Origin of the sequence: Coprococcus sp. HCN-4056 (genome assembly GCF_037892645.1) — a bacterium.
GTDB classification, from domain to species: domain Bacteria; phylum Bacillota; class Clostridia; order Lachnospirales; family Lachnospiraceae; genus Coprococcus; species Coprococcus ammoniilyticus.
The window spans coordinates 173,014-403,699 of the sequence record NZ_JBBKBL010000002.1; the positions used below are offsets into that span (position 1 = coordinate 173,014).

Annotated in this window: 208 protein-coding genes and 3 tRNA genes (2 of these 211 running past the window's edge); 34 read left to right on the forward strand and 177 right to left on the reverse strand. The window is 40.2% G+C overall.

Annotated features, from left to right (window positions below; all coding sequences use genetic code 11):
* The 17 genes from ilvA to WKT03_RS03325 form a co-directional block, all read left to right on the forward strand.
* Positions 1-837, forward strand: the 3' portion of a protein-coding gene (gene ilvA / locus WKT03_RS03245) for a threonine ammonia-lyase (RefSeq protein WP_021943901.1). The gene continues 393 nt to the left of window position 1, outside the view; only the last 837 of its 1,230 coding nucleotides appear in the window; its start codon lies off the left edge, out of view; it ends in the stop codon at positions 835-837.
* Positions 837-2,237: an ASKHA domain-containing protein gene (locus WKT03_RS03250; protein ID WP_340390907.1), complete on the forward strand. Its 1,401-nt coding sequence runs from the start codon at positions 837-839 to the stop codon at positions 2,235-2,237. The genes ilvA and WKT03_RS03250 overlap by 1 nt, the downstream gene beginning before the upstream one ends.
* 86 nt (positions 2,238-2,323) lie before the next feature.
* The gene (locus tag WKT03_RS03255) at positions 2,324-3,127 is read left to right on the forward strand and encodes an MBL fold metallo-hydrolase (RefSeq protein ID WP_021943899.1); all 804 of its coding nucleotides are present in this window, start codon (positions 2,324-2,326) and stop codon (positions 3,125-3,127) included.
* Positions 3,128-3,243: 116 nt separating this feature from the next.
* Positions 3,244-3,516: an ACT domain-containing protein gene (locus tag WKT03_RS03260; protein WP_008400881.1), complete on the forward strand. Its 273-nt coding sequence runs from the start codon at positions 3,244-3,246 to the stop codon at positions 3,514-3,516.
* Between the two features lie 36 nt (positions 3,517-3,552).
* Positions 3,553-4,917 (forward strand): PFL family protein, encoded by a 1,365-nt coding sequence (locus WKT03_RS03265; protein ID WP_021943898.1) that lies wholly within the window; start codon positions 3,553-3,555, stop codon positions 4,915-4,917.
* A 21-nt stretch (positions 4,918-4,938) separates the two neighbouring features.
* Complete coding sequence (locus WKT03_RS03270) at positions 4,939-6,807, forward strand: TIGR03960 family B12-binding radical SAM protein (protein ID WP_340390908.1); 1,869 nt, start codon at positions 4,939-4,941, stop codon at positions 6,805-6,807.
* Entirely contained in the window at positions 6,782-7,480 is a 699-nt protein-coding gene (locus WKT03_RS03275) for a TIGR03936 family radical SAM-associated protein (RefSeq protein WP_118484000.1), read from the forward strand. Before WKT03_RS03270 ends, WKT03_RS03275 begins: the two co-directional genes overlap by 26 nt.
* On the forward strand, positions 7,480-8,646 hold the full coding sequence (locus tag WKT03_RS03280; RefSeq protein ID WP_340390909.1) for a ribonuclease E/G: 1,167 nt from the start codon (positions 7,480-7,482) through the stop codon (positions 8,644-8,646). Before WKT03_RS03275 ends, WKT03_RS03280 begins: the two co-directional genes overlap by 1 nt.
* 104 nt (positions 8,647-8,750) lie before the next feature.
* Positions 8,751-9,059, forward strand: a complete 309-nt coding sequence (gene rplU / locus WKT03_RS03285; RefSeq protein ID WP_008400876.1) for a 50S ribosomal protein L21 — start codon at positions 8,751-8,753, stop codon at positions 9,057-9,059.
* A gap of 6 nt (positions 9,060-9,065) precedes the next feature.
* Positions 9,066-9,392, forward strand: coding sequence for a ribosomal-processing cysteine protease Prp (locus WKT03_RS03290; protein WP_021943894.1), 327 nt, complete (start codon positions 9,066-9,068; stop codon positions 9,390-9,392).
* A gap of 5 nt (positions 9,393-9,397) precedes the next feature.
* Positions 9,398-9,685 carry a 50S ribosomal protein L27 gene (rpmA, locus tag WKT03_RS03295; protein ID WP_004850948.1) on the forward strand — a complete coding sequence of 96 codons (288 nt, stop codon included), beginning with the start codon at positions 9,398-9,400 and terminating at the stop codon, positions 9,683-9,685.
* Positions 9,686-9,779: 94 nt separating this feature from the next.
* Positions 9,780-11,069, forward strand: a complete 1,290-nt coding sequence (gene obgE / locus WKT03_RS03300) for a GTPase ObgE (RefSeq protein ID WP_117784837.1) — start codon at positions 9,780-9,782, stop codon at positions 11,067-11,069.
* A 66-nt stretch (positions 11,070-11,135) separates the two neighbouring features.
* A complete protein-coding gene (yhbY, locus tag WKT03_RS03305; protein WP_021943892.1) occupies positions 11,136-11,426 on the forward strand; it encodes a ribosome assembly RNA-binding protein YhbY in 291 nt (96 codons plus the stop codon).
* 16 nt (positions 11,427-11,442) lie between these two features.
* A complete protein-coding gene (gene nadD / locus WKT03_RS03310) occupies positions 11,443-12,090 on the forward strand; it encodes a nicotinate-nucleotide adenylyltransferase (protein WP_182428068.1) in 648 nt (215 codons plus the stop codon).
* Between the two features lie 62 nt (positions 12,091-12,152).
* A complete protein-coding gene (yqeK, locus tag WKT03_RS03315; RefSeq protein WP_117784839.1) occupies positions 12,153-12,752 on the forward strand; it encodes a bis(5'-nucleosyl)-tetraphosphatase (symmetrical) YqeK in 600 nt (199 codons plus the stop codon).
* A 71-nt stretch (positions 12,753-12,823) separates the two neighbouring features.
* Entirely contained in the window at positions 12,824-13,177 is a 354-nt protein-coding gene (gene rsfS / locus WKT03_RS03320) for a ribosome silencing factor (protein ID WP_021943889.1), read from the forward strand.
* Between the two features lie 19 nt (positions 13,178-13,196).
* Complete coding sequence (locus tag WKT03_RS03325) at positions 13,197-14,384, forward strand: HD-GYP domain-containing protein (protein WP_021943888.1); 1,188 nt, start codon at positions 13,197-13,199, stop codon at positions 14,382-14,384.
* 145 nt (positions 14,385-14,529) lie between these two features.
* Here the strand turns inward: WKT03_RS03325 and lexA are convergent, their stop codons facing one another.
* A complete protein-coding gene (gene lexA, locus WKT03_RS03330; RefSeq protein ID WP_008400862.1) occupies positions 14,530-15,153 on the reverse strand; it encodes a transcriptional repressor LexA in 624 nt (207 codons plus the stop codon).
* A 281-nt stretch (positions 15,154-15,434) separates the two neighbouring features.
* On the opposite strand from lexA, the gene yneA reads away from it, so the two are divergent.
* Positions 15,435-15,761: a cell division suppressor protein YneA gene (gene yneA / locus WKT03_RS03335; RefSeq protein WP_021943887.1), complete on the forward strand. Its 327-nt coding sequence runs from the start codon at positions 15,435-15,437 to the stop codon at positions 15,759-15,761.
* Between the two features lie 161 nt (positions 15,762-15,922).
* On the opposite strand, the gene WKT03_RS03340 is transcribed toward yneA, so the two are convergent.
* Positions 15,923-16,678 (reverse strand): tRNA lysidine(34) synthetase, encoded by a 756-nt coding sequence (locus WKT03_RS03340; RefSeq protein ID WP_117784840.1) that lies wholly within the window; start codon positions 16,676-16,678, stop codon positions 15,923-15,925.
* A 278-nt stretch (positions 16,679-16,956) separates the two neighbouring features.
* Between WKT03_RS03340 and WKT03_RS03345 the strand changes: the two genes are divergently transcribed.
* Positions 16,957-18,012 (forward strand): tyrosine-type recombinase/integrase, encoded by a 1,056-nt coding sequence (locus WKT03_RS03345; RefSeq protein ID WP_340390910.1) that lies wholly within the window; start codon positions 16,957-16,959, stop codon positions 18,010-18,012.
* A 127-nt stretch (positions 18,013-18,139) separates the two neighbouring features.
* On the opposite strand, the gene WKT03_RS03350 is transcribed toward WKT03_RS03345, so the two are convergent.
* From WKT03_RS03350 to WKT03_RS03615, 55 genes are all read right to left on the reverse strand, one after another.
* Positions 18,140-18,754: a cytidylate kinase-like family protein gene (locus WKT03_RS03350; protein ID WP_021943875.1), complete on the reverse strand. Its 615-nt coding sequence runs from the start codon at positions 18,752-18,754 to the stop codon at positions 18,140-18,142.
* Positions 18,755-18,926: 172 nt separating this feature from the next.
* A complete protein-coding gene (locus WKT03_RS03355; RefSeq protein ID WP_340390911.1) occupies positions 18,927-19,844 on the reverse strand; it encodes an RluA family pseudouridine synthase in 918 nt (305 codons plus the stop codon).
* A 3-nt stretch (positions 19,845-19,847) separates the two neighbouring features.
* Complete coding sequence (gene lspA, locus WKT03_RS03360) at positions 19,848-20,363, reverse strand: signal peptidase II (protein WP_117784843.1); 516 nt, start codon at positions 20,361-20,363, stop codon at positions 19,848-19,850.
* Positions 20,364-20,452: 89 nt separating this feature from the next.
* Positions 20,453-21,199: a DivIVA domain-containing protein gene (locus WKT03_RS03365; protein WP_340390912.1), complete on the reverse strand. Its 747-nt coding sequence runs from the start codon at positions 21,197-21,199 to the stop codon at positions 20,453-20,455.
* Between the two features lie 60 nt (positions 21,200-21,259).
* On the reverse strand, positions 21,260-21,853 hold the full coding sequence (locus tag WKT03_RS03370) for a cell division protein SepF (RefSeq protein WP_021943871.1): 594 nt from the start codon (positions 21,851-21,853) through the stop codon (positions 21,260-21,262).
* A 12-nt stretch (positions 21,854-21,865) separates the two neighbouring features.
* A complete protein-coding gene (locus WKT03_RS03375; RefSeq protein ID WP_340391063.1) occupies positions 21,866-22,561 on the reverse strand; it encodes a YggS family pyridoxal phosphate-dependent enzyme in 696 nt (231 codons plus the stop codon).
* A 12-nt stretch (positions 22,562-22,573) separates the two neighbouring features.
* Positions 22,574-23,965 (reverse strand): HlyD family efflux transporter periplasmic adaptor subunit, encoded by a 1,392-nt coding sequence (locus tag WKT03_RS03380; RefSeq protein WP_021943869.1) that lies wholly within the window; start codon positions 23,963-23,965, stop codon positions 22,574-22,576.
* Between the two features lie 54 nt (positions 23,966-24,019).
* Positions 24,020-24,439 (reverse strand): hypothetical protein, encoded by a 420-nt coding sequence (locus WKT03_RS03385; protein WP_021943868.1) that lies wholly within the window; start codon positions 24,437-24,439, stop codon positions 24,020-24,022.
* A 54-nt stretch (positions 24,440-24,493) separates the two neighbouring features.
* The gene (locus tag WKT03_RS03390) at positions 24,494-25,465 is read right to left on the reverse strand and encodes a D-alanyl-D-alanine carboxypeptidase family protein (protein WP_021943867.1); all 972 of its coding nucleotides are present in this window, start codon (positions 25,463-25,465) and stop codon (positions 24,494-24,496) included.
* 17 nt (positions 25,466-25,482) lie between these two features.
* Positions 25,483-25,878, reverse strand: coding sequence for a methylglyoxal synthase (locus WKT03_RS03395; RefSeq protein ID WP_021943866.1), 396 nt, complete (start codon positions 25,876-25,878; stop codon positions 25,483-25,485).
* A 10-nt stretch (positions 25,879-25,888) separates the two neighbouring features.
* Positions 25,889-27,034 (reverse strand): FtsW/RodA/SpoVE family cell cycle protein, encoded by a 1,146-nt coding sequence (locus tag WKT03_RS03400; protein WP_340390913.1) that lies wholly within the window; start codon positions 27,032-27,034, stop codon positions 25,889-25,891.
* Positions 26,973-27,296 carry a cell division topological specificity factor MinE gene (locus WKT03_RS03405; protein WP_021943864.1) on the reverse strand — a complete coding sequence of 108 codons (324 nt, stop codon included), beginning with the start codon at positions 27,294-27,296 and terminating at the stop codon, positions 26,973-26,975. Before WKT03_RS03405 ends, WKT03_RS03400 begins: the two co-directional genes overlap by 62 nt.
* 18 nt (positions 27,297-27,314) lie before the next feature.
* Positions 27,315-28,109, reverse strand: a complete 795-nt coding sequence (gene minD / locus WKT03_RS03410; RefSeq protein ID WP_021943863.1) for a septum site-determining protein MinD — start codon at positions 28,107-28,109, stop codon at positions 27,315-27,317.
* A gap of 50 nt (positions 28,110-28,159) precedes the next feature.
* Positions 28,160-28,957, reverse strand: coding sequence for a septum site-determining protein MinC (locus tag WKT03_RS03415; RefSeq protein WP_021943862.1), 798 nt, complete (start codon positions 28,955-28,957; stop codon positions 28,160-28,162).
* 65 nt (positions 28,958-29,022) lie between these two features.
* Positions 29,023-31,860, reverse strand: coding sequence for a penicillin-binding transpeptidase domain-containing protein (locus WKT03_RS03420; protein ID WP_021943861.1), 2,838 nt, complete (start codon positions 31,858-31,860; stop codon positions 29,023-29,025).
* Positions 31,861-31,879: 19 nt separating this feature from the next.
* The gene (gene mreD, locus WKT03_RS03425; RefSeq protein ID WP_021943860.1) at positions 31,880-32,386 is read right to left on the reverse strand and encodes a rod shape-determining protein MreD; all 507 of its coding nucleotides are present in this window, start codon (positions 32,384-32,386) and stop codon (positions 31,880-31,882) included.
* A 44-nt stretch (positions 32,387-32,430) separates the two neighbouring features.
* Positions 32,431-33,288 (reverse strand): rod shape-determining protein MreC, encoded by an 858-nt coding sequence (mreC, locus tag WKT03_RS03430; RefSeq protein ID WP_021943859.1) that lies wholly within the window; start codon positions 33,286-33,288, stop codon positions 32,431-32,433.
* Positions 33,275-33,982 (reverse strand): RadC family protein, encoded by a 708-nt coding sequence (gene radC, locus WKT03_RS03435; protein ID WP_021943858.1) that lies wholly within the window; start codon positions 33,980-33,982, stop codon positions 33,275-33,277. The genes mreC and radC overlap by 14 nt, the downstream gene beginning before the upstream one ends.
* 61 nt (positions 33,983-34,043) lie before the next feature.
* A complete protein-coding gene (locus WKT03_RS03440) occupies positions 34,044-35,330 on the reverse strand; it encodes a methionine gamma-lyase family protein (RefSeq protein WP_021943857.1) in 1,287 nt (428 codons plus the stop codon).
* A 20-nt stretch (positions 35,331-35,350) separates the two neighbouring features.
* Complete coding sequence (gene miaA, locus WKT03_RS03445) at positions 35,351-36,292, reverse strand: tRNA (adenosine(37)-N6)-dimethylallyltransferase MiaA (RefSeq protein WP_340390914.1); 942 nt, start codon at positions 36,290-36,292, stop codon at positions 35,351-35,353.
* A 31-nt stretch (positions 36,293-36,323) separates the two neighbouring features.
* Positions 36,324-38,369, reverse strand: coding sequence for a DNA mismatch repair endonuclease MutL (mutL, locus tag WKT03_RS03450; RefSeq protein WP_186847537.1), 2,046 nt, complete (start codon positions 38,367-38,369; stop codon positions 36,324-36,326).
* 9 nt (positions 38,370-38,378) lie between these two features.
* A complete protein-coding gene (gene mutS, locus WKT03_RS03455) occupies positions 38,379-40,994 on the reverse strand; it encodes a DNA mismatch repair protein MutS (RefSeq protein ID WP_445293040.1) in 2,616 nt (871 codons plus the stop codon).
* Between the two features lie 30 nt (positions 40,995-41,024).
* On the reverse strand, positions 41,025-42,476 hold the full coding sequence (gene miaB / locus WKT03_RS03460; protein ID WP_340390915.1) for a tRNA (N6-isopentenyl adenosine(37)-C2)-methylthiotransferase MiaB: 1,452 nt from the start codon (positions 42,474-42,476) through the stop codon (positions 41,025-41,027).
* Positions 42,469-43,047 carry a 5-formyltetrahydrofolate cyclo-ligase gene (locus tag WKT03_RS03465; RefSeq protein ID WP_021943852.1) on the reverse strand — a complete coding sequence of 193 codons (579 nt, stop codon included), beginning with the start codon at positions 43,045-43,047 and terminating at the stop codon, positions 42,469-42,471. The genes miaB and WKT03_RS03465 overlap by 8 nt, the downstream gene beginning before the upstream one ends.
* Positions 43,044-43,265 (reverse strand): DUF896 domain-containing protein, encoded by a 222-nt coding sequence (locus WKT03_RS03470; protein WP_021943851.1) that lies wholly within the window; start codon positions 43,263-43,265, stop codon positions 43,044-43,046. Before WKT03_RS03470 ends, WKT03_RS03465 begins: the two co-directional genes overlap by 4 nt.
* A 108-nt stretch (positions 43,266-43,373) precedes the next feature.
* On the reverse strand, positions 43,374-44,231 hold the full coding sequence (gene proB, locus WKT03_RS03475) for a glutamate 5-kinase (RefSeq protein WP_008400827.1): 858 nt from the start codon (positions 44,229-44,231) through the stop codon (positions 43,374-43,376).
* Positions 44,232-44,246: 15 nt separating this feature from the next.
* A complete protein-coding gene (locus tag WKT03_RS03480; RefSeq protein WP_021943850.1) occupies positions 44,247-45,884 on the reverse strand; it encodes an NAD(P)/FAD-dependent oxidoreductase in 1,638 nt (545 codons plus the stop codon).
* Entirely contained in the window at positions 45,871-47,139 is a 1,269-nt protein-coding gene (locus WKT03_RS03485) for an aminoacetone oxidase family FAD-binding enzyme (protein ID WP_340390916.1), read from the reverse strand. Before WKT03_RS03485 ends, WKT03_RS03480 begins: the two co-directional genes overlap by 14 nt.
* 37 nt (positions 47,140-47,176) lie before the next feature.
* On the reverse strand, positions 47,177-47,641 hold the full coding sequence (locus WKT03_RS03490; protein WP_340390917.1) for a hypothetical protein: 465 nt from the start codon (positions 47,639-47,641) through the stop codon (positions 47,177-47,179).
* A 116-nt stretch (positions 47,642-47,757) separates the two neighbouring features.
* Positions 47,758-48,843, reverse strand: a complete 1,086-nt coding sequence (locus WKT03_RS03495; protein WP_117784858.1) for a DUF3048 domain-containing protein — start codon at positions 48,841-48,843, stop codon at positions 47,758-47,760.
* On the reverse strand, positions 48,830-49,342 hold the full coding sequence (ybeY, locus tag WKT03_RS03500; protein WP_021943846.1) for an rRNA maturation RNase YbeY: 513 nt from the start codon (positions 49,340-49,342) through the stop codon (positions 48,830-48,832). The genes WKT03_RS03495 and ybeY overlap by 14 nt, the downstream gene beginning before the upstream one ends.
* An 8-nt stretch (positions 49,343-49,350) precedes the next feature.
* Positions 49,351-50,412: a PhoH family protein gene (locus WKT03_RS03505; protein WP_021943845.1), complete on the reverse strand. Its 1,062-nt coding sequence runs from the start codon at positions 50,410-50,412 to the stop codon at positions 49,351-49,353.
* Positions 50,405-51,622, reverse strand: a complete 1,218-nt coding sequence (gene yqfD / locus WKT03_RS03510; protein ID WP_340390918.1) for a sporulation protein YqfD — start codon at positions 51,620-51,622, stop codon at positions 50,405-50,407. The genes WKT03_RS03505 and yqfD overlap by 8 nt, the downstream gene beginning before the upstream one ends.
* Positions 51,623-51,650: 28 nt before the next feature.
* On the reverse strand, positions 51,651-51,920 hold the full coding sequence (locus WKT03_RS12630) for a YabP/YqfC family sporulation protein (RefSeq protein ID WP_117784860.1): 270 nt from the start codon (positions 51,918-51,920) through the stop codon (positions 51,651-51,653).
* Positions 51,921-51,979: 59 nt separating this feature from the next.
* Entirely contained in the window at positions 51,980-52,162 is a 183-nt protein-coding gene (locus tag WKT03_RS03515; RefSeq protein ID WP_340390919.1) for a hypothetical protein, read from the reverse strand.
* A 497-nt stretch (positions 52,163-52,659) separates the two neighbouring features.
* The gene (gene rpsU, locus WKT03_RS03520) at positions 52,660-52,836 is read right to left on the reverse strand and encodes a 30S ribosomal protein S21 (protein ID WP_008400815.1); all 177 of its coding nucleotides are present in this window, start codon (positions 52,834-52,836) and stop codon (positions 52,660-52,662) included.
* 133 nt (positions 52,837-52,969) lie between these two features.
* Entirely contained in the window at positions 52,970-55,636 is a 2,667-nt protein-coding gene (gene alaS, locus WKT03_RS03525) for an alanine--tRNA ligase (protein ID WP_340390920.1), read from the reverse strand.
* Between the two features lie 12 nt (positions 55,637-55,648).
* Positions 55,649-56,911, reverse strand: a complete 1,263-nt coding sequence (gene hisIE / locus WKT03_RS03530) for a bifunctional phosphoribosyl-AMP cyclohydrolase/phosphoribosyl-ATP diphosphatase HisIE (protein ID WP_008400812.1) — start codon at positions 56,909-56,911, stop codon at positions 55,649-55,651.
* A 9-nt stretch (positions 56,912-56,920) separates the two neighbouring features.
* Entirely contained in the window at positions 56,921-57,514 is a 594-nt protein-coding gene (gene hisB, locus WKT03_RS03535) for an imidazoleglycerol-phosphate dehydratase HisB (RefSeq protein ID WP_021943841.1), read from the reverse strand.
* 110 nt (positions 57,515-57,624) lie between these two features.
* The gene (hisD, locus tag WKT03_RS03540; protein ID WP_021943840.1) at positions 57,625-58,914 is read right to left on the reverse strand and encodes a histidinol dehydrogenase; all 1,290 of its coding nucleotides are present in this window, start codon (positions 58,912-58,914) and stop codon (positions 57,625-57,627) included.
* A 2-nt stretch (positions 58,915-58,916) separates the two neighbouring features.
* Entirely contained in the window at positions 58,917-59,564 is a 648-nt protein-coding gene (gene hisG / locus WKT03_RS03545) for an ATP phosphoribosyltransferase (protein WP_021943839.1), read from the reverse strand.
* Between the two features lie 67 nt (positions 59,565-59,631).
* Positions 59,632-60,888 carry an ATP phosphoribosyltransferase regulatory subunit gene (hisZ, locus tag WKT03_RS03550; RefSeq protein WP_173788646.1) on the reverse strand — a complete coding sequence of 419 codons (1,257 nt, stop codon included), beginning with the start codon at positions 60,886-60,888 and terminating at the stop codon, positions 59,632-59,634.
* Between the two features lie 129 nt (positions 60,889-61,017).
* Entirely contained in the window at positions 61,018-61,551 is a 534-nt protein-coding gene (locus WKT03_RS03555; RefSeq protein WP_008400805.1) for a Holliday junction resolvase RecU, read from the reverse strand.
* Positions 61,552-61,609: 58 nt separating this feature from the next.
* Positions 61,610-62,596, reverse strand: a complete 987-nt coding sequence (locus WKT03_RS03560) for an RluA family pseudouridine synthase (RefSeq protein ID WP_021943837.1) — start codon at positions 62,594-62,596, stop codon at positions 61,610-61,612.
* 9 nt (positions 62,597-62,605) lie between these two features.
* Positions 62,606-63,181, reverse strand: a complete 576-nt coding sequence (locus WKT03_RS03565; protein ID WP_021943836.1) for a hypothetical protein — start codon at positions 63,179-63,181, stop codon at positions 62,606-62,608.
* 77 nt (positions 63,182-63,258) lie between these two features.
* Positions 63,259-64,017 carry an SDR family NAD(P)-dependent oxidoreductase gene (locus WKT03_RS03570; RefSeq protein WP_021943835.1) on the reverse strand — a complete coding sequence of 253 codons (759 nt, stop codon included), beginning with the start codon at positions 64,015-64,017 and terminating at the stop codon, positions 63,259-63,261.
* A complete protein-coding gene (locus tag WKT03_RS03575; protein WP_021943834.1) occupies positions 64,014-65,396 on the reverse strand; it encodes an RsmF rRNA methyltransferase first C-terminal domain-containing protein in 1,383 nt (460 codons plus the stop codon). Before WKT03_RS03575 ends, WKT03_RS03570 begins: the two co-directional genes overlap by 4 nt.
* 3 nt (positions 65,397-65,399) lie before the next feature.
* Entirely contained in the window at positions 65,400-66,200 is an 801-nt protein-coding gene (locus tag WKT03_RS03580; RefSeq protein WP_173788643.1) for a GTP pyrophosphokinase, read from the reverse strand.
* A 27-nt stretch (positions 66,201-66,227) separates the two neighbouring features.
* Positions 66,228-67,058, reverse strand: a complete 831-nt coding sequence (locus tag WKT03_RS03585; RefSeq protein WP_021943832.1) for a tetratricopeptide repeat protein — start codon at positions 67,056-67,058, stop codon at positions 66,228-66,230.
* Positions 67,059-67,074: 16 nt separating this feature from the next.
* A complete protein-coding gene (locus tag WKT03_RS03590; protein WP_021943831.1) occupies positions 67,075-68,253 on the reverse strand; it encodes a phosphoribosylaminoimidazolecarboxamide formyltransferase in 1,179 nt (392 codons plus the stop codon).
* A 27-nt stretch (positions 68,254-68,280) separates the two neighbouring features.
* The gene (locus tag WKT03_RS03595) at positions 68,281-68,994 is read right to left on the reverse strand and encodes an IMP cyclohydrolase (protein WP_008400795.1); all 714 of its coding nucleotides are present in this window, start codon (positions 68,992-68,994) and stop codon (positions 68,281-68,283) included.
* Between the two features lie 114 nt (positions 68,995-69,108).
* Positions 69,109-69,426: a thioredoxin gene (gene trxA, locus WKT03_RS03600; RefSeq protein ID WP_021943830.1), complete on the reverse strand. Its 318-nt coding sequence runs from the start codon at positions 69,424-69,426 to the stop codon at positions 69,109-69,111.
* Positions 69,427-69,759: 333 nt separating this feature from the next.
* The gene (gene feoB / locus WKT03_RS03605; protein WP_117784872.1) at positions 69,760-72,249 is read right to left on the reverse strand and encodes a ferrous iron transporter B; all 2,490 of its coding nucleotides are present in this window, start codon (positions 72,247-72,249) and stop codon (positions 69,760-69,762) included.
* A gap of 97 nt (positions 72,250-72,346) precedes the next feature.
* Positions 72,347-72,568 carry a FeoA family protein gene (locus tag WKT03_RS03610; RefSeq protein WP_008400791.1) on the reverse strand — a complete coding sequence of 74 codons (222 nt, stop codon included), beginning with the start codon at positions 72,566-72,568 and terminating at the stop codon, positions 72,347-72,349.
* A gap of 160 nt (positions 72,569-72,728) precedes the next feature.
* Positions 72,729-72,941 carry a FeoA family protein gene (locus WKT03_RS03615; protein ID WP_044945044.1) on the reverse strand — a complete coding sequence of 71 codons (213 nt, stop codon included), beginning with the start codon at positions 72,939-72,941 and terminating at the stop codon, positions 72,729-72,731.
* A 260-nt stretch (positions 72,942-73,201) separates the two neighbouring features.
* Between WKT03_RS03615 and WKT03_RS03620 the strand changes: the two genes are divergently transcribed.
* Together WKT03_RS03620 and WKT03_RS03625 are read left to right on the forward strand one after the other, a co-directional pair.
* Entirely contained in the window at positions 73,202-73,348 is a 147-nt protein-coding gene (locus WKT03_RS03620) for a FeoB-associated Cys-rich membrane protein (protein ID WP_117784873.1), read from the forward strand.
* A gap of 79 nt (positions 73,349-73,427) precedes the next feature.
* On the forward strand, positions 73,428-73,805 hold the full coding sequence (locus WKT03_RS03625; RefSeq protein WP_021943827.1) for a metal-dependent transcriptional regulator: 378 nt from the start codon (positions 73,428-73,430) through the stop codon (positions 73,803-73,805).
* Between the two features lie 25 nt (positions 73,806-73,830).
* Here the strand turns inward: WKT03_RS03625 and WKT03_RS03630 are convergent, their stop codons facing one another.
* Positions 73,831-75,528 carry a S8 family peptidase gene (locus WKT03_RS03630; RefSeq protein WP_117784874.1) on the reverse strand — a complete coding sequence of 566 codons (1,698 nt, stop codon included), beginning with the start codon at positions 75,526-75,528 and terminating at the stop codon, positions 73,831-73,833.
* A gap of 318 nt (positions 75,529-75,846) precedes the next feature.
* On the opposite strand from WKT03_RS03630, the gene WKT03_RS03635 reads away from it, so the two are divergent.
* Positions 75,847-76,323, forward strand: coding sequence for a sigma-E processing peptidase SpoIIGA (locus WKT03_RS03635; RefSeq protein WP_262529325.1), 477 nt, complete (start codon positions 75,847-75,849; stop codon positions 76,321-76,323).
* 7 nt (positions 76,324-76,330) lie between these two features.
* Positions 76,331-77,029, forward strand: a complete 699-nt coding sequence (sigE, locus tag WKT03_RS03640) for an RNA polymerase sporulation sigma factor SigE (RefSeq protein WP_226801017.1) — start codon at positions 76,331-76,333, stop codon at positions 77,027-77,029.
* A gap of 7 nt (positions 77,030-77,036) precedes the next feature.
* On the opposite strand, the gene WKT03_RS03645 is transcribed toward sigE, so the two are convergent.
* Positions 77,037-77,258 carry a hypothetical protein gene (locus WKT03_RS03645; protein WP_021943823.1) on the reverse strand — a complete coding sequence of 74 codons (222 nt, stop codon included), beginning with the start codon at positions 77,256-77,258 and terminating at the stop codon, positions 77,037-77,039.
* Between the two features lie 76 nt (positions 77,259-77,334).
* Here WKT03_RS03645 and WKT03_RS03650 point away from each other — a divergent pair.
* Positions 77,335-77,418 (forward strand) — tRNA-Leu (locus WKT03_RS03650).
* A 134-nt stretch (positions 77,419-77,552) separates the two neighbouring features.
* On the opposite strand, the gene WKT03_RS03655 is transcribed toward WKT03_RS03650, so the two are convergent.
* The 8 genes from WKT03_RS03655 to ruvA form a co-directional block, all read right to left on the reverse strand.
* Positions 77,553-78,446, reverse strand: a complete 894-nt coding sequence (locus tag WKT03_RS03655) for a class B sortase (protein ID WP_021943822.1) — start codon at positions 78,444-78,446, stop codon at positions 77,553-77,555.
* Positions 78,447-78,566: 120 nt separating this feature from the next.
* On the reverse strand, positions 78,567-79,019 hold the full coding sequence (locus WKT03_RS03660; protein WP_008400781.1) for an NUDIX hydrolase: 453 nt from the start codon (positions 79,017-79,019) through the stop codon (positions 78,567-78,569).
* Between the two features lie 143 nt (positions 79,020-79,162).
* On the reverse strand, positions 79,163-80,644 hold the full coding sequence (locus WKT03_RS03665; protein ID WP_340390921.1) for a peptidoglycan D,D-transpeptidase FtsI family protein: 1,482 nt from the start codon (positions 80,642-80,644) through the stop codon (positions 79,163-79,165).
* Complete coding sequence (locus tag WKT03_RS03670; RefSeq protein ID WP_340390922.1) at positions 80,586-81,971, reverse strand: FtsW/RodA/SpoVE family cell cycle protein; 1,386 nt, start codon at positions 81,969-81,971, stop codon at positions 80,586-80,588. Before WKT03_RS03670 ends, WKT03_RS03665 begins: the two co-directional genes overlap by 59 nt.
* The gene (locus WKT03_RS03675) at positions 81,971-84,346 is read right to left on the reverse strand and encodes a U32 family peptidase (RefSeq protein WP_021943819.1); all 2,376 of its coding nucleotides are present in this window, start codon (positions 84,344-84,346) and stop codon (positions 81,971-81,973) included. The genes WKT03_RS03670 and WKT03_RS03675 overlap by 1 nt, the downstream gene beginning before the upstream one ends.
* Positions 84,336-84,737, reverse strand: coding sequence for a cell division protein ZapA (locus WKT03_RS03680; protein ID WP_008400777.1), 402 nt, complete (start codon positions 84,735-84,737; stop codon positions 84,336-84,338). The genes WKT03_RS03675 and WKT03_RS03680 overlap by 11 nt, the downstream gene beginning before the upstream one ends.
* A 107-nt stretch (positions 84,738-84,844) precedes the next feature.
* On the reverse strand, positions 84,845-85,843 hold the full coding sequence (ruvB, locus tag WKT03_RS03685) for a Holliday junction branch migration DNA helicase RuvB (RefSeq protein WP_021943818.1): 999 nt from the start codon (positions 85,841-85,843) through the stop codon (positions 84,845-84,847).
* 21 nt (positions 85,844-85,864) lie between these two features.
* Positions 85,865-86,467, reverse strand: a complete 603-nt coding sequence (gene ruvA, locus WKT03_RS03690; RefSeq protein ID WP_117784877.1) for a Holliday junction branch migration protein RuvA — start codon at positions 86,465-86,467, stop codon at positions 85,865-85,867.
* A gap of 133 nt (positions 86,468-86,600) precedes the next feature.
* Here ruvA and WKT03_RS03695 point away from each other — a divergent pair, with 133 nt between their 5' ends.
* Entirely contained in the window at positions 86,601-87,665 is a 1,065-nt protein-coding gene (locus WKT03_RS03695) for a ribonuclease H-like domain-containing protein (RefSeq protein WP_117784878.1), read from the forward strand.
* Between the two features lie 149 nt (positions 87,666-87,814).
* On the opposite strand, the gene WKT03_RS03700 is transcribed toward WKT03_RS03695, so the two are convergent.
* The 20 genes from WKT03_RS03700 to rpsO all read right to left on the reverse strand — a co-directional run bounded on the left by WKT03_RS03700 (position 87,815) and on the right by rpsO (position 113,717).
* On the reverse strand, positions 87,815-89,767 hold the full coding sequence (locus tag WKT03_RS03700) for a bifunctional 4-hydroxy-3-methylbut-2-enyl diphosphate reductase/30S ribosomal protein S1 (protein ID WP_117784879.1): 1,953 nt from the start codon (positions 89,765-89,767) through the stop codon (positions 87,815-87,817).
* A 20-nt stretch (positions 89,768-89,787) separates the two neighbouring features.
* Positions 89,788-90,441, reverse strand: a complete 654-nt coding sequence (cmk, locus tag WKT03_RS03705; RefSeq protein WP_021943814.1) for a (d)CMP kinase — start codon at positions 90,439-90,441, stop codon at positions 89,788-89,790.
* Positions 90,442-90,470: 29 nt separating this feature from the next.
* Positions 90,471-91,718 (reverse strand): BaiN/RdsA family NAD(P)/FAD-dependent oxidoreductase, encoded by a 1,248-nt coding sequence (locus WKT03_RS03710; protein WP_021943813.1) that lies wholly within the window; start codon positions 91,716-91,718, stop codon positions 90,471-90,473.
* The gene (locus tag WKT03_RS03715) at positions 91,715-92,362 is read right to left on the reverse strand and encodes a potassium channel family protein (RefSeq protein ID WP_021943812.1); all 648 of its coding nucleotides are present in this window, start codon (positions 92,360-92,362) and stop codon (positions 91,715-91,717) included. The genes WKT03_RS03710 and WKT03_RS03715 overlap by 4 nt, the downstream gene beginning before the upstream one ends.
* A gap of 10 nt (positions 92,363-92,372) precedes the next feature.
* On the reverse strand, positions 92,373-93,755 hold the full coding sequence (locus WKT03_RS03720) for a TrkH family potassium uptake protein (RefSeq protein ID WP_021943811.1): 1,383 nt from the start codon (positions 93,753-93,755) through the stop codon (positions 92,373-92,375).
* A gap of 170 nt (positions 93,756-93,925) precedes the next feature.
* On the reverse strand, positions 93,926-95,332 hold the full coding sequence (locus WKT03_RS03725; RefSeq protein WP_008400767.1) for an oxaloacetate decarboxylase subunit alpha: 1,407 nt from the start codon (positions 95,330-95,332) through the stop codon (positions 93,926-93,928).
* Between the two features lie 39 nt (positions 95,333-95,371).
* Complete coding sequence (locus WKT03_RS03730) at positions 95,372-96,502, reverse strand: sodium ion-translocating decarboxylase subunit beta (RefSeq protein WP_008400766.1); 1,131 nt, start codon at positions 96,500-96,502, stop codon at positions 95,372-95,374.
* A gap of 38 nt (positions 96,503-96,540) precedes the next feature.
* Entirely contained in the window at positions 96,541-96,924 is a 384-nt protein-coding gene (locus WKT03_RS03735; RefSeq protein WP_021943810.1) for a biotin/lipoyl-containing protein, read from the reverse strand.
* An 18-nt stretch (positions 96,925-96,942) separates the two neighbouring features.
* A complete protein-coding gene (locus tag WKT03_RS03740) occupies positions 96,943-97,875 on the reverse strand; it encodes an OadG family protein (protein ID WP_008400764.1) in 933 nt (310 codons plus the stop codon).
* A gap of 16 nt (positions 97,876-97,891) precedes the next feature.
* Positions 97,892-99,304: an acyl-CoA carboxylase subunit beta gene (locus WKT03_RS03745; protein ID WP_021943809.1), complete on the reverse strand. Its 1,413-nt coding sequence runs from the start codon at positions 99,302-99,304 to the stop codon at positions 97,892-97,894.
* A 275-nt stretch (positions 99,305-99,579) separates the two neighbouring features.
* Entirely contained in the window at positions 99,580-100,110 is a 531-nt protein-coding gene (gene pgsA, locus WKT03_RS03750) for a CDP-diacylglycerol--glycerol-3-phosphate 3-phosphatidyltransferase (protein WP_117784883.1), read from the reverse strand.
* Positions 100,107-101,423: a 30S ribosomal protein S12 methylthiotransferase RimO gene (gene rimO / locus WKT03_RS03755; RefSeq protein ID WP_008400761.1), complete on the reverse strand. Its 1,317-nt coding sequence runs from the start codon at positions 101,421-101,423 to the stop codon at positions 100,107-100,109. Before rimO ends, pgsA begins: the two co-directional genes overlap by 4 nt.
* An 18-nt stretch (positions 101,424-101,441) precedes the next feature.
* Entirely contained in the window at positions 101,442-102,284 is an 843-nt protein-coding gene (gene folD, locus WKT03_RS03760; protein ID WP_021943806.1) for a bifunctional methylenetetrahydrofolate dehydrogenase/methenyltetrahydrofolate cyclohydrolase FolD, read from the reverse strand.
* 17 nt (positions 102,285-102,301) lie between these two features.
* Positions 102,302-103,972 carry a formate--tetrahydrofolate ligase gene (locus WKT03_RS03765; RefSeq protein WP_340390923.1) on the reverse strand — a complete coding sequence of 557 codons (1,671 nt, stop codon included), beginning with the start codon at positions 103,970-103,972 and terminating at the stop codon, positions 102,302-102,304.
* Positions 103,973-104,083: 111 nt separating this feature from the next.
* On the reverse strand, positions 104,084-106,849 hold the full coding sequence (locus WKT03_RS03770; RefSeq protein WP_340390924.1) for an FtsK/SpoIIIE family DNA translocase: 2,766 nt from the start codon (positions 106,847-106,849) through the stop codon (positions 104,084-104,086).
* A gap of 26 nt (positions 106,850-106,875) precedes the next feature.
* A complete protein-coding gene (locus WKT03_RS03775; RefSeq protein WP_021943803.1) occupies positions 106,876-107,751 on the reverse strand; it encodes an undecaprenyl-diphosphate phosphatase in 876 nt (291 codons plus the stop codon).
* 124 nt (positions 107,752-107,875) lie between these two features.
* Positions 107,876-108,535, reverse strand: coding sequence for a ClpP family protease (locus tag WKT03_RS03780; protein WP_021943802.1), 660 nt, complete (start codon positions 108,533-108,535; stop codon positions 107,876-107,878).
* A gap of 168 nt (positions 108,536-108,703) precedes the next feature.
* Positions 108,704-111,100 carry a GH36-type glycosyl hydrolase domain-containing protein gene (locus tag WKT03_RS03785; RefSeq protein WP_021943801.1) on the reverse strand — a complete coding sequence of 799 codons (2,397 nt, stop codon included), beginning with the start codon at positions 111,098-111,100 and terminating at the stop codon, positions 108,704-108,706.
* Between the two features lie 30 nt (positions 111,101-111,130).
* On the reverse strand, positions 111,131-113,233 hold the full coding sequence (locus WKT03_RS03790; RefSeq protein WP_021943800.1) for a polyribonucleotide nucleotidyltransferase: 2,103 nt from the start codon (positions 113,231-113,233) through the stop codon (positions 111,131-111,133).
* Positions 113,234-113,450: 217 nt separating this feature from the next.
* On the reverse strand, positions 113,451-113,717 hold the full coding sequence (gene rpsO, locus WKT03_RS03795) for a 30S ribosomal protein S15 (protein WP_008400751.1): 267 nt from the start codon (positions 113,715-113,717) through the stop codon (positions 113,451-113,453).
* A gap of 345 nt (positions 113,718-114,062) precedes the next feature.
* Between rpsO and aroC the strand changes: the two genes are divergently transcribed.
* Positions 114,063-115,160 (forward strand): chorismate synthase, encoded by a 1,098-nt coding sequence (gene aroC, locus WKT03_RS03800; RefSeq protein WP_340390925.1) that lies wholly within the window; start codon positions 114,063-114,065, stop codon positions 115,158-115,160.
* Between the two features lie 229 nt (positions 115,161-115,389).
* Here aroC and WKT03_RS03805 read toward each other — a convergent pair whose 3' ends face one another.
* The 12 genes from WKT03_RS03805 to recA form a co-directional block, all read right to left on the reverse strand.
* Complete coding sequence (locus WKT03_RS03805; RefSeq protein ID WP_340390926.1) at positions 115,390-116,787, reverse strand: hypothetical protein; 1,398 nt, start codon at positions 116,785-116,787, stop codon at positions 115,390-115,392.
* On the reverse strand, positions 116,765-117,442 hold the full coding sequence (locus WKT03_RS03810) for an ABC transporter ATP-binding protein (RefSeq protein ID WP_118483632.1): 678 nt from the start codon (positions 117,440-117,442) through the stop codon (positions 116,765-116,767). Before WKT03_RS03810 ends, WKT03_RS03805 begins: the two co-directional genes overlap by 23 nt.
* A complete protein-coding gene (locus WKT03_RS03815) occupies positions 117,443-118,726 on the reverse strand; it encodes an FtsX-like permease family protein (protein WP_044944941.1) in 1,284 nt (427 codons plus the stop codon).
* Between the two features lie 30 nt (positions 118,727-118,756).
* Entirely contained in the window at positions 118,757-119,959 is a 1,203-nt protein-coding gene (locus WKT03_RS03820) for an FtsX-like permease family protein (protein WP_021943797.1), read from the reverse strand.
* Between the two features lie 56 nt (positions 119,960-120,015).
* Positions 120,016-120,411, reverse strand: coding sequence for a hypothetical protein (locus tag WKT03_RS03825; protein WP_021943796.1), 396 nt, complete (start codon positions 120,409-120,411; stop codon positions 120,016-120,018).
* Between the two features lie 198 nt (positions 120,412-120,609).
* On the reverse strand, positions 120,610-121,458 hold the full coding sequence (locus tag WKT03_RS03830) for a formate/nitrite transporter family protein (RefSeq protein WP_117784890.1): 849 nt from the start codon (positions 121,456-121,458) through the stop codon (positions 120,610-120,612).
* 248 nt (positions 121,459-121,706) lie between these two features.
* Positions 121,707-122,585: a site-specific tyrosine recombinase XerD gene (gene xerD / locus WKT03_RS03835; RefSeq protein ID WP_117784891.1), complete on the reverse strand. Its 879-nt coding sequence runs from the start codon at positions 122,583-122,585 to the stop codon at positions 121,707-121,709.
* Positions 122,586-122,752: 167 nt separating this feature from the next.
* On the reverse strand, positions 122,753-123,247 hold the full coding sequence (locus WKT03_RS03840; RefSeq protein WP_340390927.1) for a hypothetical protein: 495 nt from the start codon (positions 123,245-123,247) through the stop codon (positions 122,753-122,755).
* A 112-nt stretch (positions 123,248-123,359) separates the two neighbouring features.
* Positions 123,360-123,896: an NUDIX hydrolase gene (locus WKT03_RS03845; RefSeq protein ID WP_340390928.1), complete on the reverse strand. Its 537-nt coding sequence runs from the start codon at positions 123,894-123,896 to the stop codon at positions 123,360-123,362.
* 88 nt (positions 123,897-123,984) lie between these two features.
* A complete protein-coding gene (rny, locus tag WKT03_RS03850) occupies positions 123,985-125,520 on the reverse strand; it encodes a ribonuclease Y (RefSeq protein ID WP_334296760.1) in 1,536 nt (511 codons plus the stop codon).
* Between the two features lie 164 nt (positions 125,521-125,684).
* Positions 125,685-126,290, reverse strand: a complete 606-nt coding sequence (locus WKT03_RS03855; RefSeq protein ID WP_340390929.1) for a regulatory protein RecX — start codon at positions 126,288-126,290, stop codon at positions 125,685-125,687.
* Positions 126,291-126,309: 19 nt separating this feature from the next.
* Positions 126,310-127,341, reverse strand: coding sequence for a recombinase RecA (gene recA, locus WKT03_RS03860; RefSeq protein WP_021943789.1), 1,032 nt, complete (start codon positions 127,339-127,341; stop codon positions 126,310-126,312).
* Positions 127,342-127,653: 312 nt separating this feature from the next.
* Between recA and WKT03_RS03865 the strand changes: the two genes are divergently transcribed.
* Positions 127,654-128,901, forward strand: a complete 1,248-nt coding sequence (locus tag WKT03_RS03865; RefSeq protein ID WP_117784895.1) for a tRNA(Met) cytidine acetate ligase — start codon at positions 127,654-127,656, stop codon at positions 128,899-128,901.
* Between the two features lie 7 nt (positions 128,902-128,908).
* Here WKT03_RS03865 and eno read toward each other — a convergent pair whose 3' ends face one another.
* The 8 genes from eno to gap all read right to left on the reverse strand — a co-directional run bounded on the left by eno (position 128,909) and on the right by gap (position 137,516).
* A complete protein-coding gene (eno, locus tag WKT03_RS03870) occupies positions 128,909-130,198 on the reverse strand; it encodes a phosphopyruvate hydratase (RefSeq protein ID WP_243000352.1) in 1,290 nt (429 codons plus the stop codon).
* A gap of 208 nt (positions 130,199-130,406) precedes the next feature.
* Entirely contained in the window at positions 130,407-130,832 is a 426-nt protein-coding gene (mscL, locus tag WKT03_RS03875) for a large conductance mechanosensitive channel protein MscL (RefSeq protein ID WP_021943786.1), read from the reverse strand.
* An 18-nt stretch (positions 130,833-130,850) separates the two neighbouring features.
* Positions 130,851-132,395 (reverse strand): 2,3-bisphosphoglycerate-independent phosphoglycerate mutase, encoded by a 1,545-nt coding sequence (gene gpmI / locus WKT03_RS03880; protein ID WP_118675170.1) that lies wholly within the window; start codon positions 132,393-132,395, stop codon positions 130,851-130,853.
* Positions 132,396-132,412: 17 nt separating this feature from the next.
* The gene (locus tag WKT03_RS03885; protein WP_117784899.1) at positions 132,413-133,246 is read right to left on the reverse strand and encodes an ABC transporter ATP-binding protein; all 834 of its coding nucleotides are present in this window, start codon (positions 133,244-133,246) and stop codon (positions 132,413-132,415) included.
* 10 nt (positions 133,247-133,256) lie between these two features.
* Complete coding sequence (locus WKT03_RS03890; RefSeq protein WP_117784900.1) at positions 133,257-134,030, reverse strand: ABC transporter permease; 774 nt, start codon at positions 134,028-134,030, stop codon at positions 133,257-133,259.
* A 259-nt stretch (positions 134,031-134,289) separates the two neighbouring features.
* Positions 134,290-135,042, reverse strand: a complete 753-nt coding sequence (tpiA, locus tag WKT03_RS03895; protein WP_021943782.1) for a triose-phosphate isomerase — start codon at positions 135,040-135,042, stop codon at positions 134,290-134,292.
* Positions 135,043-135,120: 78 nt separating this feature from the next.
* Positions 135,121-136,332, reverse strand: a complete 1,212-nt coding sequence (locus tag WKT03_RS03900) for a phosphoglycerate kinase (RefSeq protein WP_021943781.1) — start codon at positions 136,330-136,332, stop codon at positions 135,121-135,123.
* Positions 136,333-136,478: 146 nt separating this feature from the next.
* Positions 136,479-137,516: a type I glyceraldehyde-3-phosphate dehydrogenase gene (gene gap, locus WKT03_RS03905; protein ID WP_021943780.1), complete on the reverse strand. Its 1,038-nt coding sequence runs from the start codon at positions 137,514-137,516 to the stop codon at positions 136,479-136,481.
* Positions 137,517-137,932: 416 nt separating this feature from the next.
* Here gap and WKT03_RS03910 point away from each other — a divergent pair, with 416 nt between their 5' ends.
* On the forward strand, positions 137,933-138,748 hold the full coding sequence (locus WKT03_RS03910) for a histidinol-phosphatase HisJ family protein (RefSeq protein ID WP_117784902.1): 816 nt from the start codon (positions 137,933-137,935) through the stop codon (positions 138,746-138,748).
* Positions 138,749-138,850: 102 nt separating this feature from the next.
* Here WKT03_RS03910 and mnmA read toward each other — a convergent pair whose 3' ends face one another.
* The 17 genes from mnmA to thyA all read right to left on the reverse strand — a co-directional run bounded on the left by mnmA (position 138,851) and on the right by thyA (position 162,466).
* Entirely contained in the window at positions 138,851-139,939 is a 1,089-nt protein-coding gene (mnmA, locus tag WKT03_RS03915; RefSeq protein ID WP_021943778.1) for a tRNA 2-thiouridine(34) synthase MnmA, read from the reverse strand.
* A 75-nt stretch (positions 139,940-140,014) separates the two neighbouring features.
* Positions 140,015-140,455, reverse strand: a complete 441-nt coding sequence (nifU, locus tag WKT03_RS03920; RefSeq protein ID WP_021943777.1) for a Fe-S cluster assembly scaffold protein NifU — start codon at positions 140,453-140,455, stop codon at positions 140,015-140,017.
* A 99-nt stretch (positions 140,456-140,554) separates the two neighbouring features.
* The gene (gene nifS, locus WKT03_RS03925) at positions 140,555-141,742 is read right to left on the reverse strand and encodes a cysteine desulfurase NifS (protein WP_173788636.1); all 1,188 of its coding nucleotides are present in this window, start codon (positions 141,740-141,742) and stop codon (positions 140,555-140,557) included.
* 130 nt (positions 141,743-141,872) lie between these two features.
* Positions 141,873-143,279 carry an MATE family efflux transporter gene (locus WKT03_RS03930; RefSeq protein WP_445293043.1) on the reverse strand — a complete coding sequence of 469 codons (1,407 nt, stop codon included), beginning with the start codon at positions 143,277-143,279 and terminating at the stop codon, positions 141,873-141,875.
* Positions 143,280-143,641: 362 nt separating this feature from the next.
* A complete protein-coding gene (locus WKT03_RS03935) occupies positions 143,642-144,703 on the reverse strand; it encodes an electron transfer flavoprotein subunit alpha/FixB family protein (RefSeq protein WP_008400714.1) in 1,062 nt (353 codons plus the stop codon).
* A gap of 27 nt (positions 144,704-144,730) precedes the next feature.
* Positions 144,731-145,516 (reverse strand): electron transfer flavoprotein subunit beta/FixA family protein, encoded by a 786-nt coding sequence (locus WKT03_RS03940; protein ID WP_008400713.1) that lies wholly within the window; start codon positions 145,514-145,516, stop codon positions 144,731-144,733.
* 16 nt (positions 145,517-145,532) lie between these two features.
* Entirely contained in the window at positions 145,533-146,699 is a 1,167-nt protein-coding gene (locus tag WKT03_RS03945; RefSeq protein ID WP_008400712.1) for an acyl-CoA dehydrogenase, read from the reverse strand.
* Positions 146,700-146,735: 36 nt separating this feature from the next.
* Positions 146,736-147,608: a 3-hydroxyacyl-CoA dehydrogenase family protein gene (locus WKT03_RS03950; RefSeq protein WP_021943773.1), complete on the reverse strand. Its 873-nt coding sequence runs from the start codon at positions 147,606-147,608 to the stop codon at positions 146,736-146,738.
* Between the two features lie 151 nt (positions 147,609-147,759).
* Entirely contained in the window at positions 147,760-148,551 is a 792-nt protein-coding gene (locus tag WKT03_RS03955; RefSeq protein WP_340390931.1) for an enoyl-CoA hydratase-related protein, read from the reverse strand.
* A gap of 49 nt (positions 148,552-148,600) precedes the next feature.
* Complete coding sequence (locus tag WKT03_RS03960) at positions 148,601-149,785, reverse strand: acetyl-CoA C-acetyltransferase (protein ID WP_008400709.1); 1,185 nt, start codon at positions 149,783-149,785, stop codon at positions 148,601-148,603.
* A 217-nt stretch (positions 149,786-150,002) separates the two neighbouring features.
* Positions 150,003-152,036 (reverse strand): YgiQ family radical SAM protein, encoded by a 2,034-nt coding sequence (locus tag WKT03_RS03965; RefSeq protein WP_021943772.1) that lies wholly within the window; start codon positions 152,034-152,036, stop codon positions 150,003-150,005.
* Between the two features lie 17 nt (positions 152,037-152,053).
* Positions 152,054-153,040, reverse strand: coding sequence for a rod shape-determining protein (locus WKT03_RS03970; protein WP_021943771.1), 987 nt, complete (start codon positions 153,038-153,040; stop codon positions 152,054-152,056).
* Between the two features lie 186 nt (positions 153,041-153,226).
* The gene (locus tag WKT03_RS03975) at positions 153,227-156,763 is read right to left on the reverse strand and encodes a hypothetical protein (RefSeq protein WP_021943770.1); all 3,537 of its coding nucleotides are present in this window, start codon (positions 156,761-156,763) and stop codon (positions 153,227-153,229) included.
* A gap of 57 nt (positions 156,764-156,820) precedes the next feature.
* Positions 156,821-159,328 (reverse strand): hypothetical protein, encoded by a 2,508-nt coding sequence (locus tag WKT03_RS03980; RefSeq protein WP_340390932.1) that lies wholly within the window; start codon positions 159,326-159,328, stop codon positions 156,821-156,823.
* A 41-nt stretch (positions 159,329-159,369) separates the two neighbouring features.
* Positions 159,370-160,392, reverse strand: coding sequence for a rhomboid family intramembrane serine protease (locus WKT03_RS03985; RefSeq protein WP_340390933.1), 1,023 nt, complete (start codon positions 160,390-160,392; stop codon positions 159,370-159,372).
* A 2-nt stretch (positions 160,393-160,394) separates the two neighbouring features.
* Positions 160,395-161,504 carry a YbjQ family protein gene (locus WKT03_RS03990; RefSeq protein ID WP_021943767.1) on the reverse strand — a complete coding sequence of 370 codons (1,110 nt, stop codon included), beginning with the start codon at positions 161,502-161,504 and terminating at the stop codon, positions 160,395-160,397.
* 131 nt (positions 161,505-161,635) lie between these two features.
* Positions 161,636-162,466 (reverse strand): thymidylate synthase, encoded by an 831-nt coding sequence (thyA, locus tag WKT03_RS03995; protein WP_340390934.1) that lies wholly within the window; start codon positions 162,464-162,466, stop codon positions 161,636-161,638.
* Between the two features lie 180 nt (positions 162,467-162,646).
* On the opposite strand from thyA, the gene WKT03_RS04000 reads away from it, so the two are divergent.
* Positions 162,647-163,063 (forward strand): helix-turn-helix transcriptional regulator, encoded by a 417-nt coding sequence (locus WKT03_RS04000; protein ID WP_117822695.1) that lies wholly within the window; start codon positions 162,647-162,649, stop codon positions 163,061-163,063.
* A 1-nt stretch (position 163,064) separates the two neighbouring features.
* Complete coding sequence (locus WKT03_RS04005; protein WP_021943764.1) at positions 163,065-163,457, forward strand: helix-turn-helix domain-containing protein; 393 nt, start codon at positions 163,065-163,067, stop codon at positions 163,455-163,457.
* Positions 163,458-163,490: 33 nt separating this feature from the next.
* On the opposite strand, the gene WKT03_RS04010 is transcribed toward WKT03_RS04005, so the two are convergent.
* The 6 genes from WKT03_RS04010 to WKT03_RS04035 form a co-directional block, all read right to left on the reverse strand.
* Complete coding sequence (locus WKT03_RS04010; protein ID WP_021943763.1) at positions 163,491-164,369, reverse strand: TIGR01212 family radical SAM protein; 879 nt, start codon at positions 164,367-164,369, stop codon at positions 163,491-163,493.
* 118 nt (positions 164,370-164,487) lie between these two features.
* Positions 164,488-165,135, reverse strand: a complete 648-nt coding sequence (locus WKT03_RS04015; RefSeq protein WP_021943762.1) for an HAD family hydrolase — start codon at positions 165,133-165,135, stop codon at positions 164,488-164,490.
* 26 nt (positions 165,136-165,161) lie between these two features.
* Positions 165,162-166,820 (reverse strand): putative manganese-dependent inorganic diphosphatase, encoded by a 1,659-nt coding sequence (locus WKT03_RS04020; protein WP_117807641.1) that lies wholly within the window; start codon positions 166,818-166,820, stop codon positions 165,162-165,164.
* 80 nt (positions 166,821-166,900) lie between these two features.
* Positions 166,901-170,104, reverse strand: a complete 3,204-nt coding sequence (gene carB / locus WKT03_RS04025; protein WP_021943760.1) for a carbamoyl-phosphate synthase large subunit — start codon at positions 170,102-170,104, stop codon at positions 166,901-166,903.
* Positions 170,104-171,177, reverse strand: coding sequence for a carbamoyl phosphate synthase small subunit (locus tag WKT03_RS04030; RefSeq protein ID WP_021943759.1), 1,074 nt, complete (start codon positions 171,175-171,177; stop codon positions 170,104-170,106). The genes carB and WKT03_RS04030 overlap by 1 nt, the downstream gene beginning before the upstream one ends.
* 165 nt (positions 171,178-171,342) lie before the next feature.
* Positions 171,343-171,999, reverse strand: a complete 657-nt coding sequence (locus WKT03_RS04035; protein ID WP_416810448.1) for an epoxyqueuosine reductase QueH — start codon at positions 171,997-171,999, stop codon at positions 171,343-171,345.
* Between the two features lie 145 nt (positions 172,000-172,144).
* Here WKT03_RS04035 and WKT03_RS04040 point away from each other — a divergent pair, with 145 nt between their 5' ends.
* On the forward strand, positions 172,145-172,378 hold the full coding sequence (locus WKT03_RS04040) for a hypothetical protein (RefSeq protein ID WP_021943757.1): 234 nt from the start codon (positions 172,145-172,147) through the stop codon (positions 172,376-172,378).
* Between the two features lie 138 nt (positions 172,379-172,516).
* On the opposite strand, the gene WKT03_RS04045 is transcribed toward WKT03_RS04040, so the two are convergent.
* The 8 genes from WKT03_RS04045 to WKT03_RS04080 form a co-directional block, all read right to left on the reverse strand.
* Complete coding sequence (locus WKT03_RS04045) at positions 172,517-172,933, reverse strand: putative ABC transporter permease (protein ID WP_021943756.1); 417 nt, start codon at positions 172,931-172,933, stop codon at positions 172,517-172,519.
* 66 nt (positions 172,934-172,999) lie between these two features.
* Positions 173,000-173,521 (reverse strand): DUF6106 family protein, encoded by a 522-nt coding sequence (locus WKT03_RS04050; RefSeq protein WP_340390935.1) that lies wholly within the window; start codon positions 173,519-173,521, stop codon positions 173,000-173,002.
* A 59-nt stretch (positions 173,522-173,580) separates the two neighbouring features.
* Positions 173,581-174,507, reverse strand: coding sequence for a GNAT family N-acetyltransferase (locus WKT03_RS04055; protein WP_147353884.1), 927 nt, complete (start codon positions 174,505-174,507; stop codon positions 173,581-173,583).
* Between the two features lie 14 nt (positions 174,508-174,521).
* A complete protein-coding gene (gene ispF, locus WKT03_RS04060; RefSeq protein WP_021943753.1) occupies positions 174,522-175,067 on the reverse strand; it encodes a 2-C-methyl-D-erythritol 2,4-cyclodiphosphate synthase in 546 nt (181 codons plus the stop codon).
* 165 nt (positions 175,068-175,232) lie between these two features.
* Positions 175,233-175,306: transfer RNA gene (locus WKT03_RS04065), tRNA-Met, on the reverse strand.
* A gap of 15 nt (positions 175,307-175,321) precedes the next feature.
* Positions 175,322-175,394 (reverse strand) — tRNA-Val (locus WKT03_RS04070).
* A gap of 119 nt (positions 175,395-175,513) precedes the next feature.
* On the reverse strand, positions 175,514-176,038 hold the full coding sequence (locus tag WKT03_RS04075) for a DUF1700 domain-containing protein (protein WP_173788632.1): 525 nt from the start codon (positions 176,036-176,038) through the stop codon (positions 175,514-175,516).
* A 91-nt stretch (positions 176,039-176,129) separates the two neighbouring features.
* Positions 176,130-177,197 carry a transglutaminase domain-containing protein gene (locus WKT03_RS04080; protein WP_340390936.1) on the reverse strand — a complete coding sequence of 356 codons (1,068 nt, stop codon included), beginning with the start codon at positions 177,195-177,197 and terminating at the stop codon, positions 176,130-176,132.
* A 199-nt stretch (positions 177,198-177,396) separates the two neighbouring features.
* On the opposite strand from WKT03_RS04080, the gene argH reads away from it, so the two are divergent.
* Complete coding sequence (gene argH, locus WKT03_RS04085; RefSeq protein WP_173788631.1) at positions 177,397-178,782, forward strand: argininosuccinate lyase; 1,386 nt, start codon at positions 177,397-177,399, stop codon at positions 178,780-178,782.
* A gap of 15 nt (positions 178,783-178,797) precedes the next feature.
* A complete protein-coding gene (locus tag WKT03_RS04090) occupies positions 178,798-179,028 on the forward strand; it encodes a hypothetical protein (RefSeq protein WP_021943749.1) in 231 nt (76 codons plus the stop codon).
* A gap of 282 nt (positions 179,029-179,310) precedes the next feature.
* On the opposite strand, the gene sigG is transcribed toward WKT03_RS04090, so the two are convergent.
* From sigG to WKT03_RS04125, 7 genes are all read right to left on the reverse strand, one after another.
* A complete protein-coding gene (gene sigG, locus WKT03_RS04095; RefSeq protein ID WP_173788630.1) occupies positions 179,311-180,087 on the reverse strand; it encodes an RNA polymerase sporulation sigma factor SigG in 777 nt (258 codons plus the stop codon).
* A 101-nt stretch (positions 180,088-180,188) separates the two neighbouring features.
* The gene (locus WKT03_RS04100) at positions 180,189-181,787 is read right to left on the reverse strand and encodes a peptide chain release factor 3 (protein WP_008400679.1); all 1,599 of its coding nucleotides are present in this window, start codon (positions 181,785-181,787) and stop codon (positions 180,189-180,191) included.
* 2 nt (positions 181,788-181,789) lie between these two features.
* The gene (locus WKT03_RS04105; RefSeq protein WP_021943746.1) at positions 181,790-182,293 is read right to left on the reverse strand and encodes a helix-turn-helix domain-containing protein; all 504 of its coding nucleotides are present in this window, start codon (positions 182,291-182,293) and stop codon (positions 181,790-181,792) included.
* A gap of 51 nt (positions 182,294-182,344) precedes the next feature.
* Positions 182,345-183,049, reverse strand: a complete 705-nt coding sequence (locus WKT03_RS04110; RefSeq protein WP_340390937.1) for a 4'-phosphopantetheinyl transferase family protein — start codon at positions 183,047-183,049, stop codon at positions 182,345-182,347.
* 153 nt (positions 183,050-183,202) lie between these two features.
* On the reverse strand, positions 183,203-185,776 hold the full coding sequence (locus WKT03_RS04115) for a tubulin-like doman-containing protein (protein ID WP_340390938.1): 2,574 nt from the start codon (positions 185,774-185,776) through the stop codon (positions 183,203-183,205).
* Positions 185,777-186,153: 377 nt separating this feature from the next.
* Positions 186,154-187,806, reverse strand: a complete 1,653-nt coding sequence (locus tag WKT03_RS04120; protein WP_340390939.1) for an alpha-amylase family glycosyl hydrolase — start codon at positions 187,804-187,806, stop codon at positions 186,154-186,156.
* Positions 187,807-187,926: 120 nt separating this feature from the next.
* Entirely contained in the window at positions 187,927-188,835 is a 909-nt protein-coding gene (locus WKT03_RS04125; protein ID WP_117784914.1) for a LysR family transcriptional regulator, read from the reverse strand.
* A gap of 284 nt (positions 188,836-189,119) precedes the next feature.
* On the opposite strand from WKT03_RS04125, the gene WKT03_RS04130 reads away from it, so the two are divergent.
* Positions 189,120-189,821 (forward strand): DUF6198 family protein, encoded by a 702-nt coding sequence (locus WKT03_RS04130; protein WP_173788625.1) that lies wholly within the window; start codon positions 189,120-189,122, stop codon positions 189,819-189,821.
* A gap of 113 nt (positions 189,822-189,934) precedes the next feature.
* Here the strand turns inward: WKT03_RS04130 and WKT03_RS04135 are convergent, their stop codons facing one another.
* The 32 genes from WKT03_RS04135 to WKT03_RS04290 form a co-directional block, all read right to left on the reverse strand.
* A complete protein-coding gene (locus tag WKT03_RS04135) occupies positions 189,935-197,572 on the reverse strand; it encodes an InlB B-repeat-containing protein (protein ID WP_340390940.1) in 7,638 nt (2,545 codons plus the stop codon).
* Positions 197,573-198,083: 511 nt separating this feature from the next.
* A complete protein-coding gene (locus WKT03_RS04140) occupies positions 198,084-198,986 on the reverse strand; it encodes an SGNH/GDSL hydrolase family protein (RefSeq protein ID WP_340390941.1) in 903 nt (300 codons plus the stop codon).
* 48 nt (positions 198,987-199,034) lie between these two features.
* On the reverse strand, positions 199,035-199,979 hold the full coding sequence (locus WKT03_RS04145; protein ID WP_117822722.1) for a cation diffusion facilitator family transporter: 945 nt from the start codon (positions 199,977-199,979) through the stop codon (positions 199,035-199,037).
* Between the two features lie 232 nt (positions 199,980-200,211).
* Positions 200,212-202,848: a pyruvate, phosphate dikinase gene (gene ppdK / locus WKT03_RS04150; RefSeq protein WP_021943737.1), complete on the reverse strand. Its 2,637-nt coding sequence runs from the start codon at positions 202,846-202,848 to the stop codon at positions 200,212-200,214.
* A 280-nt stretch (positions 202,849-203,128) separates the two neighbouring features.
* Positions 203,129-204,526: a glycine--tRNA ligase gene (locus WKT03_RS04155; protein ID WP_021943736.1), complete on the reverse strand. Its 1,398-nt coding sequence runs from the start codon at positions 204,524-204,526 to the stop codon at positions 203,129-203,131.
* Between the two features lie 64 nt (positions 204,527-204,590).
* Complete coding sequence (recO, locus tag WKT03_RS04160; protein ID WP_340390942.1) at positions 204,591-205,334, reverse strand: DNA repair protein RecO; 744 nt, start codon at positions 205,332-205,334, stop codon at positions 204,591-204,593.
* The gene (gene era / locus WKT03_RS04165; protein ID WP_008402838.1) at positions 205,331-206,236 is read right to left on the reverse strand and encodes a GTPase Era; all 906 of its coding nucleotides are present in this window, start codon (positions 206,234-206,236) and stop codon (positions 205,331-205,333) included. The genes recO and era overlap by 4 nt, the downstream gene beginning before the upstream one ends.
* A 121-nt stretch (positions 206,237-206,357) precedes the next feature.
* The gene (locus WKT03_RS04170; RefSeq protein ID WP_340390943.1) at positions 206,358-209,288 is read right to left on the reverse strand and encodes an insulinase family protein; all 2,931 of its coding nucleotides are present in this window, start codon (positions 209,286-209,288) and stop codon (positions 206,358-206,360) included.
* 13 nt (positions 209,289-209,301) lie between these two features.
* Entirely contained in the window at positions 209,302-209,718 is a 417-nt protein-coding gene (locus WKT03_RS04175) for a cytidine deaminase (RefSeq protein ID WP_340390944.1), read from the reverse strand.
* Positions 209,719-210,058: 340 nt separating this feature from the next.
* Complete coding sequence (locus WKT03_RS04180) at positions 210,059-211,618, reverse strand: sensor histidine kinase (protein ID WP_340390945.1); 1,560 nt, start codon at positions 211,616-211,618, stop codon at positions 210,059-210,061.
* Positions 211,596-212,300 carry a response regulator transcription factor gene (locus tag WKT03_RS04185; protein ID WP_021943731.1) on the reverse strand — a complete coding sequence of 235 codons (705 nt, stop codon included), beginning with the start codon at positions 212,298-212,300 and terminating at the stop codon, positions 211,596-211,598. The genes WKT03_RS04180 and WKT03_RS04185 overlap by 23 nt, the downstream gene beginning before the upstream one ends.
* 107 nt (positions 212,301-212,407) lie before the next feature.
* Entirely contained in the window at positions 212,408-213,673 is a 1,266-nt protein-coding gene (locus WKT03_RS04190; protein ID WP_340390946.1) for a glycerate kinase family protein, read from the reverse strand.
* Positions 213,674-213,706: 33 nt separating this feature from the next.
* Positions 213,707-214,270, reverse strand: a complete 564-nt coding sequence (locus WKT03_RS04195) for a rhomboid family intramembrane serine protease (RefSeq protein WP_117807660.1) — start codon at positions 214,268-214,270, stop codon at positions 213,707-213,709.
* Between the two features lie 294 nt (positions 214,271-214,564).
* The gene (locus tag WKT03_RS04200; RefSeq protein ID WP_008402829.1) at positions 214,565-215,917 is read right to left on the reverse strand and encodes a putrescine aminotransferase; all 1,353 of its coding nucleotides are present in this window, start codon (positions 215,915-215,917) and stop codon (positions 214,565-214,567) included.
* 334 nt (positions 215,918-216,251) lie between these two features.
* Complete coding sequence (locus WKT03_RS04205; RefSeq protein ID WP_340390947.1) at positions 216,252-217,730, reverse strand: aldehyde dehydrogenase family protein; 1,479 nt, start codon at positions 217,728-217,730, stop codon at positions 216,252-216,254.
* 52 nt (positions 217,731-217,782) lie between these two features.
* Positions 217,783-218,847, reverse strand: coding sequence for an ABC transporter substrate-binding protein (locus WKT03_RS04210; RefSeq protein WP_340390948.1), 1,065 nt, complete (start codon positions 218,845-218,847; stop codon positions 217,783-217,785).
* A 74-nt stretch (positions 218,848-218,921) separates the two neighbouring features.
* Positions 218,922-219,722 (reverse strand): ABC transporter permease, encoded by an 801-nt coding sequence (locus tag WKT03_RS04215; protein WP_340390949.1) that lies wholly within the window; start codon positions 219,720-219,722, stop codon positions 218,922-218,924.
* Positions 219,723-219,725: 3 nt separating this feature from the next.
* Positions 219,726-220,592, reverse strand: coding sequence for an ABC transporter permease (locus WKT03_RS04220; protein WP_340390950.1), 867 nt, complete (start codon positions 220,590-220,592; stop codon positions 219,726-219,728).
* A 13-nt stretch (positions 220,593-220,605) separates the two neighbouring features.
* Positions 220,606-221,742 carry an ABC transporter ATP-binding protein gene (locus WKT03_RS04225; protein WP_340390951.1) on the reverse strand — a complete coding sequence of 379 codons (1,137 nt, stop codon included), beginning with the start codon at positions 221,740-221,742 and terminating at the stop codon, positions 220,606-220,608.
* A gap of 27 nt (positions 221,743-221,769) precedes the next feature.
* Positions 221,770-222,117 (reverse strand): P-II family nitrogen regulator, encoded by a 348-nt coding sequence (locus tag WKT03_RS04230; protein WP_008402823.1) that lies wholly within the window; start codon positions 222,115-222,117, stop codon positions 221,770-221,772.
* Between the two features lie 157 nt (positions 222,118-222,274).
* Positions 222,275-223,024 (reverse strand): response regulator transcription factor, encoded by a 750-nt coding sequence (locus WKT03_RS04235; RefSeq protein WP_021943723.1) that lies wholly within the window; start codon positions 223,022-223,024, stop codon positions 222,275-222,277.
* A 181-nt stretch (positions 223,025-223,205) separates the two neighbouring features.
* The gene (locus WKT03_RS04240; RefSeq protein WP_021943722.1) at positions 223,206-223,937 is read right to left on the reverse strand and encodes an AlkZ-related protein; all 732 of its coding nucleotides are present in this window, start codon (positions 223,935-223,937) and stop codon (positions 223,206-223,208) included.
* 84 nt (positions 223,938-224,021) lie between these two features.
* Positions 224,022-225,068 carry a hypothetical protein gene (locus tag WKT03_RS04245; protein WP_340390952.1) on the reverse strand — a complete coding sequence of 349 codons (1,047 nt, stop codon included), beginning with the start codon at positions 225,066-225,068 and terminating at the stop codon, positions 224,022-224,024.
* Between the two features lie 125 nt (positions 225,069-225,193).
* A complete protein-coding gene (locus tag WKT03_RS04250; protein WP_340390953.1) occupies positions 225,194-225,604 on the reverse strand; it encodes a peptide deformylase in 411 nt (136 codons plus the stop codon).
* A gap of 20 nt (positions 225,605-225,624) precedes the next feature.
* Complete coding sequence (locus WKT03_RS04255; protein ID WP_340390954.1) at positions 225,625-226,326, reverse strand: L-2-amino-thiazoline-4-carboxylic acid hydrolase; 702 nt, start codon at positions 226,324-226,326, stop codon at positions 225,625-225,627.
* Between the two features lie 138 nt (positions 226,327-226,464).
* Positions 226,465-226,767 carry a type II toxin-antitoxin system RelE/ParE family toxin gene (locus WKT03_RS04260; RefSeq protein WP_340390955.1) on the reverse strand — a complete coding sequence of 101 codons (303 nt, stop codon included), beginning with the start codon at positions 226,765-226,767 and terminating at the stop codon, positions 226,465-226,467.
* Positions 226,760-227,023 (reverse strand): type II toxin-antitoxin system prevent-host-death family antitoxin, encoded by a 264-nt coding sequence (locus WKT03_RS04265; protein ID WP_340390956.1) that lies wholly within the window; start codon positions 227,021-227,023, stop codon positions 226,760-226,762. Before WKT03_RS04265 ends, WKT03_RS04260 begins: the two co-directional genes overlap by 8 nt.
* Positions 227,024-227,225: 202 nt before the next feature.
* Positions 227,226-228,176 (reverse strand): alpha/beta hydrolase, encoded by a 951-nt coding sequence (locus WKT03_RS04270; protein ID WP_340390957.1) that lies wholly within the window; start codon positions 228,174-228,176, stop codon positions 227,226-227,228.
* Positions 228,177-228,216: 40 nt separating this feature from the next.
* Positions 228,217-228,864: a hypothetical protein gene (locus WKT03_RS04275; RefSeq protein WP_340390958.1), complete on the reverse strand. Its 648-nt coding sequence runs from the start codon at positions 228,862-228,864 to the stop codon at positions 228,217-228,219.
* A 73-nt stretch (positions 228,865-228,937) separates the two neighbouring features.
* Positions 228,938-229,570: a ThuA domain-containing protein gene (locus WKT03_RS04280; protein ID WP_340390959.1), complete on the reverse strand. Its 633-nt coding sequence runs from the start codon at positions 229,568-229,570 to the stop codon at positions 228,938-228,940.
* A gap of 312 nt (positions 229,571-229,882) precedes the next feature.
* Positions 229,883-230,509, reverse strand: a complete 627-nt coding sequence (locus WKT03_RS04285; protein ID WP_021943281.1) for an alpha/beta hydrolase — start codon at positions 230,507-230,509, stop codon at positions 229,883-229,885.
* A gap of 71 nt (positions 230,510-230,580) precedes the next feature.
* Positions 230,581-230,686: the 3' portion of an EFR1 family ferrodoxin gene (locus tag WKT03_RS04290; protein WP_021943280.1), read on the reverse strand. The gene runs 653 nt beyond the window's last position; the window shows 106 of its 759 coding nt (coding positions 654-759); its start codon lies beyond the right edge, outside the window; it ends in the stop codon at positions 230,581-230,583.

The window sequence follows — 230,686 nt, forward strand, 5'->3', positions numbered from 1 at the left end:
GCATATGCATTAGAGCTTGCAGAAGATAAGGGTTATACCTTTATTCATCCATTCGATGATCTGGATGTTGCAACCGGACAGGGCTCTGTCGCAATGGAAATCATCAAGGAGCTTCCGTTTGTAGATTATATTCTTGTTCCGATCGGTGGTGGCGGACTGGCTACCGGTGTATCTACACTGGCCAAGATGATGAATCCGAATATCAAAGTGATCGGTGTAGAACCCGCAGGCGCAAATTGTATGCAGGTTTCTTTGAAGAATAAGAAAGTAACGACACTTCCAATGGTAGACACGATCGCAGATGGTACAGCAGTTAAGACTCCGGGATCAAAGATCTTCCCATACATTCAGAAGAATCTGGACGGTATCATCACAGTAGAAGACAATGAACTGATCGTCTGCTTCCTTGATATGCTGGAAAATCATAAGATGCTGGTTGAAAATTCCGGTCTGCTTACTGTTGCAGCCTTAAAGCATCTGAATGTGAAGGGACAGAAGGTTGTCAGCATCTTAAGTGGCGGTAATATGGATATGATCACATTTGCATCCTTAGTACAGCACGGACTGATTGCCAGAAGCCGTATCTTCACAGTTTCAACCTTGCTTCCGGATAAGCCGGGCGCATTGATGAATATTTCCAAGATTATTGCAGATTTACAGGGAAATATCATCAAACTGGAGCATAACCAGTTTGTATCGATCAACCGTAATTCGGCAGTTGAACTTGTGATCACACTGGAAGCATTTGGTCCGGAACATAAGCAGCTGATCATTAATACGCTCGCAGAACATGGTTACAGACCAAAGGAAAAAATGACAACAGGAATTTATAATTAATGATAAATGTAACTGTAAACGGAACAGAACAGATCAAATGTAATAAAGGAGATAATCTGTATCAGGTACTGAATGCGGCAGGATATGTCTTTGCAGGAAACTGCGGCATGAAAGGACGCTGTAACCGGTGTCTGGTATGGAATCAGGATACTGGCAGTTTTGTAAAAAGCTGCCAGTACATTGTAGATAGGGATATCTCGATACGGCTGGAGGAAGAACAGCTTACCGGTATTACAGGGCATAAGATGAATCTGCCAACCGAACAGAGAAAGAAGCCTGTTACTTCCGCATATGGCATTGCCATTGACATCGGTACGACTACGATCGGTATGGAGCTTGTGGATCTGAATGAGAAAGCAGTTAAATGCTCATTCAGTACGCTTAACTCACAGATCGCGACAGGTGCTGATGTTGTAGCGAGGATTCAAGCGGCAGATACAAAGGAAGGTCTGGAGCATCTGCGGTTACTTTTGTTTTCGGATATTCAAAAGGGTGTTGACCATATGCTTATAAATACGCCGGAAGCTGTAGATCATATCCGCAGATATGTTCTGGCAGGAAATGCAACGATGCTTTCGATCGCAGAAGGGCTTACGACAGAGAATCTGTTTGGATATCCGTTTACACTTAAGAATTCGGATATCCGGGTGATAGAACAGAATGACTTTATCGCTTCTCCATCTTTTGAGAATGCGGCTTCGGATGTTATCTGTCTGCCGAATATTGCGGCATTTTCCGGCGCAGATATTGCAGCAGGCGCAGTTGCCGCAGAGATTGATCGGGATTTCTCATATCGTATGCTGATCGATCTTGGAACAAACGGGGAGATCATTCTCTGTAATAAGGAATACGGAGTGGCGACCTCTGCTGCCTGTGGTTCAGCGTTTGAAGGATGTTTTCGTACAGCAAATGTATTCGGTTCGAATATATTTGACATGCTGGCATTATTGTTAAAACGGGGACAGATGGATTCGGAAGGAGTGCTTGCGGAACCGTATTTTGAATCCGGTATCTCGATGGGAAGCAACATGAAGATTGACATGGAGACGATTCGGGCATTTCAGCTTGGAAAATCAGCAATTCTTTCAGGAATCATGATGCTTGTAAGAGAGATCGGTATTGAGCTTTCCGATATTGCTGAAGTCTGTATTGCAGGAGGCTTTGGATTCCATCTAAATCTGACAAATGCAGTAACACTGGGACTATTCCCGCAGAGCTTTCAGGGGAAAATGAAGGTTCTTGGCAATACTTCACTTGAGGGCGCATATTTGTCCTTGATTGAACCGGGTTTTATTGATACAATAAACAGGTTTAAAGAGAAAATCCGGTATGTGGATCTGAGTAATCGTTCGGATTTTAATACAATATATATCGAGCATCTGCCGTTTCGGATATATTAGACCGGAATAAGTATGAAAGATAGAGTAAGCTGATATTCTGGAAGCTTTTTCATACATTTTGGAGATGCAGAGTTGAGGCGTAGAATATGGAATTACTGAGTATTGCCAGTGGTAGCAGTGGAAATTGCTATTATGTAGGCAATGAAGAGACACATCTGCTTGTAGATGCAGGCGTAAGTGGTAAGAAAATTGAAACAGCGTTAAATGAGATCGACCGAAAACCTTCTGATTTGAATGGAATTCTTGTAACACATGAGCATATTGATCATGTGAAAGGGCTTGGTGTTATGGCGAGAAAGCATGGCATACCGATCTATACAACAGGGGGAACAATCTCTGAGATTAAGAAAATGTCATCCGTTGGAACGATTGATGACAGCTTGTTCCATGAGATCGAACCGGATGAACCATTCTTTATCAACGATCTGTCGATCGATGCATCAGCGATTTGGCACGATGCCGCTGATCCGGTATGTTACAGTATCAGTGACGGAAAAAGTAAGTTTTCCATTGCAACGGATATGGGGAATTTTGATGACTATGTTGTAAATAAATTAAAGAATTCCGATATCATGGTGATCGAAGCAAATCATGATATACGGATGCTTCAGGCGGGACCATATCCATATTATCTGAAGCAACGTATTCTGGGAAACCGTGGACATTTGTCCAACGAGCGTTCCGGGCAGTTAATAAAAGCATTGTTAAACAGTCATATCAAAGCAATCCTGCTTGGACACCTGAGTAAGGAAAATAATTTTGAAGAGCTTGCATATGAAACGGTAAAGCTTGAGCTTTCAGATAATGAATATGCATCGGATGTCCGGGAATTTGGACTTGAGGTAGCGAGACGCGACCAGCCGGGAGCTTTGCTCACAGTCGGGAATTAATGATGATGAACCGTTCATCAGTTATAAAAATACTATTTGAAGAAGATTCTTTTGCATATCAAAAGAATTTATTATAAAACCAAAAAAATGGTGATATATAGGAGGATACATACATCATGAAAAAAAGAATTATTACAGTAGTTGGTAAAGACAGCATCGGAATCACAGCAAAGGTCTGTGTATACCTTGCAGAGAACAGTGTCAATATCCTTGATATTGCACAGACAATTGTAGGCGGGTACTTCAATATGATGATGGTCGTTGATATACAGGAATCTTCAAAGTCAACAGAAATTATCGCAAATGAACTGAAAGAGATCGGCGATGAGATTGGTGTACAGATTAAGGTACAGCATGAGAAAATCTTTGAAACCATGCACAGAATCTAAGATTTAGAATAGAAATAGGCGAAAAGAGGTCACACTATGATTAGTATAAATGAAGTAATTGAAACCAATGCTATGATCAGCAAGATGAATCTGGATGTCAGAACGATCACAATGGGTATCAGCCTGTTAGACTGCGTTGGTGCGGATGTAGGAGAAACCTGTGAGAAGATCTACACCAAGATCACAACAAAGGCAAAGGATCTTGTATTTATCGGAAATGATATCGGAAGAAAATATGGTATTCCGATCGTAAATAAAAGAATCTCAATCACACCGATCGCATTGATCGGAAGTTCTGTTTGTAAGTCAACAGATGATTATGTAACGATCGCAAAGACATTGGATAAGGCTGCAGATGCCGTAGGCGTAAACTTTATCGGTGGTTATTCCGCTCTTGTATGTAAGGGCATGACTCCATCCGATGAACTTCTGATCCGTTCCATTCCGGAAGCACTTGCATGTACCGGTAAGGTCTGCAGCTCTGTAAATGTCGGTTCTACAAAGACAGGTATCGATATGGATGCTGTAAAACTGATCGGTGAAATGGTAAAAGAGACAGCAGAGCTTACAAAAGAGGAAGATTCCCTTGGATGCTGCAAGTTCGTAGTATTCTGTAATGCACCGGATGATAACCCGTTTATGGCTGGTGCATTCCATGGCGTTACAGAGGGCGATTGCGTTATCAATGTCGGCGTCAGCGGTCCCGGTGTTGTTAAGAGTGCATTGGAAGAAGTTCGTGGTGAGAATTTTGAGGTTCTCTGTGAAACGATCAAGAAGACAGCATTTAAGGTTACAAGAGTTGGACAGCTTGTTGCAAAGGAAGCATCCGAACGTCTCGGTGTTCCGTTTGGTATCGTAGATCTGTCACTTGCACCTACACCCGCAATCGGAGACAGTGTTGGTGAGATTCTTGAGGAGATTGGTCTGGAATATGCCGGTGCTCCGGGAACTACAGCAGCACTTGCTTTATTAAATGATCAGGTAAAGAAGGGCGGTGTTATGGCTTCTTCTTATGTTGGTGGTTTAAGTGGTGCATTTATCCCTGTCAGTGAAGATCAGCGTATGATCGATGCGGTATCAGCAGGTGCACTTTCTCTTGAAAAATTAGAGGCAATGACCTGTGTATGTTCAGTTGGACTTGATATGATCGCAATACCCGGTGATACATCAGCAGCTACCATTTCCGGTATCATTGCAGATGAGATGGCACTCGGTATGATCAACCAGAAGACAACGGCTGTACGTCTGATCCCTGTTATCGGCAAGGGCGTTGGCGATCAGGCTGAATTTGGCGGACTGCTTGGCTATGCGCCAATTATGCCTGTCAACCAGTTTTCATGTGAAAAATTTATTAACCGTGGAGGCAGAATCCCTGCACCTATCCACAGTTTCAAGAACTAATTATATATAACGGAGAACAAAATGAGAAAGCTTGCATTATCAGATGAGATTTTAATGAGTATCGAAAAACCTGCCAGATATATCGGAGGGGAATATAACAGTGTCATGAAGGACAAGGAGCAGGTCGATGTCAGATTTTGCATGTGTTTCCCGGATGTGTATGAGATCGGAATGTCCCATCTCGGCATCCAGATTTTATATGACATGTTCAACCGGAGAGAAGATACCTGGTGTGAACGTGTCTATTCTCCGTGGCCGGATCTGCATAAAGTTATGAAAGAACAGCACATTCCGTTATTTGCACTGGAGTCTCAGGATCCTTTAAAAGAGTTTGATTTTCTTGGAATCACTCTTCAGTATGAGATGTGTTATACGAATATCTTACAGGTGCTTGATTTGGCTGAGATTCCGATCTGGTCGAAGGATCGGGAAAAGGGTGATCCGATCGTGATCGGAGGAGGTCCCTGTTCTTATAATCCGGAACCAATCGCTGATTTCTTTGATATTTTCTATATCGGAGAGGGCGAGACGGTATACGGAGATCTGATCGAATTATATAAGATCTATAAACATTCCGATATGACAAGAGAAGAATTTCTGATCAAGGTGTCGCAGATTCCGGGGCTTTATGTGCCGGCTCTTTATGATGTCACTTATCATGAGGATGGAACGATCGCATCATTTGGACCAAAATACGAAGAGGTTCCAAAGACGATCCTTAAGCAGGTAGTTACGGATATGTCATCCGCTGTCTATCCTGAGAAGCCGGTTGTCTCTTATATGAAGGTCACACAGGACCGTGTTGTATTAGAGATCATGCGGGGATGTATCCGTGGTTGCCGTTTCTGTCAGGCAGGGATGATCTATCGTCCGACCAGACCAAAGGATGTAAACGTACTGAAACATTATGCAGAGGCTATGTTAGATAATACCGGTCAGGAGGAGATTACCTTCAGTTCGTTAAGCTCCAGTGATTATCAGTCACTTCCGGAGCTTACGGACTGCTTGATCGAGAAGATGGACAACAATCATGTCAATATCTCCCTTCCATCCCTCAGAATCGATTCATTTTCCCTTGATGTTATGCAGAAGATTCAGGATATCAAGAAGAATTCCCTGACATTTGCACCGGAAGCCGGAACACAGCGATTAAGAAATGTTATAAATAAAGGTCTGACAAAAGAGAATATATTAAACGGTTCGTTGCAGGCGTTCCTTGGCGGCTGGAATAAGGTCAAGTTGTACTTTATGATGGGACTTCCGACAGAGACTTATGATGATATTACAGGTATTGCAGACCTCTCAGAGGAGATCAGTGAACTGTATTTTGCAAATATACCAAAAGAGAAACGGGATGGTCGTGTCATGGTATCGGCTTCCGCATCTTATTTCGTACCAAAGCCATTTACACCATTCCAGTGGGCGCCGATGATAACACCGGAGGAATTCCAGAAGCGTGCGTATTTTGTTAAAGATAAATTCCGTGAAGCAAAGAACCACAAGAGTCTGAAATTCGCATACCATGAAGCGGATATCACCATCTTAGAAGGTTTGCTTGCCAGAGGTGACCGTAAGCTCTGTCAGGTAATCTATGATGTCTATCAGTCCGGACAGATTTTTGATGCGTGGACGGAATATTTTGATAAATCAAACTGGGACAATGCGCTTGAAAAGAATCATATTGATATCGGCTTCTATACCTATCGTGACAGATGTGTAGATGAGATCCTCCCGTGGGATTTCATAGATATCGGAGTGACAAGAAAGTTTATGGAAAAGGAATGGGAGCGCGCACAGGCAGAGGTCGTTACACCAAACTGCCGGATGAAGTGTTCCGGCTGCGGCGCAGCGAAGTTTGGAGGAGGTGTTTGTTTTGAAAATAAGAATTAAATACTCCAAGCTTGGAAATCTGAAATTTATCGGTCATCTGGATGTCATGCGTTATTTCCAGAAGGAGATCCGCCGGGCAAAGCTGGATATCAGTTATTCCAAAGGCTATTCCCCACACCAGATCATTTCATTTGCAGCACCGCTTGCACTTGGGATTACATCGGATGGTGAATATTTTGATGCAGAATTTAATTCTGTGACAACTTCGGCTGAGATGATCGAAGCTTTAAATGCAGTATCCGTTGATGAGATACATGTTACGAAATGTGTGCAGATCCCGGAGAATGCAAAGAATGCTATGTCGATCGTTGCTGCATCGGATTATGAGATCACATTCCGGGAGCAGAATGATCTCAGTGAAAAACTGCTTGCTTCCGTTGAAGAGTTGAATAAACAGGACGAGATCATTGTATTAAAGAAAACAAAAAAGAGTGAAAAAGAAGAAAATATCCGTCCAGGTATTTTAAAGCTGGAACGGAGAGGTGACAGTATCTACATGCTGTTACAGACCGGAAGTGTCTATAATCTGAAACCGGAATTAGTGGTAAAGGCATTATATGACCTTTGCGGTGAGACCTATGATTTCTTCCGGATCTATATTCACCGACTGGAAACGTATTATGACAAAGACGGCTCGTTACAGCCGCTTTATATGGCAGGTGAAGAATTCTGATGAATAAGCTTGTAATAACAAATTATGAAGATCATATACTGGAAGCTCTTTATTCGGATGGAAAGCTGTCAGATCTGATGTTATTTGATCGACAGTCCATCTTATCAAATATCTATGTCGGCAAGGTGGAAAATATCGTGTCCAATATAGACGCAGCCTTTGTCGATATCGGTACAGGGCTTCCATGCTATTACAGTATCACTGATAATAAACATATATTTTTAAATGCAAAAAAAGATTCTGTGTTAAAAGCCGGAGACGAGATTCTCGTACAGGTAAGCAAGGATGCGATCAAGACAAAGAATCCGGTCGCTACGTCGGAAATTGAATTGAAGACAGAAAATCTGCTTGTGAATACATCAGGCAGGATTGGTATATCCGGGAAGATCCGAAAGAAAGAGACAAGAGATCATCTGCACCAACTGGCGAAGAGAGTATTGCCGGATGGATTTGGCTGTATCTTACGAACTGTCTGTCAGGAGCTGCCGGATGAAGTTGTATTGTCGGATTTAAACGAACTATCTGAAAAATTAGAACAAATCATACAGACAGCAAAGACCAGAACCTGTTATTCCTGTCTGTATAAGAATGATGCGGAATATCTCGATTATTTTATATTAAAGCATAATGCAGGGCTTCAAGAGATCGTAACGGATCAGAAGGCGGTATTTGATGAATTCGAGACCTATCTGTCAGAGAAACAGATCACGGATGTGAAGCTTACCATGTATAATGATAAAAACTGTAATCTGATGACTTTATATAATCTGCCAAAAAATCTGGAAAACCTGAAAAAAGAACGGGTCTGGATGAAGTCGGGTGCCTACCTGGTGATCGAACAGACGGAGGCAATGGTCGTGATCGATGTAAATACCGGTAAATCGGTCGATAAACATTCCTTTGAGGAACATCTGCTCCGTATCAATTCTGAAGCGGCAGTCGAGGTATGCAGACAGTTGAGACTGCGGAATCTGTCAGGGATCATCGTAGTTGATTTTATAAATATGAAACAGCCGGGCTCGATGGATGTTATAAAAGATATCCTTGAACAGGAGCTTGCAAAGGATTCTGTTCCTGCAGCATTTGTGGATGTTACTAAGCTTTCTCTGGTGGAACTAACCCGAAAAAAAATTCGCAAATCGTTGAAAGAACAGTTGACAAAATAAAACCAAAATGGTAGAGTGTACTAGTGTGCCGCACAGTGAGGTATAAGTTCGCATATTTTTATGCGACACCACAACTGGCGAGTTTGATTAAGGAGGTAAACTCTATGTACGCAATTATAGCAACAGGCGGTAAGCAGTACAAGGTAGCTGAAGGAGACGTAATCAGAGTTGAGAAGCTTGGAGCAGAAGCTGGCAGCGAAGTAACATTTGACGACGTTATTTTAGTAAGTACTGATTCAGACGTTAAATGTGGTGATGCAGTTGCAAACGCAACCGTTACAGCATCTGTAATTGGTGATGGCAAGGCTAAGAAGGTAGTTGTTTACAAGTACAAGAGAAAGACTGGCTATCATAAGAAGAATGGTCACAGACAGGCTTATACACAGGTTGAGATCAAGTCAATCAACGCATAATCTGTTATGATAAAGGTAACCATTTATAAAAAAGCTAATTCAGATACAATGGGATTTTATGTATCCGGTCATGCAGGATATGCAGATTCAGGATCTGATATCGTATGTAGTGCTGTATCGGCACTTGCGATCACGGTTGTGAATTCTGTTGAACGCTTTTGTGAGGAAGCATTTCATGTAGACAGCGATCAGAAAAACGGAGATATGAAGTTTCTGTTTGATGAACAGCCGGGACATGATGCCTTACTGATCATGGGAGTGTTTGAGACAGGTATTACGGATATCAGTGAATCCTATAGTGATTTTGTTTGTATAACCTTTAAGGAGGTGTAATTGAAATGATGAAGATGGAACTTCAGTTTTTTGCTCATAAAAAAGGTGTGGGTTCTACTAAGAACGGCAGAGATTCCGAGTCTAAGAGATTAGGAGCTAAGCGCGCTGACGGTCAGTTCGTTAAGGCTGGAAACATCCTTTACAGACAGCGTGGAACAAAGATTCATCCAGGTCTTAACGTTGGTATCGGCGGAGATGATACATTATTCGCTACTGCTGATGGTATCGTTAGATTTGAGAGAAAGGGTAGAGATAAGAAGCAGGTTTCTATTTACCCTGTAGTAAATGAGTAATATTACTTAGTTTATGCATGTTATTAGCCGGAGTAAATATAGTTTATTCCGGCTTTTTCTTTACATACGGATGTATGTATAAAGGAGGAAAGCAATGTTTGCAGACAGAGCCAGAATATTTATCAGAGCAGGAAAAGGCGGAGACGGACATGTATCCTTCCGTCGTGAGAAATACGTGCCGGACGGAGGTCCGGATGGCGGAGATGGCGGCAAAGGTGGAGACGTGATCTTTGTAGTAGATGAAGGTTTGAACACCCTGACTGATTTCAGACATATAACAAAGTACAGAGCACAGGATGGCGAACCGGGCGGTAAGAGAAACTGTCATGGCGCAAATGGTGCAGATGTTGTATTAAAAGTTCCGCCAGGAACTGTCATTAAGGATTCTGAGACAGGAAAAGTGATCCTTGATATGGCAGATAAGAAAGAACCGGTCGTACTGTTAAAGGGTGGACGAGGTGGACGAGGTAACCGTAATTATGTTACGTCAACCATGCAGGCTCCAAAGTACGCACAGCCGGGACAGCCGGCAAAAGAATTGATCGTCGATCTGGAACTTAAGTGTATCGCAGATGTCGGTCTTGTTGGTTTCCCAAGCGTTGGTAAATCAACCTTCCTTGCAAGAGTTACAAATGCAAGACCAAAGATTGCAGAATATCATTTTACGACACTGACACCAAATCTTGGTGTTGTAGATCTCGGAGAGCATAATGGATTTGTTATCGCGGATATCCCGGGAATCATCGAAGGCGCAGCAGAGGGGGTCGGACTTGGTCTGGAATTCCTGCGTCATATCGAACGTACAAAGGTGATCATCCACATTGTTGACGCAGCTTCGATCGATGGTAGAGATCCGGTCAATGATGTAAAGATCATTAATGAAGAATTGAAAAAATACAACAAGGATATCGAAAGCCGTCCAACGGTTATAGCGGCAAATAAGATCGATGCCTTAGATGAGATCGGTTACGAGACTGTGATCGAGATGTTAAAGGAAGAATTCGAAAAAGACGGTGTGAAGATATTCCCGATCTCAGCAGTATCCGGTAAGGGTATTTCCGAGCTTTTATGGTATGTCAACGACCTTGTAAAGAATGCACCGGATGATGTAGTCGAATTCGAACCGGAGGTTGATCTCGATTTCCATGATAATCCGGATCTTCCTTTTGAGGTCAGCTACAATGAAGAAGATGACGTATATGTGATCGAGGGACCTCGTATTGAACGTATGCTTGGATATACGAATCTGGAATCAGAAAAAGGATTTGAGTTCTTCCAGAAATTCTTAAAGACAAACGGTATCTTAGACCAGCTGGAAGCGCTTGGAATCGGCGAAGGCGATACCGTTCGTATGTATGGACTGGAATTTGACTATTATAAATAAAGATAAATGTGATAACAAACCGGCAGGTGATTCTGCCGGTTACAGGATATAAGTTAGGAGTATACTATGACAAGTAAGCAGAGAGCATATTTAAAAGGACTGGCAATGAATATCGATCCGATCTTAAACATCGGCAAGAGTTCCCTGACACCGGAATTTACACAGTCTGTAAATGAAGCGTTAGAGGCAAGAGAGCTGGTTAAGATCTCAGTATTAAAGAATTGTCTGGATGATCCGAGAGAAATGGCTTCCATGATCGCAGAACGTACCAAATCAGAAGTCGTTCAGGTCATCGGCCGTAAGATCGTATTCTATCGTCCATCCAAAGAGCATAAGAAGATCGAGCTTCCAAAATAATATGAAAGATCAGAACATGAAGATTGGTATTTTAGGCGGCAGCTTTAATCCGGTTCATAACGGCCATCTGGAGCTTGCAAAACAGGCTCTGGCGCAGTTTGCACTGGATCAAATCTGGCTGATGCCGAATCATATCCCAGCATACAAGAAGTGGGACAGATCGGTTACAAATGAAGACAGACTCCATATGGTAGAGCTTGCAGTAAAGGATCATGACGGACTTCGTTGTTCGGATCTGGAATTACAACGTGGCGGAGTTACCTATACCATTGATACACTGGCACAGCTGCATGAACAGTATCCGGATACGGAATGGTATTTCATTATGGGTGGGGATTCGATCCTTGTATTTGACACCTGGAGAGAGCCGGACAGGATTCTTTCTCTTTCCAAACTGATCGTTACAACGAGAGATCAGATCCAGGCAGAAGATGTCGATGCTAAGATCCGGCATTTAAAGAAACTATATGCAGATGCGGATATCAGACAGATGCAGATCCATCCGGTTGATGTGTCATCGTCCGGCATCCGGGAAGCCATTAAAAATGGACAGGATATATCAGGAACCGTACCAATGGCAGTATACCGCTATATTAAGGAATATGGGCTATATCAGACGGATGAAAACCTTGATCAAAACCTTGATCAACAGACAAATAATTGACGCAGATTGGTAAAACAGTATAATATAGTTCAGGAACAATTTACAGGAGAAGGGGCAGAACAATGAACAGACAGGAAATGAGAGAGAAACTTCAGAAGAAACTGACAGATCGAAGATTTGAGCATTCGTTAGGGGTAGAATATGTATCAGGCTGTCTGGCTATGGTACATGGTGTAAATGTAGAAAAAGCACTGACTGCAGGACTGTTACATGATTGTGCAAAGTGCCTTTCACCGGAAGAAAAGATCGAGCGTTGTACGAAGAATAATCTTCCGATCAGCGAATGTGAATATAATAATCCGGAACTCTTACATGCCAAGCTTGGGGCATTCTACGCAAGAGAAAAGTACGATGTAAAGGAGCCGGATATCCTGTCTGCGATCGCATGTCATACCACTGGAAAACCGGCAATGAATATGCTTGAGAAGATCCTGTTTGTTGCAGACTATATCGAGCCGAACCGGAAACCATTAAAGGAGATCGAGGAGATCCGGAAGGAAGCATTTACCGATATTGACAAATGCATCGTTCATATACTGAAAAATACTTTATCGTATCTTGAGACCACAACGGATGATACTGATCCGATGTCAATCGATACCTATAATTATTATGTTGCTCATCAATCGGTAGCGGATAAGCTGAAAGAAGATGATATTTAAACAGGCAACAATAAATAAACGGATGGGGTACAATATTAAAATCAATATACAGAGCAGGAGGAGCGTCATATATGAATACAGCACAGGAAATGGCAGCAATTGTTTATAAAGCCCTGGATGATAAAAAAGCCTTTGATATTAAGATACTTGATATTAAAAAGATCTCTGCTGTAGCTGATTATTTTGTTATTGCAGACGGAACAAACAAGAATCAGGTACAGGCGATGTGCGACAGTGTGGAAGAAGAAATGCACAAAGCCGGATATTCTTTAAAAAGTGTGGAAGGATATTCACAGGGAGGATGGATTTTGTTAGATTATTATGATATAATTGTTCATATCTTTTCGGATGAGGCACGCAGATTCTATGATATCGAACGCATCTGGAATGATGCAGCCGATGTAACAAAGGATTTACTTTCATAGATATGTTTTTGGGGTAGGTATGAACGATAACAGATTATTAAAAGACAATTATATAAAGATCAATCATATAGCAGCGAAGTGTATGCGTTTTTTTGTTGCACTGATAGTTGCGTTATGGGCATTTGCATTTTTCAGCAGAGAATGTAACCTTGTAGTGGTTACGATATGTATGGTTCTCTGCTGTATTTTTTCGCTTATTCCGACACTTGTTATTGACTTTTTCAAGCATGACAGGAATGAGGCAATCAAATATGTAGTCATATGTATCGCAGTTTTTAACTGTATGATATTGAGCTCTGTATTTTCCCATATGGCACTGGTTGTCTGGATCTTCCCGATCCTGCTGACATCGTTATATTATAATAAGACGCTGGTCGTATTTACTGCGCTGATGTCTACTGTCGGTGTTATCCTTGCAGATTTTATCAATCTTACATACTGTGATTTCATGGTTGCGCCGATTTATCTGGACTATACAGACAGCATGGTCTTATCGGTATTTCCATGTGTGATCACGATTCTGATCCTGTCACTCGTTGCATATTTCATTGTATCCAGAAACTCTACGATGCTGAATTCCGTAATTGATAACGCAGAAGAAGTAAAGAGCAATCAGAAAGAGCTGATATTTGCATTTGCTGAATTATCCGAGAGTAAATCCAAATATACAGGAGAACACATCAAACGTGTAGCAGATTACATGCGGGTGCTCGGAAAGGCATCCGGTTTTGATGATGATTACGTTGATAAGCTGTCAACGGCTGCCATGATGCATGACATCGGAAAACTTATGATCAGTGAGGAGATCCTGGATAAGCCCGGTAAACTGACAGATGAAGAATTTGCGATCATGAAAAGTCATGTTCTCTATGGTGATGCACTTCTGGAGCATTGTCCGGGTGAGATCATGCAGATTGCAAGAACGATTGCAAAGGAGCATCATGAACGCTGGGACGGAACAGGATATTTAGGTATGAAAGGTGAGGAGATTGCCTATATCAGCCGTTTAATGGCGGTATGTGACGTTTTCGATGCACTTACCTCTGAACGGTACTACAAGCGCGGATGGTCCGTAGAAGAGACGTATAATGAGATCGTAAGCCTGTCCGGAAAGCATTTTGATCCACAGGTTGTAGAGCTGTTCAAGCAGAACTTTGATGCATTCAAGGAGATCGCAGAGAGACAGCCGGATAAACAGGTATATTAATTAAAGATGATATAATAAAATGCACCTCTTAATTGATATTCCTCTTGTCGAGTAGACAGGTGGAATATCAGTTTGTCAGGTATTTGTTATGCCTGATATCGTTTGAGGTGCATTTTTATAAAAAATTTGAACAAATTAAGTATGATCAGATAAAATTACGGAACAGACCTATCACACGGCCTAGGATCTCGCAATGTTCGACAAGGATCGGATCCATATAATCATTTTCCGGCTGTAACCGGATATAACCATTTTCTTTATAAAATGTCTTAACTGTTGCAGAATCCTCGATCAATGCAACGACGATTTCGCCATTTCTGGCAGAAGAGCACTGCTCAACAATTACAAGATCCTTTTCATAAATACCTACATTGATCATACTGTCACCCTTTACACGAAGCATAAAGGTCTGGTTATTCGTATTATGAATATATTCCGGTGGAACAGGGAAATAGTCTTCGATGTTCTGTTCAGCAAGGATAGGCTGACCACAAGAAACCGTTCCAACGATAGGGATGTTTACCAGTTCCCGTTTGGTAAGTGAAAAATCATCGTCTATGATCTCAATTGAGCGGGACTTTGTCAGATCCCTTCTGATATAGCCCTTTGCCTCTAATGATGATAACTGAGCATGTACAGAAGAAGTAGACTTCAGATCAACAGCCTGACAGATTTCTCTGATTGATGGCGGATACCCCTTTGCAAGAATCTCATGACGTATATATTCAAGGATCTGCGTCTGCTTATCCGTGAGCTTTTCTTTACCCATATGTAAATCCTCCTAAATGTATTTAAAAACTTATATAAATAATAGTAGCATACAATTGTTTGTTTTGCAAACAAATGTTCTTTTTCTTGTGTACTTTTTTTTCCCCATCCATATTGGTATTATAAAGGAGTCATTGGGATATGACGAATATATTTTCGAATAATCCATACAAATGTTCGAAAATATATTGACAAATGAACAACTGTTCGATATAATTTATTCAAATATTTGTTCAGAGAATTATATTATATATAGAATTAAGTTTTAAGGAGGAAGAGAACATGAAGAACGTAGTAAGATTTATCAGTACAAAGAAGATTTTCATTATAGCAGGTATTATTCTGGTTACAGTATTGTATATCCTTATATCACATAAGGATTCACCGGCAACCAGCGCATCGAACGCAAGTAAGAAATATTATAAATGTATCACCATAGAAGAAGGAGACACCCTTTGGGACATCGCAAATGAATACAAGACGGAAGAGTATGCTTCTACACAGGATTATATCGATGAAGTGCTTGTGATGAATAATCTGAATACAGATGTCATCGTAGATGGAACTAATTTACTGATTCCATATTATAAAGTAAATGATTACGAATAAATAATAAAAAGTATCTGTTATGCAATGTTATATTGACTGTCTGTTTGAATCAAGATTTACCATATAACATAAAAACAGATACTTTTTATTTTTAAAAACAGGAGTATATATAATCATAAAACAAGTATAGAATACAGAATAAATTCTATACTTAAATGCGATTATCTGGCATCTTTATTGTAAAGTCTTGGATTGTCAATCTTTACAGGCCAGCCATCCAGAGTTCCTCGTTCAATAGCGGAAAAAATCCGTTGTTTGCAACCGGGAGTTTCCTTTTCCAGCTCCGCCAGTGCCTGTTTTGCATATTCACGTTTCGTATATCCATCGGCAGGACATGGACTTTTAATCACAGGAAGCTGCATATCATTTTTAAAAGAGATAATTTCACCTTCGTTTATATACATAAGAGGGCGAATAACCATCAATTTGCTTTTATCCAGATATGTTTTTGGTGAGAAAGTATGGATTCTGCCTTCGAATAATAAGGACATTAAAAAGGTTTCAATAAAATCATCCTTATGATGCGCATAAGCGATCTTATTACATCTGAGATCATTTAGTTTCTGATTTAATGCACCTTTTCGCATTTTCGCGCATAGAGAACATGGATTTTTCTCTTTACGGATATTAAATACAATATCATATATTTCTGTATCCACAATATAATAAGGAACATAAAGTTCTTTGCATAATTGTTCGATCTTTGTAGTATCAAAATTATCAAAACCGAGATTAACTGTAATAGCGATCAGATCAAATTTTTTTGGATAGAATCGTCGTAATTCAGCCAGAGCATAGAGTAAAGTCAGGCTGTCCTTACCACCAGAAATTCCAACTGCAATTTTATCACCATTATCGATCATTTCATATGAATCGATGGCACGTCTAGTATAACTTAATAACTTTTGTAATTTCATATAATTACCTCAAAATGATAAGATTTGTTTCATAACCGTGTATATTATACTTATAAATGAAATTTGTTTCAAGGAGATATCAATACAATTCTTCGAAAGACAATCTTAACAACATATGAAGGAAATTCTACAAGAATAAAACGGATTTTTGTTTGATATGAAATAAAGAATTGCATTTGGAGTCAGAGTGTGATATAACTAATTTAACAGATGCAACTATTCGCTAAACTCAGGTTTTACGAAAAGTTGCATCGGAATAATAGGAAGGTAAATCTATTATGGCAAATGAATATACAAATGACATCAATATAAAAAATACAATTTCACTAAGAGATATTCTTGCAGAGCTTCCTTCATATGTCAAGGTTGTCTTTCGAGGAATTGAAAATAAGGCTTCATCCAGAACGCGACTTGGTTATGCCATCGACATAAAGACATTTTATAACTTTTTATGCAGCGAATGTCCACAGTTTCGTGGACGTAAGCCGATCGATATCACCTTGGATGATATTTCAAGGCTTGAGGCTGAAGACATCGAGGAATATCTGGAATATTTGAAATATTATGAAAAAAACGGAAAGATCTATACGAACGGTGAACAGGCAATTAAACGTAAATTATCGGCTTTACGTGTATTCTATGCATATCTCTATAAAAATAACCGTATAAGTTCAAATCCGGCTGAAAAAGTAGATATGCCAAAGATTCATGGAAAAACAATAACCAGATTAGACATAAATGAGATTGCGGATTTTTTAGATGCTGTTGAATATGGTGATCATTTAACCGAGCACCAACAGGCATATCATGCAAAAACAAAGGTTCGTGATCTTGCAATTCTAACCCTTATGCTGGGAACCGGCATAAGGGTATCGGAATGTGTCGGCATCGATCTGAATGATGTGGATTTTAATAATGGTCGAGTGAAGGTAACCAGAAAAGGCGGTTATGAATCTTATGTCTACTTCGGTGATGAAGTTACAGCTGCTTTAACGGATTATTTTGAGGAACGCAAACATATAGAGCCGGTGTCCGGACATGAAAATGCTCTCTTCTTATCCAGTCAGAGAAAACGAATGTCTGTTCGTTCTGTTGAAATGTTGGTGAAGAAATATTCTGAAGGTGTTATCCCTATGAAGCATATCACTCCACATAAATTAAGAAGTACCTATGGTACAGAATTATACAGGGAAACCGGTGATATCTATCTGGTTGCTGATGTCCTTGGACACAGTGATGTAAATACGACAAGAAAACATTATGCAGATATGGATGAGGACAGACGACGAAGTGTAAGAAATCGTGTTCAGTTGCGGGAAAAACGCGACAATTAAAAAATGCGCTGAGTTTTTCTCAGCGCATTTTTCATTATGTAATATCATTTGTCATTTATCCGAGCCATAAAGTATTATCAAGAATACCTGTATGAATGGTTATTAATTATATGTATTATATATTGCATTAATATTTGGTAACGGCATCGTATAACATATCTACACAATTATCAATTCCAAACTGGCTGGAATTCAGGCAGATATCGTAGCCTTTCATCTCGCCCCAACGCTTGGATGTGTAATAGTTGTAGTAAGATGCACGTGACTTATCTTCTTTACGGATCAGATCCTTAGCTTTCGCATCAGTCAGTTCATATTTCTGCGCAATACGTTTTATACGATCATCGATATCTGCATATATAAATGCATTTACAATATTGGAATAATCTCTTAAAGCATAATCGGCACAACGACCTACAAATACGCAGGAACCATCTTTTTCCGCAATAGATTTGATCGTGTCAAATGCAGCCAGGAATACCTTATGATTCAGTGGTAACTCGCCGGATGTTCCGAATCCCAATGAATACGGATCCATTACCAATGTATAGAGAAAACTGTTTGTTGGTTTCTCGTCAAAATTCTCAAATAATTCTTCGCAGATGCCACTATCTCTTGCCGCAATCTTTAAAAGTTCCTTATCATAAAATGGAATACCAAGCTTTTCAGCAAGTTTCTGTCCGACTTCTCTTCCGCCACTTCCGAACTGTCGTCCTATTGTAATGATTTTATTGCAAGCCATAATAAAAGCCCCCTTTGCAAGTATGATTTTAATTTGCTAAAAAGAATAAACAACTGTTTTCTATATAAAAACTATAAATTTGTTTACTTTTTATAATAAAAATTATAACATTTCCACAAAAAAATGTAAATCAAAAAATTCGTTTTATATTAAAATTAATATAAAACGAATTTTAAAGCTCCAGTTGTTTTAACAGTTTCTGGAAATACTCAGGGAGTTCACTTGAAAATTCCATATATTCTTTTGTAGACGGATGAATAAAACCAAGTACACCGGCATGAAGTGTCTGCCCCTGCAGGTGATATGGCTGATTTTTAGGTCCATATACGGCATCTCCTAAAAGCGGATGCTTGATATATGCCATATGGACACGGATCTGATGTGTCCGTCCGGTTTCCAACTGACATTCGATCAGACAGAAATTGTTTTTCAGTTTTTTCAGAACTTTATAACGGGTGACTGCATGTCTGCCATTCTTATAATTAACCGCCATTTTTTTACGGTCGGTTGGATGTCTTCCAATCGGAAGATCTACCATACCTTCATCTTCTGTAAAATAATTATAGCAGATCGCATAGTATTTTCTTGTAATCGAATGAACGGCAAGCTGCTCCGACAGAAAATTATGTGCAGCATCATTTTTGCAGACAACAAGAAGCCCGGTTGTGTCCATATCAATTCGATGTACGATACCGGGACGAAGTTCTCCGTTAATGCCAGATAAAGAATCCTTGAAATGATACATCAGACCATTTACCAGTGTTCCGGAATAATGTCCGGGAGCCGGGTGAACGACCATGCCCTTTGGTTTGTTTACAATGATGATATCATCATCTTCATATACGATATCAAGCGGAATATCTTCCGGTTCAATTTCTACAGGTGAAATATCCGGAATCGTAATATCTATTTTGTCACCAGATGCGATTTTCAAGCTTGGTTTTGCCTTTTTATCATTCACCAGTACATTTCCATCATCTAACAGTTTTTTCAGAAATGAGCGCGAATAATCGTCAAAGTAATCGGCTAAACTTTTATCAACCCGTTTGTCTTTCCAGTTTTCATCTGCTTCAATATTATAAGTTTCCATATATTATTCCTGCTTTGAATCTTTCTTTGACTTTCCAAATAGATCGTCCAGTTCATTATCCTTGTATTTGAACAGGATAAAAACCAACAGGATGATCATACTACAGGTTACATAGATATCTGCAACATTAAAGACCGGAAAATTGATCAGACGGAAATCAAACATATCTATTACATAACCAAGACGGATACGATCGATCATATTTCCGGCAGCTCCGGAAAAAACAAAAATAAATAAAATCCGAAGATCTTTGTACTTATTCAGCTTTAACATCCGAACATAAAAATATACAAGAAATGCCAGAACAAGAATGGTTATTGCCAGCAGAAAATAACGCTTTCCCTGCAAGCTGCCCCATGCAGCTCCTTTATTTTGAATATATGTAATATGAAAAACCTGTTTGATAACAGGTTTTGTGTCATATAAAGCCATATGACTTGTGATCAGAAATTTCACAAACTGATCCAGTCCGATCAAAAGAAGTATACTTATACATGCAAGAATACTGTTTTTTTTCATTATCGTTACCTTTCTGGAGTATATCTTTTATTAGCAATTCCCTGTCCGACATTCATTCAGACAGGGAATTAAAGAAAAATTCTATTATATTATTCGTTTCTGAATTTGAATGGATCAACAAATGATCCACCACCTAAATTTTTTGTGTAAACAGAAGAATCACTGGCAACATTGCCGCTGTCTGCACTTCCACCAAGTGTGGAATCGCCCATTCCTGAGCCTCCGCCACCGCCGAGTGTAGATTCTTCTCTGCCCTGAGGATCTCCTCCAAAGGATGCAAAGGAACCTGATCCGGCGTTTTCACTGCCAGATGAACCTGGTGTATAGACGGCAGCATTTCCGTTGAAATACTTGGCATCCTTCATGATCTCATCAAAGTCTACTCCCAATTCTTCATTAATTGGATTGGTAGCAAGAAACTGAAGATGAGAATCCATCAGATTTTTAAATGCCATTGTATAATCACGATACTGCTGTTTGATTCCTTCAATGCTGTCTTCAATCCGATCCAGCTCTTCCCGTGCCTGATGAACTATGTTATTTGCCTTGATTTTGGCATCATTTTCAATGATCTTAGCCTTGTCATTTGCATTCTTCGTAGCTTCTTCTGCATTCTTCTCTGCAAGCATAAGTGATTTCTGAAGCTTCGATTCTGTTGTTCTGTAATGAACCAGACTATCGGTAAGTGTTTTTACCTGATTTGTTAATTCAGCATTAGACTTATATAATTCCGTATAACTCATGACAACAATGTCAAAAAATGAGTCAACATCTTTTTTTGTATACCCCATGCCATGCTGAAATTTCTTTTGTTGTAAATCAACAGGTGTAAGCATTTGTAATCCTCCCTATCATACCTTCAGAATATGTTGATACAGACTGATATCAAAATTGACTTAATATTTTCCTAATTCAGGAGAAAGAAAAGCATCATTTAATAACTCTTCTCTGAGATCGCCTGATACATAGATGTCAGCAGGTGCTGCAATAAATATATTACCGGATATCGCCTGTAATGAACCATCTAAGGAATAACATGCGCCGGCAATGAAATCAATGATACGCTGGGCTGTTGATAACTCCATACCTTCCATATTGATCACAATCGCCTGACCACCCTTTAAATGGTCAATGATCATCTGGGCATCATCAAATTCATCTGGTTTAATAACAAATACCTGCTGGGAACCTCCCTGGCTTCTGTTGTTAAAAGATACAAGTTTTGAATTGCCTGATGATGCTGGAGCTGATGTTCTGGCAGCTTTTGTAAATTTCTGTTTTTTTGCAGGCTGGGCTGCTGTCTGTGATGCAGCGGTAAAGGAAGATGCACGTCCGTTTACAGCTTTGGTCTTTGGAACATAATCCTCTTCGAAATCCTCTTCGTCATCGTCATCATATTCATCATCTTCAAATAAATCATCTTCATATTCATCACTGGACTCATCTACTTTGAAAAAATCCAGAAAGCTTTTTTTTCCATTCTTTGCCATAATGGTTCTCCTTTAAATATTATAATTTCTTTCACCGAAGATACCGGTTCCAACTCGGACCATGGTAGCACCCTCCTCGACAGCTACTTCATAGTCGTTTGTCATACCCATTGATAAGACATTCATATGAACATTATCAATGTTTTTAGAATTGATGTCAAGTAATAATTCCTTAAGGCGACGGAAGTGCACGCGATTCTCTTCCGGATTGGCTACAAATGGTGCAATCGTCATCAGTCCATCAATGTGTATATGAGGAAAGTCTTTGATCTGCTGGATCAAGTCTTCCGTTTCCTCAACGGATACACCAAACTTGCTTTCTTCCCCTGCAACATTTACTTCTATTAAAATAGGAACAACAACATTATGCTTTGCTGCTTCTTTTTCAATCGTTTTTGCAAGATTCACGGAATCAACAGAATGTATCAGGCAGACCTTATCAACGATATATTTGACTTTGTTCGTCTGCAGATGCCCGATCATATGCCATTTGACCGGTCTGGATATATGTTCATATTTATCGACCAGTTCCTGAACCTTGTTCTCTCCAAAATTTTCAGCATCTGTATTCTGTAATAATTCTTCAATATCACTTAACGGTTTGGTCTTGCTGACAGCGATCAGAGTAACCGCATCCCTGTTCCGACCAGCCCGTCTGCATGCTTCTGTGATCTTTTTATCTACGCTTTCATAATTTTCCTGTAACATCATTCATCACTCCTAATATATGATCTGTTTTTCCTTTACGGAGGTGGCATCCAATGCGATCCTGTCGTAAGCGGAGATACCATATGCGGTATTTGGATCAATGATCGAATAATCATCACCATCTACAATAACATCGATCTGCTTAAATACTGCAGAACCTTGTGTAACGCAGAAAACACCTTTTAATTTGTATGTGCCGGCGGTAGATGTGTTAAATGTAATATCTGATTCGTTTGCTGCAAGAACGGTATTATCATCTATATCTGCCGGGTCCACATAACAGAAATGATCATCTGTAAAATATATAGTAGGGGATATCTGTTCAACCGAAGTTGTCCCATCCGCTGTTAATACGATCTTATTAAAATATTTTTTCTCGGTTGTTCCGCTTCCTCCAGTCAGATAGCTGACTGGGATCATCAGAACATCCTTTTCGGTAATCGCTGAATTCGGAATCTTTAGTCCTTTTGTTTCTGAGAATACAAATGTGATATTCAGATAACGATCAGCGACATATTCTGCCAGATAACGGTGCATATTTATAATAATGAAATAATTTCCATCCTGTTCAACTGTTTCATACTTTGCAGATAACCGTCTGGATGAATCATTGATTGTAAACCGGATTGTTTCGTTCTTTTTGATTTTTGCATATTCTTCTTTCGTAAGCATGACTGCAATCTTCCAGTTTTCATCATCTATGATCTTATATATAGGTTTCCCGGACTCAACCACATCGCTTTTTTTCAACATTTCTTTGGTATATTTTGTTTTATCAAAATCATCTGCTGAAAGATTGTTGATATCATAACCTTCAAAGCCATCCATGTAATAGGTTACAATACCGCTGACATTTGATTTCGAAGCTGAAAAAGTTGAATCAAATGACTGGTTTGAAGATAACTGCTCAAGCGCCATATCTTCATACATTTCCAGAACCTTATTGTCCATGGAATTTTTAAATTCATATACTTCTGAAAAATCTGACGGTGAAAATCCTGCTTTAAAAATCTGAATCTGTTTGCTCAGATCTTTATAATCATTATCGGATAACACACTGCTTCCGCTATTTTGAACATCAAACAATGCATCCTGCATGGAACCGGTTTCATCAACAGAATATACACTGGCACCCTTTGCAACTTTTTCGCCATCCCGGATATAATAGCAGACATATCCGGAGGTAGAGCTGTAATTCAAAGTTTCTTTTCTCACAGCAAGTCCGGTGGCAGTAAAATTCGTATCATAATTGCTCTCTTCCACCTGAAATACACTCAGATCATGGTCACCAAGCGACATAATGATACGAATCAACATGTATACAAACATAATTGCAAATATGACAAATCCAAAACTGATCTTCACCGGCTGCCATTTTCTCTTCTTTCTTCTTATGGAAGCCATATATATCTCCTTTTACTCCATATAATATATGCGTATAAGACAGTTGATATGGAACTATAAAGCAGCAATGATATTATCTTTATATTCGTCCGGAACATCGGAACTGTCCGTTGCAAAGCATATTATAATACTGATATTAAATTTCTCACTGATATTATTAATGATATCCAGTGCTACTTTTACCTGCTCTTTATTGACATAAGCAACAGATGTAAAATTATCAATGTAAATCTTCTCTATATCTTTTGTCTGGGAAATTATTCCGAGAACAAACCCTGCAAACATCTCCAGATTATTAACTTCATAATTAGTGCAGTTGATCATATGGACACGATTACTCAGCTCATATAAGTGCTTGTTATTATTGTCGATAAATACAACAGAACCTGCTACAACCTTTACTTCATTATTGACCTTGTCAATTAAAACCTTTGTCTTTCCTTTTCCTTTATCACCTGTAATAATCTGAATCATAATAAACCTCCTGAATGATTTAAAATATATTAAAACAGTTATTTGATTAACTGTTTATTTTGCAGTATTGATCAACATTGTCATATCATTATATAACGTACTACGGTCTTCTGCACCTGCGATAACAGCGATATATTTGTCGCCGGTATCATCCTTTACAAATTCAAGGATCAGACAATTACCCGCAGCCGTCGTCGTTCCCGATTTCCAGGATCCCAAAGAATATCCTTCCGGGAACTGAAATTCACCTGAAATATATCCATTCGTTGCTTCTAATGTAACGCTTCTTGTTTCACCATTTGCATCTGTATATGTAAAATCATAAGATGTCAGGGAATCAATCAGATATGCCAGATCATGTTTGATAAATTCTGAAAAGATCAGATAAAGATCATATGCAGTTGTATAATGGTCATCCGAATGCAGACCGTGGCAGTTCACAAAATGCGTATTCGTAGCTCCAAGCTCATATGCCCGTTCATTCATTTTTTCAACAAAGGCATCTTCGCTGCCGGCAATCCGTTCTGCTAAAAGAACACCACAATCATTATAGGAACGGATCAGCAATCCGTATAACAGGTTCTTAACTGTAACTTTACATCCTTTTGTCAGGTCACTAGCTCCGACGTTATTTTCCTGAAAGGTAACGGTATGACTTAAAGTAATGGTTTCATCAAGCGATAAGGAACCATCTTCAATCGCTTCGATCACAAGAAGTCCTGTCATTAATTTTGTCATACTGGCAGGATATATTTTATCATGTGCATTATGGACGACCAACGCTTCCTGTGTTGTATCGTTCAACAGTACCGCAGCTTTTGTATCTTTATAATTATCATCCGCCAGGCTTTCACCATCCGGAATGACCGTATGGTTTTCTCCGAAACTGTCTGTACTGTACAGCGGCAGATTTTCTGATATTCCAAGCACAAGCTGATCACTGGTATCATAGCTTCGTCTGGCACATCCGGTAAACAGGATGCCGATTGTCAGGATGGAAATCAGCAGTTTTATCTGATATTTCATATCAAACTCTCCATTGTTTATTTGTAAAATTCTCTCCAGTCCAAATCGCCCCGATCAAGCGCCTTGATCAGAAGCTCTGCAGTCGCAAGATTGGTTGCTAATGGAATATTGTGCATATCACAAAGTAAAAATATATTATTGATATCCGGCTCATGAGCCTTTGGATGTAATGGATCTCTCAGGAAAATAACCATATCAATATCATTATTTTCAATCTGGGAACCTAACTGCTGTTCCCCTCCGAGATGTCCAGCGATATATTTATGAACATTAAGGTTTGTGACCTCTTCGATCAAACGTCCTGTCGTTCCTGTTGCATATAATTCATTTTTGCTTAAGATTCCTCTGTATGCAATGCAAAAATTCTGCATCAGTTTTTTCTTTGCGTCATGTGCTATTAACCCTATATTCATAGCTCTCCTCCTAATACTTTTTCTTTTGCAGGTTTATGTTCAAAACGAGTCCGATTCCGGCACTCATACTGACAAGCGAACTTAGTCCGTAACTGATGAACGGGAGCGGCAGTCCTGTATTCGGCAAAAGTGCTGTTGCAACTCCGATGTTGATAAATGTCTGGAATGCAACAAGCGCCCCAATACCTGTCGCAATATACATTCCTTTTTTATCTTTTGCATGCCTGGCAACCCGAATACATTGTAACACTATCAGGCATAAAATTGCAATAATAATAACACTTCCAATGAATCCTAATTCTTCTCCGACCGCCGAAAAAATGAAATCTGTCTGCTGCTCAGAAATCAGATTGGTATCTTTTACGGTAGCTACCGTTGAATTGTTGATTCCTTTTCCGGATAGCTGACCGGAACCGATTGCCATAACTGAATTATCCTGCTGGTCAGACGAAGCACCATATTCACTTCCGTATATATGTCCCAGAATACGATTAATCTGATAAGTTTTCAAAAACTGAGGCAGATTATCCTGCTGAATATACCAGATAAATCCTCCAAATGCGGGAACCAGGACCAGAATCATGATACCGATCAGCTTCAGACTCAGCCCTCCGACAAATATGATGATAAAAAGCGTTGCCATAACACAGATTGAGGTTGAAAGGTCTGGTTCGGCCACAATCAGTCCAACAGGAACAGCCAAAAATACTGCAAGCTTTGCAAGTACTTTTGGCATGTTAAGATTTTCATAATTTTTTTCCAGAAATACAGCCGTACACAGGATCAGAATGATTTTTGCAAATTCTGATGGCTGAATGGTGAACGAATCTGATATATAAAACCATCGATGAACTCCTGTATCTCCGCCACCGGAACCTGCGACAAGAACCAGCAACAACAGGCCGATATTGATGACATAGAGTACCATATAATATTTGCAAATAAAATCATAATCGATCAGTGATACAACGATCATACCGATGATACATGCACTGACACCGATCAATTGTTTCGTCAGGAAGTCCGGACGAACGCTGCAGATCGTAATGCTTCCCATGATCATGGCTGCGATCACGAACAGGATCAGCTTAAAATTATAATTGATCAGTCTGTACTTTTTCTCCGTTGATATGTCCATCTGTTTGAAGTGTTTCATCTTTTTCTTTTTCCTTTTTCATATGTATTCCTTTAACCGGGATCTTGGCGATCAGGAAGGATTCTGAAAGCTGTACGGTTGTATTTGGCGAATCAATATTAACATAATTAGAAACGCATTTACACAGATCATCCCGGATCCTTGTGATGACATCTGGCGTACATCCAATCCGGTCGGCCATCAGGATATATTTTAAACGTTCTCTGGCATAATGACCAGAATTATAACTTACAACATTGTTGATTACCTTGATATCTTTCATTCCTACCACTCACCCCTTTTATGCATGTTTTTTTCGAAATAACCGTTTGAAAGGGTTTCGCCGGATCGATGTATTGTAATCAGTCAAGGGAATACTGTCACCAAGAATCCGTTTACAGATATCGATATAGGCATTGCCGGATGTTGTATTGCTTCCAGCAAGTGGTTCTCCTTTATTTGTTGATATAACGATCTGTTCATCATCCGGTATTACACCCAGAAGGTTGACGGCTAGAATATCAACAACATCATCGACAGACATCATGTCACCTTTTTTTACCATATCATATCGTACCCGGTTGATGATAAGGTCAATCGACGTAATCTCATTTGCTTCTAACAGCCCGATAACACGGTCTGCATCCCGGATCGCAGATACCTCTGGTGTTGTAACAACAATTGCCCTGTCTGCGGCTGCAATAGCATTTTTAAATCCCTGTTCGATTCCGGCAGGACAATCAATGATTATATAATCAAAATCCGAACGCATTTCATCGATCAATTTTATGATCTGTTCCGGAGAAACAGCGGTTTTGTCCCTGGTCTGTGCACATGGCAATAGAAAAAGCTCCGGATTGTTCCTGTCTTTTATCAATGCCTGCTTATAGCGGCAGTTTCCTTCTACTACATCAACCAGATTATAAACAATACGGTTTTCCAGTCCGAGGACGATATCCAGATTTCGCAGTCCGATATCCGTATCGATCATGACCACTCTTTTTTTCAGACCTGCAAGACCTGTGCCGATATTGGCTGAAGTTGTGGTTTTACCAACGCCTCCCTTTCCTGATGTAACAACAATTACTTCACTCATAAAACACCTCCGTAAATTATCTTTTCATACTGATTTTTAGAATTTTTATCTTATAGTGAAGCTTGCGACAGCGGCTGAAAGATCAGTTGGTCATTTTCACAGTATGCTATCACTGCATCCTTTGTATTTAATTTATCATGGAACTGTCGTTTTGCTGCATAGCTGACAGTTCCGATCTTTATATGAACCGGTTCCATGGTAAGAGCCAGTACAAAGCGTTTTTTCTGCAAATCTTTTCCGGCGACTGCACTTCCATGCAAGCTGCCGAGGATAATGATATTTCCACCGGAAATAACTTTTGCTCTTTTTTCAACATTACCAATTATTATAATACTTTTTTTTACTTCAAGTGTTTGACCACTCCGAATGTTTCCGTAAAAAAACAGGTTGTTATCTCCTGAAGATGAAACATTCTGACCTGCGGTATCATCTGGTGATACTTTTTTATTTGAAGCGGCCGTATCTGTAGCAGGAGCTTCATGTCTAATAACATGATCCACATGTGCTGTATGTCCGACAGCGGCGGGCTGCCGGTGTTTTGACCTGTGCGGAGGAATATCAATCTGATTGCAGAGATCCTCTGTTCTCCCTTTATCAGGAATATCGCAAATAAATTCCACCTCAGTCTCCGGCAGATGATTTAATGCAAACAGAATCTGCGCAATCTCCTCTCGGCTCAACTCCCGTCCTTCAAAAGAAACAGAAATTTTTCCTTCTTTTTTTAAAAATGCATTTTGGTGCTGTAATTTTTCTTTTATATCCACCAGGAGCTGCTCCAATGGATCATCATTATGAAATATAATTCTGATCCCGTGGCTGTTCGCCTTAATAATAACGTCGGTATCCATGTTTCTTACCTCGTTTTCATAAATATAACTGTTCAAAAATGAATTTATCCGACGTATCTTATCTTTTAATCTGAAAGTGCGTTGTTACCGGTGATCGTTGTATTTTCAAGTACATCCGGATCGTATAAATAGGCATATACAAGTCCGGTCAATTCGACTGCATTACCGGAAGAATATCCGAACGGGATTACACTTGTAACCGTAACTTCAGGATTTTCATATGGTGCAAATGATACAAATAACGCATGGTTCGGTCTGGCATCACTCTGCTGGGCCGTACCTGTTTTGCCGGCTACTGCAACATTGATCTGATTAATCAAAGCACTGCTGCTCGTATGGACGGAAACAACCTGACGCATGCCCTGTCTGACAACATTCCATTGCTCGGCAGGAAAATCGAGCTGGTTGTGAACCTTGTGCTCATTTTTATATACAACATTACCGTTAATATCCTTGATCTCTGAAACAAGACTCAGGTCATAGCATGTACCGCTGTTTGCTAGTGTTGTAACATATCGGGCAAGCTGTGTTGCTGTAAAGTTATTTGTACCTTGTCCAATCGCAGTACGGATTGCATCCGCATCTGATATCTGCGGTTTACTTTCCGGCAGTTCAATGCCGGAGGTGCTGTCAAATCCAAACATACCTGCATATTTCTGAAGCCGTTCTACACCAGTGATATCGCTATAGGTTCCGGTATCTTGTGTTGCCATACGGTAACCCAGTTCATAGAAGAAATAGTTACAGGATTCTTCGATTGCCTTAGATATACCGATCGTTCCATGTGCTGATGGATAAATCCAGCATTTCGCAGGTGTTTCTGTTTTATCAAAATATCCTTTGGTCTGGATCACGTCATTGATACCGATTGCGCCTTCATTCATTGCTGCAAATGCAGTTATCATCTTGAAGGTGGATCCGGGAGCTGTCTGCTGCATCGTTGCTCTGCTGTACATTGGTGTTGTCTTGTCCGACGTAATCTTTGCATAATAATCTGCATCAATGGAATTTGTGAGCTGATTATTATCATAACTTGGATAACTTGTCATTGCTTTTACAGCTCCGGAATTTGGATCAGTCACAACGATCGAGCCGGAACATGGATCCAGTGCCAGCATGGCAGGAGTTATCTCATATTGTTCTATTTTTTTACACATAAAGTCAAAGCTGTTGATGGATCCTGCCTTATAATCGGAATAGTCCTCATCTGTTGCCATATTTAAGATACCCTGGTCATATAACAGATTAATAACCTGACTTCCTGTAAGTTCTCCTGATATTATCATATATTTGAAAACAAGTTTGTCGAAACTGGTATTATTTTCAAATTCTTTTAAAATATATTCCGTCAGCACATTGTAGATTTCATCTGTATCATAATAGTCACTTTTCGTTGAAATACAGGAAATGTCGATTGCGCCTTGGCTGATCGCATATTTCAGATACTCACACAGCGAAATATTATTATTGATATAAGATACATAGGTATCATCTGTTTTTGATATCTTGCTTGGACTGTAAATGCCTGCATCACTTAATTGTTCGCAGATAAATTCCATATAATCCTGATACTGGTCTGTCAGATTATATAATGGTATATGACTTGAATTCAGGATATCATCCAGTCTTCCAAGTGTATAGCTTTTGGAACTCTGAAATATATCATTTACTGAACGCTCAAGATCTGTGGCATCCTTTGCTGCCAGATCGTCAATGCTGATAATGTTATTATCAAATAATGCAAAATAAACGTCAGTGATCGGGATATCATCTTTGTCATTTGATGTTGTTACATTTTTAATATGTGCAAGCAGGATGGAAGTAATTTCCTTTTCCAGAGCATTATAACAGTATTTTTGAAGATCCGAGTCGATCGTCAGATAAATGTCATTTCCTGCTACAGAATCCTGCGAATCAATAACCTCGATCACCTTCCCCAGATTATCTACATACATTTTCTGATATCCGTCTTTACCACGCAGATAAGATTCAAATTCACTTTCCAACCCGGCCTTTCCGATCATGTCATCAGCCGTATATTTTTCGGAATCATCCAGATTCTCGTTATATTTGTCCATCTCTTCATTTGAGATATTTCCGATATATCCGATAATATGTGCGTAATAAATAGCATCATTATAGACACGGTGGGATTCTACGTTTACTTCCATGCCTGGCAGTTCATTTGAATTTTCTTTGATCGTTGCATAGCTTTCCTCGCTGATACCATCCGCAAGCTGGACAGACATGTATTGCTGGTAACGGTTCAGCCAGATCTCATACCGGACGGCAAGAATCTTTAATGCTGCTTCATCCGAATAAGTATCTGAAATATTGAAGAGATCCTTTCCTCTCATATAACGGAATACATCTTCTGCTGTTGAGGATGCCTGCTGATCTGTCAATTTATCGACAGAGCTGGCACTGTATACATTCATAAGAAAAGTATTCAATGATGTTCCTGATACTGTAAACTCAAATCCTTTTCCTGTCAGCTTGATCGGCAGACTGACTGATATTTTATCTCCATTCTGCTCCAGAATCAGGATCGTTTTATATACTATATCATTTCGCAGTTCGTTGGATGTTGTTCCCTGTGCAGCAGCAATCTCTGACAGATCGGTAGCACTGTTATATGACAATGTATAGGAAGCTTCATTATAAGCAATCAGTTTTCCGTTACAATCGTATATATTTCCACGGGTTGCTTTCACCGAGACTGTTTTCACTGATTTATAGGTAAAGCTTTCCTGATACTTTTTTCCGTTTACGATCTGTAGATCAAACAGACGGTAAACCAGTACACCAAAGAGAACCAGAACGATCAATGTCACAACAAACAACCGGTGTTTTACATGTTCTACAATATTTTCTTTTATCAGATTCAAAAATTCTTTTATCATTGTATTTTCCTTCCAGTTCTTATTCGTTTGCTTTTTCCAGACGCTTTAGTGTCTTGTTCACAAATACAAAAAACTTGAATGTAAAGAGTGTGATCAATGCTGTATAGATCATTTCTGGAAGAATGATATCCTTCAGATAGATTGAAAATTCCAGCCTGTTCCGCAACAAGAAAAAGATAATATATGTTGCAAAATTAAAAAACAGATCGTCAATCAGAATGATCAGCATTGGTAAAAGAACATCTTCCACCAGATATAAACGGTGGAAAAATCCATTGCAATATCCAAGAATCATATAAAGGATCATAAACGGTCCGATCGCATATCCAAAATACAGATCATACAGAAAACCGCAGAAAAAACCAACCAGCATTCCTTCTTTTCTACCGCGCATAAGACCAAAAGAAACTGTCAGTATCAGCATCAGATCCGGTGCTGTTCCGGCAATTTCTATATAGGGAAATAATGCCGTCTGTAATACAAAACATATAATGATCAAAATTCCTAATGTAAATACTCGTTTCAATTCTGTTTCAACCTTCTTCTACCATTTAGTTCTATCAATTGTTTTTAATCTGTAACATTTTTCTTTGTTTGGCGGATCACCAGAACCTCTTCAATATTAGAAAAATCAGCAGCCGGCGTAATATACGCTGTCTTGGTCAGATTGTTGGAATCATTTTCTATCTTTGCAATATAGCCTATATTGATTCCAGAAAGATATTTGCTCGAAACATGTGAGGTCACAACCTGATCTCCTTCTGATATATCTGCATCTTTATCTATATTTTCCGCAAGCAGGTAGCCGTCTGCATAATTTGTCAGGCTTCCGGATACATTACAGATTGCCTGAGCCGGCAGGATTGTTGCATTTACATTTGTTGTATCATCGATGATCGAACGGACCTTTGCATAATCCGCTCCAATCTCTGTGATAATTCCGCACAGACCATTTCCATATAATACATTACAACCAATAGACAGTCCATCATCGGTTCCTTTGTCAATATAAAAGACATCAAACCAGTTTCCGGTATCCTTAGATATCACTCTTGCTCCTGTTTTATCGTAATCAGTATACTGTGCATCCAACTCATACAGTTTCTGCAGCCGGTCCAGCTCATAAGAGTTCTGTTCATATTGGGCAAGTGTGGATCTATAGGTATCCAGTTGTTCCTTTAACTGATCGTTTTCCGCCACAATATCTTCGTAATTTTTCAGTGCTTCTACCTTAGATTCTACCCAGCTTCCTACTGTATTTACTCCTTTTTGCATTGGAAGAATAAACGTGTTTGTTGCTTTACGGACTGACGGCATTATACTGTCAAAAAACAGTGATGCGATCATTAAAACTACACATACTATCGTTAATGCAAGCAAAAAATATTTTGGAGTTATTTCTATTCTTTTTCTATTACGACGTCTCATTCAACATTCCTCTTTCTGCCAGACTGACAAAACAATTATTCCCTATAATAATATGATCAGATAACAGGATTCCAAGCATTCTGCCTGCTTCTGCTACTCTCTTTGTCAAGCAGATATCCTGTCTGCTTGGTTCCGGATTCCCGGATGGATGATTATGCAGCAAAACAACATATGCTGCGTGATAGCTTAAGGCATCTATAAAGATATCCCTTGGAGATATAACTGCATGATCGATCGTTCCCTCTGATATACAGTTCTCTCCCAACAAACAATGTCTGGAATCAAACAGCAGGCTGTAAACCCGCTCTTTATCCAGATATTTGGTACGTTCCATAAAATAATCTGCTATACTCTGCGGATTGCCAAATGTCAGAAATGGTTTATATTCCGCTTCCGCTATCCGTCTTGATAATTCACCGATACATTGCATCTGGATCGCTTTTACATATCCGATCCCATCAATCGACATCAGTTCTTCCAATGTCAGATGCTTCAGTCCGACTAAGCCTTTATGAACCGAATGACGGTTCAGAATACGCTGGGCTGTAACCAGTGCATTTTCTTTTCGGCTTCCGCTTCGAAGTATAACTGCAAGCAGTTCAGCATCATTCAAAGCGGATGGACCACTTTGCTGACATTTTTCATATGGCCGCTCTGTAACAGCCATATCCCGCATTGTAAAATTAGAATTCATATGTCCTCCTTTTCTCTCCGCCTCTCCAATGCCTGAAAGAAAGGTGACATTCGAACTAAATCTACCACACTATAAGGTTATTTTCTACCATTTTTTGCAATGTCATTACAATTCCAAATTTTGCATGCTGATAGGTAAGTCCTCCCTGAAAATATACAGCATACGGTTCTCTCATAGGGGCATCCGCACTAAGTTCAATTGAAGAACCGGATACAAATGCACCGGCCGCCATGATAACAGGAGAATCATATCCCGGCATATCCCATGGTACAGGCTTTACATAACTGTCAACAGGTGCAGCCGCCTGAATCCCTTCACAGAAAGCAACCACACGTTCCGGTGTCTGAAGTTCAACTGCCTGTATGATATCAAAACGATCCTCTGTCTTATTCGGGACTGTCTTAAAACCAAGATTTTCATATACATTTGCAGCAAAAATCGCACCCTTTAAAGCACTTGCCGTAACCGATGGAGCCATGAATAAGCCCTGTGCAAAAGCCTTTGTATTATTTAAAGATGCACCAACCTCTTTGCCAAGTCCCGGTGTCGTAAGACGGTATGCGGCATTTTCCACATATTCCTTCTTACCACAGATATAACCACCGATCGGAGCCAGTCCGCCACCTGGATTCTTGATCAGGGAACCTGCGATCAGATCTGCGCCATAGTCTGTTGGTTCTTTATCCTGAACAAATTCACCATAACAGTTATCTACCATACAGATGATGTCCGGACGGATACTCTTTACAAATGTGATCACTTCTCCGATCTTCTCACAGGATAAAGTCGGACGTACGGCATAACCCTTGGAACGCTGGATCTCCACAAGCTTTGTGTGTTCATTGATCGCATTTCGGATTCCTTCAAAATCAAACTCTCCTTCCGGTGTCAGATCTACCTGGGCGTATGTAACACCATATTCTGCCAAAGAACCCGGTGAAGGGCGAAGTCCGATGATCTCATCCATCGTATCATATGGTTTTCCTGAGATTGCAAGCAGTTCATCTCCCGGTCTTAAGTTACCAAATAACGCCGTACAGATCGCATGTGTTCCACAGGTGATCTGAGAACGGACCAGCGCATCTTCCGTATGGAATACATCTGCATAGATCCGTTCGAGTGCATCTCGTCCGTCATCGGTATAACCATATCCGGAGGAACCTGCAAAATGCGCTTCCGCCAGACGATTATCCTGCATGGCTTTGATGACCTTCATCTGGTTGATCTCACAGATGGCATCGATCGCTGCAAAACGGTCCTTTAAGCTGTCTTCAATCTTCTGACAGTAATCAAATACCCGTTCATCAATGTGTAAGGATGTATAATAATCTTTTAATAATGTGTTCATTTTATCTGCTCCATTTTATTTTATGAAATAATTCCCTTTGACCGCAACTGTTCAAGCATGAAATCCATAATGGTATCTTCTGATGTGAATTCACTCTTATCCACCCAGGTGACTTCTTTTTCCCTCTTAAACCATGTGATCTGACGCTTGGCGAAATGTCTGGTATCACGTTTTAAGATATATAGGGCTTCATCTAAAGATGTTACACCATCCAGATAATCGAGGATCTCTTTATATCCAAGCCCCTGCATGGATATCAGATCTTTTGTATATCCCTGATCCTTTAATGCCTTTACCTCTTCGATCAATCCCTGTTCTACCATGATGTCAATTCGCCTGTCTATTCTATCATATAATTTTGATCTTGCATCATTTAACACAAAATATTCAAAATTATATGGAGAAATCCGTTTGGATTCTTTCTCGTTATGTTTGGAGATCGGGATTCCTGTCTCTTTATAGAATTCCAATGCCCGGATCACACGTTTACGATTGTTATAATGAATGGCTGCGGCTGACGCCGGATCCACTTTTTCAAGCATCTGATGAAGGTAGAGATTTCCATGTTTTTCCGCAAGCTGTTCCAGATAAGTACGGTAGCTTTTATCATCGTCATTTTCATCGAAATGAATATCGTATAAAACTGCCTGAATATAAAAGCCGGTTCCGCCGACAATGACAGGTATCCGTCCTCTGGCATAGATATCATCCATCGCCTTTGTTGCAAGTTCTTTAAATAATACAACATTAAACGGCTCCTTCGGATCTAATACATCGATCAGATGATGGGGAATGCCATCCATTTCCTCCGGCATGATCTTGGCAGTTCCGATATCCATCTTTCGATAGACCTGCATGGAATCTGCAGAAATGATCTCACCGTTTATTCTTTTTGCAAGACCGATCGACAGATTTGTTTTACCTACGGCTGTCGGTCCGGTTAATATAACAAGAGGCTTCATTTGCTGCTCCGTTTCTATATAAGTTTAATTACTAAACAATTCGTTTGAATTTCTTTTCTAGTTCTGTCTCTGTCATGGAGATCAGGGTTGGTCTGCCATGCGGACAGGTATATGGATTTTCAAGCTTCATCAACTGGTCGATCAGGATGTCTGCTTCCTTAAAGCTAATGGAAGTATTCCCCTTTATCGCAGCTTTACACGCCATTGTGGAAAGTTTACTGATAAATGTATCAATCGTCTGCTTCTGTCCGTTTTCGGATAACTCTCCGATAAATTCCAGAAATAATTCTCTGCCGTCTAATCCGAACAGATTTGCCGGAACGGCTGACAGCTTGTATTCTTTTCCACCGAAACCTTCGATCTGAAATCCCAGATTCTGGAAAAATTCCAGATTTTCCCGTAAGAACTCTGATTCTGTTCCGCTCAAGGATACGATCGCAGGTGGCATCAGATACTGAGGAATGGCAGTCTTATTCTTATAGTTTGCCATTAATTCCTCAAATTTTACCTTTTCATGTGCGGCATGCTGATCCATGATAAAGAACTTATCTTCGTACTCGATCAGCCAGTATGTCTTAAATAACTGCCCGATGATCCGGTGCTTTTTCTTAGCTTCCGGTGTCAGAAATTTATCTTCAAACATATCCATCTGCTCGTATTTAATCTTAGCTTCCGATGTGATCGGTTCCTGTTTCTTCTGTTCTGATGTTTCGTTAGTCTGTACACTCGCTTCAGCAGAATTTAATGCTGTCTTTGCCGGTTGTGTCAAATACGGAACAATATTTTCAGCAACCATATTATTTGTGATATTTTTACCAGACTGATTATCTTCTTTCAAATATTGGATTTCAACCGGCGAGCTGCTTCTGTTTTCCATCGTAACAGATGGTGTCGACGTTGGTTGAGCAGATATACCTGAATTTGCCGGTTGCATTGGCATGCTTGGCTTTTTCTGCTGCGCTGGCCTTGTCGGCTGCGGAGGAAGCTCTGTGGCCCTCCGGTTTGTTTCGAATGGCTCCGGGCGCTTCTCCACCTTTCGTTCTGCCAGTGTCTCCGGTCGTTTATCCTTTCCCGGTGTAACAGTCGGGATAAGTTCTTTAAATAACAGCGCCTTTCTGACACTTATATAAGTAAAATCATACATATCCGGTTCATTTATGAACTTCAATTCCCGTTTTGCAGGATGGATATTTACATCGATCAGAGATGGATCAATCTCAAAATTGATAACTGTAAATGGAAATTTATGAACCATAACAAAGGTACGATATGCATCTTCGATTGCCTTTGTTAATATATTGCTCTTTATATACCTTTGGTTTACATAATAATCTTCAAATGAACGGTTACCTCTGGATATACTCGGTTTTGCAAGATATCCTGTGATCTTTACCTGATCATTTGCTGCATGGATTTCCAGAAGGTTATTCGTAATATCTCTACCATATATATGATAGATGATCTCTTTTAGTCTGCCGTTGCCGGATGTAAATAGCTTATCTGTTCCATTCATAATAAACTTAAATGAAACATCCGGATGTGACATTGCCATACGACAGACAAGATCGTAGATATACGAGCCCTCTGTTGCAGGCGCCTTCATGAATTTCTTTCTGGCAGGTGTATTATAAAACAGATTTCTTACAACAATCGTTGTACCAAGCGGTGCGCCGATTTCCTCATTTGAGATCTCTTTTCCGCCGTGGATCTGGTATCTGGTTCCGGTAAGCGCATCTTCCTGCTTGGTGATCAGCTCTACCTGGGCAACTGCGGCTATACTAGATAACGCCTCGCCACGGAAGCCTAAGGATGCGATCTTTAACAGATCATCCGCCGTCTGAAGCTTACTGGTTGCATGACGAAGGAAGGCAACCGGAACTTCCTCCTTTGAGATACCACATCCATTGTCTGTGATACGGATAAAGCTCATACCGCCTTCTTTGATCTCGATGGTGATCGCAGTTGCACCCGCATCGATGGAATTCTCCACTAATTCTTTTATAACCGAGCCGGGACGTTCGATCACTTCACCGGCTGCGATCTTATCAATTGTATATTGATCCAGTAATTTTATCATAGGTTCTCCTTAACGGATTCGCTCCTGTAATTCATTCAGATATAACAATGCTTTCATCGGTGTCATGTTGGACAGATCTGCATTCTTGATCTCCTCCAGAATGGCACTCTCTTCCGGATTTGCCAGAAATGACATCTGGGTATCGGAAGCACTTTTATGAAAATCATTTGTTATCTTGATATCTTTTAATTTCGTCGTTATATCCGTATCGATAAGCTGGTTGCAGATCTCATTTGCACGATTGATCACGATATCCGGTACTCCGGCAAGCTTGGCTACCTGAATACCATAGCTTCGATCCGCTCCGCCTTTTACGATCTTTCGTAAGAATACGATATCATCACCGTCTTCTTTTACTGCTATACAGTAGTTGTTTACAGAGGATAACTTACCCTCTAATTCTGTCAGTTCATGATAGTGGGTGGCAAATAACGTTTTTGCTCCAAGCAGTTCACTGTTACTAATATATTCCACAACTGCCCATGCAATACTAAGTCCGTCATATGTACTGGTTCCTCGTCCGATCTCATCTAAGATCAGCAGACTGTTCTTCGTGGCATTTCGAAGAATATTTGCGACCTCACTCATCTCTACCATGAAAGTGCTTTGACCGCTTGCAAGATCATCGGATGCCCCTACTCTGGTGAAGATACGGTCACAGATACCGATATTTGCTGAAGCAGCAGGAACAAAGCTTCCGATCTGCGCCATTAAAACGATCAGTGCCGTCTGACGCATATAGGTGGATTTACCAGCCATATTCGGTCCGGTTATGATCGATATCCGGCTCTCAAAATTATTCAGATAGGTGTCATTTGATATGAACATACCGTTGTTCATCATCTTCTCAACGACAGGATGGCGACCTTCTTTGATATCAATTACACCATCTTCGTTAATCTCTGGACGAACAAACTGATTGGCAGATGCCACATATGACAGCGAACAGAGACAGTCTAATAAAGCGATCTGTCTTGCTGTATTCTGCACACGCAGGATCTCACCCGCAATCTTATCTCTGAGCGCAACATAGGTTTCATATTCCAGTGCATATAATTTATCTTCAGAACCAAGAATCGAACTTGCAAGATTGTCCAATTCTTCTGTTGTATATCGTTCTGAATTTGCAAGTGTCTGTTTTCTTATAAAATATTCAGGTACCAGATCCTTATAGGAATTAGTCACCTCAAAATAATAGCCAAATACTTTATTGAACTTGATGCGAAGATTCTTTATTCCTGTCTTCTGCTTTTCCCGTTCCTCCAATTCTGCAAGCCATGTCTTGCCATCTGTCTTTGCTGATTTTAAAGTATCGATTTCTTCCAGATAACCATCCTTGAAAATACCGCCTTCTCGAATCAGTATCGGAGGATCGTCGTTGATTGAACGCTCTAACAGGTCATAAATATCCTGTAATTCATCCATTTTCTCATAAATATCTGCAAGAAGCCCATCCGGATAGATCTGTAAAAGCTGTCTGATATACGGCAGATATGAAAGGGATGTCTTAAATGCGATCATATCGCGTGGATTTGCGGATCGTAGGGAAATCCTTGTCATCAGTCGTTCCAGATCATAGATCGGGTTCAGATATTCCCGCATCTCATCACGATTGATCATATCATTATTTAACTGATCTACTGCATCAAGTCTTGCTTCGATATCCTTTTTATATATTAAAGGCTGCTCGATCATGCTTCGAAGCATTCTCGCACCCATTGCTGTCTTGGTTTTATCCAATACCCATAACAAAGAACCTCGTTTCTGTTTGTCACGAAGTGTCTCACAAAGCTCCAGATTTCTTCTGGTTGCGGAATCAAGAATCATGAAATCGTCGATGGAATACAGCACGATATGATTGATATGTGCAAGGAAATTCTTCTGTGTCTCATGCAGATACTGAAGCAGAACTCCGGAGGATAAAATACAGTCAGGGAAATCCTTCAGTCCAAGTCCGTCCATATTATTAACTCCGAACTGCCTCATAATTGCATCTTCACAGAGCATTTGATTGAAATAATGCTCCGGCGCTTCAGAAATGGAAATTTTCATTTTCTCCCTCAGATAAATGAAATCCAGATCACAATTCATGAAAGAATGATTGCCGATGATCTCGGCAGGAGAATATTTGTTGATCTCATCCGTAAGCTTTGATAAGGATGGAACTCTCGCTGTCTTAAACTCACCGGTCGTGATATCTACCAGTGAAATTCCGAATGCACCATCGTTTTCAACAATACTCATCAGATAATTATTTCTTGTTTCATCAAGAATTGCATTTGACATATTGGTACCCGGTGTTACCACCCGGATAACCTCACGTTTAACTATGCCTTTTGCAAGCTTTGGATCTTCAACCTGTTCACAGATCGCTACCTTAAAACCATTCTCGATCAGCTTATTCAGGTAGACATCACAGGCATGATATGGAACGCCGCACATCGGTGCACGTTCCGGCTGTCCGCAGTCCCTTCCGGTCAAAGTGATCTCAAGAACCTTGGATGCGGTCAGGGCATCATCAAAAAACATTTCATAGAAATCACCAAGTCTGTAAAATAATATACAGTCCTTGTACTGATTCTTCACTTCCATATACTGCTGCATCATTGGTGTTAAAGCTGCCACTGTTTTTTACCCCTATTCTATAAATTCGGTTTATACAAGATTTCCCATATAATAAAAGCCTTTACATTCATCCAGCGAAACATCCCGGATCTCGCCGATCATAGACGGATCACCTTTAAAATGTACCAGAATATTATTTGACAGACGACCGGTTAAGAGTGCCTGATTCTGTTCGCTGACGCTTTCAATCAGTACAGGCATGACCTGCCCTTTATAACGGCAGATCTCCTCACCGCTGATCTCTGATACTCGCTTGATCAGGCGATCAAACCGGTTCTGGATCTCTTCCTTTGTTGCATGATCCTCAAATGTTGCTGCCGGTGTTCCGGTACGCTTGGAGTATATAAATGTAAATGCTGTATCAAACCTTACCCGATTCACTACATCCATTGTCTCTAAGAAATCTTCTTCTGTTTCTCCGGGAAAACCGACAATAATATCGGTTGTAAGTGATATTTCAGGAATCCGTCTGCGGATCTTGTCTACTAATTCCAGATAGGATTCCTTTGTATAGCGACGATTCATCTGATTTAATATCCTGGATGAGCCGGATTGCATCGGAAGATGGATGTGACGGCAGATCTTTTCATTTGCCGCGATCACATCGATCAATTCATCGGACAGATCCTTTGGATGGGAGGTCATAAAACGAACACGTTCGATTCCATCAACTTCTGTCACCTTCTGCAATAATTCGGCAAATGTCATCGGTTCTTCTAACGTCTTTCCATAAGAATTCACATTCTGACCAAGGAGCATGATCTCTTTTACACCCTCCTCTGAAAGCCGCTTAACCTCTCTTATGATGTCCTCCGGTTGTCTGCTGCGTTCTCTGCCTCTAACATATGGCACGATACAATATGTACAGAAATTATTACATCCGAACATAATATTGACACCGGACTTAAATGGGAATTCTTTCTTAACCGGAAGATCTTCCACAACAAGATTGGTATCCTTCCAGATATCCACTACCTGTCCGCCGGCTTCGATACGGTTGCAGTAGATTTCAGCCAGTTTAAATACATTATGCGTGCCAAATACCATATCTACAAATCGATATTTCTTTTGAATTGTAGCTACAACATCCGGTTCCTGCATCATACATCCGCAAAGCCCGATCATCTTATCTGGATGTGTCTCTTTGTCATGTTTCATGATTCCAAGATGTCCGTAGACTTTTCGATTCGCATTCTCACGGACTGTGCAGGTATTATATATAACAAGGTCTGCATCCTCAGAATCACTGCTTGTATATCCGATTTCTTCCAGAATACCGGTCAGCTTCTCGGAGTCTCTTACATTCATCTGACATCCATAGGTCTGGATCGAACAGGTCAGGTTTCTTCCTGCTTTTTTCGCAAGCTCCCGGTAATACCCCCTTGCTTTTTTTATAAAATAATATTGCCGAAATGGTTCTTCGGTAGGACAAGGTTCTGTTATATCGATTTTATCTATTTTTTTATCTATTTCATTAATCATATTTATTGTTCTCCATAAAGCTGTATATCTCTGACGGAGTCAGAAGCTGATCCGGTCTTTCGTCAAATGATTCGCATGAAATCTCCGGCAACACCTGATAATCATAGGCAAATGCAACCGCGGTAAGTTCCGGATGAAGCTTCATATAACGGTCATAATATCCACCGCCATATCCGATCCGATGTCCGTTTATATCAAATACAATTCCCGGGACGATCAGAATTCCTTCCGTCGGATGAAGCATCTCACAGCCGGCAGGCTCTAAGATGCCATACGCACCTACCTTTAGATCGCTCATTCCATGGATCCGATGAAAATGCATATGATCTCCGTATACCTTTGGCACAGCAACGACTTTGTCATCTGTAAGTGCCTGCTTTATAATCTCGACCGTATCCACTTCATTATCCTGACTGACATAGATCAGCAGATGATTGCAATCTTTATATTCATCTGAATTCAGAAATTGCTTCCTGATCTGCGCTGAAGCAACGGTCACCTGCTCCGGTGTTAAGGCACGTCGCTTTTGTTTATATTGTTTTCTTAGTTCTGCTTTTGTCTGTTCCATCATACTTTTTTTGTTGGATCGATATCTTCCAGCCTGGTAATACTACCATCCGGTTCTTTGATATCAATGTTATTTAATACACTTCTCAGATTCTGTTTCATGGCAAAAATGTATTCCTGTCTGAGATTTTTCTGTTCTTCCTTTTCAGCCGACGTAAGTCCTGCCGGAGTCTTGGATTTCTTATATAATTCATTGATTCTTGCAATCTTTTTTTCGTCCATTCTTATTCACCTGTTCATTTCTGTTATTTCGGAATCGGATACTGCTTCTGTTTGATCAGACCCATCTTATATATGTATATGATACGATGGTACATACTATATCCATTGCTACTGTAGATATTCCTTATGTGTAATGTATCTTACGACATCAAAATTCGGCTCTTTATATGCTTTAAATAAGGTTCCGACAGATTCACCATTTAATGCCCGACCGAGATTTCCTATATCATCTCCTGATAAAATAAGCATATCTGCTCCTGAATTTGCAGCAATCTTCGCCGCAGAAATCTTTGTCGTCATACCACCGGTTCCATATCCGGAGCCGGCGCCCTTTGCCATTGCTTTGATCTTATCGTCGATGCGTTCTACGACAGGGATCAATGTTGCATCCGGATTATTTCTTGGATCGTCCGTGTACAAGCCATCAATATCTGTCAATAATAATAAAAGATCAGCATTGATCATGTTGGCTACGATAGCGGAAAGGGTATCATTATCTCCAAAGTTTATATCCACTTCTTCAATTGCAACTGTATCATTCTCATTAACTACAGGAATAACATCCATTTGTAATAATTCATTAAAAGTATTTACAGCGTTATGTCTTCTTTCCTGAGATGTGATTACATCAAACGTCAGAAGAACCTGAGCTGCGATCTGGTGATATTCATAGAACAGACGCTGGTATACCATCATGAGCTGTCCCTGTCCAACTGCTGCACATGCCTGTCTGAGTGATGTTGTCTTTGGCTTTTTCTGAAGCCCTAACGACTTCGAACCAACACCGATTGCACCGGAGGATACCAATACAACATCCTTATCCTGATTTTTCAGATCGCTGATGATCCGTACCAGTTTTTCAAGTTTTATGTAATCAAGCCCACCCGTCTCCTCATGGATCAATGAAGATGAACCGATCTTGATCACGATTCTTTTTTTATTTTTTAAGTATAAACGATCTTCCATTTTAAATCTGAAACCTCACATTCTCTGATTTCCGGTTGATGCGTCCGGTATCATAAATTTCGACATAACTGCCTCAAAAACTTTTATTCCGTCAACGGCTGCGGATGTTATACCTCCCGCGTAACCTGCACCTTCTCCACATGGATAAATACAAGTATGTGCAGATGTCAGATCTGCATCGCGTAGTATCTTTATCGGCGAAGATGTTCTTGCTTCCACGCCGCTTAATATTGCATCATCATCTGCAAAACCAGATATCACCCGGTCAAATGACAAAACACCATCTATTATAGCATCTCTGATATACTCTGGCAAACAACAATTCAGGTTGGAAAACGTATAAGCCCCCTTTATGCAAGGCTTGATCTTGCCGGCTATTTCAGACATTCTGTTCATTCTAAAATCACCGAAACGTTGTACCGGAACTGCTCCTTTTCCTGCCTGATACGCCTTTTCTTCAAGCTCTCTCTGAAAATACATACCGGCAAGCGGATGATCTCCCGGATAATCTTCCGGCGTAACATTCACAACGATCGCACTGTTTGAATTATCCGCTTTCCGGTCACTGTAGCTCATACCATTGACACATATCCTTCCGGATTCTGAGGATGCATTTACAACGTAACCACCGGGGCACATACAGAAGGAGTAGACCGCCCGTCCGTTTGCTGCCTGATGCACCAGCTTATAATCTGCTGTCGGCAGTAAATCTTCATAATCGGGATGATATCCATATTGTGCTTCATTGATAAAGGTTCTTGGATGTTCGATTCGGAGTCCCATTGCAAACGGCTTCTGTTCCATCGGAATTCCACGCTTATAGAGCATTTCAAAGGTATCTCTTGCACTGTGACCAATCGCAAGTATCACCGCATTGCTTTTTAATTCATATGTTTCTTCCGGTTTCAAAAGCTTCTTTATATGTAAGAGCGTTGTCTCAGGATTTATCACTTCTATATCTGTTACAAGCTGCTCAAATCGCACCTCTCCACCCAGCCTTATAATCTCATTTCTAATATTCTTGACTACAGTCAATAACACATCTGTACCAATATGAGGCTTATTCACATATAGGATTGACGGATCTGCACCAAATTCGACAAATGTCTTAAGAACCGCAGTCCTTCTTCCTGATTTATCCTTAATTACGGTATTCAATTTACCGTCAGAAAATGTTCCGGCCCCTCCTTCACCAAACTGAACATTACAGTTTGGATTTAACGGATGTTCCTTTTTCCAGTATCCATTTACACAGGCTGTTCGTTCATCAACTGCCATACCACGTTCCAGAATGATCGGTCGATAGCCCTCTCTTGCAAGAAAAAGACCTGCAAACAAACCTGCCGGACCGCTTCCGATAATAACCGGTCGATACTGCATCGGCATCGATCCATGCTCCGGGATTTTAAAATCCGTCCCTTTAATTAACATAATATTGTTATTGTGAACTTTTTTTAGGATTTTCTCTTCCTGATCACAGGACACATCTACAGAGGCAACATAATGGATTTGATCCTTCTTCCGGCTGTCAATCGATAATTTAGCCATTTTATAGGATAGAAAGCTATTTATCCTTAAACTTTTCCGGATTGCCTGTTCAATATCTTCGTTTTTGTATCCAATTTTTAACTTAATATTATTAATTCGAATCATAAATACTAAATCCCGCTTTCATCCCAGTTATGACCGCCCACATCAGATTATAGCCGCCGCAGATTCCGTCGGTATCCAAAAGCTCCCCTATCACATATACATGCTCCTGTACAGTAAGCTTCATAGTTTCCGGATCTATAAAACGAGTGTCTGCGCCGCCTCTTGATACCTGTGCATCTTCTGCTCCGGCTGTTGCTGTGACATGAAAGGTCAGTTTCTTTATTTGATCTGCCAGCTTCTGCAGTTCAACATCATTTAGTTCCGATATTCTTTCCTGTTTCCATCTGCATTGTTCTAGTATATAAGTCGCAAGTTTTTCATGTACAAAGCCATTCAGGCACGCCTGAAGCGACCTTTCCGGATTATTTGTCCGGAATTTCCTGAAATGCATATACAGATCAGCTTCATTTATATCTGGTACAAGATCCAGACAAAGGCTAACGCTCTCACCATCCTGCAGCATCTCCCCAGCTGTATGGCTGAGATTAAATATAACAATTCCTGATAATGATTGACCGGTAAACTGGACCTCGCCAAATTCCTGTGCGTGGATTTCGGAAGATGCATCCATTACTGTTACCAGTGCCTTTGAACGAACACCTGCCAACCCAGACATCTTTTCTTTTACCTGAAGCTTACAGAGTGCTGGTTGAAATGGATAATACGGAATACCCAGTTGATCTAACAGACTACAGCCTGCATCTGTACCACCAAGGGCAGGTGCTGCAGCTCCACCACATGCAAGAACTATATTTCTTGCATAATATTGTCCCTGATCCGTCTGAATACAATATGTATGATCGGATTGTTCTTCCAGACCTATAACGATTTCTCCGGTATGAATCTGGATCTGATTTTTCTTCAGACGGTCGTTGAACGCCCAGACGATCGTAGATGCCTGTCTGGACATTGGATAATAATATCCGTGTTCATCGCTGACAGCTACACCAAGCTGTTCCGCAAATTGATTTACAATCTGATAATCCTTTGCTCCGATCACCTTATATGGGAAAAATTCATTTTTACTGTTATAACATTCCAGACAAAAACTGCTGTTTGACAGATTACATCTGCCATTTCCGGTTGCATATAGTTTTTTTCCGATCTTTTTATTTTTCTCAATGATCAGTACAGAACGCTTCCGGGTCTGATCTGCTTTATGCTGAAACTGTTTGTAAATATCTGCATCCGTTGCGCAGATAGCTGCAGTCATACCAGAAGCACCTGCACCTGCTACGATCAAGTCATATATCATTTTTATTTACTCCTTTTAAACCATCCATATTCTAGCATTAACTGGAACATGATTCAAGAAAAGTAAACAATTCTTTCTCTTTTTGAAATTTAATACCATTTATGATCCTGTTTTTTAGAATGTTGTCCAGATCCTTGATCCGGATATCGGTAAATTCATACAAACTGCCATTTGCTGTAAAGACCGCTACATATCCATTTAATTCATTTACCAGAAAACGATACGACTCCGCCGCCACCTGTGTGGAAGCATCTTCGGACGACGATCGTTCTCCGGTTGTCGTTCCATATGTTGGTGTTTTTTCTTCTGATGTTTTTTCTTCTGAAATTGGATCGTATTGAATCTCTTGTCGTTTGCCGGATCGTCCTTTGCCTGTTATTGTTTCTACGGCATATGAATCATCCGAAAAGCTGTCAGTTTTCTGGTATATCGTATAGGAACAGCAAAAAGCAAGCAAAAACAGAATGAGCATCCCACCAAGAATCAATAAAATTTTTTTCACAGATAATCACCTCTTATCATGATTATCTGCACATCCATCAGATCTATGCAAAAAACAGGCTGGTAATTATTAGCTTTTACCTGCCTGTTTTCCTTTTTTCTTATATATTTATTTGTTTATTCCCATGTTACGCTGTCAGCTTTGTCTTTTTCAAATACTGTCACCCATGTTTTTCCAGGATTCAGCTTTAATTCATTGCCGTCCTCTGTATAATACTTTGTGATCGCATTTTCAGATGATTTTTTCCATGTTACAGGAACGATCACTCCATTGGAAGCATAAAGTCCGGTTCCTTCACCAACCAGATCAAGCTGCTGTCTGTCATGATCATCAATGCTTGTATAATGAGCAAACTGGATCAGGACATTTTCATACTTAAGCTGATCACCTGTATTTCCATCTGTCTGTTCTCCGCCATACTGGAATCTGTAGTAGAGGCCATCATCTGCATGATATTCAAACCAAGGTGTTGTGTAATTGCTGATCGGAGTTGTAATCTTTTCTGCCTTTTCGCCGCCAGCAGGAGCTGTGATCTCTTCATTAAATGAGAACACACTCTTGAAACTATCGCTATGCTTTGTTTCATATCCTTTTTGTTCGATGCCGGCTTTGATCTTTTCTGTATCTGTAAATACATTATGTGGTGATACCCTGTCAGATGCTCTGTAGTATGTTACTCCACCTTCCGAACTTAAGCCACTCAGATTATTGATTCCTGAGCTTGAAAGTTTTTCCTCACCCTGTGGGGACTGACCGTAATGCATATAGATTGCATCATATTCCATAGCAACGGTTACATAATATGGACGGCAGCTTCTGATTGATCCAAGTTTTTCAAGATTGGAATAATCGTTAAAAATACCAAGCAGTCTGGTGATTCCACCTTCTACCTTCATCTCATAAACGATATCTGCTTTACCTATATCGCACTGTGGCATAGCGTCAGAAATATTATTTAACATAACTGCGATCGGACGACCGTACTCTTCCGTCCGGTCTGTAACCCATTCGCCAGTCAGGTCGTTATATACGCCCTCATGCTGTACTTCTGTTGTTGCCTCTGTGGTAGCTTCTGTTGTTGCTTCTGTCGTTGTGGTTTCTGTGGTTGCTTCTGTTGATGTCTCTTTCTTACCACATCCCATAACACCAAGTGATAAAACTCCTAATGCTGCTAAAGCAATTGCATATTTAGTTTTCTTCATAATCCCTTGTGTATCCTTTCTCATTAAGTATTTGTTCCTGAAGATCTTCCATCTGTTTGCGCTCTTCTTCATCTATATGATCATAACCAAACAAATGAAGCATACTGTGCGCTACCAGAAATGCCAGTTCTCTGGTGTTCGAGTGATTGTAGCTTTCTGCCTGTTCATATACGCGATCCATGGAAATAATGATATCTCCAAGCATCAGTTCTCCGCTTTCCGGATTGAAATAATCACAGGTATCCCCGTCTACAACACTAAAATCTCCCGGTTCTTTATAATCAATCAGAGGAAATGACAATACATCTGTCGGTGCATCGATATTTCTCTGACAATTATTGATAGTCTGTATGCCCGAATTATCTGTGAGCAATACATAAATCTCACATTCATAAGGACACTTTATAAAATCCAGAGCCTGTCCGATCACTGTTTCGATCACATGTTCATAATCAGGGATCTGGATTTCTCCATATTCATTTTCTACATTTAATGACATTGTATTTCTTACCTTTTTCTTTTATTATTTCGGTTCTCTCCGTATCGTCTGCCATCGTTTTGGTTACGATTTTCCTGCTCCGAACGCTGTTTTTTCTGCCTGTTCTGCTTCTCCTCGTAAACCTCATATGCATTTACGATCTTCTGTACCAGCGGATGTCTTACAACATCAAGACTTGTCAGATGGCAGACACTGATTTCTTCGATATTTTTGATAACGGTCAAAGCTACTTCCAGTCCCGATCTTGTCTCAAACGGAAGGTCCTTCTGGGAAAGGTCACCGGTAATGATTGCTTTCGATCCAAAACCAATACGGGTTAGGAACATCTTCATCTGTGCCGGTGTTGTATTCTGTGCCTCGTCCAGTACAATATAAGCATTGTCCAGTGTACGTCCCCGCATATATGCAAGTGGTGCTACTTCAATCAGACCTTTTTCCATATTCTTGGCAAAGGACTCCGGTCCCATGATCTCATATAATGCATCATAAAGCGGTCTTAAATAAGGATCGACCTTGCTCTGCAAATCTCCCGGAAGAAATCCAAGCTTTTCGCCAGCTTCAATTGCCGGACGTGTCAAAATGATCCGGTTTACTTCACCATTCTTAAAAGCAGTGATCGCTTTTGCCATTGCGAGATATGTTTTACCGGTTCCAGCAGGACCTACACCGAATACGATCATGGATTTATCGATTGCATTTACATATGCCTTCTGTCCATGTGTTTTTGGTTTGATCGGTTTGCCATTGATCGTGTGACATATGATATCCCGATCCAGATCAGCAATATTTTCCTGTGTTTCCTGAGGGTGATCCTTAGACATGGCGATCGTATAATCAACCTTCTGTTCATCGATCGCAGTACCTCTGGCTGCAACTGCAAATAACTGGATCAGTACATGAACCGCCTGCTCCACGTCTTTTTCTTCTCCTGAAACCTTCAGCTTATCATCGCGCAGGATCATAGAAACATGAAATGCTTTTTCTATTTTTTTTGCATGTACATCAAATTGTCCAAATACATTCTGAACGTATTCGGACATAACTGTAATTGATTTGCTGAATTCACTCAAGCGTCTGTTCCTCACTTATAATCTGTAATTCATGCGGAATCCCGATCAACTGTCTTACGGTTATATCTCCTTCCGCAAGACATTCATCTCCGCTATTCGTTATTTTAACATTATTTTCTATTATTTGCACCCCTTTTTCTTGCAAATTGCCAATATAACGACTTAATTTTTCTTTTACTGACGCAGCCGCCGCTTCCATGGATACTGTTTCTTTTTTTAACCGGTACTCCTTTATTGTGTATGCTTCTATCTGAAATGGCAGGTAAAAATTCTTACCTATATGAAGTCGGCTCGTATCACTGAACAAATCATATGCTTCGAAAGAGCATTTTGGTACATAAGGGGTAAGGCTGTACTGAAATGCACCAAAGGAATAATAGCTCTTTTCATTTCCTGTATATTCTTTGGAATAGCAGGATAACGGAACTGTATCTTTGTAATGATATACACAGATTCCATATACAGTTCCTTCTGCAGATACATAATTTGTATCCAGAACTTCATTATTATCATCATACAGATAAACTGCACCAGAGATCAGGATATCGCCTTTCTTCACATCATCTCCAGCCTTTACTACCGGTGTTCCGGATGCTGTTACGATCTCCGTGATCGTACAGTCCTGTGAAGCAATGATGTTGCATGGTTCTTTCATGGAGGTATCCGTAAATACATTCAATGTTTCCGTGATCTCCACCGACAGCTTTGTTCCCGTAAGCGCACATGATATCCAGGCGATATCTTCAAAGTCTTTCCGGAGATTTTTCTCCAGCTCTGCGCAGTCTACTTTTGACTTTGGAGTTCCGGTCTGCACATAATATTCATTGATATGTTGTAGTATCTCATCCGATGTATAATCTGATTCACCGGAAACGGAAATTTCCCATATAAATAACGATTGAATATAGATCAGAACAGCAAACAAGATAAACCCAGCCACAAACGGAATTCTTTTTTTATTTTTTCGAATAAACTCGCGAATACCATATACTCTTAGAACCTCTACATCACTTCCTGTTTTCCGTGCAGGTTCTTCCAATCGTGCTATATCCTTTGAAGCAGTAAAAAAGAATATTTCATCTTCTTTCTGCTCCAGATTCCAAAGTTTAATATCTCTGGCTTTGCACAGATTTACAAAACGGTTGATATGAATGCCGCGAAGATGAATTTTTGCAAATCCATACAGATACCTTAATATAATATCAAACATCCGGTTTCCCCCTTCTATGTACACAATATTATTCATAATTGATATATAGAATGTTGCCTGATATCTTCAGTTCTTCCGGACAATAATATTCAATTTTCAGGCAAATTCCATTTATCGATATGGTATTCTTTTTTGTTTTTACAAGGATCCGGGTATCCGAACAGGATATAATACATTTATAGTTTTCAATATAGATAATGTGATTATCATGAATTGTGATTTTGGATGAACTTTTTTTAATGTCCGGTGTGACATCCGGCACATCATATAGACTGTTATGATTAAATGGAAGCTGCATGATATGATACCCAACTGACTTTATATCTATATTATGTTGGTTGGGTATCGGATTATGACTTACTCTTTATTCTCTTTAAGATTATGGACACAGATAAAATTAACCAGAACGGCATTTCCTACAATCAATCCATAGGTAACTGCCTTTAATATATTTCCGATCATATCGCCAAATGCAAAAATACTTAAGATCAGTGCTCCCCAGGCAAAGATTATTGCAAGAATATTAATTGCGTTTTTCATATTCGTTTGTCCCTTTCGTTTTTGTATATTAATTTCATCATATATTATAGTGATGTCAGTGTCAACTTTTTGCGTCTATAAGAACATTTCATGTTCTTACGTCGCACCATCTCGCCTAAATGTTTCGCATCCGTTTTATATATTCTTTTTTTGCGTCTGTAAGAACATTTCATGTTCTTGCGTCGCACCATCTCGCCTAAATGTTTCGCATCCGTTTTATATATTCTTTTTTTGCGTCTATAAGAACATTTCATGTTCTTACGTCGAACCATCTCGCCTAAATGTTTCGCATCCGTTTTATATATTCTTTTTTTGCGTCTATAAGAACATTTCATGTTCTTACGCCGCACCATCTCGCCTATCGGCTCGATGCCGCTCGTTCGCCAAATACAGATTTTCGTGTAAACACGAAATCTGTGCTTGGCTCACTTACGCAAAAAAAGAGTACCGATTGCTCGGTACTCAAAAAAATCATATTTACTAATCCAAACTATAGATTATTTATATTTGCGCTTTCTAGCTGCCTCTGATTTCTTTTTACGTCTAACGCTTGGCTTTTCGTAATGTTCTCTCTTACGAATCTCCTGCTGGATACCAGCCTTCGCACAATTTCTCTTGAATCTGCGAAGAGCGCTATCTAATGTTTCGTTTTCTTTAACTATTACATTTGACATTCTCTCACCTGACCTCCCTCCAGTTGTGTACTATGCTAATAAAATAACAACTGTTTGGGTATTATTTAAGCACGAAGTCAATTATAACATATATTATTGAAACGTCAACAAAAAATTTTATTATTTTCTATTTTTAGGCATTTAACTGTTCTTTGGCTATTTCTACTGCTTTTGCAAGTGCATCTGCAATACCGGCAGGATTCTTTCCCCCGGCCTGAGCCATGTTTGGACGACCACCGCCGCCACCGCCTACAAGTGCTGCAGACGCTTTGATAATATTTCCTGCATGTGCTCCCTTCTTTACAGCATCGTCTGTTGCCATAGCGATCAGATTTACCTTACCATCCTTGGCGGAAGCAAGAACGACAACCGATGTTCCAAGCTTGTTCTTGAAATCATCTCCCAGATTACGAAGTGCATTCATATCTGTATCTTCTACGCTGGTAGCAAGAACCTTTACGCCATTTACATCTACTGCATCTGCAAGTGCATCTCCGGCAGAATTCTTTGCCAGCTTATCCTTTAACTTGGAGTTTTCAGATGTAAGAGCTTTGATCTCAGCGAGCATTGTCTCGATCTTTTCAGCCAGCTTTGCAGGTTCAGCTTTTGCTGCCTTTGCCGCTGCTTTTAATTCATCTTCCATCTCTTTATAATAATTAAATGCGCCAACAGAAGTCAGTGCTTCGATTCTTCTTACTCCGGCAGCAACACCCATTTCAGAGATGATCTTAAATGTACCGATCACACCGGTATTTGGAACATGAGTACCACCACAGAACTCAACAGAGAAGTCATCCATAGATACAACTCGAACCTTCTCGCCGTACTTGTCGCCAAACAATGCCATAGCACCTGTCTTCTTGGCATCTTCAATACTCATAACTTCTGTCTTAACCTTAAGATCCTTATCGATCTGTTCATTTACGATTGCTTCCACCTTGGCGATCTCTTCAGGAGTCATAGCCTGGAAATGTGTAAAGTCGAATCTTAAACGGTCTTCTGATACGTATGAACCAGCCTGTTCTACATGATCACCAAGAACCATCTTTAAGGCTTTCTGGAGCAGATGTGTTGCGGAGTGGTTCTTACAGATCAGTGCACGTCTGTCTGCTGTTACAGAAAGCTTCGCTGTGCTTCCATTCTTTAATTCACCGGATTCAACATAGCCAAGATGTGCGATCTTATCACCGGCAACCTTGATTGTATCTTTAACAATGAAACGTCCGCTCTCTGTCTCGATCACACCAGTATCACCGATCTGACCACCCATAGTAGCATAAAATGGTGTCTCTGCTGTGATGATCGAACCGTTTGTGCCTTCGGAAATAACATCAACCAGTTCGGATGTTACCTGATCGCCCTCTTTATATTCTGCTGTTATGGCAATGATATCGGAAGATGCTTCTACCTTGTCATAACCGATGAACTTACTTGTAAGAGCTGTATCGATATCTTCATAAATAGTTGAATCTGCGCCCATGTAGTTTGATACTTTTCTTGATTTACGAGCAGTCTCTCTCTGCTTGTCCATAGCCTTATTAAAGCCTTCCGTATCAACCTCGATTCCCTTTTCTTCCAGAATCTCTTTTGTCAGATCAAGAGGGAAACCATAGGTATCATATAACTTAAATGCATTTTCGCCATTTAATACTTTTTTGCCGCTGTTATTTAACTCCTCAACGAAGCCGTTCAGAATTGATAAGCCCTGATCGATCGTCTTATTGAAGTTTTCTTCTTCTGTATTGATACAGGTAAAGATATGTGCTTTCTTTTCTTCCAGCTCCGGATATGCATCCTTAGAAATCTCGATTACTGTCTTTGAAAGTTCTGCAAGGAATCTGCCTTCGATACCAAGTAATCTGCCATGTCTTGCTGCACGACGGAGAAGACGTCTTAATACATAACCTCGTCCTTCATTTGATGGAAGGATACCGTCAGATGCCATAAAGGTAACAGAACGGATATGATCAGTAATAACACGGATCGAGACATCTGTCTTCTCGTCTTCCATGTATTTCACGCCAGCCATCTCACATACTTTATCACGCAACGCTTTGATCGTATCAACGTCAAAGATGGAATCTACATCCTGAACAACAACAGCCAGACGCTCCAGTCCCATACCGGTATCGATATTCTTCTGAACCAGTTCTGTATAGTTGTTATGGCCGTCATTTTCAAACTGGGTAAATACGTTGTTCCATACTTCCATGTAACGGTCACAGTCACAACCTACTGTACAGCCGGGCTTACCGCATCCGTACTTTTCGCCTCTGTCATAATAGATTTCGGAACATGGACCACAAGGACCTGCGCCATGCTCCCAGAAGTTATCTTCTTTCCCAAAACGGAAAATTCTCTCCGATACAATTCCGATCTCTTTATTCCAGATATCAAATGCTTCGTCATCATCCTCGTAGATAGATGGATATAAACGATTCTCATCTAAGCCTACAACCTTGGTCAGGAACTCCCATGACCATGAAATTGCTTCATGCTTGAAGTAATCGCCGAATGAGAAGTTACCTAACATTTCAAAGAATGTACCATGTCTTGCAGTCTTACCTACATTTTCGATATCACCGGTACGGATACACTTCTGGCAGGTGGTCACACGTCTTCTTGGAGGGATCTCCTGTCCTGTAAAGTAAGGCTTTAATGGTGCCATACCTGAGTTGATCAATAACAAACTATTATCATTATGTGGAATCAGTGAGAAGCTGTTCATCTTCAGATGTCCCTTGCTCTCAAAAAATTCCAGAAACATTTTTCTTAACTGATTTACGCCATATTTTTCCACTGTTTTCTCCTCCTACCTTCTATCAGCCAGTTCTTTGGTAATATCAGTCCAACTGACACCTCTTTCAACCATAAGAACCATAAGGTGATACAGGAAATCTGATATCTCATATTTTATTTCATCTGAATCAGGATTCTTGGCAGCAATTACAATCTCTGTTGCCTCTTCGCCAACCTTTTTCAGTATTTTGTCAATTCCTTTGTCAAACAGATAATTTGTATAGGAACCTTCCTTTGGATGATTTCTTCTGTCAACGATAATATCGTATTCTTCTTCAAATACCTTTAACGGATTGGTATTATCGTATTCCTTCTTAACCAGATCCGTAAAGAAACAGGTCGGGCTGCCGGTATGACAGGCTGCACCGATCTGGGAAACCTCTGCAAGCAGGGTATCTTTATCACAGTCTAATTTTAATGATTTTAAGAACTGGAAATGACCGGATGTCTCACCCTTTGTCCAAAGCTCCTGTCTGCTTCTGCTGTAATATGTCATTCTGCCGGTTGCGATCGTCTTTTCAAAGGATTCCTTATTCATATATGCCATCATAAGAACTTCCCCGGTCTTATAATGCTGTGTGATACATGGAATCAGCCCGTCAGAATTCAGCTTGAATTCATCAAAGGATACTGCACTTTCAAATGTATTAACCGGAATGCCTTCTTTTCTGCATTCCTGCTTTATCTCCATTATATCCATTTGTTTCAGATTATATAAAGAAATGGATTCAGCATTTGTCTTTTCAAGCATCTCACAGATTGCTTCCCCATTTGTTGAATAGGTGGAAACAATAACAGGAAGTGCTACACGGTTTTTGATCTCATTTACGATATCCATATATTCAGGAACCATATTATTATGTAATAAAAGGAGCTCACCTGCTCCGAGTTCCTTAAGCTGCTCTGCATAGGCTACAGGCTCTTTACATTCGCTCAGGTCAATCGTTACGATGATACGTTCTGAACCAAAACGATCAGCGGCTTCCGTTACAAGCTCCGGTGTATTTAATGCTGCTGATTTCATACAAACCTTGGAAGCACCTGCATATAACATCTTCTTGATATCTTCCAGTCTTCTTACTCCACCACATGCGATCAATGGAATATCGACATTCTTGCAGATCTCTTTGATAACTGCAATATTCGCTTCTCTGCCTTCCTTTGTTGCTTTACTGTCAAAATATGCAATCTCATCTGCACCGGCATCATTATAGAACTTTGCCATTTCAAGTGCATTCTCAAGATCCAGACATGGAATAATTTTCTTATAACTCATAGTACCTCCTTAAAGTGAACCTTTGGTAGATAACACTTTACCATTTAATCTGTCGTCTATAGAAGTTGCTTCATCTAAAGCTTTTGCAAATGCCTTAAAAGCTGCTTCGATGATATGATGGTCATTGGAACCGGAGAACTGCTTCAGGTTCAGATTCATCTCCGCACCATAGGATACTGCATAGAAGAATTCCTTTACCATCTGTGTATCAAAATATCCAACCCGCTCTGTTATCAGGTTCAGATCATAAACAAGATATGGTCTTCCGGAAAGGTCAATCGCACACATAACAAGCGTTTCATCCATAGGAAGAAAGAAATTACCGAAACGCTTAATGGATTTTTTATCTCCAAGCGCACCTTTGATCGCTTTTCCGAGAACAATTCCCGTATCTTCTATCGTATGATGACAATCCACATACAGATCACCCTTTACGGTCAGATTCAGATCAAAAAATCCGTGCTTGGCAAAGCTTGTCAGCATATGATCGAAAAATCCGATACCGGTATCGATCTTTGCATCTCCCTTTCCATCCAGATTTAATTCCAGAACAATATCTGTCTCGCTGGTTTTTCTTGTGCATTTTACTGCTCTATCCGCCATATCTTTTCTCCCTTGTTTTTATACATTTTTCTTCCGATACTTTGGCAACTACAAGCACAGGCGGACTGATAATACAGACGCCTGTGCAATCTTGGTTTCATATTATACCACTATTCAAATCTTACTGCAATAGAATTAGCATGTGCTGTAAGTTGCTCTGATTTTGCAAAGCTTTCAATGTCTTCATGTACTTCTTCAAGAGCTTCTCTGGAATAATAGATGATGCTTGATTTCTTAATGAAGTCATCCACACTTAACGGGGAGAAGAACTTCGCTGTTCCGTTTGTTGGAAGTACATGGTTCGGTCCGGCAAAATAATCACCCAGTGGTTCGGATGAATATTCACCGATGAAGATCGCACCGGCATTCTTGATCCTTGTCATAACATCAAATGGATTTGCAGTTACAATCTCCAGATGTTCGGAAGCAATTGCATTTGCTGCTTCAACCGCATCTGCCATATTATCAGCTAATAAGATATAGCCGTATGTATCAATGGATTTCCGAATGATCTCTTTTCTGGATAATACCTTTATAAATTCATCGACCTGAGCTGATACCTTTTCGGCAAGTTCTTTTGAAGTTGTGATCAGAATGGCGGATGCCATCTCATCATGCTCTGCCTGTGATAACAGATCGGCTGCAACATATCTTGGATTTGCTGTCTCATCTGCAATTACAAGGATTTCGGATGGACCTGCAATCGAATCGATGCTGACATGTCCGTATACCGCACGTTTTGCAAGTGCAACGAAGATATTTCCGGGTCCTACGATCTTATCAACCTTTGGAATGGATTCCGTTCCATATGCAAGAGCCGCGATTGCCTGTGCGCCGCCTGCCTTGTAGATAGCAGTCGCACCGGCTTCATTTGCTGCAACCAGTGTAGTCGCATATACTTCACCCTCGCTGTTACAAGGAGTGGTCATTATAATATTTTTAACACCTGCTACCTTTGCAGGCATAATGTTCATCAATACGGAAGATGGATACACAGCTTTTCCACCCGGTACATATACTCCGACAGATTCCAATGCTGTTACCTTCTGTCCAAGCATGATACCCTTCGGATCAGAATCAAACCAACTGTACTGACGCTGTTTTTCGTGATAGGTGCGAATGTTTTCTTTTGCTTTTCTGATAACCTCGATCAGTTTCTCATCTACCTGTGTATAAGCATATTCAATCTCTTCTTTTGTAACCAGAACATTTCCGGCGTTGATATCTGCTTTATCAAACTGCTTGGTATATCCAAATAATGCCTCGTCTCCACGATCTCTGACATCATTTACGATCTTCTCTACTGTATCTGCATAAGATCCGAAATTGCTTGGGCTTCTTTTTAACAGATCCTTTAAAATGTTCTTTCTGGTTTCTTCCGTCAGATTTACAATTCTCATTTTTATGCCTCCTTATTAATCAACGAATTCAGATCAGCAAGCAGCTTTCTGATTCTCTCATTTTCCATCTTTAAGCTTACCTGATTTACAACCATTCTTGCAGATAACGGACAAACTTCTTCTAAAACTTCCAGTCCGTTTTCACGAAGAGTACTTCCGGTCTCAACGATATCAACGATCACCTCTGATAAGCCAACGATCGGCGCAAGCTCGACCGAACCGTTTAATTTGATGATCTCAACCGTCTGGTTCTTCTGATTATTAAAATAATCTTTTGCAATATTCGGATATTTGCTGGCAACACGGATGATCTCATTTTTCTTCAATAATTCTTTTGCTTTATGAGGACCACAGACACACATCCGGCATTTACCGAATCCGAGATCCATTACCTCGTACAGGTTTCTGCCTTCTTCTAATATCGTATCCTTACCAACTACACCGATATCTGCTGCACCGTATTCTACATAGGTTGGTACATCTGTTGCCTTTGAAAGGAAGAACTTCAGCTTCATTTCTTCATTCACAAAGATCAGCTTTCTGGTATCCGGGTCTTTCATTTCATCGCAGGTAATTCCTATCTGTTCAAGCAATGCAAGGGTTTTCTTTGCAAGTCTGCCCTTTGCAAGTGCAAATGTTAAATATCTCATTGATTTATCTCTCCAATCTATCCATCGATCAAATTCTAATTTTGAATTTCTTTCTGTTTTTGTCCGCTTATTTCAAGGATGCGATAGCCACCTCGTTCTCATCACCGGACACAAGATCAAATACCTTGACCGTATCACTGTTTTCAAAATAAAACAGTCCGGAAAAATGCTCTCTTTTTGCATATTCCAGATAATCTTCCACTGACTTTCTGACAGATTTGCGTATCAATTCAATCTTCTTATCATTCTGGCGCAGACTCTTACCAAGACTGATCGCGGGCTCCTGATTCTCGATATCATAGAGAATAATCGTATTCGAATATTCAACCGAAACCTCGATATTCTGTCTGGACAGTGCCATGATCAGTTCTTCTACGGTAAATGCAAAACCAATAGACGGTGCATCTTTGCCAAACTGCTTTAACAGGTTATTATATCGGCCACCCTTTACAACTGCATCTCCGGTTCCGTAGGTATATCCGCGGAAGATCACGCCGGTATAATAGTTATAACCATTTAACATACTGAGATCAAAGCCGATATATTTGTCATATCCATAACAGCATAATGCCTTATAGATTCTCTGTAATCTGTGAACGGCTGCAAGTGATACCGGATTCGTAACCAGCTTCTCTGCTTGCTCTAACATGGATTCTCCACCGAATAAAGAGTCAAATGCAAGAAAGGCTTTCTTTAAAACAGGACTCATATCCAGCTTCTTTAAATATTCCTCCAAACCAAAGAAGTTCTTGATATTGATATATTCTTTGATCTGAAGCTCCTCAGCTTCTGTAATTCCGGCTTCTGCAACGATTCCCTTAAAATAATCGATCTGTCCGATCTCGATCTGGAACTCGTCGATTCCAAGTGCCTTAAAAGAATCAACAACAGTTGCTATGATCTCTGCATCTGCTGCAGAAGAATCATCATTTATAAGCTCAGCACCGATCTGTGTAACTTCCTTTAATTTTCCCTGCAATTTTCTTGGGTTTGAATATGTATTTCCTGTATAGCACAGACGGATCGGAAGCTGTTCGTCCTTGTAATATTTTGCTACACATCTTGCAATACTAGGTGTGATATCCGGGCGTAATACCAGCGTATTATTATCACGGTCAAAGAACTTGTACATTTCATTTGACGGTGCAGATCCCTTATCACGGTTAAATATATCAAAATACTCAAATGTAGGTGTCTCTATATCATGATAGCTGTATAACTCCAGAGTATGATGCAGCTTCTCAATAATCTTTCTTTTCTTTTTACATTCTACATCATAGGTGTCTCTTACTCCGTCCGGAGTCTGTAACAGTTTATCCTGCATCTCTTTTCCTCCTTTTATCCATGCCTATTCGCTTTATCGTATTAAAGTGATAACACGATAATTAGTTATTTCAACAATGTGCTCATTATAGGTGAGACGTTGGCATTTGTCAAGATTTTTCCTGATCCTTTATGCTCTTAACTGCAAATCTTTATCGAGAAGCTCCAGATAATGAACCAGTGCTCCATTTTTTGCATGAATAAAGAAATCCGGATTCAGTTCTTCATATTTGAAATTCTTTGCATGTCCCTCGTTCACGCGATCCATATAAGTCTTTAATTCCGAAAAACGTAAATAGTAATATTTGTTTCTATGCGTAAAAAATATGATCAGGAAGCTGACTCCCTGCTGTTCCTCATACTCTTTCATAAAATGATACTGATGCTCATGTATATTCTGTAAAGAAAACGTATCAACCGCACATTCCTTCGCATCGAAGCATATCGGAATGCCCTGTACGACACCGATGTAATCGACCGTAGAATCTTTTTCAAAATACGCCAGCGTGATCTGGCTGCTGTCTTTATCCATACGGATCGGTTTGATCGGAGTCGGGATCTTCTGGACAACTGCCAGCTTCTTTTCCCGATAATATTCATTTGTATAATTGATCAGTTCCTCAAGTGAGGAACCACGAAGTCCTCTGGAATTCCAAGTTGCCATCCGATTCTGCCTCTTTATCTTTTATCTGATTCTGATCTTACTAAAGTTATTATCCAAATTACCCAAATAAATCTTTTTCGATCGTCCGAAACGGTTCCGGAAGAAATGCCGAATACTCTTTCCCGCTCAGATAAGAAAGCGGACCGTCTGTTTCTTTAAATATAATGTTTCCGCAATGAAGAAGCTGATGCTTTACATGATAAGAATCTGAAAAATACCGGTTCACTTCAGGTATGCCATACTTTGTATCACCGACTACCGGGTATCCCAGATGCTTTAACTGTGCACGGATCTGATGAGACTTACCTGTGATAAGCTCAACCTTTACCAACGTATAATCATCATTTTTTTTTACCGGATAAAAGATTGAATGGATTTCTTCACTCTTGCCCTGTTCCCATGGGTGATCCGATATCCGGACTTTGTTTTTTGCATTATCCTTCTGTAGATAACAGGTACTGTCAAGCTTCTGCGTCAGGCGTCCCCGTACAAGTGTATAATAATATTTATGTAATAGATGTTCTCTTATAATTCTGGATAATTCCTGACTTCCGGTAAGACTCACCCCACAAAGAATGAGTCCGGATGTATTGCGGTCTAAACGATTGCATACAGACGGACGATAAGTTCTCAGTTCTTCAGTTGTGATATGCCCACTATCAAGCAGATAGTCGATCAATGCTTCATTAAAAGAGTAATCATCTTTTGATGCCTTCTGTGACAGGACGCCAGTCGGTTTGTCTGCGATCAGAATATTTTCATCCAAATAGATGATCTCAACCGGAATCTTCTTTTTAGAGGAAGTGCTGTGTGTTCCACTGACATCTTCCCTGAAATTGGCGATCGTTTCATCAGACATATAGATCTGGATCGTATCTCCGATATAGACGTATTCGTTTCCTTCAATTTTCTTATTGTTCAATTTGATGTTTTTCTTTCGTATCATCTTATAAACAAAGCTTGACGGTGCCTTATTCAGATATTTCAAAAGAAATTTGTTCACACGCTGTCCCGCTTCGTTCTGCGATATAATGATCTCTTTCATGCCCGACTCCTATACACCAAGTTCAAATAATTTTTCACGCATAGACTGATCCTTTACCAGATAATCTTCATCCGGTTCTTTGATCGTTTCCGCTTTCTTTATAAATTCATCCACGGTTAACGCTGTAACGATAACATATGGTTTCTTTATCATTTCAAAGGAACGTGTAATTTCTTTTTTCAGGAATTCCACATCCGGAATCTTCTTGTCAAATGCTTTCTGATATAAGAATAACATTCTGCCATCCCGCACGATCACGGCAGGGAAAAACAACATTCCTTCATATCGACTGAGCGAGATATCATACAGGATGCCGTCCCGGTTCTCATAATGGATCCCTTTTTCTATCTTCTTGTGTTCTTCCTCTGTTAAAGGCTTGAATTTGGAACACATGATAAGTGCTACGATCTGTTTGGCAAATGGCAGGCTGATCAATATCGGAAGTATGATGATCAAGGTTTTTGTTGTTTTAAACATGGCAAGCGAAAGAATTACTCCTGTCAGGATCATAACACCAAGTATAATAATACTGGTTATGATCTTTTTCTTATGTTTTTTTATATATCCATACTGTCCTTTTTCCATTGTTTTTGTCCTGTTCTGTTTTTATTATAATGTTCCTCATACCCCGGCAAATCTCTGTATTTACCGGATATCTGTCTCTATTTGATCATGGAAACGATCCAGTCATTCGGCAGCAGCTTTGTTACGATCTTAAACGCTTTCATCGTTATGCTGTAGGTAGATTCTGTCTTCAGGTAATACGCATCAAATAACGCCCGTTTTACCACATTCTTTGCTTCTACACGGAACAATCTTTTAAATGCCTTTGTATGGGAATATTTCTCGGCAACATCAAAGAACTCTGTATTGACCGGTCCCGGACATACTGCTGTCACTGTAATATCTCTGTCCTCCAATTCTTTATTTAATGCTTTTGAAAAGCTTCTAACCATGGATTTTGTTGCTGCATATACAGCAAAGGATGGCTGTGGCAGATATGCCGCTGATGATGCAATATTAATGATATTGCTCTGTTCTTTCATATATGGCAGAGTGATCTTCGTCATGGCAACTAAAGCCTTACAGTTAACATCGATCATTCCGGTAAGTTCTTCGCATACAACATCTTCTACATGTCCCATAATGCCATATCCTGCTGCATTCACCAGAACACGTACCCATGGATGTTCCTTTGCAAGCATCTTTTTATAGGCTTCAAGATCTTCCTGCTTTGTGATATCCAGCGGGAGAACAATAATCTTCTTGCCTTCAATCTCTCTTTCTAAGGCATACAATCGTTCTGCACGCCTGGCGATCACCCATATCTCGTCGATTGTCTTATATTTTTCACTGATCTGAACAACAAACTCTCTGCCCAGTCCGGAAGAAGCTCCGGTAACGACTGCTATTTTACTCATGACATCATCCTCCATCCAGATAAATACTTATTCTTTAACGTTCCGTTTGTATTTTTTGCCCATCCAAGCGGATATCCGTCCACCAGAACAAGCACATATCCATTTTTAATTTTCTGATCCGATGCTTCGATCGTCTCGCCTTTCAGATATCTTAAAACACGGTCATCTGAAGATGTCAGATTTACTTCATTATCAAACTGTCCTTGTTTCAGATACATAGCAAGTGACTGGCTCGGTTCAAACCGGTTCTTCTTGATCTCGCCAAGGAACAATCCCTGTCTTAACATCCGAAGCCCGGATACATCCGGCATATGTTCTGCCATATAATACAGTCTTCCTTTATTTTCCTCAATATATGCAGACCGGATCCCGGCATCCGATGAAATGTGCGCAAGGAATTCTTCTGCATTTTTATCCGGCTTACAGCCTCTGTGTATCCATGACTGAAATACCTGTGTCTGTTCTGCCTCTTTTTTATGAATAAGTGCAACAAAATGCCCTTCCCCTTCGATATGATGCGGCCATAATCTTGCACATTTTTCAAGTTCTGCATTTTCGGTCTTTCCCCACGCAGGATTTCCATTACAAAAGCCCGGATACTTCGGAACTTCGACTAATTCTAATGTATCATCCAGTGATAAAAGATATTCGATTGACTGTTCATTTTCTTCCGGAGAAAACGTACAGGTCGAATACAGCATGGTTCCACCCGGTTTTAACATTTTTACAACTTCATTTAAGATTCCACGCTGTAAACCGGCAAATAACTCAACACCATTGTTTTCCCACGCTGTTACCATTGACTGGGATTTACGGAACATTCCTTCACCGGAGCAAGGCGCATCAATCAAAATTTTATCAAAGGTCTGATAGAATTTTGTGCTCAGCTTATTCGGAGCTTCACTTACCACACACATATTACCGATCCCGAATAATTCCAGATTTTTTAATAATGCCTTAGCTCTGGAATTACTGATATCATTTGAGATCAGAAACCCGGTGCCATGAAGTTTTGCTGCAAGCTCGGTTGATTTACCTCCCGGTGCTGCACAGATATCTAGAACAACATCCCCATCTTCAACAGGAAGAATACTCGCCGGTGCCATCGCACTCGGTTCCTGAATATAATAAAGCCCTGCATAATAATATGGATGTTTGGATGGTGTACATGCTTTGTCATCATAATAAAAACCATTTGTTGTCCATGGTACAGGCTTTAATTCAAATGGAGAGATCTTTAAGAAATCTTCCACACTGATTTTATTTGTATTCACGCGAAGTCCATGATGCATGCCCTGATCCAGACAATTCATATATGCATCATAGTCGTCTCCTAACTGTGTCTTTATCCTGTTTGTAAATGACTCCGGTAAGTTCATAATCTATAACCCCTGTGCTTTGTATCCTTCTGCGATAATATCAAGCTGTTTGGAAAAATCCTCCAGCTTTTCCAGATCATCCTTCTGGTAAATATCATAAAATTCATTCTGTATCTTCACAACCTCACGCTGGTTGCCTACATAATATAAATTCTGAATATTTGTTAAAATGTCTGCAACGATAGATGCCTTATAATTGAACGAATTCTGTGCATCCATAATCTCACCCCGGACAGATGACATTTCCTGATCCAGCGCCACAGTTGCATTTGCTGCATTTAACAGTTTTTCCCGGATATGTTCCGGCATATTATGACGATACTTATACTGAAGGGAATGCTCAATCGTTGCCCAGAAATCCATCGCCATTGTACGGATCTGAATCTCTGCCTGAATCGTTTGAAGCCCTTTAATCGTATATACATCATAATTTAATATAATATGAAAACTTCTGTACCCACTTGTTTTTGCATTCGTAATATAGTCTTTTTCTTCTCGGATCGACATATCCCTGCGATTCCTTATGATCTCTACAACCTTGTAAATATCTTCTTCGAACTGGCACATGATACGGATTCCGGCGATATCATCCATCTCTTCCACGATATGATCCATCGGAATATGTTTCTTTTGCATCTTATCCAAAATACTTGAAATTCTTTTTACACGTCCGGTTACATTCTCAATTGGAGAATACAGTCCCTGACTTCGATAATCTTTTATAATATGCTTAAATTTCAAGAGCAGTTCATCTACAGCCTGCTCATACGGAGATAAGATCTCTTTCCATAATTGTATTTCCACGAATAAAATGCCTCCTGCCAATTCTAACTATTCATCATCATGGGATACTCTGGTATAAAGGAAATTATATTCATCTACACCATCCTGATACTCCGGATAAAGCTCATATAATTCTTTCGCAAGTTCATAAGCCTTATCATAGTTCTGGATCTTTTCATAATAACTGATCTCCTGCAAACGCAACTCTTTCTGGAAGGTATTATCGCTTGCAAGTCCATTATTAATATACCCATATGCATTGTCCATCTCACCAATACTGATATAATAAGCGGCATACTGGGCATACAGATATGAATTATATCCATATTTATCTATGTATTTTTCATAATTCTCAAACATATGCTCTGCATCATTCATAGATGCATAACAGGTTCCTATATACAGATATAATTCCGGATAATCCTTTACATACTGCTCCAGAACCGGGAGTGCCCCGGCATAATTGCTGTCCGAAAAGTCAGCCAATGCCTGGGCGATCTCCTTCATTTTACCGACATTCTTTTTGTCCGCAGATGTCTGTTGTAAAATAGTATCATATTCTTCTACCGCTTTATCATAATCAGCGGTCTTCATATAAATATCTGCCATATACAGTCTGGTATTCTTGTCTTTATTCCGAGAAAATATCTGTTTTTCAGAAAGTGCATCGGCAAACCGGTCAAGTGCCTTATCGTATTCTGCATTCTGATAAAACGCCAGTCCTTCATCAAAATAGCGGTCCTTATGCGATATGATCTTTGATAATATTACAACAGCCGCAAAAACAATGACCAGACAAGTGACTAAAAAGAAAAACACTTTGACAAAATCTATATTGGATTTTCTTTTTCTGCGTCTTCTACGATTTCTTCCTGTCATAGCAATAAACTCCTGATTAGTGATGGAATAAACGGATTCCTGTAAATACCATTACCATTCCATATTTATCACATGCTTCGATTACAAGATCATCTCTGACAGATCCACCCGGCTGAGCAATGTATGCAACACCACTCTTCTTCGCACGTTCAATATTATCTGAGAATGGGAAAAATGCATCAGAACCAAGTGTAACATTCTGATTTCCGGCAAGCCATGCTTTCTTTTCTTCTGCTGTGAATACTTCCGGCTTTACCTTGAAACGCTTCTGCCATTCGCCATCACGGAGAACATCCTCATATTCATCACCCATATATACATCGATCGCATTATCTCTGTCTGCACGTCCAAGTCCATCAACAAACTGAAGTCCCATAACCTGTGGAGACTGACGAAGCCACCAGTTATCTGCCTTCTGACCGGCAAGTCTTGTACAGTGGATTCTGGACTGCTGACCGGCCCCAATACCGATTGCCTGTCCACCTTTTACATAGCATACAGAATTAGACTGTGTGTATTTTAATGTGATCAGTGCAATTTTCATATCGATAAGAGCTTCTTCCGGTATATTTTTATTCTCTGTTACAATATTGGATAAAAGATCCTTATCAATATTCAGTTCATTTCTTCCCTGCTCAAATGTAATTCCAAATACCTGCTTACGTTCAATCTCAGCAGGAACATAATTCTCATCGATCTGGATAATATTATAATTACCTTTCTTCTTCTGCATCAGAAGCTCCATAGCTTCGTCTGTATACCCGGGAGCAATTACACCATCTGATACTTCACGCTTAATGAGACGGGCTGTATCTGCATCGCAGACATCTGACAATGCAATGAAATCACCAAAGGATGACATACGGTCTGCACCTCTGGCTCTTGCATATGCGCATGCAAGTGGTGACAGTTCGCCCAGATCATCTACCCAGTAGATCTTTGCAAGTGTATCTGTAAGAGGAAGTCCTACTGCTGCACCTGCCGGTGACACATGCTTAAAAGATGTAGCTGCTGGAAGTCCGGTTGCTGCCTTTAATTCTTTAACAAGCTGCCAGCCATTAAATGCATCCAGAAAATTTATGTAGCCCGGCTTACCATTTAATACGGTAACCGGAAGATCACTTCCATCCTCCATATAGATTCTTGATGGCTTCTGATTTGGATTGCATCCGTATTTTAATTGAATTTCGTTCATTCTGTATTTCCTCCCGATTCATGATGATTATTTATTCTTGTTAATGATTCTTGTCTCATACTTTCCTGTTGCGATATCAATATATCTGACAAACAGAGATACCTTATTATCTTCATTCAGGCTTTCCCATACCATATTTGCAAATGTATCGATATCACCTGATATACCAACTAACTTCGGTTCTCCCTCAAAGCTTGGAAGTGGATTGTCATCATGCATATATGTATGAATAAAATGTCCTTCTCCGTTTGCGGGATTCTCATATGAAAATGTATATCGGTTGCATGCCGATGGATCTCCGTTATTGCTCTTTAAGATAGACATTGCATAGTCATACTGTCCGCCTTCGATATGCATAACTCCGGAAATTCTCGGTGTATAGTTTGGACCGTCCGGTTCAAACTCGCGGCATCTCAGTGACTGTTCAAATGTAAGCTCTTTATCCATTCCATCATAGATCGTATCGGTCTGATCACCATTTGTTACGATCGTCCGATTGCCAAGAACCCGAACCGGTGCGTAAATGATAAGGCTTGGATCCTCAAGCTTGGATGGATCAAATGCTTCTGTACGGATTCCTTCGCCCTCTGTAACAAATACACGATTTCGGGAATTCACACTTCTACCCATGATAAAGTATGCAGTAACTGCCTTTGTTCCGTCTTCCGAACGTCCGATCACGATTCCTCTGCCGGGATAAGAATTACCCTTAAGTTCCTCTGATAATGATAACATTTTCATTTGTAAACCTCCGTTTAGTAAATTAGTCAATTCATGTACCCATTTATCTGGTCGCTGTCTTTCATCTTATAATAATATGCTTCCTTTTGCAAGCGTTTTGGACTGCATTCTTATCTACTGAAACTGGCGCATTGCCTGGATCAGTTCGGATTTTGGAACTGCTCCCACGATTTTCTTTATAACTTCTCCATCTTTATATAATAAAAATGTCGGAATTGATACAACCTTGTTTGCAAGTGCAAGTTCCTGATTCTCATCTACATCTACCTTGCATACCTTTACCTCTGGAAATTCGTCAGCCAATTCTTCAACGATCGGTGCAACCATTCTGCATGGTCCGCACCAGGTGGCCCAGAAATCAACCAGCGTAAGTCCCTTTGCCTTTAAAACCTGATCTTCATATTCTTTTTCATTTAAATGTATAACTGCCATAGTAAAAACCTCCAATTCGTCATTCGTTAATTATACAGACATCTCAATCATCTTACATCTGTACTTTCAAAAAACATTTCTGACAAGTAAGTGTTCTTGTATTATAGTATACATTCATTTTCCTCTATCATACATTTATTTGTCAACTCATTTCACGGAGTTTTAATAAATATCTACATTTGTCATCTTGTCTGTCAATTCTATGAACGCCAGCCGGCAGACAGGAATTTATATAAATCTGATTTCTGTATAATAACCGATACACAAAATGCGCGCTGCCACAAAGGGAAGCGCGCATCGTATTGTATGTGTATTATATGTTAGCCTTTATAATTATGCATTTAAGAATTCTTTGCTTGTCTTGACCTTCTTGTTTGGATCCGGACGGAATAACAGGAAGAAGAAAGCAACGATGATCAGGATTGCTACAACAGTGCCGATACCGAATGAGCATGCACCTGTGAAGAGTCCTGCAATTCTGTAAATAACAAGGGATACAAGGTATGCGAAACCACACTGATATCCGATTGCAAACCAGAACCATTTTGCACTGTTCATCTCTCTCTTAATAGCACCCATTGCTGCGAAACATGGAGCACAGAGTAAGTTGAATACGAGGAATGAGAAACCACTTGCTGTTGTGAATGCTTTTGCAAGCTCGCTGTATACAGTGCCTTCCCCACCACCATAAAGGATACCCATAGTACCAACGATGTTTTCCTTAGCAACAAGGCCTGTAATAGATGCAACAGTTGCCTGCCAGTCGCCCCATCCCTGTGGCTTGAAGATCCAGCAGATTGCTCCACCGATCTTAGCTAAGATACTGTGGTCAATCTGATCTTCTGAAAGCATCTGGAATTTACCATCTAGAATACCGAAGTATGTTGTGAACCATACAAAGATTGTTGAGAGGAGGATGATGGTACCGGCCTTCTTAATGAATGACCAGCCACGCTCCCACATACTTCTTAATACAGAACCGATTGTCGGGATATGGTAAGGAGGTAACTCCATAACGAATGGAGCAGGATCTCCTGCGAACATCTTTGTCTTCTTTAAGATAATACCGGAGCAGATAATTGCTGCAATACCGATAAAGTAAGCACTTGTAGCAACCAGTGAAGATCCACCGAAGATCGCACCTGCGATCATTGCAATAAACGGAACCTTAGCACCACAAGGAATAAATGTTGTTGTCATAACTGTCATACGACGGTCTTTTTCATTTTCAATTGTACGAGATGCCATGATACCAGGAACACCACAACCTACACCTACAAGAATAGGAATGAATGACTTTCCCGAAAGACCGAATTTTCTAAAGATACGGTCCATGATGAATGCGATACGTGCCATATAGCCACAGTACTCAAGGATTGCAAGTAAGATGAACAATACGAGCATCTGAGGTACGAAACCAAGTACAGCACCAACACCGGCGATAATACCGTCAAGGATCAGTCCCTTTAACCAGTCAGCACATCCGATCTTATCAAGACCTCTTTCTGCAAGATCAGGAATAGATGGAACGAATACACCATAATCAGCAGGATCGATCTCTGCCATCTCTGTCTTGTTGAAGTATTCTACTGCATCTAAATAAGACATAGCATTTGTCTTATCTTTTTTTGCACCGGCAGGTACTTCTGAATAATATACATCGATATCGTAAGTATCAAGAGTTTCTTCATCTTCCATCTGATACTTAACACTTGCTTCTGTATTTGTATTTGCTTCGATAGCTGCCTTTGTTGCATCAACATCTATAGCATCTTCATCATCTGTTACAAGTACACCATATGCGTCAAGTGCATTTGTAGCTGCATCGTAATCACCGGATGCTTCTTCATAATCTTTGCTTCCGATACCGAATAAATGGAAACCGTCACCAAACAGATTATCATTTGTCCAGTCTGTGCACCATGCACCGACTGTTGACATCGCAATGTAATAAACCAGCCACATTACAATGATGAAAATCGGAAGTGCAAGGATACGGTTTGTAACGATCTTATCAATCTTATCTGAGGTTGTAAGCTTTTCACCCTTTGTATTCTTCTTCACACATTTTCCGATGATAGATGAGATATATGCATATCTCTCACTGGTGATAATACTCTCTGTATCATCATCAAATTTGTCTTCCAGTGCTTTGATCTCATCTTTACAATCCGGAACACTGTCCATCTGCTCTGCAATCTTTGTGTCTTTTTCAAGAAGCTTGATCGCAAAGAATCTCTTTTTTCTTTCTTCAACTGTAAGCTTTGCACTTACGCTGTCGATTGCATCTTCAACAGCCTGATCGAAGCTATGTACACGCTTATTCTGTACTTTCTTCTGTGCTGCCGCAACTGCTTTTTCTTTTACTTCATCAATTCCAGTACCCTTTAATGCCGAGATCTCTACAACCTCGCATCCAAGTGCATTGCTCAGGTTCTTGATATCGATCTTGTCACCATTCTTCTTTACAAGATCCATCATGTTAACTGCCATGATAACTGGGATTCCCAACTCGATCAACTGTGTTGATAAGTACAGATTTCTTTCGATGTTCGTACCATCAATAATATTGATGATCGCATCCGGATATTCCTTGATCAGATAATTTCTGGCAACAACTTCCTCTAATGTATATGGAGAAAGTGAATAAATACCGGGAAGGTCAGTGATGATAATATCTTTGTGACCCTTTAATTTTCCTTCTTTTTTCTCTACTGTTACACCAGGCCAGTTACCTACATACTGGTTTGAACCTGTAAGTGCGTTAAATAATGTTGTCTTTCCACTGTTTGGATTACCTGCCAACGCTATTTTAACTGACATTTTTATGCTCCTTCCTTTTTGTCTGTCATTTTCTATGATTCATCAAATAAGTAAATCATCTGCTTCGTTGTATGTAGGATCGGTATGATCCACACATTTATTCAACAACGATCATTTCGGCATCTGCTTTTCTTAAAGAAAGCTCATAACCGCGTACTGTTACTTCAACCGGATCACCAAGCGGCGCAACTTTTCTGACATAGATTTCTACACCTTTCGTGATTCCCATATCCATGATACGTCTCTTTACAGGTCCTTCGCCAACAAGTTTTGTTACCTTAACTGTCTGTCCAACGGCAACCTCTCTTAATGTCTTCATACCATTTTGCTCCTTCTTTTTCTTTATACATATAAGAACGTCTCCACATATTCAGACCAGATTCTGTGATAGCTTTTCTTCTTATACATTTGTATATATAAACAATTGCACCGGCAGCTACCAATGTGCAAATACTTATATTTCTGTTTTTTCGGTATCCTTATACCATAATTTTGGCTGCCATATCTTTTCCGATGGCAACTCTGGATTCTTTTACATTTACGATCATGTTACCGTTTATCTCTGAAACAACTGTTACTTCTCCACCCACGACAAAACCAAGCTTCTCAAGAAACTGTCTTGTTTCATTTTTTCCACCAACTTTGGTAATGGTCTTTGTTTCTCCAATATTCATAAAAGTTAAAGGCATCATATTCCATCTTCTTTCATAATCGTATAAATTTATCATTAAGCAATATGCTGTTTCAAATTTCATCGTTAGTATATACTAACCATCATTAGAAGTCAATAACATTTTTTAGAAAAATATAACATCATTTAGAAGCTTGTAACGTATCTTAGTCGTATATAACAAAGCTATATTCTTAAAATGCAAATTTATTTATTATACTTGACATTTTTAAACAGTTAGTTTAAACTAATTACAATTATAAAATGAAAGGTTGGATTATTATGGAAAAATATATTGGTACTATTATTGTTGCTGCCATTATTATAATTGTGTGCGTACTTGCGATCCGTTCAATGATAAAAGATAAAAAGTCCGGAAAATCTGTTCAGTGCGGAGGAAACTGTAACAATTGTCACGGATGTCATTAGTTTTATCCTTCTTTCATTTGAACCTTATTCCGGTTTGTGATATAATTTTCTGTAAATAATTTTTTAATGGGGTAAAGCTATGTTAACAACGAATGAATCAGTTGAAAACTATCTGGAAACGATATTGGTATTAAGCAAGAAGCTTCCTGTTGTCCGTTCAGTTGATATCTCAAACGAACTTGGTTATAAGAAATCAAGCATCAGTGTTGCTATGAAGAATCTTCGTGAGAATAACTACATAACAATGAGTGATGCAGGGTTTATTTCACTCACCGATTCAGGAAAAGAAATTGCTGAGATGATATATGAACGACATGAGTTTCTCTCCGCCTGGCTTATACAGCTTGGTGTTGATCCCGATATCGCATCTGCCGATGCTTGCAAGATCGAGCATGTAATCAGTAAAGAAAGTTTTAAAGCAATTAAAGATCATGTATTAAGTGGAGCCAATCACTAGATCTTCTAGTGACTGGCTTTTTTTTCTATCGGATAGAATTTTCTACACATAAAGTTCCCCAACCGACATAGATATTTGGATACGTTCTCGCTGATTTTATCCTTTTCGCTCCCCGGATCAACGAAGCTTTCAGTTTTTCTCCATATAGAAATGGGTCATTTTCATTCACAATTCCCCACTGCATCAGCAGACATGCAGAACCGGATACAAATGGTACCGCCATAGATGTTCCCGACGCAAAGGAATAATCATTTCCCGGATATGCAGTATAAATATCCACACCGGGTGCAGCAAGATCCGGTTTAATCTGATCATTTGCTGTATAACCCCGTCCGGAAAAATATGCAAAATCATCGACATTCTGATCATAGGCCGCTACTGTGATCAGTCCTTCCGCCGTAGAAGGAATCGTTAATGTTCCAAATTCTGTTGGATTTAAGAACTCAACATTTCCGGTCAAACTTGCACGGATTGGCAGATAAGCATCCACTACCCCACTGACGATCTGCTTCGGATGGATCAAAACCTTCCATTGTCCTTTATCAATATAATTATCCCGCCCCTGAAATGAGATAAATATCTCCTGATTCCGGTTATATGGATTCGGCGTTCCATAGATTCCTTTGACAAATGTATTCCGATAAGTTCCGGTTCCAATATTCTGCGATTCACTCAAAGTCAGAACGATATCACCATTTGGTGTAATGATCATAACATCAAACCGGTCGTTATAATTTTTCCATAATTGCAGATTAAAGGATGTCACATAATCACTGACCAACAGATCGATCATACGGTAGGAAGTATTTCCAAGGATTACCCGCTGATGTCTCCGGTTAATCGCATCATTTCCGGTTCCGGTGGATATGGAACACACCGCAAGCCTTGAAACGTCATTGATATAATTTTCCATCAACGAATCACCCTTATGAGAACCATAATTATTACCATAACTAAGATTTACAGATATCGGTTGATTACGTTCTATTCCCTTTCGCAGTGCATAATCAATTCCAAGGATCATTCCCAGTGTAGTCGGAAGTCTGGATGCCGTATCACTTCCTACTTTAATGATCAGAAGCTCCGTCTGTGGAGCTACACCGATATTGGTTCCTGCTGCTATGGCAGTCACCTGCGTACCATGACCGGAGCGATCCTCTGACGGAAGACTTTCTGTGTAGTTTCCATCTAGTATTGCATTCAGTTCTTCATTTGTATAAATGCGTCCAAGTTCGTATGGATTCACATATTTCTTCTGATATTCTGCCTGCTGATCCCATAATTCCAGAATCCTGCTTTTTCCGTCACGGATAAATTCATTATGCCGGTAATCAATACCAGAATCTATAACTGCAAGAAGGGTTCCGCTTCCATCCAGTCCGTAGTTATTAATGAAGGTTCCGGACAGGCAGGAGGCATACTGCGCATAGGATACCTGCTGATCTACACTCTTTGATTTATCCACATACAGGATTCTGGGATCTGCTGCAAATGCATTGATATACACTTCCTTTATTTCTATAATTGCATATCCAGCCAGCAGATAATAGATCCGTGTCAGATATCGATCTACCAAATCTGTAATATCATCATTATAACGGATCAGAAGCTGCCAGCTCCGATCTTTTGCATTGTATCCAACATACAGCTCCGATTCGCTGTCCTCATATGACTGCATGGTCTCCAGTGCAAGTTCCAATTGCGTATCAATATTATTCTCCATTTTCCCTTACCATCCCGCTTTTTATGTATTATTTTTATCTCTTAATCATATGATTTTTTATTGATATTTAGAATATTCTTATGATTTCATCAAATGTTGTTAATTGTTTGAAAATATCGAAAAATGTAAGTAAAGTTGGAACTTTTCCACATTATCAACAGATTTATACACAAAAATAGGATTTTCAGTCTAAAAAACAGGGATTTTATCCCCTGTTTATCCACATTTGTCATATTACGTCGGTATTCCTTGGTTTCAAATTCCTTAATCCGACGTATTATTTCACCGCATCTATATATAATTGCATTTGCAAATCAATTGAAAGAAAAACATATGAATTATTTTTCCAATTTGTTTATTGGCAGAAAACAGAATGTTGTACAGGCAACCGGCTATCTGGATACCGGCAATACGCTGAAAGATATTTCAACCGGCAAACATGTGGTCATCGCCTCACCGGAAATCATGTATGACCTGTTGCCCCTGCAGCTTCATGCGCTTGTATACGATTATACAAATGGGATCCAGCCATTTGATCGAAAGTCCTCCATCTATATGCCGGAGGGCATCCACCTGATCCCCTACCGAACGATCAGTTCGGAATCGGATCTGATGCTGGCATTTGACTGTGACTTTTTCTTTATTAATAATCATATAATCTGCAACCGGCCACTGATCGGGATCAGCAGACATACATTACAGATCAGTCATATGAAGAAATGTATTTTATTAAATTCAGTATATATGAGAAAGGTAAGAAACTATGATAAACACATTCGCAAATCGAGATTTTAAATTTTCAATGGTATCCAATATTATGACCTTATTTCCTTCATCCTCCAGAGATGTCCATTACATAGGCGGGTGTGATATTCTTCCTGCCCCATTAGAACCATATGAAGAAAGTGCCATGGTAGCCGGACTTGGGAACGGCGACGATCAGGAGATTAAAAAAATACTGATTGAACGGAATCTTCGTCTGGTTGTTTATATTGCAAAGAAATTTGACAACACCGGAATTGGCGTAGAAGATTTGATCTCAATCGGTACGATTGGACTGATCAAAGCAATCAATACCTTTAAATGCGACAAAAACATCAAGCTGGCAACCTATGCATCTAGATGCATCGAAAATGAAATCCTTATGTATCTCCGCAGGAACAGCAAACTCCGCATGGAGATTTCGATTGATGAACCATTGAATGTTGACTGGGATGGAAATGAATTATTATTATCTGACATTCTTGGAACCGAGGAAGATACGGTTTACAAGAATATGGAAACAGAAATGGATCATTCCCTGTTAACGGCAGCAGTCTCTCACCTGACAGAACGGGAACGTACCATTATTGAATTGCGGTACGGGATCAACACGATTAACGGTGTAGAACGCACCCAGAAAGAAGTGGCTGACCTGTTAGGAATCAGCCAGTCTTATATCTCTCGTCTTGAAAAAAAGATCATAAAGAAACTAAAAAAAGAAATAATTAAAATGAGCTGATCAGCCTTTAATGATGATAATCGGAAAGTTTTACCTTATATCCGTCAACCATCTGGCGCATTTTCTGGTAATCCTTTTCCTTTAGATCTCCGGATTGTTTCAGATCTTCCACCATCTGATCCAGCTCCTTTAAGGCATCATGTGCGAGATCCTTATAATTGTTTGCAAGATTCATATTCATCTCATTCAGCTTTGCATTCAGTTGTTGTTTAACACTACGTTTCATCATTGTTTCGCACCTCATTTCAGGAAATAATCATTGACACTGTTGTAGCCATGTGTTACTATTACAAAGGTTCACAGACGCCGGCATGTCGGAATTGGCAGACGAGGCAGACTCAAAATCTGTTGGTGGCAACATCGTGCGGGTTCAAGTCCCGCTGCCGGCACTCTTTGTATTTTGCTTAATAAAAAATCTAAGTTTTAAGCCATTTTGTGGCTTTTTTTATTACTCAAAATGCAGGCATTTCAACTTTTTTGCCCAATATTTGCCCACTTGATGCACACCCAAATACAGACTCTTTTACTGCAGCCGGCTGTTGTTGCCGATCTTCTTTGCAACCACAACAAACCGTCCATCTTCTGTATGATACGCACAGGTGGATAAGGTCAGCAGCTTGTCCCCATAGGATGCCGTTTCTTCGATCGTATATGGTGTATTTGCTTTTACCCGGCTGACATAATCATCAAATTTCTCCTTTGATCCCGCATCTGCAAAGTCATATATATTATAATGCTCTGTATCCCCTTCCGGATAGGCTTTTGTATAAAAGGCTGCGATCACTATATATGTACCCGGTCCATCTAAAGTATCAAATATGATCGTCTGATGTTCTTTATAGAAATCTTCATCTTCATATTTTAACAGATCATGAAACATCGTCCCTGCTTTCATATTATGTCCGTATATAATGACATTGTCAGATACCTTCCCTGTCGGAGAACAGTTTGCTGCTGCAAATAACGTACCAGCAGCACTGTAACCCCCCTGAAAATTCCGATGGATATAATATTCTTCATTCTCTGGCGTATACATGACCGGATAATCGATTCTTGTTCCATATATATACAGCCATCCAACAAAGTCTGTATTCTCCTCATATACAGATGCGTACTTTTTATAAACCTTTTTTTCCTGTACTGTTGTATAAACCGGTTTTCCGGTTTCTTCCGTACAATTGTCCTGCTCCACTTCCAGTTTGATCTCTGCAAACGCTGACTCTGCCTGTCTGCTGGTAAAAAAATAAACACCTAGATAGCAGCCACAGCCAAGAAAAACAAGTACACATACTGCAAGTATAAGATTTAACAATATTCCATTCTTTTTTCTTCCACTCTGTGATGAATTCTCATGGTCATTGTTTTGCGTTGCCATTTCTCTGTTATCTGTTTCTTTCCTGTCTGTTAATCCGTTCATCCGAACCAGCATCCTTTCTTGATCACTTTTTCATTTTTGTGTTATTTCCGTACGCTTGTCATTCATTATCCTGAAAGCAAAAAATCTGACCATTCATAATAAACAGTCAGATTTTGAACCTTAAAAATACTTTCTGCTTCCCCAAAGATTATTCCGTTTCAATTCTACATACTCTGCATATGCCTGTTCCAGAATATCCTTTTCGTTCGGAAACTTCAGAAGGTGGTAGGCTTCATGATACTTGTAGTAACCGGAATCCACAAAATATTCTTCACGCTGCGGTTTGCTGTAATAGCTGTCCGCCATCATCAAATACCAGTGTACATCCTTGTTTACCACATCAAAAGCAGTATTAAATGTATAATTGCTTTTTCCTACATACTTAATAATAGATGCGCTAACACCTGTCTCCTCTTTTACTTCTCTAAGTGCAGTCTGATTATGCTCTTCACCTTTCTCAACTGTACCCTTCGGGAGAACCCATCCTTCATATTTGTTTTTGTAGTTTTTGTACAGTAATAATACTTTTCCTCTGAAGATTACCACACCTCCACAGCTTGTTGCTTCGATCACAGCAGTTCCTCCTGTCTTTTCGGTGTTGTAAATGCTTCAAGTTCTACTCACATTCGACTACGAATAAAACTCTGAACCGGCTTACCCTGCCAGTCCTTAATTGGTTATAAGTATATCAGTATTACTGCATTATTTCAAGCTGATTAATTATAATATGCATCAAATATCTTTCTGGCGATTGATGTTGCAGATGCTCCGGTATTGCTTGCATTTTCTATCAGAACGCAGACCACCAGATCCGGATTATTGACATTGGAGAAACCTATAAACCAGGAGTGGGAATCCTTGTTCTCATTAAACTCTGCAGTTCCCGTCTTACCTGCTACTGTATACTCAGCTCCTGAAAAATAATCGGACGCTGTACCATATTCCGTTACCGACATCATAAGCTCTGTCAATGTCTGTGCTTCTGCTGAGGATATAATCCTGCCATAAGAATCCTTGGAGAATTTTTTTACAACGCTTCCGTCACAGTTCTCAATACGATCCATCATATATGGCTTCATAAGAACCCCACCATTTGCGATTGCACACATGACCATCGCATTATGAAGCGGCGTGATCAGTGTCTCTCCCTGTCCGATTACTGTCTGTGGAATCAGGGACTTATCTGTTTTTGATGTCATGGTATAACTGGATTTCTTATAGTAGCCATCATACGGCAATTCTTTATTATACAGAAAGTCTCCGCATAATTTATTTAATGCATCCATATCAAGTTTCGTTCCGATATTGGAAAAGGATGTATTACAGGAATACGCCAGAGAATCCTCCAGGCTAACGGTTCCGTGCACCTTATGATTATAGCAGTGAATGGATACACTGTTAAATATGCCATCCCCCTCACATTCATAGGAATATGACTTATAGTTGGGATTTTCTCTTATATATTCCAGTGTTGTAAGGATCTTAAATGTCGATCCCGGCGGATACATTCCCTGGGTTGCACGGTTTAGTAGACAGGAGCTGTCCGAATTTGCTGTTTCTTCTATAACAGAGGAGATCTGGTTCGGATCAAAATCCGGCTTTGAAACCATTGCTTTGATCTTTCCAGTTGATGGCTCGATCGCTACGACCGCACCATCATTATCACCAAGTGCATTATATGCTGTACTCTGCAGATCATAATCCAGTGTTGTTATAACATTATTTCCCATATCCTTCTTATCAGATAATGCATGATAAATACGATATAAAATATTCTGGTTAGATGTCAGCAGATAATAATTGGAAACCATTTCCAGACCTGCCTGTCCATTGCTATCATAACCAACTGCATGTGCAAACATATTGCTGTATGGGTAAACTCTGTTTTCGTTTCCATCATCATCCGTTTTTGTCTCCGCCAGAACAACTCCGTCATCTGAAATGATCTGACCTTTTATTACTGTTTCTGCATACAGATTCTGTCTTTTGTTGTATGAATTTGCAATATCTGAATCTGCATCGACAACAACATATTTAACAAGATGCACCATCATGCCGATAAAAATAAATATAACAAAATATGTGATCACAAGAACAGGAACATTCTTTTTGTCATTTTTCTGTTTTTCCTGTGCTTCTCTACTCCCCTGAGAATACTTCTTCATGATTGCTTTGTTTGTAGACCGTTTGCTCTTCATTACCACCAACTCCATTATTTTCAAGTACACAGATTCCCTGAATGATTCCAAACAGGAATAATGTGCTCACAACTGAACTTACACCATAACTGACAAGCGGAAGTGTCACACCGGTAGACGGGATAAACTTTGTTACACCGCCAATATTCAAAAATGTCTGGAATATAAAACAGATCGTGAATCCAAATGCAACATTCTTATAAAATGAGTTACGAATCTTCATGGATATATTTATAAAATATATAAAACAACTGATATACATCAGGATCAGACACAGCGCAAACACAACACCCAGTTCCTCACAGATCGCAGAAAAGATAAAATCACTGGACGCTACCGGAACTGCTGTTGGAAGCCCTTTACCCAGACCTCTTCCTTCCATCCCGCCCGATCCGATCGCAAATAGTGACTGGCAAATCTGATATCCGGCGTCATTAATATAGGAAAATGGATCTAACCACGCGTTGATTCGGGTTGTTACATGACTGAATTTGTCTTTTAACAGCGAATATCCAACCGTTGCAATGACTGCTGCACCACCCAGACCACCGATCAGGATCATTGTCTTCTGTGTTGCCAGATAGATCATCATGATAAAGATCATCATAAAGATTGCTGCACCACCCAGATCCTTTTCTGCTACCAGGATCAGCATAAAGATACCGGAAACAAGTGTAACTTTAATGTAATCTTTAAATCCCTTTGCTTTGTTTAAAGCGCTTGCCAGAAAGAATACAAATATAATCTTTACAAATTCCATCGGCTGCAGGGAAATCGATCCAATCTGGATCCAGTTTGTAGAGCCGTATTTGGATACTCCAAGAAATGGAACAAAGACTGTAATTAGAAAACCGATTCCAAGGATTGCATAGAAAATATCCCAGTTTTTCAGATTTTTGCATTTCATGATCACAAGCGGAATAAATGCCGTGATCACCAGTGTGATCGTTGCAAATGCAAACTGTTTTTTTGCCAGATCAAAATCCAGTCTGGTCAGCATGACATATCCGATCAACAGCAAAAATGACATATTATTTGTGATCAATCTGGAAGATTTCTTGTATATTCCATGATACGATACCATATATACAATAGAAACGATCATCTGCAGCAGATAAAAGATCACGATACTGATCGTTTTATATTTTAAAAAAAGTGTCAGATAACATAAAAAATGTATAATAAACACATAGACGATCTGCACATTTAATGCATGATTCTTTTTATCTTCCCGCACCGGTTTCAGCACCGTAAAACATTTAATTGTATACAGAACCATAAAAAATATGATTAAGTATTTTGATATCTCTGTAATAATAGTTGCCATTATTCAATACCCTTTATATAATGTCCTCTTGTATAATCCATCTCATCGAATTCTTCATCCATATCTCCGGCATGGAACTTCATGAGAAGCTCCATCACATTCTTCGTCTGATCTTCGTTTTCGATGGTAAAATCAATCAAATATTCATTGGTTATATCAGTATTTCTGTTATTTGTCAACTGTTTGATATTGTTTGTCGGAACCCCATTATATATAACAGAATAACAATCCCGGCAGTTATTCACACTATAAAAGCGATTGCCCTTTTCATCCCGGAACGAGAAACGTTCTCGTTTATTATAACCACATCCGTCCAGATAGTTATTGACAAAGCACTGGGCTGTGATCATAACCGGCTGATATCCATATAATCTTTCAATATCTGTTTCACAGAGACCGCTCCATTCCTGATGTGTCAGTTCCACAGAACCGATCAGCATTACCTGTGGAAACAGCTCCTTATAGAATAAAACAGCTTCATCATTATATGCATATAAGAATGGATCAAGCAATACCATTCCCTTATATCCCTGCTTCTTCAGAAAACCAATCTCATCTATATTCTTAATATAGATACCCTCAAACATTCCAGACAGAAAATACAGATCTTTTATTCCTTGTTTCTTATTCTCACGCAGGATATCCGGAAAGGAAACATAGATCTTTTTATCTTCTCTCATTTTTCCGATTTCTGCTTCATGCACGATATTATGATCAATTATAACATGTTGTACCAATTTATAATTATTAACAATTCGAAATTGTTCTATTGTTTTTACAGATACATAGCAACCGCATTCCATAGCATCTCTGGTATCTGTCTGTTTCTGATCATAAATAGTTTCCTCCGCCAGCAACTTCTTATCATCCGGTATCGTCCGTTTATATCGTCCGATCAATGCCTGTTCCAACTGGCAGACGGCTTCCCGTCTTAATACATTCAGACTTCCAAGAGAAATAAATATATTCTCATCGCACTCCGCTTCCAGATAGAAGTTAAATCCTGTTCCACCGGTCTTTGACAGCTTATCTATGATCTGCGTCACCTCAACCGGACGTTTTGCAGCCTGTGACACGCATTCTCCGCTTACCTTTACCGAGATATCATCCACATCTGAAAACAACTCCAGCATGATCGGCTTTCCAATCTTTGCAGTCACCTTTCCATAGATATCCGTCTGTTTTTCCTTCTGTATAAACCTTACGTTAATATCATCAATAAGCGCATTATTTCTTGTCCGATAGACCTGCATATCTTTTCGGATCTGCCGAAGATTATTCGCATTCAGTCGGATCTTCTGTCCGGCCTGTGCGGTTATATTCGAAGTCAGTTCAATATTCTGTTCTGTTCCGGTACGGATCTCCAGAACATCCTTTGCCTGAATTCCACGTTCCAGACGGATGTATACATGGGGTGCTTCCACAGCTTCCACTTTACCAATCAATGTACCGGTATGATTCGGACGCTTGTTTGCAAGCATTTCCTTACCGTTCTTCATATAATAATAGCCGGAAGAAAAACCACCGCGGTTATAGATATCCATCAGCCGGTCTGTATGATATTTGATCCGTTTCTCATTCACATGACCGTTTATGTATTCATCTGTAATCTCAGAATATGCATGAACTGCCGCAGCTACATACTCCGGCTTCTTCATTCTTCCTTCGATCTTAAAGGAATCAATCCCAGCCTCGATTAACTGTGGTAAATCCGCAAGTGTACACATATCCTTCATGCTGAGGGCATATTCATGATTAAACTTTCTGCTGTTATATGCCTTTCTGCATGGTTGCGCACAGCGTCCACGATTGCCGCTTCTTCCGCCTGCAAAGCTGCTCATCAGACATTTTCCTGAATAGCAGAAGCACATCGCACCATGCACAAATGTTTCAATCTCAATATCAACTGCTTCTTTAATTGATTTTATTTCTTTTAAGGATAATTCCCTGGCAGGAACAAATCTTGTCAACCCAAGATTTTTAAGAAATTCTGCCCCATAGGTACTGCATACACTCATCTGTGTACTTCCATGTAATGGCAGATCCGGATATGCCTGTGAAAGACTTCTTATAACACCGACATCCTGTACAATAATCCCATCTACACCTTCCCTGTAAAAAGGCTCAAGGTAAGGAATCAGTTTCTTCATTTCACTATTTTTGAGCAAAGTATTAACTGCCATATATAACTTCACATTATGAATATGGCAGTAATCAATTGCTTCCAGTAATTCTGTTGTATCAAAGTTTCCGGCAAATGCACGGGCGCTGAACATATCGCCTCCGGCATAGCATGCATCAGCGCCTGCACTTACCGCAGCTTTCAGCGCATCCATAGAGCCTGCCGGAGCTAAAATCTCAGGTCTATTTAACATTATTTTCTGCTTCCAACTTTATTATTTCTCTCTGCAGAGCATTGACTTTTTCTTTATATTCATCAATCATTTTCTGTGCAGATTCATATTTGATCTGTGTCTCGATCACTTCATGTCTGAGGTCATAAATCTGTTTGTCCTTATCGTCATCCTCCGTCAGCATCTGATTTACCTGAAGCTTCGCTTTGAAGTAATCATCTGCGATATTAAGTGCAAGTAATACACTCTGATATTCTGCATTAAAACGGCGGTAACTTTCGGAAGACTGACATTCCTGGATCTTACCATTGATATAAGAAGCTACATTCTGGAGATATTCTTCACTTTCAAATCCGCTCAATGTATACACTTTATTGTTAATAACCACCGGGATATCATTTTTTTGTGACATGACTCTCCTCCTTTATATTTCATTTTATTTCTTTCATATATATTTTTTACCTGTACCATACAGGTATTATTTTCCCGTAATTCATTTATTGTATGGGCCAAAATAACCTATTCGATAAATGCATCCAGTCCGAAATGCTTATAACACCGTTCTGTTACAACCCGTCCTCTCGGTGTCCGGTTGATAAAACCATTTTTGATCAGATATGGCTCATATACATCTTCAATCGTGCCGGAATCTTCCCCAATGGCAGCAGCCAGAGTATCCAGTCCCACCGGACCTCCACCAAACTTCTCTATCATTGTCATTAATATGTTCCGGTCTGTATTATCAAGTCCCATGGAGTCAACCTCAAGCTTATCCAGTGCTGTCTTTGCAACCTCATAATCGATACAGCCATTGTGGCATACCTGTGCAAAATCCCGGCATCTCTTTAACAGACGATTGGCAAGTCTCGGTGTTCCTCTGGATCGTTTTGCAATTTCAAGTGCGCCCGCATCATCGGTCTCTACACCCAATACATCCCCGGACCGTATTACGATCTGCTTCAATTCCTCCGGTGAATAGAATTCCAGCCGATCAACCATGCCAAATCGGTCACGAAGCGGTGCTGTCAGCATACCGGCTCTTGTCGTTGCTCCGATCAATGTGAATTTCGGAAGATCCAGACGGATTGACCTTGCTCCTGCTCCTTTTCCGATCACGACATCAATCGCAAAATCTTCCATTGCAGGATATAAGACTTCCTCTACCTGACTGTTTAATCTGTGAATCTCATCAATAAATAATATATCATTCTCTGACAGATTATTTAAAATAGCTGCCAGTTCGCCCGGCTTCTCGATTGCCGGTCCTGATGTGATCTTGATATTAACCCCCATCTCATTTGCAACTATGGATGCTAATGTCGTTTTACCAAGGCCAGGCGGACCATATAAGAGTAAATGATCTAACGGTTCATTTCTCCTCTTTGCCGCCTCAATAAAAATCTTCAGATTCTCTTTTACTTTATTCTGTCCAATATATTCATCCAGATACTTTGGTCTCAAACTATATTCACTATTTAATTCTTCTATATCTGCTTCTGTTGAAATAATTCTACCCACTGTGTCCACCTGTATCTGTTTTTATATTAATTTCTTCAATGCTGCCTTTAATATCGATTCTATATCCATCTGACTGGTATCCCCAATCTTTTTTACGGCAAGTGCTGCTTCGGAATTCGAATAGCCCAGATTTACAAGTGCAAGAATCGCATCTCTTGCTGCATTTAAATCTTGTGTATCCTGTACGATCGACTGCTCATAGGCTGCATCCATCATATCTTCCATCTTTAACTTATCTTTTAATTCCAATATGATCCTTGATGCACCCTTGGCGCCGACACCATTTGCTTTTGATATCGTCTTCGTATCCTCTGAAATCACCGCGAGCTGAAGCTCCTGGATCGTAAGAGCTGTAAGGATTGCCATAGCGACTTTCGGACCTACCCCGCTGATTCCGATCAAGATACGGAATACAGATAATTCCTCTTCTGAATGAAACCCATACAATGTCAATTCATCTTCTCTTATATACATGTGTGTGTATATTTTGATCTGCGTTCCATATGCTGGAATATGCTCAAGAAACTTACCAGATACGAAGATCCGATATCCCATACCGTGGTTATCGATCACTATATAATTCTCTCCTGCACTGACAAGTGCTCCTGAAATGTATGCTATCATAATAATATGTCTCCAAATTTTACTATGCCAAGTATAACACAGTTTTCTCATTATGGAAATATCTGATTGATTTTTTGATCGCAGGGGCATATCATGAGATTATTCGATTTTTTTACATTTGAGGTTACATACTATGATTCAATACGACTATACGATGCCACTTTCTTCAGTTAATCTGAACTGGATGAAAGAAACGCCGGATCAATATCTCTTCTTTGATATTGAAACAACCGGATTAAGCGCTGCCCGGTCAGATCTTTATCTGATCGGATATGGAACGATTCTAAACGACGAACAGTTTCGTATTACCTTATTATTCAATGATGACGGTTGTTCCGAGCCAAAGATGCTCGCTGCATTTAAGGATATATTGGCTGATTACAAATATCTCGTTACATACAATGGCGACACCTTCGATCTGCCATATATAAAGGAAAAATACCGACAGTTCCGTCAGGAGATATCCTTCGATTCAATTACCAGTATCGATGTCTATCGGAAAATAAGGAAATATAAAAAGCTGCTTCAGATGGATTCAATGAAACAGTCTGCTCTGGAATCTGTTATGGGAATGGAACGGGATGAATTTCACTCCGGCGGTCTTCTGATCGATACCTACCAGGACTATTTAGGTACAAAAGATACACAATTACAGGATATGCTTTTATCTCATAATAAGGATGACATCTATGGACTTTTCTATGTGTCCGGTTCCCTTACACTTACTTCCTTCTTTGAAGGCAATTTTTCTATATCGAAAACTACCTGTACCGATACACAGTTTACGATCTATATACAGACAGGAAGGCTTGCGATTCCATTTGATACCAACTGTAATGATATACATATATCAGGCATAGATGAAGTCGTGACGATCGATATTCCAGTTATCCATGATACACTGAAATATTTTTATAAGGACTATAAAAATTATTTCTATCTGCCATTAGAACAGACTGCTATCCACAAGGATGTTGCCTGTTATGTCGAAAGTGCTTATAAAGAAAAAGCCCGCCCAGAAACGGCATACACTACAAAAACAAGTTCGTTTATCCGCCAGAACAAGTTCAAGCAGTCACACATATTCAAATATGAACATACTGACAAAGATGGATATATTGAACTGAACGATACTTTCATCAATGACAGGATACAGTTAAAAGAATATCTTCTCAATATCTTAAAGCAGATCAAATAGTTCTGGAACATGTTGCAAAAGCGAAAGTTTCAAGATTGCGGAATAAGAGCAGGGGTACAGATCAAACTGGAACATACATAAAACAATAAATACCCACTGATGAATATTCATCAGTGGGTATTTTACATTTTATAAAAAACAATCTTTGATTATTCTTCTACTGGAGCTTCAACAACTTCTTCTGTCTCTTCCGGAACTGGAAGTAATGCCTTTACGCTCAGGCTGATCTTCTTCTCTTCCGGCTTGAAGTCAACAACCTTAGCTTCAATCTCATCACCAATCTTATATACATCTTCTGGCTTTGCAACGTGATCGTATGAAATCTGTGAAACATGCAGTAATGCATCAACGCCTGGCTCTAATTCAACGAATGCACCAAAGTCAGTCATACGTGCAACTTTACCTGTTACAACTGTTCCAACAGCATATTTCTCTTCTGCATTTAACCATGGGTTTGTCTCATCAAACTTTAAGCTTAATGCGATCTTGTCACCATTGATGTCCTTGATGAATGCCTTAACAGTATCACCAACCTTGAACATCTTCTTAGGGCTTTCTACTCTGCCCCATGACATCTCTGAAATATGAAGAAGTCCATCAGCACCACCGAGGTCAATGAATGCACCGAAATCTGTTACATTCTTTACTGTACCTTCTACTGTCATGCCAACTTCAATCTTTTCGAATAATTCTTTTGCAGCTGCAGCTTTTCTCTCAACAATCAGTTTCTTTCTGTTACCAATGATTCTTCTCTTCTTAGGATTGAACTCTGTAAGCTGGAATTCAATATCCTGGTCTAAGTACTTATCAAGGTTCTTTTCATATAAGTCAGATACAAGACTTGCTGGAATGAAGATTCTTGTCTCTTCGTAAAGAACATTTAAGCCGCCATTTACAACCTGAACAACCTTACCTGTAAGAATGTCACCATTGTTAAATGCTTCTTCTAACTTCTCGTTTACTTTCTCTGCTGCAACTCTCTTGTATGAAAGAGCTACCTGTCCTTCACCATCATTTGTCTTGATAACCTTAACAGTGATTGGATCCCCAACTTTTACCAACTCTGTTAAATCGACGTTTGGAGTGTTTGTATATTCATTTCTGGTAATGATACCGTCTGACTTATACTTAATATCAACTACAATCTCATCCGGCTTAACACCGATAATTGTACCGTCGATAATCTCTCCCTGTCTGATTGACGCCTTGCTTTCATCATTTTCTAACATCTGTTCAAAACTTAACTCTGCCATGCTACTATGAACCTCCTTAATAATATAATTTGGGGTAGATGCCCCCGCAGTAATACCTACCCTACTAACGGATTCAAAAGTAGTCAAATCCAAATCAACGAGTGTCTGTATATAGTAAGTATTCTCACATTCTTGTTTACTAATATCATATAGCTTCTGAGTATTAGAACTGTTTCGACCACCTATAATGATCATAGCATCTACAGTCTTTGCAATATCTCTTGCTTCCGTCTGTCGAACTGCCGTTGCATTACAGATTGTCTCATGAACAACCACATTATACAATTTTTTTCGAATAATATCAACAATATCTTTAAATTTATTCTTATTAAAGGTGGTTTGTGATACTAAACTGAAGTTAATATGCTCAAAATCCGGCTCATTTTCTATATTTTTCACCAAATTTTCCGCTTCTGAAACGCTTTGTACTGTATATGATTTCGTCTCACACCAGCCAATTATACCCTCAACTTCCGGATGATCTTTATTTCCAACAATGATTATGCGGTTCCCTTTTTGGCTCTCATCCTGTACGATCGTATGGATTTTTTTCACAAACGGACAGGTTGCATCTACCACATTGACATGTCTGGCTTCTAACTGTTCCATAACATCTTTTGATACTCCATGTGACCGGATAATAACCGTTTCTTCTTCCTGCTGATCAAGCTCTGCAAGATCTTCGATCACCAATACTCCCTTTTTTCTCAGATCCTCGATTACTTCTTCATTATGAATGATCGGGCCATAGGTATATACATGCTGTTTCCCGGCTTCTTTATACGCTGTATCAACGGCACGTTGTACCCCAAAACAGAATCCGGCCGACTTTGCTAATATAATTTCCATATTTTGTCCATACTCCGGTTTTATTTTTCTGCGATGCTGATGATCTTAGCTACAACCTCATCGATACCAAGATCTGAGCTGTCAAGATATACAGCATCATCTGCCTGCTTTAACGGCGCGATTGGACGTTCCATATCCTGTTTGTCCCTTGTAATAATATCAGCTTCGATCTTATCAATATCCGGTGTTTCCCCCTTTGCTATCAGTTCATCGTATCTTCTCTTTGCACGAACTGCAGAAGAAGCGGTCAGATAGATCTTTACTTCTGCATTTGGAAGAATGTTTGTACCGATATCCCTACCATCCATAACAACATCATTTTCTCTTGCAAGCTTTCTCTGAAGATCTAACAGTTTTTCTCTTACACATGGGATAGCAGATGATTTGGATGCCATGTTACCCACTTCTTCTTTTCTGAGGCTTCCGGTTACATTCTCACCATTCAGATATACCTGCTGTGCATGATCTTCATAACAGATTGTGATCTCAATCCCTGTTATCTCATTAGCAACTGCATCTACATCCGTTACATCGATCTTTGCATTCAATAATGCAAGTGCAACTGCACGATACATTGCTCCGGTATCTACATAAATATATCCAAGTTTTCCTGCTACCAATTTTGCTATTGTACTTTTTCCTGCTCCTGCAGGTCCATCAATTGCTATATTCATTTTTTCTCTCCTTTTATCTATTTACTTTATTAACTTTCTTCTGAGCATGCAAGTCCTGCCAGATATCCGGTCGACCATGCGATCTGCAGATTAAATCCGCCCGTCAGTGCATCTACATCCAGAACCTCCCCTGCAAAATACAGGTGATCTGCAAGCTTCGATTGCATCGTTGAAGGATCAACCTCTTTTACATTGACACCGCCTTTTGTAATGATTGCCTCATCAAAGCCGCGAAGCCCCTGAAACGAAAGTGTAAAATGTTTGAGTACGGTTACTAAATTCTTCCGTTCTTCCTTTGTGATCGAATTCACCTTCTTATATGGATCGATTTCTGAACGTTTTATAACTACATCAATCAGTTTGACAGGAAGCAGATCACCAAGCGAATTATGAAAATCTTTATTTGTATATTTACTAAAATCCCGAAGGATACGATCATCCAGCATTTCTTCCGTCATTGCAGGCTTCAGATCGATATACATACTTAAATCTTTATCCAGATATTTATGAAGATATGCAGATGCCTTTATTACCAGAGGGCCGCTGATGCCAAAATGTGTAAACAAAAGTTCTCCCTGTTCTTCAAACAGACACTTCTTACCACATTTTATCACAAGCTCTACATTTTTTAATGATAGTCCCATAAGTTCTTTGCAAAATTCATTCTTTAATTCAAATGGAACAAGTGATGGTAAAGGCACTTTGATCGCATGACCGGCGCTCTCTGCAAACCGGTAACCATCTCCGGTTGATCCGGTAAGCGGATACGATATCCCGCCGGTTGTTATGACGACTGCATCTCCATACACATCTTTCTTTCCATGTGCCGTCTTGATCTGTACGCCTTTTACTACCTGATCTTCTATAATAAGCTTCTGAACTTCCGTCTGTAGTTCTACTGTAATCTCCTGATTTCGGTTTAATTTCGTTTTTAATACTCCGATCACGTCAGATGAATGATCGCTGACCGGAAATACACGATCTCCGCGTTCTACCTTTGTCTTTAGTCCAAGTTTCTCAAAGAAATCAATCGTCATCTGATTATCAAAGGTATAAAACGGACTGTACATGAATTTACTGTTTGTTGTCACCGACTGAAAAAAGCGGTCTGCATCCCCTGCATTTGTCAGGTTGCATCTCCCCTTACCTGTAATGAATAACTTCTTTCCAAGGCGATCATTCTTTTCAAATAATACAACCTCGCAGCCATTTTCCGCAGCTGTGATCGCAGCCATCATGCCGGCCGCACCACCACCGACTACTATTATTTTTTTCATTGCATCATCCTCTTTAAACCTTCATTCGATATAGTCACTAACAGTCTGTAGCTTTCTTTTAACTGTAGCTCCGGTGTGATATGTTCAATCGAACGTCCGTCTTCCTTTACCAGAATGATATTCATATTATAACTTCTTCTGAAATCAAGTTCTTTTAATGTCTTGCCGACCCATTCCGGTCGAACCGAAATCTCTGCTACATTGACGTTATCCGAAATCTCAAAGAATTCCAGAAAATTGCTGCATAAGAGCTTTCTTGCAACATTGATTCCGGCATCCTTTTCCGGATAGATAACTTTATCCGCTCCGATCTTGGACAGGATCTTTGCTGCTTCATCGTTATTCGATTTAGCAAGAATATATGGAACGCCCAGTTCTTTTGCTGTTATAATCGTCATTGCACTGGCTTCCAGATTATCACCCATTGCAACTACAACACCATCCATATTCTCAAGTCCTGCTTCTTTCAGGCTCTCTGTCTCACATACATTAACCGTCACTGCACATGTAACCCGTGATGAGATCCGCTTCACACATTCAGGATCACTGTCGATTGCCAGAACCTGCGCACCGGACTCCATCAAAGTAAGGGCAACATTCGTTCCAAATCGTCCAAGCCCTACTACCGCAAATGATTTTTTCATACTTTCCTCCTTATCCAACGATCACATCTTCTTCCGGATAATGAAGAAGCCGATGTTTTCCGTTTTGTGTATTAAATGCTACCACCATAGATATCGGTCCAACTCGTCCAATATACATACAGATTATAATAATGATCTTTCCTGCCGTGTTCAAAACAGGAGTCAGATTTCTGGATAAGCCAACTGTGCAGACGGCACTTGCCACTTCATACAGAGCATCCAGCAGATTCACATCATTTGTAGCCAGCAATAATATCGTCATAATAAATATTGTACTCATACTTAAGAATACAATTGCAACTGCTTTTTTTACAACGGATACCGGAATGCTTCTCTTGAAAACCTCTGTATCCTCATGGTTTCTGATCATGGCAGCAAAGGTATAGAAAATAACTGCGATGGTTACGGTCTTCATTCCTCCTGCCGTTCCAACCGGAGAACCGCCAATCATCATAAGAAGCACTCCAAAGAAAGCTGTCACCGGTCGAAGTGCCACCTGAGATACTGCAGCAAATCCCGCCGTACGAAATGTTACCGACTGAAAAAAAGCATTTAATATCCGGTCTTTTTCGGATAAATTACCAAGAGTGTCCGGATTGGAACGTTCAAGGAAATAGATAACAATTGTACCGCCGATCAATAACAACAATGTCATAAAAATCGCGATCTTCGTCTGCAAATGAACGCCATTCCATGCCGACCGGATACTGCATCTCTTTGTACGGATTCTTCGAAACGCTTCAACCGTATCCCACCATACAATAAATCCGATTCCGCCCATAATGATCAGAAACGACGTATTCAGCATCATCAAAAGATTGGAATGATATGAAATCAGACTGTCCGCACCCATAATGTCGATACCGGCATTACAAAATGCTGAAACAGCATGAAATACCGAAAACCAGATTCCCTTTAAAAATCCGTATTCTCTGCAATAATAAAAACTGTAAATAAGTGCTCCGATCCCTTCGATCAGAAATGTTCCTTTTATTACTTTTATCGTAAACTTCAAAAGTCCCTGCTTGCTGTTCAGGTTAAATGCATCCTGCAACAGCATTGTACTTTTCAAGGTTATCTTCATTCTTAATAACAACATAAACAGTGTGATGATCGAAACGATTCCGAGTCCGCCGATCTGGATCAAAATTAATATCACACCTTTACCAAACAAACTCCAATAGGAAAATGTATCAACGACTACCAGACCTGTCACACATACGGATGTCGTCGATGTAAAAGCAGCCGTCAGAAGATCTGTCCATGTTCCGTTTGCAGATGCAATCGGCAATGATAATAATATCGTTCCTACAATAACTGTAATCAGAAAGCCCAGTGCTATAATTCTCGTTGTTGTAAGATAATTCCGGTTCACATATTTCTTCTTATTCATGATATTTTCCTAGACCTCTACTCAAAACAATTCCCTGCCTCTGCTATATCTGACAGATAACAAAATTCATGATATAAACATGGGAAGATACAGACCGGATACCACCAGTCTGCTCTTCCCATAGTATACCTGCATATGTCATTTTTCAAACGACATAACACTTTATAATCTTATACCGGATATGCCTTATCCTCTTTGTTTACAAGTGTTGCATCAACCTTTGTCTTCTTTGCTTCTCTTAACTTGAAGAAATCAACAGCAACCTGTGGGAACAATGCATATGTTAATACATCTTCATCCTGTTCCTTATACTGGATCATTTCTTTCTCGATCTTACCAAGCTCATTTTCAAGAAGATCAGCAGGACGACATGTGATAGGCTCCTGATCACCGATTACTTTCTTTCTAACTTCTGGATCAACCGGCTTTACAGACTGACCATACTCACCAGCAACAAGTGCCTTTGCTTCCTTTGTACACATCTTGTATCTCTCGCCTGTAACAACATTTAATACAGCCTGAGTACCAACGATCTGACTGGATGGTGTAACAAGAGGTGGTTCACCGAAGTCTTTACGAACTCTAGGAACTTCTTCCAGAACCTGTTCAAACTTGTCTTCTGCGTTCATTTCCTTTAACTGTGATACAAGGTTTGATAACATACCACCTGGTACCTGATATAATAATGTCTTAACATTAACACCAAGAACCTTTGGATTCAGAAGACCGGACTTAATCCACTCTTCTCTTAATGGTCTGAAGTAATCAGCGATCTCAGCAAGAAGGTTCTGATCAAATCCAGGATCATATGGTGTGCCTTCAAATGTCTTAGCCATAACTTCTGTTGCAGGCTGGCTTGTACCAAGTGCTAATGGTGAAATTGCTGTATCAATGATATCACATCCTGCTTCAACAGCCTTCATGTATGTCATGGAAGCAACACCTGATGTATAGTGTGTATGAAGCTGGATTGGAAGGGAAGAACCTTCCTTTAATGCCTGAACAAGCTCGGTTGCCTTATATGGAACAAGAAGGCCTGCCATATCCTTGATACAGATAGAATCTGCACCCATATCCTCAATTCTCTTAGCCATATCTTTCCAGTAATCAAGTGTATAAGCATCACCTAATGTATAGGAAAGTGCAACCTGTGCATGACCTTTTTCCTTGTTACATGCCTTAACAGCAGTTTCAAGGTTTCTGATATCATTTAAGCAGTCGAAAATTCTGATAATATCAATACCATTTGCGATTGACTTCTGAACAAAATATTCAACTACATCATCTGCATAATGACGGTAACCAAGAATGTTCTGGCCTCTGAATAACATCTGAAGCTTTGTATTCTTAAAACCATCTCTTAATTTTCTAAGTCTCTCCCATGGATCTTCCTTAAGGAATCTGAGACATGCATCGAATGTAGCACCACCCCAGCACTCAACAGAATGATATCCAACCTTATCCATCTTATCGATGATTGGAAGCATCTGTTCTGTTGTCATACGGGTAGCGATCAGTGACTGATGCGCATCACGTAATACAGTTTCGGTAATCTTAACCGGTTTCTTTTCTGCCATTTCGAACCTCCTGAATATATTCTCATATGATTATGATCATTACTGTACATTAAAGATTGCAAGGAATGTTCCTGCTGCAACTGCTGTACCGATAACACCTGCAACATTTGGTCCCATTGCATTCATCAGAAGGAAGTTCGTAGGATCATACTGGGAACCTACCTTCTGAGAAACTCTGGCTGCCATAGGTACGGCAGATACACCGGCTGAACCGATCAGCGGATTAACCTTACCCTTTGTTACCAGACACATTAACTTACCAAATAATACACCGGCTGCTGTACCGAATGCAAATGCGATCAGACCAAGTAATACGATCTTTAAAGTACTGATCTTTAAGAAAGCTTCTGCACTTGTACTTGCACCAACAGATGTACCAAGTAAGATAACTACGATATACATCATAGCATTGGATGCTGTCTCTGTAAGCTGTTTTACAACACCACACTCACGGAACAGATTACCTAACATCAGCATACCAACCAGTGGTGCTGTTGTAGGAAGGATCAGAACAACTACGACTGTAACGATAATTGGGAAAAGAATCTTTTCCAGCTTGGTTACAGGACGAAGCTGTGGCATTCTGACCAGGCGCTCTTTCTTTGTTGTAAGTGCTTTCATAATAGGTGGCTGGATGATCGGAACCAGTGACATATAAGAATATGCTGCTACTGCGATTGGTCCAAGTAATGTACCACCCATTCCAAGTTTACCGGCAAGGAAGATAGATGTAGGACCATCTGCACCACCGATAATAGAAATAGCTGCTGCTTCCTTACCATTGAATCCCATCAGGAAAGCAAGGAAATATGCGCCGTAGATACCGAACTGTGCTGCAGCTCCAAGAAGAAAGCTTGCAGGGTTTGCGATCAACGGGCCAAAATCTGTCATGGCACCTACACCCATGAAGATCAGTGAAGGAAGAATACTCCATTCATCCAACATGTAGAAGTAATGTAATAATCCGCCTTCTGCCATTATATCTGGAAACATGTTAACAAGTAACATACCAAATGAGATTGGTACCAGAAGAAGTGGCTCAAAACCAAACTTAATTGCAAGGAACATGAAAACGAACGCTACAAGGATCATAACGTAATTTTTCCAGTCAAGACTTGCAAAACCTGTCTGATTTGCTAAATTTGACAATACGTCAACTATACTACTCATTTAGTCGTTCCTCCTATCAGATTTATACAAGTACAGCATTAGTTCAGAGTTGCTAATGTATCTCCTGCTTCAACAGTTGCACCTGATGCAACGTCGATGCTTGCTACTGTACCATCTTCCGGAGCAACAACTTCGTTTTCCATCTTCATAGCTTCAAGGATCAGAATAACCTGTCCCTTCTTAACTGCATCACCAACATTTGCCTTAACATCAAGGATCTTGCCAGGCATCGGAGAAGCAACCTTAATGGAACCTGCGCCCACTGACTTAGCTGCCGGTGCTGGTGCCGGTGCTGCCGCTGGTGCCGGTGCTGCTACAGGAGCTGCTGCAACTGGTGCTGCTACAGGGGCAACGCCACCTGCTAATTCTTCAACTGAAACATCATATGATGTACCATTTACTGTAATTCTATAATTCTTCATCGATATATCCTCCTATTATTATCTCTTAATACGTCTGATCGGACGTGTCACAAGCTTATCTTTGCTTGGATACGTTGTATATGCATTCTGTCCTGCTGATGCAGCAGCAACTGCGGCTGTGATAACTGCAACCAGTTCAGAATCATTCATTACGCTTTCACCTGTTTCTGTTTTAACGATGTCAACAATCTGTCCTGCCGGTGCAGATCCTGCATCTTCTTCCTTTGTCTCAGCAACAGGCTCTGCCTTAGCTGCTTCTTCTGCTTTTTTAGCTGCCTTCTTGGCTGCTTTTGCTTCTTTATCAAAGAAGCCGGGAACAAATTTTAACAGATAGATGATAAATGATATAAAGATAAGAACAACGAATACAGTTGCCATACCGATCAGGGTGTTGGTTCCGGCTGCCTTCATCTTATCTTCAAATGTCATGTTTGCTGCAATCTCAACATCAGTTGACTTATATGGGTACATACCCTGTGAAGAAAGGGCTTCATCAGCCTGCTCTTCACTGTAACCATACTGATTCATTAACTGATATCTCTGTAAGTTATATGTTGCACTGTTGTCTACAAATGTTACCTTGATCAACGCTTCTTTTTCTGTACAGTCAGCATAAAGAGTAACGATTACATTTCCTTCTGTCTCTGTAATCTTGTATTCACCTGTAAAATCTTTAAACTCACCGCACTCATCACCGATATTACGGAATGACTTGACTGCTTCTATCTCATTTTCAGAAACCCCTGCATCCTCGCCTGCTTCTATAACATAGTTATAGGTCTCATCTGCGCTTGCATATTTCTGATATGTCTCACAGGCATCTTTTGCTACCTGAGCGATCTCCTGATCGTTATAAGCAAATTTTACTCCGTTATCATCAGAAGCACTACATCCGGCAAACATAAAAGTAACAGCTAACATAGAAACTATTAATAATAATTTTTTCTTCATTTAGTTGTCACTCCTTTTATATAGTACCGTGTTTCTTATAAGGTCTCATCTCTTCCTTTGAAAGGAGCATCTGGATCGCTGCGATCACTCTCTTTCTTGTAGCATCAGGCTCGATGATATCATCGATATATCCTCTGGATGCTGCCGAAGCTGCTCCTGAAAGAGCTGCAACATATTCTGCTTTCTTCTCCTTGATGAAGGCAAGCTTGTCGTCTGCTGCTGCAAGTTCATCTTCATACATGATCTTAACTGCCATCTCAGGATCCATAGTACCGATCACTGCATCCGGCCATGCATATACCATATCAGCTCCGATTGCCTTGGAGTTCATAACCGTATATGCTGTTCCATAGGCCTTGTCCATAACAACCGTAACCTTTGGAACTGTTGCATCTGCATATGCATTTGTAAGTTTTGCAAGAGCCTTTGAGATGGTCTTCTCTTCTTCAACTGTTGCAGCAAAACCTGTTACATTTACAAGTGTAAGAACAGGAATGTTAAATGCATCACAGAAATCTACAAATTCTTCTGCTTTATATGCACCCGCTGTTGTGATCGTATCTTCCTGATTACCAACACATCCAACTGTGATACCATCCATACGGATCAGAGCTGTAACAACATCTCCTGCATATTCCTTCTTCATCTCAAGCACAAGAGAATCATCGGCAATATTCTGGATCACTGCTCTTGGATCGTTCTTGTAAGAATCAAGATTTGGGATAATTCTGTTTGGATTGTCATTTGCAGAAGCTTCCTTGTCGTCCAGATTACAGCTTGGAAGAACCTCAACCAATGCACGGATCATACCAAGTAATTCTTCTTCTGTCTCAAATACACCATCTACATTTGCTGTATTCTCACTTACATAATCAGCTGCGGAAGTATCTAACTTTGTAATATTGTTCTCTGCTAAAGCGTTTGGAGAATTTACAAATAACTTTGCACCTTCCTTTGCCATGAAAGTGAAGTCTGATAATGATGGAACAAGGGAAGCACCGCCGCCACATGCACCAAAAACAGCTGTGATCTGAGGAATAACACCTGAAGCCATAACCTGCTTGCCATATACTTCACCAAATGCATTCAGTGCATCTGTAGCTTCCTGAAGTCTGAGTCCTGCACAGTCGATCATACCGATGACAGGTGCACCCATCTTCATAGCCATATCATAAATTTTTGCAATCTTCTTAGCATGCATCTCACCAACAGAACCGCCTAAAACTTTAGCGTCCTGACTGTATACATACACTAAATTGCCATTGATAACACCATATCCGGTGATAACACCATCTTTTGGAGTATCCTTATCCTGAATGTTAAAATCAGTATTTCTTGCTTTCACATAAGCACCGATTTCAACAAAGCTTGCGTCATCAAGCAATGCATTAATTCTATCGCTTGCTGACAGGGTGAGTTTGTTGCTCATTTCTAGTCCTCCATTAAATTTATTTTTAGGAGTTACATAAAAGTAATTCCAAATTTATGCCGATTTTATTGTAAAGCCTTTACGAATTTATTTCAAGTAAAATTATCATTACGACACAGTTTTTTCAGCACTTTTTAACAATCGGACATCCCTGCTATTTTTACTTAAAAAACAAAAGGGGAAAGTGGAAGTAATTGTCAGAAAATACCCCATTTTCCCCATAATTGTCTATTTTGTGGTTAGTTGTTCATAACTATACAGCTTTTAACTTTATATTAATCCTTCAGGACATTTTTGTTTGATACCAGATAATCGATCAGTGAAATGATCGTTAATACAAGTGCAGCGTAGATCAGCACCTGTTCGATTACAAATATCACTTTTCCACCAAGATTACCGATCAGGAAACAAACCATGACCATCTGGACAACAGTCTTTAATTTGCCCCAGATACCAGCCGCAATAACAACACCCTTTTCTGCTGCAATCAGCCGGAATCCGCTAATGATAAATTCTCTCGCAATGATGATAATAACGATCCATGCAGGAATCCGTCCCTGATCGACCAGTGCGATCATTGCAGAACATACCAGAAGCTTGTCTGCTAACGGATCCATGAATTTTCCAAATGTTGTGACCAGATTACATCTTCTTGCGATCTGTCCATCTAATGTATCCGTGATCGCTGCAGCGATAAAGATACCAAGTGCGATCCATTTGGCTGCTGCAAAATCAAGATACATAAACACAACAAAAAATGGAATCATTATAACTCTCAATATTGTTAATTTGTTTGGTAAATTCATTCTATCATCTCCCCTGTCAGATCATATTCATTTGCATCTGTGATCCGAACCTGTACAAAGGTGCCGGACATCAGCTCATACGGTGCATCAACAAATACCATACCATCTACATCGGGCGCATCCCGATAAGTTCTTCCGACATATACATCGTCTTCTGCAACATAGCCTTCGATCAGTACTGTAAGACTCTTGCCAAGCAGCTCCTGATTCTTGTCGTATGATACTTCCTGCTGCAATGCCATTATATCATCCCGCCATTTTTCTGCAACCTCATTTTCAATCTGATTAGGAAATGATGCTGCCGGAGTCCCTTCCTCCGGTGAATATGTAAACACACCCAGGCGGTCAAATTCCGACTCATTCACAAACTCCATAAGCGCTTCATGATCCGCTTCTGTTTCACCGGGAAATCCTGCGATCAGCGTTGTACGGATCGCAATATCAGGAATCCGGATCCGAAGCTTTGCGATCAATTCTACAATATCCTTTTTACAGGTACGTCTTCCCATGCGTCGCAATACAGGATCTTCTGAATGCTGAATCGGTATATCGAGATAATGACAGACTTTTTCTTCCTCCGCGATCGTATCGATCAGCTCGTCTGTGATCTCCTCCGGATAGCAGTACATCAAACGTATCCACTGGATTTCCTCGATCTTGCAGAGTTCATGTAATAATTTCGGAAGTGTCTTTTCACCATACAGATCCACTCCATAGAGTGTTGTTTCCTGTGCAACAAGGATTAGTTCTTTTACTCCCTGTGCAGCAAGCTCTTTTGCAGATGCCAGAAGCTGTTCCATCGGAATACTTCTGTACTTTCCTCTGATATATGGAATCGCACAATAAGTACACATCTTGCCACAGCCTTCTGCGATCTTTAAATATGCCATTGAAGCTCCGGTTGTAACGATACGTCCGCCAACTGCCTCCGGCATATAATTGATATCTGTAACAAAGGAATGTTCTTCTTCAGATCCGATTGCATCCACGATCGCATCATAATTTGCAGCTCCGACAATTGTATCAATCTCCGGCAGTTCTGCAAGAATATCGTCCTTATACCGCTGTGACAGGCAGCCGGTAACGATCAGCTTCTTTAATGATCCTGTCTTCTTCAGCTCTCCGTATTCTATTATCGTATTAATACTTTCTTCCTGCGCATCTTTGATAAATGCACAGGTATTGATAACAACTGCCTCTGCCTCATGTTCATCATTTGTGATCTCATGTCCTGCCTTATGCAGAAGTCCGAGCATTACCTCACTGTCCACAAGGTTCTTATCGCAGCCCAATGATACCATCAATACTTTCATATATGTTCTTTCCTCAGGTTATTTTATATTGATCGAATCTACACAGTTATGCATAAGCATTGCGATCGTCATAGGACCAACTCCACCCGGTACAGGAGTAATTGCTCCTGCAACCTTGCTTGCTGATTCAAAATCAACGTCGCCGCATAATTTGTTATTCTCATCTCTGTGTATTCCGACATCGATCACGGTTGCGCCCTCTTTGATATAGGATGCATCGATCATCTTCGGTCTGCCGATCGCAACTACAAGAATATCTGCACGCTTACATACCTCTTTCAGATCCTTTGTCTTTGAATGACAGATCGTAACCGTTCCATTCTCGCGTAATAACAGCATAGCCATCGGTTTGCCTACGATATTGCTTCTGCCGATCACGACACATTCTTTTCCTGCGATCTCGATTCCGGAACGCTTTAAGAGCTGGATCACACCAGCCGGTGTACAGGATACAAATCCAGGCTGACCGATACTTAATGCTCCAACGCTCATCGGATGGAAGCCATCAACATCCTTTAATGGTGAGATTGCTTTAATGATCTTGTCCTCATCGATATGTTTTGGAACCGGAAGCTGTACCAGAATTCCATTTACAGCATCGTCCTTATTCAATTTATCGATCAGTTCTAACAGTTCTTCCTCCGTTGTCTCTTCCGGAAGCTCATAAGACAAAGAATCAATGCCGATATAGGCACATGCCTTTTTCTTATTGCCGACATATACGGAAGATGCCGGATCATTTCCTACCTGGATAACTGCCAGACAGATCTTTACACCTTTTGCTGAAAGCTCTGCAACCTGTTCCTTTAATTCATCTTTTATCTGTTTTGATATTGCTTTTCCATCAATCAGTTGAGCCATATTTGATTTATTCCTCCTTAGAATAATCCGCAAATTACACCATCGTCATTTACACTGATATTTTCAGCAGCCGGCACCTTAGGCAGACCAGGCATTGTCATGATCGTACCTGTGATTGCGACCACAAAGCCGGCACCTGCACTGACATATACTTCACGGATATTAATATCAAATCCTTCCGGTCTTCCAAGCTTCTTTGGATCATCCGAAAGTGAATACTGATTCTTTGCCATACATACAGGGAAGTTTCCAAATCCCATCTCTTCAATCTTAGCGATCGCACGATCTGCTTCCGGACTGTATGTTACATTTGCTGCACCATAGATCTCTGTTGCAATGCATGAGATCTTTTCTTTAATTGACAGCTCATCTTTATATAATACTTTAAAATCACTCTTTTTGTTCTCAAGTGTATTTAATACTGCATTTGCAAGCTCGATACCGCCTTCGCCGCCTTTTTCCCATACATTTGCAAGAGCGAAATCACAGTTTCTGTCCTTACAGAATTTCTCCACAAACGCAAGTTCCGCATCTGTGTCTGTGATGAAACGGTTTAAAGTAACGACAACAGGAACCTGATACTTCTGAAGATTCTCGATGTGCTTTTCAAGGTTTACGATACCTTTCTTTAATGCCTCCAGATTCTCCTGACCAAGCTCTGTCTTCGGTACGCCGCCGTTGTACTTCAATGCCTTTACGGTCGCAACCAGAACAACTGCATCCGGCTTCAGTCCGTTCATACGGCACTTAATATCAAAGAACTTCTCTGCACCAAGATCTGCTCCGAATCCAGCCTCTGTAATTACATAGTCTGCCAGCTTTAATGCTGTCTTTGTTGCGATTACACTGTTACAGCCATGTGCGATATTTGCAAATGGTCCACCATGCACAAGTGCAGGTGTATGTTCCAACGTCTGGATCATATTCGGCTTGATGGCATCCTTTAAGAGTGCAGCCATAGCACCAACCGCTTTCAGATCCTTTGCTGTTACAGGCTCGTTCTGATAATTATAAGCAACAATGATCCTGCCAAGTCTTTCCTTCAGGTCATTGAAATCCGCTGCCAGACAAAGGATCGCCATGATCTCTGATGCAACCGTGATCACGAAGCCATCTTCTCTTGGCACACCATCTACACGCTTTCCAAGTCCGATCACGGTATGACGCAGCGCACGGTCATTCATATCCATACATCTTTTAAATACGATACGGTTCACATCAATGCCGAGTGCATTTCCCTGATGAATATGGTTATCCATCATTGCTGCAAGCAGATTGTTTGCAGATGTGATCGCATGGAAATCACCAGTAAAATGAAGATTCAGATCCTCCATCGGTACTACCTGTGCATATCCGCCGCCGGCAGCACCGCCCTTGATACCAAAGCACGGACCAAGTGATGGTTCACGAAGTGCGATAACCGCTTTCTTATTCAGTCTGCCCATAGCTTCACCAAGTCCGACTGTGATCGTTGTCTTGCCCTCTCCTGCAGGAGTCGGATTGATCGCTGTAACTAAGATCAGCTTACCATTCTCATTTTTCTGTACGGAAGCGATCAGCTCATCTGACAACTTTGCTTTATATTTGCCATACATCTCGATCTCATCTTCTTTGATGTCAAGCTTTGCTGCAACCTCCTTTATATTCTTCATCTCTGCCTGCTGTGCAATTTCGATGTCGTTTAACATTTAATATGTCCTCCCTGAGTGTAATTTTATCCTATAGCAGGTAAAATCTGCCTATGCACGCTATATCCCTTCACCGGCATTTTCCCTGTATAAATATCATTTGAATCTGTATTATAAATTATTATCTATATATTCGTCAAATTCTTCCTGCGTCATAAGTATCTTTCTTGCCTTTGTGCCCTCCTCCGGACCTACAACCCCGGCACCTGCAAGCTGATCCATGATACGTGCCGCACGGTTAAAGCCGATCTTAAACGCACGCTGCAGCATTCCGATCGAGGCCTTTTCTTTATCAATGATAAAGCGTCCGGCTTCTACAAAATAATCATCCTTATCACTTCCACCGCTCATACCGGGTGCACCGGCCGCTCCGGTCTGTGTAATAGACTTAGATATATCATCATCATACGTTCCGACACCGTTCTGTTTCTTCAGATACTCCACAACGGCTGACACTTCTTCATCAGAAACAAAAGCTCCCTGTACACGAACCGGTTTTGGATAACCGGTCGGATAAAATAACATATCACCCTTACCGAGAAGCTTCTCTGCACCATTCATATCTAAGATGGTTCTGGAATCTACACCGGATGATACAGCGAATGCAATTCTCGATGGAACATTTGCCTTGATCAGACCGGTAATAACATCTACCGATGGACGCTGAGTTGCTATAACCAGATGGATACCTGCCGCTCTGGCAAGCTGTGACAAACGGACAATCGCGTCTTCCACTTCTCCGTGAGCAACCATCATCAGGTCGGCAAGCTCGTCCACAATCACAACGATCGTCGGCATTTTCTTTAGCTTCTCATCATCTACTGATCCGGAAGCAAGTGCCTGTTCTACTTTGTCATTATATCCCTGTATATTTCTGACTCCACATTCTGCAAACATCTGATATCTTCTGGTCATTTCCTCTACCGCCCAGTTCAGTGCACCGGATGCCTTCTTCGGATCGGTTACAACCGGGATCAGCAGATGTGGAATGCCATTATAACAGGCAAGCTCTACCATCTTCGGATCGATCATGATCAGTTTTACTTCTTCCGGTTTTGCCTTATATAAGATACTCATTATCAGCGTATTGATACAGACCGATTTACCGGAGCCTGTGGCGCCGGCGATCAGCAGATGCGGCATCTTGGCTATATCCGTAACAATAACCTGTCCACTGATATCTTTACCGACTGCAAATGCGATGTTGGATTTGGAATTCTTGAAATTATCCGATTCCACCAGTTCGCGAAATGCAACAATTGAATTTTCTTTGTTTGGTACTTCGATTCCGATCGCTGCCTTGCCGGGGATCGGAGCTTCGATACGAATATCAGCAGCTGCAAGATTTAACTTGATATCATCGGCAAGACCAAGGATCTTACTGACCTTAACGCCCTGCTCCGGCTGCATTTCAAACCGGGTAACCGCCGGTCCGCAGCTATAATTTGTGATCGTAACATTAACACCAAAGTTTTCCAATGTATTCTTCAACTTGATCGCTGTAGAACGTACCTGTGCATCCCGGTTCGCATTGTGATTCTTCGGCGGCTGTGCCAGAAGATTGGATCCCGGAAATTTATACTTTGCTCCCTCTTTATAGTTCTTCTGTCCGGGCTTGTCTGCCGCCGGTGCAGGCTTCTTCACCGTCTGAGAGTTCTCTGTCTTTCCTGTCACACTGGAAAACGCAGAATCCATATCCGGATCATAATCATCCGGTATCACACTGACAACCTCCGGATGCTCATTTCCATTGATCGCACCGGAAAGAACATCTTCTTCATCCTCAAATTCTGCATCAAAGATGTCTTTTGTCTGCTGAACAGGAATCTCCTGTGTATCACCCATAGGAACTGCCGACGAAACACCGGCTGCCGTTTCTACAGGAGCAGGTTCTGATTTTCTCCTGCTCTTTGTAACCGACGTTTTCTTCGCAAACGATACCGGTATCTGTTCTTCTCTTTCATCATGAAGTACAATCTTCTCTACATCATTATTAAATGTAAGAAAATCGTCATCCGGTACATTTATTTCATGAATCTCATCCTCATTCTCAAAGAAGTCCTTCGCTTTGCCCTTTTGCTTTTCACCGCTTTCATAGACCTTCAGGTTCTCAAGCCTTACCTGGCTGTTTCCGGACTTTCCGGACTTTTTCTTATTCTTTTTAACCGGTCTGCACTCCTGCTCCGGTTCCTCATATTCTTCTTCCCTGTAAAAGCTGTTGATCAGATCCTTAAATGTATCGATCACTGAGATTCCCGTGATCAGGACAAACATAACAAGCGCACCAAGGATCATTACCAGTGTTACGCCCACGATACCGATCGTATTTCTGAAAATAAAGAACAAACCGCCACAGATAATTCCACCGCCCATATGCTCCTTATATCCATCCAGATATAACTGTTTTACAGATAAATAATCGGTTGTGAAGATCATCTGGCTGATCATCGATATGATCATCAGAACCACACCGATATAGATTACTTCATTTCTAACCTTTTTATTACCAAGATTGGAAATAATAAATGCCGATGATATAAAAAGATATACCGGAAATATGTATTCGGCAAATCCGATCACACCAAACAGGAAACCGGATATTGCATCGCCGACCTTTCCACATTTGCCAAAGTTAGCGATCATCAAGAATATGGAAAAAGCAAGAATGACTAACAGGATTACTTCCAGACGTACTTCCCTGTTATCTTCTTCTATCTGTTGTTCCATCTGTTTTTTTGATGTATTTGGGTTCGATACTGTATTTGACCTTTTAGCTGTACTATTTTTTTTCCCCGTACCATTTTTCCCGGTTCCACCGGTGGCTCTGGTCGTTCCGTTCTGTTTTGCCGTCCCGTTTTTCTTTCTGGTTTCAGCCATTTTCTTCTCCCACTTACTTACTTAAATTAACGTACAAAATAATAAATGACAGATATCACACCTGCGCATAAACAATAAATGGAATATCCCTTGAATTTATTGTTCTTTACTGATTTCAGCATCACTTTGATACAAAGAAAGCCTACAACGCCCGCAACGATCATACCGATCACATAATTCAGGATCTCTGATCCGGTAAGACTTGCACCTGCCAGATCCGGGATCTGAAGAATACATGCTCCAAGAATTGTCGGAATCGACATGATGAATGAATATTTTACTGCAAATTCTCTGTTGAATCCACATGCAAGACCTGCTGTGATCGTAGAGCCCGATCTGGAAATACCGGGAAGAGTTGCAATACCCTGAGCCAGACCGATAAATAACGAATTCTTATATGTAGCCTCTGCCGGTCCTTTATTGCCCTTCTGAACACGATCAGCAATAAATAAAATCACAGATGTGATACAGAGACAAAATCCCGGAACTAATAAAGTATTTCCGGCATTTTCAATCTTACTCTCAAACGGAAGTGCGATCACCATAGTTACAAGTGTTGATAAAATAACAAGCATTACGAATTTACGGTATTCCGTTTCAATGATCTTACGATATGGTTTCTTCTCCTTGGAAAACAGATTTGCAAAAAATCTCCCTACATTGCAGCAGGCAAGACCGATAATCGTAAATCCTTCTACGATCAGTTCAACAATATCCTTCCAATACACAATAAAGATGGCAACCAGTGTGCCAAAATGAAGCAGGATATCAAACATGATGCCTGTATCTGTATTTACATGAAACATGTTCTTAAAGATTGCGAGATGTCCTGAACTGCTGACGGGAAGGAACTCGGTTGCTCCCTGAATGATTCCCATAATGATTGATTCTAATAGTGACATAATTGCTCCAATCCGCTGTATAACCAGCACTGTTTTATTGTTTTCTCTATCTATACCGTTTTTCTATGTACCGGCCAATAGCCGTAAAAAAAACGAACCATCAGCCTATTTTACTATCATTCCATCAATTTATCAAGTCATAGAGTTTGTTTAATGCAGCCGATATTCCTCCGATCCTGTCAATAATGCCGCATTCGACCGCTTCTTTTCCAACAAGAACCGAACCGATATCTTTGGATAATTCCTGTGTATTGAACATGATCGATCTTAATGAATCTTCACCGATCTTGGAATGACAAGACGTAAACTGTATGATTCGGTCCTGCATCCGTTCGATATATTCATAATTTTGTCTCACACCTAGCACGGTATCGGATACTCTGAGAGGATGCACAACCATCGTTGCTGTCGGTACGATAAATGATACATTACCTGATACCGCAAGCGGCACACCGATCGAATGACTCCCTCCAAGCACCAGTGTAACAACCGGTTTGCTGATTGATGCCAGCATCTCTGCTATTGCAAGGCCTGCTTCTACATCCCCGCCTACTGTATTTAATAATACGAGTACACCTTTGATGCTTTCGTCATCCTGAACAACCGCAAGCTCCGGCAATATATGCTCATATTTTGTAGTCTTGGTATCGGACGGCAGACTGACATGTCCCTCAATCTCCCCAATGATATCAAGTAACAATATATTATATTTTTCTTTGTTTCCATTTATGATGATCTGACCATTTTCTACAATGAGGTCCTGTCTTTTTAATTCCTGATCCATGTAAACGACTTCCTTTCTTATAGTCAGAAATGTTCCGCCTGTATAAATCGAATATCATTTTTGCTTTTCCATTCAACCATAACTTTTTTGCAAAAAAATAACAGGCAGGAAGATTTTTTCATTTCTTCCTGCCTATTGTTTGATACTTTATATGAAATTATTCATAAATTACATAACGAGTGTAATCTCATTTACATCATCCAGTTCATCAAACCGAATGTAGTTATCTTCCATTACCTTTCCATTTACAGTCATGCTCTGGCAGCCACTTTCATGTCCGTCCGGATTTGTAACATGAATATTTAACTTCTTGCCACGATAGTTCTTTGTGATATTGAACTCTTTCCAGTCAGATGGTACTGCAGGTGCGATCTTAATTCCGTAGAAATCAGGACGCATACCCATGATACCCTCAACACATCCAACCATACAGGTAGATGCTGTTCCTGTCAGCCAGTGAACATGGGAACGGCCTTCATAAGGACTTCCAACTGACTCCGTGAACTGACCATGGCAGTAAGGCTCTAACTTACGAACCTCGGCCTTATCATTCATAGATGCCGGTGAACTCTCGTCAAAGTATTCAAATGCACGATTACCATGTCCCATCAATGCTTCAGCAAGGATGATCCAGCCCTGTGGCTGTGAGAAGATACCTGCATTCTCCTTTGTTCCTGCATTGAACAGAAGCATTAACGCTCCGTCAAACGCATGTTTCTTATATGGTGGGAACATCAGTCTGACACCATATGGTGTATTTAATTCTCTGTGAACAGATTCCAATGCAAGCTCGCTCTGTTCTCTGGTAGCAAGACCGCTGATAACTGCCCATGACTGAGGGTTCAGCCACATACTTGCTTCAGGATCATTCTTGGAACCGATCACCATACCACCCTCTTTATATCCACGGATATAACGGTCATCTTCCCAGCATTTCTCCTGAATTGTGTTACCCATCTTATACTGGATCTCATTGATATAGTCAATATAATCTGCATCGTCTTTTAACTCTGCAAAATACTTAATTACAGTCATTGCATAATAAAGCTGCATTGCTACAAATGTAGATTCTCCACGCTTGCCAAGTCTTAAGCAGTCGTTCCAGTCCGCATGAAGTCCTGCAGGCATTCCATTATCACCCAGACGGTTCATAGAGAAGTCGATTGCTCTCTTCAAATGCTCGTATACAGTTCCTTCATCCTTATTTGCAAATGGGATAACCTCATCTATAAAGCCGATATTACCTGACTCTGCGATATATTTGTAAATGGTCGGGAATAACCATAATGCATCATCTGCACGATATGCAGGATGTCCGGTCTCTTTTACATAAGATGGATCATCCGGTGTATCCTCATGACCAGGGTTGTGTGTGTACTTAACCAGCGGAAGTCCGCCACCATTATCTACCTGAGCGGATAACATGAAACGAATCTTTTCCAGCGCCATTTCCGGTGCAAGATGGATGATACCCTGAATATCCTGTACGGTATCTCTGTAGCCATAACCGTTTCTCAGGCCACAGTATGTAAAGGATGCAGCTCTTGACCAGATAAAGGTCATAAAGCACTGATAAGAATTCCATGTATTGATCATGTTGTTAAATGACTCGCTCGGTGTCTTAACCTGGAAGTTATCTAACTTGCCATGCCAGTAATCGATCAGCTCCTGAAGCTCTGCAGCACAGGTCTTCTCATCTTCATAGGCTTTCATGATCTCATTTGCTGTAGCTTCATCCTTCATGCCAAGAATAAATGAAAATGTCTTTGATTCGCCCGGCTCAAGTGTGATCTTTGTCTGAAGTGCACCACAAGAATTCTCGTTATAATTTAATTTATTACCACAGTCACCATTGATAACAGCAACCGGATCAGCATATGTGTGATACATACCAAGGAATTCTTCTTTATCTCCACAGTAAGAAGCAACTTCACTGCCTGCAAGTCCGAAGAAACGCTTGTTTACAGCATTTCCATCCACTGAATCATTCACTACATTCTCATTGATCACCTGAAGGATTTTCTGATCTCTGTAGTAGGTTCTTGAAATAAATAATGTATACTGTAAGTTTACCTGATCCTGCTCATAGTTGCAGTCGTTTGTAAATTCACAGAAACCGATCGCAGACAGATGTCTGGTCTTATTGGATTTATTTGTAAGAGTTACATTCCATACCTCATGTGTCTTATCCAGCGGTACATAATAAAGTACCTCAGAATGGATACCGGAATAATCTGCCATGATATTGGTATAAGCAGTTCCGTGATGACACTCGCTCTTGTATTCATTCAGGCTCTTGCCTACCGGCTGCCAGGATGCTGACCAGAAATCTGAAGTATCGTCATCTCTTAAGTATACATATCTTCCCGGCTGGTCAAAGCTGTTGAAGATGTAACGGATAATTCTTCCGTTCGCACCACTCTTTTCAAAGCTGTAACCACCTGCATTATTGGAGATAATCGCACCATAGGCAGGCGAACCAAGGTAGTTCGCCCAAGGTGCAGGAGTATCCGGTCTGTCTATTACATATTCTTTTTTGGCTTCATCAAAATGTCCGTATTTCACACACATACCCTCCTGTATATTTTTTGTTTTTTATTTATTCTCTACGTCCTTTAAGCTGAGGCTGATACGTCCAGCTCTTTCGTCGATCTTGATAACCTTAACAACAACGTCGTCGCCTACATTTACAACGTCTTCTACCTTTGCAACTCTCTTGTCAGAAAGCTTTGAAATGTGGATCAGACCATCTTTGTTTGGTGCAAGTGAAACGATTGCGCCACAGTCAAGGATCTTAACAACCTTACCCTTGTAGTCATCACCAACAACAAGTGGCTCAACGATCATTTTGATCATGTTCATAGCCTTGTCCATGCTCTCCTGTTCAACGCCACATACAGATACGTTTCCGTCATCATCGATATCGATCTTAACGCCTGTCTCCTCGATGATCGTATTGATCGTCTTTCCTCTCTGACCAATTACCTCACCGATCTTATCAGGATCGATCTTGATCTGAACGATCTTTGGAGCAAATTCATTAACATGTGTTCTTGGTGCAGGAATTGCACTGCTCATAACGCCATCCATAATGAATAATCTTGCTTCTCTTGTTCTTGCGATAGCTTCTTCTACAATCGGTCTTGTCAGTCCGTGGATCTTGATATCCATCTGGATTGCTGTGATACCCTTATAAGTACCTGTTACCTTGAAGTCCATATCTCCGAAGAAATCTTCCAGGCCCTGAATATCTGTTAATACTACATAATCATCATCTGTATCACCTGTAACCAGACCACAGGAAATACCTGCAACCATTGACTTTAATGGTACACCGGCAGCCATCAGTGACATACAGGATGCACAGGTAGATGCCATGGAAGTAGAACCATTTGACTCAAATGTCTCAGATACGGCACGGATCGCATATGGGAACTCTTCTATAGATGGTAATACAGGAAGTAATGCACGTTCAGCAAGTGCACCATGTCCGATCTCACGACGTCCCGGTCCTCTGGATACCTTTGTCTCACCTACAGAATATGATGGGAAATTATAGTGATGCATGTATCTCTTGGATACTACATTCTCATCTAATCCATCGATCTTCTGGATCTCTGATAATGGAGCAAGTGTTACGATATCGCAGATCTGTGTCTGTCCACGAGTGAACATTGCAGAACCATGTACTCTAGGGATGATATCAACCTCTGCAGCAAGTGGTCTGATCTGGTTGATTGCACGTCCATCCGGTCTCTTACGATCTTTTAAGATCATCTTTCTTACTGTCTTCTTCTGATACTGATATAATGCTTCAGGGATCAGAGCAAGCCATTCTTCATTGTCAGCAAATGCTTCTTCGAATTTCTCTCTGATCTGTCTGATATTTTCTTCTCTTACCTGCTTCTCATCTGTAAATACAGCGACTTCCATCTCAGCAGGAGTTACGATTTCTTTCATAGCTGCAAATAATTCTTCCGGAATTGCGCAGCTTACATAATCATGCTTTGGCTTACCAACTTCTTCTACCATCTTGTTGATGAATTCAATGATAGAAAGGTTTACATCATGTGCCTTATAGATTGCTTCGATCATCTTGTCTTCAGGAATCTCATTTGCACCAGCCTCGATCATGATAACCTTTGTGCTTGTAGATGCAACTGTAAGCTTCAAATCACCCTCATCCCACTGTTTCTGAGATGGGTTAATGATGAATTCTCCATCGATCATACCAACCTGTGTCATTGCACATGGTCCGCAGAATGGAACATCTGAAATTGCAGTTGCGATAGCAGAACCAAGCATGGCAACCAACTCTGGTCTGCACTCAGGATCAACAGATGTAACAAGGTTATTTAATGTAACATCATTTCTGTAATCCTTAGGGAATAACGGACGCATCGGACGGTCGATAACACGGGATGTAAGTACTGCGTTCTCAGATGCTTTTCCCTCTCTCTTGTTGAATCCGCCAGGGATCTTTCCTACTGCATACATCTTCTCTTCATACTCAACGCTTAATGGGAAGAAGTCGATTCCGTCTCTTGGCTTCTCAGATGCAGTGATTGTTGATAATACAGTTGTATCACCATAATGCATAAATGCAGCGCCATTTGCCTGTGCTGCTACTCTGCCGATATCAACACGAAGTGTCTTGCCGGCAATGTCCATAGAATAAGTCTTGAATTCTTTGCTCATTTTCTTTTCTCCTGTTTTTCTATTATTAACCGCAGCAGGCTCGAAACAACTACAAGACGCACCTTATAGATACAGCTTGTAGAAGTCTCGAATTGCCATGCCGCAATCTCTTAAAGTTTAGCATACTCATATGTCAAATACAAGATTGAATCCAAAAAAAACAGGTCATCCCAACATACATTGGAACAACCTGTCTTTCTTATCTGTGATGCAGAAATTATTTTCTTAAGCCAAGGCTCTCGATCAGCTTTCTGTAACGCTCAATGTCTTTGCTCTTTAAGTAAGCAAGCATGTTTCTTCTCTGACCAACCATCTTTAACAGACCACGGTTTGAATGGTGATCCTTAGGATTAGCCTTGAAATGCTGGTTTAAGTCATTGATTCTTGCTGTAAGAAGTGCGATCTGTACTTCTGCTGAACCTGTGTCATTTGCATCCTTGCCATACTTAGCAACGATTTCCTGTTTCTGCTCTTTTGTTATCATGATAACAATCCTCCATAATATTATACTTGGCCTGAACTGGGTAAAAGGACGGAGACTCCTTAAACTAAGTACAGGCTGACCTTTGTCAGACTACCACACTTTCAACGGTGTGTCAACTTTAAAATCAGGGGTTTCTGTGCTTTTCACTGCACAAAACGTATTTTTTGTTTTTCAACTACCATAATAAAAAGCATTTTCTGTTGCTTTTTGTTTTTCAACTACTATATAATAGCATCGTGATGGTATGGAGAGCAATATAAATATACTGTTTTTCAGCCATCTGACACAGATACACCAGATATAAAAGCTGTCTGTGTTTATTCTATATGAAGGAGATTACATATTATGTCAGGTTCAACATTTGGAAATAAATTCAAGATCACAACATGGGGCGAATCCCATGGAAAAGCACTCGGTGTTGTCGTTGACGGCTGTCCTGCCGGTCTTCCACTTACCGAGGATGATATTCAGGTATACTTAAACCGCAGACGTCCGGGTTTCTCCCAGTTCTCAACTCCAAGAAAGGAATCCGATCAGGTAGAGATCCTTTCCGGTGTATTCGAGGGAAAGACCACCGGCACTCCAATCTCACTTATAGTTCGGAACACCTCCCAGCGCTCCGGTGATTACGGTGACATCGCTACCTACTATCGTCCGGGACATGCTGATTATACCTTCGACCAGAAATATGGTTTTCGTGATTACCGTGGTGGCGGCCGTTCCTCCGGCAGAGAAACGATCGGCAGAGTTGCCGCCGGTGCGATCGCTGCAAAGATCTTAAAGACATTAAATATCTCATTTACAACTTATGTCTCATCGATCGGCGATATTGTATCCGACCCTGCCGACTTTGATGCAGACTACATCTCAAAAAATGAACTGAACATGCCGGATGCAAAAAGCTGCGAAGCTGCATCTGCATATCTTTCTGATATCATGGCACAAAATGATTCGATCGGTTCTACTGTCAAATGTATCGTATCCGGTGTTCCGGCCGGTCTGGGTGATCCGGTCTTTGATAAATTAGACGCAAATCTCGCCAAAGCCCTTATGTCAATCGGTGCCGTAAAAGCGGTTGAGATCGGGGATGGCGTCATGGCATCCGAAAATACCGGCTCTTATGATAATGATGGTTTCCATATCGAAGATGGTGTTGTAAATAAGAACTCAAACCATGCCGGTGGAATCCTTGGTGGAATCAGCGACGGTTCTGATCTGTTACTCACCTGTCATTTCAAGGCTACTCCATCGATCGCCAGCACACAGAAAACAATCAACAAATCCGGTGAAAATATCGATGTATCAATTCGTGGCAGACATGACCCGATCATCGGTCCCCGCGCTGTAGTCGTTGTAGAATCTATGGCTGCGATCACGATTGTGAATGCGCTGTTTGATAATATGTCCGCAAGAATGGACAAGCTGGTGGAGTTTTATAAATAGTGGAGGGCTTTCCTCTACAGCATGGGATTCCCTACATACAACCAAACTGCCCTATACAGATAACTTGTTGCGATTTCTATTCGATGCATATGCCTGATTCGTAATACTCCTGTGTTAACTCACCTACGGATCAAACAAGCATTTGTATTTACTGGCAATATACATCGAAAAACGAAATCTTCACAATGTTATTCTATATAGGGCAGTTGTATTTTGTATATCTGGAATATTATTTTATTTCTACAAATCTTCCATTTCTTGCATCCAGTAGAATAAGCTGATCTGGAACCTGTAACTGCGCATCAATATTTGCCAAAAGCCATACAGGAATATAACAATATCCCTCCTCTGTTTCTTCTAAATAGTATGTTAGTTCTACATGATTAAATGCAATTTGCGAATATGACGCACCATGCTTTTTGATGTATTCCGGCAAGCCATTTTTCAAGGCTTCCATAATCTCATCCCACGTTAAAAGCTGTTCCACTTTTTTCGCTTTTTCATCCTGTTTCACCGGCATTACACAACCAATGCCAACCACACCTTTCGAAGATATTACAATGCGTAATATTGAACCATTTGTCATAATGCTTGATTGGCTGTCATTTCTGTTGTCATATTGACCTGCTATACTTTCTACATAATACAAATCTGACACAAAAGGAGTAACTTGTTCAATTTTCGGAAGAAATATTATAGAATATCCATCACACAAAAGTACTTCTTCCTCTGTTTCACCCTTTATATAGGATACACAAAATGGTTCTACACATCCCGTATCAACAGGCAATGAGACACATGCACCAGCATAGCCCAAAGCGGTATCTATCGCTTCCTCTATTGTTTTACTACATCGATTCCCGGCTGAAAGATCTTCTTCATTTTCACTATAATTCAAAAGATCCGAATACAGCAACTCATTTTCAGACAAGATATCTGTCGGTTGAACAAATCCATATCCGTTATCAATCTCAAAAAATTTCTCCATTGAATTCTCCGGATACAACATTAGTTCAAAGGATTCACAATAGTCTTCGTTTCCATAAAATGTAAGAAGATATTTTTGATCGTTAATCATACCAATGTACTGATCCGCCGAAAAATCAATATTCTTTTCTCTTATCTCCTGTGCAGTTTTTTTCTGTTGCTCTAGCTCCTCAATACTCGCCTGGTAATATTGTTTATAAAAGGTATCCGAAATATTTTGCTTGTTTTTGCAATATTGGATTTGTTCATCACATTCAGATATTAATGGGGTGCCATCATATATATACAGGACTGTTTCGCCAAATATTGCTTCTGAAATCTTCTTTTTGTATGATGCATCCAGTCTCTCTCTGCTGCACTTCATTGTATAAAGTTGTTCTACATCTGGAATACAGACAGACTTATCTGATATCAATATTGCTTGTAAGTCGGCATCTTCTGTTTTCATCTTGCAATCGATGCTTTGCGGTACCTTCATTTTTTTCCCTAATTCACTATTTTGAACTTCTCCCTGTATCGACATTTCCTCCTGATCCAGCACAAACATATCATCACTTTCTTTTTTTTCACAACCTGAAAGCAATATAACAATTCCGCCTATCAATAATAAATATTTTTTAATTCTTTTTTGTATCAGCAACAATCTTTCCATCCTCAATCTGTATTATACGATCAGCATGTTCTGCTATATCCATATCATGTGTTACAATTATCAAGGTCTTTCCCTGCTCATGCAGTCCTTCTAAAAGTTCCATAACCTTAATGCCTGAGTTTTTATCCAGAGAACCTGTCGGTTCATCCGCAAGTACAACAGGAGTATCCATAACCAAAGCTCTGGCAATTGCACACCGCTGTTGTTCCCCACCCGAAAGTTCACTTGGCTTTTTCTTATACAAATCCTGAATTCCAACCTGCACCAATGCGGAAAGAACTTTTTTCTTACGCTCTTTCTTCTCTATTCCCTTTGCCAAAAGCGGTACTTCGACATTTTCATATACACTATACTGATTCAATAGTGCAAATCGTTGGAATACAAAGCTCACATATTCCTTTCGAAACAAATGAAGCGCATGAGAATTCATTTTGCTAACATTCTTTTCATCATACAGATACTGACCATCTGTTGTCTGATCCATCCCACCTATGATATTTAAAAGTGTACTTTTTCCCGATCCGGATGTTCCAATAATTGCAACATATTCTCCATTTTCTATAGTCAGGTCTATCCCATTCAACGCAGGATATTCTGTCCTGCCATTTTTGTATATTTTTTTTGCTTCTTTTAATTGAATCATTTATTTTCCTCCAAGTAATTCCGCCGGAGATATTTTCTTTAACAGAATTGACGGTACAATACAGACCAAAAGAACAAGCAATATCCCTATCATTCCAATCGTCAAGATTAACCGACTGTAAATCGTATTCTTCAACATATAAAATGTCATATTCTCTACCATAATGTTCGCTGCCAGTTTACCGGCTATTACGCACGTCATAATCAGAATTGCAATGATCATTTTTTTTATATTATCGATCAATACCATCTTTATAATATCTCTATGCGATAACCCATAAGCAAGAAGTATCCCAAACTCTCTTCTCTGTGCCAATATCGTGTTAATTTCAAAGCACGACAGAATCAAACACACAATCACAGTGACATACACAAATAACCCAGTCATTTCTTTTCTTTCTGATTCCCTGCTCATATTATCCAGATATTTTTCTACACTATTGATGTAAAATTCTACATCCGGGTTCAAATTTAACGCATCCAGATAACTTTGAACATCATCAAATGAATAACCATCTTTTAATGTAAAAAAACAATTATATGTATTGTCCATTTCTGAATTTAAAATTATCAAAATGCTATAATCAAGTATTTGATAGGGTATCGCATTCTGGTCTTCCGGATACATGTTCATCAGATCATCACTATTTGGAGCTAATACACTGTTCTTCTTCAGAATCCCCTCTACAACATAAACCTCTTCTCCATGTATAAGGCGGGTTCCCGGCTGCACTTTATCTTTATAACGATACCCCAGATAGATTGGAATCGCATCACCATATAAAGCATAATCAATCTCAGAAGGACATCTGCCTTGCAGCAGATCAATTTTCATCATATCCCACGCTCCAGCGTCCAGCCAGGTAGTTTCCAAACTTTTCCCCTGTATTGCATATCCGGGATCATAAACATTCTTTTTTTGTATATCTTGCAGTAATTTCAAGTCTTCATCTCTGTATTCCGATGCATCATATTCGATACGCCAGTCTCCAGATATTGCCAGTGAACCATTTCCCCATCCAGATGAACATGCATCTATGCCACTAAAACTTTTAACAACTTTCAAAAGATTAAAATTTGAATTATACTGAATATCTGAAGGATTCCCTTCAATACTTATGCTTCCTAATGTTTTTATTTCTTTTCGTATAGAACGCTCTACCGACTTCTTCGTATCTGTTTCAAGACTGACAAAATACACCAGAAGTCCAATTATTGTAATTCCAACAATATATAGAATAACATTAAAAAAACTTCGAATTCCTTGTTTCCATTCATTATCCAACGTGATTTTCCATAAATACCTAAGTTTCATTTATAGATCCATAATCCCTTCTGCCAGATTAATCCGACGCAACTTCATAATTATGATGAAAATTGACATATAAACAAGAACAACCGATGTTCCTGCCATAAACGCAACACCTTCATATGAAATACTATACCATACAGAATCTGTCAGCCAGACATTATATACGCTATTTGCAATAAAAACTGCAATAAATGAACAGATAAACATTGGCAGCATCTCCATAAATAATCTTCTTGCGATCATATTGCAGTTGCAACCACAGGCACGATATATTACATAATCTTTATATCTTTTTTTTGTAAACATATCAATCACCTGAATATAAACAACAATACAAAAGAATAACAATAATACATATATTATAATTAACACTTTTATTTTTTCATTCGGTGATGCAATCGAACGATCTATTACTTTTATATCAAATGTTGTATCGGATATTTTTTCAAGTTCCGAAATAAATTCATCTATTTCATTTATATCAAAACTATTTTCTGATCCAATATAAACTCCAAATATTCCCCACTTCATATTAGAAATTGAAAAAATATTATCTATAAAATTCCTGCAGAATTCCTCAAATTGATATTCTGTTTGAGGAAAATAGGCAAAACACACATCTGCCTTATCTGCAACAGGTTCATAAATTCCAACAACTTGATACTCTTCATTATTAATTTTTATGTAATAATATTCTTCTTTTTTCACCATTGTATTTATCATATCCTCAGATACAATTGCAACACGAGCTTTTTTCTCTAAATCGTCCGAACATATTGATCGTCCTTTAGTGATATTAAATGGCAATTCATCCTTCAATGAAAAAACTGCCAGTTCTGACCTTTCCTGAAGCATTCCACTAACCCGAACATTGGCATATGAATACACCGTGAAATTTCTTCCATACATTGCTTTTATGATCATTTTGGCAGTTTCAAGATGTTCCTTCTGTCTATGCTTATCTGGAACATCAATCGACATAGCTTCAAGCTCACCCGCCTGATTATATTCTGCCTTAAGATGATTCATACATACATCACACTTTGTTTCAATTCCCGCCAAATTAGAATAATTACCATTATATAACCTTCCCTTTAACTCAGCCTGCATTTTATTAATAATATCGAAGCACTGAAAAATAATCACAAACATAAGTGTATATACGATCAAAAACAATCTAAAAAATTCTTTATCTCTTATCCTCATTTTAACTTCCTTTGATAATCTACAACCATTATATGTACATCTTCTTGTATTATATATTAATCGTGTGCATATATTTCTTTAGAATCTGCACCTTTTAATGATATTGTAACAGTAAATACACAATATGCATCACTAACAATTTTTGAATCACTATAGGTTTTATTTTTTTTATTTAAATTACCCGTATCCATTCTTTTCGCTTTTACATCTATACCCTGTATTTTACCAGATATCGAACCTGATGTAGCTTCAGTTGCCTTTCCTCCCCCAAATGCTGCAGTCATGATGCATTTATCTTTTTTCTTACTATAATCATACATACGCGCCGATCCTGTTAATGTTGCAGCCCCATTAGTTATAGAGTTGCTCGCCGATGTTGCCGAAACAACAAATGAGCTAAATAATGTAATACAACATGCCAATAATATTATATTTCTTTTTATCTTCTTCATTTTTCCTCCCTTTTATGCAATATAATGGTTGCAATTATAGTATTGCATATACGCATTACATATGTCAACATATATTTATATTTTCTAAATATATGTTGACATATAGTATTTTAAAATTACAAAAAAGACCTTGTAGTCGTACATAACTACAAGGTCTTTTATTCTATCATACATATCAAAAATAATATTCTCTTTTTTTTATTTCTCTTTCTTATCCAGCACCAAATGCGCTGCATACAGTCCCAGTGATACAACGATACCGCCGCCTATAATATTACCGAGTGTAACCGGCAACAGGTTGTGAACAAAACCACCTACTGTAAGTGTATCTGAGATCTGTGCGGATGTATATCCATAAAGCTCACAGGCCTTATCTACATATTTGCTGTTGCCGGATGCAAGGATTCCTGCCGGAATGTAGTACATATTTGCAACACAGTGTTCGAAACCTGAGATAACGAAGATCAGAATTGGAAAAAATGCTCCAAACAGCTTACCGATCAGATCTTTCGCTGCACTGCTCATCAATACTGCGATACATACCAGAATATTACAAAGGATACCGGAAAAGATTGCTTTGCTGATATCAATATCTGCTTTACCCATGGCAACCTTGATCGTGAATGCTCCAAGTGCTCCATCTGAGTAATCATACTGACCGGAAGCATATACACAAGCTGCTGTCAGTATAGATCCAAGCATATTACTGAAATATACAACGACCCAGTTCTTTATCATCTGTAATGCTTTGATCTTATGGTCTGCAAGTGCCATTGTCAGCATACAGTTTCCTGTAAATAACTCACCGCCGGTTACAACTAACATCATAAGACCGATTGGGAAGACCACGCCTGTTAATGTTCTTGCAACGCCTACACCTGTCAGATTATGAGCTGCAAGGTTTGACCCCTCTGCTCCGATCGCAATGAACATACCTGCAAACATACCAAGTAATATCATCTTAAGCAGACCCATATTGGCTTTACTAATGCCTGCTTTTATATTGTTTTCCAGAATCTGTACCGGTGAGTAATAATTGTTCTCCATTTTTCTTTCTCCTGTCGTCCTTCACTTTTAAACTTTTATCAACCGAAAGGATTATATTCTATTTTACAGACAAGATGCAACAATTTCCGTGTACTTTTTTTCGTACAATCCATACTTTTCTGCGTATTAACATTGTATGCAACATTGTCACCCACAAATATGTTTTCTACTATGTACATTCAGCTTATGATTTGCCCAGCCAATAGCCCGCCGGCTTGCGTTTATCGTTTCTGCTATGTTCATTCAGCTTATGCCCGCGGATGCGCTTTCTGATATTCCTCTTTTAAGCGGCTCTGCTTGCTGTTCAAATAGATCTGTGTCGTAGAGATGTCGGCATGTCCCAGCATTTCCTGTACTGCCTTTAAGTCTGCACCATTATTCACAAGATGTGACGCAAACGAATGACGGATCATGTGTGGTGTTATATCCTTATCAATTCCCGCTTTATCAGCATACACCTTGATGATCTTCCAGAAGCCCTGTCTGGTCATCGGTGTACCCTTGCAGTTGGAAAACAGATACTCGGAATCCTTGCACATATCGTCCCGGACATTTGAGATATAATTATCAAGCGCACGCTGTGCGGAATCTTCGATTGGAATGATCCTTGACTTTCTGAGGTCATGACATTCAATATATCCCATCTTCAGATTCACATCTGTAATCTTTAATGTAACAAGCTCCGATACCCGGATTCCTGTCGCATATAACAGCTCTAACATTGCCCGGTCACGGATCTCCTTTGGAGACTGGTCTCCCGGCTGGTCAAGAAGCCGGTTCACTTCCTCTATTGTTAAGATATCCGGCATTTTCTTTTCAATCTTTGGAGGTTTGATATTAACCGATGGATCGTCCATCAGTATCTTCTCCCGAAAAAGGAATCCGAAAAACGACTTGATTGAGGCTATGCTTCTAGATACAGTTGCCATTGATTTTCCATTTTTTTCCAAATACAGAACATAAGTGTTGATATTTGTCTCATTTATCGAACGAATATCCTCTGTTCCATTCTCCCGGTAGAAATCAGAAAACTTCACAAGATCGCGCTGATAAGAAGCTACTGTATTTTCACTTGATTTCTTAATATTTTTGAGATAATCAACATATTTCTCTATGTAAATTTCCACGCATTTTTCCCCTTATTATGTAGACTAAATATCATTATAAATACAAATTTCTATAAAATCAAACATAATTTTTATAAGCAAAATCAAGGTTTTTTCGTAATTTCTTTGTTTTTACCAAATCATGTGTCTGTACAGAATTATGTATACCACATGTAGTAAAACTTTTTTCAAAAAAATTTCAGAATTTTTACTTCCAGAATGATATTAAGTAATAAAATCGTAACAATAATTGCCGTTCCCAGAAAAGAATTATGCAATCTGGCAACTATACAGGCAATCTGACTCATCCCTTCTCCTGTTGTTCCACATATAATTTTAACAACAACTGCATATAATCCCACAATAATCAAAACAATCATATAAAATGCAAACGCACGGAACATAGTTCCGTTCAGCCCATATAGTGAAACCATCATACCGGTGATCAGTCCGGATATCCCCATAAGAGCACCATCGGATGCTTTATCCGGAACAAGCTTTAAAAAAGCTACAACCGCTACCAGCTCCACGATTCTTTTACAGATCAAAGCGATCAGTTCCTGTTTTTCAGTCTGTATCCCTGTCTGACCTAATATCTCCTGCACATTTAATTGTGTGTTTACAAGCAAGGTTCCAAGGATCAGGCCAATCCAGAACATTGCCCATATAAATTTACGTTTCATATCATCCCCCCCTCGTATACATATGCCTTCCTGTCCCAATATATGCAGCAAACAATAAAACCACCATTCTCATCCACTATGATCCATCTGGATATACTCATGGTGATTTGTTTTACTTCATTTGTCCTACAGCATATGCCAGGATCGCAATAATAGTTTTTGAATCAACAATTTCTCCGGCCTGTATCATAGTCATGGCTTCTGCCAACGGAATCCGCCGGATTCGGATAAATTCTTCCGGATCCGGTTGTCTGATTCCCTTTTTCAGATCGGTTGCAATATAAATATAGGTCTGCTCATTACTGGTACCGATCGCAAGATATGTCTTTGTTACAAATTGAAGTTCCTGTGCAATATATCCGGTTTCCTCTTCCAATTCCCTGACTGCGCACTGACCCGGATCTTCTCCCTCATCCATACAGCCGGCAGGAACCTCTAAGGTTATATCATCTACCGCATTTCTATATTGACTTACCAGGATCAGGTTTCCATCTTCATCCACCGGCAAGACACAGCAACCATCTACATGATCGACCAGATCATATACTACATGTTTTCCATCCGGCAGTCTCAAATAATCATTATATACATCAAATATATGAGCATGATATGCCAGTTCTTTTTTCTCTCTAATAAATTTCTGATCCATCTGTTGCCTCCCAGCTATCCATATTTTTTCATATTTTTCATTCACTAAAAAAGCCTGTGGAATATTTTATTCCACAGGCTGAAAATAATTACTTAGCATAATCTACAACGCGAGACTCTCTTATGATATTAACCTTGATCTGTCCAGGATATTCCAGCTCATTTTCAATCTGCTTTGCAATATCCCTTGCAAGTAATACCATATCGGAATCATTAACGTGTTCAGGAACAACTATTACTCGAATCTCTCTACCTGCCTGAATAGCATATGTCTTCTCTACACCCTTATAGGAGTTTGCAATATCCTCCAGTTTCTTAAGACGTGTAGTATAAGTTTCCAGAGTCTCTCTTCTAGCACCCGGTCTTGCTGCTGAGATTGCATCTGCAGCCTGTACAAGACATGCTATCAAGGATTCTGGTTCAACGTCGCCATGGTGAGCTTCTACTGCATTTACAATAATCGGTGATTCCTTATACTTTCTACATAAGTCAGCACCAATCTGTACATGAGAGCCTTCCATATCATGATCTACAGATTTACCGATATCATGAAGTAATCCGGCACGTTTCGCAACTTTGACATCGACACCTATTTCTCCGGCCAATAAACCACATAAATGTGCTACTTCGATAGAATGCTTTAATGCATTCTGTCCATAGCTTGTTCTAAACTTCATCTTACCAAGAAGTCTCACTAATTCAGGATGAATTCCGTGAATGCCAACCTCAAGGGTTGCTGCTTCACCTTCCTCACGCATCATGGTTTCTACTTCCTTCTGCGCTTTTTCTACCATCTCTTCGATTCTTGCCGGATGGATTCTTCCATCGACAATCAGCTTCTCAAGTGCAATTCTTGCAACTTCCCTTCTAACAGGATCAAAGCTTGAGAGAATAACTGCTTCCGGTGTATCATCAATGATCAGATCTACACCTGTCATGGTTTCAAGAGTACGAATATTTCTACCCTCTCGACCAATTATTCTACCCTTCATCTCATCGTTAGGTAACTGTACCAGTGAAATTGTTGTTTCTGCTACATGATCCACTGCACATTTCTGGATTGCAGATACAACATATTCCTTTGCCTTCTTGTTCGCTTCTTCTTTAGCTCTGGTTTCTAATTCCTTGACCATAACTGCTGTTTCATGTTTCACTTCATCTTCAACAGTTTTTAATAAGTATTCCTTCGCTTGTTCAGAGGTTAAACCTGAAATTCTTTCCAGTTCCTGTAAACGTCTTGCCTGAAGCTCTTCTACTTTTGCCTTCTGTTTTTCAAGCTGACCTTCCTTGGATGCAAGACTTGCTTCTTTTTTCTCGATAGCTTCCGTCTTACGGTCGATACTTTCTTCACGGGCGAGAACTCGTTTCTCCATTCGTGAAATCTCTCCACGTCTGTCCTTGACTTCTTTTTCAAGGTCATTCCGTGTCTTCAAAGCATCTTCTTTTGCCTCAAGCAAAATCTCACGCTTTTTCGCTTCAGCATCCTTCTGAGCTTCATCTATAATCTCCCTTGCTGCTACTTCTGCCTTACCGATCTTCGCTTCTGCAATATTTTTTCTATATGCAATAGCAATAAACCATGTGGCAACGATACATACAACAAGGATGCAAATATAAATGATTATCCACGCAATATCACCACTCACAGGAGCACCTCCTTATTAAGTTTTCATTGTACACTTATACAACTATTTAAGTTTAATATTTTTTACTAATTATGTCAAGTGAAAACAAACAAAAACAACAATTTTTCGCCCTGTTTTCTGTGCAACTTTTCTTATATTACTGACTACCCCATTTCTAATATTTCCGAGATACAGGAAGCAACCAGACGATACGGATATCCCTTTCGGACAAGAAATGCTGTTACTTTTTCTCTTTTATCTGAAAGTTCCGAAACCGGACATTTTTTCCGGATCAGTTTCTCTACGATCTCTCTTTCATCCGGAAGCTGATTTTCTTCAAATGCCTGTTCGATCCATTCATCCAATATTTTCTTGGATGACAATGCATATGTGATCTCTCGTCTGCTTTTCCTTTGGATATGACTCCGGACATAAACTGATGCATATCTGGCATCGTCAATATACTTATATTTTTTCAGTTCATCAAGCGTCGTATCGATCACTTCTTCATCATAGCAAAGTTCCTTTAACTTCTGCCGGATGTCATATTCACATTTTTCTGAATACTTAATAGCTGTAACCGCCTTGTTCATCGCACGTTTAAAGAAATATTCTGACCGGAACTGCTGCATTTTCTCTGCATCAGTTTCTGATCCGACCGTAAGCTTCAATCTTCGTATATCAGATGCATATAACGGACCAAACGCCTCATAATCCAGATACAGACAGCTTCTCTTATCATCAATCTTCTTAATATCTGTTACAAGCATATATACAGGCACCCTCTACTTATTCTGTTTCTGTTCCCGCTTCATCCTCAGTTTCAACTAAGCCAAGCTTCTCACGGATCTTCTCATCGATCTCAGCACAGATAGCCGGATTCTCTGCAAGAAATGCCTTTGCATTCTCACGTCCCTGTCCGATCTTATCTCCCATATATGCATACCATGCACCGGATTTATCTACAATATCATTTGCTACTGCCAGATCCAGGATATCTCCTTCACGGGAAATACCTTTACCAAACATAATATCAAATTCAGCCTCTTTGAATGGAGGTGCAACCTTGTTCTTCACAACCTTTACTCTGGTACGGTTACCAACGATCTCTCCACCCATCTTCAGGGTATCAATTCTTCTGACATCCATACGAACAGATGCATAGAACTTCAATGCACGTCCACCGGTTGTTACTTCCGGATTACCAAATACAACACCAACTTTCTCACGAAGCTGATTGATGAATATTACAACACAATTTGTTTTGCTTACGACTGCAGTCAGCTTACGAAGTGCCTGTGACATCAGTCTTGCATGAAGTCCCATATGAGAATCTCCCATCTCACCATCGATCTCTGCCTTTGGAACAAGGGCTGCAACCGAATCGACAATGATCACATCTACTGCACCGGAGCGCACCATTGTCTCTGTGATCTCAAGTGCCTGTTCACCGCAATCCGGCTGTGAGATATAGAGGTCATCAATATTGACACCGATATTCTTCGCATATACAGGATCCAATGCATGTTCTGCATCAATAAAGCCTGCAATACCGCCACGTTTCTGGATCTCTGCAACAATATGTAATGCAACCGTGGTCTTACCACTGGACTCCGGTCCGAATACTTCTATGATTCTTCCTCTTGGTACACCGCCAAGTCCAAGCGCTATATCAAGGCTTAACGATCCTGTTGGTATAACTTCTATATTCATATTGGCAGAAGAATCACCAAGCTTCATAACGGATCCCTTGCCATACTGCTTCTCAATCTGTGCTAACGCTGCATCCAGCGCTTTCTTCTTATCATCATCTTTAATCATCTTTCAAACTACCTCCATAAACAAATGTTCGATTCCTGTTACTATACTACTCAACTTTTACCGAAATGTCAATCCTTAATCTATGATCTTGCGGATATTTTTCATTTCTGTATTTCTAACAGCCTTTTCTATACCTTACTACCTGTTATGCGTAAAATATCGTACATCATTTTTTAAAATGCAATAAAAAAGTGCATCAAAACCGTAGGGACAAAGCCCTATCTTCATGCACATTCCAATTATATCATACTTTACAGAAGAAAAAATATAAAATATAATTTAGAAAATATATTTTATTTCAGGAGGAATTTTATGCTGACTGCAGGTATCATTACAGAATATAATCCATTTCACAATGGACATCGCTACCAGATCGAACAGACCCGTTCCGAACTTGACTGTTCCCATATTATTTCTGTTATGAGCGGTAATTTTCTTCAAAGAGGACTTCCTGCTGTCTGCAACAAATTTATGCGTGCCGAAATGGCTGTTGCCTCCGGAGTCGATGCGGTATTTGAACTTCCGGTTGTCTATGCAACAGCAAGTGCAAGGGATTTTGCTTATGCGGGTGTCGACCTTCTGAACAAACTGAACACTGTAGATTATCTGGTTTTTGGTGCGGAATGTGATGATCTGTCTCTTCTGGAATCTGTAGCTGAAATTCTGATTGATGAACCAGCCTCATTTTCCGCATGTCTGAAAAATAATCTGGCGGAAGGAATGTCCTATCCGTCAGCACGGGCAGATGCCATAAAGAGCTGTTGTCCTGCCGGTGCTGATCTTCTGAAGGAACCAAACAACATCCTTGCAGTCGAATATCTCTCAGCGCTGAAGAAAACACATTCCTCTATAAAACCATATATCATAAAAAGAACCTCCGCAGGATATAACAGTGAGGATATCACAGGATCGATCTGTTCAGCTTCCGCGATTCGCCATTTATTACAGGAAACCTGTATGGCCCATATCTCAGAACCGGATGCATTATTTAAAACCTTTTACCAGGTTCTTCCAACCGCTTCTGCCGACCTGTTAAAGACAGACTATCTGCATACCTATCCGATTTTTGAAGATCACTTAACATCTATTCTGCAGTACTGTCTGATCATGCAGAACGATGCTCCCGATACCGTCGATATGACAGAGGAACTCTATAACAAACTGAAGAAAACAAAACTTCTGCAGTCATATGCTGCAATTGCTGAATCCTTAAAATCCAAAGATCTTACCCAGACAAGGATCAACCGTGCATTGCTGCATTTTATTCTGGACATCCGGAAGAATACTATGTCCATGTATAAAGAAAGCGGCTGGAATCACTATGGACATATTCTTGCGTTGAACCGATCCGGCTCCGATGTGATCCGTCAGATTAAGAGAAACAGTGACCTTCCTGTCTTTACAAAGCCTGCAGATGGCATCCGTTTTCTTTCCGATACCGGCCGTTTACTATTTGAACAGGATATCAAAGCAACGCGCTTATATAACACTGCTGTCTATGCCGCCTATAAAACAGAATTACCGGACGATTTTACCGCCCGGCTTCCTGTTCGTTCTTAATTGGTGATCATTCCATTCCGTATATGGAATTTTTGCCAAGCTCCTCTTCAATCCGGAGAAGCTGGTTGTATTTCGCTGTACGTTCGCTTCTGGCTGGTGCTCCGGTCTTGATCTGTCCGCAATTCATAGCCACAGCCAGATCCGCAATAAATGTATCCTCTGTTTCCCCGGACCGATGGGAAATCACCGACGAATATCCGGCTTTATGGGCCGTTTCCACAGCATCCATTGCCTCTGTCAGAGTTCCGATCTGGTTCACCTTTACCAGGATTGAATTTGCAATTCCATCTTCAATTCCGTTTTTCAGTCGTTTTTTATTTGTAACAAAGAGATCATCTCCAACTAACTGGATACGATTTCCAAGCCGGTAAGTCAGAACCTTCCAGCCATTCATATCATTCTCATCCAGACCGTCTTCGATCGAATAAATCGGATATCTTGTCACCAGATCCTCATAGAACTGGACCATCTCCTCTGAATTCCTCCGGATCTCCTTTCCGGTCATCCGGGATTCTCCCGGAAAGATATATCGGTCAGAAGCTACATCATATAATTCCGATGCTGCTGCATCCATTGCGATCTGTACATCGCCTCCCGGATTATACCCGGCCTTTGCGATTGCCTCCACCAACAGATCCAGTACTTCATATGTGGTTGCAAGATTCGGTGCAAATCCACCTTCATCTCCAACTCCTGTGCTCAAATTTCTAACATTCAATTCAATCTTCAGTGTATGATAAATCTCACAGGCGATCTCCATTGCCTCCTTAAAGGATTCTGCACCTACCGGAGCAATCATAAACTCCTGAAAATCAACAGTATTATCCGCATGCTTTCCACCATTTAATATATTCATCATCGGAACCGGAAGACGCTTTGCATTTACTCCGCCGAGATACCGGTAAAGTGGCATTCCAAGTGCCAGCGAAGCCGCCTTGGCGCAGGCAAGGGATACACTCAGCATGGCATTTGCACCATATCGTGTCTTATTCTCAGTTCCATCTGCCTCGATCATAATACGGTCAATATCAATCTGTCTTGTTACATCCATTCCGATCAGTTTATCTGCAATTCTGTTATTTACATTGTTGCAGGCTCCGTAAACCCCCTGTCCCATGTAACGTTTTTCTTCATCCCGAAGCTCATGCGCTTCGTATTGTCCGGTGGATGCACCGGACGGAACCATTGCCCTACCCTTGCATCCACATGCCAGCGTAACATCGGTCTCAACTGTAGGATTTCCTCTGGAATCAAGTATTTCTCTCGCTTTAATTTCAATAATTTCCAATCTGTTCATGTGATTCTCCATTCTGCCTTTCTATCCGTACAATTATTGGCAATTTTTATTCTTTTATAGTATTCACACTTTTTTCCAAAGTATTCATCTTATAAAAAATACCTGCCGGATAAAGCATCTGTAACTATGCTTCTCCGGCAGGTATTTTTTATTTGTTTTTATATTGTTACTCCGTTCTGTGTCCATATAACACAGAACATCGTTCTTTTTATTCTTCTGCTTTTACAGTTGGCTCTACGTCAGATGTACAATACATACATTTTGTAGCCTTAACATCAATGTCACCATAACAATATGGACATTTTCTTGTTAAAGGTGCCGCAACTTCCTCTTTCTTTCCAAGAGATAACAGCTTTTTAATTCCTTTCATCAGAAGAAAAATGATAAATGCCATGATGATGAAGTTGATCACTGCTGTAATGAACGAGCCATAATCAATATACTGGTCTCCCAGCAAATGAATCTTGCCCTGTACTTCGGCACCACCGATACATCCAATGAGTGGATTGATAAAACAGTCTGTCAGTGAAGTTACCAGTCCTGAAAAAGCACCACCGATGATAACACCGATCGCCATATCCAGAACATTTCCCTTTAATGCAAATTCTTTAAACTCCTGAAAAAATTTCTTCATTTGTCTGTCCTTCTTTCATTATTTCTTGATAAGAAGTGATTTACCTGTCATTTCCTTAGGCTGTGGAAGTTCCATGATTTCAAGAAGTGTTGGAGCGATATCTGCAAGACATCCACCTTCTCTTAAACCATAGCCCTCATCATAATTTACAAGTACAAATGGTACCGGATTTGTTGTGTGGGCTGTATGTGGTTCACCAGTTTCATAATTGATCATCTGCTCAGCATTACCGTGGTCTGCACAGATAAATAATACACCATCTGCCTTCTTAACTGCCTCTACTGCCTTTCCTACGCAGGCATCAACAGTCTCAACTGCCTTGATCGCTGCAGGGATCACGCCTGTATGACCTACCATATCAGGATTTGCAAAGTTAATAATGATCACATCGTATTTATCAGAACCGATAGCATCTACAAGCTTCTCACATACTTCCGGAGCACTCATTTCAGGCTGGAGATCATATGTTGCAACCGCAGGGGACTTAACAAGGATTCTGTCTTCGTTCTTATTTGGTTCTTCTACGCCTCCATTAAAGAAGAACGTAACATGTGCATACTTCTCTGTCTCTGCAAGACGAACCTGTGTCTTACCATTCGCTGCAAGGTACTCACCAAATGTATTGTCGATTTCTTCTTTCTTGAATGCAACGATCTTGTTTGGTATAGACTCATCATAATCTTTGAAGCATACATATACCAATGGAAATCTTCCGTCTGGTCTGTTGAATCCGTCAAAATCGTCACAGCAGAATGCTCTGGTGATCTCTCTTGCTCTGTCTGGTCTGAAGTTAAAGAAAATAACGGAATCATTTGGCTTTACAAGTGATACCGGCTTACCATTCTCTGTAATAACGGTAGGAAGGATAAACTCATCATATACTTCCTTGTCATAAGATGCCTGTACTGCAGCAACAGGATCTTCTGCCTGTACACCCTCACCTGTTACAAGTGACTTATATGCAAGTTCAACACGATCCCATCTGTTATCACGATCCATAGCATAATAACGACCGGAAAGGGATGCAACCTTACCTACACCAATCTTCTTCATCTCTGCGATCAGTTCCTCTAAGAAGCCCTTTCCTGATGCTGGAGCAGTATCTCTGCCATCGAAGAATGGATGAACATATACATTTTCAAAATTATGTTTCTTACATAACTCAAGAATTGCATACAGATGTGTATTATGGCTGTGTACACCACCACTGGATAATAATCCCCATACATGAAGATCAGAATTGTTCTTCTTACAGTTCTCGATTGCTTCTAACATCTCTGCATTCTCAAAGAAATCGCCATCCTGAATGGACTTTGTAATTCTTGTTAATTCCTGATATATAATTCTTCCTGCACCGATATTCATATGACCAACTTCTGAGTTACCCATCTGTCCATCCGGAAGTCCAACTGCAAGACCGGAAGCAGCACCCTTTACATAAGGATATTCAGCCTTAAGCTGATCCATAACAGGTGTATTTGCCAGTGCGATTGCATTGCCTTCTGTCTTGTCACTAATTCCATAACCATCAAGTACCATTAAAACTACAGGTTTTTTACTCATTATTTTTCTCCTTTTAATTATTTTTCTTTCTTATCAGCAGCCTTTTCCTCATCTGCCTTTTTTTCAGAAGCCTTTTTTCCAGCATCTGCTTTTTTCTTCTTTGGCTTAGCAGGAATCGCGATCATTTTCGTATATTCCGCTGATATTGTATCAATATCGCCAATGGATTTCAATGTTCCATGATCCAGGATCATTGCTTTATTACAGATCCGTCGTACCTGTTCCAGAGAATGCGAAACAAATAATACTGTTGTTCCGCCTTCCATAAGCTGCATGATCTTCGCTTCACTCTTCTTCTTAAATCTGGCATCGCCCACGGATAATACTTCATCCAGAATCAGAATATCCGGATTTGCAATCGTTGCAATTGAAAATCCCAATTTTGATTTCATACCAGATGAATAATTCTTGATTGGAACATCAATAAAACGTCCAAGTTCCGAAAACTCAACGATCTCATCATACTTTTCTTCCAGATAACTCTTGGAATATCCAAGCACTGTACCATACAAAAAAATATTTTCCTTTCCAGTATACTGTGCGTCAAAGCCTGCTCCTAATTCCAGCAACGGAACAACCTTTCCATGCTTGATCACATGTCCTTCTGTTGGCTTATATACACCGGAAATAACCTTTAAAAGGGTACTCTTTCCTGCACCATTTAAGCCGAGGATTCCCAGCCTGTCACCCTTGTCCAATGAAAAGCTGACATGCTTTAATGACCAGAATTCATCATAACTGATCTGTCGTTTTATTGATTTAATTATATACTCTTTAATATTGTCAACCTTTTCACTGCTCAGGTTGAACTTCATGCTTACATCATCAACGATCAATGCTTCCTTGCCCATGTCTGTCTCCTTAAATATGAAGAATAAATTCGTCCTGTTTCTTATAGAATGTATACGTTCCGATCAAGATTGCAAAAACAGAGAAAACGAACGCATATAACATATAATTCCAGTTTAACGGGTCACCCAGAAAACATGCTCTAAAATTATGGATGACGCAATATAACGGATTATATTTTAACAGCCAGCTAAATCCACTCTTTAATAATCTCTGTGGATAATAGAAAATCGCACATGTATACATAATGATCATCAATACAACATCCCACAAATATTCCATATCACGGAAGAATACCGTAACCGTCGCAAGTACCATGCCTACTCCAAATGTGATCATCAGAAGCAGAATAAGCGGAAAGATAACCAGTAATAATGACCAGGTTGGCTTCACATGACAAAATACCATCAACGGGATCATAACAATCAACGAAATCAAAAATATAATATAGTTAAATAATACGGAAGACATCGGATACAGATACTTCGGAACATATACTTTCTTGATCATACCTGCATTTGACCGTATCGATTTTGCACAGGCTTTTGTTCCGCTGCTGAAAAATGAATATAACAGACGACCACTCAAAATATAAACTGGGAAAGTTTTATTGCTGTTATCAAATAACGTTCCAAATACGATCGTCAATACGATCGTTGTCAAAATAGGCTCCAGCAAAGACCATAAGATTCCAAGATATGAACGCCTGTACTTTAACTTAATACCTTTTTTTACCAGTTCCGCAAGCAGATATCTTCTGCTCCAGAATGTCTTTAAATATTCCATAGTCAATTCCTTTTCTGCGTATTTGTTCAAAAATCGTTTGAATTATATCACAGTTATACATAATCGTCAACGAAGTATACTTTTCGTAAATGTACAAAAAAATCCCACAAATCTATTCATTTCGTATGAATAATAGAATAACAAAAAATACCGCGGACACCGGGCAGTCATATTATTGGCCACCCGATCCCTCACGGTATCTTTTTTACCAGATCATTTTCCTGATTTTACAGATTCTATATGAAATCTGGTATTAAAATTACTTATTGTAGTTTACGATCTTTCCAAAGTCAGCCTTAAGTGAAGCACCACCCACAAGTCCACCATCAATGTCAGGCTTTGCAAGAAGCTCTGCTGCATTACCAGCGTTCATAGATCCACCATACTGGATTCTTACAGCTTCTGCTGTGTCTGTATCATATACTTCAGCGATGCAGTCACGGATTGCCTTACATACTTCCTGTGCCTGATCGGATGTAGCAGTCTTGCCTGTTCCGATAGCCCAGATTGGCTCATAGGCGATTACCATGTTCTTAACCTGATCTGCTGTGATATCTTTCAGATCACTCTTGATCTGAAGACGGATGAAGTCAAGTGTGATACCCATTTCTCTCTGCTCTAATGACTCACCACAGCAAAGGATAGGTGTAAGACCTGCTTCAAATGCCTTCTTAACTTTCTTATTTAAGAGACAGTCACACTCTTTGAAGTAGTCACGACGCTCTGAATGTCCGATGATGACATATTTAACACCGGCGTCAACTAACATTTCTGCTGAAATCTCACCTGTGTATGCACCCTTTTCTTCGAAGTACATGTTCTCAGCACCAACTTCTACATTTGTGCCCTTAACAGCTTCTACTACAGGTACAATATCAATTGCAGGTACGCAGTATACAACATCTACGTCGTCATTTGCAACTAATGGCTTTAACTCTTCACATAATTTTACAGCCTGGCTTGGAGTCATGTTCATCTTCCAGTTACCAGCGATGATTTTCTTTCTTGACATGTCTTTTATCTCCTTGAAAATATTATTTTCATTATCTGTATATTCTTCCATCCGAGTCAGATGGAGCATGTACATAATTTATTTGTCGTTTGCAGCAGCAACACCTGGAAGTTCCTTACCCTCTAAGAATTCAAGGGAAGCTCCACCACCTGTTGAGATGTGGCTCATCTTAGAACCATATCCTAACTGGTTAACAGCAGCAGCAGAATCACCACCACCGATGATAGTTGTAGCATCTGTCTCAGCAAGAGCAGCAGCTACAGCCTTTGTACCAGCAGCAAGTGTAGGATTCTCGAATACACCCATAGGTCCGTTCCATACAACTGTCTTAGCTGTCTTAACAGCATCTGCATATAATTCGATTGTCTTAGGTCCGATATCACAGCCCTCTTTGTCTGCTGACATCTTGTCTGCATCAAAGACCTCTGTCTCAACCGGCGCATCGATTGGATTAGGGAAATCGTCGATCATAACGGAATCAACCGGAAGTAATAACTTCTTACCAAGCTTCTCAGCCTTTTCCATCATTTCCTTACAGTAGTCGATCTTAGATTCGTCAACTAATGACTTACCGATCTCATATCCCTTTGCCTTTAAGAATGTATACGCCATACCACCACCGATGATCAGTGTATCGCACTTCTCAAGTAAGTTAGAGATAACATTTAACTTGTCTGCAACTTTTGCTCCACCAAGGATAGCTACGAATGGTCTTACCGGATTCTCTACTGCATTTCCAAGGAAGTCGATCTCCTTCTGCATTAAGTATCCAACAACCGCTGTATCAACAAGACCTGCAACACCTACATTTGAGCAGTGAGCTCTGTGAGCTGTACCAAATGCATCATTTACAAATACATCACAGATAGAAGCAAGATCCTTAGAGAATGCTTCACCGTTCTTTGTCTCTTCCGGTCTGAAACGTGTGTTCTCAAGTAAGATAACTTCGCCATCTTTCATAGCTGCTACAGCTTCTCTTACCTTTGGTCCAACAACTTCAGGCTCAGCAACAAACTTAACTTCCTGTCCAAGAAGCTCTGAAAGTCTTACCGCAACCGGTGCAAGAGTCTTTGTCTTCTTATCTTCTTCTGTCTTAACCTTGCCAAGGTGTGAGCAAAGAATAACCTTTCCACCATCAGCAATTAATTTCTTGATTGTAGGAAGTGCTGCTACAAGACGGTTCTCGTCTGTGATCTTACCTTCCTTTAATGGTACATTAAAGTCACATCTGCAAAGGACACGCTGTCCCTTTACATTAATATCATCTACTGATTTTTTGTTTAATGACATTACTATTAAACCTCCTGATTTTTATACTTTTATCTTCATATTTGTTACAGAACGCAAATACATCTCTGTAAAAGAAATATAGGGCCCGGTCCATGAAGACCGGACCCCTTGTAAGGTCAAATTAATTACTACAATTTGTCAGTCAATTATGCTAACTCTGCGAAGTACTTAATTGTTCTAACCATCTGGCTTGTGTATGAGTTCTCATTATCATACCATGATACAACCTGAACCTCATATAAGTCATCAGCGATCTTTGATACCATTGTCTGAGTTGAATCAAATAATGAACCATATCTCATACCGATTACATCTGATGAAACGATAGGATCTGTGTTGTAACCGAATGACTCTGATGCAGCAGCCTTCATTGCAGCGTTGATTCCATCAACTGTTACGTCAGCACCCTTAACAACTGCTGTAAGGATTGTTGTTGAACCTGTTGGAACTGGAACTCTCTGAGCTGATCCGATTAACTTACCATTTAACTCTGGGATAACAAGACCGATAGCCTTAGCAGCACCTGTTGAGTTAGGAACGATATTAGCAGCACCTGCTCTTGCTCTTCTTAAGTCGCCCTTTCTGTGTGGTCCGTCAAGAATCATCTGATCGCCTGTGTAAGCGTGGATTGTTGACATGATACCTGACTGGATTGGAGCATAATCATTAAGAGCTTTAGCCATTGGTGCAAGACAGTTTGTTGTACATGAAGCAGCTGAGATGATCTGATCCTCTGCTGTTAATGTATCCTGGTTAACTGAGAATACGATAGTCTTAAGATCATTTCCTGCTGGAGCTGAGATAACAACCTTCTTAGCACCTGCATTGATATGAGCCATTGACTTTTCCTTTGAGCAGTAGAAACCAGTACACTCAAGAACTACGTCAACACCAATCTTACCCCAAGGAAGATTGTTTGCATCTGCTTCCTTGTAGATTGTAAGTGTCTTACCATCAACTGTGATTGTGTTAGCCTCATCATCAGCTGAAACTGTATGAAGGTTCTCACCAATCTTACCACAGTAACCACCCTGTGCTGTATCGTACTTGAGAAGATCTGCAAGCATTGAAGGCTTTGTTAAATCGTTGATTGCAACAACTTCATATCCTTCTGCTCCGAACATCTGTCTGAATGCGAGACGACCAATACGTCCAAAACCATTGATTGCTACTTTTACTGCCATTTTTTATTCCTCCTAAGTTTTGAATAATAAAAGTATTTATAATATACTGCAAAGCGCAGTAATTAATCGTGCTATTCACACAACAAAATCATACCTAATTTGTGTGTAAATTTCAAGTCTTTCTCAAAAAAAAATTGTCCAATTCACGCAAAAATAAACAAACACTATATTGCAAAATGTACAAAGAATCAACTTTTTATGATATTTTCATATTTATTTCAACCATTTAACCCTTTTTTCGAAATATTTCACACATGATTCTTGTGTTGCCGATATATACTTCTTTTGTAAGATTTTTTCTTATCTTCTGTTTTTATTCACTATTTTTTCCGTTCCTGCAGGTGTGTTTTATTTCCTGACGTGCTATAATAATATCAATTTTCACAACGTTAACATCCAACAGGAGGTTTTTACATATGAAGCTTTGCGATCATCATTTACATTCCGAATTTTCCGATGATTCTGAAACAGAACTTACAGATATTGTTGAACAGGCACTGCACCTCGGCATGTCTGAAATCTGTATTACAGATCATCATGATATTGATTATCCCAAAGACGAGGAAGGTCATACCTTTCTGTTAGATACAGACCGGTATATTTCTGCTGTAAGAAAGTTGCAGGAACAGTACAAGAATAAACTTACGATCCGTCTCGGTGTCGAACTCGGCCTGATGTCTCATATCGCAGACAAGATCATTGCCTACACAGATAAATATCATGATTTTGACTTTATTATAGGTTCTTCTCATCTTGTATATGGCAAGGATCCCTACTATCCCGCTTACTATGAAGGACGTTCGGAAAAAGAAGCACTGCTGGAATATTTTGAATCCATTCTTGCAAATGTGCAAACCTTTGATAATTATTCCATATACGGTCATCTGGACTATGCCGTCCGTTATTGTCCATCCGGCGAATCAGCCTTCCGCTTTTCTGATTATGCAGATGTCTTTGAAGCAATTCTGAAAACAATCATCGAACATGGGAAGGGCATCGAGATCAATACCGGAAGCCTATATAAAAACATGACTTATGCACATCCTCATCCGTCTATTCTTAAACTCTACAAGGAGTTAGGTGGTGAGATCATCACTGTCGGAAGCGATGCACATATTCCAAAATACATCGGCTATGACTTTGAAACCTATGCCAGAGACATCCTGACCGCCACAGGTTTCCGCTATTACTGCACCTTTGAACAGATGAAGCCTGTATTTCATAAATTATAAGAGTACTAGAACGGAAGTGTCTTGCGTAATAATAGGTGAGTATGTGGCAGAACAATAATAATTTTTTAAATAATAGCATCCACACCAGCGTCATTTTTATTCCTATCGTATGATCTCTTTTATTGTGCCGCCTCCGACGATATAGTCATTTTCGTAAAAAACAACCGCCTGTCCTTTGGTCGCTGCCCGGACCGGTTCGTCAAATACAACACGAACCCTGGCATCATCCAACATATAAATTCTGCATGGCACACCCTTATGTGCATACCGGATCTTTCCGATCACCTGCATACCATCTTCCGGATGCTCGACAGACATAAAGTTCGTTTTATCTGCAATCAGCTCTTTTGAAAATGTATCTGCATTTTCTCCAATCACCACTTCATTTGTCTCCGGGATAATATCCACAACAAATACCGGGTGTCCCATCGCAAGTCCAAGTCCCTTCCGTTGTCCGATTGTATAATGAATTATACCTTTATGTGTACCAAGGACTTTTCCATTCATATCTACAAAATTTCCCGGTACTGCCTTTAAGCCCTCTTCCCGTTCCAGATATCCGGCATAATCACCATCCAGTACAAAACAGATATCCTGACTGTCCGGTTTATTTGCTACCTGGATACCGATATCTGCGGCAATCTGCCGAATCTGTGTCTTATTATATTCTCCAACCGGCATCAACGTCTTTGATAACTGATCCTGTGTCAGATTATAAAGTGCATAGGTCTGATCCTTCTCGATTCCTTTTGCCACGCGTAAGGTATATCTGCCATTTGGAAGCTGTTCCACTCTTGCATAGTGTCCGGTAGCAATGTAGTCTCCACCGATACTTAACGACCTCCTTAACAGCGACTCCCATTTTACATACCGATTACATGCGATACATGGATTCGGAGTCCTTCCATTCCGGTATTCATCTACAAAATAGTCAATGACGTATTTTCGAAAATCTTCTTTAAAGTTCATTACATAATAAGGAATCTCAAGCTGTGCAGCTACTCTTCTCGCATCATCTACCGCCGACAAGCCACAGCAACCGCCATGCTCACTGATCTGATCTGCATCCTCATCCTGCCAGATCTGCATGGTCACACCGATCACGTTATATCCCTGTTCTTTTAAAAGATATGCGGCTACAGAAGAATCCACGCCTCCTGACATACCGACACATACTGTCTTTTTATCCATCTTATCTTCCTTCCTGCAATTCCTGCTTGCAGTATAGAACCGGATTTCTCCGGCTGTCAAGTATCCAAATACTGTTTAATCTTCCAGTTCTCTCACCATCCGGTCTTCAATATCCTGTACCGGCCTTACAAGTCCCTGAATCTTGATTCCATGCTTTTCTGCATAGTCCCACAAAGCTGCATGCAGTGTTTCTTCTGCAAGCAAAGAACAATGTTCTTTTTCCGGCGGAAGTCCATCCAATGCTTCCATAACCGCTTTATTTGTAAGCTTCATTGCCTCGGCAACTGTTTTTCCTTTAATCATCTCCGTTGCCATGGAACTGGATGCTACTGCAGCTCCACATCCATAGGTCTTAAATTTGCAGTCTATGATCACCTGCTCCTCATTAATTTTCAAATACAACCGCATCATATCCCCGCATTTAGCATTTCCAACCGTACCGACACCGGAGGCATCCTCAATCTCACCGACATTTCTTGGATTCTGGAAATGATCGATCACTTTATCACTGTACATATCATTCTCCTTCACACTTGGGGCGTTTTATCTCACACATTTCACAATTGCATTCTTATATTCACTCCGACCGAATCTGATCTTTCATTTTTAACAATCTTACTGTATATGATTTTTCTTGACATAATCCTCATATAACGGTGACATATTACGTAGATTTGTAATGATCCGTTTCAGATTATCGACAACCGTATCCATTTCTTCTTTCGTATTCTCATATCCAATGGTTAGTCTCAGTGAACCATGTGCGATCTCATGCGGAAGTCCGATCGCAAGCAGCACATGAGAAGGATCAACCGAACCCGATGTGCAGGCAGAGCCGCTGGATGCACAGATACCCGCCATATCTAGCATGATCAGAATGGATTCTCCCTCCACGAACTGAAAGCTGATATTGACATTATTTGGCAGTCGTTTCTTTGAATGTCCATTCAGTCTGGTATACGGGATCTCCTTCAATATCCGTTCGATCAGATAATCTCTGAGCTCCGTCTCCTTTTTCATCCGTTCTTCCATTTCTGCCATTGCGATCTCACACGCTTTTGCAATACCTACGATTCCAGGTACATTTTCTGTACCGGCTCTGCGTCCTCGCTCCTGCTGGCCACCATGAATAAAGCTCTTTAACTTTAAGCCTTTTTTGATATATAAAAAACCAATTCCCTTTGGCCCGTTAAACTTATGTCCGCTCGCACTTAACATATCAATATTCATTCCATCTACGTGAATCGGGATCTGTCCAAATGCCTGAACTGCATCCGTATGAAACAAAATACCGTGTCTGTGTGCGATCTCTCCGATCTCTTTTATTGGTTCAATCGTTCCAATCTCATTATTTGCAAACATGATCGAGATCAAAAAAGTATCCGGCCGGATGGCCGCCTCAAGTGTATTCAGATCAACCAATCCATTTTCATCTACATCCAGATAAGTTACATCATACCCTCTATTCTGCAGATACTTGCAGGTATGCAGGATAGCATGATGCTCGATTTTTGTTGTAATGATATGTCCCCCATGTACTCCATAGGCTTCTGCCGTACATTTTAATGCCCAGTTATCAGACTCAGAACCACCGGCTGTAAAATAAATCTCTTCCGGCTTTGCACCAAGTGCTCCGGCTATCGTCTCTCTTGCCTCTGTCAGTTTATTTTTATTATTTGCCGCAAATCCATAAACACTGGATGGATTTCCGAATCTATCGGTAAAATATGGCAGCATTTCTTTTAAAACGTCCGGATGAACTGCCGTCGTTGCTGCATGATCGAGATAGATCAAATCACACATTTCATTTCCTTCTTTCTGATTCTTTATGTACCATAGCTATATCCCGAACCGTCGTTTTATATTGATCCTTTATGAAACATTCTGCTATTTTATAGAATATGCCATTTTATGACAAATGTTCTGCTTATACCTATACTGTTTTCACAGAATTCTTTAAAGGATCGATAATCTTCTTTTTTGTCTGTAACGCCATAGCGATCGAAAGAATAACACTGACAACCTCCGCAATCGGGAAGGACAACCATACCAGTTCCAGATTACGCGTAAATTTTGCAAATGCATAGGCAACCGGAAGCAGAACGATCAACTGTCTGGCAAGGGATACGATCAGACTGTACACACCTTTACCAAGTGCCTGGAACATACCGGAGCATACAATACAGATTCCTGCAAACAGGAATGAAATACTCATCGTACGAAGTGCCGGAATACCAATCGCCATCATATCCTCCTGTGCATCAAATACCTTAAGAATCAGGTCCGGAATCACCTGCATCGCAGTCAGACATAACAGCATGAAACAGATTGCAGCCATCATTGTATATTTAACAGCTTTGAGCATTCGATCCGGCTGTTTTGCTCCGTAATTATATGATACTATCGGGATCATACCATTATTTAGACCAAAAACCGGCATAAATGCCATGCTCTGTACTTTATAGAAAATACCAAACACTGAAACTGCGATCGGCGTAAATGTAAATAGAATACGGTTAAATCCATATGTCATTACCGAGCCTACCGCAACCATCGCAATAGAAGGAACTGCAATGGAAAGAATCCTTCCGATCACATCACCTTCCGGACGGAAGCCTTTCAATGATAACTGGATATCCGGATTCTTTTTCAGATTATAATAGATTGCAAGTAATGCCGCAATACACTGTCCGATAACCGTTGCTATTGCCGCACCTGCAGCACCCATTGCCGGAAGTCCAAAATATCCAAAGATCATAATCGGATCAAGTATAATATTGATAATAGCTCCAAGTGCCTGTGTCTTCATTGTGTAAAGCGTCCGACCTGTCGACTGTAACATACGTTCAAATGTCATCTGTGCAAAGATACCAAAGGAACAGATACAACAGATACGTCCATAATCTACTCCATAATCAATGATCTTTGCAACATCCGTCTGACTCTTCATAAATGCTTCGATACCAAATAAACCGATCAATAAGAAAATTGCATATCCAATAAGTTCCAGAAAGATTCCCTGCCTGGCTGCATCATTTGCTTTTTTCTGATTTTTTTCACCAAGGGATTTGGAGATCAATGCATTAAAACCGACACCGAGACCGGAGGTCACCCCGATCATAAGATTCTGTAACGGAAATATCGTCGATACTGCCGTCAGTGCATCCTGATCAAAATGCGATACATATACACTGTCGACTACATTATAAAGTGCCTGTACCAACATTGAAATTACCATTGGAAGTGATACTGAAATCAATAGCTTCCCCATTGGCATGGTTCCCATCTTATTTTCTCCGGCAGTATTTTCTGTTCTGCTTTCTTCACACGCATCTGTCATTTTTACATTCTTACTGTCGTCTGTCAATTTTGTGTTGTCAGCTTCTGTTTTTAACAGCTGCTCTTCCTGGCTTAGTTCTTCTCGTTTCAATTCTTCCTGTTTTTCATACTTACTCATTTGTCTCTTCAACCTTATTCTTCTTTTATCTAACTGTCATTTGTCTTTTTCACAACAGTATTTATCATACAGCATTGTTTTTATTGTTTCAACAGAAAAATATGTAATAGGGCACACCCTTTTGTGCGTGAAAGAACATTCTCATGTTCTTTCATGCCCCATCTCGCCTGTTGGCTCATTTACACACAAACTGCCGGGTATAAAACCCAGCAGTTCGAAATGTTCATTTTCAATTATAAACTGAATTACTTGTTAGCAAGCTCAGCCTTGATTGCTTCTGTAAGAGCAGGAACGATCTTGTTCAGATCTCCAACAACACCATAATCAGCTACATCAAAGATAGGAGCATCCTCATCCTTGTTGATAGCGATGATGATATCTGACTCTTCCATACCGGCTACATGCTGGATCGCACCTGAAATACCAATTGCGAAGTATACCTGTGGACGAACTGTCTTACCAGTCTGACCAACCTGAAGCTCCTTTGGCTTCCAGCCTGAATCTACAACTGCACGTGAGCATGATACCTGTCCGCCAAGTACTTCTGCAAGATCATCAAGAAGCTTGAAGTTCTCTGCTGAACCAACACCACGACCACCTGAAACAAGGATCTTAGCGTCCATGATATCTTTGATATCTGAAACAGCCTTTGAGATTTCAAGGATCTCAACATACTTGTTGTTTGGAGTAAATCCAGGATTGTACTCGATCACTTCTGCCTTCTTGCCAGCTACTCTGTCAAGCTTCTGCATAACGCCCGGACGTACTGTTGCCATCTGAGGACGATTATCAGGACATGCGATTGTAGCGATTGTGTTACCACCGAATGCAGGACGTGTCATAAGAAGCTGATTGTGCTTCTGCTCCTGATTTGGAAGTGCAACAAGAGGGAAATCACCGATTTCAAGTAATGTACAGTCTGCTGTAAGACCTGTAGCTACTCTTGCTGATACTGTAGGACCAAGATCACGACCAATAGCCGTAGCACCAACTAAAACGATCTCTGGCTTGTACTCATTGATAACTGAAGCAAGTGCATGTGCATATGGCTCAGTTCTGTATTCTTTTAATTCTGGATCATCAACAACGATAACTCTGTCTGCACCGTACTCTGCAAGTTCGTCTACAAGACCCTTTACGTCGGAACCGATCAGGACTGCTGTAACCTTTTCATTAAGCTTATCTGCAAGTCTCTTTCCTTCACCGATCAATTCAAATGAAATACCACTTAACTTATTATCTACCTGCTGTGCAAAGACAAATACGCCTTTGTAGTTCTTCATATCTTCTGCGTTCATTGCGCCCATTTTATTCACCACTTTTCCTTTACTATATTAGATTACATGCTTATCTTTTAACTTGCCAACAATATAGCTAACTGCTTCATCTGGAGAATCAGGTACAACCTTCTCGCCTGCACCCTTTCTTACCTTATCAGAAGCCTTTGCAATCTTTGTTGGTGAACCTTTCAGACCAAGGTTTGAATCATCAACATCTACAAGGTCTGCTCTGCCAAGTGTTGTGATCTCTGCATTAACTGCATCGAAGATTCCACCTGGAGTCATGTATCTAGGCTCATTTAACTCTGAAAGTGCTGTTACAAGGCAAGGCATCTTAGCCTTTAACATATGATATCCATCATCATACTGACGCTTAACGATTACGGAATCTCCGTCAACCTTGATCTCCTGTGCATATGAAATAACTGGAATTCCAAGATGTTCAGCGATCTGTGGTCCAACCTGAGCTGTATCTCCATCGATAGCCTGACGACCTGTAATAATAAGATCATAATCAAGCTTTCTGAGTGCTCCAGCGATTGTTGTTGATGTAGCCCATGTATCAGCTCCACCAAGAACACGATCTGTTACAAGAACGCCCTTGTCAGCGCCCATAGCGATTGCTTCCTGAAGAACATCTGCAGCCTTTGGAAGACCCATTGTAAGAACTGTAACTTCTGCTCCATACTGATCCTTTAATCTAAGTGCAGCTTCAAGACCTGCCTTATCATCAGGGTTCATGATTGTAAGCATTGCTCCTCTGTTTAATGTACCATCTGGGTTAAACTGAACGCCACCCTTTGTATCAGGTACCTGCTTTATACAAACTATAACCTTCACGTTAAGTACCTCCTAATTATTTTAATAAGTTTGCAGAAATAACCATACGCTGAACTTCTGAAGTTCCTTCGTAGATTTCTGTAATCTTAGCATCACGCATCATACGTTCTACATCATACTCTTTGATATAACCATAACCACCGTGTAACTGTACACACTTTGTTGTTACTTCCATAGCTACTTCTGCCGCATACAGCTTAGCCATAGCAGCTTCTACAGAGTATGAAGTCTTGTGATCAGCCTGGTACTGTTCTTTCTTCTTAGCTGCCTTGTATACCAGTAACTTAGCTGCTTCAACCTTTGTTGCAAGATCAGCAAGTACAAACTGAGTATTCTGGAACTGAGCGATTGAACGACCAAACTGCTTTCTTTCCTTAACATAGTCGATTGTGATATCAAGAGCACCCTCAGCAATACCAAGAGCCTGAGCTGCGATACCAATACGACCACCATCAAGTGTATGCATTGCAATACCAAATCCCTTGCCCTTCTGTCCGAGAAGTGCATCCTTAGGAATACGACAATCTGTGAAGATAAGTTCATATGTGGATGAACCACAGATACCCATCTTGTTTTCTTTTGTTCCGAATGTAAATCCCGGAGTGCCTTTTTCTACGATAAATGCTGAAATCTCTTTCTGCTTTCTACCACGTTTTTCAATTGTACCTGTAACTGCAATGATAATATATACATCTGCTTCTTTACCATTTGTAATGAAACACTTAGATCCGTTAAGAACCCACTCATCACCATCAAGAACAGCCTTTGTCTGCTGACCCTGTGCATCTGTACCAGCACCCGGCTCTGTAAGACCAAATGCGCCAAGCTTTCTACCGGAAGCAAGATCTGGGAGGTACTTAGCTTTCTGATCTGGTGTACCGTATGTCTGGATTGGATCTACACACAGAGATGTATGTGCGGAAACAATAACACCAGTAGTACCACAAACCTTTGAAAGTTCCTCAACACACATAACATATGTTAAAGGATCACAACCCTGTCCACCATCTTCCTTAGAAACAGGTATTCCTAAGAAACCATACTTTGCCATCTTCTCTACTGTCTCTCTAGGGAATCTGTGATTTTCATCAATTTCCTGAGCAAGAGGCTTTACTTCATTCTGCGCAAATTCTCTGAATAAGTTCTGCGCCATTTCATACTTCTTGTCTAAAGCGAAATCCATTCTATTTCTTCCTCCATAAATATATTTATCAGTCAATTACTGAGCATCAACTGGTGTCTTTGTGCGGTCAGCATTGTATACATAGAATCCCTTACCACTCTTAACACCAAGGTTGCCGCCACGTACCATCTTACGAAGTAATGGACATGCACGATACTTGCTGTCGCCTGTCTCGTTATAGAGTACATCCATAATAGCAAGACAGATATCAAGACCAACGAAATCACCTAATTCAAGAGGTCCCATTGGATGATTTGCACCAAGTTTCATAGCTGCATCGATACCAGCGATATCTGACACACCTTCCATCTTGATAAATGCAGCTTCATTGATCATTGGAATCAGGATTCTGTTTACAACAAACCCGGCAGCTTCATTTACCTGTACAGGTGTCTTACCGATCTCTTCTGAGATCTTAACGATCTTATCAACATTCTCTGCCGGTGTGTTAACACCTGCGATAACTTCGATAAGCTTCATTCTGTCAGCTGGATTGAAGAAGTGCATACCGATCATAGGACGGGTAAGACCATTTCCAATCTCAGTGATGGAAAGTGAAGATGTATTTGATGCAAATACACACTCTGGCTTGCAGATCTTGTCAAGCTCAGAAAATGTTGTCTTCTTAACTTCCATGTTCTCGAAAGCAGCCTCTACGATAAGGTCACAATCTGCGCATAAGTCTTCCTTAAGACCCGGAGTGATGCTGGCAAGAATACCATCAACCTTCTCCTGTGTCATCTTTCCTTTTTCAACAAGTCTGGCATAACCTTTAGCGATCTTGTCCTTACCGCCTTCAGCCCATTCCTGCTTAATGTCGCAAAGTGCTACTTCATATCCATCAACCTGAGCGAATGCCTTAGCAATTCCCTGACCCATGGTTCCTGCACCAATAACGCCAACTTTCATTTTAATATCCTCCTAAAAATTATTTTTAAGCAAACATGAGAAATTCATATACGTTTCGTTTGACATGCTCACTTTGGTATATCAAACATTTAGGATGGTTGATTTCGATTTCAAAATAACCACCCTAAACGTCAATATCAAGATTGTTGATTTATTTATTCTGGAAAGGAACAACCTTTAATTTCTTTTCCTTATCTTTCTCAAGGAAGTTGCCCATTCCTGCCTTCTGATCCCCTGTCTCGAAGCAATCGCCGAATAATTTCTCTTCTACAACGATTGCCTGATCCATATCAACCTGTAATCCATCATTGATTGCTTTCTTACAGTTACGAACTGCAATCGGAGCATTTGCTGCAATGATAGAAGCCATCTTCTTAGCTGCCGGTAATAACTCCTCTAATGGATATACAGCATTTACAAGACCGATTCTGTATGCTTCATCAGCTTTGATATTTCTTGCTGTGTAGATCAGCTGCTTTGCCATTCCTGCACCTACAAGACGGGCAAGTCTCTGGGTTCCACCAAATCCAGGTGTGATTCCAAGGCCAACTTCAGGCTGACCAAATACTGCGTTCTCAGAACAGATTCTGATATCACAGCTCATGGAGATCTCACATCCACCACCAAGTGCAAATCCATTTACGGCTGCGATTACAGGGATTGGGAATGTCTCGATCATGCGGAATACGTCATTACCCTTTTTACCGAAAGCTTCGCCTTCAGCCTTTGTAAGTGTTGACATCTCTCCGATATCTGCACCTGCTACAAATGATTTCTCTCCTGCACCGGTAAGTACAAGACATCTTGTTGTATTCAGGTCAACAGCTTTGAATGTTGCATCCAGTTCTTCAAGAACTGTGCTGTTTAATGCGTTTAATGCCTTTGGACGATTAATAGTGATAACACCAACAAATCCGTCCTGTTCATATGTTACGAATTCCATCGTTTATCTCCTTATATAGAAATGTAATATGGTTTTTCAGCCGACCGGATTAGTCTTCGATCTTAACAACTGTTGAGCAGCCCATACCACCGCCGATACAAAGTGTAGCAAGACCTGTCTTAGCACCCTTTGCCTGCATCTCATGAAGAAGTGTAACAAGGATACGGCATCCTGAAGCTCCTACTGGATGTCCAAGTGCGATTGCACCACCATTTGGGTTAACCTGCTTGTCAACATCAAATCCAAGATCCTTAGCTACTGCAACTGACTGAGCTGCAAATGCTTCGTTTGCTTCGATGATATCGAAATCTTCGATCTTAAGACCTGTCTTAGCCATTACCTTCTTTGTTGAAGCAACTGGTCCGATACCCATGATAGATGGATCAACACCACCAAGAGCACCTGCTACCCATGTAGCCATTGGCTTAACACCAAGTTCTTTAGCCTTTTCTTCGCTCATAACAACGATAGCTGCTGCACCATCATTGATACCTGAAGCATTACCTGCTGTTACGAAACCATTTGGATTGATAGTTCTGAGTCTTGAAAGTGTCTCAACTGTTGTACCAGGTCTTGGTCCCTCATCCTTCTTGAACTCAACCATCTCTTTTTTCTTCTTAACCATAACTGGAACGATCTCTGCGTCAAATGCACCTGACTCCTGAGCTGCTACAGCCTTCTGCTGGCTCTTTGCTGCAAACTCATCAAGTTCTTCACGAGTAAGTCCCCACTGCTCACAGATGTTATCAGCAGTCTTGATCATATGGTAATCATTGAATGCATCCCAAAGAGCATCATGTACCATTGTATCTACAAGTTTACCATCATTCATTCTGTATCCGAAACGTCCCTGCATTACAGCATATGGAGCCATTGACATGTTTTCCATACCACCTGCTACAACGATATCAGCATCTCCTGCTTCGATCATCTGAGCAGCCATATTTACACAGTTCAGACCTGAACCACAAACAACGTTAACTGTAACAGCAGTTGTCTCAATTGGAAGACCAGCTTTGATTGATGCCTGACGTGCAACATTCTGTCCAAGACCTGCCTGGATTACACAACCCATATATACATGATCTACCTGATCTGCAGGAACTCCTGCTCTGTTTAAAGCTTCCTTGATAACGATTGAACCAAGTACTGGAGCTGGTGTTGTACTTAATGATCCGCCCATAGTACCGATAGCTGTACGGCATGCGCCTGCTAATACAATTTTCTTTGCCATAATAATGAAATCCTCCGTATTTTTTTATAATGTAAGTGTTATATCATGGTACATTCATGCTGTAAATGGCACAATAATGACCATTATTGACATAACAGCACACTTTCTGGCTACATTCTAGCACAAAAGAAAGTACCACGCAACCAAAAATGAAATGCACGCATTAGAAATCATTATTTTTTCATTTCTGGTTATTTTCTTAATTTTATATAAAATATCAGTGTTTTTTCTTTCCTGTTTTCTGTTTTTGATATTTTTTATCATTTTGTCCTGCAGGTTTCCCGGTTCTGCTGTTTCTGTTATCCTGCCCGGATTTATAACTTCCTGAATTTTTACCGGATTTATCCTGTTTTCTATGATTACTGTTCTTGTTATTCTGATTCCGTGTTGCCTGTCCTGACGGATTCTTTTTATGGACATCTTTATGTCCCGAAGTATTCCTATCCATCTTTCTTGGAGTTATCAGACAATGCTTTTCGAATCCGATCAGATCTGTCCGCCCTGCCTTTATCAGAGCTTCTTTTACCAGATCATAATTCTCCGGTCTTCTGTACTGGATCAGTGCACGCTGCATTGCCTTTTCATGTGGATCTCTCGCCACATATACCGGTTCCATCGTTCGCGGGTCTACCCCTGTGTAATACATACAGGTCGAGATTGTCGATGGTGTTGGATAAAAGTCCTGTACCTGCTCCGGCATATATCCGATATCACGGATGTATTCTGCCAGTGCGACTGCATCTTTTAAAGTAGAACCCGGATGTGATGACATCAGATACGGTACTGCATATTGTTTCAACCCATACTGTTCATTGATTTTCTCATATTTTTTTATAAATGTCTCATATACCTGATTGGATGGTTTTCCCATGTACTTCAGAACATTATCTGAGATATGCTCCGGTGCAACTCTTAACTGTCCACTGACATGATACTGGCAAAGCTCCCGTAAAAAGGTATCATCATGATCTGCAAGCAGATAATCAAATCGTATACCGGATCTTACAAATACCTTCTTCACACCGGGTATCTGTCTTAATTTACGGAGCAGCTCAACATAATCTTTATGACTGGCATTCAGGTTCTGACATGGTTTTGGAAACAGACATTGTTTATTCTGACACACACCATATTTCATCTGTTTTTCACAAGACGGATGTCTGAAATTCGCTGTAGGTCCTCCAACATCATGAATATATCCTTTAAACTCCGGATCTTTCGTCATGTGCTTTGCTTCTTCAATGATTGATTCATGGCTTCTGGTCTGAACAATCCTGCCCTGATGAAAAGTTAGTGCACAGAAGCTGCATCCGCCAAAGCATCCACGGTTGCTTGCCAGACTGAACTTCACCTCTGCTATAGCCGGAATTCCCCCATCCTTTTCATACATTGGATGATAGGTGTTCATGTAATCATACCCATATACGTCATCCATCTCCATCTGCGTGAGCGGATATGCCGCAGGATTCTGAACAACATATCCCCGGTTGCCATATCCTTCCACCAGCACTTTTCCGGAATATGGATCTGTATTGATATACTGTGTATAAAAGCTTTCTGCATATTTTAAACGGTCTTCCTGAAGTGCTGCATAATCAGGCAGGATCACCGGAGCTTCTACACAGGACAAATCCTTTGTCTTGTAGACTGTTCCTCTGATAAATGTGATATCCCTGACATCTATTCCGCTGTCTAACGCATCTGCAATCTCAACCATGCTGTGTTCGCCCATGCCATAGGAAAGCAGATCTGCCTGTGAATCGATCAGAATTGAATGCTTTAATTTATTTGACCAGTAATCATAGTGTGCAAGTCTTCTGAGACTTGCTTCAATCCCACCAATAATGATCGGAACATCCTTATACGTTCTACGGATCAGATTGCAATATACCACTGTTGCATAATCCGGTCTCAGCCCCATCTTTCCACCGGGAGAATAGGAATCCATACTTCTGTGTTTTTTTGAAACAGTATAATGATTGACCATAGAATCCATATTGCCACCGGAAACCAGAAAACCAAGTCTTGGTCTGCCGAATACATCTATACTCTTATCATCTTTCCAATCCGGCTGTGGAATCATACAGATCTTATATCCATGTGCTTCCAAAACTCTGCTGATAATTGCCGGACCAAAAGAAGGATGGTCCACATAAGCGTCTCCGGTAATAAACACGAAGTCCGGCTGTTCCCATCCTCTTTCTATCATATCTTTTTTATTCACCGGCAGAAAATTATGTGTATTTGTCATTTTCTTTTCTCTGCTTTCTATGCTTCTTCTTTTCTTGCTGCAATATCAACCGACATACCGGCGCCAAGTGCAACTGCTTCTAACGCTTTATCAGAAACATACGTATCAATTCCCGTTTTTTCCTTGATCAGCTTATCCATTCCATACATCAAGCTGCCACCACCGGTCAGAACAATTCCATTTACCGATATATCCGCGACCAGCTCCGGCGGAGCCGTCTCAAGTACCCCGTGAATTGCCGTCAAAATATGAGAAGTTGTATCTGCAAATGCTTCTATTGTCTCATTTGCGGTGATCGTGATCGCCTTTGGAAGTCCCTTGATCAGATCTCTTCCCTTTACAACATAGGTGATGTCCTCCGGCCTCTCATAGACCGATCCTACCGCTATCTTTGCTTTCTCCGCAGTCTGTTCTCCGATCAGAAGATTATACTTTCTTCTGATATAACGGATCATCGATGCATTGTAATCATCACCCGCTGCTTTGATCGACTGACTTTCAACTGCTCCACCAAGTGATATAACCGCAATATCCGTTGTACCTCCTCCGATATCTACGACCATATTTCCTTTCGCTTCTTCAATATCAACAGCAGCACCGATTGCTGCCGCAAGCGGCTCTTCCATAACATAGACACTTTTTGCACCCGTCCTGTAGACCGCATCCTCGACCGCTCTTCGTTCAACCTCCGTTACCCCACTCGGAACGCAGACACAGATTTTCGGTCTGCCAACTCCGGTCCGTTTCTCCATCGCGCTACGGATAAATACTTTTAACATTCGCTCTGTAACAGTATAATCTGAAACAACTCCCTTTACAAGCGGTCTTACGACCTCGATTGACTCCGGTGTCTTTCCGATCATCTTCTTCGCTTTATTTCCAATCGCAATAATGCGCTTTGAGTTTTTTTCATATGCTACAACAGATGGCTGGTTGATGACTACTCCACGACCTTTAACATATACCAGCACATTTGAGGTTCCCAAATCTACTCCAATATCCATACTATCTTATATCTCCTTAAAGTTATCCCGGCAGTTGTCAAAATCTACTTTAAATACAAATCTTGCCTCATCACCGCACAAAAAAGTGCCAAGTTTACAATAATAAATATTATAAACATTGGCACCATTTTTTTCAACCAAAATATAAGCTGGAAAATACAATCATACGACTGCTATTTTTCTTTCTTATTTTATATCCGTCTTCATAACTTTCTTTGCTTCTGCATTTCTTGCATCTGCACGTTCGATTGCTTCATCGATAGCTGTCAATAATCTGTCAATATTACCAGATTCCATTGCCATAAGTACATTTTTAATATTGCCATCAATACCATCTTCATACTTATAACCTTTTTCAATGATATATTCTTTGGCAATGACGATCATATTTTCTTCCTTGATCTGATCGAAATATACTCTGTTATTGAAACTTCTCGCCTGTGTCATATTATCTGCAAGCATCTTGCTGAGTGCAACTTTTTCGCCGGTAAGAATAACTTTTACATCATTCTTTTCTGTGGAACAAAGATCAACCATTTCTTTGAAACGCTCCGGTGTGATCAATCCGGCACTTTCAACGATCAGACAGCCACCCTTCAGTTTTGTAACTGCACCTGCAAGTTTACCACTGTTGATTACTTTTGCCTTTACTTTTGCCTTTGCAGGAGATGTACAGAAGCCAAGGTCATAATAGCACTCTGCAAAATCTTCTCCGATTTTGGCAGAACCAAATCCATGTAATCCAAGGATTACCAGGTTCTTTGACCTCTTTGGATCAACCTTCATAGTCTGAAGAACATTTACAATCTGTGCTCCCGCAGGATTTACACACAGATATTTATACAGATATTTTGCTTCTGCAGGTAATGCTTTCTTCATTTCCTGATTGATCTCACTCTGTTCTGCTTCTACAGCAGCTTCATCTGTTGCTTCTAATGAAACATCAATCTTTGCAGCTTCATCCAGTTTTCCGGCTTTCAAGAGTTCCGCCTGTTTTCTTGCTTCCTCTTCCTTCTTAACTGCTTTTTCAAGCACTTTTGCTGCCGCTGCAGCTCTGCTTGTAACTTCTTCTAACTGCTTCTTTGTACTGATTTCTTCTTTTAACAGAGAATCAAGATCATGTTTCTTCTTTTCTTCTGCTTTCTTAACTGCTTCTTCATCTGCAGCTTTTCTAGCTACAATACGTTCTGCCTGTTCCGTCTTAAGATCCGCAATCTTCTTCTTTAATTCTTCTTCTTTCTTCTTTGCAGCATCCAGCAACTTCTTTGCAGCTTCTTCTGCCTTCTTCCGGGAATCAGCAGCTTCTTTTTCTGCTGTCATTGCAGCAGACTGAACCTTTTCAAGTTCTGCAGCCTCTCCTGTTGCATATTTTTCTTCCTCATCTGCAAGGAATTTCTCATGCGCATCATCTCTGGCTTTCTTTTCTTTTTCCAGATTATCTTTACCATCTGCTGCAGTCTTTTCGGCATTCTGGATCTCAACTTCTTCTTCGATCTTAGCCTTTTCCAGAATCTGTTCAGCTTCTTCCTCTGCATTTTCAGCCTTTGAAAGCAGATCTTCCGCTTCAACTACCGACTTCTTTGCAGCATCCAAAGCCTGTTGTGCCTCTGCCTTTGCAGCCTTGAAGGATTCTACATTTTTCTTTGTTTCTGCAATATCTGCATTTGTAGTCTTCTTCTCTTCATTAAGCGTATCAATTTCAGACTGATGCTTCTTCTTATCAGCCTCGCCCTTGGAAATTCTGGCTTCAGCCGCTGCCTTTGCAGATCTTGCCTCCTCCAGTTTCTTTAATGCTTCTGCTTCTTTTGCTTCTGCATCCTTTAAAGCTTTCTTTGCTGTATCTATTGCTTTTGCTGCGGAATCATTATTGTTCATTGCAGTCTTTAACTTGGTCTCACTTTCAGCAAGTTTATTTTCAAGTCCCGCAAGCGCCTTCAATGACTCAGATTCCATCTCAGTTGTATTCTTAAGATTCGATGCTGCCTCTTCTTCTGCTTTCTTTGAATCAGTAAAGATAACGCCAGCACGCTGCTTGTTCTGTTCTGCATCATCCATCAGCTTCTTAGCTTTGTCATTCTGCTTTTCTTTCTTCTCCTTAGCAGCTTCAATTGCTTTCTTCTTATCTTCCTCAAGCTTGGTTGATGATGTTTCAGCATCTTTACATGCTTTCGCATATTCAGCTTCATGCTTCTCGATATTTGCCTTCTTTGCATCTGCCAGCTTCTTGATCGCTGCATCTGCAACAGCCTGCGCATCATTGATGATCTTTGTCTTAATGGTTTCAGGATCGCATTCCTTTAATACCTTATCAGACTCATTCTGTGCCTTTTTGTTTGTATCCTCAATCTCTTTCTTGATCGAAGTTACCTTTGAATCCAGCTCTGCATCTTCTTTTGCAAGGAGTTCTTCATCTGCCTTCTTCTTTGCATCAAATTCAGCCTTTACCTTGTCATCATAAGCAGCCTTCTTCTTTGCACATTCTTCCAGTTGAAGTTTTAATTCTTTTTCTTCTTTCTCTGAATCTGCAATGGTCTTCTGAGCGGTCTCAACAACATTCTTTGCATCCTGTGCTTTCCGTTCAGCCAGTTCGATTGCCTGCTTCTTCTTTGTTTCAGCCTCGATCCTTGCTTTTTCTACAGCAGCTTTCTTGCGGGCTTCCTCTACTTTCTTACGGTTTTCTTCTTCTGCAGCTTTACGCTTGGCTTCTTCCTCTGCTTTCTTCTTAGCTTCCTCTTCTGCTTTCTTCTTAGCTTCCTCTTCTGCTTTCTTCCTAGCTTCCTCTTCTGCCTTGATCCGTGCTGCTTCTTCTTCACTTGTCTCATCTATATTTGACAGATTCTCAATGCCGGCACCAAGGAAATCATCATCATCATCATCTATATCATACATGGACGAAACATCAGATGCGTTTTTGTTTCTGTCAGGTAAAATACTGAACAAGTCACCATTTTTATCATTACCCTTTGGTGTCTTTACTTCTTTTACCTCAACATTCTTTCCTGGTGTCCATTCTGCATCATCTGCAGCAACAGAAGACATATCATCCTCATCAAAACGTACAGAATCATCTGTAAGTGTCTGTTTCTCTGCTTCACCAACTTTACTAGGTGAAAGGGAATCATCCACCTTACCTTTAATATTTAATGAAGCGCCAAGGCCACTGCCTGCGTCCTCTGTTTTTCCGGACAATCCGCCTTCTGAAGGTACACTGCCAAGTCCGCCACCAAGTCCGCTTCCTAAACCGCTGCCAAGTCCGCCACCGAGACCTTCTCCCAGTCCGCTTCCTAAACCGCCGCCAAGTCCGCCAAGGCCTTCATCGGCAATACCACCAAGGTTAAGACTGATCTTCGGCATTTCCTGCTTGTCATTCTTATCCTCTGTCTTTGCTTCTTTTGCTTCACCCTCTGCCTCTTTATTTGTATCTGGCTTATTAGTTTCTGCTTCGTTGTTCTCTGTCTCTTCAGGCTTATCCTCATGAACAATACCCAATGCTTCTTCTCTCTTACGTCGTTTCTTCTCCTCAATACGCGCAAGTTCTTCAGCAGACAAAGTCTTATATTGGCTCTTGCTTCCACTATCTGAAGACTTCTTTTTATTACTGCTCAGATTTTTCAGTGCCTGCTCTTCTTCCAGTCTCTTCTGCTTTGCAGCTTCAGCGGCTCTTTCTTTTTCAAGCTGTGCCTTTATCGCAGCAATCATAGCTTCTGTTTGATCTACAGCCAATTTGTACGCCTCCTTCCACATTATCAAATAAAAAATAATATTTATATATTAATCTAATTATTTGTCATTCCTCTTAAGCTTGTATTTCTTCTCCTGTTTTTTATCTAGGTGCTCAAGCTGTTCTTTTCTGTTATCTTCTTGTTCCGATATCACCTTCTCATCAGATGACAGATCCGCGTTTTCGACGTCTGTTTCATCTTCAATCAGGTTAACAAAGCTATCACTATGCATATTGAAGTAGTCTGTATTTGATGCATATTTGGTTCCAAGCTCTATACCAAGTCTTGCCAGTAATTCATCTGCCTGATTAATAAGCTGTTCTTCTTTTTCCAGATTATCTGACATTTTTCTGTCATATTCAGCCTTCATATCAACCGTTTCTTTCATCAACTCTACAACTGGAGGTTTGTCGCTGTTATAATCCGGAAACAGACTTGAACGAAATATCGGGAAGTCCCGTCTATGTGCCGTTTTTTCCGATTCAATCCCGTATTCTGGTTCTGGTTCCGTTTCAGATTCCGGATTGACCTCGGCCTCTAAATTCATTTCAACCACAGCTTCAGAATCAATTTCAACATCCTTCTCAGCTTCCGTCTTACTCTCAGATTCTTTCTCAGAATCAGCCTCAGCTTCGACTTCTAATTCTGATCCAGGCTCGGAATCAGCCCTAGCCTCCACTTCCGGCTCGATTTCTACTTCCTCTTCAGCTTCATTCTCTGTTTCGACTTCCACTTTTGTGTCAGATCCGGTTGCTGCTTCGATCTCCACAATATCATCATCCTCATATGCCTGTTCAAATGAATCATCTTCCCAGGTATCTGCGTCAAATGTATATTCATCAAGCGACTGAATCGCTATATCTATATCAAACGGATCATCAGAAGTTGTTTTCTCCATTGTATCCGTTGATTCTAACTCCAGTTCCTGATTTTCCTCCAGCATCTCTGCCTTTTCAGCATCTTCTGCAGGCTCAGCGGTTTCTGCTGTTTCTTCAAGCTCAGATTTCTCAGTTTCTTCTACTTCCTCTATAACAACAGAATCATCATCTTCCCCGGCCGGCCCTGGCGTCTCAGCACTGTCGGCATCTTCTTCATTCGATTCTGATGTCTCAGGTTCTTTAGCATCTTTTGTCTCCGTCTCAGTAATCTCATGATCTTCAACAGATTCCGTATATTCTGATTTCTTCTCAATCTGTTGCTCATCGGTTTCAGATTTTTCAGGTTCTTCCGATTCAACATTCTCAGGTTTCTCAACATCTGAAGCGTCAGTTATATCTTCGGATATAATCTCTTCCGGAGCTTCTTCGAGAATCTCTTCTGTATGTTCATTCGATGGTTCCGGCATGATTGCATCATCCACATCTACCATCAATACAGAATCATATTCTTCGTTATCAAAATCAAAATCGTCAACGCCATCTTCAAATGAATCCTCTGATAATTCATCCAGACTTCTCGGCTTCTTCTCATCCCCTGTAGAATCAGCAACCGGTTCTGCTTCAGCTTCCATGCCATTCTCAGCGACAGTTTCATCAGATTCCGGATTTACAATCTCGCCAAGAAGCTGATCACGGTCTACTTCTGAGTTCTCCTGCTCCGCAAATGCTTCCTCAATTGCCTCTTCTTCTTTCTTTGACATCCGGTTCTTAAGGAACCACTTTTTCTTTCCGGTATTCACTTCCTGATCAGAATTCTCCGGAGTATCCAATACTTCCTGATCTGTCTGTTCTTTCTGCTGTTCTGCTTTTTTTTCCTGTTTCTGTAACTTCTTGGATTCTTTCTTTTCTTTCGACTTCAGAAGCATCTGTTTAAACTTCATAGAATTCGTAACTGGTTCCCGATCCTCAACCATCAATGTGATCTTTGGATCTTTCGGATGGATTCTCAAATCATCTGCTTCTAATACTTTCTCTTCCATCAGACGGACATCCTGCTGCGCGATATCGTCATCCATTGCTTCCGTTTCAGGATAACAATAGATGGCTTTATCAACATCATATAATTTCTCTCTTAACTGATTCACCTTGTCAATATAAGATGAACCTTTATAAGTTGCACAGAACATCTCGGCTTTCGACTGGAATTTTTCTTCATTTCCCATTGCTTTATACAATAAAAGCATCTCAAAATCCCAGATATCACTTGTTTCTTTTTCATTTGCCGATATCAGAATACCATACAATTCCTTGTATGGTTTTCTTTCTGCTTTCGCAAGCATATATTCGATCCTATATGTACCCGCATCTTTTTCATTCTGATTAAATTTATATATTTCATAATAGGTATTTGCCAGTGAATAAAAGCCCATGGATAAATATACCCGGATCAGAGAATATATGATCTTATTCCCTACAGGTGCCATGGAATGTGCTTTTACAAGAGCAGCACGGGCTTCCTGATACCGCCCGTTTTCATAATAAACTTCACCACAGATCTTAATAAACTGTGGCGAAAGGGACTTGGTCAAATCCTGATGTTCAAGTATATCCAAAGCAAGACTATAGTCTCTGCTTTCAGCCAGTTCTTTAATTTTATTCACACTTGACATACTTATTCCAGTACCCATCAAACCATACTCCTAACAATTTTTTTCATCTCTTAATTTTATCACATAGGTTTATCTTTTACAACAGCCTTATGGATCAGGATCGCAATTATACCAACTAAAAGTCCAGCGATAAGGCCGCCTACATGCGCTGCATTATCAATTCCATCTGAAACATATCCATTTAATATTGTGAGCACGGATAAAAACAAAAGATCTTTTAACGAAATTCCTGAAATATGTCCCTTATTAAAAAATGCAAATACGATCAGCACTCCCATCAATCCACAGATTGCCCCGGATGCGCCACCTGCATATGTATAATAATTTCCCAGATAACAGCTGATCAACGAACAAATTGAAGCGGTGATCCCGCAAAACAAATATGAAATCAGAAAAACAATCCGTCCCATCAGATTCTCAACTCTCGCTCCCAGCGCAACCAGAACAACCATGTTGCTGAATAGATGAATCAGAGAAAAATGATAAAATATGGATGTTATGATTCGATAATATTGCTTTTCTACGATTACGTCATACAAATTATCCGCAAGCAATTCCTCCAGCCAAGAATTTCCCGCTGCATCTCTTGTATATACAGATATCACGAAAATAATAATATTGATTAATATCAATATCGGTGTTATTACACCAAACGTTTTACGGATCCTTGAAAGATTCCTGCCCTTTTCCTGCAGGATCTGTTTGTCAAGCACCGGCTGCAAGCCATCAAAATCCATTGGCTGATTTTCAAACACATACAGTTTGCCATAGTCTTCACTGAATAGCCAGACATTGCTCATCTTTGAAACAATCTCATTTACAGAATCATCAAACAATCCATTCGGTGTCAGTAATATATTAAGCAGTTTGATCCTTTTATCACTGTCTGCAGACAAGTCATGTATGATCTGTCTGTTAAACTTTTGTAAGCTTTCTGCCCTCAGATCTCTGCTGCTTCCAAGCACAACAACATATATGGCATCTGTTCCCAGTCTGCCATATACGTTATTGCTTTCAGGATTCAGTTTTTTATATCCCATTTCTTCCAGATGCTCAATTATCTGTAGAACATATTGCTGCATTTTTATAATCCAAGGAACAGATTCTCTACCTTTTCAATAACCGTATCCTTCATATTGCCACGGGTCTTCTCATACTGAAGACCGGACTCCATGATTTCCAACAACTGCATACGAAGGCCGGAATCAATGTCCTTAATGTGCTTCATAAGGACATCCTTGATCTCCATAACATATTCTTTCTGACGCATTTCCTCGATCATAGGCTCATAATTAAAGGAAACCGTGTTCTTCATCTCATCCTGTTTTCTGGAGCAGATCACACATTCTTCTGCTCCGCCCTCATTTACATGACCACAGTTACAGGTCCATACCAGTCCGTCTGACTTATAGTTACATACCGCATCCAGACCTTTTTTCATCTTAAGGGCTTTGAACTTTAATGGACTGAGATCTACATCGATCGGATCATCTCCGCAGGAATATACTCCACGGGAAGTTACATACTTCTGGATATATACCTTTGAGCTTGAAATGATCTTTATGTACTTATCCGGAAGCTTACATTCAACATAATCAGACTTCAGAAGCGACTGGCCTGTTTTATCAAATACGAAATCAACTCCGGTCAATGTGATCTCATCACCATAAATATTTGTAAATTTAATATCTGCCTTGATTGCTTTGATATCTTCCATATTGTAATTATTAAACCATGCTGATATTCTGGTTCCTTTTCCTTCTGAGGCAAGAACGATCTTTACAGCTCTTGGAACAAGCTTGTCATAATAGTTATTAACATATAACTCTTTTCTGACAAATACGCTCTTCTCAAACTCGGACTGATATTCTTTCTTGATAGAAACCAATGTACCCGCAGCAACAACAGATGTAATATTAGATGAGTAATCTACTACATTTGTATGGAAACCTACAACTGCATTGTACTTGGTCTTGCCAGCCATCTCCTTGAATGACTTGATTGCTTCATTCATTGCTCCATCCAGCTTCTCCTGATATATGCTGCTTCGATCTGTAGCAATATCTGCAATTGATGAACCAATCTCCTTCAGAAAGTTTGAACTTAAAATTGTCTGCACAAATCTATATGGACCATATTCTGAGATCTCATATCCTTCAAAACTTGTGCCAGATGTAATCATAATATCTTCCATGTGTAACGCACCTCCAAAAATATATGGAAATTGTACCACAAGTTTTTAGAATAGACAAATACTTTTTGTGAATTTTATCTTAAAATACCATCTTTTTTTAGTAATTTTATTCAAATAACTACAAATATCCGTTAAATCGCGATTGGAATATTTTTCACCTGAGGTCCGGTCTTATAATCTTCGATCGTAAAATCATCTACTGTGAACTCATAAAAATCCTTTATATCCGGATTCATTTTAAATTTCGGTGCAGGATAGGTTTCTCTCTCGATCAGTTCCTTCACGATCGGAATATGGCGGTCATAAATATGTGCGTCTGCGATCACATGAACCAGTTCACCCGGTTTGAAGCCTGTCACCTGCGCGATCATATGAACCAGCACTGCATACTGGACCACATTCCAGTTATTTGCTGCAAGTACATCCTGTGAACGCTGATTCAATATAGCATTCAGGCGGTCTCCGGTCACATTAAAGGTCATACTGTATGCACATGGATACAGATTCATTTCGTGAAGGTCCTGATGCACATACATATTGGTTATCATACGTCTGCTATATGGATTATGTTTCAGGTCATAAATCAGACGATCCACCTGATCCATCATACCCTCTTTATACTGATGTTTTACTCCCATCTGATAACCATATGCTTTTCCAATCGATCCATCTTCATCTGCCCAGCTATCCCAGATATGGCTCTTCAGATCATGGATATTATTTGATTTTTTCTGCCAGATCCAGAGCAGTTCATCAATAGCAGATTTCACATATGTCTTGCGAAGTGTGATCGCCGGAAATTCTTTTGAAAGATCATACCGGTTCACAACACCAAACTGTTTGATCGTATAGGCACTGGTTCCATCCTCCCATTTTGGACGAACCTTTTCCCCTTCTGTACTGTATCCGTTCTCTATGATCGAACGGCACATTGAAATAAATATATCATCTGCACGGCTCATTTTTATACCTCCATTTTTATCTTCTGAACTTTTGTAATTGTACCGTATCAATATTAAAAACGCAACTTTTTATCCCGAAACATGCAAGTTATTACATCAAACCATACAAGTTATTACATCAACGCTCCTGCAGCCACCTTTTTTGTTATGATTGAAAAAAACAAATGAAAGGAATCCAATATGAAAAAAGAAAACAATCCACTTCCTGACTTATTAAAGTATTTCCGCAAGAAGAAACATCTGACTCAGGAACAAGTCGCAAAACAGTTGTCTGTATCCCGTGCCAGCTATGCCAGTTACGAAACCGGAAGGATTATCCCCGGCATGCAGCATATCATGGAATTGTCCCGGATATTAGAGCACGACTTTCTGTTTGCCTATACTCTGGCTGTCCAGAATGCTCCGGCCGGTGCAATGCCGGAAGCAGTTTATGAAGAAAATCCATACCTTGCCGTTCCGGCTCTGCCCACAGATGCACAGAGCAATGAACGATCTGCAAAAATCGCCTGTCTGCCATCCATCGATCAAAAGCTGATCGACACTTATATAGATCTGCGTATTTCAGACAGTAAAACTACAAATGAAAGGAACTTCTAATATGACAACGAAAACAAATATAGGAAGTGCTCTTACCGCACTCAGAACCGGAAACCATCTTACCATTCAGGAAGCAGCAAAGCATCTGAAACTCACACCCTCCTCCTATTCCAATTATGAACATGGCCGCAGTTATCCGGATATCCGGCTGATCTTCCGCACAGCCGTATACTATCATATCAATATTGAATTTCTGATCTTTCTCGTCTGCATTGATCTTGCTTCTTTCGAAAATCTAAAAAACGAAGAATTGTTCCGTCTGTTTACCTACGGACACACCTTTTCCTGGGACTTTTTTGAATTGTTTGAACGATATAACTCCCTTTCCGATGTCTACAAACATGCTGCTTCTACTTTTTTAGAAGCAGCATCTATCTGCAATCAGCAGATATAGAAACAACAAAAATGCAGCAATCAGTTTCCCTGGCTATGCCTGCCTGACTGCTGCATTTATCGTATTCATTACTTTTTTCTTATCTGCGCTCCAAAGCGGTGCGATCAATAGTTTCTTTGGCCCATCTCCGGTCAGACGGTGGATCACCATATCCGGCGGCAGTACCTTCAGACACGAAACAACACATTCTGTATAATCTTCCAGCGATAAAACAGAACATTCTCCATTCTGATACAATTCAGCAAGGTTGGTTCCTTTAAGGACATGAAGTAGTTGCAGCTTTATGCCCTGTGCACCGCTCTTTCCTATATACTCTGCTGTTTCGATCATATCTCTCTGCGTCTCTCCCGGAAGTCCCAGTATCATATGTACGATCACATGTACACCAAGATCCCTGAGTTTTTTTACCGCCTCGTCATATACCGAAATGGGATATCCGCGATTGATAAACTTTGCCGTTTCCTCATGTATCGTCTGAAGTCCGAGTTCTACCCACACCGGCTTGATCCTCTGTATATCACGCAGCATATCGATCACCTGATTTCCCAGGCAATCCGGTCTGGTTGCAATTGAAATAACCGCAATGTCTGACCGCATCGCTGCCTTTCTATAAATATCCCGCAAACGGTCGATATCACCATATGTATTCGTAAATGACTGAAAATATGCAATATAATGTTTACCTTTGAACTTCGAAGCAACCAGCTGTTTTGCCTGTTCAATCTGTCGATCTATGTCCATATCCGCTTTTGGACTGAAATCACCCGATCCTAGACTACTGCAAAAAATACAACCGCCAATTCCTGCCGTTCCATCCCGGTTCGGGCAGGTGGTTCCGGCATTTAATGACAGCTTGTATAATTTCTCCCCGAAGGTATCCTTTATATATTGATTCGCTGTATATATATTCATCTTACATATTCCTTATACATTGATCCGCCATGTACATCTGCATAGTGCATATCTTTCATATCAAACCGATTCATAAGCCCATCCAACTTCCTTATCAGTCAGGCAGCAGCTCTACCGTTTAAAAGAATTCGAGCAGCTCCTCCGGCTTATGGATGATCTGGGTAGCACCATGTTCTAACAGGAATTCTTCATCACGAAAGCCCCAGGTAACAGAGATACATTCCAGTCCGCTGTTCTTCGCGGTCATGATATCCACATCTGAATCTCCTACATAGACTGTACCTTCCCGTCCGATCTGCATTTCTTTCATTGCTTCGATGCAAGTGTCCGGTGCCGGTTTCTTTGCTACATTTGCAGACTCCCCAATCGCAGTATAAATATACTCTCCAAAAAACTGATCCCGCAGTCCCTTTACTGCAGCATCAAATTTGTTCGATACGATCCCTGCCGGTATTCCTTTTTCTTTTAACACCTTAAGCACATCGATAACTCCCTCGTAAGAACCTGTCTTATTCAACATATTCTTTGAATAATGTTTCTTAAATATCGCAAGTGCTTTTAATGTATCATCTTCTGAAGTTCCCGTCGGAACTGCACGCTCCATCAGCTTTTCTACACCATTTCCTACAAAACGGCGGACCTCATCGATTGTCCGTTCCGGGTAATTCATCTGACGAAGTGCATAATTTGTACTGTCCGCCAAATCCTCTAATGTATTTAAAAGTGTTCCATCCAAATCAAATATAACTGCCTGATATTTCTTCATTGTACATCTGCCTTTCTGCCTTTATTCTATTCCGGCTGATCGAGTTCCTGTACAGCCCGAACCAGTGCCGGAACAATCTGTTTCTTTCTGGAAACCACGCCCTCCAGATATGCATAATGATCTACAAATTTCGTCTGGAATGCACGGGAACAGATCTCCTCTGCCTCATCTCCAAATGCCAGCATTCCGGAACTATCGTCTAAGATGCTTGTCATTACAAACAAAAATACATCACAGCCATTTTCTGTATAATCGGTCAGATACTCGTACATACTCTTCTGTATCTGTTCAATCTCTCTGGTATTGATCGATGTGATCTGTCCTATCGCAAAGGTACGTCCGTCAATCTCAAATTTCTTATAATCCTGATGCAGAATCTCATCAATCGTCTTTCCCTTCAGATTACTTCCGGCATCGAACATTTCCATTGCAAAATCATTCACATTTATCTCTGCAAGCTGTGCAAGTGCATATGCTGCATTCTTATCCTCGCAGGTGCAGGTCGGCGATTTAAACAGCAGCGTATCTGATAAAATAGCCGCACACATCAATCCCGCAATCTTCTTATCCGGTATAATATTCTGTTCTCTGTACATCTGATATATGATCGTAGATGTACAGCCGACCGGCTGATTTCTGAAATAAACCGGTGCAAGTGTTTCTACATTTGCAATTCTGTGATGATCGATGATCTCCCGAATCTCTGCCTTGTCGATATTATCAACCGACTGGGTACGTTCATTATGATCGACCAGGATCACCTGTTTCTTTCTCGCATTGATGTAATTACGTCTGGAAACCAGTCCCAAATAGTTGCCACTCTTATCTACGACAGGAAAATACCGGACTCTCGTCTTCGACATAACACTTTTAATCGTTTCAACCGAGTCATCCTCATTAAATGTCATGATATTATCACGAACCATAAAGAATCTTACCGGTATACTCTGACCGATCAATCTGGCCACCTTATAGGTATCATTCTGTGATATAATGATCGAACAGCCCTTAAATGCTGCAAGTTTTACTACATCATCATCTACCTTATCTACCAGACAAAGGATCAGCATACCTGCTCCCTTTTCGATAGCCATCAGCTGTGATTCCTTCCGGTCACTTAAGATAACAAGGTCACCCGGTTTTATAAAATGCTCCATCAACTCCACATGAGCCGCTCCAATGATAACTTTTCCATTTGTGATATAGCTGTGTGGATTTCCACAAACCATCTCACCATCGATCGTTTCAATAATATGACGGCATCTGGTTCTCGCTTTATACAGAATGTCGTCCTCCGAATTCAACATATAAGCTTCTGCAATATCTCCGACAGTTAATATTCCACGAATCTTTCCATTCTCCACAACCGGCAACGTCGTTGCATCATTCTTCTGCATGATCTCAAATGCTTTCTTCATTGTTGTATCACCCGGTACACCGGAAACGAGTCGGTAAGAAATATCACTCAATTGGGTGTCCACGTTTTTGATCAACTCCGGCACTTCCACATCAAAATAATTTAATACAAATTCTGTTTCTTTATTGATATTACCCGCTCTTTTGGGAATGTATTTATTTTCTGACTGATTCTTAAGATCTGCATACGCGATTGCTGAACAAATTGAATCCGTATCCGGATTCTTATGTCCGATCACAAATACCTCATCTCTTGGAATGTTATGCATATTCCACCTCCTATTAAGAACGCAAAACAGCCTGCTGCAAAATGCAGCAGCCTGTTTTGTCAGGTTGTATCATATTATACTTATAATTCGCTGATGTCAACCAGTGATAATCGTCTGTTTGCGGATGACTCCAAACTTGTAAGCAGCGCATTCGCTGTATCAAGGCTTGTAAGACAGGTAACACCAGTTTCAACTGCATGACGTCTGATCACGAAACCATCCTTGCTTCGTTCAATTCCCTGTGACGGAGTATCGATGATCAGATCGATCTCATGACTTAAGATCAGATCCAACAGATTTGGTGATGGTTCCTCTACTTTGTTGATCAGTTCAGCAGGTACTCCATTCTCATTCAGGATTCTACATGTGCTCTTTGTAGAGAAGATCTCATAACCAAGAGCCGCAAAACGTCTGCCGATTTCTACTGCATCCATCTTGTCTGCGTCCTTAACTGTAAGAATCATCTTCTTTGTCTTTGGAAGATTTACACCTGCACCAAGGAACGCCTTGTAAAGGGCTTCGTTGTAGTCCTTGGAGATACCAAGACATTCACCTGTTGATTTCATTTCCGGTCCCAGACTGATTTCAGCTCCACGGATCTTCTCAAATGAGAATACAGGCATCTTGATCGCAAAGTATTCTGCTTCCGGCTGAAGTCCCGGCTTATATCCCATATCCTTGATCTTCTCACCTGTGATAACACGGGTTGCAAGATCTACGATCGGAATACCGGTAACCTTGCTGATATATGGAACAGTACGGCTGGAACGAGGATTTACCTCAATTACATATACTTCATCATTGTATGCGATAAACTGTATATTGATCAGACCGATTACATGAAGGCTGTTTGCAAGCTTTCTTGTATAATCTTCAATTACACGTTTGATCTTTGGCGAAAGTGTCTGTGCAGGATATACAGAGATACTGTCACCGGAATGGATTCCGGCTCTCTCTACATGCTCCATGATACCAGGGATCAGGATGTCTTCTCCATCACATACGGCATCTACTTCTACTTCCTTACCCATGATATATTTATCAACCAAGACAGGATGCTCCTGAACATGTCTGTTGATGATATCCATGAATTCAATAATATCTTTATCAGAGATCGCGATCTGCATTCCCTGTCCACCTAATACATAAGAAGGTCTTACCAGAACCGGATAACCGAGTTCATTGGCTGCCTCTAAGGCTTCATCTCTGGTAAATACCGTCTTTCCGGCAGGTCTTGGGATACAACACTTCTCAAGGATCTCATCAAATAATTCTCTATCCTCAGCGGCATCTACATTCTCTGCACTTGTACCAAGGATCGGAACACCCATCTCCATCAGTGCTTCCGTCAGCTTGATCGCTGTCTGTCCGCCGAACTGAACAACCGCACCATCCGGTCTTTCCAGATCTACAATTGCTTCTACATCCTCTGCTGTCAGTGGCTCGAAATACAGCTTATTTGCAATATCAAAATCTGTACTGACTGTCTCAGGATTATTATTTACGATAATGGTCTGGTATCCCTTTCTCTCAAATGCCCATGTACTGTGTACGGAGCAGTAATCGAATTCGATACCCTGTCCGATACGAATAGGACCGGAACCAAGAACCATAACCTTCTTTACGGAATGATCTTCCTCTACTTCACTCTCACCGTCGAAGCAGGAATAATAGTATGGTGTAGATGCTTCAAACTCTGCAGCACAGGTATCAACCATCTTGAAAGATGCACGGATACCATAGCCATACCGCAGCTCTTTGATCTCTTTTATTGTCTTTCCTGTAAGCTGTGCGATTACCTTATCCGGGAATTCTACACGCTTGATCTCCTTCATCAGTTCCTTGGAGATATCTCCCTTGGAATCACGGATCTCCTGTTCATAGTCAACCAGATTGTTGATCTTATCAATGAACCAAAGATCAATCTTTGTGATATCGTGAATTGCTTCCTGTGTAATGCCACGACGAAGTGCCTCAGCAATAACAAAGATACGTCTGTCATCTACATGATGCAGAAGCTTTAAGATATCACTGTCAGACATATTCTTATATCTGCTGGAATGAAGACCATCTACATGCTGTTCCAGAGAACGGATCGCTTTCATCAATGCGCCCTCAAAGTTTGTGCAGATACTCATAACCTCACCGGTTGCCTTCATCTGTGTTGTCAGATCATGATCTGCCTTGATGAACTTATCAAACGGAAGTCTAGGAATCTTAACAACAACATAGTCCAGTGCAGGCTCAAAGCTTGCAAATGTCTTCTTGGTAATTGCATTCTTGATCTCATCCAGATTATAACCAAGTGCGATCTTTGCAGAAACCTTGGCGATCGGATAACCGGTTGCCTTGGATGCAAGTGCCGACGAACGGCTTACACGAGGATTTACTTCGATTACACAATATTCAAATGTAGTTGGATGTAATGCAAACTGTACGTTACAGCCACCACGGATATTTAATTCAGAAATAATATTTAATGCAGATGTACGAAGCATCTGATACTCTTTATCACCCAGTGTCTGGGATGGTGCTACTACGATAGAGTCACCGGTATGGACACCGACCGGATCCAGATTCTCCATATTACAAACTGTAATACAGGTACCATTTGCATCACGCATTACTTCGTATTCGATCTCTTTCCAGCCTGCGATACAACGCTCTACCAGAACCTGACCGACACGGCTGAGTCTCAGACCATTCATCAGAATCTCGACAAACTCTTCTTCATTCTCAGCGATACCACCGCCGCTTCCGCCGAGGGTGTATGCCGGACGGAGTACAACCGGATATCCGATCTTCTTAACAAATTCGAGACCGGCTTTTACCGTTGTAACAACCTCAGATGGTGCTACAGGCTCATGGATCTTCTCCATGGTTTTCTTGAATTCCAGTCTGTCCTCTGCTTTTTTGATTGTTGAAGAAGATGTACCGATCAACATAACATCATGTTCTCTTAAGAAACCGGATTCTTCCAGTTCCATTGCGATATTTAAAGCTGCCTGACCACCCAGTGTTGGCAGAAGGCTGTCTGGTTTTTCCTTCTCGATCACTGCTTTTACAACATCGGCTGTTAATGGCTCAATGTATACCTTATCTGCGATATCCTTATCTGTCATGATCGTAGCCGGATTGGAGTTGATCAGAACAACGCAAAGACCTTCTTCTTTTAATGAACGACAAGCCTGTGTACCGGCATAGTCAAATTCTGCAGCCTGTCCGATTACGATAGGACCGGAGCCAATTACAACAACTTTTTTAATATTCGGATTCTTTGGCATTACTTAGACACCTCCATCATATTCATAAATACATCAAACAAGAAGTCTGTATCAAGAGGACCGGCACATGCTTCCGGATGGAACTGTACGGTCTGTGCATTCTTACCAAGGTAATGAACACCTTCTACTGTACCATCATTTACATTGATAAAGCTGACCTCGGCAACCTTTCTGTCAAGGCTCTCTTCTTTTACCATATATCCATGATTCTGGGTTGAAATATAAACCTTTCCAGTCTTTAAATCTTTTACAGGATGGTTCGCACCCCTGTGACCGTATTTCATCTTTACGGTATCGCCGCCATTTGCAAGTGCAAGCAGCTGATGTCCAAGACATATTGCAAAAATAGGAATATCTGTATCGAAAAGTTTTTTCACTTCTTTGATTGTAACCTTGCAATCCTTTGGATCTCCAGGTCCGTTTGTTAACATGATGCCGTCCGGTGCATCTGCGATGATCTCCTCCGCAGGTGTCTCAGCAGGATATACGGTAACCTGACAGCCTCTCTTTAATAAAGATTTGATAATATTTCTCTTAACACCGAGATCGATAACAGCTACCTTGTAGCCATCTCCCGGATAAACTTTCTTTTCTTTGCATGTAACATCAAGAACAACATGTCCCATCTCCCATGCTTTGATCCGCTTCAGACAATCTTCAAGGTCATAAGAAGAATTTGTTGTGATCATGCCCTTCATTGTACCCTGATTTCTGAGGATCTTTGTCAAGGCTCTGGTATCAACTCCCTCGATACCTGTTATATTGTTATTAATAAGGAACTGGTTAATACTCTGTTCACTTCTGAAGTTACTTGGCTTCTTCGCAATCTCTCTTACAATAAATCCTGACTGCCATGGTTTATCAGCCTCCATATCTTCCAGACATACACCATAATTACCAATCAACGGATATGTCATACAAACTGCCTGCCCGGCATAGGATGGGTCTGTCAACACCTCTAAGTAACCTGTCATAGACGTATTGAAAACAATTTCGCTTATGATCTCATCGGTTGCTCCAATACTGGTGCCTTCAAATACATGTCCATCTTCAAGTATCAAAAAAGCTTTCATAATACAATTCCTTTCTTCTTTTTTCTATTTTTGCTCAAAAAAAAAGAGTGAACAGAGAATCTGTGCACACATACAAAGATCCTCATCTGCCTCTTTTTTCTAGTTTTGTCAATTCTAACACATTTGTTATTGTTAGACAACACTTTTTCATCGAAATTCGTCAACTTATTTCTGAGCAGCTTCCTGCTTCATTTTTTCTGTTGCTTCATACGCTCTTCTGCTGAACTCACAGCCGCAGAAGTTCTGTCTATATAAATTATATTTCTTTGAAAGCTCGATTGAGCGTTTATATCCGTTTTTCTTCTTAAAATCACTATGTAAAAACATTATACCATACTGCTCACCCAGCTCTTCTCCGATTTCATTGAGCCAGTCTGCATTTTTATGTGGACTGATCGACAAGGTTGTGGTGAAATAGTCATATCCATGTTCTTTTGCAAACGCGGCACTTTTATCCAGACGAAGTTTATAACAGGCATAACACCGTATCCCGCGTTCCGGCTCTTCTTCCATTCCTTTTGCCATTTCAAGAAACCGTTCGCTCTCATGCTCTTCCAGATATGGTTTCACCCCATTCTCCTGATATACTTCATGGACAAAGCGTTTCAATTCGTTCCAGCGTTTCCCGTATTCTTCATCACTTGTGATATTCGGATTATAAAAATAAGCAGTAATATCAAAATAATTGGCCAGGACTTCCAGACAATGACTGGAACAAGGGGCACAGCAGCAATGAAGCAAAAGCTTCTTTTTACTGCCGGAATCCGATATTTTCTTCAATTCTTCTTCCATCATAGTATAATAGTTTGCATTTTTCACTATTTATCTCTCCTTTTTTATAAAAAATAACGGAAGTTTTTCCCTATTCTTGTCTTTTTGTGCATTATTAACAGTTGACTTTGTGCTATCTATACAATATACTATATTCAAACAAACATAGGCATACTATATGATGGAGGTGTTTATCATGACAGTTGAACAGGCAATCAAAAAATATAAATTACAGCCGGTAAGTGTCAGTGTTGCTAAAGTGAAGGCCAAAGAACTGAATGTGGAGGAAGTTTTGTACATGAATGTACAGAAGAATAAATACGCCTACATTGTTAAAGATGGTGCACGGGGAATCATGCTTTACTCCGACGAAAGAAGTCTTTATACCAAACTGTATAAAGGGCTTAAGATGACTCCTCTTCAGCCATAATTTCGTATTTAATTTCACACCACATAAAAGAAGCTTATCATCAGAAGTCCGGATTTCAGACCGGATCTGTTATAAGCTTTTTTTATTACTCTAAATGTCGCAGCTTCTTCAGCAACAAAAAACTCTCATTTCATTTATTTAAAATAATCTGTACTCCGGTAATTCCTCTCCAAACAGAAAATGCCTGATTCCATCATCCACAAATATTATGATCAATGAAAGAAACATCCACAGCACAGAATACGGCAGACATATCTGCCCCATTACATTATATGGCAGGTATGAATAATCCCATACTCCAACATGAAAGATCAGATTTACGATAACTCCGGTTACAAATTCAAACAAAGTTATGATCCCTGACGATAAAATCATCTGTAGCGGAATCGGCATTCTCGGGAACATCTGATTCAAACCTCCGCAGGCAATCATACACAGCCCCCCACAGATTATCATGGAATAATGAGAATAATCTCTGGTAAATATCTCAAGAAAATAATATACCATCCCTCCGGTCAAAAACAAAGACAGATATTTAAAAAAAGTAATCTTCATCGCAAGCACCTCTTTTTATAGTATCTGTCTTTCTGCTTATAAATATGTGTCTGTTCCTGACTTTCTCTATTCCCGGATTTTTCCCTTAAAAAATTGTTTTACATGTTCAATCGTCTTTGCATCAAGCTCTAACAAGACTTCCTCTGTGCGGTTATTCTTATTCAGGATAAAAGAATAAACAGGATTCTCTGTGTTCTTATCCTTTGAAGTGAAATTAATCGTTTTAATACCGGAATTTGCCTGATGCTCATTATCCCTATAGATTGAATCTACAGTCGTGATCTGCTTTACTTCTCCACCTTCAAAATGATACACCTGTTTTCTGCTGCTCTTTGCGGTGATCCTTGCAACCTCAACATCATCATTTACAAACAAATATTCAAACTCACACTCTTTTCGATTGATCGCAAGTGAAAATATAATTACACCAACAACCGCAAGCGGAAGTCCAAAGATTGCGCCTCCCGGTACAAAGAACATAAAAAATGCTCCCACCACAGTGATAAATGCTCCAAGTACAATCAATACCATAATTCCGGCAGAAGTCTTTGTTTTCACTATATGTTCTACATATCCATCTGTTGTCATTTTATTTCTCCTTTTTGTATATACATTCTATAATTATTATACATGGTATCCATACTTTTTTAAACCACTTCATTTATGAAAATATGATCTGATTTTCTATATAATTCTGTGCACTCCTTATACGGCTCATAAAACATGATCCCATGGCCTTTCTTTATCATCTTATGATCTGTATATGTTCCAAACAATTCAACCTCAGAAAATACAGGAATATCACTCTCGCAAATTCCATATAACAACGGATCGATTGATCCGGTAACTGTACAATACTGAACGATCTCTGCGCGATCCCCATCATACATAATTCCATATACCGCTGCTATCTCATTTTCATCCTTTATAATATATACATCACCGAATAGAGACTGACATTCCATTCCAAGATCCTCCAGGTAGGCTCTGGTTCGTGGTACAAAGAGATCATAACGTTGTGTCAGTTTTACAGAAAAGCTTTGCAACTGTTCATCTGTTATATCTTCCAACCCACAAAGCTCATAATCATTCTTCTCAGGTTTCAGATCTGTTATATTATAAAAGCCGCTTTCTACCACCGGAACAAATCCCAGTCCTTTATAATAGATCTCTTTCTCCGGCATCAGATAAATATAATCGTAATTATTCTCTGCCGCATATGACAGCACATACTTCATTAACATCGACATAATTCCCTGTTTGCGAAATTCCGGGACTGTCGCAACTCCAACAACATAACCGCCCTTTTTATATGCTGTCACTCCTGCTGTCGTCTCAGCAAGAGTATATGGATTTAAATGCACCATGGAAATGATCTTAGAGCCATTCTTTGCCACAAAGATCTGATTCCTTATTGCTACACTTGAAAAATAATAATCCATATATGCATCCTGATCGTCAAATGACTGTTTCCAGAGTTTTCGTATCTCGTTCAAATCTTCCGCTCCGGCAATCTCTATCCTGATCGAATCAAACGATTTACGATCCATATGATCGTATCTTTCTTCATTCATACCCGAACTACCTACTACCTGACCGGACAGCCCTGACAACCGGCACAGCCTCCTTGATTCATTCCCATAACATCATAATCATAGTTTCCAACAGTCTCTAACAGACAGACAGCCTGTGAACTGATTCCAAGGCCTGCTCCGGTAAATCCCAGCTTTTCCTCTGTCGTAGCCTTCACATTCACCCTGTTCACCGGAAGCTCCAGACATTCTGCAATATTCTTTCTCATATCTTCTATATATGGGGCAAGCTTCGGCTGCTGTGCTATCACTGTCGCATCTATATTCTCTATAAAGAAAAAATTCTCGTCCAGAAGCTTCTTCACTTCCTTTAACAGCACCATGCTGTCTGCACCCTTATAACGGTCATCTGTATCCGGAAAATGCTTGCCGATATCTCCCAGTGCCGCTGCTCCAAGAAGCGCATCCATGATCGCATGTAGCAGAACATCTGCATCTGAATGCCCAAGCAATCCTTTCTCATATGGAATCTCCACTCCGCCAAGGATCAACTTTCTGTCTTCTACCAATTTATGAACATCATAGCCCATTCCAACTCGCATATTTGATTTCTCCTTATTTCTTATTTACCCATCTCACCCGATGATAAAATGTTTATCCATTCTATAATAATTTATCCATTCATAATCATAATTTATCCATTCATAATCAACGAACTTTTCTGCAAAGAAAAAATCGTCATGACATTCATGACGATTAAAGGTTAGTAGCGGGAGGGGGATTTGAACCCTCGACACTGCGGGTATGAACCGCATGCTCTAGCCAACTGAGCTATCCCGCCATATTTTATTTTAAATGGGACCTACAGGGCTCGAACCTGTGACCCTCTGCTTGTAAGGCAGATGCTCTCCCAGCTGAGCTAAGATCCCATTTCGTTTGTGTTCTCTGTCGAACACCTTTGCTAGTATAAGGGATATACCGATAATTGTCAAGAACTTTTTTCAACTTTTTTTAAAACTTTTTTATCTGTTAAAAATTCTACTTCCGACTACATTCGATGATTGTCGATCAGACTGATAATCAGGTTCACAATAAACAAAATTGCAGCAACCGGAATGATCACATATACAAGAATCTTAACTCCAATCACAACAAGCAATACAATCAGTGCAAGTAATAAAATAAGTCCGATTCCGATCACAACCTTCCCAAGCGTTGTAGAAAAATCAAGTTTTCCAAAGCAGACACTGGTATTTCCATTTTCATCCATTTTGACATGCCAGCCCTTTGGTGCGTCTTCTCCATCTCGGCTCACACTTCCGCGTCCGCCGCCTGTTGTCTCTGTATAAGTATAACTCTGTTCTGTCCGGTCAGCTCCTGCGGTATCAACAATCGTCTTTGCGATCAGTCGCCCGGAGCCAAGTTCCGCAACAATCTCCTCCTCAGTCTTTCCTTCTGCCAGTTTTCTCCGGAAATAAGACTCATAATATTCTATTGTTTCACAATATTTCTCATATGATACATTGCCATCCAGCCCTTCTCTGAGCTGATCCATAAATTCTTTCTTGCTCATATCTATCACACTTCACCCTCGCCTGTTCATCAGACATTGAGTTTTCCTTTCTCCCGTACTGTCGCGGGCATTTTGTTTTACAATAATAAAATCATGTATTTACATATACAATGATCACATAATATTCTCCCATATCTTCAACCAGATACTTAAGTTTTTTTATAGCCGAACTGTCATAGAGAAATGACAGATCCGGTCTGTCCGTATCCATATAATAAACAATTGCTTCGAGCACATCCGAGCGTCCGATCTGCTTCGTGATCCCTTTCTTATATGCTTCAAAATCATCAAATACTGCAAATGTCTTCACATAATAATTCATATCTGTATCTGTGCAGGTACGGTAAAACTCCCGTTCCCATGTATGATTTTCGGCAAGTGTATCATCTGTCAGATTAAAATATGTGTGTTTTACATATTCACCCATATCCGGAACCGCATCATCCCAGGTCAGATCAATATTATACCATTCCCCGTCAAGTTCTATCTGATTCCATGCATGCAGATCTCCATCCGCAGTCCCTACCACAATATCACAAGGAATATCCAAACAGGTCATCAGCATAAAAAATGCCTCTGCATAGCCATCGCAGACCGCCTTATGGGATACAAGAACACCATAAGCATCATATGCATCCTGCTGTTCCTCTGGAAAGCCATATACACAGTTCTTTATCAGATAATCATGTGCTGCTTTCTCCTTATCAAAATCGCTCATCGGTTCTTTAATGCAGGTCTTGTAAAATTCTATATATGAATCATACATGGCAAGTGCTTTCTTTTTATCCGATGGTATCTCTTCCTCAAAAAGCACCTTCCGGATCACATAATAATTCTCACTCCGATCAAAAGAAAGTTGAATTGCAAGATAATCGCCGGAGGACACCAGTACTCGATAGGTATCTACACTTCCAAATGCCGAATCCACATATTTATTGATATCACTTATATCCTTTATCTTTACATTTTTTACATAAAAGATATCAGAATCATTTCCATCTTCCATCGAATGCATCACATTTGTTCGTAATGCTACCATTCCGTCCACAACATCCTGACGATGAAATATATTAAAAAATGCCCATCTTCCTGTATAGAAAAGAACGATCAGCACAAGTGCCGTAATGATTCCTTTCAAAATAAAATGTCGTTTCTTCATCCAATCCATCCATTCTGACAATTTAGGTTATTTTATCATCTGTCCGCAACTGCTGTAAACCTGTAAATGTCTTTTTCATAAAAATTTGATATTTACCGTGCAAAATTCTTCTGCTAATCCCTGTTTTTGTTGATTAAGCTCTCATCCTGTTGTAAAATGAAACAGTTAAAATAATTTTAGAGAAAAGAGGAACTACATTATGGCACAGCTCTGGGGTGGTCGTTTCACAAAAGAAACAGACCAGTTAGTATATAACTTTAATGCTTCGATCTCTTTTGATCAGAAGTTCTATAAACAGGATATCCGCGGAAGCATCGCGCATGTTACCATGCTTGCAGCATCCGGCATCCTTACGGAAGCAGAACGAGATCAGATCATCGACGGCTTAAACAGCATCCTTACCGATGTGGAAAACGGTACACTTGAAATCACATCCAAATATGAAGATATTCACAGCTTTGTAGAAGCAAATCTGATCGACCGTATCGGTGATACCGGTAAGAAATTACATACCGGAAGAAGCCGTAATGATCAGGTAGCTCTTGATATGAAACTCTATGTAAGAGATGAGATCGTCGAAATTAAAGCTCTTGTGCTGGAATTAATGAACACCTTACATTCCCTGATGAAGGAACATATCCACACATATATGCCCGGATTTACACATTTACAGAAGGCGCAGCCGATCACTCTCGCCCATCACTTTGGTGCATACATGGAGATGTTCAAGCGTGATTACGGCCGTCTGTGTGATATCTATGCAAGAATGAATTACTGTCCACTGGGTTCCGGCGCTTTAGCCGGCACAACTTACCCTCTGGATCGTGAGTTAACTGCTTCCCTGCTTGATTTTGCAGGTCCTACTCTTAACAGTATGGATTCTGTTGCAGACCGTGATTACTGCATCGAATTATTATCCGCTCTTTCAACGATCATGATGCATCTGAGCCGTTTCTCAGAGGAGATCATTATCTGGAATTCAAATGAATATCAGTTTGTTGAACTGGATGACGCATACAGCACAGGAAGTTCGATCATGCCACAGAAAAAAAACCCTGATATCGCAGAGCTGGTTCGTGGTAAGACTGGACGTGTCTATGGCGCACTGACTTCTCTCCTTACCACAATGAAGGGAATTCCGCTTGCTTATAATAAGGATATGCAGGAGGATAAGGAATTTACCTTTGATGCGATCGATACCGTAAAGGGATGTATCGCATTATTTAACGGTATGATAAAAACTATGACTGTAAATAAAGACCGTATGGAAGCATCTGCAAAGAACGGATTCACAAATGCTACAGATGCTGCCGATTATCTGGTAAACCACGGCGTTCCATTCCGTGATGCTCACGGCATCGTAGGTGAACTGGTTCTCACCTGTATCGAACGGAACATCTCGCTGGATGAGCTTCCACTAGATGACTACAAGGCAATCTGTCCGGTATTTGAAGACGACATCTATCTGGCGATCAGCATGGAAGAATGTGTCAATAAACGTAATACGATCGGTGCTCCGGGACCGGAAGCTATGAATAAGATCATCGAGATCAACGAAGCTTATCTGAAGGATCTGAATAATTAAGGAGATGAATCAGAAATGAATCGAACAACAAAAGCAAAATATGATCTGGCAGAACGAATGTTAAATGTTCACATCGAACCGGCCGAGGTTGCCATAATGAGCGATCTTCCACTCGAGGAAGTAGAAAAGCTGAAAGCAAATCTCATGAAAAACAGCGACACCGGTGGCACAACCGTTCAGGACTATATGGCAGAGCTTGCCACCGAAGCCAAATCACAGCTAGAAGCTCATAACAAGAATAAATAGAGCAAAAAAGCACCATAAATGTAAAAACTATAAAAAATATGGGAAATCACAATAACACAGATTTACCTATAAACAAATAAAGAGGTATCTATATTTTGTTCTACAGACCTTTTTCATGTCGGTTCTTAATGAACCGCGAAGCGGTGAGTTTAGCACCGCTACATAATAACTGAGACCTTACCAAGGCCATTAGCCGAGGTTAGTTCAAAGTTATACAGCGTAAAAATAGAATGAAAATGCTCTGTAGAATAAATATATAGATACCTCTTTATCATCCATATATTATCTGAGGTAGCCCTTTAGAGATTTGATCGCACTCTTTTCGATACGGCTGACCTGTGCCTGTGAAATGGCGATCTCCGATGCAACCTCGGTCTGTGTCTTTCCTTCAAAGAAACGAAGCCTTAATATATTATATTCTCTCTCATTTAATTTCTTCATTGCTTCTTTCAATGAAATATTTTCTACCCAGTTTTCTTCTTTATTCTTCTTATCACTTAACTGGTCTACGATATATAACGTATCTCCACCTTCCTGATAAACAGGCTCATACAACGAAACCGGCGTCGATATGGCATCCAGTGCTGTCGTGATATCTTCCGGTGCTACATCGATCTCCTTTGCAATTTCATCCACGGTCGGTTCCCGATCCAGCTTCTTTAACAAAGCATCCTTTGTGTAGATTGCCTTATATGCAATATCTCTTAACGACCTGGATACCCTGATACTGTTATTATCCCGCAGATACCTCCGGCATTCTCCGAGTATCATCGGAACTGCATACGTCGAAAACTTCACATCCATACTCCGGTCAAAATTATCAATTGCTTTTATCAATCCTATGCATCCAACCTGAAACAGATCGTCAGGGTTCTCATTTGAATTCGAAAATCTCTGGATCACACTCAGAACCAGTCGCAGATTGCCCTTGATAAAGGTCTCTCTGGCAGCCATATCTCCCTGCTCGATCCTGTCAAACAATTCATTCTTTTCCTTGTCTGTCAGCAACGGAAGTCTGGCTGTATTCACACCACATATCACTACCCTGTTCAGTGCCATATCATGTTCCTCCTGCTTATGTCTGCCTGTCTGTCAAACGGATTTTTTCTTAGGCCTCATAAGAAAAGGATTTACATTTTCAGGGTAGATTATTCATTTATTTAATTCTTTCTGAACTCTAACAGTTCCAGTCCTTCATTATGCTCAAGCACCTGATTGATAACCCATTCATTTGCAAATAATAACAATGGATTACCTTTCATATCCTTCACCTTCTTAACATCGCTGACACGTTTCAGCTTTGTAAGATCTGTAGATGGATCTTTTACCCAACGGATATAGTTATAAGGGATCGGCTCTAAACGGATCTCACATCCATATTCATTCTCCAGTCTGTATTTTAATACATCAAACTGAAGAACACCTACAACACCTACGATAATCTCAGACAATCCTGCTGTAAACTCCTGAAAGATCTGAATTGCACCCTCCTGCGCGATCTGAGTAACACCCTGTACAAACTGCTTACGCTTCATCGTATTCATCTGAACAACACGACAGAAATGCTCCGGCGCAAATGTCGGGATTCCTTCGTACTGAAATTTCTTACCCGGAAATGTAAGAGTATCACCGATTGAAAATAATCCCGGATCAAATACACCGATTACATCACCCGCATATGCTTCTTCTACGATCTTACGATCCTGCGCCATAAGCTGCTGCGGCTGGGATAATTTTAATTTACGCTTGCTGGCTGCATGGTAAACCTCCATACCGGCTTCAAATTTACCTGAACAGATACGCATAAATGCGATTCTGTCACGATGCGCTTTATTCATATTTGCCTGTATCTTAAATACGAAAGCTGAAAATGGTTCTGTAACCGGATCGATCACACCCTGATCCGACATTCTTCCAAGAGGAGGTGTCGTCATTTTCAGGAAATAATTCAGGAACATATCGATACCGAATGTATTCAGTGCAGAACCAAAGAATACGGGTGAAAGCTCTCCCTTCTGAACCTTCTCGAGATCGACTTCATCGGTTGCACCGTCAACCAATTCAATTTCTTCCTTAAACTGGTCATACAGGTACGGTCCGATCAGATCCTTAAGCTCCTGATCCTCGATATGATATTGCGTCTCCGCAGCCTTCTTCGCACCACCGGTTGAGATTGCTTCAAAGGTATCGACCATCTTGGTCTCTCTGTCATAGACACCCTTAAATTCCTTACCGGAACCGATTGGCCAGTTCATCGGACAGGTACGTATTCCAAGGACATTTTCAATCTCATCTAACAATTCAAATGTATCTCTTGCATCACGATCCATCTTATTAATAAATGTAAAAATCGGGATATGACGCATTACACAGACCTTAAAAAGCTTGATCGTCTGTGCCTCTACACCCTTTGATGCATCAATAACCATAACAGCAGAATCCGCAGCCATCAGGGTTCGATATGTGTCTTCTGAGAAATCCTGGTGTCCCGGTGTATCAAGAATATTGATACAGTAGCCTTCATAATTAAACTGAAGAACGGATGAGGTAACTGATATACCTCTCTCCTTCTCAATATCCATCCAATCGGATACCGCATATTTGGAATTTGCTTTTCCTTTTACCGATCCTGCCGTATTGATTGCACCACCAAACAGGAGAAACTTCTCTGTTAAAGTCGTCTTACCGGCATCCGGGTGGGATATGATCGCAAATGTTCTTCTTTTCTTGATCTCGTTTTCGATATTCTTGTCTGCCATTTCTAATTTCCTCTTTTACTCATAATTGAATCTTTATTTTTTTTAGCCCACATCATCAACGATTGAATGTTGACCGACATTTTTTCCAATTCAGACAGAACCGAATCAAACTGCTCCAGTTCTCCTTCATCTACAATTCCATCGGAGGTGATATTGATCAGTTGCTCCGTGATATTCTCCATCTTCTGAGAAGATCCAAGGAACTGAAGGATCAGTCGATCCAGGCTATCTGCATTGATCGGTTTCACTGTCTCACGACCGATTGCACACTCCCCTGAGCAATACATATTACAAAGCTCCGGTATCTCATATACATCCGCCATCGCCAGAACTTCTTCCGGATAAGGAACTGACATGCCAAGCTCGATCCGTGATAACCGCGTCCGGTCAATATTTAAAATCTCAGCCGTCTTTTCCCGGCTGGTAAGATTTGGATTATTCTTTGATGCATTATATCTTGCGATATAATACGGATTATTCAGTGCTTTCGTAGCTTTTTTACTCATATCATGTTCCTCCAAAACTTCACTTATGTATCAGTACATAAATTTTCATCATCATATTACCACACAATCTACATTCTGAGAAGAAAAAAGAACCGACTTATCAGAAAATACAGTTTCTTCTAACAAACCTTCCTTATCTGCACAGGCACAGAGATTATATTCCCGACCTGTTTTATCTGTTATTCTGAATTCCCGGAAATAGATATTTTTCTTTTTCATCTCTGAACGATCCATAATTTTTTTCTGAGTCGGTTCTGAAAAATCAAGTCCTTTTCCTGTCATCTTACCAAATGATTCCATCCGGGTCCAGACCCGTGCAAAATATAACGCAGCCGCATCCGGATCCAACTTCTTATATTGTTCTCTGTCCGCTTCTGAAAATAACCGGTTCACGATTTTCTCCCGTCCACCCTGTATCAGCTCGATATCAATGCCACAGGACAGATCGTGCTTCGTTTCTTTATGAAAGATCAGAACTGCAATGTATCCGCTGTGACTGATATTAAATGCTATCTCAGGATGATCTGCCAGATAAACCTTGCCATGCTCCATGATCTGATAGCGACAGTCTTTCTCAGACAAATGACACTCTTTTAACGCCCGGTCAAGCAAAATTCCCGCAGCAACCGACAATTTCTTATCCTTCTCATATCGAAGCCTATTCACTTTTTCCAAACGATACTCAGACAGCTCTTCCAGATACTTTTTCATCTGCTCCTCTGTCATATCCGACACATCCGCATACCAAATCAGCATGGAAATTTTCCTTTCTATCTATTCATGTAAACCTTTTTCTAGTATAACCATATTCCGGTAAAAATCAAATTTAAAAAAACCCCACATACGAAAGTTTGAAAAACACTAACGGTTTCATACACCTCCACATGTAGGATTCTTTCATACTATTTATTATAACGTGCAAAGATTCGGGAAATCTCTCATATCCCTATTCACTTCGTCAATATGCAGTCCCTTGTAAGAACTATCTACTGCATTATAGGCTTTCTGCATCTCTGCTGTACATGCCATCATAGATGCAGGCACGCCGACATACATATCATTGATCGAAATCTCGATCTCACCAGGATTCAATGTAATGGAATCCTCCTTCTCATTATATGGTTTATCCATCAGGATTCCTTTTACTGCCCTACTGAAATACGGCATTACATTTGGCACTGATATATATTTCTTATTCAACAAAAGTTCTTTGTAGCCATCCTTGAGCACACATAACTGCTTTTCTTCCTGAATATCATTTACAAATGCAGCAGCTACCTTCTGCATAACTTCATCCCGTCGGTCATTTGTCAATGAACCAAACATAACATTGATATCATTCTCTGCAAGTTTCTTATCAGAAAATGCAACGGATAACATCTTCTCCGGCCCATATGCTCCGATACCGCTAAATAAACGACGATAAATCTTCTCCATCGCATCCTTGACAGGAACAACTCTTCCATTATCAATATTCGATTCATTATCTAACATCAACCGGATCAGTCCATCCTTCACCTCATTGATACGACTGTCATTTACATAATCAGTTGGAAGGAATTCATGTCTGGCTGCATTCTTTAATATATTCTTGGTTGTTACCTTACCTTCATTCGCAAGATTTTCGATTGAATTCTTCAAATCTTCTCCAAATTGGGAATAAATCTCATCCAAACGCTCTGCTCTCTGCTGCAGCCAACGAAGTGTATCACCAAACAGATCCTGTGCATCGATCTCATCCATGATCCGGTTTCGTTCTGCTGCAAGTGTCTCTTTGATACAGGCATCATAATATCCATTCTCTGTCTCACGCTTTGCTGACGGGAAAGTGAAGAAACGCTTTGCAACAATCTCACAGATAGATTCTATAATTCTGGAGTATTCACCGGATGGTGTATATTTACTGTGAAGCTCCTGCAGCTTCTTAACCTCTGCCATCATACCTCTGGTAGAATCTGCTACACCGGCTGTTGGTGCTCCGATAATATCAATCGCTGCATACGGACCGCATACCTTGATATATCTGGCAATTACAGCATCTAAGGAATTCCACAATTTATTCTTAATGGACTTGATCATGACCGGAAGCTCTTTATCCATATTATCAAGCTTCTCACCCATATGTTCTCTGAGTCCATCTGTATGCTTCTTGATCATCTTATAGGTTGGCTTCGTAAACTGTCCAAACTGGATTAATCCGTTCACACTGAGGTTGATCTCATCTCCCGGTTCTGCATGAAGAAAATCATCCAGCTCTTTTAACGCATCCTTGATATCCACTTCAATCTGCGGATTGTCAAATGGCGAAACAAACAAACGCTTATATGCTTTGTTAAACAGATCACTCTCACAGATATTCTCAATCTCACGGATCGGTATCTTGTAATCTGCTTCACTGACAACCTTATAATAACAATTTGCTGTCGCAATCTCAGAATCCGAATGTTCCATCTTCCAGTTTGTCACAGAATATTTCTCATTGTCAAAGAATACATCCCGAAGCAGCTTTCTGTCATCGTTTACATCATTGTTACCGATATATTTGTTACATGCAAGTTTATATAGGAAGCTTGCTGTGTCCATCAGAACTGTACCCTCCGGCAGGTATCCCTGGCTGTCCTTCTTACCGGATACCAGCATACAGGCATCGAACAGATTCTCCCGGATCACCAGCTTGTGGGTGGTGCTTTCAAATATATATGCATCATCCTTTTCTGAAAGCTTCATATAGTAATCGACTTCTTTTAACGCAGCACAGCCATTTGCCATCATCCGGAACATTAACTCCGGATCTTCCGTTACGCTCTTGTTGCCAAATATAACATCCGGCATCAACAGGCAGCCTCCGATTCGAAGATTCGCCCACTTCTTTGCTTTTCCATACGCCCGGATATTATATGTAAGATCAGATAAGATACCGCTTCCGGTTCCGCCGGAAAGACTGGATACAATGATCACATCCATCCAATTACCATTCGCCTTATCATGAATCTCTTCCAGTCTGTCAAATAACAGCATACGGATATCTTCATAAGCATTTGAAAACATGAGTCGTCCGATCTGACGATTGCCATGCGCACCATCTTTTGTCACTGTAACATCCGGAAAGTCTGCATCCATCCAGTTTGCAAGATTCGGATGTACCGGATTTTTCTTTATTCCATCTGCAAGTATATTTTCAATATTCGGTCTGTAGATACTTAATACTTCAAGTGCATTAAAACCAACATGCTCTTTGCTGTCCTCAATTGTCTGTTCCATCTCAGGAATGTCTGAATCAATCATCAGAAAATGAATATTATCCTCCGGTATGATATCATCAACCATCATCCCCTTTAAGTTACAAACGGTTCTGCTTCCGACACCGCCAAGACCGATCACCAGCAGATTCCCATTAAACCGATCATCGTGACTGATTCTTCCAAATACGCGGATATCCCTCAGCTTGCTAAATTCTTCTTTTTGCGTATCAATAAGTATCATATACAATCTCCTTAATTATAACCATTCCCCCGGCACAGAAGCGGCTTCCGTCAATTCTGTGCAGTCTCGTTACAAATATACTAACATACATATTTATGCTAACACTATTTTATGTGATTTTCAACAAAAAACTACATATTTTTTAGAGGTTTTGCATTCTTTTTTCTATGCAATCTTAATATTCTACGCATAGCTCTTATTCTTTATGCATAAATTTTTGTGACAAAAAAGTCCATCAGACTTGCTCATTCAAAAAACAAGTCTGATGGACTTTTTCTGTCTATAAATTTCTCTAATAAAATATTATACAAAATACTTAATACCATCTTCTCATAGTAATTTTCATTACTATAAGTAAAATGTAGGCAAATTATATATTATTCATTGGTTAAATATACGACAACACCCTTGTTTGCCGGGAGGTCTACGATCAGCTTCCCATCGCGGATCTCAAGGCTTTCTCCGCCTGTACAGTCACCGCCTGCGGCTACAGAGTTTCTCTCCTGCTTATGCATAGTCTGTTCGAATTCGCCGATCACACGATGCATGTTGTTCATGGTATCATTCAGATTTCCAAACAGATTCCATACTGCCTGTCCGAAGTCTGCGCCTGTTTCCAGTGCTTCTAATGCCTTACGGATATCCTCTGCCTTATAGCGGATCTCACCGGAGGCTCCGACCAACTGACCGGCTTTATCAAGCAGCTCATTTCGTGCATTTCCCCATGCCTTTGCTGTTACATCATCTGTACAGGTATCCTCCTGTACTTCTGTTATCTGATCGATCGTCAGGAGGTTGACTGCTTTATTTGCACCAATTGGCAGATTGATCTCCATGTGTGCACCGTTATCTGCATTATTCAATGCTGTTACAACTGCACGTCCATCCAGACATCTTGCAAATGCAAACTGTCCGGTCGTCAGATACAATTCCCGGTAGTCTCCATAGGTCAATTCCGGAAATCTCTGTTTCAGATGTCCAAGTGTTGTATACAATGCAGGGAGCTCATCTTTTTCATTAAAATCAGCCAGATTCAGATCCGGACGCAGATTCCAGTCTGAACCATTCTCCTTATTGCCCGGTATACCGAATTCAGAACCGTAATAGATTGACGGAATTCCCGGTACGGTATATACGAGGATCGCTACATTGTACATATGCGCCTTGTTATTTAATTTACTGTAGATTCTTGCTACATCGTGGTTATCACAGAAGGTATATAACTTCTTATCACCTACAATGCCATTTAAACGCTTGATCGTATGTGCAATCTCAAAATAGTTATGGTCGTTATGTCCGGAATACAAGCCCTTATGCAGTTCATAATTTGTTACGGAATGGAGCATATCGTTATTTGCCCATCTCGAATAATCTCCATGAATAACCTCGCCCATCAGCCAGAAATCCGGCTTTAATCCATTGCAGAAGGAACGTAATTCTTTCATAAAGCCAAAATCAAGTACGTCCGCAGCATCCAGACGGATTCCATCAATATCAAATTCATCGACCCAGAACTTTACGGTTTCAAGATGATAATTCTTCACTTCCGGATTCCAGAGGTTTAATTTCGCAAGCAGATTATATCCGCCCCAGTTATCATAGGAAAATCCATCGTTATATTCGTTGTTACCCCAGAAATTCACATTGCAGTACCAATCCTTGTATCTGGAATTCTCCCGGTTCTGCTTTATATCCTGAAATGCAAAGAAATCTCTGCCTGTATGATTAAATACACCATCTACGATGACCTTTACATCATTTGCATGACAGTTCTTTACGAACTGCTTGAAGTCATCATTTGTTCCAAGTCGTCTGTCTACCAGCCGATAATCGGTTGTATCATATCCATGAGAACCGGATTCAAATAACGGTCCTATATAAATCGCATTGCATCCGATCCGCTTCGCATGCTCCGCCCATTCATTTAACTTGTCAAAATGTGCTCCTGTCTCTCCATTGTTATCATGTGGACATCCACACAATCCAAGTGGGTAAATATGATAAAATACTGCGCTGTCATACCATGCCATAGTCTTTATCTCCTTTTATCATTTTTGTATACATATTGCAAAAAGCCATACATATCACTCATGTAAAATTATACCACAAACCTGTCGTATACGCGAAACTTTTATGCAAATTCCGATTTCCTATATATTCCATATAAATTTATCTTCCTGCATTTCATTTTTTCCCGACACATAATCATAAAAACTCTGTACACAGGGAGGCTTATAAGCAGTCGCGTCACAGACCATATAATACATCCGGTCTGCCCGGGGCTTTCTTAGCTTCAGGATTTTTACCGTAAGCCGTTCTAAGAGCTTCATATAAGGAACAACAGCAATTCCAAAGTTATGCGCTACAAGGCCGGCAATTACTTCATCTTCTTCTGTCTCATAAGCAATCTGCGGTGTCTCACCTATCAAGCTATATAATTCGTTTATCACATCCCGCATACCGGAACCTTCCGCAAAATAAATCTGCGGATATTTTAATGTATCCGCAAGATCTACATTTTTCTCTTCTGCGAGCGGGTGCCCCTCCGGGGTGATTACGACAAGATCCTGTCTGCCAACCGGAAGAACAGACAGACCGCTTTCATCCACCGGTCTGGAACAGAATATAATATCGTACTGTTTCTCTTTCAGTCCATTTACTAACTCATGTGTTGTTCCTGTATGAAATGAAAACTGAACCATTTCATCCTGTAACCTTTTCCTATAATCATCAGCCAATCCCGGAACAAAGTCCATACCAAGCGGTCGGACAAACCCTAATCTTATGACACCTTCTCCATGTGCTGCCTTCTGCATCAGACGAATGCCCTGATCGAGCGTCCGGATCGTATTCTCCGCATAGACCAGAAATTCTTCTCCATACCTCGTAAGTACAGTGTTACGTCCTGTCTTTTCAAATAATAATACCCCAAGTTCTTCTTCTAACTGGTGAATCGCATGGCTTAAACTCGGCTGTGTGATGTTCAGATTCTTTGCTGCCTTCGTGTACTGCTGTTCCTTTGCCAGTTCCACGAAATATCGTATATAAAATAAATTCATCCGTTTACCTCTTTCTATCTGACTTTTGATGTTCGATTCATTTTCTGTTTTCATCCAAAAAATTTATATTTGAATCCATTATTTATATTATACTCATAGATTTTATATAGACAATATCTATAGAATTATAAAAACTATTCATTTGTTATCATTTGCATGGAGTGTTACAATACGAAACCGTGAAAGGCATATAAAAATGAAGCAAATCCGCTTACATATAATACCGAAATAATCCATTATACATATCGATATGATAAAAACAAATGAAAGGATGCAGCTTTAAAATGAATATATATATACAAAACCATATCATCCAAGAAACAGATGCTCATATGACTCGGCATATCGTGTATGGTGAAATAGCTTTGATCGTTGCCGTATGCATAAACAGCTTCGCAGTCGTTCTGATGTTATATTCCGGTGCAGGGATTTCTGCGATTTCCAGTGTTCCTTACGCCTTTTCCGAGGTGCTCCCAAAGCTCAGCTTAGGTACTTGGACCTACATCTTTCAGGGACTTCTGGTTCTCACCCTGATGATTTTACGGAAGAAATTTGTCCCTCAATATCTGTGCAGTTTTATCGTTGGTTTTTTCTTCGGGAAACTGCTTGATGTCCATGAAATGTGGATCAACATTCTTCCAACCGCTATCGGATACCGGATTCTTTATTTTATAATTAGTTATGTGCTGATCTGTATCGGTATCGCACTTTCCAACCGTTGCGGTCTGCCAATCGTTCCTACCGATCTTTTTCCACGCGAGCTGTCGCAGATCATAAAGAAGAAATATTCAATCGTTAAGATTTCTTTTGACGTCATCTGTCTGCTTACAACTGCCTGTATGACAGGCTTCTTTCTCGGTCATATCAAAGGTCTTGGGATCGGAACTATATTGGCAGCTTTTACAATGGGAAAAGGTATTGCTATCGCCGGACAGATCATTGATAAATATATGATCTTTGTCACCTATCTGTCCAGAAAGAACTAGATTTTTATATAAATATTTTAAACAAAAATAAAATTCCATGAATGGGATAACAGGGAGCCGGAAAGCTCCTGTGTTACCCCGCCATGGAATTTTTTTAACTTAAATTTGCAGTTTTATTTTACTGTGACCTTCACCCGTTTATTTACTCCATTTAATGCAGTAACATAGATATAACAGGTTCCTTTTTTCTTTGCACGGATCGTACCCTTTGCCGTTACAACAGCAACCGCTTTATTGGTACTGCTGTAGCGAAGCTTAGCACCATGCCCTTTGGATAACAGTTTCTTCTTGTTATCCTGTAAGATAAGCTTAGTTGTTATCTTTGCTGTTTTACCTTTCTTTAAGGTATACTCTGTCTTCTTGCACTGAATCTTCTTTACATTTGTATATGTCTTGTTCTTCGGCCCTGCGATATGGAGGGTCAATCCTGTAGCAATATACTGCTTCTTCCCATTTACAATACGATATGCCTTGACACGGACTCTGTATGACTGCTTCCGGTTCAGACTCTTGCCTTTATACTTACTCAGTACTGTTGCGTTCTTCTTTGCACCTGAAATCGTCTTAACAACAGTCAGCTTCTTTCTGTTACATGGAGCTGCATAGACATCATATCCCTGTGCCCCCTTAACAGCTTTCCAGGTCAGTTGGATTCCCTTCTGTGTCCATGCAACCTTCTGTTTGCTGGAAAGTGTCTGTGAATTCTTCTCAATCTGCTTCTTAGTCAGTTCCTCTACAACCGGTTTTTCCGGTTCTAACGGAGGCTCCGGCGTCTTAACAACCGTTACCATGATCTTAATCGGTGCATTCTGTAACAGCTTCTCATCAACGGTACATACCAGTTTGCTCAGATCTGTATTGTTCGTACGGACATCTGCTGTGATATCTGTACCATTCATACTCCATGCATTGATCTCGTAGCCAGCGATCACCGATGCTGTCATTGTAACCGTGCTGTCCCGATATACTTCAAGACTACCGGATCCGGCGGATACATCCTGCATAAGATCATTCTGTTTTTTGCGATCCACATGAACAGCTATTGTTCCTGTCTTTGCTCCATCTGCTGATACCAGCTCATACTGAAGTTCTACCTTTGGAATCTCCTTATAAGTAACTGCAACCTCTACATTTTTCTCAAAGCCTGTATCTGGTGCCTGAATCTTGATCTGCTTATTGTCTGTATTTTCTATATCAGAAACCGTCATATCACTGTAAGCTGCACCATCCATCATTACTGTGATCTGATCCACTTCATATCCGGTCTTCGGTGCTGCTGTCATAACGATATCCTCTGTGTGGTATCTGTCAATATAACCACCGGATACAACATCACACTCCAGTGTTCCGTTATTATCACTGTTATATGTGACAGTTGGACGATCAAGCAGAACGAGTACAACACGCATGGATTTGTTTACACTGTTAAATGAACCTTCCTTCGCATCCTTTCCGGTTGCGATCGTCTGTTCTTCTGAACCGATAAACAGCTTCCACGCAGAGATCTGATACTGCTCCGGTACATCTGCTTTCATAACAACCGGCAGATTCTTTACGATCTTTGTATCATTGCTGATCTGCACTGAATCGCTCCATGCCGTAACAACATCATCTACCTGCTGTCCCTGTTCATTTACCGCTTCAAAATGAAGTGTTTCCATCTGGAACATATTGACAACCAACTTGATCTTCATGTTCTTCTGGACGTTGGATACTACATACTGATCTCCTCCGGTTGCTGCAACTGTATAATGTATATCATCTGTATAGATTCTCCATTCTGATACAGTAACGGATTCCGGAAGATCTGCTGTAAGTGTCACCGTTGATCCCTTTGCTGCCTTGCCATCCTGAACCTGTTCTGAGACATTGATCTTACAGCCTGCAACCGATGTATCCGGATCTTCTGCGATCACTTCTGTCTCAAATGAATATGTCTCTACCGGTTCAAATTCAACGGCCACAACAGTATCTGTCTCCACATTATCGAGTGTGATCTCTGTTCCGGCAAAGATACTTCCGTCAGTATTTTTCTGGATCTTTGCTGAACCACCATGAGAAACCGTCCACTGTTTTACGACATAATTCTCATCTGGAACCGCCTGAAGCAGGATACTCTTTCCCGTAAGGACGGTCTCACCTGTATCGATCTTGCTTCCATAGCTTCCGGCCTTTACATAATATGCCTGAAGACTTCCGTTTTCCGGCTGATCGTAATTCAACTGGTAGGTCTTTGCTGCAAAGGATACACTGACATGAACACTGCTGCTCAATGCTGAAATGATCAATGTATCTCCATTTACCACATAATCAGTTCCGAGAACCAGATCTTTTCCATCACTTCCTGTTACCTTCCATGCTTTGACCTTATAATTATCCTTTGGAATTGCTTTAAAGGATACCTTGCTCTGATCTGCTAATCCGGTTCCGGATGCAAATGGCTCTTTGGAGTCTCCACAATATCCTTTTATCGTTCCCTTGCCATCAGACTCATATCGGACTGTATACTGGTTCGATACGATCTGATATTTTCCTCTGTTCAGAGTGACGTTATATTTCTTCAGGAATTCTTTTACCAAATCTATATACTCACTGTCTTCTTCGGTTCCAACTGTAAGCCATGCGATTCCGGTCTGGTAAACACCTGCTGTCGAATTTTCATCTAACTTCGGCTCAGCCTCTATTGTCATCAGATCCGACAGTTTATATTTAGCTGCATCTGAATCCAGGATACCGGATTCTGTGTCATCACCCGCATATTTTACAACAACATCTGACAGGCTTAATACTTTATCTGCCATGTCATCCTCTGATATACCATCCTTTGATGGAGCAGTAATAACGATCGGCCGTTTGCTTACGGTAAGCATCTTCATCGCATATGATTTGGTCTGACTGGTACCGTTCTGTCTGGTTATCGTCGCAACAAATGTATGCTGTCCCGGCCATTTTGGAGTAAATGTATTGCTGGCTATATTTTCCGTTACAACCTTATCCTCTCCATCCACATAGGATACCTGATAAGATACAGAAGCATCTGCTGCAAGCGGTTCTGTCGTTATATTGCCGGATGTATCGTTTTCCCGTTTTCCCTGTCTGACTTCTAACTTAATGGTATTGCCATATTCCGCATTGTTTCCGGAAAGAACGTATACCGTATTATCCGTACGATCTACTACATAATAAACAGTCTGTGTATCAGTAGGATATAATGATGTATTTCCTCCATAAGATACAGTTACCGTATAATCTCCGGCTTCTTCCGGATTCCATACAACAGAAGCATTACCATTCTTATCTACATCGGTTGATATATCACGAATAGAACCGGTCCGGTTATTGAAGAAGTTTACATTTACAATTCCTGTTTTATCGATATTGACAGAAGATGTAACTGCCTCTGCAACATGGATCTGAACCGTTGTCTGATCTCCCTTTATGATATCTTCAACCTGTGTATCATATGTTTCATTTACGGTAACAACCTCCCCAGGGGTAACACCATACTGCTTAGATGCTCCACTTCCCATAAGAGAAAAGGCATCATCCGTAGCGATCTTTAATTCATTAAATGTTGTAATGATCTGCTCCTGCTGGTTCTCATCTGTTACCGTCTGCTCAGTCTTGTAATAATACGTCTCATCCGCAGTCCGATCTGCTTCGGCGGATTTTGCATACATGATATAAGCATTATTTCCTTCGTATGCCTCCGGCCAGTACAGATACCAGGTTGTTCCATCAACCTCGATATACTGCTGATTTGTAGTGCCAGCAGATTCTTCTTTATATCCGGCATAAGCAGGCACATAGGACTGAACAGTACCGGCATACGCTTTTGCTGTAATTGCTCCATCTGTACCCTGTTCCAACTGATACCACTGTGTAACTGCTTCTGACATAGCATCTGTGCTGTACAACAATATCTCACCATCGGCTGTTACTGCTGTATATGCATAATAAGTCTTGCCCGCTGCAGTCTCTGTCACCTGTTCTGTCACAGGCTTTATTGTATCTGCATCAACTCCATTCCAGAGAGCGGCTGCATCACCGGTTGTTCCACTCTGGAATACATTTGGTATTACTTCATTTAATTTCACCTTTGCAGTTGCTGTTCCTGCTGTCTCATTATATCCTTCCAGTACATACCATTCATTTGTCTGGCTGTCAAAATAGATAAATTCCGGTATTACTGCATCCGGATATACAGCGGATGCCACTGCACCATTCTTATACTGGACAAATGTCTCCTTCTGTGTTCCGATCATAACCGCTACAGTCTTCGATACCGTACGTTCATTCGTAACCGTCCGTGTCTGTGTGTACTGTCCAAATGCTGTATTGGTTCCCTTATTCGCACTGTCGGACTGTGTATTGCTAATCGTTGCTGTCATCATACTGTCAGCCCTTCCAACATGCAGGATACCCGGAGCTCCATATGCATATAACCGCACACCCTTTATCAGCTCAGAAAGAACGCATCGATAAGAATTGCCATCCATATCCTCTGTGATACCATTTAACTTCAATGTACTTCCATTTATACCGGAAGCTTCTTTGTCAGTCAGGTTTACCCAGTTGACCGAACCTGCTTTTCGAACCTGCCATGCATAGGACAGACCGCCTTTTGCATTTGCAGACGGAAGTGCATCGATCACAAAGCTCGCATTACCGCCGACAACAACTCTCTGTACACTTGTCATGCTTAAGATATCCGGTTTCTCACTGTCAGCCAGTGTATGAACGGATACCTCCGGTGTGTATTCGGAGTATACAGTCTCGCCTCCGCTGTTTGTTCCAACTGAACGAAGTGCAAATTCATATTCCGTCGATGGTTTCAGTCCATCATAGGTGTAAGAAGAACTGTCACCGCTGATCGTATCTAACAGGCTGTATTTATTGGTTGTAATACCATCATTAAATACCTGATAGATCTCATATTTCTCTGCCTTCTTATAACCACTTTCCCATGCAAGCGTTACATAATCCGCGGTCACTGTATCCACACTGATATCTTCCGGTGGAGATGGCGGCTGTTCGACATTCTTTACAACAAAGCCAAGGATCGGAACATTGTTGTCGCCAAGTTTTGCCTGCCAGATACCAAATTTTGTACTGAAGCTGTACTGGGAATCCGTCGCTGGCGGGTAAGCTACCACGCCTTCCTTTGATACTGATGAATAATCAAATGTTGTCTTACCGGAGCCCCAGCCACCGCCAAGCTTGACACCACCGCCATAATTCATCTTCGCCACTTTGGCATCTATCTCACCTTCTACACCAAGTGTCAGTTCGAAGCTGTTCGTCTGGGTCATTGTTTTACTGCTCTGTGTATTGTTCGTAATATTCATAGCTACCGTTGTCTGGTCATTGACCTTATTATTGATCTCTACCCAGTTCGGATAGCCAACAAACCCCTTCATTCCAAGTGAACTGGTCGCATAGGTATCCGGACATCCCGGCGTACTGGACAGAATATCCTTCGTAATTACCTTATTCTGCAGAGTTTCATCACTTTCTGCAAATCGGTTAAAGGTATCTACATCCATGGTCGAATAGACCGGCTGCTGCTGCACTCCGACCTCCATGGTATACGATGCACTTCCATTCGCCGGTGTGATGACATATTCATACAATATAACCGGCGTTCGATAAAGTACTACCTGATTCTTCGTACCATCATTTTCAAAACTAATCGAATACTCATGGGAAAGCTCATCCTCATACGACCACTCCCAGTCATGGGTATAGGACGCCTCCGTATGGAACTGCAATGCTGAAGAACCGATGGAAAATGATGCATATGCTCCGATGGATGCCATCTTCGTCTTACTGGTTACCGTTCCTTGTCCGGATAGCTTACCATATAAGGTTTCTCCGATATTGCCATTATAATAATTATCCTGAAGCTCTCCAAAATATGGAGCAGCCTGTAATATAGCCAGAATATCTACATTACTGTATGTATATTTCTTGCTCTTAAAGGTAAATACATCTGTATCTTTATCCGCATCAACTGCTGCAATCGCCAGGCAAGGGAAATCACTCATACCGACATGCCGCACCAGCTCATTTGAACTTGAATCAAAGTAACTGCCCGGTGTACAGATACCGGTTGATGAATTCTTGTTCTGTTCCTTACCGGACATGTTCACCCGGTAAAAGTACCGGTTAAAGCTCTGTTGCTTATATCCGGTCGTATATAAAACCTGCTCAATTCCCAGATCATTTTCATCAAAGTTTCCTGCCACACATCCGTCTACCCAGGTATCGGATATGATATAACCGCCGATTCCTTTATCACTGCTCTGACATACCTTGGCTGTATAGTCCTTTTTCCATGATTCATTTTCAAACTTCCAGAAAACACCATCTAAGAAAACCTGCTCCGCATCATTTCTTCCGTTTACTGCCGCACAGGTCAATGCAGGAAGCGGATGCACATTATCATCTTTATCAAAGCCTGCATTTACAAAATTACACATATCCATTACGTTTCCGCCGGATGGAATTAATGTCTCCACATCTTCATTTGGATCGTATTTCAATGTTACCAGCATATACTTTTTATTTGAACCGGATTTATCTCCATCCGGGCCATCATTATCACTGTATACACCGGCAACTACAACTTCCGGGAAGCCATCAAAATCAATATCACCTGCTGCTACAGATGCGTAACGTATATATACACTGCATGTATCCTTATCCATTACATACTTATTCATCTGCTGTGGTTTCTTGTTCTCTACCTTATAACAGGCAAATACAGAGCTTCTCTGCTGCAGCTTCTTTCCATCACTGTCATCGTGGATATTCGAATAGGAACCAACCAGAAGGATCTCATCTTTACCATCCCGATTGATATCCGAAGTTTCTATCGACATGTTGATTGTTGCTCTTGCTGTCTTACCATTATTGGTAAATTTACCTGCCATATCCGCTCCGGTATTTCCCATAAAACTACGAACCGGAATATTATCACTGATCGGCGATAAGGTGATTCCGTCCAGGATCATAATATACGGATCTCCACGTTTTGGAACATAGACTGCGATATCTTCATCTCCATCACCATCAAAATCTCCTGCCTTTAATGTAAAATAATTCTTATAGGCACTGTATTTTTCCAACTGATTATCCCGAAGCCAGTCATTATCATCACCCGATCCAAGGCTGAAGGTCTTTCTTAATTCCTGACCTTTACCGGATGCACTGTATCTTGCTACAACAAGCTGCGGATCTTTTCCCAGTGATGCGCCAACAAGTGCAACCATATTATCACGGCCGGTTCCATACGGATCATAACCGTCTACATTTACATACTTGACATCAGCTGCGCCGGATGCTGTACGGCTCTGCATAAATCCATTGTTGTTCCGTTTCGAATCCGGTCCAACATAATAGCCCTTGATATCCGAGCTTTTCGTATAGTTATACGTCTCAGCATTTCGGTTCTTTCCACTGGATCGATACCATAAAAATGCTTCCATCTTTTCATTAAATGCAGAATAGCCGGAACCGTATGGATTTTCACCGTCATTTGCATTAAATGAACTTGGTGTCGTCAGATTAAATCCATATTTATCCTTTCCGCTGTTATCTGCATTTGAGGTATCTGCCTGCGTGACCGCCTGCCCCGGCGGCTCATCCGCAAGAACTCTGACCGGATTTCCAACCCCAGGAAACATACCGATCACCATCGAAATTGAAAGCATTGCTGCCATCCATTTCTTTCCCCATTTTCTGTTCATGTTCTCATCATCCCTTTCTTACATAAATGTTATTCTTGTTTCTGAATGCTGTCTCTGCATCCAAACCTCCAGTTACATAATAATTATATCGAAATATTTTCTAAAAAGAAAGAAAAATAGATGCATTTTATAAATATATTCATCTTGCAAACACAATATGTGTATTTATTCTGACAATTTGCGTTAGTTTATTAGAAGCGAATACAATTTAAAACGCATAATGTTATGCAAATATTGTCGGATCAAATCATAAATTATATCCCTCTTGCTTCAAAAAAAGACATTTTCATATGATATCCTTATAAAAATATATCCCAAATTTCGGACATATCTTAAACTGTAACATCATACGAAAATGTCTTATTATGTGCTCCAACTATTCTATTTTTTATTCATTAAACTGCTGTTCTATTATGAATGAATGCTATTCTATTTCCATTTTACCTGGTAAATAAATGCTGCCTTCTGATTACATCTTACTTTGTAAGTAAATATTGTGCCTGATTACATCTTACTTTGTAAACAATGCTTCTATAAATACATCTGCGATTAACTGCTGTCCAACTGCTGTTGGATGATCATCTGGATCTATATAATTTTCTGCATTCTGATTATTAAGCACAATATCATTTGAGGAAGCAAATGCTTCATAGCAATCTGCCAGTACAACATTCTTTTCTTTACATACTGTACGAATGATTGTATTTGCCTGACTGATCTTTTCTTCTGCATACTGGCCGATATTGACCGTTATCCCTCCTGCCGATATTTCATAATCCATATTACGATATGGATTATATAATGTCATGATTGCAATCCGGCAATCCGGTGAATCCTTACGAATCAAATCTATACTATCTGAAAGATTATTATAAAACCGATTCAGATTATCTTCCGCAGACCGGTCTGCCTCCTCAAAGTCCCGGATAAATGTCTTTTTGTTAATTTTTCCCCAAAGCAGAGAATCATCTCCTGCACCAGAATATCCATAAAAATAATCTTCGTATTGCATAACAAAGAATTCAAACGGAAGAAGTGCATCATTCGTACCAATGCAAAATGTTACATAATCAGCATGGTCTAACAGATCTACCTTGTCTTTTTTGATATTTTGCCACATGTCGCCACTGAGCTGACCATTTACACCTTGATTACATTCGACAACCTGCATCCCCTGTTGTTTCATATAAGCAGCAATCCTTGCAGAAAATCGTTCATTCTCAGCATGTTCTAATGAATATCCATATGTAATCGAATCTCCCAATGCAACATATATAACAGAATCATCCGATACCTGCTCATCTAACTGCAACAATTTTGCATTATTCTTTGTACGACCATGCAATCCCCAGACGATTGCAATAACACATGCCCCGGCTACTGTGATCAGTCCGGCAGCCTTCCATTTCTTCATATCGATCACCTCTGTTTTATATAATAACTTGAAATCTTTCATTTTATCCTAATCCGGTATAATCTCTATATATACCTGATCGTATTTGTATTTCAGTTCTTGCTTGATCTCATCCCGGACACGATGCAGAATGCTGATATGTATGACGTCTGTTTTATTTCCAATATATACTTCAACCCAAAGCTTCCGTCCGGTCTGGATAACATCTAAGAATGTAACCTCATAGGGATAATCATTCATATGTTTATCCACGATTCCACGTATCTGATTTAAGACATCTTCCTCCGGCGCAAATAAAATCAGATTTTTAATACTCTGGAAAATCTCCTTTACCGGTTCTTTTATAAGGAGCAGTGCCATAATTACAGCTACTGCAGGATCAATATACGGCGTCAGAAACCGAAATCTCGTTGTAAACAATATCATCTGAACTGCAAATGCTACGGCTACTCCCATACTGCTTATAACATCAAGCTTCCACATATAAAGCTCAGCTTTGATCGTCGTAGACTCATACTTTTTACTGTAATGACCAAGCAACAGATACATGCCTGCACAGCCAAGACATACAAGCAATTCAAATATAGCAATACTGCCGGCATCAACTTCATGTCCACCATGTAATAATAGCTTTATATTTTCAACCATTAGATTGCAGGTAAGTGCTAATAATACACTGTACTTTACCAGTAAAAACAACGATTCTACCTGCGCATATCCATATGGATGCTTCTCTGTCACCGGTTTATAAAGCAGGGGCACAAGCACCAGAAACGGTCCGATCATCACTAAATCCGCTGCATCAAACAAACAATCAGTCCACAAAGAATGGGAATGGGTAAACCATGCCATCACACCTTCCGCTACTATAAACAATACACTTCCAAAAAATGATAGTTGTAATATTCTCTTTTCAATCGTCAGTTTCTCTTTCTTTTCCCTACGTTCTTTCTTTACACTGTTCACTTTTTTCGCACTATTATCTGTCTTCATCTGTTTTCTCTTTCTTACTTTCATCTTTTTCTATTCTTCAATCTCACAACTACCACTATAACACAAAAATCCCGCCCGGCATACACCAAATGGAATTCTTTGTACCGTTCACAATTATATGCAAACATATAATTTTAATTATTAACTGACAAAAAGCCCCTGTTACTGCAATATAACAGTAACAGAGACTTTTTATTATTGACTATTATAATTCACGTTTTCGTGCAGTCTATTATTTGTTAGCGATTGCAGCCTGAGCAGCAGCAAGTCTAGCGATAGGTACACGGAATGGTGAACATGATACATAATCAAGACCAATCTTGTGGCAGAATTCAACAGATGAAGGATCTCCACCGTGCTCACCACAGATACCGATATGAAGCTTTGGATTAACTGGCTTACCAAGTTTAACAGCCATATCCATGAGCTTACCAACACCAGTCTGATCAAGCTTAGCAAATGGATCATTCTCGAAGATCTTAGCATCATAGTAAGCATTTAAGAACTTACCGGCATCATCTCTTGAGAAACCAAATGTCATCTGTGTAAGGTCGTTAGTACCGAAACAGAAGAAGTCAGCTTCCTTAGCGATCTCATCAGCTGTAAGAGCAGCTCTTGGGATCTCGATCATTGTACCAACTTCGTACTTAAGCTCAACACCAGCAGCAGCGATCTCAGCATCAGCTGTCTCAACTACTACCTTCTTAACATACTTAAGCTCTTTAACTTCACATACAAGTGGAATCATGATTTCTGGCTCAACATTCCAATCTGGATGCTCTTTCTGAACTTCGATAGCTGCACGGATAACAGCCTTTGTCTGCATCTTAGCAATTTCTGGATATGTTACAGCAAGACGACATCCTCTGTGACCCATCATAGGGTTGAACTCATGAAGTGAGTTACAAAGTGCCTTGATCTCTTCTACTGACTTATTCTTAGCCTTTGCAAGCTTCTCAATATCTGCTTCCTCTGTAGGAACGAACTCATGAAGAGGTGGATCCAGGAATCTGATAGTAACCGGGTTACCTTCAAGTGCTTCGTAAAGAGCCTTGAAATCTCCCTGCTGATATGGAAGGATCTTATTAAGAGCTTCTTCTCTTTCTTCTACTGTATCTGAGCAGATCATCTCACGGAATGCTGCGATTCTTTCTGGATCAAAGAACATATGCTCTGTACGGCAAAGACCGATACCTTCTGCACCAAGCTCACGAGCCTTCTTAGCATCTGCCGGTGTATCAGCATTTGTTCTAACCTTAAGTGTTCTGTACTTATCAGCCCATGCCATAACACGACCGAATGTACCTGCGATTGAAGCATCAACTGTCTTAATAACTCCATCGTAAATGTTACCTGTTGTACCATCGATTGAGATGAAATCTCCCTCATGGAACTCTTTGCCTGCAAGTGTGAACTTCTTGTTCTCTTCATCCATGATGATATCGCCACAACCTGATACACAACAAGTACCCATACCACGAGCAACTACAGCAGCATGTGATGTCATACCACCACGAACTGTTAAGATACCCTGTGCTGACTTCATACCTGTGATATCTTCTGGTGATGTCTCAAGACGTACAAGAACAACCTTCTCGCCCTTAGCTGCCCATGTTTCTGCATCGTCAGCTGTAAATACGATCTTACCACAAGCAGCACCCGGTGAAGCACCAAGTCCCTTGCCCATTGGTGTAGCTGCCTTAAGAGCTGCTGCATCAAACTGTGGGTGAAGAAGTGTATCAAGGTTACGAGGATCGATCATTGCAACTGCTTCTTCCTCTGTCTTATGTCCTTCATCAACAAGGTCACAAGCGATCTGAAGAGCTGCCTGAGCTGTTCTCTTACCATTTCTACACTGAAGCATGTAAAGCTTCTTGTTCTCAACTGTGAACTCCATATCCTGCATATCATGGTAGTGATTCTCAAGAGTCTCACATACCTTAAGGAATTCTGCATATGCTTCTGGGAATTCCTGCTCCATCTGAGCGATTGGCATTGGTGTACGAACACCGGCAACTACGTCTTCGCCCTGTGCATTGATAAGGAACTCACCCATAAGCTTCTTCTCACCTGTTGCAGGGTCACGAGTAAATGCAACACCTGTACCAGATTCATTATTTAAGTTACCGAATACCATAGGCATTACGTTAACTGCTGTACCCCATGAATAAGGGATATCGTTATCTCTTCTGTATACGTTTGCACGTGGGTTGTCCCATGAACGGAATACAGCTTCGATAGCTAACTTTAACTGCTCAACTGGGTCTGAAGGGAAATCTGTTCCTAACTGGTTCTTGTATTCAGCCTTGAACTGCTCTGCAAGAGTCTTAAGATCAGCTGCTGTAAGTTCTACGTCGAACTTAACACCCTTCTCTTCTTTCATCTTATCGATGAGCTGCTCAAAGTACTTCTTACCAACTTCCATAACAACGTCTGAGAACATCTGAATGAAACGTCTGTAAGAATCATATACGAAACGCTCGAATGCTGGATCTGGGTTGTGTGCGATCATTGCAGCAACAACTTCGTCATTTAAACCAAGGTTAAGGATTGTATCCATCATACCTGGCATAGATGCTCTAGCACCTGAACGAACTGATACTAATAATGGATTCTCAAGATCTCCGAACTTCTTGCCGTTGATCTCCTCCATCTTCTTAACACCTTCCATAGCCTGTGCCATGATCTCGTCGTTGATCTTACGACCATCTTCATAGTACTGAGTACAAGCCTCTGTTGTGATTGTGAAACCCTGTGGAACTGGAAGACCAATTGTTGTCATCTCTGCAAGGTTTGCACCCTTACCACCGAGAAGATTACGCATGGTCATGTCGCCTTCGCTAAACATATAAACCCACTTGTTTGCCATTTGTTTATTACCTCCTACGTATCTAATTAAATATATGCTGAAAAAAGCCTGCTTTAGGGCAGAATTTTCCCACCACTCTGACGTGATTATATCATATGACCTAATAATATTAAACCACTTTTTTCAATTTTTTTCTCTTTTTAACCGCATATTCCGGAATCTTTTTCAAAAAGAAAGAGACATCCGCCGGATAATGTTCTTTTCCGTCAAATGTCCCTTTTATTTTTCAGATTCGATCAACCGGGTACTCTAATCCGAGATATTGATTCATTTCATCTGATTAATATTCAAATTTCTTCTCAAAATATGCCTTCAGATCTTCGATCTTTACTCTTTCCTGCTCCATGGTATCTCTGTCACGGACAGTTACAGCACCATCTTCTTCTGAATCAAAATCATAAGTTACACAGAACGGAGTTCCGATCTCATCCTGTCTTCTGTAACGCTTACCGATATTTCCTCTGTCGTCGTATTCACAGTTGTAGTATTTGCATAATTCAGCATATACCTTTTCTGCTCCCTCGCCGAGTTTCTTGCTCAGTGGAAGGACACCGATCTTAACAGGTGCAAGTGCAGGATGGAAATGTAATACAGTTCTTACATCCGGCTTCTCCTCTGTTCCGATATTTTCTTCATCATATGCAGCACAAAGGAATGCAAGTGTTACACGATCAGCACCAAGTGATGGTTCGATAACATATGGAATGTATTTCTCTTTCTTCTCATCATCAAAGTAATCCATCGGTTCGCCGGATACAGTCTGATGCTGAGTCAGATCGTAATCCGTTCTGTCTGCGATACCCCAAAGCTCGCCCCATCCAAATGGGAATAAGAACTCTATATCTGTTGTTCCCTTGCTGTAGAAGCAAAGCTCTTCCGGTGAATGATCACGGGCACGCATCTCTTCATCCTTGATACCAAGGTCTTTTAGCCAGTTGATACAGAAGCTTCTCCAGTAATCAAACCATTCAAGGTCTGTTCCCGGTTCACAGAAAAATTCCAGCTCCATCTGCTCAAACTCTCTGGTACGGAACGTAAAGTTACCCGGTGTGATCTCATTACGGAATGACTTACCGATCTGTCCGATACCAAACGGGATCTTCTTTCTGGATGTTCTCTGTACATTCTTGAAGTTTACAAAGATACCCTGTGCTGTCTCAGGTCTTAAATATACTGTGTTCTTTGCATCCTCTGTTACACCCTGGAATGTCTTGAACATCAGGTTGAACTGTCTGATACCTGTAAAATTATGTTTTCCGCATGAAGGACAGCAGATATTCTTTTCTTCGATAAAGCTCTCCATTTCTTCATTTGACCAGCCATCAACGGAACCTTCGATCTCCATGTTATTCTCTGCCATGTAGTCTTCGATCAGCTTGTCTGCACGGAATCTTTCATGGCACTCTTTACAGTCCATCAAAGGATCTGCAAAACCGCCAAGATGTCCGGATGCTACCCATGTCTGTGGGTTCATCAGGATCGCACAGTCAACACCTACATTATATGGATTCTCCTGTATGAACTTTTTCCACCAAGCCTTTTTTACATTGTTCTTTAACTCAACACCAAGGTTACCGTAATCCCATGTATTTGCAAGTCCACCATAAATCTCTGAACCCGGATATACAAAACCTCTGTTCTTTGCTAAAGCAACGATCTTGTCTAATGTCTTTTCCATAATGTCCTCCATTTATATTTCATCTTTTATTTGTACGTTATTGTACCTTCTCTCCCTGTTTTTTTCAAGACAGGGATTCAATTATTTCTACAGAATTGAATTTCCGGTCTACATATACCGCCAGAAATTCCTTTGTGATCATCATAAGTTCTTCCAGCACGCTGTCTGAAACCGTGAAATTATACAGATTTCCAAGCGTCGCTCCATTAATATACTGAAGCACATATCTGGCGTCCTCTGATATATGGATACTTTTCTTAGCCTTGCTCCGGCAGTTCTCACACAGGATTCCACCGGATAAGGGATCAAATATCCGTGTCAGCTTGTCGCTTCCACAGACCGGGCAGTGAAAACTCTGCAGTCCCTGTCCAAAGATATCCATGATCTTCAATTCATATACACAACGTATCAGTTTCACCGGCAGCAGTCCTTTTTTTAATGCATTCAGGCTGACAAACAGCAGATTCAGATAATCTGCCGACCGGTCGCCTTCTCTTGTAAAATATGACATCATCTCACAAAAGTAAGATCCGTAACAGTATTTGCTCATATCAAAGGTCAGTTCATGAAAATATTCCTTTGCATCTACGTTGATTAATGTATATGCATTTCTTCCCGGATATACAGTAAATGCTCCCATGACGAACAGCTGCGTCTTTGAAATCAACTGGCTGCTTGGTCGTCGGACTCCCTTTGCAAATGCTGTGACCTTCCCCTGCTCTCTGGTCAGTATAACAAGCCGTCTGTCATATTCTCCCTGAAGGCCGGAGGAAAGCACGATTCCGTTTAATACTATCTCATCCTTCATGATTCATCCATCTTATAACCATAATTTCGAAGAAGGGTATCGGTATCCCGCCAATCCTTCTTCACCTTTACCCAAAGCTTCAGATTCACATGTGTATCTAATAGCTGTTCAATGCCATACCTTGCATTGCTGCCGATCTTCTTCAGCATTGCGCCCTGTTTTCCGATAATAATACCCTTATGGGAATCCCTCTCACAGATGATTGTTGCATCTATATCCATAAGCCGTCCGTTCGGACGTTCCTTCATCGAATCAATAACAACCGCGATTCCGTGTGGAATCTCTTTATCCAGAAGTCTTAAAGCCTGCTCCCGGATCAGTTCGGATACGATCTGTCGCTCCGGCTGATCGGTGATCGTATCTTCATCATAGAACTGTGGTCCGTATGGAAGGTATTTGAACAGCGTCTTTATCAGTTCATCTTTGTTCTTTCCCTTTAATGCCGATACCGGAACGATCTCCGCATGACTGCAGGCATCCTTATAGGTCGAGATTGCCTTGAATACTTCTTCTTCACTTACCGCATCGATCTTATTTACCACAATGATGATCGGGGTCTTAACACGTTCTAACTGTTCAATGATATACCGTTCTCCTGCTCCGATAAATGTCGTTGCTTCAACGATCCACATAACGACATCTACTTCATTTAATGTTCCCTCTGCCACCTTTAACATATATTCACCAAGCTTGTTCTTGGCCCTGTTGATTCCAGGTGTATCGAGGAAAACAATCTGTCCTTCATCCGAGGTATACACGGTCTGAATACGGTTTCTTGTTGTCTGCGCCTTACTGCTCGTTATCGCGATCTTCTGTCCGATCAACTGATTCATCAGTGTGGATTTACCTACATTTGGTCTTCCTATGATCGCAACAAATCCTGATTTGTATGTATCGTTCATACTTCTCCTTCCATACTCTGTATGTATTCATGTTCTCCATTCGGCACAGAATTCTGTAACCTGCCGGAGAACTATTTACAAATCTATATACTTATATCTTCTTTCGTTACTTCTGTAAAAACTATAGATCTTTTACTTCTTTAAACTTTGCCCGATTCTGTTCGATCTTATCTTCCCCACCGATTGCACAAATAACCCCGCCATCTGTGATCGCCCGGATCACAGGTGCCAGTGAACGGATCGTTTCTACATTTGCAGTAAGCACCTGATCACGTTCTTTCTGAAGCTGCTCATCTGTAATACCTGCAAAGTAACAGGTCTGGCTGAATGCCCCTTCTGCTGATGGTGTCATTGGAGAATCTAACTTCGCGATCGCGCCGATCAGATATTTGGTCATATCTCTGTCGCTTGCATCAAAGCCTGCCACATAGTCTGCTGCCTTCTTATAGATATCATATGTCTCCATCAGGTTCGGATCTCTGTAGGATGTAAAATATCCCATTCCTGATCTGGCAAATGAACACATAGCTCCATATGCCCCACCCTTTACACGGATATTTTCCCAGAGATATCCATAGGAGAAGATCACCTGTAGGACTTCCAGTGCTCCGGTATATTCAAAACCTTTTTCTTTATAATTTCCTGCGAGAGCCGCATACTGTACCTGGCTTGCTGTCTTAAAGGCTTCGTTCTTAACAGCTTTTTTCATCACACGTTTTTCTGCAAAAGCAGGTCTGGTCGACAACTTTCTTGCAAACGCTTCAATATCTGCGCCCAATAATTCCTTGATATCATTGTCACCTGTATAAGAGATTGTTACCGCTCCTTTTCTGAGGATCTCGGCAAGCGTTGTCTGCAGCTTCTCAATGATCGCATCTGCATTCTGCTCAAAATCCTGATCCAGCTCCTGTAAGAAATCATAATATCCGATTCCCTCTGTCATATCCTTAAATGCCATCACATCTGAGACATACGACATCGCGCGTGTTGCAGATGTGATATGCCCTGAAGATATCAGATCAGTCTTAAGTCCGGCCTTTTCTTCCGATATAATCTCTTTCAATCTCTTCTTATCCGAAAGCTTCGATGTGAACAGGATCTCCTCGATCAGCTTCAGACCTTCTCCAAGCTTGTCATACATGGCCTTTGTCTTAACAGAGAAGAATGAAAGATGATCCTTCCCGCCATCCTTATACATGGCTCCTGTAGAAAATCCGATACCGCCGGTATGGAAATTGATCTGATTGGACAGTTCACCATATGTGTAATGCTCTGTATCCACGTATTTGAAAATGTTGGTGAGCAGCTCTGCATATGGAACAAACTCTGCATCCAGATCATTGATATCAAATATAAACTCCAGATAACCGATTCCGTTAGTAAAGATATCATGACATATTAATGGCATACCATAAATGCTGTCCTCACGATTCTTTAACGGATGGATCTCTTTTCTGATATCAGAAATATTAAGCAACGGAACCTTCTCCATATCCTCTGCCGGAGATGGTGTCTCCTGATATAATTTTAATTCCTTTGTATCTGATACAACCTGTTCAAGCTCATTTTCCGTAAGAGAGGCCTTATAGTCTGCAAGCTTCTGCTTCTCTGCTGCATCATTCTCCTTATCAAGCCCCTTCTTCGGCTTCATAACAAAAATCATACCAAAGGTATTCTGAACCAGCTTTTCCCAGATCAGTTCTTCAAAATATCCGGTTTTCAGACTTTCTTTCAATTCATCATATACTTCATTTAACTTAAACATTTCAAGTGCAGATGCATCATCATACAGCCATGTATTAAATGCATCCAGACCCATCATAAGCCCCTTCGGAAATCTACCGAAGTTTGCTTCCTTATGTTTAAACTCAAAATTATTGATCGCAGCCTCGATCGAAGTCCGATCGATCGCCCTTCCTTCTTCTCCATGCCCGGAAAGATCGGTCAGTGTATCCCTGATCACAGACACAAAACGTTCCTTATCGGACATATTTGCATTTCTTGCTACGATTGAAAAGATTGTCTGCCGGATCCCATCATCAAAGGAAGCAAAGACATCCTCTCCGATCCCTGCATCTACTAATGCTTTCTTCAATGGTGCGCCCGGAGCGTCCATAATTGCGTATTCCAGTATATTCATGGCAACGGACTGCTTCTTATCAAGGCTGCTGCCAACTACCATATTATAAGTTAAAAATGTCTGATTTTCTTCGCTCTCATTTTCTGCGATCGAATAAAAGCAGCTCTCATCCTTCATCTGTTCATAGGCTGTCTGCACAGCGATCGCAGAATCAATCTCTCTATAATCAAAGCTTGAGAGATACTCCTTATCGATATAGTCCAGTTCTTTATACATATCAAGATCACCATACAGATAAATATAACTGTTTGACGGATGATAATACTTTCTGTGAAAATCAAGAAAACGTTCCTGACTTAATGTTGGAATCGCTGCAGGATCACCACCGGATTCATTCTTGTATGGTGTGTCAGCAAGAAGAAGTTTTTCAATCTTTGAATACATCTGCTGTTCCGGAGATGAAAATGCGCCCTTCATCTCATTAAACACAACACCATTATAGATCAGTTCCCCTTCTACAGTTTCAAGTTCATAATGCCAGCCTTCCTGACGCATGATCTCTGTATGTTCATAAATATTCGGATAGAATACCGCATCCAGATAGACATCCATAAGATTTTCAAAATCCTTTTCGTTACAGCTTGCAACTGGATATACCGTCTTATCAGAATATGTCATTGCATTTAAGAATGTATTTAATGAACCCTTTGCCAGTTCTACAAACGGGTCTTTTACCGGATATTTTCTGGAACCGCATAACACCGAATGTTCCAGAATATGCGGAATACCAGAATCATCATACGGCGGTGTCCGGAATCCGATATTAAACACCTTGTTCTCATCATCATTTGCAATTACAAGCACTCTGGCCTTTGTCTTCTTGTGGCTTAAGATATAACCTGTTCCATTTACTTCAGGGATCTTTTCTTCTGTTATGATGTCATACCCTGTTAATTCTTTTAAGTCTCTCAATCTGATGTCTCCTTTATTCTTCTTTATTCAAATGAAATGTCTCCGGAAGCAGCTCTTCTACCGAATACATCCTATATTCCTGTTTGTTCTTTGCTACAACGATCACGCAGCCTTGTTCGGCAAATTCGGCAATGACCTGTCTGCATATCCCACATGGATAAGTATAGTCACATTCTCCGTCCTTTAGTCCGCCAACGATCGCGATCGCAGACAGCTTTCTACACCCTTCACTGACTGCCTTAAAAACAGCCGTCCGTTCCGCACAGTTTGTTGCCCCATAGGAAGCATTCTCTATGTTGCATCCTGTATAATAACTTCCATTCTCCATCTTTACACAGGCTCCCACCTGAAAATTCGAATATGGCGCATATGCCTTTGTTCTTGCCTGCATCGCAAGCTCAATCATCTCTGAAATCTCGTTTTCATTCATACAAATTTCCTCTTACTTCCTGTTACATGGAACTAACAGTACCACCCATAAATATAGCCTATTTTCCATGTGTTTGCAATGCGATTCTGGCGTATTCTAACTGCAAACTATACAAAACAGATTGACAGTGGTCTCACCTATTATTACACAAGACATTCTCATTCTATCCTCATGTAGCGGTACATAAGGCAGCAAAATACGCTGCCCAAGTACCGACATTCGTAACTGAGACCTTAGCTCGACTTGATCGAGGTTAGTTCGGAGTTACACAGAGTGGATAGGCTTGTTACATAATAGTAAGACCACTGTCAATCTACTATTTAAAATTTCTACTCTTTATTTAAAAATAAATCATTATTTCAAATTCACCGTCTTCTGTTTTTAAACTTCCGTGGTAGCCAAATATCTGCATGATCTCCTGCACGATGCTCAATCCGATTCCGCTTCCGCTTCTGCCGGTTCTTGCTTCGTCTCCCTTTACAAATGGCTTCCATAACTCCTCCGGATCGGTTTTAATCGGCTGTTCCATCGGATTGCTAAGGATCAGATGATCTTCCTTTAATACCAGCCGGATCACACTTCCTTTCAGTGAATACTTAATTGCATTTACAAACAGATTCTCTAACATATGGGAAAGCATCAGCGGATCACCTTTTACCGTACAGTTTCCTGACATTCTTACCTCCAGACCTTTTTCATCCAGAAGATTCTGATACCGTTCCTGTAACGGCTCCCATATCTGTTCGATGCTTACAGACTCTGTCTGTAACGCTTCCATTTTACCAAGCTTGATATACTCGCTTAACTGACATAAAAGTTCATTCATGTAAGATGTATTTTCCAAAATAACATCTATGTAATGCCGGCACTCTCCTGTCTGGTTTAACTGTTTCAGATTCTCTGCATACCCGGAAATTGCCATCAATGGACTTTTTACATCATGTGCAAGTGCTGTAATAACCGTTTCTTTTCTCTCTGCATCTTCCATCTGTGAAAATGTCCGTCTACAGGATATAAACGCAGTCAGGATCGTTGCAATTATAATGAGAAATACAACTGCAAGCCCTCCATAAAATAACCAGATGCCTTCTGTATGCCAGCCAAATGGATCTGCATACATAGCGGATACGATATAATATATATCATTGTCAAAAACGACATACTGACTCTTAAAATAATAGTTTCCACCCAAACAACCACTTATACTCTCTGTTATATCTGCCGGATGTGCTCCATAAGTCTCCATCTTAGCCAGCAAATACCTGCTCGTCTTACTATACTGATTGGCATCATCTACTCTGCCATGAAGACTCCATGCAAATTCCCCTGCATCAGCATTTTGAACCACCTGCCGGAAAGAAGGCATAATCGGTGAATACATCTGTACTTCGGACTGCATCTGCTCCATATCATCCTCTATATCCTGTACCTGTTGTTCTAATTTTTCTGTATCATTTTCGTCTGTATGCTTCGTAGTTTCTGTTTCTTGATTTTCATCTGCAGCATTTACACCGTCTTTTTCTTCTATATTGTCTACTGCATCTGAGCTTTCCAAATGCCGCCTGTAAACTGCTGTCAAAAAATATGGTGTATTTTCCTCCGCAAAGATTTCCTGTATTCTATTACGGGCTTCCTCTATATCTGTCATACCTGCAATATCTTCCTGACATTCAGCCAAACCTGCACTGACACTATTTGTTGATACCTGAAAATATTCTTTTAATTCCAGATTGACCTGATTTCTGTAATAACCGATCACCAGCAGATACAATATTATGCTGACTGCTATAATGCCAGATGAAATCCATATCCATTTTCTTTTTATCTTTTGTCTTTTTCTTTTCTGCCGCTCCGACAATAATGCATTTCTTTTTTTATCATTCTTTTTGTTCTTTTTCATCGTCATCACCCCGTATCTGATATCCATTTCCTATCACTGTTTTAATCTGCTTTCCTGCACTTCCAAGATGTTTTCGAATCTTTCGAATGTGATTATCCACACAACGATCACTGCCTTCATAATCATAACCCCATACACCGATCAGCAGCCGTTCTCTTGCCACAGTCTTATTTTTGTTCTCAAGCAACATCCGCAACAATGCAAACTCTTTTGGCGCAAGTTCTATTTCCTGAGAATCCACAAGAACCCTATACTCCGATGGCTTCATATGTATCCTGCCACAGACCAGCTCTCCGGTTCTGCTGAGATCCTTTGACCGTCTGATCAGTGCCTTGCATTTCGCATATAAGGTCACAAGAGAAAATGGTTTGATGATATAATCGTCACAGCCGAGATCATAGCCAAGCAGGATATCCCGTTCGGAAATTCTGGCTGTTAAAAACAGAATCGGAACCATGCTCGTCCTACGCATCTCCCGACAAATCGCAAATCCATCCATCCCCGGAAGCATGATGTCTAACAATACAAGATCTACCCGTTCCGTCTCAAATAAATCCAGCCCGTCCTGTCCATTCTGTGCCGTCCGTACTACAATCTCATTTTCGCTTTCTCTGGTAAAATAATCTTTCACTACTTCGCAGATCTGTTCATCATCTTCAATCATCAGTATCTGATATGTCATATTTCTTACCTCCTTGCGCCTATCTTAACAGTGTCATATGACTTTTAAATGTTCTTACATAAAAAGCCTAAATAGAGTTTACTGCTCTATTCAGGCTTTCTTATTTGCTATAGTTTCTCCTCCACAGCTCGTTCCATATTCTGCATGGCACATTCTGTCTGCATGGCTCTCCCTCGTTCCTCTTCGGACAATCCGTCGGTTATGGAATAACACGCATCAAACAAGCCACTCTCCATACATTGTTCGATGCCTTCCCCGAAGCAGCCTGCAAATGCAACCACTTTTTTCTTCTGTGCTTTTGCAAGTTTTGCTACGCCTGCCGGAGTTTTTCCCATTAACGTCTGCACATCCATCCTGCCCTCTCCGGTAATAACCAGATCGACATTTTTTATTCTTTCTTTTAAATGGATCTCATCAAATACTATATCAATTCCCGGTCGTAATCTTGCATGCAGGAACATTAGAAATGCATATCCAAGACCGCCTGCTGCACCTGCTCCCGGTGTCATACGATTTATTATGCTGTCCATCTGACACTTCTCCGGGTCTGTATTCATTTGCACTTTATCCTGCTTACAGCCTGACCAGTTCTGCTGTTCTACCAGATCTGCATAACGCACCATGGATTTCTCCATGTTTTCTACCATCTGAGCATCTGCTCCCTTTTGCGGTGCAAAGATATGGCTGCATCCATTCTCTCCAACCAGCGGATTTGTAACGTCACAGGCAATCTGAAATGAACATACTGAAAGCTCCGGTAACATATCTTCTATGTGAATCCCGCATACTTTGGAAAGTCCTTCTGCTCCACAGCAAACTTCATTCCCATATTCATCAAGGAAATGACACCCAAGTGCCTGCAGCATTCCAATCCCAGCATCATTTGTTGCGCTTCCGCCAATCCCTATAATAAAGCTCCGGCAGCCTTGAAGCATGGCATCCTTTATCATCTCTCCTACTCCATATGTAGTTGTATGCATCGGATTTCTGGCTGACTCCGGTACAAGCGGAAGTCCTGCTGCCTCTGCCATCTCGATCAATGCTACTTTTTCTCCTGCTTCATCATAACTGATATAAGAAGCCTTTACGACCTGTCCAAGCGGTCCTGTTACATTAACTGTATGACGTTTCATGTTCGATTTTCCATAGGCGATCGCATCCATGGTTCCCTCTCCGCCATCTGCAACCGGAACTACTTCGATCTCACAATTCTTATAATTTTTCTCCAGACCTTTTTTAACCGCCATGCCTGCCTGAACAGATGCCATACTGCCCTTAAAAGAATCAACAGCCGCCAGAACCTTAAGCGGTCTTTCTCTCAATTTCAGATCATCCTGCAATATGGTGTCATGTATTTCACATGTTCGATTCATTTGAGAAGTCCTCCCTTGCAAATATCACACCGTTTATTTCCGGTTCAGATTATATCCGACAACTGCACCCACAATACCGCCAACGATATGTGCCATATTCGAGATATTGTCCTGTACTGCGATACCTTCATATACCTGCTGTCCGATAAAGATGATCGCAACCAGAATAAAGGATAACGGAATTTCGCCTGCTCGGAATCCGGTAAAGGACGCCAGCACGATAAATGCAAATACGACACCACTCGCTCCACAAAGTGCTACATTCCAGAAAAAGATGTAATTCACAATACCGGTCGCAAGTGCTGTTACACCGATCACCTCCAACATTTCTTTCGAACCATATTTTTCTTCTAACATCGGTCCAAGCAATAACAGATAGGAGGCATTCCCGATGAAATGACTCCATCCTGCATGCCCGAATACATGTGTAAAAAATCGCAGATATGTGAGTGGATTTGTAAGCGATGAATGATATGTCATAAATAATAACCGGGTACTTCCGCCACCGGTCAGTACCCCAAGCAGCGTTACAACAAAACAAATAAATACAAAGCCCAGCGTCACCGGCGCGTTAAATGTGATCTTTAATTTTCTCATCTGTATATACCTCCCCATATAGAATGAATAGCTTTATTATACCCTATTTATGTATAAATACAAAGAGCCGCTTCGACTCTTTTACCCCAGAACAAAATTGCTTTACAGGATAAATATTTCTATAAAACAAAACTACCGTCCATCCGGCAGTCTGATCATAGCAGTTTCAACTGACGATCAAATCTGTATCCGAATAAACGGTAGTCTTATATATACTTCGCACATTCTATGCATCCGAAAAATCATTGCCTATACTATGGTCAGATGATTTTCCATCACGATATACCGATGAATTTACAGATTATATTCTTTCTTCGTATCAGCAAGTGCCGCATCCATACGCTCGATAACGGCTGCGATCTGTTCCTCTGTAATAACCGCTGTCGGCTCGAAACGGATACACTTGGAGTTTACAAGTGTTCCGGCTGTCATAACACCTCTTGAGAACAAGCCCTTTGCGATGCTGTAACCGATATCAGATGTAACGAACTCAACAGCAAGCATCAAACCTACGCCTCTGACATCATCGATGATCTCAGGATATTTTGCCTTCAGACTTTCAAGTCCTGCCTTTAAGATCTTACCTTTGCTTGCACACTGTCCTGGAATATCATTGTCGATCATGTATTTGATCGTTGCGATCGCTGCCGAACAACATACAGGGTTACCACCAAATGTAGGAGAACCAAGTAACCATGGGTTGTCGATCAACTGCTGTACCCACATGGATGGCTTACAGATAATACCTGTGATTGGCATGATACCACCACCAAATGCTTTACCGAATGTCATGATATCCGGTGTTACACCTTCTGCTTCGCATCTCCACATTGTACCGGTACGACCCATACCTGTCTGGATCTCATCAAAGATCAACGCTACACCATACTCATCACAGATCTGTCTTAACTCTGTCAGATATCCTTCCGGTGGAACGATAACACCAGCCTCGCCCTGAATTGGTTCAACGATCATGGCTGCAACCTTTTCACCAACAGCGATCAGGTTACGGATTGCCTTTCTTGCATCCTCTGCATTACCATATTCTACATGCTGTACCTGCTGTACCATAGGTGTATATGGAACTCTGTATGTATTCTTACCACCCATTGAGATTGCACCCATTGATTTACCATGGAATGCACCAACGGTTGAGATATACCATCTTCCGCCTGTTGCGATTCTGGCAAGCTTCAATGCCATTTCGACTGCCTCTGCACCACCATTTGTAAAGAAACAATACTGAAGATCACCCGGTGTGATATCTGCAACTGCCTTTGCAAGATATCCACGAAGCGGATCCAACAGCTCCTGTGAATGAAGCGCCTGATGATCAAGCTGTGCCTTTACGGTATCAAGGATCTCCGGATTTCTATGGCCACATGTATAAATACCGAAACCACCAAGACAGTCAATGAATTCTTCACCATATAAGCCATCACATACACCGTCATGATCTTTCCACTCAAGCACTGCTGAGTTGGTAGATACTGACTTTCTGTATTTTAACCAGCCCGGGCTTACATAATTATCAAAATAATCTAATGTCTGTTCTGTCATTAATTTCTTTTCATCATCTGTTAATTCATCTGAATGGATATAACCAATTACCTTTTCCAAATCCTTACTTACCTGTTCATAACTCATATTAAAATCCTCCTTAAAATATATTCATCTTTAAACTGAAAAAAAGGAGCCTGTGACCTGTTCACAAGCTCCTTTGCTTCTATGTCTGTATATTATCGTATCTCATGCTCTTTTTCAATTACTAATTTATACCATTTATCTACCATTTATCTATTATATATAATTAAATATAAGTATATTTAGCTCATATAACTGACTTGTAATTCCATCGTCATACCTCTATCGAAGTATCATTTTCTACCCTATTTCTGTTATTCGCCAAATCATTCGGTATTTGAAACGCATTAAAAAACCGCCCACCTTCATTTTTCAGAAAGTGAACGGTCTGTTTTATCTAGTGTTCATACCAGCCTACAATACCCGGGTTCAGATTGATATTGATCTGCTTAACCTCCTGATATTCCTCGATACCATGAACGCCAAGCTCTCTGCCGATACCGCTCATCTTATAGCCGCCCCAAGGTGCTTCATTGAAGGTTGGGTTGTAGCAGTTGATCCATGTGATACCTGCGCGAAGCTCACTGATCACACGATGTGCTCTGGTTATATCGGAAGTAAATACAGCTCCGGCAAGACCATATACGGTATCATTTGCCATCGCAATCGCTTCTTTCTCTGTCTTAAAGGTCTGGATGCTGACAACCGGACCAAAGATCTCCTCACGGACAATCTTCATATCCGAAGTACAATTATCAAAGATCGTTGGACGTACAAAGTAGCCCTTTGCACATTCTCCTTCTGTATAACGCTCACCACCTGTTACAAGTGTTGCGCCTTCCTCAATACCGCTCTTTATGTAAGACAGAACTTTCTCCATATCCTTTTCCGTAATGACAGGTCCGATATCCGGATTGTTCACAGGATTGCCGATCGTCATGGCTTCCGCCTTTTTCTTTAATCTGGCAACAAACTCATCATGGATACTTTCTTCTATAATGATTCTGGATCCTGCGGAACATACCTCGCCCTGATTGAAGAAAATACCGATCATTGCCCATTCTACAGCACCATCCAGATCTGCATCTGCGAAAATGACATTTGGGGATTTACCACCAAGCTCCAGTCCGATCTTCTTTACATTTGTAGCTGCTGCTTTCATCAGACTTTGACCGACTCTGGTACTTCCGGTAAATGTGATCATATCAACATCGGTATTCTCGCCCATTTCCGTTCCGACCTCAGCATCACCCTGTAACAGATTGACGCAGCCCTTCGGAAGTCCTGCTTCTTCAAAGATCTCGAATAACCGGATTGTTGAAAGCGGAGCCTTTGGACTTGGTTTAAACACGATACTGTTTCCTGCTGCAAGTGCAGGAGCCAGCTTCCAAACAGACATCAAAAACGGATAATTCCATGGAGTGATCTGCGCACAGACACCGACCGGCTCTCTGGTCTCATATGAATGCATCTTGCCAAATCCATCATTTACCTCATATACACCACCATGCGGAGTCTTGCAAAGACCTGCGTAATAACGGAAGCAATGAATACCATCACTGATATCTCCTTCTGCTTCACGAAGCGGCTTACCATTATCCAGAGTATCCAGCATTGCCAATTCATCGGCATATTTGTCGATCAGATCTGCGATCTTTAGAATCATATCACTTCTGGTCTGGGAATCCATATCACGCCACTCTCTTGTCTGGTAAAATGATTTCTTTGCCGCAGCGATCGCACGTCTGGTATCTTCTACACTGCTTTCATAGACCTGTGCGATCACTTCTCCGGTTGCCGGATTGATAACATCAAACGGCTTTTCCATACTTCCTGTTACCCACTCACCATCAATATACATCTTTTTTGGTTCCATATATCTTACTCCTCCTGATCAACTTTCTTTGTCTGCCTTTTGCCGTTTTGTATTACTGCTTTAATTTGTTCCACATATCGTTGTAAACAGTCAATGTATCTGTATCAAGATTTCCAACAAATTCACCTTTTTCAAATACCTCAGCCGGTACATTCTTTGCTTCATTGTTCTTGTAATCTTCATTTGCCTCCACTGCAGTTGCATTTGCATTCAGATATGGGTATTCCGCCATAACCTTTGTAGCAACATCCGGATCACACATATAGTTGATGAATTTCATTGCATTATCATAGTTCTTGGCACCCTTTGCGATTGCCCAGTTATCAATGAATTTATATGCGCCCTCTTCAGGGAATACAATCTTGATCGAAGGGTTCTCATCCATAGCAAGCGCTACTTCAGCAGACCAGCAGTAACCAACATTACAATCTCCGCTGATCAGAGATGACTTTGGACTGTCACTGTCATATACTGCGATATTATCCTTTAATGTCAGAAGCTTCGTTTCAACCTCGGCAAGCTTTGCTGTATCTGTTTCATTCATGCTGAGTCCCATGCTTCTCTCCGTCATACCGATAACTGCTCTGTAGTCATCCAGTGTTACGATCTGACCTTTTAATGAAGGATCAAAGAGATCTGCATATCCCTTAATATCTGTTGATACCTTGTCGGTGTTGACTGCGATTGCTGCCACACCACCCTGATAAGGAACGGAGTAGACATTGCCCGGATCATATATAGGATCCAGATACTGACTACCAATATTTGACAGATTGGTAAGTGCATCCTGATCCAACTTCTCAAGCATTCCCTGAGCGATCATGGATTCTACCATATAGTCACTCGGCTGTACAATATCATAAGTTCCTTCATCCTCTGATTTTACCTTTGCAAGCATATCCTCATTGGATGAGAATGTTGATACATTTACTTTAATTCCATATTCTTTTTCAAAATCCTTAATTACTTCATCCGGTACATACTCTGTCCAAATGAACAGGTTTAATTCTCCGTTTGTACTGTCTGCTTTCTTACCACAGCCTGTGATATTTACTGCTGTCATTGCAAGAACAAGTGATAATGCAATACTTACTGCTCTTTTTCTGTTTTTCTTCATAATTATGTCTCCCTTCTGCTCTTGAACCTTGTTCGGTTACTTCTATAAATTGTTTACTGTTTCATTCTATACAGCTACTGTTTTTTCTTCTTAAACAGATTGCCCTGAGTCAGGACAACAAAGATGATCGTGCCTGCTAAGATCAGCGCTGATAATGCATTTACATCAGGTGCTACTCCACTCTTAATACTTGCCATAACCTGTAATGGATAAGTCATCGTATTACCATTTACAAAGTAGCTTATGATAACGTCATCAATCGATAACGTAAATGCCAGTAATGCACCGGCTGTAATGCCGGGTCTTAAAACCGGAAGTGTGATCTCCCAGAATGTACGGATGCGGTTAGCTCCCAGATCCATACTTGCTTCTTCAATCGAAATATCATAGCCGGATAATCTTGCCCTGACATTGAAGATAACATATGGCACACAGAAGGTGATATGTGCAATGATCAATGTAAGCATACCTCTTGGGACCGAGACCTTTGCGAATACAGTAAGTAAGGATATACCCATTACAATCTCAGGAATAACGACCGGGATATATAAAAGTCCGTCTATGATCCCTTTTCCTTTGAATTTATATTTGTACATTCCGATCGCACCAAGCGTACCTATAATCGTTGAAAGTACAGTTGTGACCAATGCTATGATCATCGTATTGCCAAAGGATGTAAGAAGCGACTGATTTTCAAACAATTTCACATACCAGTCAAATGTAAACCCCTTCCAGGTCAGATATGGTTTTGATGTCGTTGCATTAAAGGAATTCACTACAACAACTGCAATCGGCATAAACAATACAATATAAATCAGAGAACAAAAGATCTTTGAAAGAATACTCTTTGTTCTTACTTTTGCTTTTCTGCTCATCGTTTACACCCCCAGACTATCCATATCGCCGCCTGTCTTCTGGTACAGTTTGACGAGGATCAATGTGATAACAATTAATATGATGGATAAGGCTGCACCAAGCGGCCAGTTATTTCCACTCTTGAACTGACGCTCGATCAGGTTACCAATAACATCTGCATTTCCACCACCTAAGATATTCGATACAAAGAAATATCCAAGACATGGGATAAATACCATGATACAGCCGGAAAAGATTCCGCTGGCTGTCAGTGGCAGGATCACTTCAAAGAAAGTCCGCCAGCCCTTAGCTCCAAGATCAGAGGAAGCCTCCAGTAAAGTATGATCCAGCTTGCCAATCGCGGTATAAAGCGGAAGTACCATAAATGGGAACAGGCAGTACACCATACCAAATATGGTAGTTCCCTGATTATATAAGAGGTTCAATGGCTCTGATATCAGATGCAGTTTCATAAGCACGGTATTCAACCAGCCAGATGAACCAAGGAATGTCTTCCATCCATAGATACGGATCAGTGAATTCGTCCAGAACGGAATGATAACCAGCATATATAACAGATTCTTTGATCTGCTCTTTGTCCTTGCAATAATATAGGTAAACGGATATGCAAGCACGATACAGATCACGGTTGTAAGTAATGCGATCACAAGTGACTGAACATAGATCTTAATATAAGAACTGTCCGCCAGATGTTTGTAATTATCGAATGTGAACTGAAATGTTACATTGTAATACTGATCAATACTGCAAAAACTCATGACCAGTATATAGATGAGTGGAACCGCTACCAACAGGATCAGCCATAAGGTCACCGGCCCTACCATGATCGTTGCCGGAAGTGTCTTTTCTCTGAATCTCTTTTTATTCATATCAAACACCTCCTTATGCCAGTGTTATATTTTCCATACTCTGATAGAAGCTGTTATCCAGACTGTGGATCAATACCGCATCCTCCGGATTCCAGCAGATAAATACTTTGTCACCGGATTTTGGAAATTCTTCGCCTGCCAGACGTTCCATCTTTACTTCATTTCCATTTGGAAGAACTGCCAGACATTTGACGACTGAGCCAACATAGATATAATCCTTGACCAGTGCCGGTACGCTGAAGCCCTCTACCGGTTCTGCCGAAAAATGAAGCTTTTCCGGTCGAACAGAAACAGTTACAAATTCACCAACTGAAAATCCGGTGTTCTTTTCCTCTGTCTCGGTCACGGAGCCGGAGGTTGTTACATCTCCATTTTCAATTCCTATAACCGCTTTTCCGTTTACGATCGATTTGATCGTTCCGTCAAATACGTTTGTCTCTCCGATGAAGGTTGCTACAAACTTGGTTGCCGGTCTTTCATAGATGTCTGTCGGTGATCCGATCTGATCCATGACACCATCATGCATAATAGCTATCCTGTCGCTCATCGTAAGCGCTTCTTCCTGATCATGTGTAACATAGATAAATGTGATATGTAATTTCTTCTGCAACCGTTTCAGTTCCAACTGCATCTGTTTTCTAAGCTTCAGATCCAATGCACCAAGCGGCTCATCCAACAGCAGAACCTTCGGACGATTGATCAACGCTCTTGCAATCGCAACTCGCTGCTTCTGTCCACCGGACAACTGACTTGGATACCGTTTCTCAAATCCGGATAACTGAACCATCTCTAACATCTCCGCTACCCGTTCTTTGATCTCTTTCTTTGGAACCTTTTTCATCTTAAGACCATATGCTACGTTGTCATATATGGTCTTATGTGGAAATAAAGCGTAGCTCTGAAAGACAGTGTTTACATTTCTCTCAAATGGCTCTTTATCTTCAATCGGCTCACCTTCTACCTGAATGGAGCCTGTCGTCGGTTCTTCAAATCCTGCGATCATACGAAGCGTTGTCGTCTTGCCGCATCCGGATGATCCAAGCAATGTCAGGAACTCGCCTTCCTCTACCTGCAGATTCAGATCTTTTACAACATGATTTGTTCCGTATATTTTATTTACGTCTTTGATATCAACTATAACATTTGCCAAATCATATCACCTCTTTTTCAAATTTCTCTATAATGCTTTTTCTCCTCGTTCACCGGTACGGATTCGTATAGCCTCTTCGATATTTCGAATGAAGATCTTACCATCTCCAACATGTCCGGTAGCTACCTTTTCTCTGACATCCAGAATAATCTGTTCTACCTTGGAATCTTCAACTACTACTTCAACTCTTACTTTTGGAAGAAGATTGATCGTAGTTTTAAAGCCTTTAATCTCATTTACGCCCTCAACAGTTCCTTTCTGTGTTCCGCATCCCATAACGGTTGAGATCGTCATACCACCACAATTCTTCTCATCCAATATGCTTTTTAATACTTCCAGCTTTTCCGGTCTGATTATTAATATGATTTCTTTCATTCTTTCTTCCTCCAATCTGCAACATACAACTAATATACCAAAAAAGAGCCGTTCATCTCTGAACAGCTCCTTTGCTTGTTAACGAAAATATACTACTTTCAAATTAATTCTTCAATAGAACAGGATTACCATTTTTCTACTACTTTTATAGTACTAACTACTCTTTTTCTTTAATCAGTTTAAACATCTGAACACGATTTCGAATTCCCAGTTTCCGGTAAATATTTAAAATATGCTTCTTTAGTGTATTTACCGTTATGGATAAATGGTCACAGATCTCCGTATTCTCCATTCCCTGCAGCAAAAGCTGCAATATGGTCTGCTCCCGCTTCGTCAGATCATAGGTCTTTACTGCCTGTGTCAGCGTCAGTTTCTCCTGACTGGTCATCTGATTGTTTCTGTCCTGTGACAACCGGTATGCCATATGATCTTTAAGCATATCCATCAGGAATACATCTTCATATGTAAAGTCTTCTTTACCAATCGTCCTATATAGTGTCACCACGCCCAGAAAATGTTTGTTCCGTCCAAATATCATTTGTAACGCATAATGCCAGTTATTTGGCTTATATACTCTTTGATAATATTCGGTTTGAACTCTTTTCTCATCCGATATGATATCAGTTTCCCGATATACCATACTCCTGCCACTGAACATAATACCACGGCTGTAATCCATATTCTCATAAATATCTGACAAGTCTTCATCACAGTTGAGGAATACCGGACGTTCCAGATTTTCTTTCTCATTTGATGATGCCAGATAAAAATCTGCACTGTCAAAATCTATGACGGTCTTGATCTGTTCCAGAAACTGTGTCCGCATGGCATCAAAATCACCGGTTGTGTAGATCTTGTATATGATACTGTTCATGACCAGCCAGTCATTTGTTTCAAGGGTCTTCACCAGTTTCCACCTCCCTTGTATTTCATAAAACAAAAAAAGTACGCAACCGATGTAACACACCCTTGCGTACTTATTTTTTACTATTCTGTTGGTACGAAGTATAGCACAAAAAGATGATTTGTCAAGCAAGAAAATTCATCAGGCTATTTACTGAAATATCATCAGATTATTAACCTTGAATCTATTTCAAAAGCTTTTTTATCTGCATATCTGTTGCGATCGGATAAATATCATGCATATGCCGGATGATCATATTCCAGGACTCCTGCGGATCATCCTTGTAACAGGATGTTACATAATCATACCCATAGATATGTTCCAGGGACGAGTAAACCGCCACATCCCAACCATACTCCAGTCCTTTTTTATTTACACGTTTTCTGAAGTCGCAATTACAAAGATACATCTGCATCATAAGATTGGTGACAGCTCCATCAAATCCCTTTTCGCCGTCTTTTCCATACCCTACCATTTTCTTCAATTCGTTGGAATACAGTTCTGTATCCACATGTTCTTCCATAAAATAATCCATGATCTTTTTATGCTTATTCGGGGCTTTTCCATCCTCATACAGCGCATCAAAATCATATCCATCCCGTCTGTAATTAGCAAATACAGGAAGCCATTTTCTCGATATAAAACCTGCCTTTTTATTAAAAAACTTGCCATATACGATGTCATGTCTTCTTGCGATAACCGCCCGCCACATCCATGGATCTCTGTCAACATCCTCACACCACCAGTACTCCGGTACAGTTCGTTCTTCCAGCGAAAATCCCGGTATGTCGTTTCTAAAAAGCGGTAGGAAGCCAATCTCATTTATATATTCTATTGCCTCATCCACTGTATGAATACACTCCGGATCATCCCAGTCTACACCATACATGATCCATTTGCCTGAGTCTTTTTCCATGTTTATCTCCTGTTATGACTTCTGTATTATCTTTTGATATCTGATGAACATTCAGACATTTTCATTACTTCTCTTAGCTCTATATTAGTACTCTGTGTTATTGCATAAAATCGTCATTTTTAGAGTATCAATCAAACAATTTCTAATATTTTTTTCTGTTAATGGTTTTGTTAAAAAGTATCTTTCATCTTCCTTATTATGAATACTTTCTAATGCAAAATCATCATACTCAATCCATCTTTTTCCTATGACCATTTCATTTTCAAAATGCTTCACACAAAAAACTATTTTATAACAGTATGTTACCATTACAATTGTGGTATAGTTATAAAATGCATCATACTCTGTTGTTAATTCAATTTTTCTTCTATTATGTGTAAATTCTAGGTCAATGTAATTATCCTGATATATGCTTTTATTTTTTAATATAATACCATTTGTATTTATAAATTTAGTAAATTGATCAGACTCCAAAACAACCTCTATTATTTTATCAAATATTTCTAATTTTCGTTTTTCTATAGTAGTAGATAATAATCTCAATGTATCACCACTAAGCTCTTGCCATGGCTCAATCGTATCCAATACATCGTTATACGAAAAATAATCCGATATTTCTAATAAACCACTATAAAAGTTGTCATCTATTATAAGATAGAAACTTTCATGTATAACTGCTAATAACTCAGCAAAATCTTCATTTACGTCGATTCCTAAATGCATTATTTGATTTCTATAAATACCCAATTTTTCTAAACATTCTATTTTTCTGCCTCCAGAAATAATACCCATTTCTATGCATTTTTTTAATACCTCTCCATATGACAATGTTTTTAAATTACTATTTTTAACCGTGTACTCTATCAAACTAATCTTCTGTTTTTCTGCCTCTACTTTATTTTTTTCAATAGAATCTTTTTGCCTATCATTTTTTGAAGAATAAATAATTTTTTCATCTTCCAAATTTAAGGTTGCTTTCAGCAACAGTTCCATCGCATTATGTAAAAATTCTATAGCTATTTTTAAAAATCTAAAGTTGTTTCTTGTTTCAATTCCTTTATTCCACAAATTGAATGCATCCATGGCTATTTGAAGGGAATCTACTGCATTATCTATTAACATTATTCTCATCTTATCACCTAATTAATTATAAATATATCAACTATTTTATTCTTGCCAACAAATCCACTTTTAATGTTTCTTTACCTTCCTGTGCTAATTCCACATCTTGAAAATTTCTATTAATCTATCTATACTCAAATCACTACCCCATTACAATGATCTACCTCATGCTGAATAATCTGTGCCACAAATCCTTCAAAGGCCATCTTTCGTTTTACAAAACCAGCATCCTGAAACTCTACCTCTATCTTCTTATACCTTGTTGTTTTTCGTTTTCCCTCTAATGACAGACAGCCTTCTTCTGTTTCGTAACGTCCGCTCTTAGAACAGATCACCGGATTGATCATAATCATATCTACAGGTCCGACACTTACAATAATCATATTTTTCTTATACCCGATCATATTTGCTGCCATTCCGACACAGCGCTCACGATTCGCAGCCAATGTATCCCGAAGATCATTTACCACATTCATATCAAGTGGTGTTGCCGGAACGGATTTCTGCCCCAGAAAAAGAATATCTTTTACAATAGTTTTAACCATTTTCTATCCTCCATAAGGTCTCATTTATTTCTTCTATATCCCTGCACATCTTTGTATTCCGGGTGCTGACGGCAATATTCATCCTCATCACCGCAGATCATATAATCACATTTACTGCCATTTGAACATGTGGTTATCCGAACCAGTTTCGCATGTAAGAGTTCCATCGCTGTATAATCCGGGTTGCATAATGCCGGCATAACCTCCAGCAGATCGAATTGCTTTGCAAATTCAGCTACCGGACATTCTGTAAACTCATAGTAAATAGGTTTGCCTTTCTGATAGGCAGCAACATTCATCTTATAATCATTCCATTTCAGGCATTTTTTTCCGGCTGTTGCAAAGGAAAAATGCAGCAACCTCTTAAAAAATAATTTATTGACATTTACAAATTTCAGCTTACGAAATGCCGGAAGGAATAAATTCCCCTCCATTTCTTCTATCTCGTCAAGGTTTGTCACTGATTTGCAAATGACATAATATGCCATTAAAGCAATACAGTCATATGTACCACCTGTTCCATTATGAAAATTCTTCTTTCCACCCAGATCTGTGCGCCAGTCTTTTAAAAAATCCACATACTGCTTCTGGACCTGTGTCCAGATAGCCTCCCACTGCTCTGCCGGATAATGCAGCGCAATCTTATCCTGTATCTGTTCCTTACATGCTTTTGAATATAAGACATGACAGGTATGGTCAAATATTAATTTTTCGTCCTCCATGCTGTTCCTCCATAAATTCCGATGCCGTGCAATTCTTATTCAATATGATTTCAAGCTATCTATCATACTATAAAGTAATGTTTTATAACCACCATCGAAACAAAAGCAGTTAATGTTCAATTATTAACTGCTTTTTATTTAAATATTTCTACCTTGATACTGAACAGTTATTACATAAACTCTCCTTGTTGCCCTATCAATCTTAAATATAGCAATATAATTGTCTACAATTAGTTGTTTGTATCCTTTGCCAGCATAACGTCCCACTAAACGGTCTTGATGTGCTTCAGGAAACTGTTCTAATGCTTTTATTGCATCCCATATCCTATCAGTTTGTGCTTTTGCATTTTCTGGAGATAGTTTTTCTAATGCTATATATGCATAAATATCATCTATATCACGAAAGGCTCTCGGGTAAAGCATTACATCATATTTATCCATAGTATTTCTTATTCAACCTTTCTATAGCACTATCTACTGATATAGGTTCAGCCCCTTCCTCTATTTCCAATTCTGCTTCATAAATAGCTTGGTCAATTTTATTAGTTTGCGCAAATCTTTCATATAGTTCTGCACTCATTACTACTAAATCACTGTATCCATTTTTTGTAATAAAAATAGGCTCCTGTTTCTTATGCGCTAATTCTGAAATCTCACTTGTCTTTCTCAAATCTCTAATCGGCATAATAGTTGGCATAATGAACACCTCTCTTTCTATGCCATTATTGTAGCATAATTATGTCGCAATACAAATGGTAATTTAAAAAAATTACCGAAATATTTATTCAAATTGCGCTCCTAAAATATTTCAAATTAACTGCACCTTTCATGAAAAATAAATATATATTTACAAATTCAATATAATGCTTGCATCAATTTCATTCAGTATAATTTTCCATTCACTGAATAAACTCCCTGATTTCCTTACTTATCTCATCATACTTATAGTCGTGGACATAATGCGGACAATCTAATTCAATATAACTTGCATTGTCACAACCTGAAATATAATTTTCAGGAATACTTCTCCACTTTTCTTTTGTAAAACCGGTTCCACCAGAGCCGTCAGAAATAAACAATAACATCGGCACCTGCGGAATTCCGTTTTCTTTTACAATATTTGCATTCTGTTTTACAGCTTTTGTTTCATTAATCATCGTTACAGTTGCAGTTTTTTGATAAAATACTGCTCTGTAAATCTCTTTTTCCTTTTCAGACAGTGTTCCGGATTTGATTGCATCGCTCTCCGCAAGGCTCGGTATCCATCTGGTAATTCCAAGAGCAGCACCATACTGCCCTAATTTCATAATAGGAATATTGATGTTCATTTCATCATAATAATCTGGTACTGCCATATCCAAACCAACAATAGCCTCAACTTCTTCCGGATACTTCTGTGCCCAGTATAAAGCCTCAAGTCCTGACATCGAATGGGGACAAAGCACATATGGGCCTTTTATTCCGGCTTTATCAAGTGCCATCCTTGTTTCGCTTAACATCGTATCGATATCCCTGTTTTCGTCTACAACATCACTAAAGCCATAACCGAATTTTTCCACTACAACGATTTTATAATCATTGCTAAGCAGCGAATACAAAGACTCAAAATCCAATATTGGCGAGCAGGTTCCACCTCCAGACATGAACACAAGCATTTTATCACCATCCCCCTCTGTATATACGCTCATCTTGTGCCCGTTGACTTCTACCACTTCACCTAACGGAGTCAATAAATCTTTTTCTCTTGAACTGCATACTTTATGGCGAACCAATGATATTATCACGAATAATGCAATAACCGTGATTACAATCAATATTACTCTTAGAATATTTCTTAATATCTTTTTCATACTGTATCTCCCTTAATCAAGTGCCTAATACTTCCTGCCTCTATCCCCAATATGGAATAACCAATTGATATACAAATGCAATCACAATGGACAAACCTATTTCAACAGCATACTCTTTCGGCTTTCTTCTCAAAAGTAATACACCAGCTATCCATGTAAGAACCTCCATAGGCTGATATACATAAAAGCCATATGTAATGATGTTGAGACTAACTGCCTGTGCAAGCAAAACACCAAGGATCAAACTTGATATAAAGATTGCAACGCTTCCCTCCCCTTTCGCATACCAGCATATATACGCCATAAAAAATGAAACAAACGAGATCACTATCCACATCATCATATAAGTTGTCGGCAAGAAACCTAAAACGTAATTGCAATAAAGATAATATCCTGCCAGCATACTTATAAAGAAAAGGAATGTGTTAATGGCTGCTCTTAATGGCGTTTTTGCATATACTGAAATAATCGTTGCAAGTAAAATCCATATAGCCAGTCTTCCAAAATAATTACTAATATTTAGCGGCTGTATTATCTTTGGAAATTCACTTTCTGGTAATGTATCCATCCATTTTTGTAAAACACCAAGTGCAAAACCAAATAAAATTATTCCCAGTGTCACTATTATTTGATATTTAACTGAAGGTTTCTTTTCCGGTTTCCTTACTTTTTCAAGAAATGATTTCATTTTCTCTCCTTCTTAATATATCTCTAAGAATTACAAACTCAACAAACTGGAATTTGACGCTCTATTAATGCTATTAAACCCAATCAATAGCATTCTTTATAAGTTTGACAAATGGTTCACAGGTCAGATTTTGAGTAGTGTGTGCAGGAACGATACAGCAGATTTTTCCCTTGCCATAGGTGTGAACCCATACAGCAGGCTGAACGCCGTTCTTTGAAACGGTTTCTGCAAGAATCGTTGTATCAGCATTCGGAATCATTTTCATTACATAATGTTCGTCAAAATCAGGGAATGTGAATTTGCCAATGCCTTCAATAATCGGATGTTCTGCTATCGGTTTTACAGTAAGCGGACATTTTTCGGGATGAGTGATAAAGTTACTTCTTACAACATTTGTGAGGATTGGGTGATTTTCTGTGTAATCAGTAAGTGATGCGTGAAGCATAATCGTTCCCATACCATTCTGAACATCATTCAGAAATTTCTCCGTCCATTTTTCATCACACCAGATTGGAGTAGGAATCTGATCATTTTCAATAGGGTCTTTGAAAGACAAAAACAAATCAAACTGCCCGTTGAAATAGTCATTTGGGTTCTTTGTGAATGTTACTTCATAATCTGCGTTAAACAGATAGTCCATCATAGGCTTGATGGAATCATCGTGATGCCAGTAATCGTGTACCAAAACAAATACTTTTTTACTCATAATTATACATCCTTTCATCACCATTTTATGGCTATGTTTTTGTGAATTCTCGTTTTTTAGATGTGCATTAAATTCCGATTTATAAATTACATACCGCGTACAATGGTATATTTACCATCCATTCCTGATTCATATACTTTAGAGTCGAAAAACGTACAGATTCGCAGATAGCATGCCACATTTTTATGGTCTATTCTACCGTTATTTCAACTTTTTTCTTACCTTACCAGTTTTGTTTTTTGCATTTTTTCTTGCCTTACATCACTGCAATATTACATTTTTTCGTCACTGGTCATAAATTTGTTATGTTTTTTATCTGATATTATCATAAAATCTCTGCAACACGATTGCCAACTCTTCCGGAGCTTCTATGTTTGCTTCATGACCTGTTTTCACAAGTTCATGGAAACAGGCGTTGTTCAAATATTGGCAAAGTTCTTTTGAAGTTTTTTTGTTTGCAGTGTCCTTCTCTCCACAAATGAGCAATACTGGGCAAGACACCTTATGCAGGGAGTCACTGAAATCCAATTCAGCCATCGTCCCGCACAGGCTGATAACATCCGCTTTTTTGAAACCCATTTTATTGAATGCCGAATTCGGCATAAGATGAAACAATATATTCTGAACTTTCAATAATTTTTTTGGCATTTTATATTGTGCTGCAATTAATACGAGCGCCTTTACTTTATCTGGGTGGTCTATCGCATAATTAAGTGCCAAAACAGCGCCTAGAGAAAGCCCACATAAGACAATTTCATCGTTCACCTTGTCACATTCTGATGAGAATGCCGAATATAATTCCTTATATGTAGCAGATTTTCCTTCTAACATCTCTGCCAAACCCAATTTAACACTACTTTCCGATACCTTCGTTTCTTTTATTACTTTATTCCAACTGTCTGGTTTTTGTCCTAGTCCATGCAAATATAAATACTTCATATATTGTCGCTCCTTCAAACTGGAAATTTTTCAAATTATCAATTTCTAATTTCCGTACAGAGATATATAAATCATCTGCTCTCTAATTGTTCGAAATGATAACGCGGTTTTCCAACACTCTTTTTTCCATACTCAATAGCTTCTGTAGGGCAATAACAAATACAAGCCATACAATGA

Bases quoted from the DNA above. Each gene is read 5' to 3' on its own strand.
- WKT03_RS03250 (WP_340390907.1), top strand. From the start codon at position 837: ATGATAAATGTAACTGTAAACGGAACAGAACAGATCAAATGTAATAAA.
- WKT03_RS03255 (WP_021943899.1), top strand. From the start codon at position 2,324: ATGGAATTACTGAGTATTGCCAGTGGTAGCAGTGGAAATTGCTATTAT.
- WKT03_RS03260 (WP_008400881.1), top strand. From the start codon at position 3,244: ATGAAAAAAAGAATTATTACAGTAGTTGGTAAAGACAGCATCGGAATC.
- WKT03_RS03265 (WP_021943898.1), top strand. From the start codon at position 3,553: ATGATTAGTATAAATGAAGTAATTGAAACCAATGCTATGATCAGCAAG.
- WKT03_RS03270 (WP_340390908.1), top strand. From the start codon at position 4,939: ATGAGAAAGCTTGCATTATCAGATGAGATTTTAATGAGTATCGAAAAA.
- WKT03_RS03280 (WP_340390909.1), top strand. From the start codon at position 7,480: ATGAATAAGCTTGTAATAACAAATTATGAAGATCATATACTGGAAGCT.
- rplU (WP_008400876.1), top strand. From the start codon at position 8,751: ATGTACGCAATTATAGCAACAGGCGGTAAGCAGTACAAGGTAGCTGAA.
- WKT03_RS03290 (WP_021943894.1), top strand. From the start codon at position 9,066: ATGATAAAGGTAACCATTTATAAAAAAGCTAATTCAGATACAATGGGA.
- rpmA (WP_004850948.1), top strand. From the start codon at position 9,398: ATGATGAAGATGGAACTTCAGTTTTTTGCTCATAAAAAAGGTGTGGGT.
- obgE (WP_117784837.1), top strand. From the start codon at position 9,780: ATGTTTGCAGACAGAGCCAGAATATTTATCAGAGCAGGAAAAGGCGGA.
- yhbY (WP_021943892.1), top strand. From the start codon at position 11,136: ATGACAAGTAAGCAGAGAGCATATTTAAAAGGACTGGCAATGAATATC.
- nadD (WP_182428068.1), top strand. From the start codon at position 11,443: ATGAAGATTGGTATTTTAGGCGGCAGCTTTAATCCGGTTCATAACGGC.
- yqeK (WP_117784839.1), top strand. From the start codon at position 12,153: ATGAACAGACAGGAAATGAGAGAGAAACTTCAGAAGAAACTGACAGAT.
- rsfS (WP_021943889.1), top strand. From the start codon at position 12,824: ATGAATACAGCACAGGAAATGGCAGCAATTGTTTATAAAGCCCTGGAT.
- WKT03_RS03325 (WP_021943888.1), top strand. From the start codon at position 13,197: ATGAACGATAACAGATTATTAAAAGACAATTATATAAAGATCAATCAT.
- lexA (WP_008400862.1), bottom strand. From the start codon at position 15,153: ATGGGTAAAGAAAAGCTCACGGATAAGCAGACGCAGATCCTTGAATAT.
- yneA (WP_021943887.1), top strand. From the start codon at position 15,435: ATGAAGAACGTAGTAAGATTTATCAGTACAAAGAAGATTTTCATTATA.
- WKT03_RS03340 (WP_117784840.1), bottom strand. From the start codon at position 16,678: ATGAAATTACAAAAGTTATTAAGTTATACTAGACGTGCCATCGATTCA.
- WKT03_RS03345 (WP_340390910.1), top strand. From the start codon at position 16,957: ATGGCAAATGAATATACAAATGACATCAATATAAAAAATACAATTTCA.
- WKT03_RS03350 (WP_021943875.1), bottom strand. From the start codon at position 18,754: ATGGCTTGCAATAAAATCATTACAATAGGACGACAGTTCGGAAGTGGC.
- WKT03_RS03355 (WP_340390911.1), bottom strand. From the start codon at position 19,844: ATGGAAACTTATAATATTGAAGCAGATGAAAACTGGAAAGACAAACGG.
- lspA (WP_117784843.1), bottom strand. From the start codon at position 20,363: ATGAAAAAAAACAGTATTCTTGCATGTATAAGTATACTTCTTTTGATC.
- WKT03_RS03365 (WP_340390912.1), bottom strand. From the start codon at position 21,199: ATGCTTACACCTGTTGATTTACAACAAAAGAAATTTCAGCATGGCATG.
- WKT03_RS03370 (WP_021943871.1), bottom strand. From the start codon at position 21,853: ATGGCAAAGAATGGAAAAAAAAGCTTTCTGGATTTTTTCAAAGTAGAT.
- WKT03_RS03375 (WP_340391063.1), bottom strand. From the start codon at position 22,561: ATGTTACAGGAAAATTATGAAAGCGTAGATAAAAAGATCACAGAAGCA.
- WKT03_RS03380 (WP_021943869.1), bottom strand. From the start codon at position 23,965: ATGGCTTCCATAAGAAGAAAGAAGAGAAAATGGCAGCCGGTGAAGATC.
- WKT03_RS03385 (WP_021943868.1), bottom strand. From the start codon at position 24,439: ATGATTCAGATTATTACAGGTGATAAAGGAAAAGGAAAGACAAAGGTT.
- WKT03_RS03390 (WP_021943867.1), bottom strand. From the start codon at position 25,465: ATGAAATATCAGATAAAACTGCTGATTTCCATCCTGACAATCGGCATC.
- WKT03_RS03395 (WP_021943866.1), bottom strand. From the start codon at position 25,878: ATGAATATAGGGTTAATAGCACATGACGCAAAGAAAAAACTGATGCAG.
- WKT03_RS03400 (WP_340390913.1), bottom strand. From the start codon at position 27,034: ATGAAACACTTCAAACAGATGGACATATCAACGGAGAAAAAGTACAGA.
- WKT03_RS03405 (WP_021943864.1), bottom strand. From the start codon at position 27,296: ATGAAAGATATCAAGGTAATCAACAATGTTGTAAGTTATAATTCTGGT.
- minD (WP_021943863.1), bottom strand. From the start codon at position 28,109: ATGAGTGAAGTAATTGTTGTTACATCAGGAAAGGGAGGCGTTGGTAAA.
- WKT03_RS03415 (WP_021943862.1), bottom strand. From the start codon at position 28,957: ATGGATACCGACGTTATTATTAAGGCGAACAGCCACGGGATCAGAATT.
- WKT03_RS03420 (WP_021943861.1), bottom strand. From the start codon at position 31,860: ATGATAAAAGAATTTTTGAATCTGATAAAAGAAAATATTGTAGAACAT.
- mreC (WP_021943859.1), bottom strand. From the start codon at position 33,288: ATGAGACGTCGTAATAGAAAAAGAATAGAAATAACTCCAAAATATTTT.
- radC (WP_021943858.1), bottom strand. From the start codon at position 33,982: ATGAATTCTAATTTTACAATGCGGGATATGGCTGTTACAGAGCGGCCA.
- WKT03_RS03440 (WP_021943857.1), bottom strand. From the start codon at position 35,330: ATGAACACATTATTAAAAGATTATTATACATCCTTACACATTGATGAA.
- miaA (WP_340390914.1), bottom strand. From the start codon at position 36,292: ATGAAGCCTCTTGTTATATTAACCGGACCGACAGCCGTAGGTAAAACA.
- mutL (WP_186847537.1), bottom strand. From the start codon at position 38,369: ATGATAAAATTACTGGATCAATATACAATTGATAAGATCGCAGCCGGT.
- miaB (WP_340390915.1), bottom strand. From the start codon at position 42,476: ATGATTAATGAAATAGATAAAAAAATAGATAAAATCGATATAACAGAA.
- WKT03_RS03465 (WP_021943852.1), bottom strand. From the start codon at position 43,047: ATGATGGAACAGACAAAAGCAGAACTAAGAAAACAATATAAACAAAAG.
- WKT03_RS03470 (WP_021943851.1), bottom strand. From the start codon at position 43,265: ATGGACGAAAAAAAGATTGCAAGAATCAATGAATTATATAAGAAATCC.
- proB (WP_008400827.1), bottom strand. From the start codon at position 44,231: ATGGAAGATCGTTTATACTTAAAAAATAAAAAAAGAATCGTGATCAAG.
- WKT03_RS03480 (WP_021943850.1), bottom strand. From the start codon at position 45,884: ATGATTCGAATTAATAATATTAAGTTAAAAATTGGATACAAAAACGAA.
- WKT03_RS03485 (WP_340390916.1), bottom strand. From the start codon at position 47,139: ATGATATATGACTTGATCGTAGCAGGTGCAGGTGCTTCTGGTATGACT.
- WKT03_RS03495 (WP_117784858.1), bottom strand. From the start codon at position 48,843: ATGAAGAAAACTAAATATGCAATTGCTTTAGCAGCATTAGGAGTTTTA.
- ybeY (WP_021943846.1), bottom strand. From the start codon at position 49,342: ATGTCATTAAATGTAGAAAATGAATATGGAGAAATCCAGATCCCTGAT.
- yqfD (WP_340390918.1), bottom strand. From the start codon at position 51,622: ATGTTTGATATTATATTAAGGTATCTGTATGGATTTGCAAAAATTCAT.
- WKT03_RS12630 (WP_117784860.1), bottom strand. From the start codon at position 51,920: ATGCAGCTTCCATTTAATCATAACAGTCTATATGATGTGCCGGATGTC.
- WKT03_RS03515 (WP_340390919.1), bottom strand. From the start codon at position 52,162: ATGAAAAACGCAATTAATATTCTTGCAATAATCTTTGCCTGGGGAGCA.
- rpsU (WP_008400815.1), bottom strand. From the start codon at position 52,836: ATGTCAAATGTAATAGTTAAAGAAAACGAAACATTAGATAGCGCTCTT.
- hisIE (WP_008400812.1), bottom strand. From the start codon at position 56,911: ATGAGTTATAAGAAAATTATTCCATGTCTGGATCTTGAGAATGCACTT.
- hisB (WP_021943841.1), bottom strand. From the start codon at position 57,514: ATGGCGGATAGAGCAGTAAAATGCACAAGAAAAACCAGCGAGACAGAT.
- hisD (WP_021943840.1), bottom strand. From the start codon at position 58,914: ATGAGAATTGTAAATCTGACGGAAGAAACCAGAAAGAACATTTTAAAG.
- hisG (WP_021943839.1), bottom strand. From the start codon at position 59,564: ATGAGATATTTAACATTTGCACTTGCAAAGGGCAGACTTGCAAAGAAA.
- hisZ (WP_173788646.1), bottom strand. From the start codon at position 60,888: ATGCAGGATAAACTGTTACAGACTCCGGACGGAGTAAGAGACACCTAT.
- WKT03_RS03555 (WP_008400805.1), bottom strand. From the start codon at position 61,551: ATGGCAACTTGGAATTCCAGAGGACTTCGTGGTTCCTCACTTGAGGAA.
- WKT03_RS03560 (WP_021943837.1), bottom strand. From the start codon at position 62,596: ATGAAAGAGATCATTATATCGCAGAACGAAGCGGGACAGCGTGTGAAC.
- WKT03_RS03565 (WP_021943836.1), bottom strand. From the start codon at position 63,181: ATGGAAAAAGGACAGTATGGATATATAAAAAAACATAAGAAAAAGATC.
- WKT03_RS03570 (WP_021943835.1), bottom strand. From the start codon at position 64,017: ATGAGTAAAATAGCAGTCGTTACCGGAGCTTCTTCCGGACTGGGCAGA.
- WKT03_RS03575 (WP_021943834.1), bottom strand. From the start codon at position 65,396: ATGAACTTACCGGAGTCATTTACAAACAGGATAAAGACACAGTTAGGA.
- WKT03_RS03585 (WP_021943832.1), bottom strand. From the start codon at position 67,058: ATGACAGGAAGAAATCGTAGAAGACGCAGAAAAAGAAAATCCAATATA.
- WKT03_RS03590 (WP_021943831.1), bottom strand. From the start codon at position 68,253: ATGAACGAAATTCAATTAAAATACGGATGCAATCCAAATCAGAAGCCA.
- WKT03_RS03595 (WP_008400795.1), bottom strand. From the start codon at position 68,994: ATGAAAATGTTATCATTATCAGAGGAACTTAAGGGTAATTCTTATCCC.
- trxA (WP_021943830.1), bottom strand. From the start codon at position 69,426: ATGGCAGTTATACATTTAAATGAAAAAGAATATGAAGATCAGGTTTTA.
- feoB (WP_117784872.1), bottom strand. From the start codon at position 72,249: ATGTCAGTTAAAATAGCGTTGGCAGGTAATCCAAACAGTGGAAAGACA.
- WKT03_RS03610 (WP_008400791.1), bottom strand. From the start codon at position 72,568: ATGAAGACATTAAGAGAGGTTGCCGTTGGACAGACAGTTAAGGTAACA.
- WKT03_RS03615 (WP_044945044.1), bottom strand. From the start codon at position 72,941: ATGATGCCTTTAACTTTTATGAATATTGGAGAAACAAAGACCATTACC.
- WKT03_RS03620 (WP_117784873.1), top strand. From the start codon at position 73,202: ATGGAAAAATATATTGGTACTATTATTGTTGCTGCCATTATTATAATT.
- WKT03_RS03625 (WP_021943827.1), top strand. From the start codon at position 73,428: ATGTTAACAACGAATGAATCAGTTGAAAACTATCTGGAAACGATATTG.
- WKT03_RS03630 (WP_117784874.1), bottom strand. From the start codon at position 75,528: ATGGAGAATAATATTGATACGCAATTGGAACTTGCACTGGAGACCATG.
- sigE (WP_226801017.1), top strand. From the start codon at position 76,331: ATGGTATCCAATATTATGACCTTATTTCCTTCATCCTCCAGAGATGTC.
- WKT03_RS03645 (WP_021943823.1), bottom strand. From the start codon at position 77,258: ATGATGAAACGTAGTGTTAAACAACAACTGAATGCAAAGCTGAATGAG.
- WKT03_RS03655 (WP_021943822.1), bottom strand. From the start codon at position 78,446: ATGAACGGATTAACAGACAGGAAAGAAACAGATAACAGAGAAATGGCA.
- WKT03_RS03665 (WP_340390921.1), bottom strand. From the start codon at position 80,644: ATGAAGAGCAAACGGTCTACAAACAAAGCAATCATGAAGAAGTATTCT.
- WKT03_RS03670 (WP_340390922.1), bottom strand. From the start codon at position 81,971: ATGGCAACTATTATTACAGAGATATCAAAATACTTAATCATATTTTTT.
- WKT03_RS03675 (WP_021943819.1), bottom strand. From the start codon at position 84,346: ATGTTAAATAGACCTGAGATTTTAGCTCCGGCAGGCTCTATGGATGCG.
- WKT03_RS03680 (WP_008400777.1), bottom strand. From the start codon at position 84,737: ATGTCACAAAAAAATGATATCCCGGTGGTTATTAACAATAAAGTGTAT.
- ruvA (WP_117784877.1), bottom strand. From the start codon at position 86,467: ATGATAGCATACATTTCAGGAGCACTTGTCAGTGCAGGAGAGAATTAT.
- WKT03_RS03695 (WP_117784878.1), top strand. From the start codon at position 86,601: ATGATTCAATACGACTATACGATGCCACTTTCTTCAGTTAATCTGAAC.
- WKT03_RS03700 (WP_117784879.1), bottom strand. From the start codon at position 89,767: ATGGAAATTATATTAGCAAAGTCGGCCGGATTCTGTTTTGGGGTACAA.
- cmk (WP_021943814.1), bottom strand. From the start codon at position 90,441: ATGAATATAGCAATTGATGGACCTGCAGGAGCAGGAAAAAGTACAATA.
- WKT03_RS03710 (WP_021943813.1), bottom strand. From the start codon at position 91,718: ATGAAAAAAATAATAGTAGTCGGTGGTGGTGCGGCCGGCATGATGGCT.
- WKT03_RS03715 (WP_021943812.1), bottom strand. From the start codon at position 92,362: ATGAAAAAATCATTTGCGGTAGTAGGGCTTGGACGATTTGGAACGAAT.
- WKT03_RS03720 (WP_021943811.1), bottom strand. From the start codon at position 93,755: ATGAATAAGAAGAAATATGTGAACCGGAATTATCTTACAACAACGAGA.
- WKT03_RS03725 (WP_008400767.1), bottom strand. From the start codon at position 95,332: ATGGCAGAAAAGAAACCGGTTAAGATTACCGAAACTGTATTACGTGAT.
- WKT03_RS03730 (WP_008400766.1), bottom strand. From the start codon at position 96,502: ATGAGTAGTATAGTTGACGTATTGTCAAATTTAGCAAATCAGACAGGT.
- WKT03_RS03735 (WP_021943810.1), bottom strand. From the start codon at position 96,924: ATGAAGAATTATAGAATTACAGTAAATGGTACATCATATGATGTTTCA.
- WKT03_RS03740 (WP_008400764.1), bottom strand. From the start codon at position 97,875: ATGAAGAAAAAATTATTATTAATAGTTTCTATGTTAGCTGTTACTTTT.
- WKT03_RS03745 (WP_021943809.1), bottom strand. From the start codon at position 99,304: ATGAGCAACAAACTCACCCTGTCAGCAAGCGATAGAATTAATGCATTG.
- pgsA (WP_117784883.1), bottom strand. From the start codon at position 100,110: ATGAATTTACCAAACAAATTAACAATATTGAGAGTTATAATGATTCCA.
- rimO (WP_008400761.1), bottom strand. From the start codon at position 101,423: ATGAAAGTATTGATGGTATCATTGGGCTGCGATAAGAACCTTGTGGAC.
- folD (WP_021943806.1), bottom strand. From the start codon at position 102,284: ATGGCTCAACTGATTGATGGAAAAGCAATATCAAAACAGATAAAAGAT.
- WKT03_RS03765 (WP_340390923.1), bottom strand. From the start codon at position 103,972: ATGTTAAACGACATCGAAATTGCACAGCAGGCAGAGATGAAGAATATA.
- WKT03_RS03770 (WP_340390924.1), bottom strand. From the start codon at position 106,849: ATGGCTGAAACCAGAAAGAAAAACGGGACGGCAAAACAGAACGGAACG.
- WKT03_RS03775 (WP_021943803.1), bottom strand. From the start codon at position 107,751: ATGTCACTATTAGAATCAATCATTATGGGAATCATTCAGGGAGCAACC.
- WKT03_RS03780 (WP_021943802.1), bottom strand. From the start codon at position 108,535: ATGGATCAGGAATTAAAAAGACAGGACCTCATTGTAGAAAATGGTCAG.
- WKT03_RS03790 (WP_021943800.1), bottom strand. From the start codon at position 113,233: ATGAGCAAAGAATTCAAGACTTATTCTATGGACATTGCCGGCAAGACA.
- rpsO (WP_008400751.1), bottom strand. From the start codon at position 113,717: ATGATAACAAAAGAGCAGAAACAGGAAATCGTTGCTAAGTATGGCAAG.
- aroC (WP_340390925.1), top strand. From the start codon at position 114,063: ATGTCAGGTTCAACATTTGGAAATAAATTCAAGATCACAACATGGGGC.
- WKT03_RS03810 (WP_118483632.1), bottom strand. From the start codon at position 117,442: ATGATTCAATTAAAAGAAGCAAAAAAAATATACAAAAATGGCAGGACA.
- WKT03_RS03820 (WP_021943797.1), bottom strand. From the start codon at position 119,959: ATGAGGATAAGAGATAAAGAATTTTTTAGATTGTTTTTGATCGTATAT.
- WKT03_RS03825 (WP_021943796.1), bottom strand. From the start codon at position 120,411: ATGAAGAAGATAAAAAGAAATATAATATTATTGGCATGTTGTATTACA.
- WKT03_RS03830 (WP_117784890.1), bottom strand. From the start codon at position 121,458: ATGGAGAACAATTATTACTCACCGGTACAGATTCTGGAAAACAATATA.
- WKT03_RS03840 (WP_340390927.1), bottom strand. From the start codon at position 123,247: ATGAAACGTAAATTTATATGGGCAATGTTCTGGATTGGCCTGATCCTT.
- WKT03_RS03845 (WP_340390928.1), bottom strand. From the start codon at position 123,896: ATGGATCAGAAATTTATTAGAGAGAAAAAAGAACTGGCATATCATGCT.
- WKT03_RS03855 (WP_340390929.1), bottom strand. From the start codon at position 126,290: ATGCTTGTAACAGATATTAAGAAGATTGATGATAAGAGAAGCTGTCTG.
- recA (WP_021943789.1), bottom strand. From the start codon at position 127,341: ATGATTAAAGATGATGATAAGAAGAAAGCGCTGGATGCAGCGTTAGCA.
- WKT03_RS03865 (WP_117784895.1), top strand. From the start codon at position 127,654: ATGCTGACTGCAGGTATCATTACAGAATATAATCCATTTCACAATGGA.
- eno (WP_243000352.1), bottom strand. From the start codon at position 130,198: ATGAACAGATTGGAAATTATTGAAATTAAAGCGAGAGAAATACTTGAT.
- mscL (WP_021943786.1), bottom strand. From the start codon at position 130,832: ATGAAGAAATTTTTTCAGGAGTTTAAAGAATTTGCATTAAAGGGAAAT.
- gpmI (WP_118675170.1), bottom strand. From the start codon at position 132,395: ATGAGTAAAAAACCTGTAGTTTTAATGGTACTTGATGGTTATGGAATT.
- WKT03_RS03885 (WP_117784899.1), bottom strand. From the start codon at position 133,246: ATGGGCAAGGAAGCATTGATCGTTGATGATGTAAGCATGAAGTTCAAC.
- WKT03_RS03890 (WP_117784900.1), bottom strand. From the start codon at position 134,030: ATGGAATATTTAAAGACATTCTGGAGCAGAAGATATCTGCTTGCGGAA.
- tpiA (WP_021943782.1), bottom strand. From the start codon at position 135,042: ATGTCAAGAAAGAAAATCATCGCTGGTAACTGGAAGATGAACATGACT.
- WKT03_RS03900 (WP_021943781.1), bottom strand. From the start codon at position 136,332: ATGTCATTAAACAAAAAATCAGTAGATGATATTAATGTAAAGGGACAG.
- gap (WP_021943780.1), bottom strand. From the start codon at position 137,516: ATGGCAGTAAAAGTAGCAATCAATGGTTTTGGACGTATTGGTCGTCTC.
- WKT03_RS03910 (WP_117784902.1), top strand. From the start codon at position 137,933: ATGAAGCTTTGCGATCATCATTTACATTCCGAATTTTCCGATGATTCT.
- mnmA (WP_021943778.1), bottom strand. From the start codon at position 139,939: ATGGATAAAAAGACAGTATGTGTCGGTATGTCAGGAGGCGTGGATTCT.
- nifU (WP_021943777.1), bottom strand. From the start codon at position 140,455: ATGTACAGTGATAAAGTGATCGATCATTTCCAGAATCCAAGAAATGTC.
- nifS (WP_173788636.1), bottom strand. From the start codon at position 141,742: ATGTGTGATTTGATCTATCTCGATCATGCAGCAACGACGGCAGTTCAT.
- WKT03_RS03930 (WP_445293043.1), bottom strand. From the start codon at position 143,279: ATGACAGATGCGTGTGAAGAAAGCAGAACAGAAAATACTGCCGGAGAA.
- WKT03_RS03935 (WP_008400714.1), bottom strand. From the start codon at position 144,703: ATGGGCGCAATGAACGCAGAAGATATGAAGAACTACAAAGGCGTATTT.
- WKT03_RS03945 (WP_008400712.1), bottom strand. From the start codon at position 146,699: ATGGATTTCGCTTTAGACAAGAAGTATGAAATGGCGCAGAACTTATTC.
- WKT03_RS03950 (WP_021943773.1), bottom strand. From the start codon at position 147,608: ATGAAAGTTGGCGTTATTGGTGCAGGAACCATGGGTCAGGGAATTGCT.
- WKT03_RS03955 (WP_340390931.1), bottom strand. From the start codon at position 148,551: ATGGAATTCGTAACATATGAACAGGACGGATTTGTTGGTGTTATCACT.
- WKT03_RS03960 (WP_008400709.1), bottom strand. From the start codon at position 149,785: ATGGCAAAGAAAATTGTATTAGCAGGCGCATGCCGTACAGCTATCGGT.
- WKT03_RS03965 (WP_021943772.1), bottom strand. From the start codon at position 152,036: ATGACAAATACACATAATTTTCTGCCGGTGAATAAAAAAGATATGATA.
- WKT03_RS03970 (WP_021943771.1), bottom strand. From the start codon at position 153,040: ATGGATATTGGAGTAGATTTGGGAACCTCAAATGTGCTGGTATATGTT.
- WKT03_RS03980 (WP_340390932.1), bottom strand. From the start codon at position 159,328: ATGGGTACTGGAATAAGTATGTCAAGTGTGAATAAAATTAAAGAACTG.
- WKT03_RS03985 (WP_340390933.1), bottom strand. From the start codon at position 160,392: ATGCAGCAATATGTTCTACAGATAATTGAGCATCTGGAAGAAATGGGA.
- WKT03_RS03990 (WP_021943767.1), bottom strand. From the start codon at position 161,504: ATGGAAGATATTATGATTACATCTGGCACAAGTTTTGAAGGATATGAG.
- thyA (WP_340390934.1), bottom strand. From the start codon at position 162,466: ATGAGCCGTGCAGATGATATATTTATTTCAATGTGCCGTTCGATCATA.
- WKT03_RS04000 (WP_117822695.1), top strand. From the start codon at position 162,647: ATGAAAAAAGAAAACAATCCACTTCCTGACTTATTAAAGTATTTCCGC.
- WKT03_RS04005 (WP_021943764.1), top strand. From the start codon at position 163,065: ATGACAACGAAAACAAATATAGGAAGTGCTCTTACCGCACTCAGAACC.
- WKT03_RS04010 (WP_021943763.1), bottom strand. From the start codon at position 164,369: ATGAATATATATACAGCGAATCAATATATAAAGGATACCTTCGGGGAG.
- WKT03_RS04015 (WP_021943762.1), bottom strand. From the start codon at position 165,135: ATGAAGAAATATCAGGCAGTTATATTTGATTTGGATGGAACACTTTTA.
- WKT03_RS04020 (WP_117807641.1), bottom strand. From the start codon at position 166,820: ATGCATAACATTCCAAGAGATGAGGTATTTGTGATCGGACATAAGAAT.
- carB (WP_021943760.1), bottom strand. From the start codon at position 170,104: ATGCCAAAGAATCCGAATATTAAAAAAGTTGTTGTAATTGGCTCCGGT.
- WKT03_RS04030 (WP_021943759.1), bottom strand. From the start codon at position 171,177: ATGAAAGCTTTTTTGATACTTGAAGATGGACATGTATTTGAAGGCACC.
- WKT03_RS04040 (WP_021943757.1), top strand. From the start codon at position 172,145: ATGACAGTTGAACAGGCAATCAAAAAATATAAATTACAGCCGGTAAGT.
- WKT03_RS04045 (WP_021943756.1), bottom strand. From the start codon at position 172,933: ATGAAGATTACTTTTTTTAAATATCTGTCTTTGTTTTTGACCGGAGGG.
- WKT03_RS04050 (WP_340390935.1), bottom strand. From the start codon at position 173,521: ATGACAACAGATGGATATGTAGAACATATAGTGAAAACAAAGACTTCT.
- WKT03_RS04055 (WP_147353884.1), bottom strand. From the start codon at position 174,507: ATGAATGAAGAAAGATACGATCATATGGATCGTAAATCGTTTGATTCG.
- ispF (WP_021943753.1), bottom strand. From the start codon at position 175,067: ATGCGAGTTGGAATGGGCTATGATGTTCATAAATTGGTAGAAGACAGA.
- WKT03_RS04075 (WP_173788632.1), bottom strand. From the start codon at position 176,038: ATGAGCAAGAAAGAATTTATGGATCAGCTCAGAGAAGGGCTGGATGGC.
- WKT03_RS04080 (WP_340390936.1), bottom strand. From the start codon at position 177,197: ATGAAGAAACGACATTTTATTTTGAAAGGAATCATTACGGCACTTGTG.
- argH (WP_173788631.1), top strand. From the start codon at position 177,397: ATGGCACAGCTCTGGGGTGGTCGTTTCACAAAAGAAACAGACCAGTTA.
- WKT03_RS04090 (WP_021943749.1), top strand. From the start codon at position 178,798: ATGAATCGAACAACAAAAGCAAAATATGATCTGGCAGAACGAATGTTA.
- sigG (WP_173788630.1), bottom strand. From the start codon at position 180,087: ATGGCACTGAACAGGGTAGTGATATGTGGTGTGAATACAGCCAGACTT.
- WKT03_RS04100 (WP_008400679.1), bottom strand. From the start codon at position 181,787: ATGGCAGACAAGAATATCGAAAACGAGATCAAGAAAAGAAGAACATTT.
- WKT03_RS04105 (WP_021943746.1), bottom strand. From the start codon at position 182,293: ATGAGTAAAAAAGCTACGAAAGCACTGAATAATCCGTATTATATCGCA.
- WKT03_RS04110 (WP_340390937.1), bottom strand. From the start codon at position 183,049: ATGCTGATTTGGTATGCGGATGTGTCGGATATGACAGAGGAGCAGATG.
- WKT03_RS04115 (WP_340390938.1), bottom strand. From the start codon at position 185,776: ATGATACTTATTGATACGCAAAAAGAAGAATTTAGCAAGCTGAGGGAT.
- WKT03_RS04120 (WP_340390939.1), bottom strand. From the start codon at position 187,806: ATGGCATGGTATGACAGCGCAGTATTTTATCATATTTACCCACTTGGA.
- WKT03_RS04125 (WP_117784914.1), bottom strand. From the start codon at position 188,835: ATGAATTTATTTTATATACGATATTTCGTGGAACTGGCAAAGGAACAG.
- WKT03_RS04130 (WP_173788625.1), top strand. From the start codon at position 189,120: ATGAATATATATATACAAAACCATATCATCCAAGAAACAGATGCTCAT.
- WKT03_RS04135 (WP_340390940.1), bottom strand. From the start codon at position 197,572: ATGAACAGAAAATGGGGAAAGAAATGGATGGCAGCAATGCTTTCAATT.
- WKT03_RS04140 (WP_340390941.1), bottom strand. From the start codon at position 198,986: ATGAAGAAATGGAAGGCTGCCGGACTGATCACAGTAGCCGGGGCATGT.
- WKT03_RS04145 (WP_117822722.1), bottom strand. From the start codon at position 199,979: ATGAAGACAGATAATAGTGCGAAAAAAGTGAACAGTGTAAAGAAAGAA.
- ppdK (WP_021943737.1), bottom strand. From the start codon at position 202,848: ATGGCAAACAAGTGGGTTTATATGTTTAGCGAAGGCGACATGACCATG.
- WKT03_RS04155 (WP_021943736.1), bottom strand. From the start codon at position 204,526: ATGGAAAAGACATTAGACAAGATCGTTGCTTTAGCAAAGAACAGAGGT.
- recO (WP_340390942.1), bottom strand. From the start codon at position 205,334: ATGAAGGATGAGATAGTATTAAACGGAATCGTGCTTTCCTCCGGCCTT.
- era (WP_008402838.1), bottom strand. From the start codon at position 206,236: ATGAACGATACATACAAATCAGGATTTGTTGCGATCATAGGAAGACCA.
- WKT03_RS04175 (WP_340390944.1), bottom strand. From the start codon at position 209,718: ATGAATGAAAACGAGATTTCAGAGATGATTGAGCTTGCGATGCAGGCA.
- WKT03_RS04180 (WP_340390945.1), bottom strand. From the start codon at position 211,618: ATGAAAAAGAACAAAAAGAATGATAAAAAAAGAAATGCATTATTGTCG.
- WKT03_RS04185 (WP_021943731.1), bottom strand. From the start codon at position 212,300: ATGACATATCAGATACTGATGATTGAAGATGATGAACAGATCTGCGAA.
- WKT03_RS04190 (WP_340390946.1), bottom strand. From the start codon at position 213,673: ATGAATCGAACATGTGAAATACATGACACCATATTGCAGGATGATCTG.
- WKT03_RS04195 (WP_117807660.1), bottom strand. From the start codon at position 214,270: ATGAGAAAATTAAAGATCACATTTAACGCGCCGGTGACGCTGGGCTTT.
- WKT03_RS04200 (WP_008402829.1), bottom strand. From the start codon at position 215,917: ATGAGTTATGAACAGGTAAGTAAGGATTTGGAAAAGGTAATTGGTTAT.
- WKT03_RS04205 (WP_340390947.1), bottom strand. From the start codon at position 217,730: ATGGAACCAAAAAAGATGTATATTGATGGTGAGTGGGTAACAGGAAGT.
- WKT03_RS04210 (WP_340390948.1), bottom strand. From the start codon at position 218,847: ATGAAGAAAAACAGAAAAAGAGCAGTAAGTATTGCATTATCACTTGTT.
- WKT03_RS04215 (WP_340390949.1), bottom strand. From the start codon at position 219,722: ATGAGCAGAAAAGCAAAAGTAAGAACAAAGAGTATTCTTTCAAAGATC.
- WKT03_RS04220 (WP_340390950.1), bottom strand. From the start codon at position 220,592: ATGAATAAAAAGAGATTCAGAGAAAAGACACTTCCGGCAACGATCATG.
- WKT03_RS04230 (WP_008402823.1), bottom strand. From the start codon at position 222,117: ATGAAAGAAATCATATTAATAATCAGACCGGAAAAGCTGGAAGTATTA.
- WKT03_RS04240 (WP_021943722.1), bottom strand. From the start codon at position 223,937: ATGGAAAAAGACTCAGGCAAATGGATCATGTATGGTGTAGACTGGGAT.
- WKT03_RS04245 (WP_340390952.1), bottom strand. From the start codon at position 225,068: ATGAGAATAATGTTAATAGATAATGCAGTAGATTCCCTTCAAATAGCC.
- WKT03_RS04250 (WP_340390953.1), bottom strand. From the start codon at position 225,604: ATGGTTAAAACTATTGTAAAAGATATTCTTTTTCTGGGGCAGAAATCC.
- WKT03_RS04255 (WP_340390954.1), bottom strand. From the start codon at position 226,326: ATGGAGGACGAAAAATTAATATTTGACCATACCTGTCATGTCTTATAT.
- WKT03_RS04260 (WP_340390955.1), bottom strand. From the start codon at position 226,767: ATGGATAAATATGATGTAATGCTTTACCCGAGAGCCTTTCGTGATATA.
- WKT03_RS04265 (WP_340390956.1), bottom strand. From the start codon at position 227,023: ATGCCAACTATTATGCCGATTAGAGATTTGAGAAAGACAAGTGAGATT.
- WKT03_RS04270 (WP_340390957.1), bottom strand. From the start codon at position 228,176: ATGAAAAAGATATTAAGAAATATTCTAAGAGTAATATTGATTGTAATC.
- WKT03_RS04275 (WP_340390958.1), bottom strand. From the start codon at position 228,864: ATGAAATCATTTCTTGAAAAAGTAAGGAAACCGGAAAAGAAACCTTCA.
- WKT03_RS04280 (WP_340390959.1), bottom strand. From the start codon at position 229,570: ATGAGTAAAAAAGTATTTGTTTTGGTACACGATTACTGGCATCACGAT.
- WKT03_RS04285 (WP_021943281.1), bottom strand. From the start codon at position 230,509: ATGAAGTATTTATATTTGCATGGACTAGGACAAAAACCAGACAGTTGG.